General features: G+C 71.9%; 193 protein-coding genes and 5 pseudogenes (1 of these 198 cut by a window edge). 83 read left to right on the forward strand and 115 right to left on the reverse strand.

Going from position 1 to position 230,686, the window contains the following annotated elements:
- The 4 genes from ACIBI9_RS35150 to ACIBI9_RS35165 form a co-directional block, all read right to left on the reverse strand.
- Positions 1-122, reverse strand: a 122-nt coding sequence (locus ACIBI9_RS35150) for a heavy metal-associated domain-containing protein (protein ID WP_355196141.1), incomplete at its 3' end; no start/stop codon positions are given.
- 27 nt (positions 123-149) lie between these two features.
- The gene (locus ACIBI9_RS35155; RefSeq protein WP_397228487.1) at positions 150-857 is read right to left on the reverse strand and encodes a hypothetical protein; all 708 of its coding nucleotides are present in this window, start codon (positions 855-857) and stop codon (positions 150-152) included.
- A gap of 245 nt (positions 858-1,102) precedes the next feature.
- On the reverse strand, positions 1,103-1,315 hold the full coding sequence (locus ACIBI9_RS35160) for a heavy-metal-associated domain-containing protein (protein ID WP_397228489.1): 213 nt from the start codon (positions 1,313-1,315) through the stop codon (positions 1,103-1,105).
- Positions 1,316-1,343: 28 nt separating this feature from the next.
- On the reverse strand, positions 1,344-1,625 hold the full coding sequence (locus ACIBI9_RS35165; RefSeq protein WP_397220804.1) for a metal-sensitive transcriptional regulator: 282 nt from the start codon (positions 1,623-1,625) through the stop codon (positions 1,344-1,346).
- 335 nt (positions 1,626-1,960) lie between these two features.
- Between ACIBI9_RS35165 and ACIBI9_RS35170 the strand changes: the two genes are divergently transcribed.
- Genes ACIBI9_RS35170 through ACIBI9_RS35185 form a run of 4 tightly spaced genes read left to right on the forward strand, consistent with a single transcriptional unit; the run spans position 1,961 to position 7,108 of the window.
- Entirely contained in the window at positions 1,961-3,571 is a 1,611-nt protein-coding gene (locus tag ACIBI9_RS35170; RefSeq protein WP_397228491.1) for an ABC transporter substrate-binding protein, read from the forward strand.
- Positions 3,568-4,566 carry an ABC transporter permease gene (locus ACIBI9_RS35175; protein ID WP_397228493.1) on the forward strand — a complete coding sequence of 333 codons (999 nt, stop codon included), beginning with the start codon at positions 3,568-3,570 and terminating at the stop codon, positions 4,564-4,566. The genes ACIBI9_RS35170 and ACIBI9_RS35175 overlap by 4 nt, the downstream gene beginning before the upstream one ends.
- The gene (locus ACIBI9_RS35180; protein ID WP_397228495.1) at positions 4,563-5,414 is read left to right on the forward strand and encodes an ABC transporter permease; all 852 of its coding nucleotides are present in this window, start codon (positions 4,563-4,565) and stop codon (positions 5,412-5,414) included. The genes ACIBI9_RS35175 and ACIBI9_RS35180 overlap by 4 nt, the downstream gene beginning before the upstream one ends.
- The gene (locus ACIBI9_RS35185) at positions 5,411-7,108 is read left to right on the forward strand and encodes an ABC transporter ATP-binding protein (protein ID WP_397228497.1); all 1,698 of its coding nucleotides are present in this window, start codon (positions 5,411-5,413) and stop codon (positions 7,106-7,108) included. Before ACIBI9_RS35180 ends, ACIBI9_RS35185 begins: the two co-directional genes overlap by 4 nt.
- Before the next feature lie 66 nt (positions 7,109-7,174).
- On the opposite strand, the gene ACIBI9_RS35190 is transcribed toward ACIBI9_RS35185, so the two are convergent.
- From ACIBI9_RS35190 to ACIBI9_RS35205, 4 genes are all read right to left on the reverse strand, one after another.
- Positions 7,175-7,729, reverse strand: coding sequence for a GNAT family N-acetyltransferase (locus tag ACIBI9_RS35190; protein WP_397228499.1), 555 nt, complete (start codon positions 7,727-7,729; stop codon positions 7,175-7,177).
- A 50-nt stretch (positions 7,730-7,779) separates the two neighbouring features.
- Positions 7,780-7,905 carry a multicopper oxidase domain-containing protein gene (locus tag ACIBI9_RS35195; RefSeq protein WP_397228501.1) on the reverse strand — a complete coding sequence of 42 codons (126 nt, stop codon included), beginning with the start codon at positions 7,903-7,905 and terminating at the stop codon, positions 7,780-7,782.
- 107 nt (positions 7,906-8,012) lie between these two features.
- The gene (locus tag ACIBI9_RS35200; RefSeq protein ID WP_397228503.1) at positions 8,013-9,176 is read right to left on the reverse strand and encodes an FAD-dependent monooxygenase; all 1,164 of its coding nucleotides are present in this window, start codon (positions 9,174-9,176) and stop codon (positions 8,013-8,015) included.
- On the reverse strand, positions 9,173-10,543 hold the full coding sequence (locus ACIBI9_RS35205) for an MFS transporter (RefSeq protein WP_397228505.1): 1,371 nt from the start codon (positions 10,541-10,543) through the stop codon (positions 9,173-9,175). The genes ACIBI9_RS35200 and ACIBI9_RS35205 overlap by 4 nt, the downstream gene beginning before the upstream one ends.
- Positions 10,544-10,622: 79 nt before the next feature.
- On the opposite strand from ACIBI9_RS35205, the gene ACIBI9_RS35210 reads away from it, so the two are divergent.
- Together ACIBI9_RS35210 and ACIBI9_RS35215 are read left to right on the forward strand one after the other, a co-directional pair.
- Complete coding sequence (locus ACIBI9_RS35210; RefSeq protein WP_397228507.1) at positions 10,623-11,207, forward strand: TetR/AcrR family transcriptional regulator; 585 nt, start codon at positions 10,623-10,625, stop codon at positions 11,205-11,207.
- Positions 11,208-11,281: 74 nt separating this feature from the next.
- On the forward strand, positions 11,282-12,034 hold the full coding sequence (locus ACIBI9_RS35215) for a (2Fe-2S)-binding protein (protein WP_397228509.1): 753 nt from the start codon (positions 11,282-11,284) through the stop codon (positions 12,032-12,034).
- A gap of 18 nt (positions 12,035-12,052) precedes the next feature.
- Here the strand turns inward: ACIBI9_RS35215 and ACIBI9_RS35220 are convergent, their stop codons facing one another.
- The 4 genes from ACIBI9_RS35220 to ACIBI9_RS35235 form a co-directional block, all read right to left on the reverse strand.
- On the reverse strand, positions 12,053-12,511 hold the full coding sequence (locus ACIBI9_RS35220; RefSeq protein WP_397228511.1) for a GNAT family N-acetyltransferase: 459 nt from the start codon (positions 12,509-12,511) through the stop codon (positions 12,053-12,055).
- A 14-nt stretch (positions 12,512-12,525) separates the two neighbouring features.
- Positions 12,526-14,055: an MFS transporter gene (locus tag ACIBI9_RS35225; RefSeq protein WP_397228513.1), complete on the reverse strand. Its 1,530-nt coding sequence runs from the start codon at positions 14,053-14,055 to the stop codon at positions 12,526-12,528.
- A 145-nt stretch (positions 14,056-14,200) separates the two neighbouring features.
- Positions 14,201-16,924: an AAA family ATPase gene (locus tag ACIBI9_RS35230; RefSeq protein WP_397228515.1), complete on the reverse strand. Its 2,724-nt coding sequence runs from the start codon at positions 16,922-16,924 to the stop codon at positions 14,201-14,203.
- Between the two features lie 68 nt (positions 16,925-16,992).
- Entirely contained in the window at positions 16,993-18,021 is a 1,029-nt protein-coding gene (locus ACIBI9_RS35235; protein WP_397228517.1) for an alcohol dehydrogenase catalytic domain-containing protein, read from the reverse strand.
- A gap of 229 nt (positions 18,022-18,250) precedes the next feature.
- Between ACIBI9_RS35235 and ACIBI9_RS35240 the strand changes: the two genes are divergently transcribed.
- Positions 18,251-18,586 (forward strand): hypothetical protein, encoded by a 336-nt coding sequence (locus ACIBI9_RS35240; protein ID WP_397228519.1) that lies wholly within the window; start codon positions 18,251-18,253, stop codon positions 18,584-18,586.
- 4 nt (positions 18,587-18,590) lie between these two features.
- Here the strand turns inward: ACIBI9_RS35240 and ACIBI9_RS35245 are convergent, their stop codons facing one another.
- Complete coding sequence (locus tag ACIBI9_RS35245) at positions 18,591-19,244, reverse strand: Lrp/AsnC family transcriptional regulator (protein WP_397228521.1); 654 nt, start codon at positions 19,242-19,244, stop codon at positions 18,591-18,593.
- A 109-nt stretch (positions 19,245-19,353) separates the two neighbouring features.
- Between ACIBI9_RS35245 and ACIBI9_RS35250 the strand changes: the two genes are divergently transcribed.
- The 6 genes from ACIBI9_RS35250 to ACIBI9_RS35275 are packed head-to-tail and all read left to right on the forward strand — an operon-like array spanning position 19,354 to position 25,584.
- Complete coding sequence (locus ACIBI9_RS35250; RefSeq protein WP_397228523.1) at positions 19,354-20,934, forward strand: ABC transporter substrate-binding protein; 1,581 nt, start codon at positions 19,354-19,356, stop codon at positions 20,932-20,934.
- 13 nt (positions 20,935-20,947) lie between these two features.
- On the forward strand, positions 20,948-22,018 hold the full coding sequence (locus tag ACIBI9_RS35255) for an ABC transporter permease (RefSeq protein ID WP_397228525.1): 1,071 nt from the start codon (positions 20,948-20,950) through the stop codon (positions 22,016-22,018).
- Positions 22,015-22,893, forward strand: coding sequence for an ABC transporter permease (locus ACIBI9_RS35260; protein WP_397228527.1), 879 nt, complete (start codon positions 22,015-22,017; stop codon positions 22,891-22,893). Before ACIBI9_RS35255 ends, ACIBI9_RS35260 begins: the two co-directional genes overlap by 4 nt.
- Positions 22,890-23,666 carry an ABC transporter ATP-binding protein gene (locus ACIBI9_RS35265; protein WP_397228529.1) on the forward strand — a complete coding sequence of 259 codons (777 nt, stop codon included), beginning with the start codon at positions 22,890-22,892 and terminating at the stop codon, positions 23,664-23,666. The genes ACIBI9_RS35260 and ACIBI9_RS35265 overlap by 4 nt, the downstream gene beginning before the upstream one ends.
- Positions 23,663-24,571: an oligopeptide/dipeptide ABC transporter ATP-binding protein gene (locus tag ACIBI9_RS35270; RefSeq protein ID WP_397228531.1), complete on the forward strand. Its 909-nt coding sequence runs from the start codon at positions 23,663-23,665 to the stop codon at positions 24,569-24,571. Before ACIBI9_RS35265 ends, ACIBI9_RS35270 begins: the two co-directional genes overlap by 4 nt.
- The gene (locus tag ACIBI9_RS35275) at positions 24,568-25,584 is read left to right on the forward strand and encodes a M24 family metallopeptidase (protein ID WP_397228533.1); all 1,017 of its coding nucleotides are present in this window, start codon (positions 24,568-24,570) and stop codon (positions 25,582-25,584) included. The genes ACIBI9_RS35270 and ACIBI9_RS35275 overlap by 4 nt, the downstream gene beginning before the upstream one ends.
- Here ACIBI9_RS35275 and ACIBI9_RS35280 read toward each other — a convergent pair.
- Positions 25,581-26,651 (reverse strand): phosphotransferase family protein, encoded by a 1,071-nt coding sequence (locus ACIBI9_RS35280; RefSeq protein ID WP_397228535.1) that lies wholly within the window; start codon positions 26,649-26,651, stop codon positions 25,581-25,583. The two genes, ACIBI9_RS35275 and ACIBI9_RS35280, sit on opposite strands and share 4 nt — an antisense overlap.
- Before the next feature lie 60 nt (positions 26,652-26,711).
- Here ACIBI9_RS35280 and ACIBI9_RS35285 point away from each other — a divergent pair, with 60 nt between their 5' ends.
- The 3 genes from ACIBI9_RS35285 to menC all read left to right on the forward strand — a co-directional run bounded on the left by ACIBI9_RS35285 (position 26,712) and on the right by menC (position 28,901).
- A complete protein-coding gene (locus ACIBI9_RS35285) occupies positions 26,712-27,218 on the forward strand; it encodes an acyclic terpene utilization AtuA family protein (protein ID WP_397228537.1) in 507 nt (168 codons plus the stop codon).
- 106 nt (positions 27,219-27,324) lie between these two features.
- Positions 27,325-27,804, forward strand: a complete 480-nt coding sequence (locus ACIBI9_RS35290; protein WP_397228539.1) for a hypothetical protein — start codon at positions 27,325-27,327, stop codon at positions 27,802-27,804.
- Positions 27,801-28,901, forward strand: a complete 1,101-nt coding sequence (gene menC, locus ACIBI9_RS35295; RefSeq protein ID WP_397228541.1) for an o-succinylbenzoate synthase — start codon at positions 27,801-27,803, stop codon at positions 28,899-28,901. The genes ACIBI9_RS35290 and menC overlap by 4 nt, the downstream gene beginning before the upstream one ends.
- A gap of 116 nt (positions 28,902-29,017) precedes the next feature.
- On the opposite strand, the gene ACIBI9_RS35300 is transcribed toward menC, so the two are convergent.
- Together ACIBI9_RS35300 and ACIBI9_RS35305 are read right to left on the reverse strand one after the other, a co-directional pair.
- Positions 29,018-29,407 (reverse strand): VOC family protein, encoded by a 390-nt coding sequence (locus tag ACIBI9_RS35300; RefSeq protein WP_397228543.1) that lies wholly within the window; start codon positions 29,405-29,407, stop codon positions 29,018-29,020.
- Between the two features lie 55 nt (positions 29,408-29,462).
- The gene (locus tag ACIBI9_RS35305; protein WP_397228545.1) at positions 29,463-29,675 is read right to left on the reverse strand and encodes a hypothetical protein; all 213 of its coding nucleotides are present in this window, start codon (positions 29,673-29,675) and stop codon (positions 29,463-29,465) included.
- 118 nt (positions 29,676-29,793) lie between these two features.
- Here ACIBI9_RS35305 and ACIBI9_RS35310 point away from each other — a divergent pair, with 118 nt between their 5' ends.
- Positions 29,794-30,468, forward strand: a complete 675-nt coding sequence (locus tag ACIBI9_RS35310) for a TetR/AcrR family transcriptional regulator (RefSeq protein ID WP_397228547.1) — start codon at positions 29,794-29,796, stop codon at positions 30,466-30,468.
- Positions 30,469-30,610: 142 nt separating this feature from the next.
- Here ACIBI9_RS35310 and ACIBI9_RS35315 read toward each other — a convergent pair whose 3' ends face one another.
- On the reverse strand, positions 30,611-31,516 hold the full coding sequence (locus ACIBI9_RS35315; protein WP_397228549.1) for an alpha/beta fold hydrolase: 906 nt from the start codon (positions 31,514-31,516) through the stop codon (positions 30,611-30,613).
- An 86-nt stretch (positions 31,517-31,602) separates the two neighbouring features.
- On the opposite strand from ACIBI9_RS35315, the gene ACIBI9_RS35320 reads away from it, so the two are divergent.
- Both ACIBI9_RS35320 and ACIBI9_RS35325 read left to right on the forward strand, forming a co-directional pair.
- The gene (locus ACIBI9_RS35320; RefSeq protein WP_397228550.1) at positions 31,603-31,917 is read left to right on the forward strand and encodes a helix-turn-helix transcriptional regulator; all 315 of its coding nucleotides are present in this window, start codon (positions 31,603-31,605) and stop codon (positions 31,915-31,917) included.
- A 635-nt stretch (positions 31,918-32,552) separates the two neighbouring features.
- Positions 32,553-33,764: a cytochrome P450 gene (locus ACIBI9_RS35325; RefSeq protein WP_397228552.1), complete on the forward strand. Its 1,212-nt coding sequence runs from the start codon at positions 32,553-32,555 to the stop codon at positions 33,762-33,764.
- Between the two features lie 247 nt (positions 33,765-34,011).
- Here the strand turns inward: ACIBI9_RS35325 and ACIBI9_RS35330 are convergent, their stop codons facing one another.
- The 3 genes from ACIBI9_RS35330 to ACIBI9_RS35340 all read right to left on the reverse strand — a co-directional run bounded on the left by ACIBI9_RS35330 (position 34,012) and on the right by ACIBI9_RS35340 (position 36,081).
- Positions 34,012-34,425 (reverse strand): hypothetical protein, encoded by a 414-nt coding sequence (locus ACIBI9_RS35330; RefSeq protein WP_397228554.1) that lies wholly within the window; start codon positions 34,423-34,425, stop codon positions 34,012-34,014.
- 330 nt (positions 34,426-34,755) lie between these two features.
- Positions 34,756-35,292 (reverse strand): DUF2690 domain-containing protein, encoded by a 537-nt coding sequence (locus ACIBI9_RS35335; RefSeq protein WP_397228556.1) that lies wholly within the window; start codon positions 35,290-35,292, stop codon positions 34,756-34,758.
- Positions 35,293-35,550: 258 nt separating this feature from the next.
- Positions 35,551-36,081: a hypothetical protein gene (locus tag ACIBI9_RS35340; RefSeq protein ID WP_397228558.1), complete on the reverse strand. Its 531-nt coding sequence runs from the start codon at positions 36,079-36,081 to the stop codon at positions 35,551-35,553.
- Between the two features lie 524 nt (positions 36,082-36,605).
- Between ACIBI9_RS35340 and ACIBI9_RS35345 the strand changes: the two genes are divergently transcribed.
- From ACIBI9_RS35345 to ACIBI9_RS35375, 7 genes are all read left to right on the forward strand, one after another.
- A complete protein-coding gene (locus tag ACIBI9_RS35345; protein WP_397228560.1) occupies positions 36,606-37,781 on the forward strand; it encodes an MFS transporter in 1,176 nt (391 codons plus the stop codon).
- Positions 37,782-37,826: 45 nt separating this feature from the next.
- A complete protein-coding gene (locus ACIBI9_RS35350) occupies positions 37,827-38,774 on the forward strand; it encodes a serine hydrolase domain-containing protein (RefSeq protein WP_397228562.1) in 948 nt (315 codons plus the stop codon).
- 90 nt (positions 38,775-38,864) lie between these two features.
- Entirely contained in the window at positions 38,865-39,371 is a 507-nt protein-coding gene (locus ACIBI9_RS35355; RefSeq protein WP_397228564.1) for a GNAT family N-acetyltransferase, read from the forward strand.
- Between the two features lie 100 nt (positions 39,372-39,471).
- Positions 39,472-39,807 (forward strand): YciI family protein, encoded by a 336-nt coding sequence (locus ACIBI9_RS35360; protein WP_397229007.1) that lies wholly within the window; start codon positions 39,472-39,474, stop codon positions 39,805-39,807.
- A gap of 19 nt (positions 39,808-39,826) precedes the next feature.
- Positions 39,827-41,059, forward strand: coding sequence for an RNA polymerase sigma factor (locus ACIBI9_RS35365; RefSeq protein WP_397228566.1), 1,233 nt, complete (start codon positions 39,827-39,829; stop codon positions 41,057-41,059).
- Between the two features lie 93 nt (positions 41,060-41,152).
- Complete coding sequence (locus ACIBI9_RS35370) at positions 41,153-41,794, forward strand: DUF998 domain-containing protein (protein ID WP_397228568.1); 642 nt, start codon at positions 41,153-41,155, stop codon at positions 41,792-41,794.
- A 236-nt stretch (positions 41,795-42,030) separates the two neighbouring features.
- A complete protein-coding gene (locus tag ACIBI9_RS35375; RefSeq protein ID WP_397229019.1) occupies positions 42,031-42,753 on the forward strand; it encodes a hypothetical protein in 723 nt (240 codons plus the stop codon).
- Positions 42,754-43,090: 337 nt separating this feature from the next.
- On the opposite strand, the pseudogene ACIBI9_RS35380 reads toward ACIBI9_RS35375, so the two are convergent.
- From ACIBI9_RS35380 to ACIBI9_RS35390, 3 genes and pseudogenes are all read right to left on the reverse strand, one after another.
- Positions 43,091-43,273, reverse strand: a pseudogene (locus ACIBI9_RS35380) (transposase family protein); the annotation flags it as partial.
- Positions 43,274-43,461: 188 nt separating this feature from the next.
- A complete protein-coding gene (locus tag ACIBI9_RS35385; RefSeq protein WP_397228570.1) occupies positions 43,462-44,289 on the reverse strand; it encodes a class I SAM-dependent methyltransferase in 828 nt (275 codons plus the stop codon).
- 85 nt (positions 44,290-44,374) lie between these two features.
- Positions 44,375-44,484: pseudogene (locus tag ACIBI9_RS35390) on the reverse strand (transposase); the annotation flags it as partial.
- Between the two features lie 290 nt (positions 44,485-44,774).
- Between ACIBI9_RS35390 and ACIBI9_RS35395 the strand changes: the two are divergent.
- Positions 44,775-45,812: a hypothetical protein gene (locus ACIBI9_RS35395; protein WP_397228572.1), complete on the forward strand. Its 1,038-nt coding sequence runs from the start codon at positions 44,775-44,777 to the stop codon at positions 45,810-45,812.
- Between the two features lie 255 nt (positions 45,813-46,067).
- Positions 46,068-46,885: pseudogene (locus tag ACIBI9_RS35400) on the forward strand (IS5 family transposase).
- Between the two features lie 7 nt (positions 46,886-46,892).
- Here ACIBI9_RS35400 and ACIBI9_RS35405 read toward each other — a convergent pair.
- On the reverse strand, positions 46,893-47,381 hold the full coding sequence (locus ACIBI9_RS35405) for a hypothetical protein (RefSeq protein WP_397228574.1): 489 nt from the start codon (positions 47,379-47,381) through the stop codon (positions 46,893-46,895).
- Positions 47,382-47,675: 294 nt separating this feature from the next.
- Positions 47,676-48,935 carry an RNA-guided endonuclease InsQ/TnpB family protein gene (locus tag ACIBI9_RS35410; protein ID WP_397228576.1) on the reverse strand — a complete coding sequence of 420 codons (1,260 nt, stop codon included), beginning with the start codon at positions 48,933-48,935 and terminating at the stop codon, positions 47,676-47,678.
- 22 nt (positions 48,936-48,957) lie between these two features.
- On the opposite strand from ACIBI9_RS35410, the gene tnpA reads away from it, so the two are divergent.
- Positions 48,958-49,374 (forward strand): IS200/IS605 family transposase, encoded by a 417-nt coding sequence (gene tnpA, locus ACIBI9_RS35415; protein WP_397228578.1) that lies wholly within the window; start codon positions 48,958-48,960, stop codon positions 49,372-49,374.
- A gap of 146 nt (positions 49,375-49,520) precedes the next feature.
- On the opposite strand, the gene ACIBI9_RS35420 is transcribed toward tnpA, so the two are convergent.
- A complete protein-coding gene (locus ACIBI9_RS35420) occupies positions 49,521-50,948 on the reverse strand; it encodes a serine hydrolase domain-containing protein (RefSeq protein ID WP_397228580.1) in 1,428 nt (475 codons plus the stop codon).
- Between the two features lie 576 nt (positions 50,949-51,524).
- On the opposite strand from ACIBI9_RS35420, the gene tuf reads away from it, so the two are divergent.
- A complete protein-coding gene (gene tuf, locus ACIBI9_RS35425) occupies positions 51,525-52,703 on the forward strand; it encodes an elongation factor Tu (RefSeq protein ID WP_397228582.1) in 1,179 nt (392 codons plus the stop codon).
- A 16-nt stretch (positions 52,704-52,719) separates the two neighbouring features.
- On the opposite strand, the gene ACIBI9_RS35430 is transcribed toward tuf, so the two are convergent.
- The 3 genes from ACIBI9_RS35430 to ACIBI9_RS35440 all read right to left on the reverse strand — a co-directional run bounded on the left by ACIBI9_RS35430 (position 52,720) and on the right by ACIBI9_RS35440 (position 57,653).
- The gene (locus tag ACIBI9_RS35430) at positions 52,720-53,529 is read right to left on the reverse strand and encodes a class I SAM-dependent methyltransferase (RefSeq protein WP_397228584.1); all 810 of its coding nucleotides are present in this window, start codon (positions 53,527-53,529) and stop codon (positions 52,720-52,722) included.
- Positions 53,530-53,619: 90 nt separating this feature from the next.
- Positions 53,620-56,424, reverse strand: coding sequence for a glycoside hydrolase family 2 TIM barrel-domain containing protein (locus ACIBI9_RS35435; protein WP_397228586.1), 2,805 nt, complete (start codon positions 56,422-56,424; stop codon positions 53,620-53,622).
- Positions 56,425-56,504: 80 nt separating this feature from the next.
- Entirely contained in the window at positions 56,505-57,653 is a 1,149-nt protein-coding gene (locus tag ACIBI9_RS35440) for an amidohydrolase family protein (protein WP_397228588.1), read from the reverse strand.
- 176 nt (positions 57,654-57,829) lie between these two features.
- On the opposite strand from ACIBI9_RS35440, the gene ACIBI9_RS35445 reads away from it, so the two are divergent.
- Genes ACIBI9_RS35445 through ACIBI9_RS35460 form a run of 4 tightly spaced genes read left to right on the forward strand, consistent with a single transcriptional unit; the run spans position 57,830 to position 62,346 of the window.
- On the forward strand, positions 57,830-58,834 hold the full coding sequence (locus tag ACIBI9_RS35445) for an NAD-dependent epimerase/dehydratase family protein (protein ID WP_397228590.1): 1,005 nt from the start codon (positions 57,830-57,832) through the stop codon (positions 58,832-58,834).
- Positions 58,821-59,510, forward strand: coding sequence for a PIG-L deacetylase family protein (locus ACIBI9_RS35450; protein ID WP_397228592.1), 690 nt, complete (start codon positions 58,821-58,823; stop codon positions 59,508-59,510). Before ACIBI9_RS35445 ends, ACIBI9_RS35450 begins: the two co-directional genes overlap by 14 nt.
- Positions 59,507-60,439 (forward strand): methionyl-tRNA formyltransferase, encoded by a 933-nt coding sequence (locus ACIBI9_RS35455; protein ID WP_397228594.1) that lies wholly within the window; start codon positions 59,507-59,509, stop codon positions 60,437-60,439. The genes ACIBI9_RS35450 and ACIBI9_RS35455 overlap by 4 nt, the downstream gene beginning before the upstream one ends.
- Complete coding sequence (locus ACIBI9_RS35460) at positions 60,424-62,346, forward strand: NAD-dependent epimerase/dehydratase family protein (protein WP_397228596.1); 1,923 nt, start codon at positions 60,424-60,426, stop codon at positions 62,344-62,346. Before ACIBI9_RS35455 ends, ACIBI9_RS35460 begins: the two co-directional genes overlap by 16 nt.
- 31 nt (positions 62,347-62,377) lie before the next feature.
- Here the strand turns inward: ACIBI9_RS35460 and ACIBI9_RS35465 are convergent, their stop codons facing one another.
- From ACIBI9_RS35465 to ACIBI9_RS35475, 3 genes are read right to left on the reverse strand one after another with little or no spacing between them, the layout of a single operon-like run.
- Positions 62,378-64,456, reverse strand: a complete 2,079-nt coding sequence (locus tag ACIBI9_RS35465; protein ID WP_397228598.1) for a N,N-dimethylformamidase beta subunit family domain-containing protein — start codon at positions 64,454-64,456, stop codon at positions 62,378-62,380.
- Positions 64,453-65,796 (reverse strand): condensation domain-containing protein, encoded by a 1,344-nt coding sequence (locus tag ACIBI9_RS35470; RefSeq protein ID WP_397228600.1) that lies wholly within the window; start codon positions 65,794-65,796, stop codon positions 64,453-64,455. The genes ACIBI9_RS35465 and ACIBI9_RS35470 overlap by 4 nt, the downstream gene beginning before the upstream one ends.
- A complete protein-coding gene (locus tag ACIBI9_RS35475) occupies positions 65,789-66,022 on the reverse strand; it encodes an acyl carrier protein (protein WP_397228602.1) in 234 nt (77 codons plus the stop codon). The genes ACIBI9_RS35470 and ACIBI9_RS35475 overlap by 8 nt, the downstream gene beginning before the upstream one ends.
- A gap of 168 nt (positions 66,023-66,190) precedes the next feature.
- Here ACIBI9_RS35475 and ACIBI9_RS35480 point away from each other — a divergent pair, with 168 nt between their 5' ends.
- The 4 genes from ACIBI9_RS35480 to ACIBI9_RS35495 are packed head-to-tail and all read left to right on the forward strand — an operon-like array spanning position 66,191 to position 80,512.
- Entirely contained in the window at positions 66,191-67,624 is a 1,434-nt protein-coding gene (locus ACIBI9_RS35480) for an AMP-binding protein (protein ID WP_397228604.1), read from the forward strand.
- A gap of 2 nt (positions 67,625-67,626) precedes the next feature.
- Complete coding sequence (locus ACIBI9_RS35485; RefSeq protein WP_397228606.1) at positions 67,627-69,108, forward strand: condensation domain-containing protein; 1,482 nt, start codon at positions 67,627-67,629, stop codon at positions 69,106-69,108.
- A complete protein-coding gene (locus ACIBI9_RS35490; protein ID WP_397228607.1) occupies positions 69,105-75,167 on the forward strand; it encodes an amino acid adenylation domain-containing protein in 6,063 nt (2,020 codons plus the stop codon). The genes ACIBI9_RS35485 and ACIBI9_RS35490 overlap by 4 nt, the downstream gene beginning before the upstream one ends.
- Positions 75,164-80,512 (forward strand): amino acid adenylation domain-containing protein, encoded by a 5,349-nt coding sequence (locus ACIBI9_RS35495; RefSeq protein WP_397228609.1) that lies wholly within the window; start codon positions 75,164-75,166, stop codon positions 80,510-80,512. The genes ACIBI9_RS35490 and ACIBI9_RS35495 overlap by 4 nt, the downstream gene beginning before the upstream one ends.
- On the opposite strand, the gene ACIBI9_RS35500 is transcribed toward ACIBI9_RS35495, so the two are convergent.
- The 3 genes from ACIBI9_RS35500 to ACIBI9_RS35510 are packed head-to-tail and all read right to left on the reverse strand — an operon-like array spanning position 80,483 to position 83,770.
- Positions 80,483-81,856 (reverse strand): 2-oxo acid dehydrogenase subunit E2, encoded by a 1,374-nt coding sequence (locus ACIBI9_RS35500; protein ID WP_397228611.1) that lies wholly within the window; start codon positions 81,854-81,856, stop codon positions 80,483-80,485. The genes ACIBI9_RS35495 and ACIBI9_RS35500 overlap by 30 nt on opposite strands.
- Positions 81,849-82,856 carry an alpha-ketoacid dehydrogenase subunit beta gene (locus tag ACIBI9_RS35505; protein ID WP_397228613.1) on the reverse strand — a complete coding sequence of 336 codons (1,008 nt, stop codon included), beginning with the start codon at positions 82,854-82,856 and terminating at the stop codon, positions 81,849-81,851. The genes ACIBI9_RS35500 and ACIBI9_RS35505 overlap by 8 nt, the downstream gene beginning before the upstream one ends.
- 32 nt (positions 82,857-82,888) lie before the next feature.
- Positions 82,889-83,770: a thiamine pyrophosphate-dependent dehydrogenase E1 component subunit alpha gene (locus ACIBI9_RS35510; RefSeq protein WP_397228615.1), complete on the reverse strand. Its 882-nt coding sequence runs from the start codon at positions 83,768-83,770 to the stop codon at positions 82,889-82,891.
- Positions 83,771-83,948: 178 nt separating this feature from the next.
- Between ACIBI9_RS35510 and ACIBI9_RS35515 the strand changes: the two genes are divergently transcribed.
- Positions 83,949-84,749: an SHOCT domain-containing protein gene (locus ACIBI9_RS35515; protein ID WP_397228617.1), complete on the forward strand. Its 801-nt coding sequence runs from the start codon at positions 83,949-83,951 to the stop codon at positions 84,747-84,749.
- Positions 84,750-84,755: 6 nt separating this feature from the next.
- On the opposite strand, the gene ACIBI9_RS35520 is transcribed toward ACIBI9_RS35515, so the two are convergent.
- The 5 genes from ACIBI9_RS35520 to ACIBI9_RS35540 form a co-directional block, all read right to left on the reverse strand.
- Positions 84,756-85,244: a hypothetical protein gene (locus ACIBI9_RS35520; RefSeq protein WP_397228619.1), complete on the reverse strand. Its 489-nt coding sequence runs from the start codon at positions 85,242-85,244 to the stop codon at positions 84,756-84,758.
- Positions 85,245-85,350: 106 nt separating this feature from the next.
- The gene (locus tag ACIBI9_RS35525; protein ID WP_397228621.1) at positions 85,351-85,764 is read right to left on the reverse strand and encodes a cupin domain-containing protein; all 414 of its coding nucleotides are present in this window, start codon (positions 85,762-85,764) and stop codon (positions 85,351-85,353) included.
- 129 nt (positions 85,765-85,893) lie between these two features.
- Positions 85,894-87,378 carry an FAD-dependent monooxygenase gene (locus tag ACIBI9_RS35530; RefSeq protein WP_397228623.1) on the reverse strand — a complete coding sequence of 495 codons (1,485 nt, stop codon included), beginning with the start codon at positions 87,376-87,378 and terminating at the stop codon, positions 85,894-85,896.
- 161 nt (positions 87,379-87,539) lie between these two features.
- The gene (locus ACIBI9_RS35535; RefSeq protein WP_397228625.1) at positions 87,540-87,830 is read right to left on the reverse strand and encodes a hypothetical protein; all 291 of its coding nucleotides are present in this window, start codon (positions 87,828-87,830) and stop codon (positions 87,540-87,542) included.
- A gap of 856 nt (positions 87,831-88,686) precedes the next feature.
- Positions 88,687-92,079 carry a phosphodiester glycosidase family protein gene (locus ACIBI9_RS35540; RefSeq protein WP_397228627.1) on the reverse strand — a complete coding sequence of 1,131 codons (3,393 nt, stop codon included), beginning with the start codon at positions 92,077-92,079 and terminating at the stop codon, positions 88,687-88,689.
- A gap of 105 nt (positions 92,080-92,184) precedes the next feature.
- Between ACIBI9_RS35540 and ACIBI9_RS35545 the strand changes: the two genes are divergently transcribed.
- Positions 92,185-93,384, forward strand: coding sequence for a cytochrome P450 (locus ACIBI9_RS35545; protein WP_397228629.1), 1,200 nt, complete (start codon positions 92,185-92,187; stop codon positions 93,382-93,384).
- On the opposite strand, the gene ACIBI9_RS35550 is transcribed toward ACIBI9_RS35545, so the two are convergent.
- The 5 genes from ACIBI9_RS35550 to pulA form a co-directional block, all read right to left on the reverse strand.
- Positions 93,304-95,475: a hypothetical protein gene (locus ACIBI9_RS35550; RefSeq protein ID WP_397228631.1), complete on the reverse strand. Its 2,172-nt coding sequence runs from the start codon at positions 95,473-95,475 to the stop codon at positions 93,304-93,306. The two genes, ACIBI9_RS35545 and ACIBI9_RS35550, sit on opposite strands and share 81 nt — an antisense overlap.
- A 62-nt stretch (positions 95,476-95,537) precedes the next feature.
- Complete coding sequence (locus tag ACIBI9_RS35555) at positions 95,538-97,754, reverse strand: hypothetical protein (protein WP_397228633.1); 2,217 nt, start codon at positions 97,752-97,754, stop codon at positions 95,538-95,540.
- A 69-nt stretch (positions 97,755-97,823) separates the two neighbouring features.
- Positions 97,824-98,546, reverse strand: coding sequence for a VIT1/CCC1 transporter family protein (locus ACIBI9_RS35560; protein WP_397228635.1), 723 nt, complete (start codon positions 98,544-98,546; stop codon positions 97,824-97,826).
- Between the two features lie 139 nt (positions 98,547-98,685).
- Positions 98,686-99,267 carry a hypothetical protein gene (locus ACIBI9_RS35565; protein WP_397228637.1) on the reverse strand — a complete coding sequence of 194 codons (582 nt, stop codon included), beginning with the start codon at positions 99,265-99,267 and terminating at the stop codon, positions 98,686-98,688.
- 192 nt (positions 99,268-99,459) lie between these two features.
- Positions 99,460-101,988 carry a pullulanase-type alpha-1,6-glucosidase gene (gene pulA / locus ACIBI9_RS35570; RefSeq protein ID WP_397228639.1) on the reverse strand — a complete coding sequence of 843 codons (2,529 nt, stop codon included), beginning with the start codon at positions 101,986-101,988 and terminating at the stop codon, positions 99,460-99,462.
- Positions 101,989-102,250: 262 nt separating this feature from the next.
- On the opposite strand from pulA, the gene ACIBI9_RS35575 reads away from it, so the two are divergent.
- The 4 genes from ACIBI9_RS35575 to ACIBI9_RS35590 all read left to right on the forward strand — a co-directional run bounded on the left by ACIBI9_RS35575 (position 102,251) and on the right by ACIBI9_RS35590 (position 106,808).
- Entirely contained in the window at positions 102,251-103,534 is a 1,284-nt protein-coding gene (locus ACIBI9_RS35575; RefSeq protein WP_397228641.1) for an extracellular solute-binding protein, read from the forward strand.
- A gap of 3 nt (positions 103,535-103,537) precedes the next feature.
- Positions 103,538-104,524, forward strand: a complete 987-nt coding sequence (locus ACIBI9_RS35580) for a carbohydrate ABC transporter permease (protein WP_397228643.1) — start codon at positions 103,538-103,540, stop codon at positions 104,522-104,524.
- Entirely contained in the window at positions 104,521-105,372 is an 852-nt protein-coding gene (locus ACIBI9_RS35585) for a sugar ABC transporter permease (protein WP_397228645.1), read from the forward strand. The genes ACIBI9_RS35580 and ACIBI9_RS35585 overlap by 4 nt, the downstream gene beginning before the upstream one ends.
- A 167-nt stretch (positions 105,373-105,539) precedes the next feature.
- A complete protein-coding gene (locus tag ACIBI9_RS35590; RefSeq protein WP_397228647.1) occupies positions 105,540-106,808 on the forward strand; it encodes an MFS transporter in 1,269 nt (422 codons plus the stop codon).
- Between the two features lie 195 nt (positions 106,809-107,003).
- Here ACIBI9_RS35590 and ACIBI9_RS35595 read toward each other — a convergent pair whose 3' ends face one another.
- The 6 genes from ACIBI9_RS35595 to ACIBI9_RS35620 form a co-directional block, all read right to left on the reverse strand.
- Positions 107,004-107,639 (reverse strand): LysE family translocator, encoded by a 636-nt coding sequence (locus ACIBI9_RS35595; protein WP_397228649.1) that lies wholly within the window; start codon positions 107,637-107,639, stop codon positions 107,004-107,006.
- Positions 107,636-108,172 carry a hypothetical protein gene (locus ACIBI9_RS35600; RefSeq protein ID WP_397228651.1) on the reverse strand — a complete coding sequence of 179 codons (537 nt, stop codon included), beginning with the start codon at positions 108,170-108,172 and terminating at the stop codon, positions 107,636-107,638. The genes ACIBI9_RS35595 and ACIBI9_RS35600 overlap by 4 nt, the downstream gene beginning before the upstream one ends.
- Before the next feature lies 1 nt (position 108,173).
- Entirely contained in the window at positions 108,174-108,524 is a 351-nt protein-coding gene (locus ACIBI9_RS35605; protein WP_364841085.1) for a spore germination protein GerW family protein, read from the reverse strand.
- Between the two features lie 53 nt (positions 108,525-108,577).
- Positions 108,578-109,981, reverse strand: a complete 1,404-nt coding sequence (zwf, locus tag ACIBI9_RS35610; RefSeq protein ID WP_397228653.1) for a glucose-6-phosphate dehydrogenase — start codon at positions 109,979-109,981, stop codon at positions 108,578-108,580.
- Between the two features lies 1 nt (position 109,982).
- Positions 109,983-111,614 carry a glucose-6-phosphate isomerase gene (pgi, locus tag ACIBI9_RS35615; protein ID WP_397228655.1) on the reverse strand — a complete coding sequence of 544 codons (1,632 nt, stop codon included), beginning with the start codon at positions 111,612-111,614 and terminating at the stop codon, positions 109,983-109,985.
- 98 nt (positions 111,615-111,712) lie between these two features.
- On the reverse strand, positions 111,713-113,419 hold the full coding sequence (locus ACIBI9_RS35620; protein ID WP_397228657.1) for an IlvD/Edd family dehydratase: 1,707 nt from the start codon (positions 113,417-113,419) through the stop codon (positions 111,713-111,715).
- Positions 113,420-113,480: 61 nt separating this feature from the next.
- Between ACIBI9_RS35620 and ACIBI9_RS35625 the strand changes: the two genes are divergently transcribed.
- Entirely contained in the window at positions 113,481-115,784 is a 2,304-nt protein-coding gene (locus ACIBI9_RS35625) for a phosphoketolase (RefSeq protein ID WP_397228659.1), read from the forward strand.
- Positions 115,760-116,944, forward strand: a complete 1,185-nt coding sequence (locus ACIBI9_RS35630) for an acetate/propionate family kinase (protein ID WP_397228661.1) — start codon at positions 115,760-115,762, stop codon at positions 116,942-116,944. Before ACIBI9_RS35625 ends, ACIBI9_RS35630 begins: the two co-directional genes overlap by 25 nt.
- Here ACIBI9_RS35630 and ACIBI9_RS35635 read toward each other — a convergent pair.
- The 4 genes from ACIBI9_RS35635 to ACIBI9_RS35650 form a co-directional block, all read right to left on the reverse strand.
- Entirely contained in the window at positions 116,939-117,937 is a 999-nt protein-coding gene (locus ACIBI9_RS35635) for a PAS domain S-box protein (protein WP_397228663.1), read from the reverse strand. The two genes, ACIBI9_RS35630 and ACIBI9_RS35635, sit on opposite strands and share 6 nt — an antisense overlap.
- Before the next feature lie 80 nt (positions 117,938-118,017).
- Positions 118,018-118,392 (reverse strand): ATP-binding protein, encoded by a 375-nt coding sequence (locus tag ACIBI9_RS35640; protein ID WP_397228665.1) that lies wholly within the window; start codon positions 118,390-118,392, stop codon positions 118,018-118,020.
- A gap of 147 nt (positions 118,393-118,539) precedes the next feature.
- Positions 118,540-119,184 carry a response regulator transcription factor gene (locus tag ACIBI9_RS35645; RefSeq protein ID WP_397228667.1) on the reverse strand — a complete coding sequence of 215 codons (645 nt, stop codon included), beginning with the start codon at positions 119,182-119,184 and terminating at the stop codon, positions 118,540-118,542.
- Positions 119,185-119,284: 100 nt separating this feature from the next.
- The gene (locus tag ACIBI9_RS35650) at positions 119,285-120,007 is read right to left on the reverse strand and encodes a hypothetical protein (RefSeq protein ID WP_397228669.1); all 723 of its coding nucleotides are present in this window, start codon (positions 120,005-120,007) and stop codon (positions 119,285-119,287) included.
- Positions 120,008-120,437: 430 nt separating this feature from the next.
- On the opposite strand from ACIBI9_RS35650, the gene ACIBI9_RS35655 reads away from it, so the two are divergent.
- From ACIBI9_RS35655 to ACIBI9_RS35665, 3 genes are all read left to right on the forward strand, one after another.
- Positions 120,438-121,001, forward strand: coding sequence for a hypothetical protein (locus tag ACIBI9_RS35655; protein ID WP_397228671.1), 564 nt, complete (start codon positions 120,438-120,440; stop codon positions 120,999-121,001).
- 97 nt (positions 121,002-121,098) lie between these two features.
- A complete protein-coding gene (locus ACIBI9_RS35660; protein WP_397228673.1) occupies positions 121,099-121,689 on the forward strand; it encodes a copper resistance protein CopC in 591 nt (196 codons plus the stop codon).
- Positions 121,679-122,680 (forward strand): hypothetical protein, encoded by a 1,002-nt coding sequence (locus ACIBI9_RS35665; RefSeq protein WP_397228675.1) that lies wholly within the window; start codon positions 121,679-121,681, stop codon positions 122,678-122,680. The genes ACIBI9_RS35660 and ACIBI9_RS35665 overlap by 11 nt, the downstream gene beginning before the upstream one ends.
- A gap of 4 nt (positions 122,681-122,684) precedes the next feature.
- Here the strand turns inward: ACIBI9_RS35665 and ACIBI9_RS35670 are convergent, their stop codons facing one another.
- The gene (locus ACIBI9_RS35670) at positions 122,685-123,269 is read right to left on the reverse strand and encodes an NADPH-dependent FMN reductase (RefSeq protein ID WP_397228677.1); all 585 of its coding nucleotides are present in this window, start codon (positions 123,267-123,269) and stop codon (positions 122,685-122,687) included.
- A gap of 113 nt (positions 123,270-123,382) precedes the next feature.
- Here ACIBI9_RS35670 and ACIBI9_RS35675 point away from each other — a divergent pair, with 113 nt between their 5' ends.
- Positions 123,383-124,240: a helix-turn-helix domain-containing protein gene (locus ACIBI9_RS35675; protein WP_397228679.1), complete on the forward strand. Its 858-nt coding sequence runs from the start codon at positions 123,383-123,385 to the stop codon at positions 124,238-124,240.
- A 6-nt stretch (positions 124,241-124,246) separates the two neighbouring features.
- Here ACIBI9_RS35675 and ACIBI9_RS35680 read toward each other — a convergent pair whose 3' ends face one another.
- The 10 genes from ACIBI9_RS35680 to ACIBI9_RS35725 form a co-directional block, all read right to left on the reverse strand.
- A complete protein-coding gene (locus ACIBI9_RS35680; RefSeq protein ID WP_397228681.1) occupies positions 124,247-126,106 on the reverse strand; it encodes a hypothetical protein in 1,860 nt (619 codons plus the stop codon).
- 52 nt (positions 126,107-126,158) lie between these two features.
- Positions 126,159-126,752: a pentapeptide repeat-containing protein gene (locus ACIBI9_RS35685; RefSeq protein WP_397228683.1), complete on the reverse strand. Its 594-nt coding sequence runs from the start codon at positions 126,750-126,752 to the stop codon at positions 126,159-126,161.
- Positions 126,753-126,769: 17 nt separating this feature from the next.
- Positions 126,770-127,930 carry a cation:proton antiporter gene (locus tag ACIBI9_RS35690; protein ID WP_397228685.1) on the reverse strand — a complete coding sequence of 387 codons (1,161 nt, stop codon included), beginning with the start codon at positions 127,928-127,930 and terminating at the stop codon, positions 126,770-126,772.
- An 8-nt stretch (positions 127,931-127,938) separates the two neighbouring features.
- On the reverse strand, positions 127,939-128,421 hold the full coding sequence (locus ACIBI9_RS35695) for a cation:proton antiporter regulatory subunit (protein ID WP_397228687.1): 483 nt from the start codon (positions 128,419-128,421) through the stop codon (positions 127,939-127,941).
- Positions 128,422-128,512: 91 nt separating this feature from the next.
- Entirely contained in the window at positions 128,513-129,484 is a 972-nt protein-coding gene (locus ACIBI9_RS35700) for a fatty acid desaturase family protein (RefSeq protein WP_397229009.1), read from the reverse strand.
- Between the two features lie 308 nt (positions 129,485-129,792).
- Positions 129,793-130,914, reverse strand: a complete 1,122-nt coding sequence (locus ACIBI9_RS35705; RefSeq protein ID WP_397228689.1) for an FAD-dependent monooxygenase — start codon at positions 130,912-130,914, stop codon at positions 129,793-129,795.
- Between the two features lie 26 nt (positions 130,915-130,940).
- Positions 130,941-132,509, reverse strand: a complete 1,569-nt coding sequence (locus tag ACIBI9_RS35710) for an MFS transporter (protein WP_397228691.1) — start codon at positions 132,507-132,509, stop codon at positions 130,941-130,943.
- 80 nt (positions 132,510-132,589) lie between these two features.
- The gene (locus ACIBI9_RS35715; RefSeq protein WP_397228693.1) at positions 132,590-133,990 is read right to left on the reverse strand and encodes an FAD-binding oxidoreductase; all 1,401 of its coding nucleotides are present in this window, start codon (positions 133,988-133,990) and stop codon (positions 132,590-132,592) included.
- Positions 133,991-134,007: 17 nt separating this feature from the next.
- Positions 134,008-134,256 (reverse strand): hypothetical protein, encoded by a 249-nt coding sequence (locus ACIBI9_RS35720; RefSeq protein WP_397228695.1) that lies wholly within the window; start codon positions 134,254-134,256, stop codon positions 134,008-134,010.
- A 68-nt stretch (positions 134,257-134,324) separates the two neighbouring features.
- The gene (locus ACIBI9_RS35725; protein WP_397228697.1) at positions 134,325-135,221 is read right to left on the reverse strand and encodes a hypothetical protein; all 897 of its coding nucleotides are present in this window, start codon (positions 135,219-135,221) and stop codon (positions 134,325-134,327) included.
- A gap of 246 nt (positions 135,222-135,467) precedes the next feature.
- Here ACIBI9_RS35725 and ACIBI9_RS35730 point away from each other — a divergent pair, with 246 nt between their 5' ends.
- Complete coding sequence (locus ACIBI9_RS35730; RefSeq protein ID WP_397228699.1) at positions 135,468-137,168, forward strand: sialidase family protein; 1,701 nt, start codon at positions 135,468-135,470, stop codon at positions 137,166-137,168.
- Here the strand turns inward: ACIBI9_RS35730 and ACIBI9_RS35735 are convergent.
- The gene (locus tag ACIBI9_RS35735; protein ID WP_397228701.1) at positions 137,156-137,767 is read right to left on the reverse strand and encodes a DUF4142 domain-containing protein; all 612 of its coding nucleotides are present in this window, start codon (positions 137,765-137,767) and stop codon (positions 137,156-137,158) included. The two genes, ACIBI9_RS35730 and ACIBI9_RS35735, sit on opposite strands and share 13 nt — an antisense overlap.
- A 395-nt stretch (positions 137,768-138,162) precedes the next feature.
- On the opposite strand from ACIBI9_RS35735, the gene ACIBI9_RS35740 reads away from it, so the two are divergent.
- Positions 138,163-138,621 (forward strand): pyridoxamine 5'-phosphate oxidase family protein, encoded by a 459-nt coding sequence (locus ACIBI9_RS35740; RefSeq protein WP_397228703.1) that lies wholly within the window; start codon positions 138,163-138,165, stop codon positions 138,619-138,621.
- Positions 138,622-138,726: 105 nt separating this feature from the next.
- On the opposite strand, the gene fxlM is transcribed toward ACIBI9_RS35740, so the two are convergent.
- A complete protein-coding gene (fxlM, locus tag ACIBI9_RS35745; RefSeq protein WP_397228705.1) occupies positions 138,727-139,896 on the reverse strand; it encodes a methyltransferase, FxLD system in 1,170 nt (389 codons plus the stop codon).
- A 123-nt stretch (positions 139,897-140,019) separates the two neighbouring features.
- Here fxlM and ACIBI9_RS35750 point away from each other — a divergent pair, with 123 nt between their 5' ends.
- Positions 140,020-140,307 (forward strand): HesB/IscA family protein, encoded by a 288-nt coding sequence (locus tag ACIBI9_RS35750; protein ID WP_387560156.1) that lies wholly within the window; start codon positions 140,020-140,022, stop codon positions 140,305-140,307.
- 43 nt (positions 140,308-140,350) lie between these two features.
- Here ACIBI9_RS35750 and ACIBI9_RS35755 read toward each other — a convergent pair whose 3' ends face one another.
- Positions 140,351-141,331 carry an acetylxylan esterase gene (locus ACIBI9_RS35755; protein ID WP_397228707.1) on the reverse strand — a complete coding sequence of 327 codons (981 nt, stop codon included), beginning with the start codon at positions 141,329-141,331 and terminating at the stop codon, positions 140,351-140,353.
- Between the two features lie 124 nt (positions 141,332-141,455).
- On the opposite strand from ACIBI9_RS35755, the gene ACIBI9_RS35760 reads away from it, so the two are divergent.
- Entirely contained in the window at positions 141,456-142,694 is a 1,239-nt protein-coding gene (locus tag ACIBI9_RS35760) for an alpha/beta hydrolase (protein ID WP_397228709.1), read from the forward strand.
- Positions 142,695-142,759: 65 nt separating this feature from the next.
- Here the strand turns inward: ACIBI9_RS35760 and ACIBI9_RS35765 are convergent, their stop codons facing one another.
- Both ACIBI9_RS35765 and ACIBI9_RS35770 read right to left on the reverse strand, forming a co-directional pair.
- Positions 142,760-146,644, reverse strand: a complete 3,885-nt coding sequence (locus tag ACIBI9_RS35765) for a hypothetical protein (protein ID WP_397228710.1) — start codon at positions 146,642-146,644, stop codon at positions 142,760-142,762.
- A gap of 234 nt (positions 146,645-146,878) precedes the next feature.
- Entirely contained in the window at positions 146,879-147,385 is a 507-nt protein-coding gene (locus tag ACIBI9_RS35770; RefSeq protein ID WP_397228712.1) for a methyltransferase family protein, read from the reverse strand.
- A gap of 99 nt (positions 147,386-147,484) precedes the next feature.
- On the opposite strand from ACIBI9_RS35770, the gene ACIBI9_RS35775 reads away from it, so the two are divergent.
- From ACIBI9_RS35775 to ACIBI9_RS35785, 3 genes are all read left to right on the forward strand, one after another.
- The gene (locus ACIBI9_RS35775; protein WP_397228714.1) at positions 147,485-148,417 is read left to right on the forward strand and encodes a MerR family transcriptional regulator; all 933 of its coding nucleotides are present in this window, start codon (positions 147,485-147,487) and stop codon (positions 148,415-148,417) included.
- Between the two features lie 30 nt (positions 148,418-148,447).
- Positions 148,448-148,927, forward strand: a complete 480-nt coding sequence (locus tag ACIBI9_RS35780) for a TetR/AcrR family transcriptional regulator (protein ID WP_397228716.1) — start codon at positions 148,448-148,450, stop codon at positions 148,925-148,927.
- 658 nt (positions 148,928-149,585) lie between these two features.
- Positions 149,586-151,637 carry a zinc ribbon domain-containing protein gene (locus tag ACIBI9_RS35785; RefSeq protein WP_397228718.1) on the forward strand — a complete coding sequence of 684 codons (2,052 nt, stop codon included), beginning with the start codon at positions 149,586-149,588 and terminating at the stop codon, positions 151,635-151,637.
- Between the two features lie 89 nt (positions 151,638-151,726).
- Here the strand turns inward: ACIBI9_RS35785 and ACIBI9_RS35790 are convergent, their stop codons facing one another.
- Positions 151,727-151,918, reverse strand: coding sequence for a DUF1918 domain-containing protein (locus ACIBI9_RS35790; RefSeq protein WP_350727853.1), 192 nt, complete (start codon positions 151,916-151,918; stop codon positions 151,727-151,729).
- 164 nt (positions 151,919-152,082) lie between these two features.
- Between ACIBI9_RS35790 and ACIBI9_RS35795 the strand changes: the two genes are divergently transcribed.
- Entirely contained in the window at positions 152,083-152,682 is a 600-nt protein-coding gene (locus tag ACIBI9_RS35795; RefSeq protein ID WP_397228720.1) for an HAD family hydrolase, read from the forward strand.
- On the opposite strand, the gene ACIBI9_RS35800 is transcribed toward ACIBI9_RS35795, so the two are convergent.
- Together ACIBI9_RS35800 and ACIBI9_RS35805 are read right to left on the reverse strand one after the other, a co-directional pair.
- Positions 152,679-153,518 (reverse strand): aldo/keto reductase, encoded by an 840-nt coding sequence (locus ACIBI9_RS35800; RefSeq protein ID WP_397228722.1) that lies wholly within the window; start codon positions 153,516-153,518, stop codon positions 152,679-152,681. The two genes, ACIBI9_RS35795 and ACIBI9_RS35800, sit on opposite strands and share 4 nt — an antisense overlap.
- Before the next feature lie 9 nt (positions 153,519-153,527).
- On the reverse strand, positions 153,528-154,352 hold the full coding sequence (locus ACIBI9_RS35805) for a MurR/RpiR family transcriptional regulator (RefSeq protein WP_397228724.1): 825 nt from the start codon (positions 154,350-154,352) through the stop codon (positions 153,528-153,530).
- 49 nt (positions 154,353-154,401) lie between these two features.
- Here ACIBI9_RS35805 and ACIBI9_RS35810 point away from each other — a divergent pair, with 49 nt between their 5' ends.
- Genes ACIBI9_RS35810 through ACIBI9_RS35820 form a run of 3 tightly spaced genes read left to right on the forward strand, consistent with a single transcriptional unit; the run spans position 154,402 to position 156,585 of the window.
- Positions 154,402-155,232, forward strand: coding sequence for an SDR family NAD(P)-dependent oxidoreductase (locus tag ACIBI9_RS35810; RefSeq protein WP_397228726.1), 831 nt, complete (start codon positions 154,402-154,404; stop codon positions 155,230-155,232).
- 9 nt (positions 155,233-155,241) lie between these two features.
- Entirely contained in the window at positions 155,242-155,778 is a 537-nt protein-coding gene (locus ACIBI9_RS35815) for a GNAT family N-acetyltransferase (RefSeq protein WP_397228728.1), read from the forward strand.
- A gap of 45 nt (positions 155,779-155,823) precedes the next feature.
- Positions 155,824-156,585, forward strand: coding sequence for an SDR family NAD(P)-dependent oxidoreductase (locus ACIBI9_RS35820; RefSeq protein WP_397228730.1), 762 nt, complete (start codon positions 155,824-155,826; stop codon positions 156,583-156,585).
- Between the two features lie 62 nt (positions 156,586-156,647).
- Here the strand turns inward: ACIBI9_RS35820 and ACIBI9_RS35825 are convergent, their stop codons facing one another.
- Genes ACIBI9_RS35825 through ACIBI9_RS35860 form a run of 8 tightly spaced genes read right to left on the reverse strand, consistent with a single transcriptional unit; the run spans position 156,648 to position 165,383 of the window.
- On the reverse strand, positions 156,648-158,078 hold the full coding sequence (locus ACIBI9_RS35825; protein ID WP_397228732.1) for an aldehyde dehydrogenase family protein: 1,431 nt from the start codon (positions 158,076-158,078) through the stop codon (positions 156,648-156,650).
- Positions 158,075-159,283: a P1 family peptidase gene (locus ACIBI9_RS35830; protein WP_397228734.1), complete on the reverse strand. Its 1,209-nt coding sequence runs from the start codon at positions 159,281-159,283 to the stop codon at positions 158,075-158,077. Before ACIBI9_RS35830 ends, ACIBI9_RS35825 begins: the two co-directional genes overlap by 4 nt.
- Positions 159,283-160,455: a M20 family metallopeptidase gene (locus ACIBI9_RS35835; protein ID WP_397228736.1), complete on the reverse strand. Its 1,173-nt coding sequence runs from the start codon at positions 160,453-160,455 to the stop codon at positions 159,283-159,285. Before ACIBI9_RS35835 ends, ACIBI9_RS35830 begins: the two co-directional genes overlap by 1 nt.
- Complete coding sequence (locus ACIBI9_RS35840) at positions 160,452-161,252, reverse strand: ATP-binding cassette domain-containing protein (protein ID WP_397228738.1); 801 nt, start codon at positions 161,250-161,252, stop codon at positions 160,452-160,454. Before ACIBI9_RS35840 ends, ACIBI9_RS35835 begins: the two co-directional genes overlap by 4 nt.
- Positions 161,221-162,135 carry an ABC transporter ATP-binding protein gene (locus tag ACIBI9_RS35845; RefSeq protein WP_397228740.1) on the reverse strand — a complete coding sequence of 305 codons (915 nt, stop codon included), beginning with the start codon at positions 162,133-162,135 and terminating at the stop codon, positions 161,221-161,223. The genes ACIBI9_RS35840 and ACIBI9_RS35845 overlap by 32 nt, the downstream gene beginning before the upstream one ends.
- Positions 162,122-162,943, reverse strand: coding sequence for an ABC transporter permease (locus ACIBI9_RS35850; protein ID WP_397228742.1), 822 nt, complete (start codon positions 162,941-162,943; stop codon positions 162,122-162,124). The genes ACIBI9_RS35845 and ACIBI9_RS35850 overlap by 14 nt, the downstream gene beginning before the upstream one ends.
- A gap of 8 nt (positions 162,944-162,951) precedes the next feature.
- Entirely contained in the window at positions 162,952-163,890 is a 939-nt protein-coding gene (locus ACIBI9_RS35855; protein ID WP_397228744.1) for an ABC transporter permease, read from the reverse strand.
- On the reverse strand, positions 163,887-165,383 hold the full coding sequence (locus ACIBI9_RS35860) for an ABC transporter substrate-binding protein (RefSeq protein WP_397228746.1): 1,497 nt from the start codon (positions 165,381-165,383) through the stop codon (positions 163,887-163,889). The genes ACIBI9_RS35855 and ACIBI9_RS35860 overlap by 4 nt, the downstream gene beginning before the upstream one ends.
- A gap of 88 nt (positions 165,384-165,471) precedes the next feature.
- Between ACIBI9_RS35860 and ACIBI9_RS35865 the strand changes: the two genes are divergently transcribed.
- Positions 165,472-166,224 (forward strand): FadR/GntR family transcriptional regulator, encoded by a 753-nt coding sequence (locus ACIBI9_RS35865; RefSeq protein WP_397228748.1) that lies wholly within the window; start codon positions 165,472-165,474, stop codon positions 166,222-166,224.
- A 148-nt stretch (positions 166,225-166,372) separates the two neighbouring features.
- The gene (locus ACIBI9_RS35870; protein WP_397228750.1) at positions 166,373-167,947 is read left to right on the forward strand and encodes a benzoate-CoA ligase family protein; all 1,575 of its coding nucleotides are present in this window, start codon (positions 166,373-166,375) and stop codon (positions 167,945-167,947) included.
- Here ACIBI9_RS35870 and ACIBI9_RS35875 read toward each other — a convergent pair.
- From ACIBI9_RS35875 to ACIBI9_RS35915, 9 genes are all read right to left on the reverse strand, one after another.
- The gene (locus tag ACIBI9_RS35875) at positions 167,944-168,597 is read right to left on the reverse strand and encodes a class I SAM-dependent methyltransferase (RefSeq protein WP_397228752.1); all 654 of its coding nucleotides are present in this window, start codon (positions 168,595-168,597) and stop codon (positions 167,944-167,946) included. The two genes, ACIBI9_RS35870 and ACIBI9_RS35875, sit on opposite strands and share 4 nt — an antisense overlap.
- 111 nt (positions 168,598-168,708) lie before the next feature.
- A complete protein-coding gene (locus ACIBI9_RS35880; protein ID WP_397228754.1) occupies positions 168,709-170,226 on the reverse strand; it encodes an acyl-CoA synthetase in 1,518 nt (505 codons plus the stop codon).
- Positions 170,227-170,282: 56 nt separating this feature from the next.
- Positions 170,283-171,041, reverse strand: coding sequence for an aminotransferase class IV (locus ACIBI9_RS35885; protein WP_397228756.1), 759 nt, complete (start codon positions 171,039-171,041; stop codon positions 170,283-170,285).
- A 5-nt stretch (positions 171,042-171,046) separates the two neighbouring features.
- Entirely contained in the window at positions 171,047-172,084 is a 1,038-nt protein-coding gene (locus tag ACIBI9_RS35890) for a hypothetical protein (protein WP_397228758.1), read from the reverse strand.
- Positions 172,081-172,560, reverse strand: coding sequence for a SigE family RNA polymerase sigma factor (locus ACIBI9_RS35895; RefSeq protein ID WP_397228760.1), 480 nt, complete (start codon positions 172,558-172,560; stop codon positions 172,081-172,083). The genes ACIBI9_RS35890 and ACIBI9_RS35895 overlap by 4 nt, the downstream gene beginning before the upstream one ends.
- A 253-nt stretch (positions 172,561-172,813) precedes the next feature.
- The gene (locus tag ACIBI9_RS35900; RefSeq protein WP_397228762.1) at positions 172,814-173,776 is read right to left on the reverse strand and encodes an adenylate/guanylate cyclase domain-containing protein; all 963 of its coding nucleotides are present in this window, start codon (positions 173,774-173,776) and stop codon (positions 172,814-172,816) included.
- 72 nt (positions 173,777-173,848) lie between these two features.
- On the reverse strand, positions 173,849-175,276 hold the full coding sequence (gene boxB / locus ACIBI9_RS35905) for a benzoyl-CoA 2,3-epoxidase subunit BoxB (protein WP_397228764.1): 1,428 nt from the start codon (positions 175,274-175,276) through the stop codon (positions 173,849-173,851).
- 124 nt (positions 175,277-175,400) lie between these two features.
- Positions 175,401-176,189 (reverse strand): NUDIX domain-containing protein, encoded by a 789-nt coding sequence (locus ACIBI9_RS35910; RefSeq protein ID WP_397228766.1) that lies wholly within the window; start codon positions 176,187-176,189, stop codon positions 175,401-175,403.
- 20 nt (positions 176,190-176,209) lie between these two features.
- Positions 176,210-177,166, reverse strand: coding sequence for a LysR substrate-binding domain-containing protein (locus ACIBI9_RS35915; protein WP_397228768.1), 957 nt, complete (start codon positions 177,164-177,166; stop codon positions 176,210-176,212).
- A gap of 63 nt (positions 177,167-177,229) precedes the next feature.
- On the opposite strand from ACIBI9_RS35915, the gene ACIBI9_RS35920 reads away from it, so the two are divergent.
- Entirely contained in the window at positions 177,230-178,444 is a 1,215-nt protein-coding gene (locus tag ACIBI9_RS35920) for an MFS transporter (RefSeq protein WP_397228770.1), read from the forward strand.
- Positions 178,445-178,478: 34 nt separating this feature from the next.
- On the opposite strand, the gene ACIBI9_RS35925 is transcribed toward ACIBI9_RS35920, so the two are convergent.
- Complete coding sequence (locus ACIBI9_RS35925) at positions 178,479-179,465, reverse strand: MerR family transcriptional regulator (RefSeq protein WP_397228772.1); 987 nt, start codon at positions 179,463-179,465, stop codon at positions 178,479-178,481.
- A 63-nt stretch (positions 179,466-179,528) separates the two neighbouring features.
- Between ACIBI9_RS35925 and ACIBI9_RS35930 the strand changes: the two genes are divergently transcribed.
- Positions 179,529-180,287 carry a maleylpyruvate isomerase family mycothiol-dependent enzyme gene (locus ACIBI9_RS35930; protein WP_397228774.1) on the forward strand — a complete coding sequence of 253 codons (759 nt, stop codon included), beginning with the start codon at positions 179,529-179,531 and terminating at the stop codon, positions 180,285-180,287.
- A gap of 86 nt (positions 180,288-180,373) precedes the next feature.
- Here the strand turns inward: ACIBI9_RS35930 and ACIBI9_RS35935 are convergent, their stop codons facing one another.
- The 8 genes from ACIBI9_RS35935 to ACIBI9_RS35970 all read right to left on the reverse strand — a co-directional run bounded on the left by ACIBI9_RS35935 (position 180,374) and on the right by ACIBI9_RS35970 (position 189,170).
- The gene (locus ACIBI9_RS35935) at positions 180,374-181,018 is read right to left on the reverse strand and encodes a response regulator (RefSeq protein ID WP_397228776.1); all 645 of its coding nucleotides are present in this window, start codon (positions 181,016-181,018) and stop codon (positions 180,374-180,376) included.
- Positions 181,009-182,316: a sensor histidine kinase gene (locus tag ACIBI9_RS35940; protein WP_397228778.1), complete on the reverse strand. Its 1,308-nt coding sequence runs from the start codon at positions 182,314-182,316 to the stop codon at positions 181,009-181,011. The genes ACIBI9_RS35935 and ACIBI9_RS35940 overlap by 10 nt, the downstream gene beginning before the upstream one ends.
- Before the next feature lie 107 nt (positions 182,317-182,423).
- Positions 182,424-183,215 carry an ABC transporter permease gene (locus ACIBI9_RS35945; RefSeq protein WP_397228780.1) on the reverse strand — a complete coding sequence of 264 codons (792 nt, stop codon included), beginning with the start codon at positions 183,213-183,215 and terminating at the stop codon, positions 182,424-182,426.
- Complete coding sequence (locus ACIBI9_RS35950; RefSeq protein WP_397228782.1) at positions 183,212-184,117, reverse strand: ATP-binding cassette domain-containing protein; 906 nt, start codon at positions 184,115-184,117, stop codon at positions 183,212-183,214. The genes ACIBI9_RS35945 and ACIBI9_RS35950 overlap by 4 nt, the downstream gene beginning before the upstream one ends.
- Before the next feature lie 328 nt (positions 184,118-184,445).
- Positions 184,446-187,487, reverse strand: a complete 3,042-nt coding sequence (locus ACIBI9_RS35955; protein ID WP_397229011.1) for a BTAD domain-containing putative transcriptional regulator — start codon at positions 187,485-187,487, stop codon at positions 184,446-184,448.
- 56 nt (positions 187,488-187,543) lie between these two features.
- Positions 187,544-187,852: a YbaB/EbfC family nucleoid-associated protein gene (locus ACIBI9_RS35960; RefSeq protein ID WP_397228784.1), complete on the reverse strand. Its 309-nt coding sequence runs from the start codon at positions 187,850-187,852 to the stop codon at positions 187,544-187,546.
- 17 nt (positions 187,853-187,869) lie between these two features.
- A complete protein-coding gene (locus ACIBI9_RS35965; protein WP_397228786.1) occupies positions 187,870-188,748 on the reverse strand; it encodes a hypothetical protein in 879 nt (292 codons plus the stop codon).
- Entirely contained in the window at positions 188,748-189,170 is a 423-nt protein-coding gene (locus ACIBI9_RS35970; protein ID WP_397228788.1) for a hypothetical protein, read from the reverse strand. Before ACIBI9_RS35970 ends, ACIBI9_RS35965 begins: the two co-directional genes overlap by 1 nt.
- Before the next feature lie 7 nt (positions 189,171-189,177).
- On the opposite strand from ACIBI9_RS35970, the gene ACIBI9_RS35975 reads away from it, so the two are divergent.
- A complete protein-coding gene (locus ACIBI9_RS35975; protein ID WP_397228790.1) occupies positions 189,178-189,525 on the forward strand; it encodes a hypothetical protein in 348 nt (115 codons plus the stop codon).
- 49 nt (positions 189,526-189,574) lie between these two features.
- Here ACIBI9_RS35975 and ACIBI9_RS35980 read toward each other — a convergent pair whose 3' ends face one another.
- The gene (locus ACIBI9_RS35980) at positions 189,575-192,394 is read right to left on the reverse strand and encodes a response regulator (protein WP_397228792.1); all 2,820 of its coding nucleotides are present in this window, start codon (positions 192,392-192,394) and stop codon (positions 189,575-189,577) included.
- Between the two features lie 164 nt (positions 192,395-192,558).
- On the opposite strand from ACIBI9_RS35980, the gene ACIBI9_RS35985 reads away from it, so the two are divergent.
- The 6 genes from ACIBI9_RS35985 to ACIBI9_RS36010 all read left to right on the forward strand — a co-directional run bounded on the left by ACIBI9_RS35985 (position 192,559) and on the right by ACIBI9_RS36010 (position 197,252).
- On the forward strand, positions 192,559-193,245 hold the full coding sequence (locus ACIBI9_RS35985) for a response regulator (RefSeq protein ID WP_394491788.1): 687 nt from the start codon (positions 192,559-192,561) through the stop codon (positions 193,243-193,245).
- Complete coding sequence (locus ACIBI9_RS35990) at positions 193,242-194,069, forward strand: glutamate ABC transporter substrate-binding protein (RefSeq protein ID WP_397228794.1); 828 nt, start codon at positions 193,242-193,244, stop codon at positions 194,067-194,069. The genes ACIBI9_RS35985 and ACIBI9_RS35990 overlap by 4 nt, the downstream gene beginning before the upstream one ends.
- Before the next feature lie 113 nt (positions 194,070-194,182).
- Positions 194,183-194,926, forward strand: coding sequence for an amino acid ABC transporter ATP-binding protein (locus tag ACIBI9_RS35995; RefSeq protein WP_318787583.1), 744 nt, complete (start codon positions 194,183-194,185; stop codon positions 194,924-194,926).
- Between the two features lie 11 nt (positions 194,927-194,937).
- The gene (locus ACIBI9_RS36000) at positions 194,938-195,774 is read left to right on the forward strand and encodes a glutamate ABC transporter substrate-binding protein (protein ID WP_397228796.1); all 837 of its coding nucleotides are present in this window, start codon (positions 194,938-194,940) and stop codon (positions 195,772-195,774) included.
- Positions 195,775-195,777: 3 nt separating this feature from the next.
- On the forward strand, positions 195,778-196,446 hold the full coding sequence (locus ACIBI9_RS36005; RefSeq protein ID WP_394491781.1) for an amino acid ABC transporter permease: 669 nt from the start codon (positions 195,778-195,780) through the stop codon (positions 196,444-196,446).
- Positions 196,443-197,252, forward strand: coding sequence for an amino acid ABC transporter permease (locus tag ACIBI9_RS36010; RefSeq protein WP_397228799.1), 810 nt, complete (start codon positions 196,443-196,445; stop codon positions 197,250-197,252). Before ACIBI9_RS36005 ends, ACIBI9_RS36010 begins: the two co-directional genes overlap by 4 nt.
- A 353-nt stretch (positions 197,253-197,605) precedes the next feature.
- On the opposite strand, the gene ACIBI9_RS36015 is transcribed toward ACIBI9_RS36010, so the two are convergent.
- Positions 197,606-198,874, reverse strand: a complete 1,269-nt coding sequence (locus ACIBI9_RS36015; protein ID WP_397228801.1) for a hypothetical protein — start codon at positions 198,872-198,874, stop codon at positions 197,606-197,608.
- A gap of 17 nt (positions 198,875-198,891) precedes the next feature.
- On the opposite strand from ACIBI9_RS36015, the gene ACIBI9_RS36020 reads away from it, so the two are divergent.
- Positions 198,892-200,322 (forward strand): amidase, encoded by a 1,431-nt coding sequence (locus tag ACIBI9_RS36020; RefSeq protein WP_397228803.1) that lies wholly within the window; start codon positions 198,892-198,894, stop codon positions 200,320-200,322.
- Here the strand turns inward: ACIBI9_RS36020 and ACIBI9_RS36025 are convergent.
- Together ACIBI9_RS36025 and ACIBI9_RS36030 are read right to left on the reverse strand one after the other, a co-directional pair.
- On the reverse strand, positions 200,319-201,674 hold the full coding sequence (locus tag ACIBI9_RS36025; RefSeq protein ID WP_397228805.1) for a 6-phospho-beta-glucosidase: 1,356 nt from the start codon (positions 201,672-201,674) through the stop codon (positions 200,319-200,321). The genes ACIBI9_RS36020 and ACIBI9_RS36025 overlap by 4 nt on opposite strands.
- Positions 201,675-201,684: 10 nt before the next feature.
- Positions 201,685-202,473 carry a DeoR/GlpR family DNA-binding transcription regulator gene (locus ACIBI9_RS36030; protein WP_397228807.1) on the reverse strand — a complete coding sequence of 263 codons (789 nt, stop codon included), beginning with the start codon at positions 202,471-202,473 and terminating at the stop codon, positions 201,685-201,687.
- Positions 202,474-202,608: 135 nt separating this feature from the next.
- Between ACIBI9_RS36030 and ACIBI9_RS36035 the strand changes: the two genes are divergently transcribed.
- The 7 genes and pseudogenes from ACIBI9_RS36035 (at position 202,609) to ACIBI9_RS36065 (ending at position 212,142) form a co-directional block, all read left to right on the forward strand.
- On the forward strand, positions 202,609-203,805 hold the full coding sequence (locus tag ACIBI9_RS36035) for a carbohydrate kinase family protein (protein WP_397228809.1): 1,197 nt from the start codon (positions 202,609-202,611) through the stop codon (positions 203,803-203,805).
- Positions 203,806-203,809: 4 nt separating this feature from the next.
- A complete protein-coding gene (locus ACIBI9_RS36040) occupies positions 203,810-205,174 on the forward strand; it encodes an extracellular solute-binding protein (protein ID WP_397228811.1) in 1,365 nt (454 codons plus the stop codon).
- 8 nt (positions 205,175-205,182) lie between these two features.
- A complete protein-coding gene (locus tag ACIBI9_RS36045) occupies positions 205,183-206,067 on the forward strand; it encodes a carbohydrate ABC transporter permease (protein ID WP_397228813.1) in 885 nt (294 codons plus the stop codon).
- A complete protein-coding gene (locus tag ACIBI9_RS36050) occupies positions 206,064-206,864 on the forward strand; it encodes a carbohydrate ABC transporter permease (RefSeq protein WP_397228815.1) in 801 nt (266 codons plus the stop codon). The genes ACIBI9_RS36045 and ACIBI9_RS36050 overlap by 4 nt, the downstream gene beginning before the upstream one ends.
- A 16-nt stretch (positions 206,865-206,880) precedes the next feature.
- Entirely contained in the window at positions 206,881-209,544 is a 2,664-nt protein-coding gene (locus ACIBI9_RS36055; RefSeq protein WP_397228817.1) for a sugar-binding protein, read from the forward strand.
- A gap of 77 nt (positions 209,545-209,621) precedes the next feature.
- Positions 209,622-210,029, forward strand: a pseudogene (locus ACIBI9_RS36060) (DUF6882 domain-containing protein); the annotation flags it as partial.
- 175 nt (positions 210,030-210,204) lie between these two features.
- Entirely contained in the window at positions 210,205-212,142 is a 1,938-nt protein-coding gene (locus ACIBI9_RS36065) for an alpha-glucuronidase (protein ID WP_397228819.1), read from the forward strand.
- Here the strand turns inward: ACIBI9_RS36065 and ACIBI9_RS36070 are convergent.
- The 8 genes from ACIBI9_RS36070 to ACIBI9_RS36105 all read right to left on the reverse strand — a co-directional run bounded on the left by ACIBI9_RS36070 (position 212,104) and on the right by ACIBI9_RS36105 (position 223,718).
- Positions 212,104-214,683, reverse strand: a complete 2,580-nt coding sequence (locus ACIBI9_RS36070) for a hypothetical protein (RefSeq protein ID WP_397228821.1) — start codon at positions 214,681-214,683, stop codon at positions 212,104-212,106. The two genes, ACIBI9_RS36065 and ACIBI9_RS36070, sit on opposite strands and share 39 nt — an antisense overlap.
- Positions 214,684-214,753: 70 nt before the next feature.
- Positions 214,754-215,440: a hypothetical protein gene (locus ACIBI9_RS36075; RefSeq protein WP_397228823.1), complete on the reverse strand. Its 687-nt coding sequence runs from the start codon at positions 215,438-215,440 to the stop codon at positions 214,754-214,756.
- Entirely contained in the window at positions 215,437-216,948 is a 1,512-nt protein-coding gene (locus ACIBI9_RS36080) for a hypothetical protein (RefSeq protein WP_397228825.1), read from the reverse strand. Before ACIBI9_RS36080 ends, ACIBI9_RS36075 begins: the two co-directional genes overlap by 4 nt.
- Entirely contained in the window at positions 216,948-218,585 is a 1,638-nt protein-coding gene (locus ACIBI9_RS36085) for an extracellular solute-binding protein (protein ID WP_397228827.1), read from the reverse strand. Before ACIBI9_RS36085 ends, ACIBI9_RS36080 begins: the two co-directional genes overlap by 1 nt.
- A 27-nt stretch (positions 218,586-218,612) precedes the next feature.
- Positions 218,613-219,488 carry a carbohydrate ABC transporter permease gene (locus ACIBI9_RS36090; RefSeq protein ID WP_397228829.1) on the reverse strand — a complete coding sequence of 292 codons (876 nt, stop codon included), beginning with the start codon at positions 219,486-219,488 and terminating at the stop codon, positions 218,613-218,615.
- Complete coding sequence (locus ACIBI9_RS36095) at positions 219,485-220,468, reverse strand: ABC transporter permease (protein WP_397228831.1); 984 nt, start codon at positions 220,466-220,468, stop codon at positions 219,485-219,487. The genes ACIBI9_RS36090 and ACIBI9_RS36095 overlap by 4 nt, the downstream gene beginning before the upstream one ends.
- The gene (locus tag ACIBI9_RS36100) at positions 220,465-222,795 is read right to left on the reverse strand and encodes a glycoside hydrolase family 3 N-terminal domain-containing protein (protein WP_397228833.1); all 2,331 of its coding nucleotides are present in this window, start codon (positions 222,793-222,795) and stop codon (positions 220,465-220,467) included. The genes ACIBI9_RS36095 and ACIBI9_RS36100 overlap by 4 nt, the downstream gene beginning before the upstream one ends.
- A 212-nt stretch (positions 222,796-223,007) precedes the next feature.
- Positions 223,008-223,718: an IclR family transcriptional regulator gene (locus ACIBI9_RS36105; RefSeq protein ID WP_397228835.1), complete on the reverse strand. Its 711-nt coding sequence runs from the start codon at positions 223,716-223,718 to the stop codon at positions 223,008-223,010.
- Positions 223,719-223,808: 90 nt separating this feature from the next.
- Here ACIBI9_RS36105 and ACIBI9_RS36110 point away from each other — a divergent pair, with 90 nt between their 5' ends.
- From ACIBI9_RS36110 to ACIBI9_RS36120, 3 genes are read left to right on the forward strand one after another with little or no spacing between them, the layout of a single operon-like run.
- Positions 223,809-224,951, forward strand: a complete 1,143-nt coding sequence (locus ACIBI9_RS36110; protein ID WP_397228837.1) for a pyridoxal-phosphate-dependent aminotransferase family protein — start codon at positions 223,809-223,811, stop codon at positions 224,949-224,951.
- Positions 224,948-227,719, forward strand: coding sequence for an FAD-binding and (Fe-S)-binding domain-containing protein (locus tag ACIBI9_RS36115; protein WP_397228839.1), 2,772 nt, complete (start codon positions 224,948-224,950; stop codon positions 227,717-227,719). The genes ACIBI9_RS36110 and ACIBI9_RS36115 overlap by 4 nt, the downstream gene beginning before the upstream one ends.
- Before the next feature lie 25 nt (positions 227,720-227,744).
- On the forward strand, positions 227,745-229,139 hold the full coding sequence (locus tag ACIBI9_RS36120) for an SLC13 family permease (RefSeq protein ID WP_397228841.1): 1,395 nt from the start codon (positions 227,745-227,747) through the stop codon (positions 229,137-229,139).
- A 59-nt stretch (positions 229,140-229,198) separates the two neighbouring features.
- Here ACIBI9_RS36120 and ACIBI9_RS36125 read toward each other — a convergent pair whose 3' ends face one another.
- The 3 genes and pseudogenes from ACIBI9_RS36125 to ACIBI9_RS36135 all read right to left on the reverse strand — a co-directional run.
- The gene (locus ACIBI9_RS36125; protein WP_397228843.1) at positions 229,199-229,933 is read right to left on the reverse strand and encodes a Stf0 family sulfotransferase; all 735 of its coding nucleotides are present in this window, start codon (positions 229,931-229,933) and stop codon (positions 229,199-229,201) included.
- A gap of 81 nt (positions 229,934-230,014) precedes the next feature.
- Positions 230,015-230,158: pseudogene (locus ACIBI9_RS36130) on the reverse strand (hypothetical protein); the annotation flags it as partial.
- A 13-nt stretch (positions 230,159-230,171) separates the two neighbouring features.
- Positions 230,172-230,686, reverse strand: partial view of an FAD-dependent oxidoreductase gene (locus tag ACIBI9_RS36135; RefSeq protein ID WP_397228845.1) — the 3' portion only. It continues 196 nt past the right edge of the window; only the last 515 of its 711 coding nucleotides appear in the window; the start codon falls outside the window, past its right edge; the stop codon is at positions 230,172-230,174.

The raw sequence follows: 230,686 nt of genomic DNA on the forward strand, positions 1-230,686 counted from the left end.
TTCACCGTCGCGCTCACACCCTCGAGCTTGTTCAGCTTGCGCTCGATCCGGTTCGCGCAGGACGCGCAGGTCATGCCACCGATCGACAGCTCGACAGCCCTGCCTTCAGTCAGGGAAGACATCGCCTCTCCTTTCCTCGTGTCCTGCGATCAATGCGCGTGATTGCTGTGAGAAGGGCTCGCGCTCGGCTCCGCCGTGGGCTTGGGCTGTCCGGCACCGGCCTGAGCGGTGAAGTCCGCGGTACGGACCTTGCCGTCATGCTGGAAGTCCAAAAACAGCCGGTAATCACCACCGCTGGGCACCTCGGCGTAGAAGGTGATCTCCGGCCCGGCCTTGACGCTGTCCTCCGGGTGCACGTGCAGGTAGGCCAGGTCACCGGCCCGCAACGCCACCAGATGCCCGTACGCTCCCAGATACGGCTGCAGGTCGGTCACCGGCTTGCCGTCCTTGCTCACGCTCAGCGTCAGCTTGCTCGCCTGCCCCGGCACCAGGTCTCCCTGCAGGGACACCGTGTAGCCGTCCACCGTCGCCGTACGACTGACCTCCGTCAGCGCCCGCGGCGCGTAATCCCCCGCCACCAGCAGATCCGCACCCAACGTCAGACCACTCCCCCCGGCAGGAACGAAATCGGCGAAAGCCCGATAAGCGCCCGGATCATCCAGCGTCAGCTTCACCGACCACACACCATCAGCGGCCATCTCCGGATGCACATGCTGGAAGCTCGCCAGATCCCGCGACACCACGATGAAATGCAGCTTCTTGTCATGCTCGACCTGATAATCGGTCACCGGCCTGCCGTCAGGACCCGTCACCGTGAAACGGAAATCCGTCGGCTCACCGGCCTTGACGGTGGTCAACGGGGTCAGGGTGTAGCCACTCTGCGACACCTGAAGCCCCCCAGGGGTATCGTCCTGCGCCGTTGCGGTGGGCTCCGCATGACCGCCATGACTGTCGGCGGCGGCGGGAGTCGAATGGGTCGTCCCGTGTTCCGAAGCCGGAGCCGGGGCGGGGCCGACCTCCCCCACCGCGCTCCCCACCCCCAGGGCGCCACCGAAGACAACGGCCAACCCCACGACGTAAGCACCCAGCCTGGTTGCCGCGTTCATACCGGACTCGCCACCTCATAGCCCGCTTCCTCCACGGCCGCAACGATCTGCGCCGCGTCCACCGGGCCGTCGCTGTTCACGGTCAGCAGGCCACTGGCCAGGTCCACCTCCACCGAGGTGACCCCGGACACCCCACCGACCTCCTCCTTCACCGAACTCACACAGTGGCCGCAGGTCATGCCCTTGACGGTGTAGATAGCGGTAGCCATAACGATCAACCCTCTCCAGTGATGTCCATCAAGAACGCACGAGCCGCGCGATCGCGTCGGAAGCCTCTTTGACCTTCGCCTGAGCCTCCGGCCCGCCCTGGGCGGCGGCATCGGCGACACAGTGGGCCAGATGATCCTCCAGCAGGGAGATCGCGACCGACTGCAGGGCACTGGTCGCCGCCGACACCTGCGTGAGGATGTCGATGCAGTACTTGTCGTCCTCGACCATCCGCTGCAGCCCCCGCACCTGACCCTCGATCCGGCGCAGCCGGCGCAGCTGGTCCTGCTTGTTGTCGCTGTATCCGACCATGTCTCCCCCTTTCCGACTCCTGCAACGTACCATACCCCCCTACCGTATTCCAAGCCGGGAAATTTCCGACCTCGCGCCGGAGGCGCATGCCACCGGCGACACGCAGGTGAGCGATCAGGGCCGACGGCCGGCACAACTATTAGTGGGCATAGTAGGTCGTGTGCTCACTCCACCCAGGAGCTCTCCCCGGACGGACACGTCATCGCAGCTCAATGCGAATTACGGTGTTTACACAATGGGCTCTTGCATCTACGTAGCCGACCTATAGAGTCACGTGCAACGCACGCCCTCCCCGATGGGGTCATCTGCACCTCATATACCCCCCGGAGGTTTTGTTGTACCACCGAACCACGGCCGCACTGCTCTCCCTCGCGCTCCTCACCGCATGCGGATCCAGCACCGGCACGACACCCACCGCCCCCGGCAGCCAGCAGGCGAAGAGCATCACCATCGCCATCTCCTCCGACGAGGGCACGCTCACGCCGTTCACCAACCAGACCGGCTACCCGGGCAACAACCTGGTGAAGCTCCTGTTCGACACGCTGGTGATCGTGCGGGGCGACGGCGTCGCGCCGCTCCTGGCAAAAGAGATCAGGACCTCCGACAACAAGACGTTCACCCTGCCGCTCCGGCCGGGCGTCACCTGGCACGACGGCAAGCCGCTCACCTCCGACGACGTGGTGTTCAGCGTCGACTTCTACCGCAAGAACATGGAGGGCGACTCGTCGATCGACGTCCGCCCGATCGCGAAGGTCAGCGCCAGTGGCGACACCGTGACCATGACGCTCAAGGCGCCCGACCCCGAGTTTCCGCGCCGGATCCTGGCCGACATGGCGATCCTTCCCAAGCACCTGTGGGAGTCGGTGCGGAAGGTGAGCACGGCGGAGGTGGACAAAGCCGTCGGCAGCGGGCCGTACAAGCTGACCCGGTACGACAACGCCCGCGGCTACACCCTCACCGCCAACCCCGCCTATGCCCTGGGCAAGCCCAAAGTGGATTCGATCAAGGTGGCCGTGATCCCGGAGGAGTCCACCCAGTTCGCCGCCCTGCGCACCGGAGAGGTGCACATGTCGGCACGCATCGTGCCCCCGCAGCAGCTCGCGACGTTGGAAAGGCAGCCGGGCATCGGCGTGGTCAAGGGCACCGAGTTCGCCTCCACGCTGCTGGCCTTCAACACGACCAGACCGCCGTTCGACCGCCCCGAGGTAAGACGGGCTCTGGCCAAGGCCATCGACACAGGCGATCTGGTCAAGACGGCGCTGCTCGGCCAGGGCACCCCGGGCAACCCCGGCTTCATCCACGCGGAGTCGCCCATCAAGGGCGACCGGCTCCTGCCGATCTTCGACGCCGAGGCGGCCAGGCGGGAGCTCGACGCTCTCGGCGCCAAGCCGGGACCGGACGCGATCCGGGTGCTGGACGGCAAGCCCATGTCGTACGAGCTGCTGGTGCAGAGCGCCTCCACGGACCGGCTGCGCAGCGCCGAGCTGATCCGCGACATGCTCAAGAACGTGGGCGTCGCGGTGAAGGTCACCTCGCTCGACTCCGACTCCCTCGACGCCAAGGTCTGGCCCGACTACGACGTCCGCAAGGGCCGCAACTACGACATGTCCATGTGGGGGTGGTCCGCTCCCGTCATGCTCAGCAGCGGCACCATCGCCCAGCTCCTGGCCTCCGACCCGGACGACGGCAGCCTCAACGTCGTCGGCTTCAAGAGCCCGGCCGTCGACGAGACGATCGCCACCATGACCGCCGCACCCACCATGGAGGCCAGAACGGAGGCCGCCAAGAAGCTCCAGGCCCAGATAGCGGAGCAGCTGCCGTTCCTCACCCTGTACTACCGCAACGGCGCCTACGCCTTCCGCAAGGACGTCTACAGCAGCTGGACCTGGCAGAACGGCGCCGGCGCGCTGCACAAGTTCTCCCTCGTCGACTACCGGCTCGGATGACGGCCGTCCAAGCCGTCCGCCGCGGCTACCCCCGCTACATCGCCGGCAGGCTCGCCGAATACCTCTCCGTGCTGCTGGTCGCGCTCACGCTCAACTTCGCGCTCCCCCGGGCGCTCCCGGGCGGCCCGCTCAAGCTGTTCGGCAGCCCGGAGGCGCTGGCCAGGCTGACCGCCGACGAACGCGCGCAGATCGCCACGCAGTACGGCTTCGGCCGGCCGCTCCCCCAGCAGTTCCTCGACTACCTGACCGGCGTGTTCACCCTGGACCTCGGCACCTCGCTGTCGGACGGCCGCCCCGTCATCCAGGCGCTGGCGGACGCGCTGCCGTGGACGCTGCTCCTGGTGGGCACCAGCACCGCGGTCACCGCCGTCCTGGGGGTGACGCTGGGCGTCGCGGGCGCCCTGCGCCGCCGCCGGGGCAAGGGCTCCGGGCTGCTCGGCGCGGCGGTGATCGCCGACTCGGTCCCGCAGTTCTGGCTTGGCATGCTGCTGATCGTCCTGTTCGGGGTGAAGCTCCAGGTGCTGCCCACCTACGGCGCGTCCGGGCCGGACGGGGTGACGCCCGGCGGGGTCCTGCAGCACCTGGTCCTGCCGGTGACGACGCTGACCGCCACCGGCATGGGATACCTGTTCCTCTACACCCGCTCGTCCCTGCTCACCGTGCTGACCAGCGAGCCGGTCCAGCACGCCCACGCCCGCGGAGTGCCGTACGGCAGGCTCGTGCGCAGGCACGCCCTGCGCACGGCGCTGCTGCCCGTGCACACGATCCTCATGCTGGAGATCGGCTTCCTGGCCGCCGGGGCGATCGTGGTCGAGACCGTCTTCGCCTATCCCGGGCTCGGGCGGCTCACCTTCGACGCGATCACGGCCCGCGACTACCCGCTCATGCAGGGGGCGTTCCTGGTGCTCACCGTCATGGTGGTGCTCATGAACGCGCTGGCCGACGCGACGTATCCGCTGCTGGATCCCCGCGCCAGAACCGGAGGCCGGAGATGATGTTCCTCAAGGCGCCGCGCCGGAACCTGCTCGGCGCACAAGGAGTGATCGGTGCAGGCGTCCTCGTCGCGATCGTCGCCATCGCGGTGTATGGCGTCGTCCTGCCCGATGGCGCGGGGCGCGAGCGGGTGGCCGAGCCGTACGCGCCGCCACGGGCAGGCTTGCCGCTGGGTTCCGACGATCTCGGCCGAGACCTGCTCGACCAGCTCATCGTGGGCGCCGGCACGTCCCTGAGCCTGGCGTTCATCGTCGCCGTCTGCACCACGCTGCTGGCCGCGATCATCGGCGGCGCCGCCGGGATCGGCCCCCGCTGGCTGTCGGTCTCGCTCATGCGCGGCGCGGACGTCCTGCTGATCCTGCCCGAGCTGATCCTCTACATCCTGGCGGCCGCGTTCCTCGGCCAGTCCTTCGGCGTACGGGCGGCGATCCTGGCGCTCATCCTGTGGCCGGTCCCCGCCCGCGTGCTCCGAGCCGGCGTGCTCACCGCCTGGTCCCGCGGCCATCTGGAGGTGTCGCGGGCCATGGGCGCACCGGCCTGGTGGTTGCTGGCCCGCCACGGCACGTACCTCATCGGGCCGCTGCTCATCCCGGTCTTCGTCCGCACCGCGAAGGTCGCCATCATCTACGACGCCACGCTGTCCTTCCTCGGCCTCGGCGACCCGACCTCGCCGAGCTGGGGCACCACGCTCTACTGGGTGCAGACCAACGGCGTCTTCCTGTCCGACGCCTGGCTGTGGTGGGCGCTGCCGCCCGGCGCCGCCATCACGCTCACAGTGCTCTGCCTCGCCCTGATCGGCGTCGCGGTGGAGGAACGGCTCAACCCTGCCCTGCGGGAGGCTGCCCGATGACCTTGAAAGTACGCGACCTGACCGTCCGGTACGGCGGCCTGGCCGCGGTCTCGCACGTCAACCTCGACATAGCCGACGGCGAGATCCTGGCGCTGGTCGGCGAGAGCGGCTGCGGCAAGACCTCGCTGGCCCGCACCCTGCTCGGCCTGCTCCCCTCCACCTCACAGGCCGGCGGGTCCGCGCTGCTGGGCGAGCACGAACTGGTCGGACGGACCGACTGGACAGGTGTGCGCGGCACCCGCGTCGCCACCGTGCCACAGGGCGCGATGAGCGGGCTCAGCCCCGTGCACCGCATCGGTGCCCAGCTCGCCGAGATGCTCACCCTGCACGGCGGCACGGCCCAGCCCGCCGACCTGCTCGACCGCGTCGGGCTCCAGCGGGCGATGCTCAGGTCATATCCGCACGAGCTGTCCGGCGGGCAACGCCAGCGGGTGGCCATCGCGCTCGCCCTGGCCGGCGAGCCGGACCTGCTGGTCGCGGACGAACCCACCACCGGGCTGGACGCCATCACCCAGCGGCAGGTCCTCGCCCTCCTGGCCGAGCTCCGCACCAGCATGCTGATCGTCTCGCACGACCTGGCCGGGCTGCTGCCGTACGCCGACCGCGTCGCCGTCATGTATGCGGGCCGCCTCGCCGAAGTCCGCCCGGCTCGCGCGCTGTCCCCGGCTTCCGCCCACCCCTACACGGCGGGGCTGCTCACCGCGACCCCGGTCGCCGACCGCGCGGTCGCCTGGGGCAGCATCCCCGGCTCCGCGCCCGCCCTCGGGCACGTCCTGCCCGGCTGCGCGTTCGCGGCCCGCTGCCCGCTCGCCGTCGACCGCTGCCGCGAGGAGACGCCGTCCCTGGTCGCGCACGGAGAGGCGCAGGTCGCCTGCCACCGTCACGACGAGCCGGACCGCCCTTCCTACCCGAACGTGCCCCGCACCGACAGCCCGCCGGGAAGCACCGTGGTCAGCGCGTCAGGCATCCGGCACACGTACCGCGCCCGCTCACGTGTCGTGGACGCGCTGCGCGACGTCGACCTCGAGATCAGCGCGGGCGAGATCGTCGGCCTCGTGGGCGAGAGCGGATCGGGCAAGAGCACGCTCGCCCGGATTCTGCTCGGTCTCATCAAGCCGACCGCCGGTCGCGTGACGCTCGAAGGCCGGGAGCTGACGGCCGGGCGTGCGCTGCGCCGCCTGCGACGGCGGATCGGCTTCGTCCACCAGGATCCCTACGATTCGCTCCATCCTGGCATGCGGGTAGCGGCGCTGGTGGCCGAGCCGATGGCGGTGGCCGGAGTGCCTCGCGGCGAGCGGCTCGGCCGCGTACGGGAATCGCTGACCGCTGCCGGGCTTCCTGACGATCACGAGTTCCTCGCCCGCTTCCCCGGCCAGCTGTCCGGCGGCCAGCGCCAGCGGGTCTCCATCGCCCGAGCGCTCGCCGGCGGCCCCGCGCTGCTCATCGCGGACGAGGCCACTTCCATGCTGGACGTCTCCACCCGCGCGGGGATCGCCACCACGCTGCGGTCCCTGGCCGGCGAACGCGGCCTCGCCGTCTTGCTCGTCACCCACGACCTGGGCGAGGCCGTCCAGTCGTGCGACCGCATCCTGGTCCTCCAGGCAGGCCGGGTCGTCGAGCACGGCCCGGCCGAGCACCTGGCCCGATCCCCGTCCCACGCCTACACGACCCGCCTCCTCCAAGCCTCTACATGAGCCTGTCCGGGGTGAGGGGCACGGAAGTCGTACGCCGGTCGCGGTCTACGTGCTCGTCGCTGCCCTCTATGAACGGCTGTGATCAGCGCCATCGAGAGCAATCCAGTAGCGGCGCTTGACCCCGATTTCGGTGCTGCGCACGTCTTCCAGGACACCGCCGTTGCTTTCGATGGTGCGCGCCGAAGCGGCGTTGCCGTCGTCACAGGTGAGAAGGACCCGGTCCAGACCGAGCGCCGGCGCCTTGCGGAGCACCGCTCCCAGCGCCCACGTGGCCATCCCTCGTCTCCTGGCGGAAGGCCGGATGCTGTAGCCGATGTGTCCACCGCCTTCCAGCAGAAAGGCGTTCAGATAGTGTCGAAGGTCGATGGCTCCGAGGTAGGTCCCGCCGTCGACGATCCACCAGTGGGTGGCGTGCACGCGGCCTTCTCCGACGGGCAGCGACCGGTCTGACTGCCGGCGCAGTCGCTCCACCCATGAGGCGAACCCTTCCGGACTGCTGAGGTCATCGTCAGCAACCAGTCGCAGGCCGGCCCCGTCCTGGTGAGCACCGGGCTGCCACTCGTCACGCGCCGTGAGCCACGAGGAATGCAGTCGTGCCGTGGGAGCGATCAGTTCGATCATGCGACGGACGATAACATCCGCGCCCTCTGCTTCATGATCGCCTTGTTCTGTCAAAGCTGCTGGTAGCCGAGCAGCGTCATCATCCCCGACTCGGCGTGATAGATGTTGTGGCAGTGGATCATCCAGATGCCTGGAAGCAGCAGCAGGCGCTGGGCCGCCCGGCACGCTCGCGTCATGCGACAGATACTACGGCATGCCAACAATAACTCGCCGACGACGGCCTCGATTGCACCTTTAAACGCAGGTCAGGGGGGCATCCATATCAACTATGAAGAGTCGTATATCACTGGTTGTGGAAGCTGAGGTGGCGGCTGAGCAGGTGGGTCACCGGAGGCACGGTGGCCAGCCGTAGGGGCAGGTCCCGTATGGCGAGCTCGAGCCGGTTACGGGGAGCGTGCACCCCTGTGTTGGCACGCCCCTTGCGCTGCCGTTCGAGCACCTCCGGCCGCAGCACGTTCTCCCAGGCCCGCAGCGCGGCGGGAAGATCGGCAGGGTGACGTTCGAGTTCGGTGCCCAGCAGGTCGGCGCCGCCCACGGCCAGGGAGGAGCCATACCCGGCGAAGAGCGTGACGCACCAGGCGGCGTCACCGAGCAGCACGACGCGACCTTGGCTCCACCGGTCCATGACGATCTGGCTGACGCTGTCGAAGTAGACGGCCTCCTCACGCAGGTCGGCGAGCAGCCGCGGGATGGCCCAATGCGGGCCGGGATAGGCCTGCCGAAGGGCGCGGCGCGGCCCCTTGGCCAGCTCGGCGTCGGGGTCCTCGGTGCTGTAGGTGAAGAACGCGGCGACCCGGCCGCGCCCGAGGTCGGCGACCGTGAACGTCCTGCCGACCGCCGTGACCGTGGTGAACGCCCGCTCCGGCGCTCCGTCGGGCAGCTTGTCCAGGGTCAACGCGGCCACCACGTGGCCGAGGTCGCGCCGGTGGCGTTCTTCGGGCCCGAAGACGAGCTCTCGTACCGTCGAATGGAGGCCGTCAGCGCCCACGAGCAGATCCGCCCTTTCCGTGGACCCGTCGCTGAGCGTGACGTCGACTCCCTCGTCGTCCTGCGCCACGGCCGTGGCAGTGGTGCCGAACCTGATGTGGGCCTGATCGGCCACCGCCTCGTAGAGCACGTCCTCGATGTCGCCGCGCAGCAGGGCCATGCCGCTGTCGCCGAGCAGGCGCCGCACGGTGGTGTGCGGGACCTTGAAGCGCGGGCGGCCGTCAGCGCGGAGGTAGGCGAGGTCGAAGGCGTCGACCTGACGTTCTTGGAGCGCGGGCAGTACGCCCATACGTTCCGCGGCGGCGTACCCGAGGCCGGAGAACACGACCGCGTAGCCGCCTTCCCTGCGCGACGGGGCGCGTTCGACGACGAGAGGTTCCCAGCCGATCCGGCGCAGCCGCAGCGCGGCGGCCAGGCCCGCGATGCCCGCGCCTACGATGATCGCTCGTTTTGCCGTCATGCTTGTCTCCTTTGAAAGAACACCATCGCGATCGCGGCGCAGAGCGCCATCAGGACCGCGGAGATGACGAAGGCCAGGCCGTACCCGTCGGTGAGCGCCGCCGCGTCGGGCCGCTCACCGGCACGCGTGGCAGCCGTGGTCGCGAGCACCGCCAGGCCCAGCGCGCCGCCGAGCTGAGCGCTGACGTTGAGCAGCGCGGAGGCCACACCGCTGTCGGACGGCGCGACGCCGGACAGCGCGGCGTCGGTGAGCGGAACGATCACGATCCCGAACCCGGAGCCTGCGACCACCAGCGGCACGACCACGTTCCCCAGCAGACCGCCCGTCGGCGAGATCGCACCCAGCCACAGCAACCCCCCGGCGGCGACCAGCATCCCGGCCGTGACCACCGCCCGGATGCCAAAGCGGCGCACGAGCGGCGGGGCGGCCCAGGAAGCGCCGATCATGATGACGGTCAGCGGCATGTACGCCAGCCCTGTCATCAGCGCCGAGGTCCCGAGCACCTGCTGCATGAACAGCGTGGCCAGGTAGAAGGCTCCGAACAGCGCGCCGGCCCGCACCGCTTGGATCAGGTTGGCTCCTGACACGGACCGGTTGCGGAGCAGGGCGAAGTCGACGAGTGGCCGCCGGGCCACGGCGCTCTCGTGGAAGGCGAAGCAGGCCAGCAGCGCCACGCCGGCGAGCAGGAGCCACCACTGCGTGCTCAGCACCGCGTAGGCGACCAGCCCGACCCCGGCGGTGGCGGTCACCGCACCCACGACATCGAAGTCGCCTTTCCGGCGAACGGCGCCCGGCGCGGGGAGGAAACGCCCGGCCAGCAGCAACAGCCCCCCGACCGGTACGTTGATGAAGAAGATCCACCGCCAGCCCGGGCCGTCCACCAACAGCCCGCCCGCGACCAGGCCGAGGGTGCTGCTCACCGCGGTCGCCGTCGCCCACACCGCGAATGCCCTGCTGCGCGCCCGCCCCTCGGGAAAGATCAGGGCGATCAGGGCCAGCGTCATCGGCGCGACCAGGGCCGCCGCCAGCCCTTGCGCGGCGCGTGCCCCGATCAGCACTCCGCCGTTCTGCGCCAGCCCGGCCACCAGCGACGCCCCGGTGAACAGCGCGATGCCGCCCATCAGGATCCGCCGGTGCCCGAGCAGGTCACCCAGCCGGCCGCCGAGCAGCAGGAACCCGCCGAAGGGCACCAGGTAGGCGTTCACCACCCAGGACAGGTCGGCCGCCGCGAACGCCAAGTCGTCCTCGATGGCGGGCAGCGCCACGTTCACCACCGTGGTGTCGACCGCGTCCAACACCTGGGCCAAGCAGAGCGCGACCAGGGCGAACACATGCCCGCGCGTCCATAAGAACTCTCGCGTCTCCATACCTCTCCCTCAGAATGAACACTCGCTCATACAGTATGAGCGAGTGTTCATTCTGGCAAGGCGGGTAGAGTTCGGAGTCATGTCACCGCGTGGCGTCACCATCCCCGAAGTCCGGCAGCAACTCTTCGACGCCGCCGAGCAAGTCCTGCTGCGCGAGGGCCCCTCCGGGCTGACCGGCAGAGCGATCACCCGCGAAGCCGGGGTCGCCACCGGGCTGCTCCACAACCACTTCGGCGATCTGGACAGCTTCCTGGCCGCGCTGTTCGTCGACCGAGCTCAGACCGCGACACGGAGCCTGCACGGTCTGCCCGACCGGGCCGGCACCGCGACCGTGGCGGACAACCTGATGGCGGGCATCGAGACGCTGTGCGCCGGAAACCTCCTGGCGCTGGCCGGACTCGCGCTGGCCCGGCCGTCCATCGTGCCCCGCCTGGGCGAGGCGCTCGGCGAGGGCACACTCGAACTGGACGCCAGCGAACGAATGTTCACCGCCTACCTGGAGGCCGAACAGCGGCTGGGCCGCGTCCCTCCCGACGCCGACACCGCTTCGCTGGCCCTCGCCATGGTCGGCGCGGCACACCAGCTTCTTCTGACCCGCGGTCCGCGCGCCCCGGACCTGCGTGAGCGCATGCGGCGCGTGATCTCCGCACTCATCGAGCGCTGAGCAGCGCTTCCTACCGTATACCCGTTATGGGTACCATCATCTACTATGGTGATACGTAGTGCGGTCCTGCTGTGATGGACGTCTTTTCGCGGCTGGAGTCGTTCGGCGAACGCTTCCGGCTTGAACGCGGCCTGACGCCGCACGACGGCTGGATCGCATGCGACCGGCTGCTCGACCCCTCATCGGAGGAGCTCTCCCGCGTGCTGGAAGCCGAGCGCGTGGCCAGCGGCCAGAAGTCGGATCACGCCACCGCGCTGACCGTCATGGCCGTGTACGCGGGCACCGTGACCGCGTCCGCGCTGCTGGCATGGGCCCTCGACAGGGTGGTCGTGGACATGCGACCGCACAACGTCGCCATCCGGCTTTCCGAGCACCACGGGTTCGAGGCGGTCGGGCTACGCGAGCCGAGCACCGTGGAGGCGCCCGTCGACACGCTTGTCTCCTGGGTGCTCGACGAGCATCTTCTCCCGCTCGCGCACGCCATGCGTACGCGCACCCGTGCGGGCCTACGTCAGCTCTACGGCGGAGTGGCGCACGGGTGCGCAGCGGCATTCTGCATCGCCAGCCGCCGCGGCGGCGACGTCGATCTGCTGCAACGGGCCAACGAGGAGTTCCTCGCCGCCTCCATCGGCGGCCTGGAAAAGCTCGGCGAAGTGATCAGACTTCGCGAGGGCGACCGCGAAGGACTGTTCTACCTGCGCAACACCTGCTGCCTCTACTACACCTCCGACGAGGCGGTGAAGTGCTCCAGCTGCTGCCTGGACAGCGTCGAGGACCGCGTGACCGCCTACCGCCGGGTCCTGGCGGGCGGAGTGGTCCCCCACTGAGCCGTACCCGCGGACCCGTCATGGCTCCCCGGCGGCGCCGGACTCCACCGCCTGCCATCGGCAGATCTTCTTGGAGACCAGCTCTGCCCCGATGCGCCGGTAGAACCGCTGTGCCGCCACGTTGGCCTCGGCGACCTCCCAGCGGATCACCTTGCCGTCCGAGGCAGCGGAGATCGCCCGCATCAGCAGTTCCCCGACCCCGTGGCCGCGCTCTCCGGCGCGCACGTAGAGGTCGTCCAGCGCGAGGTAATCGCCGCCCGACCACAGGCTTACCCTCTCGAGCCAGGACACGTAGCCGATCGCCCGCCCATCCCGCTCCGCGATCAGATAGGCGATCTCGGGGCGCCTGAGCAGCTCTTCCATGCGATCGACGCGCACGGTGATCGCAGCCCCCTGATTCTGGTGCTCGGCGAGCTCCCGCATCAAGCCGAGAACGGTCGCCGCGTCACCGGCCGTCGCACGACGGATCGACACCATGGTGAGTTCCCTTCTCAGCCGGTGGGCGGGATGTGGCGCAGCCGGAGGAGCGCGAGAACCGCCGCGCCGCCCGCGATGACCGCCGCGATGACGGCCGCCACGTTGAGTCCGGCGGCGAACGCCTCTCGAGCGGGGGCGAGGACCTGCGCGGCGAGCTCGCCCGGCAACCCCTGTGCCGCAGAGACCGCGCCGCCGAGGCTGTCGCTGCCGGCCGCGACGGCCTCTGGTGGCAGGCCGCCGGGCAGTTCCCCATTGACCCGGGTACGGTAGACGGCTGCGCCGATGCTGCCGATGACGGCGATGCCGAGCGAGATGCCCAGGTCGCTGCAGGTCGTGGCGAGCCCGGAGGCCGCGCCCGCCTTCTGCGGCGGCACCGAGCCCACGACGAGGTTGGTGGTCAGCGCCATGGACGGCGCGACTGCCGGATAGAGCACCATGAAGCCCGCGACCAGCAGCGGCAGCCCGCCGACGGCGTCGACCTGGGTGAGCATCAGGTAGCCGATCACCTGGACGGCCAGCCCGGCCGCGATGAGGTACCCCGGGCGGACCCGCCGTACCAGGATCGGGGAGACCGTCGAGACCAGCACCAGCAGGGCCGCCCCCGGCAGCACCCACAGCCCCGCCCGCAGCGGGGAGAGCCCCTCCACCAGCTGCAGGTACTGCGTGACCAACAGGTACACGCCGCCGAGCGCGATCGCGGCCAGCAGGAAGACGCCAAGCGCGCCGCTGACCGCGCGGTGGGCGAACAGCCGCACGTCCAGCAGCGGCTCCGGCAGCTTCAGCTGGCGCAGCACGAACCACACGCCGAACGCCGACCCGGCCACGACGCTGACCAGCGCCGTCGCGAGCGTGCCGTCCTTGCCCAGCTCTTTGACGCCGTAGACGATGGGCAGCAGCGTCGCCAGCGACAACGCCACGCTGAACAGATCGACCCGGCCCGCCGCCGGGTTGCGGTTGTCGGGCAGCAGCACGAGGGCACCGATCGCCACCACCACCATGACCGGCACGGCCACCAGGAAGGCCGCACGCCAGGAGAACGTGTCCAGCAGCGCCCCGCCGAGCACGGGACCGAGACCGGTGCCCACCGAGATGCCGCCCGACCACATGCCGACGGCGACGCCCCGCCGGCGCGCGTCGGCGAACGTGGCGAAGATCAGGCCCAGGGTGGCGGGCATCTGGGTGGCGGCCGCGACTCCCAGGACGGCTCGCCACAGGATCAGCAGAGCGGGGTCGGAGGTGTTCGCGGCAGCCAGCGAGACCAGGGCGAAGACGACCGCGCCGGCGATCAGCAACCGGCGATGACCGATCCTGTCCCCCAGCGTTCCCATGGTGACCAGCAGCCCCGCCATCAGGAAGCCGTAGATGTCGATGATCCACAACGTCTGGGTGCTGGTCGGCCGGAGCTCCGCGGCCAGCTGGGGAATGGCCAGGAACAGGATGGTGAGCATCATGAACAGCAACATGGCGGGCAGGACCAGCACCACCAGCCCCAGCCACTGCTTGAGACCGGCGCGCCGGCCGTCGTCGATATCCGCGGATGACATGAAAGCGTTCCTCTGAACTTCAGGGTTGACGATGGGCTCCCAGGCGTGGGCACTCGTGTGCCCGCCGGCCGACATCGTCAAGGGGATTGACGTCCCCCACGTTAGAAAGGCCCGGGCGGCCGCCGAATCAGTGAAATCGCCGGTCTCAGGCGGGCCGCTCGGCGAGGACCAGCCGCATGAGCTCGGCCCGCGAGGTGATGCCGGCCTTCTGGAAGACCTTGCGCAGGTGGTAGTCCACGGTGCGTGGGCTGAGGAACAGTTGCGCGGCGATCTCCCGGTTGGTCAGCCCCTCTCCAACGGCCAGCGTGATGCGCAGCTCCTGCGGGGTGAGCGTGTTCAACGTGTCCGCCTCAGGCGTGCGGGTCCGGGCCGACTCCCCGGTGGCGCGCAGCTCGCCCAGCGCGCGGTCGGCCCAGGTGAGCGCGCCGATGCGGCGGAAGGTCTCCGCCGCGGCGCGCAGGTGTTCCTGGGCCTCGGAGCGCCGCCGGTCACGCCGCAGCTGCTCGCCGAACAGCAGCTGCGTCCGGGCCTGCTCCAGCGGAGCGTCGGACATGGCGTGCAGCCGCAGGCTTTCGGCGTAATGGACGTCGGCGCCGCCGTCGGTGCGGACCAGCGCCCGGCAGCGGGCCGCGAGTGCGCCCAGGCCCGGCGAGGCGATGCGTTCGGTCCACCGTGCGTAGCGGGCCGTGGCTGCGGCGGCCCGATCCCGCTCGCCGGCGCGAACCAGGGCCTCGACGAGGTCGGGGACGATTCCCATGGCGAGGTCCGGGGGTGTGTCGGCGTCCCGGCCGCCGACCGCGTCGAAGTGCCATACGGCTTCGCGATACCTGCCCGCGACCAGCTCGATGAGCCCGAGCGCCCGCCTGGCGTAGAACACGGCGTCGGCCAGGTCGCGGCCGGACGCCTCGGCCAGCACCTCGGAGGCCAGCTCGCCGGCGTCCGCCCGGCCCCGGATGGCCGCGCACAGCGCGAGCAACCCTCGGTTGCGGCATGCCGTGTTCGGCTGGCCGACCTCGGCGGCGAACTGGCCGCCCTCCTCGGCGTGGGCCTCCGCGAGCCCCAGCCGGCCGCGCGAGATCTCATCGGCGGCCTGGTACTCGAGGTTCCACGCGAGCGCGCCGAGCGCGCCGCTGTTGCGCGCCAGTTGCCCGGCGTTGCGGTACAGGCGCCCGCTCAGCTCATGATCGCCGAGTGCGCGGGTGATCGCCCCGGCCAGCGTCATCGTGATCGGATCGGTGAGCGACTCGACCGCCGCGCGGTCGCGTACGGTCGGTCCCGGATCGCGGCCTGTTCGTGCCCGAGCGGCGTCCCGAAGGAGCAGCAGTACCGCGTCCTCCGGGTTGTCCGACGCCGGCTCGATCTCATCGAGCCAGTCGGCGAGGTCGGACCAGGCCTGCGGCCGGTTGGCGCGGACGCCGAGGTTGCCGTACATCGCGACGGTCGGGGTGAAGCGGCGCCGGTCGATCCGCAGCACGCGTGGGATCCAGGGCCTGATCAGGTCCATCGCGTCGTTGGGCGAGCCGGCGAACTCGGCCACGACGGCTCGCATGACGGCCACGGAGATCCGGTCCGTCTCGTCCAGGGAGGGCTCGCGCTCGGCCCGATCGAGCAGCTCGACGGCCGCAGCGGTGAACCCGCCCTGGGCGGCGGCGTGCGCGGCGTTCCACAGCCGCCGTCCTCTGCGAGGGCCGTCGACCGTGAGCTCGGCCGCCCGCGACAGCGAGGCCATGGCCGCGGCCGGGCCCCCGCGCTGGGCCGCCTGTTCGGCCGAGTGCTCGAGCTGGTCGGCGGCGTACTCGTCGTGCCCGACGACGGCCTGCCCGAGGTGCCAGGCATGGCGGTGCTGGTCGGCCGGGGAGTCGAAGGCCGCGGCGAAGGCGCGGTGGATCGCGACGCGCCGGCTGCTGGTGGCGCTGTGGTAGATCGCGGATCGGATCAGCGGATGCCGGAACACCAACCGCGTACCGTCGTAGGCCAGCAGCTCGTCGAGCTCGGCTCGGTGCAGCAGGCCGGTGGCGATCCCCATGGAGGTGGCCGCCTTCTCGATGGTCGCGACGCTGCCCGAGCCGTCGGCGGCGATCAGCTGGAGCAGCGGCAAGGATTCGACGTGCCGCGTTCGGATCCTGGCCAGGAACGACCGCTGTAGCCGCTCGGTCATGGCCGGCGGCTCCTGCGTCCCCTCCGGCGGGATCCTCCTTCCGGCGAGTTCGAGCAGGGCCAGGGGATTCCCCCCGGTGACGGCCAGCAGCCGGTCCTGCTCGCCCTCGCTGAGGCGCCGCCCGCCTGCGCGCTCGGCGAGCAGCGCCCTGGCCGCGTCGGGTCCGAGGCCCGCAAGCTGGACGCGGCGCAGGTCGGGCAGGTCGGTGCTGTGGCCCTCGTCGGCGCGCGCGGCCAGCACCACTGCGATGGGCTCGTCGTCCAGCCGCCGGGCGACGAACGCCAGAGTCTTCAGCGTCGGCCGGTCGGCCCAGTGCGCGTCGTCGACGACGCACAGCACCGGCTTCTCCCCGGCCGCCAGAGACAGCAGCGACAGGGTCGACAGACCCACCAGGAAGGGATCCGGCGGCGCGCCGTGCGCGCTCCCGAACAGGACGCGCAGGGCCTGCGCCTGCGGGTCCGGCAGCTCGTGGGCCCGTCCGAGCACGGGGAGCAGGAGCTGGTGCAGCGTCGCGTACGCGAGATCGGCCTCCGGCTCGACGCCCACCGCGCGAAGCACCCGGAACCCGGCGGCCTGCTCCAAGGCGTGGGACAGCAGCGCGGTCTTCCCGATCCCGGGCTCACCGTGGAGTATCACTCCGCCACCGCGTCCGTCGGCGGCGTGCCGCAGGAACGACTCGAGGAGTTCGCTCTCGTTGTCTCTCCCCAGCACACGCCGAGCATAGAAAGCACCGGCACCTGTGACAAAGCGGGCCTGCTGCTCAAGCCTGGGCAGATCTTTTAGTTGCCGGTGGTCAGGACCATGCGGAAGCGGGCCCGGCCGGAGATCATCTTCTGGAACGCCGCACCGGCCTCCTCCAACGGGGCCTCCTCGATCCACGCCCGGATGCCGTTCTGGGCGGCGAACCTCATGGTGTCCTGGGTGTCGACCGCGATGCCGGACGCGTGCCCGTGCACCCGCCTGGCCCCGTTCACGAGTTGCAGGGGCGTGACGTCCAGCCGCTCCATGTCGACGCCGACGATGATGAGCTCGCCGCGGCGTCCCAGCCCGTTGATCGCCTGGGACATCGCCGCGGCGTTGGTCACCGTCGCCAGCACCGCCTTGGCTCCCCCCTGGGCCTGCAGCGCATCGGCCATGTTCTCGGTGGCGGTGTCGATGTAGCGAGCCGCGCCGAGCTTGTGAGCCAGCGACGCCTTCTCGGGGCCGCGGGCCATCGCGATGGTGTCGAAGCCCATCTTCGAAGCGAACTGAACGCCCAGGTGCCCCAGGCCGCCCAGACCGAGGATCGCGACGGTGTCGCCGGAACGCGCGGAGCTGCGCCGCAGCGCGTTGTACACGGTCACGCCGGCGCAGGCCAGGGGCGCGGCCTCCACCGCCGTGAGCTCGTCCGGGACCGCGGCCAGGGCGACGGCCGGCACCACGACGGAGTCGGCGAACCCTCCGGCGTACGCGACGCCCGGCACCTGAAGCTCGGGGCAGAGGATGCCGTCGCCCTCCCTGCAGGCGTCGCAGTGGCCGCAGCTGCCTCCGTACCAGCCGATCGCCACCCGATCACCGACGGACCAGCCGGCGACGTCGCCGCCGATCGTGTCGATGCGTCCCGCGATCTCGTGCCCCGGCGTGACGGGGAAGGTGGTGCCCGGGATGTGTCCGGCGCTGATCAGCGCGTCGGAGTGGCACACCCCGCACGCCTCGACGGTGACCCGTACCTGGCCCGGGCCCGGCTCCTGGGTGGCCACCCGAACCAGCGACATATCCCCGCCGGGCTCGGCGACCTGTACGGCACGGTGCATGGCAGAAGAAGACATGCCGTCTCCTCTTCTTACGCAGGCAGCGGCCTCGTAAAGAGGCCCTCACCTGCGCACCTTTCCAGTTTCCCGTCGTTTATCCACCGTCCGCCGAACCCCTGTGAGGATCACCGGCCGCCTTCGACGGGTGGCGATCCTGACTGGACGGATTGGCGATCATTGACCGGTCTCCTCACGATCCGTCCAGACGGATGCTGATATTTCGGGAATGTGGGCCACGATGGCGGGCGTGAATCTCAACGGCCGCAAATTCGTGATGGTGAGCTCGACCGCGAGCGCAGTCGACCCGGACAGCCCGACGGAGTTCCTGTACCAGGAGGCTGACGGGGTGGTGTGGGGCAGCTACTCCGGCGACACCGTGACCCACGGGCGTTTCGTGGGCATGCGTGAGGGCGCCCAGGTGGCGATCTCGTACGCGCACGCGCTGAAGGCCGGCGGCAAGGCGGGCGGCCAGAGCAGCAGCCGCATCGAGAAGGGGGACGACGGGCTGCTGCGCCTGGTGGAGGAGTTCAGCTTCGACGGGGACGACACGGTTCACGTGAGCGTGTGCAGGGAGGTCGGCTGATCACTCAGTCGTCCTTGCGGAGGGCGGCGCGGCCCTCGGCGGCGCCGACGAAGCGCATCTTGCCGAGCGGCACGCCGCCCTGCGCCCCCTCCTGGGCGGACCGCCGCGCCGGGCGGGCCCGGTCGCGATCACGGTCGCGGTCGCTGGGCAGCACGTACGGCCGCTTGAGCACCTCGTCCAGGATGAACACGGTCTCGGTCGCCTTGACCGCCGGGATGTTGGCCAGCCGGTCGGTCACCATGGTGTGCACGGCGGCCACGTCGGACACGCGTACCTGGATCATGGCGTCGTGCTGCCCGGTGGTGATCGCGCAGTACTCCACCTCCGGCATCCGGGCCAGCTCGGCCCGGAACTGCTTCCACATCTGCTGGCGTACGGTCACGAAGATCAGGGCGGTGATGCCGAGCCCGGCCCGCACGTGGTCGATCTCGGCGGTGAAGCGCTTGATCGCGCCGTCGGCGCGCAGCGCCTCGAAGCGCGTGTAGGCGTTCGCGCGGGAGATGCCCACCCGCTCGGCCAGCGCGGCCACCGAGATCCTGCCGTTCTCGCGCAGGACCTCGAGGATCTTCATGTGGATGTCGTCAAGCTCGAGACCGATGCCGATCCGTCCAGGCTGACCGCCGCCGCCGACACCATTTCTGGAAATTTCACTCATCATTACCTCATCGACCTTTATATACGTCTTACCGACCGCACAGTGCCTGGACGTTCTGCCGGACAATCCTCGACATCTTCCTGCCGAACGTCCAAATCTTGGAGGACCCATCATGGCGACCCGCTCGCAGACGGCGGCTGTGCTGCTCGCCGGTGCACTCGCCCTGGCCGCCTGCGGCAGCGGCGGCGGCTCCCAGACGCCCGCCGCGTCCGGCGGTGGGGGCAAGACCCTCGTCATCGACACGTCCTTCGACCTCAAGACGGCCGACCCGGGCCGCACGTACGAGCCGACGGGGCTGATCGTCGGCAAGGCCGTCTACGAGACGCTGCTGACGTTCGACGGCGCTGACGTGACCAAGCCGGTGCCCTCGCTCGCGGAGTCGTACGAGCTGAGCAAGGACGGCAAGACGCTGACGCTCAAGCTGAAGAAGGGCGCCACGTTCGCGGACGGGTCGCCGGTGACGGCGGACGACGTGGTGTTCTCGCTGACGCGCGTGCGGGACATGAAGGGCACCCCGTCGTTCCTGCTGGACGGCGTCGAGGTGGCCAAGACCGACGACTCGACGATCACGCTGACGTCGAAGGCGGCCAACCCGGCGCTGCCGTACATCCTGCCCAACCCGGCCCTCGGCATCCTCAACAGCAAGGTCGCCAAGGAGCACGGCGCCACCACGGACGCCCAGGACAAGGCCGAGCAGTACCTGAACTCGGCCTCCGCCGGCTCCGGCCCGTACCAGATCGAGTCGTTCAACGTGAGCAGCCAGGTCACGCTCAAGGCGAACCCCAAGTACTACGGCACCAAGCCCGCCTACGACAAGGTCGTCATCCGCAACGTCGAGGGCGCCACGCAGAAACTGAACGTCCAGCGCGGCGACAGCCAGATCGCCCTCAACCTGTCGGGCGACCAGGTCACCGGCATGCCCGCGACCCTGCAGGTCAAGAAGACCGCCTCGGCGAACGTCATCTTCCTGCTGGCCAACCAGGACTCCGGGATCAGCAAGACCACCCCGAACGCCAAGTTCGTGGAGGCGGTCCGCAAGGGCGTCGACTACGCGGGGCTGCTGGAGCTGGCCGGCGAGGGCTCGGCGCAGGCGCCGGGCGTCATCCCGTCGCAGCTGCTCGGCGCGCTGCCCGCCGACCAGGCGGCCAAGCGGGACGTCGAGGGCGCCAAGGCGGCGCTGGCCGCCAGCGGCGTGTCGAACCCGACCGTCAAGCTGGAGTACCCGAGCGAGCTGACCGTCAACGGCCTGTCCTTCCAGCCGCTGGCCGAGCGCATCCAGGCCAACCTCAAGGAGGTCGGCATCACGGTCGACCTGCAGCCCGCGCCGGTCACCACGGCCCTGGACAACTACCGCAACGGCAAGGAGGAGATGGGCCTGTGGTACTGGGGCCCGGACTACCCGGACCCGAGCGACTACCTGGCGTTCCTGCCGGGCAAGACGGTGGGCCTGCGGGCCGGCTGGAAGGCGGGGGCGGCCAAGGAGATCGAGGCCGCCGGTGACAAGGCCGCCACGGCGATCGGCGACGATGCCCGCAAGGCCGCCTACGTGGACGTGCAGACCAAGCTGAACGCCTCCGGCCCGTTCATCCCGCTGATCCAGCCCAGCCAGAACATCGTGACGGCGGCGTCGGTGACCGGCCTCGAGTACCACCCGGTGTGGACGGTGGACGTGGCCGACCTCGGCGTGAAGTAAGGGAGCCTCGCAGGTGTCCGACATCCCGGGCGAAGCCCGCCGGGGCCGGGCGAGACGGGCCCATCCGCTCGTCCGCTTCCTGATCCGGCGCATCCTGCTCGCGATCCTGATGGCCTGGGGCATCACGCTCGTCACGTTCGTCCTGACGAACCTGGTGCCCGGCGACCCCGTGGCCGCGAACCTCGGCCAGCGGGCGCTGGGCGATCCGGCGATCGTGGCCCAGTGGCGGGCCGAGCACGGCCTGGACAAGCCCCTCTGGGAGCAGTACGTGCTCCACCTCCAGGGCCTGGCCCACGGCGACCTGGGCACCAGCCAGCAGAGTCACCGGCCGGTCAGCCAGGACCTGGCCGAGTTCGTCCCGGCGACGCTGGAGCTGGCCGGGGCGGCGATCCTGGTGTCGCTGGTGCTGGGCGTGGCGTTCGGCGTGATCGCCGCGCTGCGCCGGGACCGGCTGTCGGACCACGCGCTGCGCGTGCTGAGCCTCATCGGCATCTCGGTCCCGACGTTCTGGCTGGCGCTGGTGGCGTTCTACGTGTTCTTCTACCGGCTGCAGCTCACCCCGGGCAGCGGCCGGGTGGACGCGGCGCTCAACGGCGCGGTCCCGGCCGTGACCGGGCTGCAGACCGTGGACGCGCTGCTGGCGGGCCGGTGGGACGTGTTCTCCTCCGCGGTCGGGCATCTGGTGACGCCCGCGCTGGTGCTGGCGCTCTACACGATCGGCCTGCTCACCCGCTTCACGCGCTCGGCGGTGCTGGAAGTGCTGGGGCAGGACTACGTGCGCGCCGCCAGGGCCAAGGGCCTGCCCGGCCGGGTGATCCTCTTCCGGTACGTGCTGCGCTCGGCCCTGGTGCCCATCATCACCGTGGCGGGCCTGGCGTTCGGCAGCCTGCTGTCCGGCACCGTGCTGGTCGAGGCGATCTTCGCCTGGCCCGGCGTCGGCCAGTACGCGTACAAGAGCGCCACCACCCTCGACCTGCCCGCCGTCATGGGCGTCGGCCTGGTCGTCGGCGTCGTCTACCTGGTCATCAACCTGATCGTGGACGTCCTGTACGGCGTCATCGATCCCCGAGTGAGGCTGCAATGAGACGGCGGGACCCCCTGGCCCGCAGGGGCCTGCTTGCCCGGCTGCCCGAGGCGTGGCGGCAGCCGCTGGCCGTGGTCGGCGCCGTGCTGGCGGTGGCCTGGCTGGTCATCGCGCTGGCCGCCCCTGTGCTGGCGCCGCACGACCCCCTCGCCCAGGACCTGCCGCGGCTCTCGCCGCCGGGGCCCGGGCACTGGTTCGGCACCGACCAGCTCGGCCGCGACATCCTGAGCCGCGTCATGTACGGGGCGCGGGTGTCGATCCCGCTGACGTTGCTGCTGGTCGTGCTCTCGGTGCTGATCGGCGGGCTGCTCGGCGCCTGCGCCGGGTACTTCGGCCGGTGGGTCGACGAGACGATCATGCGGCTGGCGGACCTGGTGTTCGCGTTCCCGACCGTGATCCTGGCCATGGTGGTGGCCGCCGCGCTGGGCGCCAGCCTGACGAACGCGGTGCTGGCCGTGCTGGTCGTGGCCTGGCCCGCGTACGCCCGCGTCACCCGGGGGCTGGTGCTGGGGGTGCGCGAGCGGGAGTTCGTGCTGAGCGGGCGGCTGCTGGGCTTCTCGGTGTGGCGGTCGCTGCGCGTGGACGTGCTGCCGAACGTGACCGGCCCCGTCCTCGTGCTCGCGACGCTGGACATCGGCACCGCGCTGCTGCTGCTGTCCGGGCTGTCGTTCCTGGGCCTCGGGGCCAAGCCGCCGTCTCCCGAGTGGGGGGCGATGGTGGCCTCGGGCGTGGAGGTGTTCGACAGCTGGTGGGTGGCGACGTTCCCGGGGCTGGCGATCCTGACGGTGGTGCTGGCGTTCAACTTCCTCGGCGACACCCTGCGGGACGCGCTCGACCCCCGTACGGCCCGCGCGATCAAGGAGCGTGCACTATGACGACTCTGAGCATCACCGGGTTGAAGATGTCGATCGGCGGCAAGGAGATCCTGCGCGGCGTCGATCTCGCGCTGGAGCCCGGCCGGGTGCACGGGCTGGCCGGGGAGAGCGGCTCGGGCAAGACGATGACGGGGCTGGCCGTGCTCGGGCTGCTGCCGCACGGCGCCCGCGTGTCGGGCGCGATCCGGCTCGGCGAGCGCGACCTGCTCACCCTGCCGCCCAAGGAGCTGAACCGGATACGCGGCGGCGAGGTCGCCATGGTGTTCCAGGACCCGGCGACCAGCCTGCACCCGATGCTGACGATCGGCAAGCAGCTCACCGAGCACATGCGCCACCACCTGCGGCTGGACAAGCGCGAAGCGCGGGCCCGGGCGGTGGAGCTGCTGGGCAAGGTGCGCATCCCGGGGGCCGAGGAGGCGTACGGGCGCTATCCGCACCAGTTCTCCGGCGGGATGCGCCAGCGCATCGCCATCGCCATCGCGCTGGCCTGCTCCCCCAAGGTGCTGATCGCCGACGAGCCGACCACCGCGCTCGACGTGACCGTGCAGGCCGGCGTGCTGCGGCTGCTGCGCGGCCTCTGCGACGAGCTGGGCCTGGCGGTGCTGCTGGTCACCCACGACCTGGGCGTGATGTCGGCGGTGGCGGACGAGGTGAGCGTGATGAAGGACGGCCTCGTCGTGGAGTCGGGGCCGCGCGGGCGGGTGCTGCGGGAGCCCGAGCACGCCTACACGCGTTCCCTGCTGGAGTCCCTACCCGACGCGGAGGCGCAATGACTCTGTTGGCCATCGACGACCTGGTCGTCGAGCACCGCTCCCCCGGGCGTCCCGCCGTGCGGGCCGTGGCGGGGGCCAGCCTGACGGTCAACCCCGGCGAGGTCGTCGGGCTGGTCGGCGAGTCCGGGTGCGGCAAGTCGACGCTGGCCCGCGCCGTCTGCGGGCTGAACCCGATCACCACGGGCTCCATCGCGTTCGACGGGCAACCGGTCACGCCGCTCGGGCTGCGGCGCAGGAAGCTGACCGGGATCCAGATGGTCTTCCAGGACCCGTACGCCTCCCTCAATCCCCGGCGGCGGGTCGGCGACCAGATCGCCGACGGGCTGCGCACCTCGGCCGACACCGCCACCTCGCCCGCCGACCTGCTGGAACGCGTCGGCCTGCCGCGGGACTTCGCCGGGAGGCACCCGCACGAGTTCTCCGGCGGGCAGCGGCAGCGCATCGCCATCGCCAGGGCGCTCGCGGCCCGGCCGCGGCTGCTGATCGGCGACGAGCCGATCTCGGCGCTGGACGCCTCGGCGCAGTCCCAGGTGGCCAGGCTGATGCGGGACCTGGCGGTGGACTCGGGCGCGGGGCTGCTGTTCATCAGCCACGACCTGTCCGTGGTGCGGCTGATCGCCGACCGGATCGCCGTCATGTACCTCGGCAAGATCGTCGAGGTGGGCAATACGGCCGAGGTGTGGGCGGACCCGAAGCACCCGTACACGAAGGCACTGCTCCAGGCCATCCCCAAGCCGGACGGGATGGGGGTGCTGCCCGCCGAGCTGGCCGGTGACGTGCCGGACCCGGCCAACCCGCCGGGAGGGTGCCGGTTCAACCCGCGGTGCCCGTCCGTGATGGACGTGTGCCGCGTGAAGGAGCCGGAGTTCGGGCCGGTGGCCTGCTGGCTGCACGAGCCGAAGTGACACCCGTCCCCGACGCCGCCCCGGGGCCGCAGGCCGCCGCGGCGCGGCTGGCGGCGGTGCGGGCGGCCATGGGCGAGGCCGGGGTGGACGCCCTCGTGCTGCGGCCCTCGCCGGACTCCCGCTTCCTCGGGAGCTTTCTCGGAGGTGGCCAGGGCACGTTTCTGGTGGTCACGCCGGACGTGGTGGCCGAGACCGCCGATCCGGCCGGGGTGGTGCCCCCGGGGGCGCGCCGGGTCGGGGTGGATCCGGAGATGCGGATGCGGGAGCTGTTCGGGCTGGCGATCGAGGCCGAGCTCGTGCCCGCCTCGTCGGTGCTGTGGCCGCTGCGGCTGCGCAAGGAGCCGTACGAGGTCGAGGCCGTCGGGCGCGCGGTGGCGGCGGCGGAAGGGGTGCTGGGGCAGGCGCTGGAGCTGGCCTGGTTCGGGGTGACCGAGCGGGCGATGGCGTACCGGCTGCGGGTGCTGCTGGCCGAGTCGGGGTGCGAGGAACTGCTGTCGCTGCGGGTGGCGGCCGGGGAGCACACCTCGCGGCCCGCGCACGTGCCCGGGGAGCGCGTGATCAACCCCGGGGACGCGCTGGGCGTGTCGGTGTGCGGTCGATGGGGCGGCTACTGCGCCGAGGTGTCCAGGGTGTTCGCCGTGGCCGAGCCGCCGGATGACTTCGAGGCGATGTACTCGGTGGTGCTGGCCGCCCACCGGGCCGGGCTCGCGGCCGTGCGGCCCGGCGTGCCGGTGGACGAGGTGGCCAGGGCCGTGGGCGAGGTGATCGACGGCAGCGGGTACGGGCACTTCGCGGCGGCGCACGTGGGCCGGGGCGTCGGACTGGGACACGACGAGGGGCCGTGGCCGGGCGAGGACGCCGTGTTCGAGCCGGGGACGGTGTTCTGCCTGGAGCCCGCCATCTACGTGCCCGACCTGTTCGGGGCCCGGGTCGCGGACGTGGTGGTGTGCGCGGACGACGGGCCGGTGCCGCTGGGCGCGTACCCGCACACCCTGCACGTCCTCGACCGCTAGGGCAGCTTGACGGCCTCGGCCAGCCTGCGGGCCTCGTCGGCCCAGCCCGTCAGGAACATCAGCGCCTCACCTCGCTCCCTGAACCGGCGGGCCGCGTCGACGGGCCTGGCGCCGCCGTAGTCGAGCTGCGTCTCCCCCGCCCGGGCCAGCATGAGCGGGGCCAGGAAGTCGTACTTGACCGCCGACGCGCACACCGCCAGCCGCACCAGCCGCTCGTCACCGTGCCACCCCGAATCGCGCAGCCCCCGCACGTACGCCCCGTAGACTTCCGCGTCGAGCCCGAGCAGCAGGGCGGCCGGCAGGAACAGGTCGAACACGCTGTCCGGGATGTGGTTGCCGACGTCCTCGCCCAGCGCGCCGTCGCCCGCGAACGCCCAGTCCACCAGCACGCTCTCGCCGTCGCGGTCGATCACGTTGCTCGGCCACACGTCGAGGTGGCACAGCGCCCTCGGCAGCGACTCCAGGACGGCCAGGAGCTCCTCCCGGTCCCGATGCAGCCGCGCCAGCTCCCCGCGCAGCCCGGGCGGGAAGTTCTCGGCGACCAGGGGGTGCCGCCAGGCCGCGTCGTCCTCCAGCAGCTCGTACGGGACCGGTTTCGAACCCAGGTAGTCGCGCAGGAACGACCGGCTCGACCACGGCCGCTCCACCTGGCCCGCCGCCCCCTGGGCCAGGCCGAGCTGGTGCCCGAAGAGCGTGTGGCGCTCGAGGTCCCAGGTGGTGCCGGGCCGCCCGGCCACGTCCTCGGTCCACAGCGCGAGGTCGCCGTCGTCGCGTTCGACCAGCTCCAGCAGCTTCGGCGCGGTCACCCCGGAGCCCGCCCACAGCCCCGGCAGGCCGTCGGCGTAGACGTCGGCCTCCCTGCGCCAGTAGTTCCAGTGGCGCGGGTCGTCGGAGTGCCCCCACCCCTCGCCGCCTTCCTTCCGGCGGGTCAGCACCTTGAGCACCGCCGACCTCGACCCCCTGCGCACCCGCCAGATGCCGCCGGTCACCGCGTTCAGCGGGTTGTGCGTGAGCGGCTCGACGACGGCGTCGGCGCCGCCGAGCATCCGCGCGATCTCATCTTCCACTCGGGCAACCCTAGCCCGTGACGGTGTGTGATGATCCACGGCGAAGGGTAGTCCAAAATCATGCTGCGCATCGGCACGTGGAGGTCCGCCGGGTCGCTCGACGTGGTGGTCTGCGGCTGGCACGACGGCGGCCCCGGGCCCCTCGAAACGGGCATCAAGCTCATCTACGGGATGGGCGGCCCGATGCCCGACTTTCCCGGGCTGCGCGTGGGCACCCTCGTGGCGACGTGCGCGGAGGAGATCGCCCAGGCCCTGTTCCAGGGGATCGACGTGGTGGCCACCGCGCCGGACTGCTGGCCCGCGGCGCCGGTGGTGGCGGCGGGCATGTGGCACTACGGCTGGACCGGGAGCGATCTGGGTGCGCTGGCCGGGGCGACCGTAGCGGGCCTCGTCATGGCCGCGCAGCCGGGGCCGTGCGCGGCGGAGGTCCGCCGCGACGGCCGCAGCTCGCTCGACGGTGACGTGCGGGCGGAGGCCGTACGCGCCCGCCTGGCCGGAACCGTCCCCCTGGAGTCGGTACGCCTCAGCCAGGAGGCCCCCAGCAGACTCCTCATCACGCCCTGTTAGCCGCTTCCACCAAAGCCCGCCCCCGGCTTGGTGAACCCCGGCGAATCGCGGCGGCCCCGCAGTCGCATACCGTCGCCAGTGAACGTCCGAGGCGAGGAGCGGCAGGTTGGTCGAGGTCAGGGAGCTCCATGAGATGGCGGAGTTCGAGCAGGTGGACGCGCTGTTCGGCGACATCTGGCACTTCGGGACCGGCGCCCCGCCCATCACGGTCGAGCTGATGCGGGCCCTGGCGCACGCGGGCGGCTACGTGGCGGGCGCCTTCGACGGCGGCCGCCTGCTGGGCGGCTCGGTCGGGTTCCTGGCCGGCGGAAACGCCCTGCACTCCCGCGTCACGGGGACGGCGGCCGGGCGCGGCATCGGTTTCGCGCTCGCCGACGTGGGCGGGCGGCCGGTGACCGGCCCGGTGGACGCCGGCACGGTGCTGGTGGCCGTGCCCGCCGACATCGGGGGGTTGCGCGGCGCCGACCCGGGAACGGCCAAGGCGTGGCGGCACGCCGTGCGCGACGTGCTGGGCGGTCTGATGGCCGAGGGCCGCGCGGTGACGGGGTTCTCCGGGAAGTCCTACTACGTAGTGGAGACAAAGTGAAGATCACTGGAGTTGAGCTGCGGCGGATCGCGATGCCGCTGGTGGCGCCGTTCCGCACGTCGTTCGGCACGGAGACGGCCCGCGACGTCCTGCTGGTCAGGGTGGTGACGCCGGACGCCGAGGGGTGGGGCGAGTGCGTGGCCATGGGCGAGCCGCTCTACTCCTCCGAGTACACCGACGGCGCGGCCGAGGTGATCCGGCGCTTCCTGCTGCCCGCGCTGCCGAAGACTTTGGACGTGCACGACGTCGGCCGCGCGCTGGAGCCCGTCAAGGGCCACCGCATGGCGAAGGCCGCGCTGGAGACGGCGGTGCTGGACGCGCAGCTCAGGACGGCGGGCGAGTCGTTCGCCCGCTTCCTCGGCGCCTCCCGCACGCGGGTGCCGTGCGGGGTGTCGGTCGGCATCATGGACTCGATCCCGCAGCTGCTCGACGCCGTGGGTGGCTACCTCGACGAGGGGTACGTCCGCATCAAGCTCAAGATCGAGCCCGGCTGGGACGTCGAGCCGGTCCGGGCCGTGCGCGAGCGGTTCGGCGACGACCTGCTCCTCCAGGTCGACGCGAACGCCGCCTACTCGCTGAGCGACGCCCGCCGCCTGGCCCGGCTCGACGCGTTCGACCTGCTGCTGATCGAGCAGCCGCTGGCCAACGACGACCTCGTGCAGCACGCCAGGCTGGCCAAGCAGCTCAAGACGCCGATCTGCCTGGACGAGTCGATCGAGTCGGCCGAGCACGCGGCCGCCGCGATCGCGCTCGGCTCGTGCTCGATCGTCAACATCAAGCCCGGCCGGATCGGCGGCTACCTGGAGGCCCGGCGCATCCACGACCTGTGCCGGGCGAACGGGATCGCGGTGTGGTGCGGCGGCATGCTGGAGACCGGCCTCGGCCGGGCGGCGAACGTGGCCCTGGCCGCCCTGCCGGGCTTCACGCTGCCCGGCGACACGTCGGGGTCGCGACGCTACTACTCCACCGACATCACCCAGCCGTTCGAGCTGTCCGACGGCCACCTCGAGGTGCCCGCGGGGCCGGGCCTGGGCGTGGAACCGATCCCGGAGGTGCTCGACGCGGTGACCACGAGCACGGAGTGGATCACGCTCTGAGCCTGGGCGGCACGGCCCGGCAGGGACGGCGGCCGGTCGAGTGCTCCAGGGGCCGCCCCGCGCGACGCGTCCCCGGGCCGATCGAACAGGAGGCGCGCCGCCTGGCGACGGCGTCCTCAGGCGTTGTCGGGCGTGGCCCATTCGACGAACTGAATGATCACGCCGTTCGGGTCGGTGACCTGGAACAGGCGTTCGCCCCAGGGCTCTTCACGCAGCGGCATCGTGATCTCGACCCCGGCGTCACGCAGCCGCTTCTCCTGGTCCTGCAGGCCGGTGGCGAGGGTGAGGGCCAGGATCAGGCCGGCCGCGTGCTGATCGCGCTGCTCAGGCGGTAGTACCTGGGTGCCGCGGGCGAGCAGGACGATGTCCATCGCGTCGGGCCGGGTGAGGGAGGCGAAGCCGTCGGCGGCGGCCTGAACGGTGTAGCCCAGGTGAGTGGTGAAGAACGCCTGGGAGGCGGCGATGTCGTCGATCGTGAGCGAGACGGTGGACGCGATGATCTGCAAGAAGGTCTCCCTGTCGGGTCGGAGCCGGGACGGAGGCGTGAGGTGTCGACGCGGGTCAGTAGCCGCGACGGCGGGGGATGTTGCGGGCGACACGGGGCTCGCGTCGCCCGCGGACGGCACGGTCGGAGGGCAGGTGGCGGAGGTCGTCACCGCGCTTGAGGAGGCGCGAGGGTCGCTCCGGCCGGTGGTGGCTCAGCTGTCCGGTCAGCACATCGGTGCGGTCGATCGCAGGGGTGGCGTGCTCGGCGGCGGGGTCGAGGTTGCGCATGGGCACTCTCCTTCGTTCTGATCGGCGTTCCATGGTCGCAAACTTACGACGGGAGTAAATTTAGCCCACACGGTTCAGGCGTGTCAACATAAAGATGCTACGGGGGTAATATTTCCCCATGGCTACCCAGACTCCGGCCCAGACCGCCGGCGACCCCACCCAGCTCGAGTCGCCCGTCGGCCTGCGGGAGGCCAAGAAGCAGGAGACCCGGCAGCTCATCTCCGACCACGCCACCCGGCTGTTCATCGCCCAAGGCTTCGAACAGACCACCATCGCCGAGATCGCCGCCGCTGCCCGCGTTGCCAAGAAGACCGTCACCAACTACTTCGCCCGCAAGGAAGACCTGGCTCTGGATCATCAGGAGGAGTTCACCGCGACCATGGCGCACGCTGTCGCCAACCGACAGCCCGGGCAATCCGCCCTGACCGCGCTGCGCCGCGTCTTGCAGGACGCCATCGCCGCCCAGGATCCGGTCGCCGGCTTCTCCGGCGCGCCCTTCGCCCGCATGATCGCCGACAGCCCCACCCTGACCGTCTGCCTGCGAGGCTTGCACGACCAGCGCGAACACCGCCTCGCCCAAGCCCTCGCCGAGGCCACCGGCACCACCCCCGACGACATCACCGTGCAGACCGCCGCAGGGCTCCTGGGCGCCGTTCACCGCATACTGTTCCAACGCATCCAAGACCTCACCCTGGCCGGGCACTCCAACGACGAGATCGCCCGCACCATCGGCGCCGAAGCCACCCAGGCGTTCGATCTGCTGGAGCCCGCCCTGGCCGACTACGCCGCCTGAACCCGCCGACGCCGGCGAACGGGCTCGGCGAACCCCGAGATCCGACGGCACTCGTGCGGCCGGGCGGGGCCTGCGGCCGTTGCGGACCCCCGCCCGGCCGCGCGGCAGGTCTACCGCCGGCGCCTCGGACGGCTCTCCTGTGTCAGGGCCGCCCACCGGTGTGGGTGATGATCGTTGCCGCGAGGGACGGCACGACCGCGTGGGGCAGCGCATGGCCGAGACCGGGCACTGTGATGAGAGTGGCACCGGGGATGGCGCGCGCCAGCCGGGCGGCGTGCGGCGGCGGGGTGACGGGATCCTCCGGCGCGTCGATCACCAGGGTGGGCACCGAGACGTTCGCGAGTTCGGCCCCGCGCTCCATGCCCGACTGGTCGGCCAGGGCATGGGCGGCGGAGCTACGCCAGGTGCCGCCGTGGGTGGCGATCCGGCGTTCGAGATCGGCGAACTCCTCGGCGTCGAAGGGCAGGACGTCGCCGTTGAGAACCCTCCAGTGTTCGACCCGCCACCGCAGCTCCGCCTCCGGGTCGCGCTCCTGTCCGAGCTCCGCCCACAGAGCGAGCAGCCGGGGGTCGGGCCCGGGCAGGTCGTCGTCGGAGATGCCTGGGTCGGGGGCCGCCCCGCCGATCAGCGCGGAACCGAAGATCGTGGCGCTCATCAGCCGGTCCGCATGGTCGAGGAGGAGCAGCTGGACCAGGGTGCCGCCCATCGACATCCCGACCACGTGAGCACGTGCGATCCGCAGCGCGTCGAGGATCACGATGGGGTCGTCGGCCAGCGCCCGGATCGGGTAAGGACGCTCGTGGAAGGCATGGGTGGAGCGTCCGGTGTCACGGTGGTCGTAGCGGACGACGAAGTGGTCGCGGGACAGCAGCTCGACCAACTCGTCGGGCCAGCCCAGCCCGCTCGCGTTGGCTCCCATCACCAGGAGCAGGGCGGGACGCTCCGGATCGCCGGTCATCTCCACCCAGAGCCGATAACCGTCCGCGACCTCGACGAAGGTCTCAGCGTGGCGAAGTCCACCGGTCTGCGGGTCTGTCGCTCGGGCCATGACTCACTCCTCATCGGTTGGGTTGGAAGCGACGATAGCACGAGACGCAACGTATCGTCTCGCTCTTCGGGCGGGCGCTACGCCCGATGCATGAACGCCCGGCCCACCCGTGGACGGTCGCGGCCCTGGGCGCGGAGGTGGGGATGTCGCGGGCGGTGTTCGCCCGGCGCTTCGCCAAGCTGGTCGGGCAGCCGCCCCTGCTCCACCTCACGGAGTGGCGGATGACCATCGCCGCCGACCTCCTGCGCACGCCCGGCGCCACCGACCTCCTGCGCGCGCCCGGCGCCACCGTCGCCGCCGTGGCCAGGAGAGTCGGGTACGCCGACGGCTTCGCCTTCAGCAACGCCTTCAAACGGGTCCGCGGCATGCCGCCCAGCGACCTGGCCCATCCCCCGAGGTAACCGCCCACGACAGGGCGTCGCCGCCGGACAGGAACGCCGCCAGGCCCGTCCCTGCTCGGCAGCGGCGGCGAGGTCGGCTCCGGACAGGCGCCCCAGCGGGGTGACGACCATCGTGCCGTCCTCGACGGTCCAGGTCGCGCAGACCCGGCCGTCGACCGGGACCACACGGGCACCAGCCGCACCAGGCGCGCCGGTCCGCCGAGGCCACCGTCGCGGCGTACCGGTAAGCCGTCGTCTTCCTCGTGTCGCGACTCGATCAGCCGGGCGGTGTGGGCACCTCGTCCCGTACGAGCCGCCCCTCATCGGCGGGTTCGGCCACCGCAAGGGAGGCGAGCCGGACGAGCGGCAGCAGCGACCGGGAAGCCCGCCGACTGCGGAGAGCCAGGGTCAGGCCAGGATGACGGTGAACAGATGAGACCGGATGAGCGAGCTGAGGACCCTCATCCGCTCGGGCGACCGGAGCTCCGGCGCGGCCCTGGGCAGGTCCGCCACGGACTTCCGAGCAGACCTTCACGTTCCGCAATGGCGGAAGCGGCAGAGGTTGAGGGCCCTGCAGTGACAACGTTCACGACTTGGCCCGGTCGAACCCAACGCGGAAAGTGAGGGGGACATTCATCCCATAGTGGGGAATTTCTATGGCTACTCCTCTCCAGATCCCCGTGCCGTCGGAACGGACGTCCGCGACCATCCGCCGTTTCCACGACCAGGGCGGGCCGATCTTACGCGTCGAACTGCCGGGCCAGGTGCCCGTCTGGCTCGTGACCTCGTACGAACTGGTCAACGAGGTCCTGACGAACGACGACACGCTGTTCAGCAAGAACCCGGCGAACTTCACGGCGCTGAACGACGGCACCATCCCGGCCGACTGGCCGCTGCGCCAGCTCATCGAGGGAGAGCACCTGCTGACCCAGGACGGCGCGGACCACCGGAGGCTGCGGGGACTCATCAACCGGGCCTTCACCCCCGCCCGCGTACAGGGACTGGCCCCGCGCATCCAGCGGATCACCGACGAACTGCTGGACCGGATGGCCGACCAGAGCGGCGCGGTGGACCTCGTCCGCTTCTTCACCGAGCCGCTGCCGGTCATGGTGATCTGCGAGCTGTTCGGGGTGCCGCGGGGCGAGCAGCAGCAGATCCGCGACTGGAGCCACACTCTGCTGCAGCACACCACCTCGCCGGAGGAGATGCTCGCCGCCAACGCCGGGTTGCTCGGGTATCTGGCCGCCTTGATCGAGCGCAAGCGCGACGACTCGGGCGACGATCTCACCACAGGGCTGATACGTGCGCAGGAGGACGACGGCGACCGCCTGTCCGACAGCGAGATGGTAGGGATCCTGTGGCTGGTGCTCATCGCCGGACACGAGACCACGGTCCACCTGATCGCCAACACGGTCGTCGCGCTGTGCTCGGACCCGGAGCAGTTGGTCTTCGCGCGCGCGAAGAACGCCTGGGAGCAGGTGGTGGAGGAGGCGCTGCGCAGCAGGAACTCGGTGGTCAGTGTCATGTTCCGGTATCCGCTGCGGGACGTGCGGCTCGGCGGGGTGACAGTCGGGGCGGGCCAGCCCATCATGGTCGGCATCTCCAGCACCGGGACGGACAGGGCCAGATTCGGCTGGGAGGCGCAGCGGTTCGACGCGGTACGGGAGCCGGATGCGCACCTCGGATTCGGCCGCGGTCCGCACTTCTGCCTGGGGGCGCCGCTGGCCAGGCTCGAGGCACGTATCGCGCTGGCGTCGTTGTTCGGCCGGTTCCCCGATCTCCGGTTGGCGGTCGAGCCCGGCGAGGTCCCGTACACCTCGTCACTCATCACCGAGGGGCCCATGACGCTGCCAGTGCTCCTCCGCTAGACGGACTCGGTCATGAGCGTGGTGGGCGATGGCGGCGTGCAGGTAGCCGTAGCTCATGTCACGCCACCGGCCGGCCTGGCCGCGACCGGCCGGTCGGCGACGTCGTCCCCGCTGACCGACCTCCGGCCTGGCGCCCCTTGCGCGGTGCGGCTGACCGCGAAAGGGGCGCGTCGAGGAGGGCGACCGGACGCGCCCCTTGCGCGGTGCGGCTGACCGCGAAAGGGGCGCGTCGAGGAGGGCGACCGGACTATCGCACCTTGCAGTACTTGTTCTTGTGGCCGCGAAGGACCTTCCAGACGGTGTAGCCGCTGTTGGAGAACTTCTTGTTCCCCTGGGTCTGGCCGTTGGTGTCCAGCGGTCTGCACCAGTACTGCCAGTGGTCGACGCGGTAATTGCGGCTCACCACCGCAGCGGTGATCTTCTTGCCCTTCTTGCAGTGGTTGTTGAAGTAGATCTTGGTGGTGGCGTTGCCCTTCTCCCAGCTGAAGTTCACCTTCCTCTTGCCGCCCAGGCCCTTGCCGCACCTGATGCTGTCTTCCGCCAGGATCATCGCGGCGTTGTCGGCCGTGGCGGCGGAAGCGGACTGGGCCGCCGGACCGGCCAGCATCGTCGCTCCGAAAACGGCAGCGACGGTGGTGCCGATGAACTGGAATGTGCGCATGGATTTCCTCCTTGCTGTCTGAGTGCTGATACGGGGTTTCCGAGCTCGGCGTGCGGAAGCGGGCAGCTGCGCGGAGGCCTTTCGCCCCTTCAAGAGCGACTTGCAGGCGCAGCCGCGCGCCCCAACCACGGGCGGGGAGCCTCCGCGCAACCCAGGCCATCGCCGCCAAAGGCGCGGCATCGTCGCGTCGGGCGAGGCAGTTGACCGGGGGCGCCGTAGAACACAGCGCCGATCGTGGCGATCCTGCCTCCGCTGATCACGACGGCGTGGGGCAGAGCCGGCTCATCGGCCTCGCCTGGACCCGCGCGCCACGCGGAGCGCCCGCGTGGCTTAGTCGCAGGCCTTGGCTGTGGTGCCGCTGCCCTTGTTGGCGCGGCCCACCCCGGCCGTCACCGTGCCCGTGACCTTGGCGCAGACGCCGCTGGGGGCGTAGATCATGTTGCCCCAGTGGTGCCCGGCGTTCCCGGGCCGGTAGGTGAAGGATCTGCTCTTGGTGCCGGTGTAGACCGTGATGGTGCCGGAAGCGCTCGTGGCGACCGACACCTCGCCCCAGTTGGTGCCACACCGGCGGGAGTAGAACAGCCGGATCGTGCCCAGGCGGTCTCCGACCTCGTTCCTGAGCGAGGCTTTCTTCCCGGTGTTGACCCTGGAGCGGGCACACCCGCTGCTGTAGGGATCCTTGCCGTCGTATGGGTGAAGGCTCGCCGACCCTGCGGTCTCCGCGGCAGGGAGGGAGGCGGCTTGGGCCGCACCGTTCATCAGACCGGTGGTCAGGAGACCACTGGCCAGGGCGGCGCTCGTGCCGAAGACGGCCATCGTCTTGGTGATCGACGTCTTGGTGATCGACGTCATGGTGCCGTGACTCATGAAGCGACGGAGGGCCTGCTTGTCAGATTGCATCGCCCGGCCCGTTGTTCCGCCGTTTGGGCGTCTGGCCTATCGCGGTCCACTCTTGCAACAGTGCGGCTCGCGAGTCTGTGTCGAAGCGCACACTGGCGGGACTTCTTTCAGACAGGCCGAAAACCGGCTGATGGCCGTCGCTGGGGACGTCGGCGCGCTCAAGGGCGGCCCACAACGGCCCGAGCCCGGTCGACCATGCCAAGCCGGGCTCGAAACACCACGTCATCACCGAGGGAGGCGGCATTCCCTCGCGCTCTCCCTGGCAAGTGGCCATCGCAACGACGTCACCCAGCTCATGCCCTCGATCAAGGCCATCCCACCGGTACGCGGCCGCGTCGACCGACCGCGTAAGCGACCGGACTGCTTGTACGCCGACCGGGCGTTGAGCTTGGCGCGGATCTTCTCGGTGTTCTTCGCGACGATGGGCAGGTCCAGCGCCTCGCACAGATCCCATGCCCGTAGGAGGCGGCCGAGGTCGGCGAAGATGTCCACAATCTGCCGGTAGGCGGGGTGGTCGGGGAGGACGGGAGTTGGCGGGGCGTTCTCGACCGGCGGTTCGTCGGCGAGTGAGAGCAGGTTCTTGCGGGTTACCCGCAGGCGCTCGGTCGCTTCTTCGAGGTCGCGCAGCCGTGCGGCCAAGGCGTCGATCTCGACCTGGGTCTGCTCGATCGGGCAGGTCAGAGCTTGCTCTCGGGAGTCGATCTTGTCCAGCAGCCACGTGCCGGGATCCGTCTCCTGCCTGCCGGGCCCTGTCACGCAGACCGCCACGAGGGGGCAGGGCCGCGCTGACGGACCGGTGCGCGGCCTTCCACGCCATGATCACCGGCTCGATCAACGCCCACTGCTCGTCGGATCAGTCGCTCGGGTTCCGTTTGCACTGGCCCACTCGGCCATCTCAGCACAACCGGCCACGCCGGACTGCTGCGTGCTCATCCTCACCGGCCCCGCCGACGCCGCGCTGCTGAAGCGGGCGATCGGCTCCGATCATCTTGGCCAAGGCTTCGGGCCGGTGAGGGCCCGCAGCACGCTTGCGACGTCGAGCCCCCGCGCCCGGGCCGCGCAACATGCCGGAAGAGGCGGCCAACGTGCCACACGTGAAAGAAAAGATCATCTCACTGTGACCTGCAGGACCAGGCCGCCAACCCAAGATGACGTCGACGCCTTCGGCACTTGGCGCTGATGTCGTCACGGCATGGTGTGGTCTGAAACCTGCCGGTATCCGCCCCACCGCCGCTGCTTGGCTGGTTCCTCAACCCCACGGTCCCAACCCGAACGGAACCATGTCCACGATCACCCAAGCCCGGTTACGCTCACCGCTCATCAGCTGGCTGGCGGTCACCTCGCTCACGCTGGGCATCTTCGCCATCGTCACCAGCGAGATCCTGCCCATCGGCCTGCTGACCGACATCGGCGCCGATTTCGGCATCTCCGACGGCACCACCGGGCTGACCATGACCCTGCCCGGCATCGTCGCCGCCGTCGCCGCGCCCGCCGTCACGCTCGCCACCGCCCGCCTGGACCGCCGGGTGATGCTGTGCGCGCTCATGGCGGTGCTCGCGGTCGCCGACGTCCTGGCGGCGGTGGCGACCGCGTACTGGATCATGCTGGTCTCCAGGGTGCTGGTCGGCCTCACCATCGGCGGATTCTGGTCGATCGGGGCCGGGCTGGCCGCCCGCCTCGTACCGCCGCGCTCGGTCGGCACCGCCACCGCGCTGATCTTCTCGGCCGTCCCGCTGGGCTCGGTGCTCGGCGTGCCGGCCGGCACCTTCATCGGCCACCTCGCCGGCTGGCGAACCGCCTTCCTCGCCCTGGCCGCGCTGTCGGTCCTCGTACTGATCGCCCTGCTGATGCTGCTGCCGCCGCTCCCCGCCCACGAGGTCACCAGCGGCCGCGTCCTGCTCGGCCTCCTGCGCGAACGGGGCACCAGGATCGCCCTGCTGGCCACGTTCCTCATCGTCCTGGCGCACTTCGGCACCTACACCTACGTCACCCCCTTCCTCCAGAACGTCACCCACCTGGACCCGGCCGCCATCAGCGCCACGCTCCTGGCGTACGGCATCGCCGGGACAGCCGGGAACTTCCTGGCGAGCAAGGCGGTCGCGACCGCCCCACGAGCGGCCTTCCTGACCTGCGGAGCCCTGATCGCCCTCACCACGCTCCTGCTCCCCGCGGCCGGCACCACCACCGCCGGCGCCGTCGCGCTGGTGGTGCTGTGGGGACTGGCATACGGTGGCGTCCCGGTCTGCTCCCAAGCCTGGTTCATGAACGCCGCCCCTGGTACGCCGGAGGCCGCCACGGTCGTCTTCACCTCCTCCTTCCAGGCGACCTTCGCCCTCGGGGCGCTTGCCGGCGGCCAGGTCGTGGACGCCTTCTCGGTCTCCACGACGATGATCTGCGGCGGGCTGACAGCCCTCCTCATGGCGGCATCTTCGTGGTCCCTCACCAGGCCCCGCTGATGAAGGATTGCTTCCGTGCCCCATCCTGAGAAACGAATAGAAGCCATGGTCGCCGAAGCCGGATACCGGCATGACGAGCCGATCGTGGTCGGGCTGCAGCAACGCGACAATGCACCGACTTTTCACGCGCAGGGGCTGACTGCCAGGAGGGAGACATTGTCCGCCACGACGCCGATCTACGCGGCTTCCCTTTCCAAACAAATGACCGCCGCATGCGTGGCCTTGCTCGTCCAGCAGGGTGCGCTGGACCTTGAGTCCGCTCTGTCGCGCTGGCTGCCCCAACTGCCTTCATGGGCTGATGACATCCGGCTCCGGCAGCTTCTCCATCACACTGCGGCCCTGCCCGCCGACCGAGACATCGATGCCATGCTGACCGCAGATGCCGACCGGACCAGCGAAGGCGTCATCCAGGCCCTCACCCGATTTCCCGCCCTCCATGGCAGGCCGGGCGGCAATTACGCCTATTCGAACACGGGATATGTCTGCCTCGCCGCTGTGGCCGCACGAGCGGCCGGTCAACCGCTTCCCGATTTCGCGCGGGACCGGCTTTTCTCCCCTCTGTCGATGAGCGAGACGTTTTACTGGGCGGGACCCGCTCCCACGCCTCCCGGCGCGGCGCCGCTGGCCCCTGAGCATCCGGCGCCGCTGTCCCTGGGTGACGGTGGCGTGTGGACCACCGCCGGCGACCTGCTGCGGTGGAGCCAAGCGCTCAATGCCGACGAACTCGGCATCTCCGGCCTGATGCACACCCCAGGTCGCCTCGATGACGGGACGCCGATCGACTACGCCTGGGGCATCGGCGTCCGCTCGCACGCCGGGCACCGCGTCTACCGGCACGGAGGTGGCTGGCCGGGGCTGCGAGCCATGCAAGCCCGGTTGCCCGATCTGGGCTGGAGCATCGTGTTCGTCGCGATCGCCGACGACACCGAACGTCGGACGGTGCTGCTCAATCTGCTTCTCGACGAGGTGACGGAAGGCGACGACCGGCTTTGACGCGGGACTCAGCCGGACGCGTCGGGTGTCAGGGCGAGCGCCGCATACTGGTTGTCCATCAAGGGTTTTTTCGGAGGACTTCCGGCTGGCATGCTGCCTTTCGTGAACGAGGATCTGGGGCTTGTTCGAATCCGGCCTGTTTGCGATGAGGACTTGGAAGCCGTCATGGCGCTGGCGCCCCGGCTCGCCGAAGGTGTGGCGGCGTGGCGTGATCCCGAGGGTGCCATGCGGGCGGCGCGGGAGTGGCTCGCCGGGTCCCTTGCCGCGGCCGAGAGCCGGCGCGGAGCGGTGTTCGTCGCTGTGGACAGCGGGGACTCACAGGTGGTCGGCGTGGTGTCCGTCCAGCGGCAGCTGCACTTCACCGGTGCGATGGACGCCTATGTCGGCGAGTTGGCCGTCCATCCGCGAGCCGTGCGTGCGGGCGTGGGCCGGCGGTTGATGGCCGCCGCCGAGGACTGGGCCCGGCAGCAGGGGCTGCGTCACCTGACGCTGGAGACGGGGGCGGCCAACACGGCCGCCCGGCGGTTCTACGCCGCGTTGGGGTACCTGGAAGAAGGAGTGCGGCTGACCCGTTCTCTGGAGACCGCAACTTTGTGAGAAAGAGTTGTCCATTTGGCGGGGGGCCGTTCGTGGTGATGGTGTGCGGCGGGCCTGCCGCATACCGAACTCGCCCATGAAGGGGAACACCGTGAAGTACATGATGCTGATCAACGCCGCCACCACCGACGACCAGGACGACCCGTGCACCGTCGAGGACTGGATGGCCTACGACAAGGCCGTGCGCGAGGCGGGGATCTGGGTGTCCGGCGAGTCGCTGGCCGATCTGGTGACCGCCACGACCGTGCGCGTGGACAGGGAGGGCGCGCGGACCGTGACCGACGGGCCGTATGCCGAGACCCGGGAGGTTCTGGGCGGTTTCTATGTGATCGACGTACCGGACCTCGACGTGGCGCTCGACTGGGCCGCCCGCTGCCCGGGCGCGCGCGGCGGCGGGTCGGTGGTCGTACGCCCGGTCGCCGACTTCGGTGCGTGAAGTGCGCGAGGTGTCTGAGGTGCGTGAGGTCGAGGCGGTCTTCCGGGAGGAGCGCGGCAGGCTGCTGGCCGCGCTCGTGCGCCGGTTCGGCGACCTCGACCTCGCCGAGGAGGTGACCTCGGACGCCATCGAGGCGGCGCTGAAGCACTGGCCGGTCGAGGGCGTGCCGCCCAAGCCGGGCGCGTGGCTGATGACGACGGCGCGGCGCAAGGCGGTCGACCGGCTCAGGCGCGACCAGGCCTTCGCCGCGCGGCTGGCCATCCTGCAGGTGGAGGCGGAGCGGGCGGCGCACGCCCCGCCGGCCGACGCGGACGGCGAGCTGCCGGACGAACGGCTGCAGCTGTTCTTCACCTGCGCCCACCCCGCGCTGCCCGCCGAGGACCGCGGGGCGCTGACGTTGCGCTGCCTGGCGGGGCTGACCACGCCGGAGGTGGCGCGGGCCTACCTGGTGCCGGTGCAGACGATGGCCAAGCGGATCGTCCGGGCGAAGAAGAAGATCCGCGAGGCCCGCATCCCGTTCCGCGTGCCCGGCGCGGACGAACTGCCGGAGCGGCTGCCCGGGGTGCTCCAGGTGATCTACTCGATCTTCACCGAGGGGTACGCGGCCAGCTCCGGCCCCGACCTGCAGCGCCTGGACCTGGCCGAGGAGGCGATCCGGCTGGCGCGGATCCTGCGCCGGCTGCTGCCCTCCGAACGGGAGGTCGCCGGGCTGCTGGCGCTGATGCTGCTGGTCCACGCGCGCCGCGATGCCCGTACCGGTCCCGACGGCGAGCCGGTGCTGCTGGACGAGCAGGACCGCGGCCGCTGGGACCGGGACCTGATCGAGGAGGGCTCGGCGCTGGTGGTGACCGCGCTGAGCGGCGGCCCGCCCGGCGTGTACGGCGTGCAGGCCGCCATCGCGGCCCTCCACGACGAGGCGGCGGACCTGGCCACGACCGACTGGCCGCAGATCGTGGCCCTGTACGACGTGCTGCTCGCGCTCGACCCGTCCCCGGTGGTCGCGCTCAACCGGGCGGCCGCCGTGGCCATGCGCGACGGACCGGAGGCGGGCCTGGCCCTGCTGGACGAACTGGCCGGCGAGCCGCGCCTGCGCGGCTACCACCCCTACCTGGTGGCGCGCGCCGACCTGCTGCACCGGCTCGGCCGCCTCCCCGAGGCCGCCGCGGCCTATCGCGCGGCCCTGGAAGTGGCCGGGAGCGAGCCGGAACGCGTTCACCTCCGGCGTCGCCTGGCCGCCGTCGAGGAATCCTGAGGAATTTCGCGGGCGGCTGTCCATCCGGCCGCATCCCGTTCGTAGTCATGCCGTGCGTCGAAGCGATGACCACCAACCGCGAAAGGATCCACGATGAGCACCATTGCCGATCCCACTACCTCCCCTGCGACAGGGGCCGCGCTGCTGCTGGGCTGCGGCGCGGTCGCCGGGATCCTGTTCCCCGTCGTGTCGTTCGCGCAGGCATTCACCCGGACCGGATTCGACCTGCGGCGGCACGCGTTCAGCGCTCTCACGCTCGGCGACCTGGGCTGGTTGCAGATCGCGAACTTCGCGCTCACGGGACTGCTGGCGTGCGCCTTCGCGCTCGGCGTACGCCGGGCCGCCCGTCCCGGCCCGGCGGGAGCGGCCGGGCCGATCCTGATCGGCGCGTACGGCGTGGCGATGGTCGGCGGCGGGATCTTCGCACCCGATCCCGCACTGGGCTGGCCGGCCGGTGCCCCCGCCGGGCTGCCGGAGCACCTCAGCACCGCCAGCGCCTTGCACACGGTCTTCGGGGCGACGGCGTTCCTGTCGCTGATGGTGGCCGGGCTCGTCTTCGCACGGCGGTTCGGGAGCCGTGGCTGGATGGCCTACAGCGTCATCAGCAGCCTGGCCACGTTCGTCCTGACCGTGCCGCCGTGGAGCGAGGACAGTGCCAGCCTGCGCTTCGCCGTCGGCGCCGTACTCATCTCCGCCTGGCTCGCCGCCCTGTCCGTTCGGCTCGGAAAACGCTGATCGACGAGATCCGACATGTGACAGGACGACATGACTCACACGGACGGCGGCGGAACCGCTGCGTCCCGCCGCCTTCCTGGGTCACCTCGCTGTGCGCCCGGCTGGACGGTGCGGGACGTGGCCGCCCATCTGACATCTCGACCCGCACCACGCGGTGCGCGGCGTTCAGGGGCACGATCCGGGCGCGGGGGCACTGAGGGTTCCCCAAGGGGACATGAACATATTGCCTGCCGCAGATGCCCGAGGGGCCCTCGCTCGTGCAAGGATCATCGCCCACCCTCACCAATGATCAGAGAGACCATCACGTGGTTATCCGACGCCCCTCGACCGACGAGGTGTTCGGGCACTATCAACGGCTGGTCGGTGAGCCAGAGCTGGATGTGGCGGCGTGCTGGGCGGTCGTGATTCCCGACGACGGCGTGGACTCTCTCCCCTTGCCTGAGGTGAGCGCGCGGCTGGGCGGAGGAACCAGCTATGAGTTGCGCGAAGTGGCGAAGCCCCACATCGTCAACCTCCCCTTGTGCCGCCCGGGACCGTGCGCGGTCGTGGACCGATCCGGTGCGGCAGTCGTCGTGTACGGGCTCGGCCATCTCGGGTACTCGAGCGGAGCGCTCCGGCGGCTGGCGTCGAAAGCCCGCGTCTACAGCGCCTGTTGGAACGTCAACTCCGTGAACTGCCTGTCCCTCACGGTGAACGGCGACATCCTTGTATGCGTCGACGGACTGTTCCCGGGACGTCCTGAGGATTACCCGAACCTGGCGTCGTGGCCCGAACTGACGGCGATGAGCGGGTTCTTCCTCGACCATGTGGACGAAGACTCCACCGGGAGAGACGACAGCTGGGACTGGAGGGCAGGTTTCCTGACGGCCATCGAGCTGGCCACAGGGGTGAGGCTGGACCGCCAGTGGCTGGACGCGGAACATCCCTATCTGGTGTTTTCCGGCCCCATCCCAGAGTGAGGTACCAGCAGGAGGATCGGCGGACGAGGCGTCGCCAACAGATGACCGCGGCGGCGAGGATCATGAAACGCTTCGTGGATGTCGTCGCGGATGCGCAGGCGACGGAACCAGTGCAGCAGCGCGATCGTCTGCTCGATCCCCCACTGGTGTACGCCCAGGTCGGAGCTACCCCGGCGGGCGATGACCGGCCCGGATCATCCGCCGGTACATGTCGTGGTCCTATCCCCGGTCGGCGTACAACGCCTTGGGTCGCCGGCCGCGACGGCCACGCACTGGCGGGATCGACCGGAGCAGCGGCATGACCTGGGTGACGTCGTTGCGGTTGCCGCCGGCCAGGGATGGCGAAGCCGGCGGCACGGCGGGCGTAGGTGTCACCGTTGCGTAGGTGGGCCAGGACCAGCAGCGCTTGCTGGGCGGGGCCTAATCTGCGCCACCGGCAGCGGCGTTCGGCACGCCGGGTGCGGGTGAGTCCGGCCAGGGTGTGGCTGGACAGCGGAATCGAGGCGCGGCAAGACAGCAACGAGGCTCCCGGGTTGGGGCATCGGATCTTGGTCGGCTGCTCCCTTATCGGGAGCCTCCTGTCATCCGCCACCGCTCTCCGTGTGCCCATCGTTGCAGCGCACCCGTTGTCACGTCAGACCCTGGCTTACCTGTCCGATGTGCGCGTGCCCTGCGAGGGGCGCGATGAGTCCGCCTCGTGGTCCGCGGTCACCCGTGCCCCCGGACGCCCTCACCTTCCGAGGATGCAGGGCAGTACTGCCAGACGAATTCCAGCCACGGCGGGGCCACCCCCGTGAAGTGCGCCCAGCTGCCCGGTTCCGCACCCGGGTAGTCACCTCGGACCTCAGAAAGGAGCGTCAGCATGAAGCCTTCCCGGATCAGGCTGTTGACTATCCGGCTCAGCGTCTGCCTGTACTCCATGGGTTCGCGGATGTGGCGGCCGGCCGGCTTGCGGTCGTAGACCCAGTCCTGGTCGGGATAGCAGGTCGCGGCCTCGTCCGTGTAGGGGTGCTTCAGCGTGTAGCCCTCCCCGTTCCACGAGTGGTGAGTGAGCCCGGAGAAGAACGGGTTGGCGCACATCAGGTAGTAGTGGCCGCCTTCGTCGACAACTCTCGCGACCTCGCGGAAAACGATCCGGGAGTCCGGGACGAAGGTCAGCGAGTACGGATGCCAGACCAGATCGAACGAGGAGTCGTCGAGGGCCGACAGGTCCCGCATGTCTCCCTGGATCGTGCGGATGCCGACGCTGTAGTGCTCAGCGGCCAAGCGGTCCCGCTCCAACTGCCCGGACGAGATGTCGAGAACCGTCACGTCCGCTCCGAGCAGGGCGAAGGCCGCAGACTGCTGCCCGCCTCCTCCCGCCAGGCAGAGCACCTTCCGGCCAGCCAGATCGCCAGGGATGCCCAGCCTCTCCAGGCCCAGATAGGCCTGAGCCTTCTCCGCGTCCAGGTCGAGCATAGGACGGGTGAACAACGCCTCCGCCTCCACAAGGGCTTCCCAGCGTTCCTCGTTGTAGTGGTAGACCTCGTCCTGCATGGCGGACACCCTAGCTGTCGTCCAGCGGCTGGGGCGAACCATATTCGGTCGGGCCTTGCTCCACCGCCGTCCTCCTCCACCAGTCCACCCGCTGCCACACACCCTGGCGGCATGCCAGTCCTGCGACCGGCGCCGGCAGGTCATCCCTGAACCGAAGCCCAACTCCTGCGGCAGGAACTCCCAGGCAATCCCGGTGTCGGGGCACCACCGGCAACAGCGGCACGATCCACGGTGGCTGCGTGCCTCTCCTCACACCGTGATCACCAGTATTCCTAGATCATTTGTTAGGAATCCTTAAACCGCATGGCCGCCGGCCTTGCCCCAGAGCGGGGCTTTGTAGTCGAAATGGAAACCGGCCATACGCTGTTCTCCATGGCCACCGTTCGCCGGAGGAAATCGGCAGTCGGTAAAAGCGAAATGCAAGCGGCGAGTTCCTCTCGGGCCTCATACTGAGACCACGACACCGGCCCGGCACGGAGGCCCGCATGACCCAGCCTTCCCCGCCACCACCAAGAAATTATCCTCAGCAAGCCGGGCGTGACGGAGACGTTTACGACGCAAGCCTGTATCTCCCCGGCAGCAGATCCGCCCGCCGACTCTGGCTGCGCACCCTTCTCCTCCTGGTCGGGACGCTACTCAGCGGTGTCGCAGTCTTCCTGACAGAAAAGGTATATTACCCGGCGAATCGTCCACCCTCGGTTCAGGACGTACACATCGGTGTCACCTACTCCAGTCACCTCAATTGCTACGGCGCCTGCACCACCTGGTCCGGCACGGAAACAATCACCTACAAGCTGCCTTCGAAAGTCCCAGAACTGGCCAACATTGCCCGCACCTTGCTCAGGCAAGGATGGTCGAGCGCTCCGACACCAGCACAGTTCGGCGATACCCGCGCTCGGTCCTACACCCGCACAGTGAATCTGCCTCAACCGGATACGCCCACGAGTTTCCCCGTAACGGTCACACACCGAATACCGATCCCACCCGTGGTGGAGGGCCGAGATTCTCTCACCACCATTGGCGCGACCGAAGACATCCTGCAACTGGCAGAAGTTACGGATGCCAGGACTCCTCGCGCCGGTCTCGGCGATCCGGTACGAGTCTTCTTCCTGCCCGAAGAGAAATCAAAAATCGTTCTCCGCCATCCGCGCCTCACCATTGAATCCACCACCCCGGCCTCTGAGCCCATAGTCATATCCGGCGGCCGCGAGGAACGCACCATCGACGTCAGCGAACCCGACGCCTATGACGACCACGCCGTCACCGTCGACATACGCGCAACCGTTCTACGCGAACCGACTATCGCGGCTGCGGTGTCTGCGCGCCATACCGCGTGGATTTGGCTTGTCGTTCTGGCTCTACTCGGTTTGATCGCGGCCGCATTGAGAAGAAGAGTCGACCTGAGGCTCGACCGGCTACGCATGCCGACATTCGCCTTTCGCAAGCAGGCCCCCGCTGATCGACCGACTGCCGACAGCATCGTCGCGACACGAACCCGGCGCAAGCGCGGCAAGAAACGGTGACGCCATTGCGGCGCGGCAACGGTCACCGTGGCCCCGCTGTAGCTGGTGGCCGGCGTGCCAGACCGTCAGCCGTCCAAGCTGGTCGACCTCGAGCACGTAAGCGGTTGGCGCTGTCCCCGCCACGACACTGGTCTGATGCTCCAGGACGCGAAGCAGACCGTCCATGCGCCGGCGGTGCGGATCGTGTACTCCTCACGGCGCTGCTCCCGCGAGATCGAGCACATCGGATCCGCCCACGACGACGTCGAGCTCGAGATGCTCAAAGCCGTGAGGAAGGGCGAGCAACCACCGTGGATCGTGCCCGATGAGTTGTGGGCGCGGATTGAGCCGTTGTTGCCGATCGTGCCACGCCGTGGCGATCACCCGGCCGCAAGCGCCTGGATAACCGGAAGGTCCTGTCGGGCATCCTGTTCGTGCTCGACACCGGCATTACCTGGGAGTTCCTGCCGCAAGAGCTTGGCTTCGGTTCGGGGATGACCTGCCGGCGCAGGTTGCGGGACTGGCATCAGGTCGGGGTGTGGGACACGATGCATCTGTTGTTGAACACCGCTGGTCAGCTGAACTGGTCCAAGGCGCTGATCGACAGCTCTCATGTCCGGACACTCAAGGGCGGCCCAAAACTGGGCCGAGCCCGGTTGACCGCGCCAAGCCAGGCTCGAAACACCACGTCATCGCCGATGGTAACGGGATCCCCCTCGCCGTGTCGTTGACCGGCGGCAAACCGCAACGATGTCACTCAACTCCTGCCGCTGATCAAGGCGATCCCGCCGGTGCGGGGCCGCCGCGGACGACCTCGTAAGCGGCCCGCCTGCCTGTACGCCGACCGCGGGTAGGACCACGACAAGTACCGTCGCCTGGTCTGGCGCACCGGCATCAAGCCCATCATTGCCCGCCGCGGTACCTCGCACGGCTCTGGCCTGGGCGTTCACCGCTGGGTCGTGGAACGCACGCTCGCGCTGCTGCACTGGTTCCGCCGCCTGCACGTCCGCTGGGAGGTCCGCGACGACATCCACGAGGCGTTCATGACCCTCGCCGCCGCGATCATCTGCTGGCGACGGCTCACGAGAAGCTGACAAGAGGTCAGTGATCGGATCCGACCGCCGAAAGGTCCCCAACGGCATCGGCGTAGTAGGCCGAGTCAGCCAGGTGGAACGCGATCTGCCGGAATGTCCAGCCCTCACCGGGCGACCGGTCGAGCTGGTCTGGAGTGAGCGCGGTCAGGCGGTCGGCCCAGATCTGGCTGAGCCGGGTGAGCCGGCTCCTGGTCTCGTCCAGGTCCTGGTCAGTGAAGGGCGCCAGATCGGCAGGGGTTGTGCTCGCCGACGCATGCCAGTGATCAGGGATCGTGGGGTTGCCGGCCAGCCGTGCTTCCACCTCGGCGAGATGGTCGATGAGGTGATCAGTGACTCGGCGGATTGCCTTGTGCGGGGTGTAGACCCGCTCATCGGCGCGCACCGGGCGACCGTCCCACTTTGTCCAGGTCGCTGCCAGGTCGAGTACATGGTCGATCATCAACGTCACGACCAGCGCCGGTTCACGATTATCAGTGGTCGGAATCTCACCGGACATTCTTGGCCTCCAGCTGGTGCGTTACACGATCGGACGGGGCACACTCACTGACCCGACCTGGCGGGAGACCGACAACGGCTCCGGAACGCAAACCTAGGCTTCAGACATCTCGATGGGCATCGAAGCATGGATGTACGGCTGGTCACGATGCCTCTAAATGGAGTCAAGCTCGGGTGAGTGCCCACGCCCGTTCCGGTCGGCCGTCGGCGACGGTGTCACCGCCACGTCGGGCGACACACCCTTTGACGCGCTCCCCGGCATGAACGCCGGGGATTCAGCCTGTGCCGCGTGGTGTCACGCGGCACTTCTGTGGCTTCCTGTTTCATCGACCGTGCCCCCGCGCTCGCCCCAAGGAGCGGGCGGAGGGGTCTTACCGGTCTCCGCAGGCGTTTTCCGTCTCCGCTTCCCGCCCCTCTCAGGCACGGGTTTCCGTCCAGCGGCGACGATCCGGCGCCCTTCGGCCCGGATGTTGATCTCGGCGTTGACATCCCGGTCGTGGGTGACCCCACACGGGCAGGTCCACTCCCGCACCGTCAGCGACATCGCCTCGGTCAGCGCCCCGCATGCCGAGCACAGCTTGGTGGAGGGGAAGAACCTGCCGATCTTCACGAACGTCCGACCGTACAGCTTCGCCTTGTACTCCAGCATGCCGACGAACTGCGCCCAGCCCGCGTCGTGCACGCTCTTGGCCAGCTTGGTGCGCGCCAGTCCCTTGACCGCCAGATCCTCCACATAGATCGCTTGGTTTTCGCGGATCAGCATCGTGGAGAGCTGGTGGTGGAACTCGCGGCGCGCGTCGGCGACCACGGCATGCCGGCGGGCGACCTCCACCCGGGCCTTGGCCCGGTTGGCGCTGCCTTTCTCCTTACGTGACAGGGCTTGTTGTGCCCGCTTGAGTTTCTTCTCCGCCCGGCGCAGGAACCGCGGGCTGTCGATCTTCCGTCCGCCCGACAGCACCGCGAAATGCGTCAGGCCCAGGTCGATCCCGGTCTCGGCCTCGGTCGCAGGCAAGGGGGTTTCGGCTGCTTCGACCACAAACGAGGCGAAATACCTTCCGGAGGCATCCTTGACCACGGTGACGGAAGAGGGCTGGGACGGCAGGTTCCGTGACCAGCGCACCGCCACATCGCCGATCTTCGGCAGTCGCAACTTGCCGGCCGCGGTGATGGCGAAACGGGCGTTGCGGGTGAAGCGGATCGCCTGCCGGTTGTCCTTGCGGGATCGCAAACGCGGCGGACCGAGCTTGGGCCCTTTGCGGGTTCCGGCCAGACAGGCAAAGAAATTGCGGAACGCGGTGGTGGCGTCGGCCAGCGCCTGCTGGAGCACCACCGCCGACACCTCGCCCAGCCAGGAGCGTTGCGGCGTCTGCTTCGCCTGGGTGATCACCAGGCGGGACAGTTCCGCGTCGGTGATGAACGGCAGCCCCTGCTCGTGGGCGTGGTTGCGCAGTGCGACCGCGTCGTTGAACACCACCCGGGCGCACCCGAACGCCCGCGCGAGCGCGATGCGCTGGCCCGGGGTCGGGTCGATCCGGAAGGAGTACCGCAACTGCACGCGATCATTCTACAGTTGGGTTATGGCCGAGTATGGCGATATCAGGACCGGCAGGCATTGTGTTTTCGTGCTGCACGCGCATTTGGTTTTCGTGACGAAGTTCCGGCATCGCGTGTTCACCGGCGAGCACCTGACCCGGCTGCAAGAGATCATGAGCTCCGTGTGCGCCGACTTCGAAACCGAGCTGCGCGAGTTCAACGGCGAAGACAACCATGTCCACCTGCTGGTCGACTTCCCACCCAAGGTGGCCCTGTCCAAGCTGGTCAACAGCCTCAAGGGCGTGTCCTCGCGCCGGATGCGTCAGGAGTTCCCCGAACTGGCCCGCCACTACTACCGGGCGAACAAGCTGTGGTCGGGCTCCTATTTCGCCGGATCGGTGGGCGGCGCTCCGATCAGTGTTCTGCGCCAGTACATCGAGCAGCAAAACCGGCCCGTCTGAGCTGGGTGGACGCCGTTTTGCCCGGCGGCGAAACGGCTGTTCTTGCCCCGCTAGTAGGCGGGCTGGTCGGCTCCGCCCCCGGCCTGAAGGCCGGAGCACTGCCGACGATTCCGGTAGCCGACACCTGCGAGCCTGACCGACATCACCTACGCGACGTCGGGCCGTGTCATCAGCGGCGACCGCAAATGCAACTCCAGACTGGGGCCGGTCAGGGGCACGGTGCTCCACGTCGCCACCGCCGTCTGCGCGTCGGCGTCGACCACCAGCCGAACCCGGTGCGGGGTGGTGATGACGTAAAGCTCGGCGACGAACGTGTCGCCCTGCCAGGCGCCGGCCGCGACGACAGGGCGGCCGAGCGGCGAACTTTCCCGCCATTCGCCGTGGCCGACCTCGACGTTGAGGAACGACCCGAATCGCAGGAGCCACCCACCGTCCACGGGGTCGACGATCACCGTGGTTCCGTCGGGCAGAGCCGAATCCTCGGCGGAGGCGTCGAGTCTCGCCTTGGCGGAACGCTCCGGGGCGGCCGAACCTGGCACCGGCGCGAATGACAGCCGCCGCAGCCGATCGGCGAGGATCTCGTCGTCCCGGGTGCTTCCCGCGTGGTCCATGCCGGGCAGCAGGCAGTCCCAAATGGCGTCGAGCACGTCCTGGGCCTGCCCTTGGGCGGTCACGGCGACCACGAGATCGTGCGACGGGACCACCACGCACTGCTGGCCGAAGGCACCGTGACCGTGGTAACCGTGACGCGACATCCAGAACTGGTAACCGTAACCGCAGCTGAAGTCGACGTCGTCCGACCCGTCCTCGAACGGCAGGGTATCGATGTGCCGTCTGGTCGCGAGCTCCACCCATTCGCGCGGGACGAGCCGCCGGTCGCCCCAGAGGCCTCCGCGCAGCAGCAGTTCACCGAAGGCGGCGACGGCCTCGGTCGTCAGGTGCAGTCCGTGGAATCCGAAGGCAGCACCGCTCGCCACCCGGTCCCATTCGGCGTGGTCGACGCCCATCGGCTTGAAGAGGCGCTCGTCGAGCAGTTCCGGCAGGCCGCGGCCCGTGACCCGTTCCACCATCCGGGCCAGGATGAAGGTGGTCGAATTGTCGTAGGCGTGCCGTGTTCCCTCGGCCTCGGGAAACGGTACGCGCAGGAAGCCCTTCACCAGGTCGCCCGGTTCCAGTTGCCAGGCTTCGGCGAGGCTGTCCGTACGGTGTCCGACCGTCATGGACAGCAGGTGGTGAACGGTGAGGCGGCGTCCCTGCTCCGAGATGTCGGCCGGAACGTGGTCGGGCAGCACGTCCACCACCCGATCGTCCAGCGAGAGCAGCCCGTCGGCGATCGCGAGCCCCACGGCGACCGAGGTGAACGACTTGGTCAGCGAGTAGAGAAGGTGCGGGCGTTCGGCCGAGTACGGCGCCCACCAGCCTTCGGCGACGACGTGACCGTGGCGTACGACCATGATGGAGTGACACTCGACGGATTGCGCTTCGAGCCGGTCCAGCAGCGCGGCGATCGCGCGGGACGACATCCCCGAGGCGGCCGGTGTCGACCGCGGCAGTAGGGCGCGTTGAGAAGGCATCCAGGCACCCTAACAAAACCGCCCAATCAGGTTACGAGACATCGCTTACTGCAGTAGCCGTACAGGATCGGGCCATCTCCGGGCGAGGGCTGTCCTGGGTTCCGTTTCGGCCTCCAAAGAGCCCGAAAGGCATGCCGGTCCGGGGTGGGTGTCAGGCGGCCCACCGCTTCGGCGGTCAACGGGCGGGCCCGCGATGGCGCCGAAGGCGCGGGGGTGCGCCGTCAGGCGCCTCGATAAGGACGCCTGAGCCCTTTGGCGCGAAGCGCCGCCATGGCGAAGACCTTTGGCCCGGGGCGGGCTCCAGCAGGCCGGCCATCCAGATGGGCAACGGGAGGGTGGCATCGGTCCACCTACCCCTGGGAATATTCGGTTGCGGTTGCGTGCTGAGGATCGCACTATGTTCCTCATGTTCCTGCACGCTCTCCTTGTGACGCCCGCGGTGCCGGGCGTGCTCGAGCGTGCCTGCGACGGCCTGGAGCGTTGACCTCTTCCCGTGAGTCCTGAGGTGACCCGGCGGGGGGAGGTTGTCGGCCCCGAGCACGGGTCACACGGAAACCAGGTCTCAAGGAAGGAACCATGGCCAAGCAGGCCTACGTACGGAACAAGCCGCATCTCAACATCGGCACGATGGGGCACGTCGACCACGGCAAGACCACGCTGACCGCCGCCATCACGAAGGTGCTGGCGCAGCGCGGGCAGGCCACGTACACGCCGTTCGAGAGGATCGACCGCACGCCCGAGGAGGCGCGGCGGGGGATCACGATCAACATCTCGCACGTCGAGTACGAGACCGCCACCCGCCACTACGCGCACGTGGACATGCCCGGGCACGCCGACTACGTGAAGAACATGATCACGGGGGCGGCGCAGCTGGACGGCGCGATCCTCGTCGTGTCCGCGCACGACGGGATCATGCCGCAGACCAGGGAGCACGTGCTGCTCGCCAAGCGGGTCGGCGTCGAGCACCTCGTCGTGGCCGTCAACAAGGCCGACGGCGCGGACCCGGAGCTGACCGACCTGGTCGAGCTGGAGCTGCAGGAGCTGCTGGCCGAGCACGGCTACGACGGCGTCCCGATGGTGCGGGTGTCCGGGCTGCGGGCGCTGGAGGGCGACCCGGTCTGGACGGCGTCGATCGAGGCGCTGCTCCAGGCGGTGGACGAGCACATCCCCGTGCCGGTGCGGTACGTGGACGCGCCGTTCCTCATGCCGGTCGAGAACGTGCTCACGGTCACCGGCCGGGGCACGGTCGTCACCGGGGCCATCGAGCGCGGCACCGTCCGGGTCGGTGACACGGTGGAGGCGGTCGGGTTCGGTGACGCGTTCGGCGCCGTCGTCACGGGCGTGGAGACGTTCGGCAAGACGATGGAGCGGGGCGAGGCCGGTGACAACGCGGCCGTGCTGCTGCGCGGGGTCCGCCGCGAGCAGGTACGGCGCGGCATGGTGCTGGCGGCGCCCGGCAGCCAGCGGGCCCACCGGTCCTTCACCGCCCGCGTGTACCTCCTGACCGCGGAGGAGGGCGGGCGGCGCAAGCCGATCGAGTCCGGGTACCGGCCGCAGTTCTACCTGCGGACGACGGACGTGCCCGGGGAGCTGTCGCTCAGCGCCGACGCCGTCGCCGCCCAGCCGGGTGACACGGTGGACGTGGCGGTCGAGCTGGGCAAGGCGGTCGCGCTGGAGCCCGGGCTCGGCTTCGCCATCCGCGAGGGCGGGCTGACGGTCGGCGCGGGCACGATCCTCACCGTGCCTGACGCCTGACCCGGTCCCGGTCCGATCAGGGACGGGAGCCCGTCGCGAAGCGCACCGTGCGGGGAAGCACGAAGCGGTCCTGGGGGAGCGCCGCCTCCAGGGCCGCCCGGGCCTCCTCGCGCAGGTGCTCCGGGATCGCCTCCAGCGGGGCCCTGCGGGCGGCCGACCAGAGCCAGTCCCACACCTGCCCCGCCTCGACGACCACCTCGAACACCACGTCCTCGTGCCGGACCCCGCTCAGCCCGCCCGCCTCGAACAGCCCGGTCAGCTCCTCGGCCGAGCCCAGCGTGTGGCTGAACGGGGCGCCGCCCGCCCCCGAGGTGTACGGCTCCAGCGCCCGCCCGACCAGGCCGAGCAGCTCGACCTCGACCGGGCTCGACCGCACCAGCAGGCTGGCCGACAGCCGGCCGCCGGACCGCAGCAGCCCGGTCATGGAGCGTACGGCGGCCAGCGGGTCGGGCAGGAAGTACAGCATCATCCCGGCCAGCACGACGTCGAACCGCTCGCCGGGCAGCAGTTCCTCGGCCCGCTCCGCGTCGCCCAGCAGGACGGTCGCGTGGCTCAGGCCGTGCCGCTCGATCTCGGCCGAGGCGGCGGCGACCATGCCGGGCGCGAGGTCCAGCCCGACCACCCGCCCGGTGGGGCCGACGGCCTGGGCCGCGGGCACGAGCGAGGCGCCCGTCCCGCAGCCGGCGTCCAGGACGCGGTCGCCCGGCCCGGGCGCGGCCTGGCGTACCAGCTCGGCGGCCACGGGCGCGAAGAACGGCACCCCCACCTGCTCGTACGTGCCGGATGCGCGGTCGAACACACCGGCCAGGTACTCCTTGGCATCCATCACATTCCTCCAGTTGAACGTCAGCGAACGGTCAGCACGAAGGGCGCGCGGCCCCCGCAGGCAGGGGCCGCGCATGATCAGATCCGTCGGTCAGCTGGGCTCGAAGCGGAGCCTGAACGTCACCCGCCCGGCCCTGAGGTCGTAGGCGGGAAGGGCGCCGGGCCCGCAGGTGGCGGTGCCGATGCCCTGCTGGGCCACGTCGAGGCCCAGGTGCACGCGCTCCCCCGGCACCAGGTCCGGCCGGTGCCGCGCCCGGTCCAGGTCGAAGGCGCTCCACGGCCGCGCGGTCAGCCCGAACACCGGGAACCCGCGCACCGTGAAGGCGCCGAAGTCGGCCCAGCGCACGTCCGCCCGGTGGCCGTTCTCCTGCGGGAACACGTACGGCGTCTGGAACTCGTCGAGGCTCGCCCGCCAGCGGCCGACCCTGGCGGCCATGCCGGTGTCCGGGTAAGCCTCGCCCGGCCCCCTGCCGAACCAGGTGACGTGCTCGACCGCGCCCGCGGGCAGCGTCATGTCCAGCCCGAGGCGCGGGATGGGGTCGGCCCAGTCGCCTTCCGGCTCGACGTCCACCGTCAGCTCCAGGCCGCCGTCCGAGGCCGTCCAGGTGTAGGTGGCGCGCAGGCCGAGGTCGGTCGCGGCCGGCGCCACCCGGGTGCGCACGGTAAGGGCGTCGCCGGTCTCGACCGCGTCCACGCGGTGGGTGAGGCGGTGCAGGCCGAGCGCGCGCCACTTGCCGGCCAGCCCGCCGTAGGTGTCGTTGTCGGTGGGCGCCCGCCACAGGCCGAGCCGCGGCCCCTCCACCTCGACGCCGAACAGCCTGACGAGGCGTCCGGTCTCCGGGTCGAAGGCCGAGTCCCCCACGGAGATCTCGCCGCCGTCGCGGACCGGCCCGGCGGTCGGAGCCGCGGGCGCTTCCTCGGCGGCGTCGAAGACGAGCGGCGACAGGAGCGCCTGGCCCCATGCCACCTCGTGGCCCGCCTCGGCCCACGGCTGGTCGGCGGCCAGCACCGCGCGTACGGTCAGCCAGACCTCGCCGGAGCCGGAGCCGGAGCCCGAGCCAACCGCGGCGGGCAGCTTGACCTCGCCGCCCTCGGCGGGCACGGTCAGCCGGTGCTCGGCGACCGTCTCCCCGTCCGCCTCCACCGTGGCCAGGAACTCCAGGTGCGACAGGTCCGCGAAGCCGTGGCCGTTGACGACGCGCACCACACCGTCCCCGAACTCGAACCGCACCGGCTCGAACACCTTCTTCAGGTCGATCAGCCCCGGCGACGGCGTGCGGTCGGGAAACACGAGGCCGTCGATGACGAAGTTCGAGTCGTGCACGGGCTCGCCGTAGTCGCCGCCGTAGGCGTACTCGTGCTCCGGATGCGCCAGCCCGTGGTCGATCCACTCCCAGATGAACCCGCCGGCCAGCCGCGGATACTTCTCGAACAGCTCCTGGTACTCGGCCAGCCCGCCGGGCCCGTTGCCCATGGCGTGGGCGTACTCGCACTGCATGAACGGCATGCCGCGCCGCCGCGCGTCCAGCTCGGGGTCGTCCAGCGGCTCCTCCTCACGCCGGCCGATGAGCTCGACCTCGGCGTGCGAGGCGTACATGCGCGAGTAGACGTCCGTGTGCGCGCAGGTCCGGTCGCCCTCGTAGTGGATCGGCCGGGACGGGTCGCGCTCGCGGGTCCAGTCGGACATGACGGCCAGGTTCCTGCCGACGCCCGCCTCGTTGCCGAGCGACCACATGATGACGCTGGGGTGGTTCTTGTCGCGTTCGACCATGCGGCGCATGCGGTCGAGCAGCGCGTCGGCGTAGCGGGGGTCGTCGGTGGGGTTGCCGCGCCAGCCGACCTCGCCGAAGCCGTGGGTCTCGAGGTCACACTCGTCGATGACCCACAGGCCCAGCTCGTCGCACAGGTCGATGAAGTCGGGGTGGGGCGGGTAGTGGCTGGTCCTGACGGCGTTGACGTTGTGCCGCTTCATCAGCAGCACGTCCTCGCGCATCGTCTCGTACGTCACCGTACGGCCGCTCTCCGGATGGAACTCGTGCCGGTTCACACCCTTGAACAGCAGGGGGCGGCCGTTGGCCAGGAGCACGCCGTCCACGATGGAGATCGTGCGGAAGCCGACGCGCAGCCGTACCGTCTCGTCGGGGAGGGTCAGGACGGCGTCGTACAGGCGGGGGGTCTCGGCCGTCCACGGCTCCACCTCCAGCGTCGCCTCCGCCCCGGGCTCGAGGTCGGCGACGCCCAGTTCGGGGACGCTCAGCGTGCCCGAACCCTCGAAGCTCAGCGTGCCGCGCCCGTCCGCGTAGGAGGCGCGTACGAAGACGTCGGCGGTGGAGCGGGTGAGGGTGACGTCGCGGAAGATGCCCGGCAGCCACCACATGTCCTGGTCTTCGAGGTAGCTGGCGGCCGACCACTGATGCACGCGGACGGCCAGCACGTTGCGCCCCGGCCGCAGGTACGGCCCCGCGTCGAACTCGGCGGGCAACCTGCTGCCGGTCCAGAAGCCCAGCTCGTGACCGTTGAGCCAGACCCTGGCGAAGGAGTCGGCGCCCTCGAACCGCAGCCGGCCGCCCGTCCCCCCCTCCGGCAGGTCGAACACGCGGCGGTAGTCACCCGTCGGGTTCTCGTCGGGGACGTGGGGCGGGTCGACAGGGATCGGGAAGACGACGTTGGTGTACGCGGGCGCTCCGTGCCCGTGCAGGTTCCAGTGGGACGGGACCGGGAGCTCGTCCCAGCCGGCGTCGTCGAAGGCCGGCTGGGCGAAGTCGTCCGGGACGTTCGCGGTGGGTGAGAGGCGGAAGCGCCACGTGCCGTTGAGGTCGAGGGCGGGCGCGTCAGAGCGGAGTGCTGCCCGGGGTTCGAGCAGTCCCGAACCGGGGGAGAAAGTTTCGAGATCCATCGCGGTCGAGCCTAGAGGTTAGAGATGGTTTCGTCATCGATGAGTTTTCTGTCCACACTTGGGCGGAACATCGTTCTCCTTCACCCTCCGAGGTCGTAGACGCGGCGCGCGTTCTCCGCGCCCACCATCCAGGCCACCCGCATCGCCTGCTCCACCGACCACTCCCCCTCGGCCACGAACCCGCCGACCACCCGCGCCATCGCCCGCCGCCACAGCAGCGCCCCGAGATGGTGCAGCTCGGCCGGGCCGAAGCCGTCGGAGGAAAAGAGCAGCTTGGCGAACGGCGCCACCTCCAGGCTCTCGGCCACCAGCGCCACGCTGCGCGCGCCGGTGTAGCTCACGCCCAGCCCCACGTCGAAGTACACGTTCGGGTACGCGTGCGCCAGCAGCCCCGCCTGCCGCTGGTACGGGTAGCAGTGCAGCAACAGCAGCGGCACCCCGGTCGGCTCGGCCAGCTCGATGAGCCCGCGCAGCAGCAGCGGGTCCGACCGGCGCAGGTCCACGTCCGGGTCCCCGAACCCGACGTGGAACTGCAGCGGCAGCCCCCGCTCCAGCCCCGTCCAGATGAGGTGGCGCAGCAGCACGGGATCGGACAGCCGCCCGCCACCCTCGGACAACCAGCGCCCGGCGGCCTCCGTGACCTCCTCACGGGTGGGCGGCGCAGGGTCGAAGTCGAGCCCGCAGCGGTAGGCGGCGATGCTCTTGAGGCCGAGCGCCGTACGGGTGCGTTCCCACAGCGCCTCGGCGAACCGGTCGGCGAACGCGCCCGCCGCGCACCCGTCGGCGGCCACCTGCTCGGCCACGGTCTCCAGCCGCACCACCTCGTCGGCGGGCACGCCGGTGACCTCCGCCATGCCGGAGGGCCCGAGCAGCTCCTCGCCGCGGTAGCCGGTCTCGATCAGGAAGTGCCCGATGCCGCTCGCGCCGAGCAGCAGCCGGTTGGCCTCGTGGGCGCCGAGCCGGGCGCGCCTGGCCAGGTACTCCTCCGGCGTGCAGTACGGGTCGAGCCCGAGCACCGGCGCGCAGTGCCGCAGGATGGCATAGCCGACCTGGGAGTCGAACGGGGTCATCCACGACGGCACCGGCCGGTCCGACTCGGTGATCAGCTCCTCGAACGCCCGGCGTGACAGGTCGTGGGACGTGACGCCGTGCACATGGTGGTCCACCAGCGCCATCTCCTCGATGGCACGCACGAAGCCGGCGGGCATGAGGTCGAGCTCACTGGACATCGGCCGCGTCTCCCCAGGTCTGCGTACCCGGTCAGGATAGGCAGCTACCCGTGCCGGGAGGGGTTCACGCGCCGCGGTGAAAAGTTGTGGCCATGGGTGACAAGACAGACGAAAACTGTTTTAATCCCGCCTAGGTCCCAGTATGACCGTTTTCCTCGAGCGGGAAAGGCGGGTCCGTGCGAGCACCAGGTGGCGAAGTAGTCATCACCGGCGGTCTCGGTTTCATCGGCTCACATCTGGTGGACGCCTACCTCGCGGCGGGCCACCGCGTACGGATCATCGACTCGAACGCCGGAGCGGTCGTCGACGGCGAGGACTACGACACCGACCCCCGCTGCACGGTCATCAGGCAGCGCGTGGAGGACCACCTGGCCTCCGGCGGCGACTTCACGGGCGTGGACCGCGTCATCCACGCCGCCTCCTACGTGGGCCCGGCCAGCATCCTGTCGCGCTCGGGGCGGCTCGGGCACGACATCATCGGCAGCACCGCGCCGGTCATCGAGGCGTGCGCCGCGGCCGGGGTGCCGCTGTGCATGTTCAGCTCGGCCGAGGTGTACGGGCGCAGCGGCGTGCTCGACGAGAAGGACGACATCGTCGTGCCGACCCAGTACAACACGCGCATCGAGTACGCCGTCGCCAAGACGCTGGCCGAGGCCATGGTCTGCAACAGCCGCCGGCACGGGTTACGCGGCATCGTCATCCGGCCCTTCAACGTGGCGGGCGCGCGGCAGTCGCGGGCGGGCGGGTTCGTGATGCCCACGTTCGTGCAGCAGGCCCTGGCGGGGCGGCCGATCACGGTGTTCGCGGGCGGGGAGCAGGTCAGGGCGTTCATCGCGGCCAGCGACCTGACGGCGTTCCTCATCGGCTTCATGGACGCGGCGCTGGACGGCGACGACGTCATCATCAACGTCGGCAACCCGGCCAACGCCGTCACCGTCATGGAGCTCGCCGAACGCGTCAAAACCCTGCTCGGCAGCCCCTCCCCCATCGTCGCCGTGGACGGCCGCACCGTGCACGGGCCGCACTACGCCGAGGCGGAGTCCTTCCACAAGATCCCGGCGCTCAGGACGGCCACCGACCTGGGCTGGCGGCCCCGCGTCACCCTCGACGAGCTGATCATGGCCACCGCCGACTACTACCGCGCCCGCGAGGACCGAAGGGCAGTGAATGCGCCGCTTTGACCGCGTCCTGGTGATCTCCCCCCACGCCGACGACGAGGTCCTGGGCTGCGCCGGCCTGATGGCCGCGCAGGCCGAGCTCGGTGCCGAGGTGCACGTCCTGTACCTGGCGGTGGACGGCATGCGCCACTACGGGCTGGCCGGCGCCACGACCTACCCGCAGCGGCTGGAGGAGATCGAGGCCGTGCGGGGCCTGCTCGGCTTCACCTTCGAGATCGCGTACGGGGACCGCGGGCTGACCGAGCGGCTCGACACGCTGCCGCGCCGGGAGCTGGTGGACCTGTTCGAGCAGGCTCTGAACGAGCGGCGGCCCGACCTGCTGCTGCTGCCCAGCTTCGCCGACTACGACCAGGACCACTGCGCGGTCTTCGACGCCGGGTTCGCCGCCGCGCGCCCGATCGCGCAGCAGTTCGGCAAGTGGCTGGTGCCGAACGTCTTCATGTACGAGATGTCGAAGATCCAGTGGGCGTCCGAGCCGATGCCCCGCTCGACGGCGTACTGCGACATATCCACTTATATGGGGCGGAAGCTGGAGGCGCTGCGGGCGTACAAGAGCCAGCACCGGCCCTCGCCCCACATCAGGAGCGAGGACTCGGTGACGGCGCTGGCCACGTTACGCGGAGCGGAGATCGGCGTCACGCATGCGGAGGCGTTCGGGGTGCTGAGGGAGGTCCTGTGAAGACGTTCGCGTTCGCCACCGGGATGGAGTTCGCCGCGCCGGCGGTGGACGTGCTGGTGGCGCAGGGCACCCCGCCGTCGCTGCTGATCGGCTACCCGCCGAAGCTGCAGCACCGCTCCGGGTTCGCGCCGCTGCGGGAGGCGTCCGAGAAGCACGGCATCCCGCTGCTGGAGACGGCCGACATCAACGACGGGCAGGCGTACGAGCTGGTCAAGGACATGGACCTGTTCGTGATCGCGGGGTGGTCGCAGCTGGTGCGCGAGCCCCTGTTGTCGGTGTGCCCCCTGGGGTCCATCGGGCTGCATCCCACGCGGCTGCCCGAGGGTCGGGGGCGGGCCGCTCTCCCCTGGACGATCATCAAACGGCTGGAGACGAGCGCGGTCAGCCTGTTCTTCCTGGACGAGGGGGCCGACACTGGGGACCTGATCGCGCAGCGGGAGTTCACGATCTCCCGGCGCGACGACGTCGGCGCCGTCTACCGCAAGGTCACCGAGATCAACGTGGACCTGCTGGCGACGTACATCCCGCTGCTGCTGGAGGGCCGCGTCGTGGCGCGCCCGCAGGGGCCCGGCGGGTCGTGGTGGGAGAAGCGGCGGCCCGAGGACGGGCTGATCGACTGGTCCCGGCCCGCCTCCGACCTCTACGACTGGGTACGGGCGCTGGCCTCGCCCTATCCGGGGGCGTTCACGTCCGTCTCCGGGCGGCGACTGTACGTGCACAGCGCAGATCTCATCGAGCACGGCGGCACGGAGCCCGCCGGGACCGTGCTCGCCCCCGTGTGGTCGACCGGGGTCGGCGGGGTGCTGGTGGCCTGCGGGTCGGGGCTGCTGGTGGTACGCGAGGTGCAGTGGGAGGGCGGGGACCGGCGTGACGCCCTGGACCTCGTCGAGTCGGGCGAGCTCACGGTAGGCGCATGCCTGGGGACGTGAACCGGAGCGTGCGGCTGAGCGGGGCCGTGATGGCGCATCCCCTGCGCAGGGAGGCGGCGGCGCGGCTGGCCGGGGGCGTGCTGGACGTCGTCACCGACCCCGATCCGGGCGGGCGGCCCTCGGCGTTCCGCACCTCGCTGCTGGCCTGGTCGAGCATCCCCGGCGACTCCACCCACCACTTCCTCCTGCACGACGACATGGTGCTGTCCGACACGTTCTTCGAACGGGCCGAGCGCGCCGCGCGTGCCATGCCGCACGCCGCGCTCGCCCTGTTCGCGTTCTGGAACTCGCGCAACGGCGCCGCCGTACGCCAGGGGGCGCTGGCCGGGGCGCGGTGGGTGGCGGGGGCGGGCGAGTACACGCCGGTGGCCGCCCTGCTGCTGCCCAAGGAGGTCGCCGAGGGGTACGTCGAGTGGGCCGCGGACCGGGGCGACACGTGGCCCGACGACGTGCTCATGGGGCGGTACCTGCGGCAGGCCGGGGTGCCGGTGTACGTGGCGGTGCCGAGCCTGGCCGAGCACGAGGATCTGGCGAGCCTGGTGGACAACGACTTCCAGGGGGTGCGCCGCTCGCCGTGCTTCTTCACCGACGACCCGCTGGCGGGGCTGGGCGAGGACATCCTGCTCGATGATCTGCCGGTGATCCCGTTCTTCAAGCGAGGGATCGCGCAGTGTGCCGTACGGGTGCCGGGGTCGGGGCGGTGGCGGGACCTGCGGTGCGAGGACTATCTGGCCGGCCTGGGGATCGACGCCGGAGCGCTGCCGGCGCGGGCGGGCGCGGGGGCGCATGGGGCGCTGTGGCTGACGGCGTACACGATGGGGGTCGTGCACGGGGGTCGGGGGCTGGGGGACGCCCGGGTCGTGCACGGAGGTCGAGGGCTGGGGGACGCCCGGGTCGTGGACGAGGCGCTGGCCACGATGGGGCCGGGCGGGTTGTGCCACGAGCTTTCGGGGCGGGAGCTGGGGCGGCTGTCGGCGGAGCTGCACGAGGTGGCACGGGCGGGCCTGGAGGCAGGCCTCGGGTCGGGCCTGCACGAGGCGGCGCGAGCGGGCCTTGGGGCGGGCCTGGTGGATCGCCCGCCGCGGGCCGCGCCCTCGCCGTCCCAGGCGGATCGCCCGCCGCAGGCCGTGACCTCGCCGTCCCTGGGCCCGTCGACCGTGGCTCCGGGACCGTCGGCGGTGGTGGCCGTGAGCGGTGCCGAGACGTTCGTCCGGGAGCACCTGGCCAACGCACTCGCCGACCGGGGCCTCCATCTCACTGCCCCCGGCGCGCCGGTGGTGCATGTGTGCGCCCTCGGCTGGTCCCCGGACGCCGACCCGGAGGAGGAACTGCGGCTCGCGCGGGCGGCCTTCGCCGGCGGTCGGGGTGGGGTGTTGCTCAGCTCGGTCCGCGTCTATCCGCAGCGGAAGTGGGTGGACGAGGAGACGCCCGTGTCGCCCGCCGCCACGCCGTTGTCGCGGGCCCTGCTGGAGGTGGAGGCGACCGCGCCGGGAGCGGTGGTGCTGCGGCTGGGCGAGCCGTACGGGCCGGGCATGCCGCAGCGGGGGCCGGTGGCGGACCTGGTGCTGCGGTCGTCGCTCAACCGTCCCGCGCCTGTTTCGGGGCGTCCGGTACAGCTGGTGCACGTACAGGACGTCGCCGGGGCGGTGCTGGCCGCGCTGGAACGGGGGGTTGCGGGGCGCGTGTACAACGTCGCCAACCGGAAGCGGCTACGCATGGGCGAGCTGGCCGAGGCGGTGTCCAGGGCGGTGCGGCCGGTGGACATCGAAACGTCCGACGAGCCTCCCGGGCCGCTGGTGAACGTCGAGCGGGCGGGGGCCGAGCTGGAGTGGCGAGCGGGTGTGACGCTGGACTACGGGCTGCATACGTTCGCGCAGTGGCTGGCCTACGAAAGCGACCGCTCGTAGGCGGGCTCGGTGGCGGTGGCCGGTGGCTGCTCTACGACAGTGACCGCCAGCGGAGGGTGCCGTCGGGTGCGGCGCCGATGAGCCGTCCCGTTGCGGCGGCCAGGACGGTGTGTCCTTCGGCGGGGCCCATGTCGCTCCAACCGGCCTCGTGTCGCTCGGCCGTCCTCACAAGAATCCGGTCGGCCGAGATGGCGAACAGCCGGCCGTTCATCGCGGTCAGGCTCACGGCGCCGGCGGCCGGGCCGACATTCCTCCAGTCGTGGGTGCCGAGCCGCCTGATGGGCAGGTGCCACAGCTCGTCCGCGGAGGTGACGGCGAACAGCCCTTCGTCCACGGCGGCCAGGGCGATGGTGCCGTCGGGTGCCAGGCTGACGTCCCGCCACGCCTTCCGGGTCGGCACGGGGTCGCGGTAGCGGATGGTGCCGTCGGGGGCGACCCCGTACAGCCCGGCGGGCGGGCCGCCGTGCGCCTCCCGGGGTGCGGCGAGCGCGATCGCGTCGGTGTCGTCGATCGTCTGCCACGGGAGGTTCTGGCCGCACACGTCCCTGACGGCGAGGGCGCCGTCCGCGCACGCGGCGTAGAGGCGGTTCTCGCAGCACACGAGCGCCCGCACGATGGCGGCACCGTCCGGCTCGACGTCCGCCGACGGGGCGAGGCCACCGGCCGGCGACGTGGAAACAGCGGAGGGCGGCGGGAGGTGGGCGGAGGCAAGGGGCGGCGAAGCGGGCGTGGTGGCCGGGGGTGAGGAAGGGGCTGGAGGTCGGGTGGGAGCCGAGGGTGGTGAGGCCGGGGCGGTGACCGGACCTGGCGTGGGAGCCGAGGGTGCCGGAGCCGGGGCGGGGGCCGAGTCGGGGGTGAGAGACGGAGGTGGGGAAGCCGGCGCGGGGGGCGGGTGGGGGGTGGGGCCGATGGGGTCCCAGGTGGGGGTGGTGGGTGGGTGGGAGAGGCGGTTGAGGACGTTGCGGGTGATGGTGGCCAGGACCGGGTCGGCGAGGGTGTTGCCCCAGTTGATGGTGCCGGCGTTGAAGACGGTGCCCGCGCCGAGGCGGTGCAGGCCCATCGTGGCGGCCCCGCCCTTGCCGTAGCGGCGCCAGTGGGACAGGTCGGCCGTGGCGAGGACGACGAACGACGGTGGGGTGCCGTCGCGGCCGGTCGCACGGGGGACGCCGGCCACCCATTCCAGGTCGGCGGCGTCCGTCTCGTAGCCGAGCGCGCCTGTCCCGAACGTGTCGCCGTCCGCGAGCCCCGTCCCCTCGAAGACCCAGTGGCCGGCGAATCTGGCGGTGTAGGACTCTTGGGACATGACGCGCGAGTCCACCCAGCAGCCGGCGCCGTTCCTGAAGGTGAGGCCGGTGAGGGTGTTCTCGGGGCGGTTGACGGGGTCGCTCGGCCATTCGACCGTGACCCTGCCGGGGTCGGTGGCGGCCATGGGGTCGGCGGTGGCGTCGCGGTAGCAGATCATGGTACGGAGGTCGTCCTCGAAGCGGACCTGCCACCAGCAGGTGTTGCCGGAGAATATGGCGATATTTCCGCCACGGCGGGCAAATGCCTCCACCGCGTCCCGCATCTCCCACGACCAGTACTCATCGTGCCCGTTGATGACCAAGAGTCGGTAGCGGGAGAGGAGATCCACGCCGCCGTGCAGGTCCAGGCCCGAGCAGTAGTCGACGGTGTAGTCCGCCGGGCCGAGCCAGCGGAGCAGGCCGAGCTCCCACTCCTCGATCTGCGGCCCCGCACCCGGCCGGTCGAAGGTGACCTTGACCGCGCGGTCGGGCTGCTCCGACTGGTAGAGGCCCTCGCCGGGGACGCCGGGCCGGTTGTACGCCTCCCAGGTGGGGAACGGGATCGAGACGAGGATGGGCGAAGCGGGCACAGAGCTACGTACGACGAAATATGCGCTGGTGTCGTGATAAATGGCTCGATAGAGGGAGCTGGGCCAGTCGTTGCCGGTCTTCAGGGTCCAGAAGGGCCCGCCGGAGGAGACGTCCTCCATGACGACCCGGCCCGACGGCACGTCCTCCACCACGATCGGGCCGCCGCCGGCGTCGAGGAGCCGGAAGCGGAGCTCCTCCCCCTGCGCGCACGACGTCGCCTCCGCGTACAGGCTCATGTACGGGCCGCCTCCACGATCAGGCCTTCCAGGTCCAGCAGGTACTGCTCGATGCCCGGCGGGGGCAGCAGGGCGGTGTCGGCGTAGCAGGAGACCTCCATGCGGCCCGGCTCGCCTCCGACGTGCAGGCGGAAGTCGCAGATGTTGCGGTCCATCGCGTCCGTCCGGGCCACCTCGGTCTTGCCCTCCAGGACGGCGACCTGCCCGTCCTCCTGGACGAGCCGCTGGTCGTTGAAGCAGCCGAACGACCGGATCCCCGGCCCCACCCGGGTGACCGCCTCCTCCATCGCGTACGGGTCGTACTGCGCCTGCCGGTACGCCCGCAGCGCCGTCCCCCACGCCTGCCGCACCAGCGCGTCGAAGGACTCCGTACGCAGGTCCAGCACCACCAGCGCCTCCTGCGAGATCGTGGACACCACGTCGCGCCGCCCGGCCGCGAAGCGGTTGTTGACGATCACCCGCATCCCGCAGAACCGCTGCCCGGTCAGCCCCCCGGCCAGCCGCATCGCGCCCGCGAGCAGCACCGTCGAGGAGCTGACCCCGTTGCGGGCGGCGATCGCCTGCGCGGCGGCGGCCAGCGCGGGCGAGCGCATCGTGGCCTCCACGAAACGCGGCTCCCCGGGTACGTGCGAGGACGGCGGCACGGGGTCCATCCGGGCGTACTCCTCCAGCCAGAACCCGATCGCCTCCCCCGACACGCGTCTCCCCTCGGGCGAGTGCTGCCAGGCGGCGAGCTCCCGGGGTGTGGCGCTGCGCAGGGGCGGCAGGGAGTCCCGGAGCAGGAGCAGGCGGAAGTCCTTGACGACGAGTTCGGCCGCGTGGCCGTCGGCGGCGAGATGGCAGAGAACCAGGACGATGTGCCGGACATATCCCCCGGCCACCACGAACGCCACCCGCAGCGGCCACTCCTCCCCATACGAGAAAGGCTCGGCGGCCAGCCGCTCGGCCACCTCCTCCGCCAGACCCGAACCGACCGCCCCCGAACCGACCGCCCCCGACTCGACCGGCCCCGCACCGACCGACACCGAACCCGCCGGTCTCGATTCCACCGGCTCCGACTCGACCACCTCGTACGGAGGACACGCCGTCGGCCAGACCCGCTGGAGTGGCGCGTCGCGCGGCCCCGTGAGCCGGGTGCGGAGCGACTCGTGCCGGGCGACCAGCCGCTCGAGGGCCAGAGCGGCGCGCTCCACGGTCACCGGGCGCTTGGGCGCCGGGAAAACCCGGGCGATGTTGAGGTAACGCTCCTGCGGCGCGGCGGCGACCACCGCCCGCCAGATATCCTGCTGCCCCCAGGTCAGCGGCCCGTCCCGGGTCGCCGGCGAACCGGGGTCAGCCATGGAGCCGGACGTAGTCCACCAGCGCGTCCAGGCTGTCGAGGGCCGTGGGGTCGAGCTCCACCCCGAACTCGGCCTCCACCGCGTCGATCAGTCGTAAGTAGGCCAGTGAGGTGACGCCGAGATCGCTCAGCCGGGTCTGCCCGGACAGCACCTCGGCCGGATCGACCGCCCCGTCGGCGGCCTTGGCGATCATGTCGGCGAGCCGTTCGCGAAGCTCCCCATCCATCAGCACCTGGTGAACCCTCCCTCGTCGGGGAATCCGGGGCGAGTGTGTCACGCGGTGCCAGACGTCGGCAAGCGCCTACAGGTAAGGGCTTGACGCATGTGTGCATTTTTTCTAGCGTCAAGCGGCACGACGAAAAAAATTCTGGGGGTGGTTCCGTCGGCCCTTCCAGTGCCCGATCTCCTGACGTCCCGAGCCGCCACCGACCCCGACCACACCGCGCTGATCGTCGCCGGCCAGGGCAGCCTGACCCTGGCGGAGTGGGACGAGCGCTCCACCGCCGCCGCCCGCGCGTTCCCAGGACCGCTCAAGGGCGATCGGGTCGCGCTGGTCTTCGGCGCCCGCGAGTGGCTGGACTACGCGGTGAGCTGGATGGCCGTGCTGAAGGCGGGCGGCGTGGCGGTGCCGCTCTCGGACCGGCTGGCCCCGCCGGAGCTGGCGTACATGATCGAGGACTGCGGGGCGACGACGGTCGTCCACGGCGGCGGGGACACGGCGCTCCCCCCGGAGCTGGCCGTCCCGTTGAATGAGCTCCTGTCGAGACCCGCGGTCCGCGAGGAGACGCCCGCCCCGGATCCGCTCTCGCTCGCCCAGATCCTCTACACCTCCGGAACGACGGGCCGCCCCAAGGGCGTCGCCGCCACCCACGCGAACCTGACCTCCCCGCCCGTCCACCCCAAGCGCCGCCCCTTCGCCCATTCCCGGCATCTGGTGCACGCCTTCCCCATCGGCACGAACGCCGGCCAGGTGATGCTGCTCCACGCCCTCACCGCCGCCCCGGCGGTGGTGACGCTCCCGCTCTTCACCCCGGCCCGCTTCGCCGCCCTCATCGAGGAGTACGCGGCCGGCACCGTCTTCGTCGTCCCCGCGATGGCCGCCGAGCTCCTCAACGCCCGCGTGCAGGACCGCCACGACCTGTCCAGCGTGCTGCTGCTCGGCTCGGCCGCCGCCGCGCTGCCACCGCCGGTCGCCGCCGGCCTGACCACCGCGTTCCCGAACGCGGCCGTCGCGAACTACTACACCTCCACCGAGGCCGCCCCGGCCCAGACCATCATGATCTACGACCCCGACCGGCCCGGCTCGCTCGGCCGCGCGGCGGGCGGCTCCCAGCTCAAGATCGCGAACGCGGACGGCACCCCCGTGGCGCCCGGCGAGACGGGCGAGGTGTGGCTGAGGGCTGCCGCCCATCCCCGCGCCTACTACGACATCGACGAGGACAGCGCGTTCCAGGACGGCTGGGTGCGCATGGGCGACCTCGGCCGCCTGGACGACGAGGGCTACCTGTACCTCGTCGACCGGGAGAGCGACGTGATCAAGTCGGGCGCGTTCAAGGTCTCGACGATCCAGGTCGAGTCGGCGCTGCACGAGCACCCGGCCGTGGCGGACGCGTCGGTGTTCGGGGTGCCGCACCCGGTGATGGGCATGGCGGTGGCCGCCGCGGTGGTGGCCACCGCGCCCCTGACGCTCAGCGACGTGCGGGCCTTCCTGAGCACCCGGCTGGCCGGGCACGAGCTGCCCACGGCGCTGCTCACCCTGGACGCCCTGCCCAGGAACGCCGCGGGCAAGGTCATCAAGCGGGAACTGCGCCGTATGGCAGAGGAGTGACGATGGTCCTGGCATCGCAGGCCCAGCACGGCATGTGGATCACCGAGATGATGCACGGCGGCGGCACGGCCTACCACATGCCGTTCGCCATGTGGTTCGACGGCCCGCTGGACCGGGGGGCGATGCTGAAGGCGTGCGAGTCGGTGCTCGCCCGCCACCCGGTGCTGGGCTGCGCGTTCGAGGACCGCGACGGGGAGCTGCACCTGGTGCCCGCCGCCGACCGGCCGCCGGTCGGGTTCGTCCGGGCGGCGGACGCGGACGACCTGCTGCGCGAGGAGATCGCGCGGCCGTTCGACCTGGGGCGGGGGCCGCTGGCGCGGTTCACGCTGGCCGAGGTGGGGCCGTCGCGGCATCTGCTGCTGTTCGTGGGGCACCACCTGGTGTTCGACGGCATGTCGAAGGACCTGCTGGTGCGCGATCTGGCGGCGGCGTACTCGGGCGGGCCGCTGCCGCCGCTGCCCATGCCGTACGGAGCCGCCGCCACGATCCCGCCCGAGGCCGCGGCGTACTGGCACACGCACTGGCGCGACCGGCCGACGGTGGTCATCGACGGGGTGGCCGGGACCGCGCGGACGGCCGGCCGCGGCGAGACGATCCTGCTCGACCTGACGGCCGAGATGTCCGGGTGGGAGGGGGTCGGGGTCACGCGGTTCGAGCTGTTCCTGGCGGCCGTGCATGCCCTGCTCTTCCGGTACGGCAACGCCGAGCCGGCGGTCGCGGTCGCCATGTCGACCCGGCGGCCGGAGACCGGGGAGCACATCGGACTGTTCGCCACCGAGTTACCCCTCTACTCCGCGCCCACGCCGGACACCACCCTCGCCGAGCTGGCCCACGACCTGCGGGCGCGGCTGCGCGAGCTGAACCGCTTCCGCGACATCCCCGCGGCCAGGGCGGCGGGCGGTATCCGGCCGCGCCCCGCGCTCGCGCCGGTGTCGATCAGTTTCCGGCGGCGCGCCGCCGACGTGGCCTTCGCCGGGCTGGACGTGGTGGCCGAGTGGAAGATGTCCAACCACATGGTCAGGAACGTCCTGCATCTGCAGGCCGTGGACGGCGACGACGGGCTCCGGCTCACCCTGCACCACAGCCCCGACCTCATCGGGCGCGAGCACGTCGAGCGGGCCGGGGAGCACCTGCGGGCCGTGCTGGCCGCCGACCCCGGCCTCCGGCTCGCCGACCTGCCCCTCCCCGCCGCCGCGCCGGTGCCTGCGCCCGCGCCGGTCGGAACCCCCGTACCGGGCGCCTCGGCGGGGGCGGTGGACGGCGAGCTGGTCGAGCAGGTACGCCAGATCTGGATGGAGGTCCTGCGGATCGAGGAGCTCGCCCCTGACGAGGACCTGTACGACCTCGGCGGCCACTCGCTGACCATCACCCAGATCAGCGCCCGGATCAGGAAACGGCTCGGCGTCGAGGTGCCGTTCGACGTGTTCCTCGACGATCCGACGGTCGCCGGGGTGGCGGCGGCGGTCAGCGAGCTGCGCCCATGATCTCCCTCGGCCAGGAACGGCTCTGGTTCCTGCACCGGCTCGACCCGGCCGACCCCGCCTACCGGGTGGCCGTCGTGCGGCGGATCTTCGGCCCGCTCGACCCCGACGCGCTGACCGGCGCGTTCGGCGACGTGGTGGCGCGGCACGAGTCGCTGCGCACCCGCTTCCCCGACCACGACGGCCAGCCGGTCGCGATCGTGGAGCCGCCGGGCCCCGTACCGGTCGAGCGCGTCGACCTCGACACGCCCGAGCAGGCCGCGCGGCTGCTCGAAGAGCGCGCGAACACCCCCTTCGAGCTGGGCTCCGCGCCGCCCCTGCGCGTCACGCTGGTCCGGCTCTCCCCCGGCGACCACGTGCTGTGCGTCGTGCTGCACCACATCATCGGCGACGGCTGGTCGCTGAACGTGCTCATGGACGACCTCGCCAGGTGCTACGCGGCCCGCCTGGACGGCATCCCGGCCGAGCTGCCGGAGCTGGCCACGACCTACGCCGAGTACGCCGACGCCCAGCGCGAGGCCGACGCGGACGTGGACCACTGGACGGCCAGGCTCGACGGGGCCGCGCCGCTGGACCTGCCGGTCGACCGGCCGCGCCCGGCCCGCCGGGGCAGCGCGGGCGGGGAGACCTGGTTCGACCTCGACCCCTCGCTGGTGGCCGAGCTGGCGCGGCTCGCCCGGGCGGAGCGGTGCACGCTGTTCATGGTGCTGCTGGCCGCGTACCAGGCGCTGCTGGCCCGCCACACCGGGCAGGACGACATCGTGGTCGGCACGCCCACGGCCGGGCGGAACCGGCCCGAGCTGGAGCCGATGGTCGGGCTGTTCGCCTCGACGCTGGTGCTACGCGGCGACCTGTCGGGCGATCCGGCGTTCACGGAGCTGCTGCGGCGCACCCGCCGCAGCGTGCTGGAGGCGATGGCGCACGGCGAGACGCCCGTCGAGCGGGTGCTGTCGGCGCTCGACATCGAACGCGACCTCAGCCGCACGCCGCTGTTCCAGACCATGTTCGGGCTGCACAACGCGGCGGTCGGGTACGGCGAGGCCGCCACGTTCGCCGGGCTGGACAGCGAACCGTTCCCGCACGGGACGCCGCCCGCGATGGTGGACCTGCGCGTCGACCTGTGGCCGGACGGCGGCGGGCTGCGCGGCGCGTTCGTCCACAGCGCCGAGCTGTTCTCCCGGGCCACGGTGGAGCGGCTGGCGGCGCGGTTCCTCGCGCTGCTGGGCTCCGTCGTCCGCCGTCCCTGGGCGCGAGTGTCCGAGCTGGAGGTGCTGCCGCCCGAGGAACGCCGGCTGCTGGACTCCTGGAACGACACCGCGACCGACGTCCCGTCCGGCACGGTCGTGGACCTGTTCCTGCGGCAGGCGGAGCTGCGGCCGGACGCCGTGGCGGTGGAGTGCTCCGGGGAGGAGCGCACCTATGCCGAGGTGGCCGCCCGGGCCGGGCTCGTCGCGGCGGGGCTGCGTGCGCGCGGGGCGGGGCCGGGGTCCGTGGTGGCGGTGTGCCTGCCGCGCTCGGCCGAGCTGCCGGGGACGCTGCTGGGCGTCATGATGGCGGGGGCCGCGTACCTGCCGGTGGATCCGGCGCTGCCCGCCGGGCGCGTCGCGGCCATGCTCGCCCAGGCGGGCGTGCGGGTCGCGCTGGCCGGCCCGTCCGCGCCGCTGCCCGGGGACGTCGAACGGATCGAGCCTGGACCCGAGGCGTCCGTCCCTTCGAACGCGGCCGTCGCCGAAGCCCCGGCGTACGTGCTGCACACCTCGGGCTCCACCGGCACGCCCAAGGGTGTGGCGGTGCCGCACTCCGCGCTGGTCAACCTGCTGGCCGGGATGGAGCGGCTGCTCGGATCCCGTCCGGAGGACGTGTGGCTGGGCAGCACCGCGCTGTCGTTCGACATCGCCGGGCTGGAGCTGTACCTGCCGCTGGTGACGGGCGGGCGGCTGGTGCTGGCCGGGGACGACGCCGTGCGCGACGGGGTGGCGCTGGCCCGGCTGATCGGCGCGTCCGGGGTCACCCACGTGCAGGCCACGCCATCGGGGTGGAGCATGCTGCTGTCCGCCGGGCTGGACCCGTCGGGGCTGGTGGCGCTGGCCGGGGGCGAGGCGCTGCCGCTCGCGCTGGCCAGGCGGCTGCGCAGGCGGGTGGGGCGGCTGCTCAACATGTACGGGCCGACGGAGACCACGATCTGGTCCACCGCCTGGGAGGTGCCGCCCTCCCCCGACCGGGTGAGCATCGGACGGCCGCTGGCGAACACCACGGTACGGGTGCTCGACCGCTCCGGCTCGCCCGTGCCCATCGGCGTCCCCGGGGAGCTGGTCATCGGCGGCGCCGGGGTGGCCCTCGGCTACCTGCGCTCGCCGCAGGAGCCGCCGGAGCCGTTCCCGGACGGGTGGTACCGCACGGGCGACCGGGCGCGGTGGCTGGCCGACGGCACGCTGGAGTTCCTGGGGCGCGAGGACGGCCAGGTCAAGCTGCGGGGGCACCGGGTCGAGCCGGGCGAGATCGAGGCCACCCTGGAACGGCACCCCGGGGTGCGCCGGGCCGCCGTGGTGGTGCGTGGCGGCGACCTGGTCGCCTACGTCGACTCTGCCGGGGCGGCGTGCCCGGATGATCTGCTGGAGCGGGCGGCCGAGTGGCTGCCCCCGTACATGGTGCCCTCGGTCGTCGTGCCCCTGGAGGCCCTGCCGCTGACCCCCAACGGCAAGGTCGACCGGCGGGCGCTGCCCGAGCCCGCGCGGCCGGCGGCCGGCCGGGGCGGCGCGCCGGTCACCGCCAGGGAGCGGCAGGTGGCGCGGATCTTCGCCGAGGTGCTGGGCACCGGCGACCTCGGCGCGGACGACGACTTCTTCGCGCTCGGCGGCCACTCGCTGCTGGCCACCCGGGTCATCGCCCGGCTGGCGGCGGCGGGCACGGCGGCGCCCCTGCGGGAGCTGTTCACCCATTCCACGGTCGCCGGGTTCGCCGCGACGCTGGACGAGCTGGCGGGCGAGCCGGGCAGCCCCCTCGTGCCGCGCCCGGCCGGCACGCTGCCGCCGCTCTCCCCCGCCCAGGAACGCCTGTGGTTCCTGCACCGGCTGGATCCCTCCGACGCCTCGTACAACATGTACATCGTGCGCAGGCTCCAGGGCCCCCTCGACGAGGCGGCGCTGGAGCGGGCGCTGAGCGGGCTGATCGCCAGGCACGAGTCGTTGCGGACCCGCTTCCCCGAGGTGGACGGGCGGCCGGTGGCCGTGGTCGAGCGGCCCGCGCCCGCCAGGATCGAGCGGCTGGAGGCCCGCGACGAGGCCGAGGCCCGCGCCCTCGTCGCCGCCCGCACGAACGCCCCGCTCGACCTGGGCGCCGCGCCGCCGCTGCGCGTCACGCTGGTCCGGCTCTCCCCCGACGATCACGTGCTCTGCGTCGTCCTGCACCACATCGTGGCCGACGGCTGGTCGATCACCGTCTTCCTGGACGACCTGGCCGCCCTGTACGGCTCCGCCGAGCTCGCGCCGCTGGCCGTGCAGCACGGGGACGTCGCCGGCTGGCGGCGGGAACAGGACCGCGGCACGGCCCTCGACTACTGGCGCGCGCAGCTCGCCGACCCGCCCACCCTGGACCTGCGCACGGACCGGCCGCACCGCCCCGGGGCGACGCGCGGCGACTTCCACCTGCTGGAGGTGCCGGGCGAGCTGCTCGCCCAGCTGGAGTCGACGGCGCGCCGGCATCGGGTGACCCTCTTCATGGTGCTGCTGGCGGCGTACCAGGTCCTGCTGTCCCGGCACACGGGGCAGGACGACGTGCTGGTCGGCTCGCCGACGGCGGGCCGGGACCGGGTGGAGCTGGAGCCCCTCATCGGCTACCTCAGCACCACGCTCGTCCTGCGCGGCGACCTGTCGGGCGACCCGACGCTGGAGGAGCTGCTGGCCAGGACGCGCAGGACCGTCCTGGACGCGATGGCCCATCACGACGTGCCGTTCGAGCAGCTGCTGGCCGAGCTGGACGTGGAACGGGACCTGGCCAGGAAGCCGATGTTCCAGACCCTGTTCACCCTGAACAGCCAGACCGCCGACGGCGAACGCGACCGCCTCGGCCCGGTGCGGATGTCGTTCTTCGACGACGGGTACCGGCAGGCCAAGTTCGACCTGACCGTGGAGGCGTGGCGGTCGCCCGGGCGGCTGCGGGTGGCGTTCGGGTACGACGCGGGACTGTTCGACGCGGAGACGGTGGCGGAGCTGGCGGAGCGGTTCGCGGTGGTGCTGCGGGGGGTGGCCGACCTGGACAACCGGCGGGTGCCCCTGTCGCGCCTGCCCGTCCTGACGCCGTCCGACGAGGCCCTGCTCGCGTCGCTGGACCGCCCTGCGGCGGGCTCCCTGATGGGCCCTCTGATGGGCCCCCTGATGGGCAGCGTGGGGACCGTCGCAGGGCTGATCGCCGAGTCGGCGGCGGCGCACCCCGGCGAGGTGGCCGTGAGCTGCGGCGCCGAGGCCGTGACGTACGCCGAGCTGGAGCGGCGGGTCGCGCGGCTGGCCGGGGAGCTGGCCGAGCGGGGCGCGGGCGAAGGGGACCTGGTCGGGCTCCAGGCGGGCCGCTCGGTCGACGCGGTGGTGGCCATGCTGGCGATCTGGCGGGTGGGCGCCGCCTACGTGCCCCTGGACCCCGAGTACCCGCCGGAACGCCTGCGCGCCATGGCCGAGGGGACGTCCTTCATCGTCGCGGCGGGGATCGAGCCGGGGGCGGGCGCTGCGGAACGCCGGCCCGGCCTGGCGTACGTGATCTACACCTCGGGCTCCACCGGCACCCCCAAGGGCGTCGCCATCGAGCACGCCGGGCTGGCCGAGCGGGTCCGGTGGATGCGCTCGGCGTACGATCTGCGCCCAGGCGACCGTGTCGTCCAGCTCGCCTCGCTGAGCTTCGACACCCATGCCGAGGAGATCTTCCCGGCGCTGGCCGCGGGCGCCACGGTCGAGCTGCTGCCCGGCGGCGGCGCCACCCTGCCCGACCTGCTCTCCCGGCGGCCCGACGTCACCGTGCTCGACCTGCCCACCGCCTACTTCCACCACCTGGTGGACCTGATCGACGAGATCCCCTGGCCGGACCGGCTCCGCCTGGTGATCCTCGGCGGCGAGCAGGTGCGCGCGCAGGCCGTGGCCCGCTGGCGGGAACGCTTCGGCGAGCGGGTGCGGCTGGTCAACACGTACGGCCCCACGGAGACGACGATCATCGCCACGTACGCGGAGCTGGAGGGCGGGGACCCGCACCCGCCGATCGGCCGCCCGGTGGGAGCGACCCCGGTCCAGGTCCTCGACCGCCATGGGGCGCCCACCCCGCCGGGCGCGGCCGGCGAGCTGTACGTCGGCGGCCCCGGCGTGGCCCGCGGCTACCTCAACGCCCCCGGCACGCCGTTCGTGACCCTGCCGCAGGGCCGTTACTTCCGGACGGGCGACCGGGTGCGGCTGCGGCGCGACGGCCAGTTGGAGTTCCTCGGCCGCCTGGACGCCCAGGTGAAGGTGCGCGGGTTCCGCGTCGAGCCGGGCGAGATCGAGCACCGCCTGCTCACCCACCCCGACGCCCGGCAGGCGGCCGTGCTCGCGCGGGAGGGCGACCTGGTGGCCTACGTGGTACCGCGTGGGGAGACGAGCGTGGCGGGCCTGGCCGAGTATGTCGCTCGGGCGCTGCCGCCGTACCTCGTCCCCGCGCACTGGGTGCTGCTCGACGCGCTGCCCCTCACCCGCAACGGCAAGCTCGACCGGGCCGCGCTCCCCGAGCCGGACGCCCCCGTCGGGAGCGACGACACGCCGCCCAGGACCGACGCCGAGGAGCTGGTGGCCGACGTCTGGGCGGAGGTGCTGGGCGCGGACAAGATCGGCGCGTTCGACGACTTCTTCGCCCTCGGCGGCCACTCGCTGCTCGCCATCAGGGTGGCCGCCCGGTTGCGCGCCCTGGCGGGGGTGGACCTGCCGATCCGTACGCTGTTCGACCGCCGTACCGTCGCGGCGCTGGCGCAGGCCGTCGAGGAGGCGCTGGTCGCCGAGGTGGCGGCGCTGTCCGAGGAGCAGGTCATGAGACTGACGGAGGAGGGTCCATGACCGAGCTCAGCCAGGCCCAGCGGGCGCTGATCACCCAGCGGCTGCGCAGGCGCGGCGGATCGCGCCCGGCCATCCCCGCGCTGCCCGCCGACCGGCCCCCGCCCCTGTCGTACGCGCAGGAGCGGCTGTGGTTCATGGAGCAGTACGCCCCCGGGAACGCCGCCTACACGATCCCGCTGGTGCGGCGGGTACGCGGGCCGCTCCAGGCGGACGCCCTGGCGGCGGCGCTGCGCAGGGTCTGCGAACGGCACCAGCCGCTGCGCACCCGCTTCCCCGCCGGCGCGGACGGGCAGCCGGACGTGCTCGTGTCGGACGAGACCGAGGTGCCGCTGACCGTCGCCGAGGCCGGGTCGGCGCAGGCGGCCAGGGAGCTGGTGGGGCCGTTCCTGGCGGAGCCGTTCGACCTGGTGTCGGGCCCGGTCATGAGAGCCCTGCTGGTACGGCTGGCGCCCGATGACCACGTGCTGGCGCTGGCCGTGCACCACATCGCGGCCGACGGCTGGTCGGCGAACCTCCTGCTGCGCGAGATCCTGTCGTTCTGCACCGGCGGGACGGCGCCCGAGTTGCCCGTCACGTACGGGGACTTCGCCGCCTGGCAGCGCGAACGTGCGGACGGCGGCATCGACTACTGGCGCGACCGGTTGGCCGGGCTGGAGCCCCTGGAGCTGCCGGCCGACGCGCCGCGGCCGCCCGAGCTGACCTACGCCGGGGCGGCGCACCACTTCGCGATCGCCCCCGAGCTGGCCGAGCGGCTGGACCGGCTGGGCGGGGAGCACCGCGCGACGCCGTACATGGTGCTGCTGGCGGCCTTCGCGGTGCTGCTCGGGCGGTACGCGGGGCAGGACGACGTGGCGATCGGCTCGCCGGTGGCCGGGCGGGCGCTGCCCGAGCTGGACAACCTGGTCGGGTGCTTCGTCAACATGCTGGCGATGCGGGTGGACCTGTCCGGGGATCCGTCGTTCGCGGAGCTGCTGGGCCGGGTGCGTGAGCTGGCCACGGACGCGTACTCGCACCAGGAGGTGCCGTTCGAGCGGCTGGTGTCGGAGCTGAACGTGGCGCGGGAGCCGTCCAGGTCGCCGGTGTTCCAGGTCATCCTCGCGATGCAGAACTACGGCGGCGAGCCGGAGCCGGGGCCGCTGACGCTGGAGGGGTTCGAGCCGGGAGTGTGGGCGACCCGGTTCGACCTGGAGCTCTACACCGGGGGCGGCGGATCGTTCCTGTTCGTCTACAACACCGCGCTGTTCTCCGCCGAGCGGATCGAGCGCATGGCCGGTCATCTGGTCACGCTGCTGGAGGGGGCGGCGGCCGATCCGGCGGCGCCGGTGTCGGAGCTGGAGCTGCTGACGCCGCAGGAGCTGGACGAGCGGCGGCGCTGGAACGACACCGCCGTCGACCTCGGCCCGCCGGGCCTGCTGCACGAGCCGGTCATGGCGGCCGCGGAGAGCGGGGCCGTGGCGGTGCGGCATCCCGGGGGCGAGATCACGCACGGGGAGCTGCGCCGCCGGGTGCGGGCGCTGGCCGCCGAGCTCAGGGCGGCCGGGGCCGGGCCGGGCCAGTTGGTGGCCGTCGTGATGGAGCGGGGCTGGGAGCAGGTCGTCGCGGTGCTGGCGATCAACGCGGCCGGGGCGGCGTACCTGCCGATCGACGCCGACCTGCCCGACCAGCGGCGCTTCGAGCTGATCGAGCGCGGCGGATGCGCGATCGCCGTCACCCAGCCCTGGCTGGACCTGTCCTGGCCCGCCGGGGTGACCCGGCTCGCGGTGGACCCGGACGCGGACGCCCCGCCCTTCGACTGCCCCGCCTCCCCCGCCGACCTCGCGTACGTGATCTTCACCTCCGGCTCCACCGGCGCCCCCAAGGGGGTGATGATCGAGCACCGGGCCGCCCTGAACACCGTCCGCGACCTCAACCAGCGCTTCCACGTCGGCCCCGCCGACCGCTTCCTGGCGCTGTCGGCCCTGAGCTTCGACCTGTCCGTGTACGACGTCTACGGCGCGCCGGCCGTCGGAGCGGCCCTCGTCATGGGCGACCCGGCCGGCGACAAGGACCCCGCCGCCTGGGCCCGCCTGGTGGAGGAGGAACGCGTCACCGTCTGGAACTCCGTGCCCGCCCTCATGGAGCTCCTGGTGGACCACGCCGAGCACGAGGGCACCGACCTCGGCTCCCTGCGCCTGGTCCTGCTGTCGGGCGACTGGATCCCGCTGACGCTCCCCGACCGCATCCGCGCCCTGGCCCCGGACGCCGAGGTCATCAGCCTGGGCGGCGCCACCGAGGGCTCGATCTGGTCCATCTCGTACCCGATCGGCCGGGTGGACCCGTCCTGGACCTCCATCCCGTACGGCCGCCCCCTCGCCAACCAGACCTTCCACATCCTCGGCCCCGGCCTGCGGGACGCCCCCGCGGGCGTGCCCGGCGACCTGTACATCGGCGGCGCGGGCGTGGCCACCGGCTACTGGCGCGACCCCGAGCGGACAGCCGCCTCCTTCCTCACCCACCCCCGCACCGGAGAGCGCCTCTACCGCACGGGCGACCTCGGCCGGTACGCCCCCGACGGCGTCATCGAGTTCCTCGGCCGGGCCGACGCCCAGGTCAAGATCCGCGGCTACCGGATCGAGCTGGGCGAGATCGAGACCCACCTCGCCCGCCACCCCGACGTGACCGAGTGCGTGGTCACGACCGACGGGCGGGGCACGGGGGCGCAGCTCGTCGCGTACGTGGTCACGCCCAGCCTGGACCAGGTGCGCCTGCGCGCCCATCTCGCCGAGACGCTGCCCGCGTACATGATCCCCGCCCGCTTCGTCGCCCTCCCGAGCCTGCCGCTCACGCCCAACGGCAAGGTGGACCGCCGCCGCCTGCCCGCCCCCTCCGCCGCCCCGGCCGGGACGCGCACTCCTCCGGAGACGGACACGGAGCGCCTGGTGAGCGCCGTCTGGGCGGAGGTGCTCGACGGGGCGGAGTTCGGCATCGACGACGACTTCTTCGACGTCGGCGGGCACTCGCTGCTGGCCATCAAGGTCGTGGCGCGCCTGCGCAGGCAACTGCCGTCGCCGGTCGCGGTGGTGGACCTGTTCAAGCATCCGACGGTGCGCGAGCTGGCCGCGTTCGCCGACGGGGGCGCCGCCGCCGGGCCGCGCGGGCTGCTGCACGAGCTGACGCCGCGCCGCGCCCATGCCGAGCTCACGTACGTCTGCGTCCCCTACGGCGGGGGCGCCGCCGTGGCCTACCAGCCGCTGGCCGACGCGCTGCCCGCCACGCACGCGCTGTGGGCGGTGTCGATCCCCGGGCACGACGTGGGGCTCGACGAGGACCGGCTGCCCCTGGAGGAGGTGGCCGACCGGTGCGTGCGCGAGATCCTGGAGAAGGTACGGGGGCCGCTCGCGCTGTACGGGCACTGCGGGGTCGGGTCGGCGCTGACGGTCGCCATCGCGCGGCGGCTGGAGGCGGCCGGGCGGCGGCTCGAAGCGGTCTACATCGGGGCGATCTTCCCGTTCGCCCGGCCGGGGAACCGGGCGCTGGCGGCGCTGTCCCGGCTGGCGCGGCGGGAGTACCTGCGCAGCGACCGCAGCTACGCCAACTGGCTGACCTCGATGGGGCTCGACATGAGCGAGCTCGATCCCGGGCAGGCCCGGCACATCATCAGGAACATGCGCGAGGACACGGAGGCCGCGGAGGAGTATTTCACCGGGCTGTTCGAGAGCGCGGTGGAGCCGTTGCGGGCGCCGGTGATCAGTGTGGCGGGCGAGCGGGATCCGGCGACCGAGTATTTCGAGGAGCGGTATCGCGAGTGGCACTTCATGAGTCCGACGGCCGCGGTGGTGGAGCTGGATGAGGCCGGACACTTTTTCCTGAAATATCGGGCGCAAGAGCTGGCCGAGATCGTCACCCGCACCCACCTCGCCCTGGACGCAGGCGAGCCGGCCTCAGGCCCGAACTGGCGCCTGCACGAAACCTCCCACGTCTCCCGGCCGGTCCCGGGCGCTCTCCCGGCCCCGGCCCCGGCTCGGGTGCGGGTCGCGGGGCCGCAACCCAGCATGCGGCGGTTCCTGGCCGTGGCCGGGGGCCAGCTGGTGTCGATCATGGGCTCGGCCCTGACCGAGTTCGCCATTCCCATCTGGATCTATCTCACCACGGGCTCGCTGGCCCAGTTCGCCCTGCTCGCCGTCCTCGGTCTGGTGCCGGGCATGGTGGTGGCCCCGCTGGCGGGCGCCATCGTGGACCGCAGCGACCGCCGTACCGTGATGCTCGGCGGCGACTTCGCCGCCCTCGGGACGCAGCTCCTGCTCGGCGTGCTGCTGTGGACCGGCAACCTGCAGACCTGGCACATCTACCCGCTGCTCGCGCTGCTGTCGGTGGCGCTCACGTTCCAGCGCCTCGCCTACAGCTCGTCCGTGCCGCAGCTCGTGCCCAAGCGGCACCTCGGGCACGCGAACGGCATCGTGCAGATGGCCGGGGGGATGACGCAGCTCATCGTGCCGCTGGCGGCCGCCGGGCTGATGGCGGTCGTCGGACTGGGGGGCATCCTGGTCCTGGACGTGGTCAGCTACGTGTTCGCGATCGCCGTGACGCTGCTGGTGCGCTTCCCCAGGACGATGGCCTGGCGGCGCAAGGAGCCGGTCATGACGGAGCTGGTGGCCGGGTTCCGGTATTCGTGGGGGCAGCTCGGGTTCCGGCGGATGCTGCTGTTCTTCGCGGTCCTGAACGTGTTCCTGTCGCCGCTCTTCCTGATGATCTCGCCGCTGGTGCTGTCGTTCGCTGGGTTGCAGGACGTGGGGCGGATCTCGTTCCTGTCGGGGCTCGGGGTGCTGCTCGGCGGCCTGGCCATGACGGTGTGGGGCGGGCCCGGGCGCGGGCGGATGCGGGCGGTGCTCTGGTGCACGCTCGCGCTGGCCGCGTTCTGCCTGGTCACCGGGTTGCGGGCGGATCTGGTGACGATCGGGCTCGGGGCGTTCGGGATGTCGTTGTGGGTGACGCTGCTCAACGGGGTCTACGCCACGATCGTGCAGGTGAAGGTGCCGCAGCGCTTCCACGGGCGCGTGTTCGCGCTGAACACGCTGATCGCCTGGTCGACGCTGCCGCTGGGGTTCGGGCTCGTGGCGCCGTACGGGGCGGCGGCGTTCGACCCGCTGCTCGCCCCGGACGGGCCGCTCGCCCCGACCGTCGGCGCGTTGATCGGGACCGGGGCGGGGCGGGGCGTGGGGCTGATGTACGTCGTGTTCGCGGTCGCGATGGCGGTGCTGGCGGTCGTGGCGCTACGGTCGCGGCTGCCGTCCCTGGTGGACGACGCCGCCGACGCCGCCCCCGACGACCTGGTCGGTCTACAGTCCCTCGAACGACGCCGCCTCTAAGACTTCCTTGAGCGCCTGGAGGAACAGGACGGCGTCCCTGCCGTTGACCAGCCGGTGATCGTAGGCCAGCCCGATCACCGCCACCGTGCGCTCGCCCTCCCGCTGCGGCGAGGTGAGCGCGAGGGCGCACGCCTGGCCCGGGAAGACGATGGGGACGGCCATGACGATGTCGCGGTCGTGGTGCAGGGTGACGACGATGTTGCCGCCGTCGAGCTGCTCCTGCCTGAACTCGCCACGCTGGGCCGCCCTCCGGAACCCGGCCAGCTCCCCGGCGATCTCCTCGATCCCCTTGCCGTGCGCGTCCCGGATGACCGGCACGTACAGGCCGGTGCCGAGGTCGATCGTGACGCCCACGTTGGGGGCGTCGGGGACGGCGGCCGTGCCCTCGTCCATGAGGGTGGCGAAGCACAGGGGGAAGTCCTGGTGGAGGCGGGCGACGGCGGCGATGAGGAGGTCGGGCAGGCCGACCAGCTTGCGCAGACGCTTGGTGTGGTCGCGTGCGGCCGCGGTGGCCTTGCCGACGTCCACTTTTATGGCGGTGTAGGCGGCGGGGATCGTCTGATGCGAAAGACTCACCGTCCTCCCGACGGCCCGCTGATTCCCACTCAACCCCCGCACACTCCCCCCGACCGCCACCTCCCCAGGCGGCAGGGCGGAAGCGGGCGCGACCGTGGGCGCAATGGCAGGCGGCACGGCGGCGGGCGAGGCGGCGGGCGTGGGCGATGGGGGCGTCTCCGCGATGGGCACCTCCGTGGACAGCGAGGGGCCTTGGGGGGCAGGAGACGCCAGGGGGCGGGGTGGGGGTGAGCCCGCTGCGGCCAGGCGCTCGACGTCGGCGCGCCGCACCACCTTCACGGGCAGGGCGCGCACGCGGGCGGGGTCGATGCCCAGCTCGTCGATCAGCGCCTGAGCGGGTGCCGTGATCAGCGGCGCCCCAGAAGGGGCATCGCCGGACCCCGTCGCGGGCGGAGACGGAAAATCGCCGGGCACCCCCGAGGCGTTTCCGAGGACCGACGTGGGCGCAGGTCCAGAGGCGGGCGCAGGCGTTGCCGGGGCGGGCGGGGGCGCGGTCGAGGCCAGCGGAGGCGGGGACGGGGTGGGGGGTTGTGCGGGCTGGGGGGTGACGTGGGCGATGGGCTGGCCCGGGGTGCAGTCGGCGCCGGCCGGGACCAGGTGGACCAGGATCCCGTCGTACCCGCTGACCAGCTCCTCCACCGTCTTGGACGTCTCCATCGACGCCACCACGTCGTCCCCGCGCACCGACGAGCCGTCCGCCACCAGCCATTCCAGCAGCACGTACGCCGAATCGTTGGTGTTCAGCTTCGGCACCCTGATCTCAGCCACCCAGTCCCTCCAGCACGGCACGGCGGATCGTCGAGTCCTGGACGAGCACCTCGCGCTCCAGGTGCGCGGCCGTGGGGATCACGCTGTCCGCCGAGCTGACCGGCCGGACCGGGCGCCGGAGGCGGCCCCAGAGGCGGGTGTGCAGGTCGGCGGCCACGTGGTCGCCCCAGGTGCCGCCCGCGCTGCCGTCCTCGGCCACGCACACCAGAGGCGCCCGCCCCAGCAGCGGCAGCAGCTCCGACGGGTCGAAGGGGTACAGGCGCGAGGGGACCATCAGGACCCCGGTCAGGTCGTGGTCGAGCAGCAGGGTTCGCATGGCGGCCAGCGCGCGGTGGGCGACCCCTCCAGGGGTGATCAGCACGTAGTCGAGATCGCACGGGGGGATCTCCAGGCCGCCGGGTCCCCCGGTGTCGAGGCGGACCACCGCCACGTCGCCCACCAGCTCCCACGTGAACAGCTCGTCCACCTCGTACATCCGGCGCGTGTAGAGCACCTTGTCCTCGAACAGCAGGCACGGCTCCCCCAGCGCCAGCATGCGGTCGAGCACGGCCCGGTTGTCGTGGAAGGGCGACAGCTCGAACAGCGACAGCCCGGGGATCCCGATGAAGTGCTTCTGCGGGCTCTGGCTGTGGGTGGGGCCGTAGCCGCGATGGCCGCCGGACGGACATCGGATCACCAGCGGGAGGGGCACGCGGGTCCCGTACATGGAGACGGACTTGCTGGCGAAGTTGAGGATCTGGTCGAAGGCGAGCGCCGCGAAGTCGGCGAACATGATCTCGACGACCGCCTTGCCGCCCGCCAGCGCCAGCCCCGAGGCCGCGCCGACGATGGCGCCCTCGCTGAGCGGGGTGGTGAGCACGCGGCCGGGGAAGCGGGTGGACAGGCCCTTGGTGATCTTGAAGGCGCCGCCGTAGGGGTCGAGGAGGTCCTCGCCCAGGACGTACACGGAGGGGTCGTCCTCGAGGAGGCCGTGCAGCGCGCGGTTGAGGTCCTCACCCACTCGCGCCCTGCCCCCGGGCGCCCCGCCGACCGTCACGCCGGCGTCCAGACGGACGGCGGCCGGGCGGCGACCTCGGCCGCGATCCGGTCGATCCGGGTACGGGCCTCCGCCTCGATCCCGGCCGACTGTACGGGGTGCGCGGCCCGGTAGGCGGCGTACCAGTCGACGCGGGGGAAGTCCGGCGGCCGGGTGTCGTCGCCCTTGCTGTGGGGGCCGAGGCGATGGGTGGCGAACTCCACGACCAGCGGGCGGGACTCCGTCCGCACCCGGTCGACGAGAGGCGCCAGCTGGGCACGTATTTCGTAAATTTCCGTAATGTCCACCCGGTGGTGCGCCACGCCGAACGCCCGCGCCCGCCCCTCCACCGTGCCCGCCATCTGCAGCCCCGTCGGCGTGGACTGGGCGATGCCGTTGTGCTCGACCACGACCAGGAGCGGGAGCCGCCAGAGCTGGGCCAGGTTGAGCGCCTCGTACACGGCGCCCTCACCCCAGGTGCCGTCGCCGATGTAGACGCAGGCGAGCGCGCCCGGCTCGTGCCGCTTCAGCCGCAATGCGACCCCGGCCGCCACGGGCAGGCTCTGGCCCTGCACGCCGGTGGACAGGTAGCGGTCGCGCTTCAGGTGCTGGCTGCCGCCGACGCCGTCGCAGATCGCCCCCTTCCTGCCCATGATCTCGGCCAGCAGCCCCTCCGGGTCCTCGAACCTGGCCAGGTAGTGGCCATGGCCCCGGTGGTTGCTGAAGACCCAGTCGCTCTCGCACAGGAGGGTCCGCAGGGAGACGGGGACGTACTCCTGGCCGAGGCAGGTGTGGGTGGTGCCGTTGAGCTCCCCTCGCTCGAAGAGCGCGAGCAGCTTCAGCTCGAAGAATCGGATCAGCAGTGACAATGCCAGGTCGTCGTCAGAGAGTTTGTCCATTTGGTCTCTCGAGCACCAGGAGAACCTCCTGAAAGGCTAACAATCCGCATATTTTCCCGTCCAGAGCCGCCTCAAGCCTCGATGGAACGGTCCGATTCTTCCTCAAACGGATCCCTGACCGAGATCACCGATCGTTACTGTGACACCGATCCACCGCCCCACTGACGGGAGCAAGCCGATGTTCGGGCGTTATCTGAGGTCGCAGCTGATCGTCCTGCTCTGCGGAGGGCTGGTCGGGCCGATCTTCGTGATCGTCTACTTCGCGCTCGGCGTGGCCGAACGCGAAGAGATCCAGTGGATGTTGTACGTCGGGCTGGTGCTCACGGTGTCCGACGTGCTGATCGCGCTGCTCATCGCCCGCCACGGCGCGAAGGCGGCCGCCAAGACCGCCGCCCTGGAGCGGAACGGGGTGCTGACGCTCGCCCAGATCACGGGCATGTCGGAGACCGGCACCAGGATCAACAACCAGCCGCTGATCAGGCTCGGCCTGCACATCGAGGGCCCGGGGTTCGCGTTCGACACCCAGGACCGCGTGCTCGCGAGCGTGACGCGGACGGGCAACTTCAACGCGCGCCGGCTCGTCGTACTCGTCGATCCGGCCACGCACGAGCATCAGATCGACTGGGAGCGCAGCGCTCTGGTGAACGGGCTGATGCCGGCGAAGTTCAACCTGGCCGAGGACAACAGGACCTACGACCTGAGCGGGCAGGCCGGCCCGCTGATGGAGATCCTGCAGTTGCTCAAGGCCAACGGCATCCCGCTGAACGGCATGATGGACGTGCGCTCCAGGCCGGAGCTGCGCCGGCAGATCCAGGCCGTGGTGCGCCGGGCCGCCGCCCAACCGGCGGCCGGCGCCGCCTCACCGGCCGAGCGGCCCGCCGCCCAGCGCCTGGAGGAGCTGGAGGCGCTCCGCGCGGCGGGGGCGATCACGGACGACGAGTACGCCGCCAAACGGCAGCAGATCATCTCCGAGATCTGAGGCTGCTCACTTCGACAGGTAGAGGGTCTTCCAGGTGCCCGCGTACTGGCAGACGAGGGACGGCTTGGTGGACTTGGACTCGGAGCAGACCTTGAGCTCGACCTGGTAGACGTCCCGGTAGGAGAACGAGAAGCTCTTCGGGGCGCGGTACGAGCAGTCGCGCACCGCGTGCTGCCGGAACGGCAGGTTGTTCCCGGAGCGGTACGTGATGCGGAAGACCGCCCAGCCGCAGGTGGCGGCGCGTCGGGTGTGGTCGTACACCTTGCCCGAGACCCGGACGGCGTCGGCCGTCGGCAGGTCGGCGTGGTCCTCCCCCGCGGCCGTCAGGGTGCCCACGGCGTGGGCGGAGCGCCCCGGCGCGTAGTACGGGCCCCACGCGGCGGCGGCCGAGCCCGCCGCCGTCGCGGCCTGGGCGGCGGGGGCGACGGTCGTGACGGCGGCGATGGTGGCGGTGGCGGCGACGGCCAGGCCGGCGAGGGTGCGGGAGATCGTCATCGGGGGGCGTCCTTTCTTGGCGAGATGACGACAATGTGCGATACGCCGATTTCAGGTGACTTGCCGCCGGACCGACATACGCTTTCAAGCGCCTTGCGCCCGCGGATCACCCGGCGGTGGGGCGCGGGGCGCGCAGGTGGGCGCGCTGTGCCAGCTCCTCCTCGTCGACGAACGTGAGCATCGGCTGACCCGGCGCACACAGCATGAACACCACGAACTTGGTCGGCGCGTCCGGCAAGGCGTTGCCGTCCTGGTAGTGGATCACGTCGCCGCCCGGCTCCCAGAACGTCTCACCGGCCTCGACCACGCGCTCCGGCTCGCCTTCGAGCTCGAACCGTATCGCGCCCTCGATCACGTAGCCGAATGCCGGCCCCGCGTGGCGGTGCGGAGCAAGGCCGGGGTGGCCGGGAGGCCACTCGACGAGGATGGTCATCCCCGAAGCACCGTCGGGAATGAAGGGCGGCTTGATGTCCGCCAGGATGTTGAATCCGTCCCCCGCCGCTGAGTCCTTGTTCGACACGGCAGTACACCTCCCTGGTCCTGCCCGGAACGGACGATCTGGCGTCGGCCACCCGGTGTACCGACCTGTGTACCCACATACGTGCAGGTCAGGCCGATATAAGGGCACAGAGCAGGTGAACGCCGGCCGTCACCGGGGCAGCCTCGTCCGTACCGGACCGGGCACGGACGGCTCCGGCGGCAACCCGCACCATGTCGCCAGGGCGGAACGCAGGCCGAAGACACGGGTGGCGGGATCCGCAGCGGTGCTCGCCCAGGCGATGTAACCGTCCGGACGGACCAGCATGGCGGGCAGGCGGGCGCTTCTCGGCGTGGCGTGCCTGACCCGCGCCAGCGGAAAGCTCCCCGTCACGGCGGGCTCGTCGGCGGGAGCCAGGAGCACGAAGCGCCCGTCACGCAGCGCCTCGTACAGCCGCGTCGCGTAGCCGGTCAGGAGAACGTCGGGGACCCGCCGGCCGACCAGCGGGTGCGACCCCCGGGGCGCGGAGTAGGAGATGGCGAGGCCGGAGATGGCCTCCCGCAGCCGGCGGGCGGCCGGCGGGAACCGGTCCATGATGATCGGGAGCGTCGCGCGCATGACCCTGTCACGCCGGGTACGGGCCAGGGCCGTGGTGAGCAGGCGGCCGCTGAGTCGTACGATCATGCTGCCCACCGGATGCCGTTCGGCGTGGTAGGTGTCGAGCAGGCCGTCCGGCGCCCAGCCCTGGACCGCCGCGGCGAGCTTCCACCCGAGGTTGGCCGCATCCTGCAGGCCGGTGTTCATCCCCTGCCCGCCCGCGGGCGAATGCGCGTGCGCGGCATCGCCCGCCAGGAACACCCGGCCCACGCGGTAGCTGGGAACCTGCCGCTCGTCACTGTGGAACCTCGTCAGCCAGCGCACGTCGTGCAGGCCGAGGTCGCTGCCCATGACGCTGCGGACGATGTCGCTCACCTCCTGGAGGGTGACCGGCGCGCTGCTGGGAAGCTGCCGCCGCCGGTCCCAGGCGATGATCCGGTACCGCCCGTCTCCGAAGGGGGCGATGAAGCAGAAGCCGTCGGCGCCGGTGTTGAGGGCCAGTTCACGGGTCGGGGCGTGGCGAAGGCGGACGTCGGCCAGCATCACCGACTCCACGGCGGAACGCCCGAGGAACGGAACGCCGAGCGCGTCCCGTACGACGCTGCGCACGCCGTCGGCGCCCACCACGAATCTCGCCCGCCGCGTGTGTATCGTGCCGTCGATCCGCATGCTCACGTCCACGCCGTCGGCGTCCTGGCGGAGGCCGACGACCTCGACCCCCCGCATGACCTCCACGCCGAGCCTGGAGGCCCGGTTCTCCAGCACGTGCTCGGTGTTGTACTGGGGGGTGCACAGCAGGAACGGGAACCGCGACCGCAGCAGGGACATGTCGAGTTCCAGGTTGCCGAACAGCGACATCGTCCTGAAGACCGCGCCGGTCTCGATCAGCTCGTCGGCCACGCCCCGGGCGTCGAGCTGTTCCAGCGTCCTGGCGTGTACGACGAATGCCCGGGACAGCTTCGAACCTCGAAGCTCCCGTTCGACGATCATGCACGCGACGCCTCTCGCGGCGAGGTCACCCGCGAGCAGCAACCCCGTCGGGCCGGCTCCGACGATCATCACATCAGTGTCAAAGAGCGCCATCAGCGTCTCCAGTCTCCTATGAGCGCCTTGCGACGTGATCGCCCGGGAGGAGACGGCGACTCGCTGCTATGAGTGCGTTTCCCTCGATAGTACGACCGGCCCCTCCCGGCTCCCCGTGGCGGGCCCGCGCATGACCGCTATCTGAGCTCATAGATCAGGAATGTGTCCTTGCCCTCCTGGGCCAGGACCAACAGTCCGGTGGTGCCCGGTATAGGGGCGATGCGCCCCACGCGTCCCCGGGGGAGAGCGGCTCTGGTCCACCGGCCTGCTCGGAAGTTGAGGACGTACGATCCGCCGCGATCGGGGTTGACCCCGATCCACACCCCGCCCACTTTGTCCGCCCGGATCTCGTTGAGCGTCGTCGACTCGATCGGCAGTTCCGCCTGCTGCCAGGATGCGCCGTTCCAGTGCAGGACGACCCTGCGCACGCTCGGCCCACCCCCACATGGAGCGACGCTGCCGAGGGCCCACACCTCGTTCCTGACGCCGGCAGCCAGTTCCCCGAGGTTGAGTGCGGGTTCCGACCTGGACGAGCCCCCATATCTCGCCGGCCTCGGCCGCGGCGACGTCCTCCACCAGGTCGAGGTCGCCGAACTCGAACGTGGCCGGCTTGTGCACCCTCCGCCACGAGAGGCCGTCCCAGCGGCTGAGGGCGGCCCCCGAGTAGTCATCCGGACCACCGGTCTCGGCGACCCACACCTCGTTCCGGCTCGCGATGGCGACCTGGGCCGCCTCGTATGAGCTTCGCCACGGCCGGGCCACCCACCGGCCCTCGACCAGTTGCCATGGACCGTTCGCATCGTATGCGTCGAACAGCCATAGATCGTCCCCGGCCGGCGAGGTGGCGAGCGTCCCGAAATACCTGTTCAAACCCTTGGGCAGGACGGCAGGCCGCCAGGACGCCCCGTCCCACCGCATGAGGGAGAGGGCAGCCGTGGGCTTGCGTTGGACCATCGACCAAGCTTCGTTCGGGCCCGTCGCGGCTATCGGCCCGTAAACCCCCGCTCCTCGCCTCTCATGTGTCAGCCGCCAGGTGACTTTCGCCTCTTCCACCTGCGAAGCGGGCTTCTGCTCGACGGCACCGCAGCCGGCCAGCAGCAAGAGGATCACAACGAGGAATCTCACGAGAGATCACCATAAGGGGGTACGGCAGGGCGCGGATCAGGGCTTCCGCCGACCGCGCCGTTCGGTGCACGACCCGGTGTGCGGGCGGGCCGCCGCAGCACGCCGCGGCGGCCCGTACAGAGGCCCTCGCGGTCATCACTGCGGCGGCCCGCCCGGAGGTCAGGCGGCGGCCTTGGCGGTCAGCGCCACGGTGGCCTGGCGGGTGACGCCGCTCACCGTGACGGCGACCGTCACCTGCCCCCGCCGCAGCGCCGTCAGCGTCCCCGTGGAGGGGTCGAAGTAGGCCACGTGCCACGGCTTGACGCCGTCACGGCCGCCGACGTGCAGGTTGGGCGAGCCGGACCACGCCGCCGAGACCGGGTAGGCCGCCGGGACCGTACGGCTCCCCTGCTTGACCGTCGCCGTCACCGCGCCGGGCGCGCCGATCGCGACCGTCGCGGGGGCGGTGAGCACGAGGTCGTCCACGTGCGGCCGGACCTGCGTGCCGATCCAGCCGGGCGCGTCGGCGAACCAGTTCCGCCGCACGTGCTCGGCCTCGGCCGCCGTCACCGGGTCGACGCCCCACAGCGACCACCCGGTGAACCCGCCGTCGTCGGGCGCGGTGGCCGGGTTCTTGCCGGAGTTGCCGTTGATGAAGTACGGCACCGCGTCCACGTGCGAGGCGTGGAACGTCCCCACGTGCGCCCCGATGTACGCGGCCCCCTTGCCGGTGGTGCGCTGGAAGTCCGCCAGCCAGCCCTCCACCAGGGCCGCCTCCTTGCGGTCGCCGAGCTGGCTGCCCTTGCCGGGCGTCGGGTCGCGCGGCGGCACGTGGAACAGCACCGCGACCGAGCCCACCGACGCGTCGGCGGCGGCCTTGTCCAGCTGGGACCGGAGCATGGCCACCTGGTCGTAGCCGCCGCCCCGCAGGTTCAGGCGGGAGGTGTCCAGGGTGATGAAGCGCGTCCCCTTGTGGTCGAAGGTGCTGTACGTGTCGCCGAAGACGGCCCTGAAGTTGTCGATCTTGCCGCCCATGACCTCGTGGTTGCCGGGAATGTAGTGATATTCCAGGGTTCCGCCGAGCTCCTCGTCCAGGATCTTCTTGGCCAGCGCGAAGTCCTCGGGCGACGCCTCATCCACCAGGTCACCGTTGATCAGCAGGAAGTCCGGCTTGGCCGCCTTGATCTCCCGCAGCGTGCGGCGCGCGTTCTTGACGATGTCGCTGTCCGGGTCCCGGGCCACGAACTGCGCGTCCGACATGACCGCGAACCGCCACGGCATCCGGCCCACGTCCGCCTTGACCACCGGATCGGCGACCTTCGGCGCGGCGGGCGCGGAGATCGACGGCGGCACCTTGGCCACCAGGCCGTCGATGAGGATCTCGTTGGTGTACTTCGCGCCCGCCTTGGTCTCGGCCACGTAGAAGCGCCGCAGCTTGAGCGGGTAGTTGACGCCCGGCGGCACGGCGAACTCGACGTACTTCCACCCGGTCCACGTCATGTACGGCCCGCGCAGGATCTGCGACTGGCCGAGCGCGTCGTAGAACTCCAGGCTGGGCCACTCGCCCTTGCCGGTGGAGTTGATCCAGAGCCCGAACGCCTGCGGCTGGCCGTCCACCACGATCTGCTGCGGCGGGCTGGCGTACGCGGCCCGGGTCGCGGTCGAGGTGGTGAAGTCGTACGAGAGCTTGAGCCCGCCCCCGCTCTGACCGGGCGCCGCCGACAGCGAGCCGGTGGCGCGCGCGGCGGCGAACGTCCACGTGGCCGCGTTCTCGAAGTCGGCGACCGGCTTCTCCTCGAACCCGACGGTCACCGGCACCGCCGTGCTGATCTTGCCGACCTTGGCGGTGATCAGGCCGGACCCGTTGGCCTTCTTGGCCTTGACGGTGAAGTAGCCGTGCTCGGCCGCGGTGACCTCGAACAGACTCTTGTCGTAGTCGAGCGCGAGGTCGGCGGGCTCGATGGGCGCGGAGTTGCCGTTGCGGTCGTAACCGACCACGCCGAACGTCGCCACGCCGTCCGCGCCCGCCAGGCCGAGCCGGTCGGCGGTGGCGCCGAGCCGCTGGAGCGGCTGCAGGACGGTCAGGTCGATGGTCCCCTTGGCGCCGCCGCGGGAGGCGGTGACGGTGGTCTGGCCGGGCACCAGGGCGTGGAACTTCCCGTCGCGGACGACGCCGTGCACGGCCGGGTTGGACCGCCACGACGGCGTGCCGGCGGCCGGGCCGTACGTCTCGTCGTATCCGGCGGCGGTCAGCCGCCGGGTGAGGCCGGGGAAGACGCGGTCGGGGCGACCACCGGCGACCGGTCCGACGCCGGGCGCCTTGGCGGGGTCGCTCGCGGTCTCCAGCCAGAAGCCCTTGAGCTTGCCACTGCCCTCGGGCGCGTAGAGCGCGAGGCCGTTGGGCACGTGGCGCTCGCCGCCGTCGGAGGGGCTGTTCTCCACCTGGACGTCGGCGGAGCCGGGCTCGCGGGCGAGCATGGTGGAGGAGCCGCCGCCGTCGAGGTTGAGTGCGTTGGCGGCGCCGAGGTCGGCCATCATGGCGGCGAGCTCGTTGAGCGTGACGCCGCGGCTGTCGACCTGGCGGCCGTCCACGGTCAGCAGGTACATCTTCCTGCCGTCGGCCGAGAACCCGACGGCGGTGCGGGGGTGCGCGGCGGGGTCGGTGGAGTTCTGCACGACCCCGTCCTTGACCAGCACCCAGTTGCCGCCCACGGCCGCCTTGACCTGGCTGCCGTCCGACGACTTCGGCTGGTATCTCACGTCCACGCGGTCGCCGGCCTTGAGGGCGGACAGGACGGTGGCCCCGGCGTCCCGGCCCAGCAGGATCGTGGTCCCGGCGGGGATGGGGCCGGTGCCGGCGGACGTGCGTACCTCGGAGACCACCCCGTCCACCAGGACGACCTCGGCGACGGACGTGGCGCCCTCGACGGCGCGGGCCCGGTTGTACGAGCCCCACAGCGGCGTGAACAGCCCGACGCCGCCGCTGCGCACGATCTGGTTGAACTGGGTGAGCGCGATGGGCGAGCCGCCGGCCGGGGTGGCGGTGCCCTCGAAGTACATCTTGAGCACGCGGCCGAGGCCGTCGCCGCTGATCGCGACCGCGTTCTCGTGGCCCGTGACGGGCGACTGCACCAGCGAGCCGTCCTGCACGCCGATGCCCTGGGCGGCGCCGGAGTTGTTGATGTCGAAGAAGTCGCCGTTGACGGCCGCGACGGCGTGCGCGCGCTTGGCGGGCCCGGACAGCGGCTCGGTCTTGGACACCTCACCGGAGTACAGGTAGTCGGCCTTCGCACCGCCGAGGTCGGCGGTGACCGCGTCCGCGCGCAGCCAGCCGAGCGCGTCGTAGGTGTCGAAGGAGGTGAGCGAGATGCCCGGCGCCACCGGCCGGGTCCTCTTGGCCGTCTCCAGCCGCTGCCCGGCCTCCTGGGCGAGCAGCGTGGACGGCGGCGGGTAGGACGACGCCTTGAGCGCGTCCTCTACGGGGGGCGCGGGATCGGCCTGCGCCGGGGCCGCGGCCAGGGTGAGGGGGCCTAACGCGAGCACCGACGCTGTCAGGATTCTGAGGGACTGCACGACCGAACTCAATCGCTCGTGGATATAACTTTCAAGACTTAAGAGTGAACTAAAAGAAAATTTCAGATCTTGTCGGCCCCCGACCAGGCTTGCAGGATGGTACGCGTGGATCGAGAGGCGCTCTACCGCGACCCGTATCCCGTCTACGCCAGGGCTCGCGCCGCGCCGGGGCTGACCTTCGTCGAGGAGCTGGACGCCTGGCTGGTGGCCCGGCACGCCGACGTGCGCGAGGTGCTGGGGCGCCCGGACGGCTTCTCCTCCAAGGGCGCGCTGCGGCCCGACGTGATCCCGGGCCCGCGGGCGTTCGCGGAGCTGGCGGGCGCGCCCGGCACCGCGCCGGTGGTGCTCAGCACGGACGGCGAGGCGCACGCGCGCTACCGCCGGCCGCTCACCCGCGGCCTGTCCCCCGCCAAGGTGGCGGCGGCGCTGCCGTTCGTCCGGGCGACGGCGGGCGACCTGGTCGCGTCGTTCGCGAAGGCGGGCACCCGGCGGCACGTGGAGTGGATGTCCGGGTACGCCAGGCCGCTCCCGGCCGCCGTGATCGGCCACCTGCTCGGCCTCGACCCGGCCGACGTGCCCGCCGCGATCCGGGCCGGCAACCGGGCCGAGGACCTGCTGTTCACGCCGATGTCAGAGGACGACCAGGTCGCCGCGGCCCGCGAGGTGGCCGCGCTGCGTCACCTCTTCGCGGCGCACGCGGCCCGGTCGAGGACCGCCGAGAGCCTGACCGGCGAGCTGTCGCGCGGCCTGGCCTCGGGCCCCGGCGAGCCGGCGCCGGAGCAGCGCGACGAGATCGTGGCCAACACGCAGAACGTCATGCTGGCCGGCCACCTGACCACGACCGCCCTGCTCGGCACCGTCGTGCACCGCCTGCTGCGCGAGCGGAGCCAGTGGGAGCTGCTGTGCGAGCGGCCGGAGCTGGCGGGCGCGGCGATCGAGGAGGCGGCCCGGTACGAGGCGCCCGTGCAGGGTTTCCGCCGCACCGTCACCAGGCCGCTGGAGCTCGCGGGGACCGCGCTCGGCGAGGGCGAGACGGTGTTCGTGTCGTTCGGCTCTGCCGGGCGGGACGAGGGGGTGTTCGAGCGGCCGGACGAGTTCGACATCGCCCGGGAGCCGGTGCGGCACCTATCGTTCGGGCACGGCGTGCACGGCTGCCCGGGCGCGCTGCTGGCCCGCGAGCAGCTCAAGGTCACCCTCGAGCTGCTCGTACGCGAGCTGCCCGGTCTACGTCTCGCCGGCGAGGACGTCGTCATGGCGGCCACGCTCATCCACCGGGCCCCCGAGGAGCTCCACATCGCCTGGTGAGTCCGGCTCCCCCGCCGAAGGCGGTGGGTCCGGCTCCTCCGCCGAGCGCACGCCCGCGTGCAGCACCAGCGGCACGGCCAGCGCGACCGCCATGGACAGCACGGCCGTGCCCGAGTCGTTGACCAGCATGCCGACCACGCCGCTGACCAGCGCCCCGACGAGCCCGGCCCGCAGCATGGGCGCCCGCGCGAACGCCTTCGGCACGATGCCCGCGCTGATCTGCCCGGGCCGCAGCACGGCGAAGACCAGGAACGCCAGGCCGGCCAGCACGATCGGCATGAGGTTCGGGGAGAGCATGGTGTTGAGCATGGCGCCCAGCTTGCGCCCGATCATGGGCAGGAACGTCCCGTCGATCACCTGCCCCACGAACCGCCCCAGGTGGGTCTGCGAGGCGGGCGGGCGCAGGTGGTCGAGCACCGCGATGATCGACACCGCCACCCCGCCCAGCACGCAGAACGCGGCCAGCTTCACCACCGACACCCGCTTGCCCGCGACGAGCAGCGCGGTCACCGCGATGCCCGGCACGAACGCGATCACGCCGCCGAAGTCGCTGCCCACGCCGGGCCAGCCCGCCAGCAGCATCGCCACCACGCCGAGCCCCGTCACCCCGGCCACGGCCAGCCGCTTGCTGCCGACGCGGACGAAGTGCTCGGCGGCCACGGCGGTGACCATCAGCACGGCCGTGGCCAGCAGCGCGAACGGGATGTTCGCCAGCCCGTAGTAACGGCCGCCGACCACGGCGGTGTAGCCCATCAGGCTGTTGAACTGCAGCGTCGTCCCGGTCAGCAGGTCGCCCACGAGCACGGCGGCGGTGGTCGCCGCGACGGCCGCGGGCGGGCCCAGCGGGTCGCGCCGCCACGGGCCGCCGAGCGCGACGCCCGCGATGATCGCGGTGCACGCCAGCACCCCGCCGATCAGCGTCGGCACGGGGTACGGGCTGCGCTCCCACGGCACCAGGTTGACCGCGTACGTGGAGACAGGGAGGGAGGCGAGCACGATGGCGGCCACGCCGACCCCGCCCAGCCGCCTGCGCCTGGACAGCAGGAAGTAGGCGAGGGCGTAGAAGGCGACCTGGACGATGGCGAAGGCGGTGAAGAAGACGCCGGTCGTGCCGCGTACGGCGGTGCCCTTGAGGTCGGCCCTGCGCAGGTCGTCGATCGTGGTGCGCTCGCCGAGCTGCCACGGCAGCCCGATCACGGTGGAGGGCGTGGCGATGCCCGCCGCGTTGAGGAGCGTGGGCGTGATGTCGGGCAGCACGACGATGTCGTCGCGCCGGGTGGAGTTGGCCCCCACCGACGGCCCGGCGACCTGCCCGTCCGGCGCGGCCGCCATGCCCGGGCGCTTCCACATCGCCACGCGCAGGTGCGGCACCGAGCCGTGGTCGCCGATCCCGGCCAGCACGATCTCGGTGTCCGCGGGCAGCTTGTCCAGCGCCGCGCCGACCTTGGCGTCGGCCTCGCGGACCAGGGCGCGCCGCCGCTCCGGCGCGAGCAGCTCGGGCTCCAGCGGCAGCTTGCCGTCCACGATGTACGGCTTCACCAGCACGTCGACGTCCACGGCCAGCATCCGGCAGCGCGACCAGTCGGCCAGCCCGGCGGGCTCGGCGGCGTACAGGTCGACCTTGCCCGCCCGGTCGGCCAGGGCCAGCGCCGCGCCGGGCCCGACGGCGGCCGTGCACTGCCCGGCGGCGTGCAGGGCGTTGCCGAGCGTGCCCGCGTAGGTCCCGTCGCGCAGCTGCAGCAGCCCCGCGACCTCGGAGACCACGGCCCCGGACCCCTGTACGACCGGCTCGGGCGGCATCCCGCACCGGCGCCCGACCGCCGACCGCACGCCTGACGCCACGGTCAGCCACCCGTCGTACGCGCAGGTCACGGTGCCCACGGCCTTGACCGACAGGGATCCGATCCCGCTCTGCCCGGCCAGCCGCCACAGCCGGGGCGTGTCCGCCGGGTCGAGATCGTCCCACGTCAGCCCCGGCACCCCGATGAACGCCACATGCCCTCCGGCGTCCTCCTGCCCTGCCGTCTGCCCTGCTGCCTGGGCGGGCGGGGCGGCCCACCACAGGGCGGACGACACCAGGAGCAACAGCACCCACCTCACCGACCAACCCCCGCTCTTGTTGGAAACGCCCGAAACCCTACCGGGCCGGGGGCTCAGGCGAGGGGCTTCGCGACGATCAACCGGCCGAGCGCCTCGTCGTACTCCGGATCGAGCCAGTAGTCCGAGTGCCAGCGGGCCTCGGGCAGGGGTTCGCCGGGGGCGGGCCGGTGCGGGTCCCAGCAGAACACGTCCACGCCGTTCGGGGAGCCGGGGGCGAGGGGGTCGACGCGGCCGAAGACGGGCCCGCCGATGGGGTCGCTCAGCCGGTAGAGGTTGTACCAGGGGACGGCGTCGCGTACGGCCGACAGCCCGCCGGTGCCGAAGTAGGCGGGGAAGAAGGCGGCGTACAGGCGCCGCAGCGGCGAGCCGTGGGTGAGCATCCTGACCCGGGCCCGCACCTCGGGCCCGAGCTGCAGCACCAGGGCGGCGGTGATGACGCTCCCCTGGCTGTGCCCGGACAGGACCACCTCGTCCCGCCCGCTCCTGGCCAGCCGGCCCACGCGGTCGATCAGCTCGGGCATGACGCGTTCGGTGTAGCACGGCGGCGCCAGCGGGTGGATGGCGCGGGGCCAGAAGGTGGAGATGTCCCAGAGGATGCCGATCGTCCGGCGCAGCCCGGAGTCGCTGTACGTGCGGCGGCCGAGGAAGACCAGGCCCACGATGACCGCCGCCATGGCCCAGCTCCCGAGCGTGGCGAGCAGCCCCACGATCCCGCCGGTCGGGGTGAACAGGTGGAACTGGTAGATCACGGTCGCCGCGGCGAACCCGGCGACGCCGATCCCGGTCAGCACGGCCAGCACGAGCCCGGCGCGGTCGGTCAGCGCGGCGAGCGCCCACTTCTCGGCCACCGCAGCGCCGTCGCGCTCGCCGTAGAGGGGCGTCAGCTCGGGGGTCAGGCGGCCGGCGTCGGACCCGCGGATCGCGTACAGGGTGACGGCCAGGCCGGCGAAACCGACGGCCAGCAGCGGCACCAGCGCGGCCGTCCACCACACCGGGTCGTCGAGGAAGAGCTTCTTCCCGACCGGGTCCGGGGAGGCGGAGGTGCCCGGGACGCCGAAGAACGTGGCGGTCCAGAACAGCAGGCCGAGCGCCAGCACGTTGGCGCTGCCCGCGGCCACCATCAGCACGAACCACGCGGCGATCCCGCCCATCGCCCGGGGCTCGCCGGAAGCGCGGTCCATCCAGGCCAGCACGCAGGTGGCGACCAGGATGAACGCCCCGATCCCGACCGTGAGCGCGAACTGGAACGTCCCCACCCCCACGCCGGGAAGCTGCCGCCCGGGCGCGCCCGGCGCCATCCCGGCCAGCGCCGCCCCGAGCGTGGCCAGGCACACCAGCGGCGCGAGCACGCGCAGCGCCCGGCACGCGAACGTGAGCCAGCCCGGGATCCGCTCGTCCGAGCCGGGGTCCAGCCGCCGGGCGATCGCCGGCAGCACGACCAGCACCGCGGCGGCCAGTTCCACGGCCGCGTTCGCGACGGTCAGGGCGAGCCCCAGCGGAGTGCCCGCGAACGGCGCGGCCACGGCCACCCCGATCGAGGCGATCGCGAAGCAGACGTGCACGACCCGCAGCCGCCACACCGGCGCGTCGCCGTGCCACAGGCGCGGCCGGGCCAGCGGCAGCTCGGTGCCGGTCGAGCCGTCGGGCGGCACGGCCGTGCGCTCGTCCCGCAGCCAGGTGCGCCGGGCGATCCACCACAGCAGCACCACGACCAGCAGCGGGACCAGCGCGGTGACCGCCAGCCGCCTGGACGGCTCGTTGCCCCACAGCGCGCCCAGCCAGTGCACCCACACGGGCGCGGTGTCGTAGGTGCAGGCCCGCCCGGTCGCGGTGCACTGCCAGCCGACGAGGTCCACGCTGGCCCGCGTGACGGCCCCGACGAGGGTCCCGGTCAGCAGCAGGGCGAACAGCCGCTGCGCCGCCTCGGTCACGTGCCGCAGGCCCGTGCCGCGCGCGGGTCTGGGGAGCATGAAGTAGGACAGGTTCGCCAGCGCGAACGGCAGCAGGAGCAGCCACAGGGCGATCGTCTTACCGCCGGAGGTGAGGCCGCCCCACGCGTACGCCTCCCGGTGGCGGGAGTCGGGCACGTCCGCGTGCTCGCCGTCCGGCGGCCCGTCGGTCCACCAGCGCCGGTAGAACCCGGTGGTGCCGTCGCCCGCGACGATCCAGGGGTGGGGATGGTTCAGCATGCCCTCGGGGGGTGTGCCGGAGACGCCGTGGACGCGCAGCTCGGTCACTCCCGAGCGGGTCTCGTCGAGGAATCCGTCCATGCCGACATGATCCCGCCAGGGGTTCATCACGTACAGTCACGAGAATGTCACACGTTCCGGGCGGGGTCCCTACGAGACGGTGACGCCCAGCAGATGCCCGAGCCCGAACGTCACGGCGGCGGCCCCCGCGCCCAGCGCGAGCTGGCGCAGCCCGCCCAGCCACCACGGCCGCGCGGTCATGCGCGCCACCACCGCCCCGAACCCGAACAGCGCCAGCACGCTCACCACCATGGCGACCACCAGCCCGGACGCCCCGAACAGGAACGGCACCAGCGGCACCAGCGCCCCGGCCGCGAACGCGCAGAACGACGACGCGGCCGCCACGTACGGCGAGGGCAGGTCGTCGGGGTCCACACCCAGCTCCTCCCGCACGTGCACCCGCAGAGCCTGCTCGGGATCGGCCGACAGCCCCTCGGCCACCTTCCGCGCGAGGTCCTCGTCGAGCCCCTTCGCCCGGTACATCGCCGCCAGCTCCGCCTGCTCGCCCTCGGGATTGCGGGCCAGCTCCCGCCGCTCGACGGCGATCTCCGCCCGCATCAGCTCGGTCTGGGACTTCACCGAGGTGTACTCGCCGGCCGCCATGGAGCAGGCACCCGCGATCAGCCCCGCGACCCCGGCCACCACCGCGCCGCGCCCGGCGCCGGCCGCGCCCACGACTCCGGCGATCAACGCGAGGTTGGACACCAGCCCGTCCATCGCCCCGAAGACGGCCGGCCGCAACCACCCACCGGTGACGTCACGGTGACTGTGGTGCTTCTCCGGCGAATAAGGACGAGTCAGCTCAATAGTCACGAAAATGCCTCCAATCCCAATATTTCATTGGAAATGTAGGCACAGGTCAGCAAGATCCGCAACGAAGGAGAGGCTTCCCTGACCAGCGAAGAAGCCCTATCAGGGGCGGCGCCCGACCCCGGGCGCCGCCGTGAACAGGTCAGGTGTGAGCCGGGGCCGGAGCGGTGCGCTCCGGGGTGCGGGTGAGGGCGGCGCAGTCGACGATCGCCTCTTCCAGCAGGCGCCGCAGCAGCGCGTCCGGGTCGGCGATGCAGGCCTGGACGATGCCCACCACCGACAGCTGCACCGCGTTCGGCGCCGCGTACCGGCGGAAGCCCTTCTCCGTGATCCTGGCCGCGCGGCTGAAACGCCGGGCCTGCTCGGCCGCGTGCGGCACCTCCTCCATCGCCCGGCGGCTCTGCTCGCCGAGGCGCCCCGACGGGGCCCCATCGAGCCTGGCGAGCATCTCCTCGGCCGCGAGCACCGACACCGCCAGCGCGAGCTGGCGCTCGGCCGCCGCCACCGGCAGGGCCGTCGTGGCGCAGCGCAGCGCGATCCGGGCGTCCAGCCTCAGATCGTCGCTGGTCAGGCCGATGATGGACGGGACGAGGTGGACGAGCTGGGCGCGGCTTTCGTCGCTGGTGTTGTCGTTGACCAGGCGGGCGAGTGCGGCCAGCAACGGGTGGGTGCAGGCCGGGTGGTCGCTCCACCGCTCTCCGGCCAGGTAGGAGGCCAGTTCCATGAAGCAGGCACCGCGTTTCGGATTGCGATGTCTGCCGCGGGACAGGACCGGCATGTGATCAAGGTGATTGTCCACGGGTGCTCCACTGCTCCACGCGATCGCCGTCTATCCAGTTTGCGCTGTCGCGATCGCCAACGCCAGTGATGTACGTTCTTCGTCCTGAATGTTCCCCCTACCCGAGCGGTCCCACCTCTATCCGGTGCCGGTTTTGCCTTCGGGGATCGCGACGAACACCGCCACCGTGCGGGCCGGGACCGTGAGCGTGCCGGTGCCCGGGTCGAAGGCGGACTCCCGGACGACCGGGTCGCCTGAGGCGGCCTGCACGGGGTGCAGCGCCACCGTCTGCCCCGCCAGCCGCTCCATCGGCTGGGCCTGCGTGGACGGGGTGGCGTTGAAGACCACGGTGACCGACGACCAGCGCGGGTCCAGCCCGGACGTGTCCGCGTGCATGGCGATCACGCCGTCCGCCGAGTCGGCGAACGTCAGCCGCTCGCGCACCTCGGATCCCAGCGCGAACGCCGGCGACGAGGCCCGGATCCGCAGTAGCTCCCCGAACCCGGCCCGGCACTGGCCGATCGCCGCGCAGCCGGGGAGCAGGGCCGGGTCCGCCAGCAGCGGCCCGGCGTAGGGCCATCTGGACTCGTTGTCGGCCCTGGGCGGCAGCCCGCCGCCGAACCCGTTGCCCAGCGAGCAGTCCCACAGCAGCCGGTTGAACCAGTCGCCGGAGTCGTAGGAGTTGCGGTCGAGGGACTTCGAGCGCAGCCGCTCGCTGCCGGCGTGCACGAACGCCGTCCCCTGCGCCAGCAGCACGGTGGCCAGCGACAGCACCTGCATGCGCACCCGGTCAGCCATCGGCGTCGGCTGCGGCAGCTTGTACGCCAGCGCGTCGAACAGCGTCTCGTTGTCGTGCGCGTCCACGTACGTCACCGTCTCGCCCGGCTCGGCCGCGTACCCGGCGGGCGAGCCGTTGAAGTCGATCTCCGAGCCCTTCTTCCCGGAGGGCAGCACGTAGTCGCGCAGGTTCCCGGCCAGCCCGAGCTTGATCAGGTCGGTGTAGCCGGCCAGCCGGGCCCGCTGCTGCTCGGCCGTGCCGTTGGCCGGGGCGCCGTTCGGCGTGCCCGCCAGGCCCGAGCCGAACCCCTGCACGCGCGGGTCGGCGTCGAACGGGGCGCCGCCGCGCACCGCGTCCCGCAGCCGGTCGCTGAACGTGCCGATGCCGGTCCCGGCCAGGTTGGCCTGCGTGGCCTGCTCGAACCTGGCCCCGTCGGCCACCTCGCCGAAGTTCCAGCCCTCGCCGTAAAGGATGATCGACCTGCCGTCCACGCCGTCCCTGTCCACGGTCAGCTCGTCGAGGGCGCGGCGGACGGCGAGGAGGTTGGCCTTCGGGTGGTGGCCCATGAGGTCGAAGCGGAAGCCGTCGATCTTGTACCGGCGCGCCCAGGTGACGACCGAGTCGACCACCAGCCGGCCCATCATCGTGTGCTCGGGCGCGGTGTTGGGGCAGCACGTGGAGTCGGCGACCCTGCCGTCCGCCAGCAGGCGGTGGTAATAGCCCGGCACGATCGGGTCGAGCACGCCGGTGGAGTGGGTGTGGTTGTAGACCACGTCCATCACCACGCGCAGCCCGGCCGCGTTGAGCGCGGCGACCATGGCGCGGAACTCCTTGATCCGCTCGTCGGGGTCCGTCGCGTACGAGCCCTCGGGCACGGTGTAGTGCAGCGGGTCGTACCCCCAGTTGAAGGAGTCGGTCGCGGCCGTGCGCGCCACGCACTCCTGCTGCCGCCGCGAGTCGGGCGGCAGCGCGGCGAAGTCGCAGGCGGGCTCGGTCCTGTCGGCCCTGCGCTCGGGCACCGTGGCGAAGTCGAACACCGGCAGCAGGTGCACGTGCGTCAGCCCGTCCCGCGCCAGCGCCCGCAGCTCCCGCATCCCGGCGGAGTCGAGGCCGAAGGCCGCGTACGTGCCGCGCAGCCCGTCCGGGACGGTGGTGTCGGAGGCCGAGAAGTCGCGCACGTGCAGCTCGTAGATCGTCGCCCGGTGCTGCGGGACGGCCGGGGGCTTGGCGAGCCGGTCCCAGCCGGGCGGCTTGAGGGCGGGGCTGTCGAGGTTGACGAGCCTGCTGCGCCCGCCGTCCGGGGTCACGGCCAGGCCGTACGGGTCCGTGACCTCGTTCGTCCCCGAGTGGAGCGTGACCAGGAACGTGTACTCGCGGCCCCACCACGTCGGCAGCCCGCGTACCGACCAGACGCCGGTCGCGTCGTCGCGCCGCATCGGGTGCACGCTCCGGCCGCGCCCATCAGTGGGGCCGTACAGGGCCAGCTCAACCTTGCGGGCGGTCGGCGCCCACAGCGACAGCCTCGGGATCACCCGCCCCCTGGGGCCGAGCGGGGCGGTGGCGGCCCCGGCGTAGAGGTCGTCGAGCACGCCGGGGAACTGCACGCCCGTCGCCGCCACGAGCTCGCCCGAGCCGTCCCGCGCCACGGCCAGGACCCGCTCGCGCAGCGCCGCGCGGACGAGGCCGCCGTCGCGCGGGTCCACTTTCAGCGCGGTGTATGACGCCAGGTGCGGCCACGCGCTTCGCTGCTCGTCGCTCAGCGTCCCGGGCGACAGCCGGATGACCCGCTCGGCGCCGCACGCCAGGGAGTGCTCGAACGACGGGTCGACCTGCCACGCCACCGTGTCGCGGTCGATCCAGTGGGCCCTCGCCTCGCCCTCGCGGATCACGACGCCTTGCAACCCTTTCTGGAAATTTCTGAAACCGCTGGGACCGCTCCCCGGCCGTCAGGGCGGCGGACACGCGGTTGGCAGGGCTCCACCATAGGGGACCACCTGCGAAAACGCCGGGGAACACGCGGTCCGGCGACCGGTCCGCCGGATCCGTGGATCAAGGTAACAACTTGCAAAACCTTACGTACCCATCTTTCAAGGAGCGTCACCTCGGCGTAACGTCCGGCGTGTTCCACCTCAAAGAAATGAGGAGAAGGACATGCGACGACTCTTACCCGCCGCAGCGGTCGTTGCGGCACTCGCCCTGGCGGTCTCCGCCTGCGGCGGTGGGAACGCGGCAGCCCCCACCGCGACCGTCTCCGATCCGTCGAAGGTCAGCGGCGAGATCACCTGGTGGGACACGACGCGGCCGGACAGCGAGGGGCCGACGTTCCAGGCGTTGATCAAGGCGTTCGAGGCGAAATATCCGCAGGTCAAGGTCAAATATGTGAATGTGCCCTCCGACCAGGCGCAGGGGCAGTTCCAGACCGCCGCGCAGGCGGGGGCGGGGGCGCCGGACGTGATCCGCTCGGAGGTGGCCTGGACCTCGCAGTTCGCGTCGCTGGGCTACCTGCAGCCGCTGGACGGCACGCGGGCGGTGGACAACGAGGCCGACTTCCTGCCCGGGCCGCTGAGCAGCACCAAGTACAGCGGCAAGACCTACGCGGTGCCGCAGGTCACCGACACCCTCGCGCTGCTCTACAACAAGCGGCTGCTGAAGGAGGCGGGGCACGAGGAGGCGCCGAAGACGATCGCCGAGCTGAAGCAGACCGCGCTCGACGTCAAGGCCAAGGCCGGCGCCGAGGGGCTGGCGCTCAACGTCGACTCCTACTTCCTGCTGCCCTTCATGTACGGCGAGGGCGGCGACCTGCTTGACGTGGCCAACAAGAAGATCGTGGTGAACTCGCCGGCGAACGTGCGGGCGATCCAGACCGTGGCCGACCTGATCGGCTCGGGCGCCGCGCCCAAGCCCGCCACGACGGAGAGCTACGCCAACGCGATGACCGCCCTCAAGGAGGGCAAGGCGGCGATGATCTACAACGGGCCGTGGTCGCTGTCGGAGATCTACCAGGGCAAGGAGTTCAAGGACAGGAAGAACCTGGGCATCGCGCCGGTCCCGGCCGGCTCGGTCAAGGCCGGCGCCCCCACGGGCGGCTGGAACCTGGCGATCTACGCGGGCTCGAAGAACATCCCGGCCGCCTACGAGTTCGTCCGCTTCATGACCACGGTGGAGGCCCAGGCGAAGATCGCCAAGGAGATCAGCCTGCTGCCGACCCGTACCTCCGCGTACGCCAACCCCGACGTGCAGGGCAACTCCGACGTCGCGGTCTTCAAGCCGATCATGGACACCGCCGTGGCGCGGCCCTGGATCCCCGAGGGCGGGCAGCTGTTCCAGCCGCTGCTGGAGGGCTACCAGTCGCTCGTCGGCGGCAAGGCCGCGCCCGCGGACATGCTCAAGAAGGTCGACGAGCAGTATCGCGGGATCATGAAGGACTGGAGCTGACCGGTGGCGGTCTCGACCGGACGGGTGGCGGCCGCGGGCGAGGGGGCTCGCGGCCGCCACGACAAGCCTGGGCGGTTACGGCGGGCGCTGTCGGCCCACTGGTACGCGTGGGCGATGATCGCGCCCGTGGTGGTCGTGATGGCGGTGCTGATCGGCTGGCCGCTGGCGCGCGGGGTGTACCTGTCGCTGACGGACGCCACCGAGGCCAACATCGGCCGGACCATCGGGGTGAACGTCATCCCGGCGACCTACGAGTTCGTCGGCCTGGACAACTATCTGCAGATCCTGACCTCCAGCCTGTTCTGGGACAAGCTCGCATGGACCGTCGTGTGGACGGTGGTCTGCGTGGGCCTGCACTACGGCATCGGCCTCGGCCTGGCCGTGATGCTCAACCGCAGGCTCCGCTTCCGCTCCGTCTACCGCGTGCTGCTGATCCTGCCCTGGGCGGTGCCCGCCTTCGTGGCCGCCTTCGTCTGGCGCTACCTCTACAACAGCGACTACGGCGTGATCAACGGCCTGCTGAAGGCGGCCGGGCTGCCCGCGGCGGGCTGGCTGGACGATCCCACCACGGCCAAGATCGCGGTGATCGCGGTGAACGTGTGGATCGGGGTGCCGTTCATGATGGTCGCCATGCTCGGCGGCCTGCAGTCGATCCCGGCCGAGCTGTACGAGGCGGCCGAGGTGGACGGGGCGAACTCGTGGCAGCGGTTCCGGGCGATCACGCTCCCCGGGCTGCGCCAGGTGTCGTCCACGGTGATCCTGCTCGGCACGATCTGGACGTTCAACATGTTCCCGATCATCTTCCTGGTGACGCGGGGCGGCCCGGGCAGCGAGACCGAGATCCTGGTCACCTACGCCTTCCGCGAGGCCTTCACCGGCGTGCGGAACTACGCGGGCTCGGCCGCCTGGGGCGTGATCATCCTCCTCATGCTGGTGGTGCTGGCGGTCGGCTACCGCCGCACGTTGCGTAGTCAAGGAGATCCCTGGTGAGCACGACGACGCGCGGGCGCGGCGAGCGCGGCCCCCTGGCCTCGATCGGCCTGCACGCGGGCCTGCTGCTCGCCGTGGCCGTCTCGCTGTTCCCGGTCGTGTGGCTGGTGCTGACTTCTCTCAAGCCGCGCGACAGCTGGCTGTCGGCGGAGCTGCGGCTCTTCGACCACTCCTCGTTCGACAACTACGTCCGCGTGCTGACCGCGACCGAGTTCCCGCGGTGGCTGCTCAACAGCGTGCTCACCGCCGGTCTGACCATGCTGGCCGGGGTGTTCCTGGCCGCTACCACCGGGTACGCCGTCAGCCGGTTCCGCTTCCCCGGGCACCGCTCCGTGATGTGGCTGCTGCTGATCACCCAGATGTTCCCGGTCGCCATCCTCATCGTGCCGCTCTACAACCTGATGGCCGGGCTGGGACTGCTCAACCAGATCCCCGGGCTGGTGATCGCGTACATGACGATCTCGGTGCCGTTCTGCGCCTGGATGATGAAGAGCTACTTCGACACCGTGCCGGTGGAGATCGACCAGGCCGCGATGGTGGACGGGCTGACCCCGTTCGGCACGTTCTGGCGGGTCGTGCTGCCACTGGCGCGGCCGGGGATCGCGGTGACCGCGTTCTACTGCTTCATGACCGCCTGGGGCGAGGTCGGCTACGCCACGGTGTTCATGTCCCAGGAGGACAAGCGCACCCTGGGGGTCGGGCTGCAGCAGTTCGTCGGCCAGCACTGGTCCGACTGGGGACTGATGACCGCCTCGGCCGTGCTCATCGCCATCCCGGCGGGCGCCGTGTTCCTCCTCGTCCAGCGCCACCTCATCACCGGCCTCACGGCCGGCGCGACGAAGTCCTAGGGCACGCCGGCGAGATGGTGCCGGCCGGTGGTGGCCCGCCTCAGCCTGGTCCCATTGGCCTGAATCTTTCGCATAGTGGCTCACCGGCCACTCGTGGAGGCGTCGCGGCGCGGGCAATAATTGCAGGCGCCGCATAAAGGCGGACGCACTGCAATGGAGGTTAAAAAATGCCTGTCGGGCTTCTCGCCCTGGCACTCGGGGGCTTCGGCATCGGGCTCACCGAGTTCGGGATCATCGGCCTGCTACCCCAGGTCGCGGCGGACTTTAGCGTCAGCGAGCCGGTCGCCGGATATCTGGTCTCCGGTTACGCGCTGAGCGTGGCGGCCGGAGCCATCGGGCTGACCGCGGCCATCGCCCGGTTCGACCGCAAGAAGGTGCTGCTGGCGCTCATGGCGCTGTTCATCGCGGGCAACCTGATCTCCGCGATCGCGCCGGCCTACCCGGTGCTGATGGCGGGCCGGGTCGTGGCGGCGCTGTGCCACGGCGCGTTCTTCGGCGTCGGCTCGGTGGTCGCCGCCGACATGGTCGCGCCGAACCGGCGGGCCGGGGCCATCGCGCTGATGTTCGCGGGGCTGACCGCGGCCAACGTGCTCGGGGTCCCGCTGGGCACGCTGCTCGGCCAGCAGTTCGGCTGGCGCTCGACGTTCTGGGCGATCACGGTCATCGGGGTGGTCGCGCTGGCCGGGATCCGGCTGCTGGTGCCGCCGACGGCGGCGCCGTCCGGGACGAGCCTGCGCGGCGAGCTGGCCGCGTTCCGCCGGCCGCAGGTCTGGGTGTCCGCCGCGATCACCGTGCTCGCCTTCGGCGGCATGTTCGGCGCGTTCACCTACATCGCGTTCACGCTCACCGAGGTCAGCGGGTTCGCCACCACCACCGTGCCGTGGCTGCTGGTGCTGTTCGGGGCCGGCACGTTCGCGGGCAACTTCCTCGGCGGCAGGTTCGCCGACCGGGCGCTGAACACGTCGCTGGCCGCGATCCTGGCGCTGCTCACCGTGGTGCTCGCGGTGTTCGCGCTGACCGCGCAGAGCAAGGTCATGACGATCGTCTCGCTGCTGCTGATGGGGGCTGTCGGCCTGGCCACCGCGCCCGGGCTGCAACTGCGGATCATGCGGTACGCCCAGGACGCGCCCACGATGGCCTCCGGGGCCAACATCGCGGCCTTCAACGTCGGCAACGCGCTGGGCGCCTGGCTGAGCGGGCTGGCCCTCGGGGCCGGGTTCGGGTACGTCTCGCCGCTCTGGGTCGGCGCCGCGATCACCCTCGCCGGACTCGCCGTCCTGGCGGCCGGCTCGGTGCTGCCGAATCGCCGGACGCCGCACACCCCGGGCTCGGCACTGCCGGATCACCGGACGCCGGGTGCCACCGGCTCGCCTGATCGGGACGACTCCCCCACCGGATCCGGCACGCCTGCCCGGCCCCAGGTGGCACGGCCATAGACCCGGCGGGCTGGGTGAGATACCGCGGCACCGGGCCCGGGCCGTCGCTCCAGCCGCAGGTGCAGGCGCCACCCCGCGCTGATCGAGGGCGTGGACGCGCGGCCCGTCGCCGTCGTGTCAGCCGGTGCCGGCGGTGGCCGGGGGCGGCTATGGGCGGATGGCGGCGGCCGGTTTAACGCCGAAGGCGACGAGGGGCTACGGGCGGGTGGCGGTGGCCAGCTTGAGGCCGAGGGCGACGAGCGCTGCGCCGGTGAGGCCGTCCACGGCGCGGCGGACGGCCGGCCGGGCGAACACCCTGCGCAGCGTGCCCACCACGTTGGCCACCACCAGGAACCACGCGACCGTCCCCGCCAGCGCGATCACCGACAGCAGCAGGGTCTCCCCCGTCGAGGCCCCCGAGCTGACGAACTGCGGCACCAGGGCCACGAAGAACAGCGCCGCCTTGGGGTTGAGCACGTTGGTCAGCAGCCCCTCCGCGAACGCGGCCCAGGTGCCGCGCCGCGCCGGGTCGGGCAGCTCCAGCTCCAGCTTCCCGCCCGTGCGCAGGGCGGAGCGCAGCGCCTTGGCCCCGAGGTAGAGCAGGTAGGCCGCCCCGACCACCTTCACCACGGTGAAGGCCGTCGCCGAGGCCGCCAGCAGCGCCGCGATGCCGGTGGTGGAGGCCGCCACCCAGACGAACACGCCCACGGCGATGCCCGTCGCGGCCGCCATGCCGTGCAGGCGCCCGGAGACGGCGGAGCGGCGGACCACGACCGCGAAGTCAGGACCGGGCGACATCGCCCCGAGCAGCACGACTCCCCCGAAGGCCACGAACTGCGTCACAGAGGTCATGGCGTCCACCTTACGAGGACCCGCCCCTCGGGGATCAAGGCCGACCGCTCCCACGTCCAGGTCGGCACGGTGATCATCTCGGCGGGGCCGCCGAGGGCGACGGGCGTGTCCAGCAGAACGGAGTGCGGGGTGAGCCGCAGGCCGCCCTCGGGGATGACGACGCTCTCCAGGGGCGTGCGCAGGCTCGGGCCGTCGGGCTCGTCCAGGTCGCTGGGCACCCAGGTGTCCTCACCGGCGAAGGCCGTGAGCGCCAGCGCGCCGCCGGGCGCCGCGCCGGAGTGGCGCAGCGCCCCGGCGGGCAGCCAGCCGTGGTGCCCGGCCGCGTACGTGATGCCGGAGACGGACAGCTCCCCCTCCAGCAGCACGAACTCCTCCCCCGCCAGGTAGTGGCCGTGTTCGGGCCTGGCCCAGCCGGGCGGGAAGCGGACGAGCGAGGACAAGCCGTCCAGCCGGGTCTGGCGGACCGGCAGGTTGGAGCCCGGGATCAGGAAGTCGCGGGTGGGCAGCTCCGCGGCGAGCAGGTCGATCAGCACGTCAACGCCTGCGCCGCCGCTTCTTGAGGATGGAGCGGACGGTCAGTGCCGCCACGATCAGCACGATCTGGCCGCCGAGCACGATGCGGTTGACGTCGACGGCGGGCCGCCAGCTGACATCGCCGTCCTTGAGCACGAACACGCCCGCGGGCGTGGCGCTGAAGCCGAATCCGCCGCCGCTGCCCCCGCCCTCGCCGCTCTCCCCTTTGCCCCGGCCGTCCCCGCCGCCGCCCCCTTGGACGACCCGGGCGACCGGGATGACGACGACGTCGCCCTGCTGGACGGGCTCACCGAAGACGCGCTTGACGGTCGCGGCGTCCTTCGCCTGCTCCACCACCTTCATGATGTCCATCCCACCATCGTCAACCACAGTCCGCCCATCTGGCCACCGGGGTCTCTCCCGCGTCAGTCGAACGTCGTCGAGATCTCGTGCCAGCCGCCCGGCGCGATCTTCGCGGCCGGCTCGGGCCCCCAGGAGCCCCGCTCGTACGGCAGCGGCCGCTCCGGCAGGTCGAGCACCCGCTGGACGATCCGCCACGACTCCTCCACCAGGTCGAACCTGGCGAACCGCCGCGGGTCGCCGCTGACGGCGTCGGCCAGCACGCGCTCGTAGGCGGCCTCCATCGGCCCGAGCACCTTGGTGAAGTCGACGCTGACCGGCACCGGCCTGGTGTGCTGCTTGCCCGGCTCCTTGGCCAGCAGGTCGAAGGTGACCCCCGCGTCCGGCTGCAGCCGGAACCTGATGAGGTTGGGGCTGTGGGGCGCGTCGCCGCCGCGGAACATCGTCACCGGCGGCTTGCGCAGCTCGGCGACGATCTCCAGGTCGGTGGCCGGCAGCCCCTTGCCGGAGCGGATGCACCATGGCACGCCGGCCCAACGCCAGTTGTCGATGTAGGCGCGCAGGGCGACGAAGGTCTCGGTGGTGGAGCCGGGGCGCACGCCGTCGGTGTCGAGGTAGCCAGAGTATTGGCCGCGTACGACGTCGGCGGGGTCGATGGCCTGCACGGCGCGCAGCACCCGCCACTTCTCGTCGAGCTGGGCGCGGGCGTCGGTGGACGGCGGCGGGTCCATGGCGAGGATGGCCAGCAGCTGCAGCAGGTGATTCTGCACCACGTCGCGGACCGTGCCGTTGGCGTCGTAGAAGGCGCCGCGGTCGCGCACGTCGAAGTCCTCGGCCATGGTGATCTGCACGCTGCGGATGTGGCTGCGGTTCCAGATGGGCTCCAGCAGCGTGTTGGCGAACCGGAACACCATGAGGTCCTCGACCGGCTCCTTGGCGAGGAAGTGGTCGACCCGCCGCACGTGGTCCTCGTCGAAGTGCTTGAGCAGCTCCTCGTTGAGCTCGCGGGCCGAGGCGAGGTCGTGGCCGAACGGCTTCTCCACGACGAGTCTGGCGTCGTGGTCGAGCCCGGCCCCGGCCAGCCCCTCGGCGACCGTGGCGAACAGCGACGGCGGCACCGCGAGGTAGTGGACGAGGAAGCCCTTGCCCGCCACCTCCTCGCGGAGCCTGGCGAAGGTCTCGGGGTCGCGGTAGTCGCCCGCGACCAGCCGCAGGTTTCCGGCGAGCTTGTCGAAGGCCGCGTCGTGCACGCCGCCGACGGCCTCGCGGGCGTGCTCGCGCAGCCCGTCGAGGTCGAGGTCGGTCTTGGCCACGCCGATGACGGGCAGGTCGAGCCGGCTGTCGGCGGTCAGGCGGTAGAGGGCGGGCAGGATCATCTTGCGCGCGAGGTCGCCGGTGACGCCGAACAGCACCAGCGCCCCCGCCCGCTCCGCGCCCCGCCTGTGCTCGGTCCCGGACGCGTGGCGCATGTCAGGCACGCCTTCCGCGCAGCTCGCGGTATCTCCGCACGAGCTGTTCGGTGGAGGCGTCGGGGAGCTCGGTGGGCGGCTCCTCGGAGGTGAGCGCGGGCGCCAGGTCGAGCGCCATCTTCTTGCCCAGCTCGACCCCCCACTGGTCGAAGGAGTCGACCCCCCAGATCGTGCCCTCGACGAACACGATGTGCTCGTAGAGCGCGACGAGCTGGCCCAGCGTCGAGGGGGTCAGCTTGGGCGCGAGGATCGTGGAGGTGGGCCGGTTGCCGGGCATCACCTTGTGCGGCACGATCTCCGGCGGCGTGCCCTCGGCGGCGATCTCCTCGGCCGTCTTGCCGAACGCCAGCGCCGAGGTCTGGGCGAGGAGGTTGGCGGTGAGCTGGTCGTGCATGCCCTCGCGGTCCTCGAACGGCTCGGCGAAGCCGATGAAGTCGGCGGGCACGAGCCGGGTGCCCTGGTGGAGGAGCTGGTAGAAGGCGTGCTGCCCGTTGGTGCCCGGCTCGCCCCAGAAGATCTCGCCGGTGGCGGCCGGGACGGGGGTGCCGTCGGCGCGCACGGACTTGCCGTTGGACTCCATCGTGAGCTGCTGCAGGTAGGCGGGGAAGCGGTGCAGCCGCTGGCTGTAGGGCAGCACCGCGCGGGTCTCGGCGCCGAAGAAGTCGGTATACCAGATCCCGAGCAGGCCCATCAGCACCGGCATGTTGGCCTCGAACGGGGCGGTGCGGAAGTGCTCGTCGATGGTGTGGAAGCCGGCCAGCATCTCGCGGAACCGCTCGGGGCCGATCGCGATCATCAGGGAGAGGCCGATGGCGCCGTCGTAGGAGTAGCGGCCGCCGACCCAGTCCCAGAAGCCGAACATGTTGTCGGTGTCGATGCCGAACTCGGCGACCTTGGCGGCGTTGGTGGAGACGGCCACGAAGTGCTTGGACACCGCGTCCTCGCCCAGCGCCTCGACCAGCCAGCGGCGGGCGACGCGGGCGTTGGTGAGCGTCTCGAGGGTGGTGAACGTCTTGGAGCTGACCACGAACAGCGTGGTCGCGGGGTCGAGGCCGGCGAGGTTGCCGGTGATGTCGGCCGGGTCGATGTTGGAGACGAACCTGGCCGCCACGCCCGCGTCGGCGTAGTCGCGCAGCGCCTCGTAGGCCATGGCGGGGCCGAGGTCGGAGCCGCCGATGCCGATGTTGACCACGGTCTCGATCGGCTTGCCGGTGGCGCCCTTCCACTCCTTGGACCTGACCCGGTCGGCGAAGGCGCCCATCTTCTCGAGCACGGCGTGCACGTCGGCGACCACGTCCTGCCCGTCCACGACCAGCTCGGCGGCACGCGGCAGGCGGAGCGCGACGTGCAGGACGGCGCGGTCCTCGCTGACGTTGATGTGCTCGCCGCCGAACATCGCGGCGATCCGCTCGCGCAGCCCCGCCCGCTCGGCCAGGGCCACCAGCAGGTCGATCGTCTCGCCGGTGGCGCGCTGCTTGGCGTAGTCGAGGAAGAGGTCGCCGGCGGTCACGGTCATGCGCCCGGCGCGGCCCGGGTCCTCCGCGAACAGCTCCCGCAGCTGCCTGCCCGCCAGCTCCTCATGGTGCTTGCCGAGAGCCGCCCACTCCTGGCTCTGGGTGATGTCGCCGTTCACGCTTCCTCCTCGTGTCGCCAAACCGGATCACCATCGTGCCGTAACCCATTACCCACCGAGATTGATTCCGCGCATGGCGGAGCGGAGTCTTTAAAGCCTCAGTGGGATTCGCGACCCACGTGGTCGCCGCTGGAGCCGATGAGGAAGTCGAGGTCGGCGCCGCGGTCGGCCTGGGTCACGTGCTCGACGTAGAGGCGCTCCCAGCCGCGTACGGGCCGGGCGTGCCCGATCTTCACGGGCTCCCTGGCGGCCAGCTCGGCGTCGGGGATGTCCACGTCGAGCCGCCGGGCGGCCACGTCGAGCACGATCGGGTCGCCGGTGCGCACCTTCGCCAGCGGGCCGCCGGCCGCCGCCTCGGGCGCGGTGTGCAGGACGACCGTGCCGTACGCGGTGCCGCTCATGCGGGCGTCGCTGATGCGCACCATGTCGCGCACGCCCTTCTCCAGCAGCTTGGCGGGCAGCGGCAGGTTGCCCACCTCGGGCATGCCGGGGTAGCCCTTGGGGCCGCAGCCGCGCAGCACGAGCACCGAGGTCTCGTCGATGTCGAGGTCGGGCGAGTCGAGGCGGGCGTACACGTCCTCGATGCTGTCGAAGACGACGGCCCGGCCGCGGTGGCGCAGCAGCTCGGGCGAGGCGGCGGCGGGCTTGATCACCGCGCCGCCGGGGGCGAGGTTGCCGCGCAGGACGGCGATGCCGGCGTCGGGCAGCAGCGGGTCGGAGCGGCGCCTGATGACGCTCTCGTCCCAGATCTGCGCCCCGGCGAGGTGCTCGACGAGCGGGCGGCCGGTGACGGTGATCGCCTCCGGGTCGAGCAGGTCCTCGACCTCCTTGAGCACGGCCGCGAGGCCGCCCGCCCTGAACAGGTCGTCCATCAGATGGCGCCCGGCGGGCTGGAGGTCCACGAGCAGCGGCACCCCGGCGCCGGTGCGGTCGAAGTCGTCCAGGGAGAGGTCCACGCCGAGCCGGCCCGCGACGGCCAGCAGGTGGACGACGGCGTTGGTGGAGCCGCCGACGGCGGCCAGGGTCACGATGGCGTTGAGGAACGAGCCCTTGGTCATGACCTGGCTGGGGCGGCGGCCCTGCAGGACGAGGTCCACGGCCAGGCGGCCGGTCTCGTGGGAGCGTTCGAGCAGGCGGCTGTCGGGGGCGGGGGTGCCCGCGGTGCCGGGGAGCGTCATCCCGAGGGCCTCGGCCATGCAGGCCATGGTGGAGGCGGTGCCCATCGTGTTGCAGTGGCCGCGGCTGCGGATCATGGACGACTCGGACTGCAGGAACGCCTCGCGCGACAGCGTGCCCGCGCGTACCTCCTCGCTCAGGCGCCACACGTCGGTGCCGCAGCCGAGCGGCGCGCCGCGGAAGTGCCCCGTCAGCATGGGGCCGCCGGGCATCACGACGGCGGGCAGGTCCACGGAGGAGGCGGCCATGAGCAGCGACGGGATGGTCTTGTCGCACCCGCCGAGCAGCACCACTCCGTCGATGGGGTTGGCGCGCAGCATCTCCTCGGTGGCCATGGCGGCCAGGTTGCGCCAGAGCATGGCGGTCGGGCGCACGTTCGTCTCGCCCAGGGAGACGACCGGCAGGTTGAGCGGCACGCCGCCGGCCTCCCAGACGCCGTTGGCGACGCTGTCGGCGACCTCGTTCAGATGGGAGTTGCAGGGGGTGAGGTCGGAGGCGGTGTTGGCGATCGCGATGTGCGGCTTGCCGCCCTCGAACGCCTCGCGCGGCAGGCCACGCCGCATCCACGCCCGATGGATGTAGGAGTTGCGGTCGTTCCCCGAGTACCAGCGCGAACTCCTGAATGCCATGTTCGGCACCTTATCCGGCGTTTGGGGGATTCAGCACGTTCTGTGGAGGAAGCAGCAGAGGATGGACCATATCGACGCGTACTGGCGGGCGGCGAACTACCTGTCCGTCGGGCAGATCTACCTGCTGGACAATCCGCTGCTGAGCGAGCCGCTGCGGCCCGAGCACGTCAAGCCGCGCCTGCTCGGCCACTGGGGCACCACGCCGGGGCTCACCTTCTGCTTCGCCCACCTCAACCGGGTGATCAGGGAGCGGGACCAGGACATGATCTACATCGCCGGTCCCGGGCACGGCGGCCCCGCCGCGGTGACGCACGCGTGGCTGGAGGGCACCTACTCGGAGCGCTATCCGGAGGTCTCGCAGGACGTGGAGGGCATGCGGCGGCTGTTCCGCCAGTTCTCCTTCCCCGGCGGGATCCCGAGCCATGTGGCGCCCGAGACGCCGGGGTCGATCCACGAGGGCGGGGAGCTGGGATATTCGCTCGCGCACGCGTACGGGGCCGCGTTCGACAACCCGGACCTGGTCGTGGCCTGCGTCATCGGCGACGGCGAGGCCGAGACGGGCCCGCTCGCGGCGAGCTGGCACTCCAACAAGTTCGCCGACCGCGACCGCGACGGCATCGTGCTGCCCATCCTGCACCTGAACGGCTACAAGATCGCCAACCCCACCGTGCTCGCCCGCATTCCGGAAACCCAGCTGCTCCAGCTCATGGAGGGCTACGGCTACCGCCCGCACCTGGTGGGGCCGGACCACGAGGACATGGCACGCACGCTGGACACCGCGTTCGACCAGATGGAGGCGTACAAGCAGGGCAGGGCCGACCGGCTGCCGATGATCGTCCTGCGGACGCCGAAGGGCTGGACGGGGCCGCGGGAGGTCGACGGGCTGCCGGTGGAGGGCACGTGGCGGGCGCACCAGGTGCCGCTGCCCAACGTCCGCGAGAACGCCTCCCACCTGGCCATGCTGGAGCAGTGGATGCGCTCGTACCGGCCGGAGGAGCTGTTCGACTCCGGCGGCAGGCCCGTGCGGGAGGTCCTGGAGACCGTGCCGCGCGGCACGCGCCGGATGAGCGCCAACCCGCACACCAACGGCGGGGAGCTGCTGGAGCCGCTGCGGCTGCCGGACTTCCGCCGGCTCGCGGTAGAGGTCAAGTCGCCCGCCGCGCAACCGAGCGAGCCGACGCGGGTGCTGGGCGGGTTCCTGCGCGACGTGATCATCGCCAACCCGCGGACGTTCCGGCTGATGGGGCCGGACGAGACCGCCTCCAACCGGCTGTCGGCGGTGTTCGAGGCCACCGACCGGGCGTGGAACGCCGAGGTGCTGCCGACGGACGAGCACCTGGCCCCCGGCGGCCGGGTGATGGAGGTGCTGAGCGAGCACCTGTGCCAGGGCTGGCTGGAGGGCTACCTGCTGACCGGCAGGCACGGGCTGTTCAACTGCTACGAGGCGTTCATCCACATCATCGACGCCATGTTCAACCAGCACGCGAAATGGCTGGAGTCATCGCAGAAGATCCCCTGGCGGCGGCCGGTCGCCTCGCTCAACTACCTGCTGTCCTCGCACGTGTGGCGCCAGGACCACAACGGCTTCAGCCACCAGGACCCGGGCTTCCTCGACGTGGTGATCAACAAGAAGGCGTCCGTGGTGCGGGTCTACCTGCCGCCGGACGCCAACACGCTGCTGTCGGTCGCCGACCACTGCCTGCGCTCGCGCGACTACGTCAACGTGATCGTGGCGGGCAAGCAGCCGGTGCTGGACCTGTTCACGATGGAGGAGGCCGTCGCGCACTGCACACGCGGCCTGGGCATCCTGCCCTGGGCCTCCACCGACGAGGGCGCCGAGCCGGACGTGGTGCTGGCCTGCGCGGGCGACGTGCCCACCCAGGAGACGCTCGCCGCCGCCGCGATCCTGCGCGAGCACCTGCCCGCGCTGCGGGTACGGGTCGTCAACGTGGTCGACCTCATGCGCCTCCAGCCGCCCTCGGAGCATCCGCACGGCATGTCGGACGCCGAGTTCGACACCCTCTTCACCGCCGACAGGCCGGTCATCTTCAACTTCCACGGCTACCCGTCGCTGATCCACCAGCTCACCTACCGCCGCCACGGCCACGCCGGCATCCACGTGCGCGGCTACAAGGAGGAGGGCACCACGACGACGCCGTTCGACATGGCCATGATGAACGACATCGACCGCTTCCACCTGGTCATGGACGTCATCGACCGGGTGCCGGGGCTCGGCACCACGGCGGCGCACCTGCGCCAGCGCATGAGCGACGAGCGGCTGCGGGCCCGCGCGTACACGCGCGAGCACGGCGAGGACACCCCCGAGATCAGGTCGTGGACGTGGCCGGGCGCATCCTCGTACTGAACACGGGCTCGTCGTCCATCAAGTACGAGCTCGTCGACGTCCGCACCCGCGAGCGCCCGGCCAGGGGGCTGGTGGAGCGCATCGGCGAGGAGGGCGGGCGGCTGACGCACCACGCCGGGGAGCGGCCGCCGTACGTGTCGGAAGGGCCGTTCCCCGGGCACGACGCGGGGCTGGCCGCGGTCATGAAGGCGTTCGGGGCGGCGGGGCCGGAGCTGGACCCGGTCGCGGTCGGGCACCGCGTCGTGCACGGCGGGACCCGCTTCACCGAGGCGGTGCTCGTCGACGACGACGTGATCGGCGCGATCGAGGAGCTGGCGCCGCTCGCGCCGCTGCACAATCCGGTCAACCTCGCCGGGATCCGGGTGGCGCGCGGCGCCTTCCCCGGGGTGCCGCAGGTGGCGGTGTTCGACACCGCGTTCCAGCTGGCGCTGCCGCCCGAGGCGTACACGTACGCGGTGCCGCGCGACTGGCGCGAGCGGCTCGGCGTGCGGCGCTTCGGCTTCCACGGCACCTCCTGCGCGTACGTCTCCCGCCGCGCCGCCGCATTCCTCGGCCGCGATCCCGCCGAGCTCAACCTCGTCGTGCTGCACCTGGGCAACGGCGCCAGCGCGACCGCGATCTCCGGCGGGCGCAGCGTCGACACCTCCATGGGCCTGACACCCCTGGAGGGGCTGGTCATGGGCACCCGCTCTGGCGACGTCGACCCCGCGCTCGCCGGCTACCTGGCGCGTGTGAACGGGATGGACGCGCGGCAGGTGGAGAGCGGGCTCGACCGCCACAGCGGCCTGCTGGCGCTCGCCGGGACGGGCGACATGCGCGAGGTGCGCGCCCGCGACGACGCCGAGGCCCGGCTGGCCCTGGCGGTCTACACGCGGCGCATCCGCAAGTACGTCGGCGCCTACTACGCGCTGCTCGGGCGGGTGGACGCGATCGTGTTCACGGGCGGGGTCGGGGAGCACGACGCGGCCACCCGCGCCGAGTCCCTGGCCGGGCTGGACCGGCTCGGCGTCGCCGTGGACCCCGCGCTCAACCAGGCCGGGTCGGCGGAGGAGCGGGCCGTCTCGCCGCCGGGCGCGGAGGTGGCCGTGCTCGTCATCCCGACGGACGAGGAGTGGGAGATCGCCCGCCAGACCCTCGCGCTGATCACTCGGGGGTCATGACGGGTGGCGCGCGACGGCCGGCACCCAGAAGTCCACCGTCGTGCCCGCGCCGGGCGCGCCGCGGATGCTCCACCAGCCGCCGGCCGTCTCGGCCCGCTCGCGCATCTCGATCAGCCCGAAGTGGCCGTCCTGGCCGCCCCGGCCGGTGATCCCGATCCCGTCGTCGCGCACGCGGACGTGGACGCCGCCGTCGAGCGAGACCAGCTCCACGGCCACGGCGACGGCCCCGGCGTGCCTGCGGACGTTCGTGAGGGCCTCCTGGCAGATGCGGAAGACGGTGATCGCCGTCTCGGTGGGCGGCTCGCCGTCCAGCCGGTTCACCAGCTCGTACGCCACCCCCGCCATCTCCCGCTCCAGGTAGGACGCGAGCCCCTCCGCCAGCCCGTCACCGGGCAGGCGTAACCGGAAGGCCAGGTCGCGCAGGCGCCCCACGGCGGCCTCGACGGCGTCGCCGAGCGCGCGGACGCCGGCCGCCTGCTCCTCGGGCAGGCCCTCCTCCAGCACCCGCAGCCGCATCCCGACGGCGACCATGGACTGGATGGTGTCGTCGTGCACGTCGGAGGCGATGCGCCGGCGCTCCCGCTCCTGGGCATGGACCAGATGGGCGAGCAGCAGGCCGCGCTCGTCCAGCGCCCTGGTCATGCTGCGCCGCTCGGTCAGGTCACGCGTCACCTTGCCGAACCCGCGCAGCTCGCCGCGCCCGTCGCGCAGGGCGGTGATGACCACGCTGGCCCAGAACCTGGTGCCGTCCTTGCGGACCCGCCACCCCTCCTCCTCCCAGCGGCCGTCGGCGGCGGCCGACTCCAACCCCGCGAACGGCTTGCCGGCCGCGACGTCCTCGGGCGGGTAGAAGACGGAGAAGTGGGTGCCGATGATCTCCTCGGCCGTGTATCCCTTGATGCGCTGGGCTCCGGCGTTCCAGCTCACGATCCTGCCGCGGGGGTCGAGCATGAAGATGGCGTAATCGCGGATGCTCTGGACGAGTAGCTCCATATCCGCTTGTGGAAGGTTATCCACGGCCATACTGAAGCTTTTCACGACGTGGCCCGAGGACCCAAACCTGCCCGCCAGGTTCAGCTGTCGTAAGCGCGGGCCTGGAGCGGGGCGAGGCGGGGGGCCAGCTCGCACCACACCACTTTTCCGCCCGTCTCGCCGTCGACGGGCGTGGTCCCCCAGTCGATGGACAGGAGCCGGACGACGTGCAGCCCCCAGCCGTTCGACGGACCGGGTTCGCGCGGCTCGGGCAGCAGCTCTCCGGCGTCGCTCACCTCGACCCGCACCCGCCTGGCGCTGCCCCGCATCCTCAGGCACGGCGGGCCGTCGCCGTGCACGAGCGCGTTGGTCACCAGCTCGGACACCACGAGCAGGACGTCCTCGTGGTGGCCCTGGTAGCCGCACTCGGCCAGGGCCCGGCGGACGATCCGGCGCGCCGCCGTGATGCTGCCCATCTCCTTCGGCAGAGGCGTGTCAACCTGGTACTGACCGGTCTTCTCGCTGACCACCCCTCTACTCTCGGGGAGCCACTATCCGATCACGAGACGCATCCGCGCCAGGCCGCCTGGTACACCTGTGGGACGCGAGATGGTGCAAATGCGTCAGTCGAGCAGCCCTTCCCTGCGGGCGAGCGCGACCGCCTCCAGCTTGGTCCTGGCGCCCAGCTTCTCCAGCACGTGCTGCACGTGGTTGCGCGCCGTGTTGCGGGCCACGCCGAGCCGTTCGCCGATCTCGCGCGCGCCCATGCCCTCGGCCAGGAGCAGCAGCGTCTCCCGCTCGCGAGCCGTCAGCGCGGACCCCACGCGTCCCGCGCGCCCGGTCAGCCGGTCGAGCACCCCGGGCAGCAGCCCGGGCGCGAACACCACCCCGCCGGCCGCCACCTCCCGCACCGCCGACTCCAGTTCGCCCAGCCGGGACGACTTCACCACCAGCCCTGCGCCACCGGCCGCCACCGCCCGGGCCGCCACGGAAACGGTCGCCTCGCCGGTCAGCACCAGCACCCGCACCTTGGGCGCCGCCGCCACCATCCTGCCGATGGCCGCGATCCCGTCGCCGTCGGGCAGCCGCCGGTCGAGCACGACGACGTCCGGCTGGAACCTGCCGGTCTCGGCGACCGCCCCGGCGACGCTGCCGGTCTGGGCCACAACCTCGATGTCGGGCACCCGCGCCAGCGCCAGCCCGATGGCCTCGGCGACCATGGCGTGATCCTCCACGAGAACCACCCGGATCGACGGGGAAGTCGCCATGTCTTCCGCTGCCTCTGTCCGCGGTTTCCGCACCCGCACGGGGCGCACGCCGGCCAAGTGTCCCACGGCCCGCGCGTCCATGGCCAACGGCGCCGTAAGCTCACGGCTTCCAGGGCAGGCGGCGGTGCTTGAAGGTCGGATGCTTGGTCTCCCAGTAGCGCCAGCCCTCGACCCTGGCGGGGATGTTGGCGAATCCTCTGGCGACCCTGACGTCGCGACACGAGCCCATCACCTGCCAGGCCGACCAGCCGACTCGGTAGCCGAAGACGCGGTACCACAGATGGCCGTACATGCCCTTGGTGATCTCCTGGCTGTATTCGTGGCCGGTGAAGACCATGTGGCGCTCTTCGAGGTGCGGCAGCCCCATCCTGCGGATCTCGCGCACCACTTCCTGGGTGGTGATCGGTTCCACGCGGGTGAGCGGTTCATTCGTGGAGACGGCCTTCCGCCTCTCGTTCTCGGTCTCCAGGAACGCGCGGACCTCGTGCTCCCGGGTGACCGACGCCGTGACCGTGCCGCCGGGCCCGTCGACGTAGTTGGTGCGGGGCAGGAAGAAGTTCCGCGGAGAGAGCGTGTGCACCTTGAAGAAGAGGTGCGGGCTGCATCGGTCACCGTGGATGAGGGGGAAGTGGCGGTGGCGGTGGCGGCGGCGACGACGGTCGTCGGTGTCGGCGGTGTCCGCGGCGGCGGCGGTGTCCGCGGGGGCGGTGTCCGCGGTGTCCGCCGTGTCCGCCGTGCGGTCGGCGCGGTCGGTGTCGTCGTCGTCCGCTCTCGCCGCCGGCACCAGGGCGGCGACCAGGACCATCGAAAGTGAGCCGCTCATCGCCCATCTCATCGCGTGACGTGCCTTGGTCCGGGCGGAATTGGCTGGGGCATTTGTCCGTGAATTGGGAGTGGACATGTACCGTACCTTTCGGGATGCGTCAGGCCGGGTTCCGGCCTGTGCCGCCCGCCGAGCGGGCCGACAAGATCGGTACGATGGTTACAGTTGTGGCGAGGCGCTCTTCAACGCCACGCCGCAGGCGAATATCCCATGCTGGGAAAGCGCCGGTGAAAAAGTGTCAATATCAGATCGTCCCTTTCACAAACCCACATCGCGGCCTTCCGGCGTCGCCGGGTCTGTGTCCGGAGAGCCGGACAAGGGCCTGACGACCTGCAACGACGCCGATCGCGGGGTCGCCCGTACGGGCCAGGGCGGTCATTTCCGAGGGAAATCTGAGACTTTCTCCCGACCTTCCAGGAGAATATCGGCTGTGTCCTCCGCGTCGTCAGTGCTGCGGCTTGTGCGGGCCGTCGTGTTCGCGACGGTCTGCGGCGCGGTGTCGGCGGGCGGGCACGCGCTGGCGGGCGGCGGTCTCGTGCCGTTCGAGGTCTATCTGGCCGGCGTGCTGGCGGCGCTCGGGCTGGCGTACCTGATCGACGGGCGCGAGCGCGGCCCCGCGGCGGTGCTGGTGGCGACCGTGAGCACCCAGATGCTGCTGCACCAGCTCTTCGAGCGGCTCACGCCCGCCGCCGACGCAGGTCCGGCGCACGGGCATCCCGCGCCCGGCATGGCGCTGGTCCATCTCACGATGGCGGGACTGACGGCCTGGTGGCTGCACCGGGGCGAGCGCGCGCTGTGGCTCATGATCCGCCTGTACGGCGCGCCGCGGCCGATCGTCCCGCTGCCCGCCGCCGTCCCGGCCACCACAGACGACAGGGCCGCCCGGCCCTCGTGGCGGCCGGCCACCCCGTACCTGACCGCGTACGCGGGAAGGACCGTCTCCGGCGCGATCCTCAGGCGAGGCCCACCCTGCGGGCCGAGGCACTTCGGCTGAAGCACAAGTCCCTTGGCGCGCCCGGCGGGGCGCGAACCCTTGCCTGTGTCCGGACGGCGCCACGCGCGAGTCCGGAAGATCGTTCTGGAGACTCATCATGGCGTTCCTGCCACGACACATCATCGGGGCGGCACTCGCGTGCGCCCTCATCCTGATATTTCCGGCTTCGCCGGCGTTCGCGCATGACGCGCTCAAGAGCAGCTCGCCCGCGAAGAACTCCCAGATCGACTCGGTCGACGAGATCGAGCTCGAATACAGCGCGAGCGTGAAGTTCCCGTTCGTCGTGCTGCACGACGCGGCGGGCAAGGAGGTCCCGCTCGGCAAGCCGGTGCTCGACGGGCCGAAGGTGCTCACCGACGTCCCGCGACCGCTCCCGCCGGGCCCGTACATCATCGCCTGGCGTGTCGTTTCGTCCGACGGGCATCCCATTGAGGGCGAAATCCCGTTCAGCGTGAAAGGATCACCTTCTTCATCGGCTTCGCCCCCGTCCATCGGCGGGGGGCCGACGGCGAGCACGCCGCCCCAGGCGGTCGGGTCCGCCGCGGCGGCCGGCGAGCGCCCCGAGGCATCGGCGGGGGTTCCCGGCTGGATCTGGGGCGGGCTGGTGGTGCTTGTCGTGCTGGGCGCGTTCGTTCTGATCCGGACCGCGCGCCGCGGCCCAGATCGGGAGGAAGTGGATGCGGATTGAGGAAGCCAGACAGATCGCTCGGCAGTGGGTGCTGGAGGAAGGCGCCGCGCTGCCGGGCTTCGACGGGGCCTTCCTGACCGGGTCGGCCCTGTGGGCCGACCCGGCCGCCGAGCTGGCCGCGACCTCTGACGTGGACGTCATGGTGATCGCGGACCAGCCCGCCCGCCTGGGCAAGTTCGCCTACCGCGGGGTCCTGCTGGAGGTCTCCTCCGTCTCCGAGCTGGGCTCCACGCACGAGGTGCTGAGCGACTACCACCTGGCCGGCAGCTTCCACCTCCCGTGCGTGCTGGCCGACCCGTCCGGGCGGCTGACCGAGATCCAGCGGGTGGTCTCGCGCGACTTCGCCGAGCGGCCGTGGATCCTGGCCCGGTGCACCAACGCCATGGACCGGGTGCGCGGGTTCATCAACGGCATCGACGAGCGGGCGCCCCTTCCCGACCAGGTCAACTCGTGGCTGTTCGGCACCGGGGTGACCACCCACGTGCTGCTGGTGGCGGCGCTGCGCAACCCCACGATCCGGCGCCGCTACGTGGCCGTGCGCGAGCTGCTCGCCGAACACGGGCGGCTGGACTTCCACGAGAGCCTGCTCGAACTGCTGGGCGCGGCGCACCTGAGCCCGGCCCGGGTCGAGCGGCACCTGGCCGTGCTGGAGAAGGTGTTCGACGCCGCGGCGGCCTTCCGCGTCCCCTCCTACCCGTTCGACTCGGACATCACCCCGCTGGCGCGGCCCATCGCCATCGACGGCACCCGCGAGCTCATCCGGAGCGGCCTGCACCGGGAGGCGGTCTTCTGGCTGGTGGCCACCTACGCGCGCTGCCTGGCCAAGCGGGCCGCGGCGGGCGAGCAGGCGGGCGAGCAGGGGTACGAGGACGGCTTCCGCGAGCTGCTGGCCGACCTGGGGGCCGAGACGCGCCGGGACCGGCGCCGCAAGGGAGATCTGGTCCTGGCGGCGCTGCCCGGCGTGTGGCAGACCGCGATGGCCCTCTGCTAGCGCCTCACGCCACGTAGGGGGTGGTCCGGCGGGCGTCCCGCAGCACCCTGCTCCACCAGCCGAGCTGATCGAGCAGCGCCTTGGCGGCGATGTCGGGCCCCTCGGGGTCCAGCAGCTCGCCGTCGGGGCCGAACCGGCTCCAGTGCTGGTCGAAGCTGATCGTGTTGCGGATCGTCACGGCGTGCACCTCGGCGAAGACCGGCCGCAGGTGCTCGGCCGCCCGCACCCCGCCGCCGTACCCGCCGTAGGAGACGAGCGCGACCGGCTTGGCCATCCACGCCGCGAGGTGCCAGTCGATGGCGCTCTTGAGCGAGGCCGGGAAACTGTGGTTGTACTCCGGCGTCACCACCGCGAACGCGTCCGCCGCCGCCAGCCGCCCGGCCAGCCGCCTGAGCTCCGCCGGGCGGGACTCCACGTCGACCAGTTCCTCGGGCGTCGCGGGCATCACCGCGGGCAGCGGCGTCTCCGCCAGGTCGATCACGTCGAGGTCGAACAGCCCGTGCGTGCGCGCCCGCTCCGTGAGCCACCCCGAAATCCTGGGGCCGAACCGCCCTTCGCGAACGCTGCCGGTGATCACTGCCAATGTCATGTTCTCCATGCGTCACAGGCTCGTGGACGCCGGGCGATCGAGGGAGACCGGCGTGAGACTGGCCCTCGCGGGGCCACGATACGGGCCGGGCGCCGGGCCTACACTCGGGACCTGTGGGTGACAACGAACTGGGGGCCTTCCTGCGCTCCCGCCGCGAGGCCGTCAAGCCGGAGGACGTCGGGCTGCCCGGCGGCCCGCGGCGGCGCACGCCGGGCCTGCGCAGGTCCGAGCTGGCCACCCTGGCGGGCGTGAGCGTCGAATACCTGACCAGGCTGGAGCAGGGCCGCGACCGCAACCCGTCCACGCAGGTGATCATCACGCTGGCCGAGGCGCTGCGGCTGACTCCCGAGGAGCGCGTCCACCTGCGCCAGCTGGCCAAGGTGGCCAGCGGCGACGTGCTGCTGTGCCCGGCCGCGGGCGAGGCACCGGCCCGCACGGTGCGCCCGACGGTGCGAGCGGTGCTCGACCGGCTGGAGCCCGCGCCCGCGGTGCTGCTCAACCGGGTGGGCGAGGTGCTCGCCCGCACCACGGGGTTCGAGCGGCTGTACGGCCCGGTCGGGCTGCTCGACGGCGATCCGCCCAACATGGTCAGGTACGTGTTCGCCGACCCGCGGGCCAGGGCCGCCTACCCCGACTGGGACCGCGTGGCCGACGAGCACGCGACCGTGCTCAAGCTGGCGGCAGCCAGGGCCGACCCGTTCGCGGAGGAGCTGGTCGCGGAGCTGTCGTTCGCGGCGGGCGAGTCGTTCAGCGGGCGGCCCGCCCGGCCGGCCGCCCCGCCGCTGCCGGCTCCCGTGGAGCGGCTGGCGCATCCGCTGGCCGGGGAGCTGCGGCTCAAGCGCGAGCAGCTCGAGCTCTCCTACGACGACCAGCGGCTGATCGTCTACCTGCCGGCCGACGCCGCCACCTCGGCCGCGCTCGACCGCCTGACCGGCCGCCTCCCGGGCGCCCTGCGGGCCGTGAGCGGCTGACCGCCGCTACGCCCGGCGCAGCGACCTGGTCAGGCCCGCGGCGATCGTGGTGGCCAGCACCCAGCCGGCGGCGATCAGCCCGTACGCGAGCCACTGCGTCCCGCCGCCGGGGTTGAACGCCTTCTCCTGCCCGAAGTCGATGATCGGCAGCAGCAGGTCCAGCGTGTAGACGAGCGCGTGGAACCGCGGGGCCTCCCCCGGCTTCAGCGGCGGCGGCTCGGCCAGGCCGAACACGGTCGTGCCCACGGCCAGGAGCGCCACCAGCCAGGCGGCCGCGCGTAAGGGGCGGAAGCCGTACCCGACGGTGACGTCCTGGAGGTGGCCCCAGAACCCGGCGTACCACGGGAGGGTGGCGCGCCGCCGCTGCTGGCTGGCCAGGAGCGTGTCGCGGGCGTCAGCGTCGCTGCCCAGCCGCCGGTACATCGCGGCGAGCTGCTCGTACGCGTTCGGCAGGTAGCCCTCGGGGTCCCTGCGCAGCCAGCCGAGCCGTCCGGCGGCGGGCAGCATGGGGTCGAGCACCTCGTACGCGAGCCCGTCCATGCGCATCGCGTCCGGCCAGACGCCGGGGTCGTCGCGCAGGACGCCGATGCGCGCGTGGCGCAGCTCCACCGTGCCCCGGACGGGTGCGGCGGTACGCAGGGCCAGCTCGCGCGCCTCCACCCGCCAGCATTTGAGCGCCACCTCGCCGGGGGCCTCCAGCGTGGCGTCGTCGAAGCACAGGCGGCTGCCGACCTGGGCGTTGGTCAGCCGGACCCGGCCCTGCGCCGAGAAGCCGCTGCAGAGGTTGAGCACCTTGCCGACCGTGATGCCGTTGGCCGTCAGGGCCGAGCCGCCGGGGTTGGCCAGCCTGGCGCCCTCGAAGTGGGCGGGGCCGGTGACGGAGGCGTCGAGCAGGCTGATCTCGCCCTCCGCGGTCATCCCGTCGCGGGCGTGCAGGGCGCCGTCCACCGTGAGGCCGTCGCCGGCCAGGGCCACGCCGCCCGGGTTGCGCAGGGTGGCGCCGTCGAGGTTGAGCGAGCGGGCGACGGCGGCGCTCCCCAGGCGTACCTGGCCCTCGGTCTCGACCAGCGACAGGAACAGGCCGCCTTCGGCGTTGAGCCCACCGCAGCGCACGGCGATGCCGCCGGGGTTGCGCACGCGCGAGCCGCGCAGCGTGAGCGGCCCGCTGACGCGGGCGGAGCGCACGCAGATCTCCCCGTCGACCGTCATCCTCCGGGCGAACAGGCCCACCTGGGCGGTCAGGTTGGACGCCTCGAGGGCCATGCCGCCGGGCGCGTGCAGGCGGGCGTCGTCGAGGTTGACGGCGGCGCCGATCCGCGCGGCCGTGAGGATGATCTCGCCGTGGCTGCTGAAGCCGTCCTGGGCCCGCAGGTTGCCCCCGACGTCGAGGTGCTCGCCGTTGACGACGGCCCCGCCCGGGTTCTCCAGGTGGGCGCGGTTGAGGTTGAGGTTGCCGCTGACGCGGGCGCCGGACAGGCGCAGCTCGCCGGTGACGTGGCAGCCGGCCAGGCGCAGGTTGCCGTCGACCTGGATGTTCGAGGCGATCAGGCCGGGCAGCGAGGAGCCGCTCAGGCTGAGGAACCGGGTGCGCGTCTGGTACAGGTCGGGCGCCTCGTCGAACGCGCACTGCTCAAGGGTGACCGGGAAGCCGATCTCGGCGAAGGCCAGGTGGAGCAGGCCGGTGATCCGGGCGCCGATGAGGCGCAGCGCGGGCTTGGGCCCGTCGTGCTCGCCCAGGAGCACCTCGGCCAGGGCCTGCGCGCGCACGACCGGGTCGAGGTCGCCCGAGCGCAGGTCGACTTCCCTGCCGTGGGACACGGCTTCGGCCACGGCCCGCTCGGCCGGGTGGAGATCGGTGATTTTCACACGGACATACTCGCCCGCCCGCCGGAGATCCGCAGCCGATCTCGATGGCCGCCTACTCGCGTACGTCGAGCCCCAGGGCGCCGGCCACGACCGTCGCCTGGAAGGGGTCGATGACCGCGTTCTTGAGCGTGACGGTGAGCGGGTCGAGCGTGCTCAGGTCGCTGCCGCGCAGGTCGCACCGCGTCAGGTCGGCGCCGCGCAGCGACGCCCCCGACAGGTCGGCCCGCCGCAGCTCGGCGCCCTCCAGCCGGGCGCCCGACAGGTCGGCCTCCCGCAGCCGGGTGCCGCGGAAGACGCTGCCCCGCAGGTCGGCGCCGGCCAGGCTGACGTACGACCAGTCACCGCCCTCGACCTTGAGCAGCCCGTACGTGCACCCGTCGAACACGCTGCCGGTCAGCTTGCACCCGTCGAACGTCGCGTCGAAGAACGAGCACCGCGTGAACGTGCAGTTGACGAAGCGGGCGTCGTCGTGGACCGACACGTTGAAGCGCACGTTGCTGAAGTGGCACTCCTCGAAGGAGGAGCCGTGGTCGACCAGCTCGGTCATGTCCATGTCCTGGAACAGCACCCGGCGATGGCTCTCGCCGGAGATCTCCACGCTGTCCCAGTCGGTGGACCAGATCGTCTTCTCGGTGGGCTGGATCATGCGAACAAACTAGCGGATCAGGACCGCTTGGCGATGGCGGTGATGAGCGGTTGCACGAGCTTGGCCGCCAGGGGCCCGAACGCCGCCAGGATGAGGACGTACGCCGCCGCCAGCGCGCCCAGGTCGGGGTGGGCGCCCGCGCCCACGGCCAGGCCCGCGATGACGATGTTGAACTCGCCGCGCGGGATGAGCGCGATGCCCGCCCGCGCCTGGCCCGCCTTGCCGATGCCCGCCCGCCTGGCCGCGTACGCGCCGGTCAGCAGCTTGGTGACCATGCTGACCAGGGCGAGCAGCGCGGCCAGCCCCGCCACGGGCAGGATCTTGGCCGGATCGGTCTGGAGGCCGAAGAAGACGAAGAACACCGCCGCGAACAGGTCGCGCAACGGCGCCAGCAGCGCCTGCGCGTCCTCGGCGAGCTCGCCGGACAGCGCGATCCCGACCAGGAACGCGCCGACCGCCGCCGACACGTTCAGCTGCTGGGCGAGCCCGGCCACGAGCAGGGCGAGCCCGACCACCTTGAGCAGCAGCACCTCGTTGTTGGGGCTGGCCACGAACGCCTCGATGAAGCGCCCGAACTTGAGCGCCACGACCAGCACCACGCTCACAGTCAGCAGCGCGACGCCCACCGCGATGGCCCCGCTGGCCAGGTTCAGCCCGGCCAGGATGGTCGTCAGGATCGGCAGGTAGACGGCCATCGTCAGGTCTTCGAAGACCAGCAGCGACAGCACTGTCGGCGTCTCCCGGTTACCGATCCACCCCAGGTCGGACAGCACCTTGGCGGTGATGCCCGAGGAGGTGGCGTACGTGACGCCCGCCATGGCGACGGCCGCGACCGGGCCCCAGCCCAGCAACAACGCGCAGATCGCGCCGGGGGCGGCGTTCAGCACCAGGTCGACGATGCCCGCGCGGATGTTTCCGGTCAGGCTGGTGACCAGCTCGTCGGCGTTGTACTCCAGGCCGAGCGTCAGCAGCAGCAGGACGACGCCCAGCTCCGCGCCGACGGAGACGAAGTCGTCGCTGGTCGCCAGCGGCAGCACCCCGCCGGTCCCGAACGCCAGGCCGGCGATCAGGTAGAGCGGGATGGGCGAGATGCCCACGCGCAGCGCGAGGGCGCCCAGGATTCCCAGGGCAAGGACTATGGCACCGAACTCGAGAAAGAGGACCGCGGTATGGTGCACCCGCGGCCCTACCCGTCCGCCAGGATGCCGGCCACCTCGGCGGTGGTGTCCTCGCTGCCCACGACGACCACGACGTCGCCCGCGGCGAACACGAAGTCGGGGCCCGGGCTGGCGAAGACCCGCCCGCCGCGCACGACGGCCACGATGGAGGCGCTGGTACGGGTCCGCACGCGGGCGTCGCCCATGGGACGCCCGGCGTAGGGGGAGCCGTCGGGGATGGGAAGCTGCACGCTGACCAGGCCCTCGACCTGCTGGTGCAGCTGGTTGAGTCGCTGCACGATGCGGGGGGCGCCGAGGAGCTCGGCCAGGGCGTCGGCCTCCTCGTCGTTGAGCTTGACCACGTGGCAGACGGCGTCGGGATCGTCCGCGTCGTAGATCACCAGGTCGCGGCGGCCCGTGCGGTGGGACACGACGCCGACCCGCTGTCCTTTGCGGGTGGTGAAGTCGTGTCGTAGCCCGATCCCCGGCAGCGCTGTCTGTTCGACCTCCACCTATCCCCACCCGCTCAGATCCGCCTATTTACGACTAAACCCTACCAACGCGTGCTTATGGCCTCTGCTCCGCAAAGGCGGGCTCGGTCGCCTACGCTCCCGACGCTCCTCCGGGCGACGGCACTCCCTCGCGTAGCGGGCGTCCGGCTTCGTGCAAGTGCCGCAGGGCCTGGCCCCACGACGCGAACAGGCCGCATTCGACGTAGTCGACGCCGAGCCGCTCGCAGTACTCGCGGACGATGGGCTGCGCCCTGCGCAGGTTCGCGGTCGGCATGCTGGGGAACAGGTGGTGCTCGATCTGGTAGTTCAGGCCGCCGAGCGCGGTGTTGACCAGGCGCCCGCCGCGTACGTTCCTGGAGGTCAGGACCTGGCGGCGCAGGAAGTCCAGCTCGTCCTCCGCGGTCAGGACCGGCATGCCCTTGTGGTTGGGCGCGAACGTGCAGCCGAGGTAGACGCCGTAGCAGGCCTGGTGCACGGCCACGAACACCAGCGCCGTGCCGAAGGGCAGCACCAGGAACACCGCCCCCAGGTAGAGGAGCACGTGCGCGCTCAGCAGCAGCCCTTCGAGCCCTCTGCTCTTGAGCGAGGGGCGGCGCAGCGCGCGGAAGCTCGACACCTTCAGGTTCAGGCCTTCGAGGGTGAGCAGCGGGAAGAACAGGAACGCCTGCCAGCGCCCGACGAACCGGGGTATCCCGCGCGCCTCCTCGGCCTGCTTCTGCGACCAGATCAGGATGTCGGGCGCGACGTCGGGGTCGTGCTCCTCGTGGTTGGGGTTGGCGTGGTGGCGCGTGTGCTTGTCCATCCACCAGCCGTAGCTGAGGCCGACGGCCAGGTTGCCCACCAGCAGCCCGGCGATCCTGCTGGTGTGCCGCGACCGGGAGATCTGCCCGTGCGCCAGGTCGTGGGCCAGGAGCGTCACCTGGGCGAAGGCCACGGCGAGCAGCACCGCGACCGGGATCTGCCACCAGGAGTCCCCGACCATGGCGAACAACGCCCAGCTTCCCGCGAACAGGCCGGCCACCAGGCTGATCCTGGCCGCGTAATAGCCTGGCCGCTTGTCCAGCAGCCCCGCCTCGGCGATGCGGCGTGACAGCCTCGCGAAGTCGCTGCCGCGCTGAACGGCGGCGGTCCCCACAGTCCCCACGTTTCTCTCCGATGCTGACGAGTCGTATGTGATCACTCATCAGCATCGCGAGAGACGGTGGCCCGGCGGACCCCCGCTGTCACCCGTTCTCTTGGTAGTGCACGCCCTACCACCGGGGGCGCCCGATGGGCGCCCCCGCCGCCTGGGGATAGGGCCGGCCCATCGCACTCAGCGTGGCACTGGACGACCTCACCTGGTGGGGAATGGCGGGCGGCGGGGACACCGGCTCAGATCGGCTGCAGAGCCGCGGCGTCGCCGTAGATGTGCAGGTCCGGGCGGAAGGCCGCGAGGTAGGCGTCCCGGTCGTGGAAGGTCGCGGCCAGGGCGTCCCCGTAGTCGATCAGCTGCCTGTGGGCTTCCCTGCGGGGCTCGTAGCGGGCCGACAGCAGCCGCTCCAGCAGGTCCGCGTCGCCGCCGGCCGCGCAGATGACGTCGGCCAGGAGCTCCGCGTCGTGCAGCGTGTAGCTCATGCCCATCCCGGTCATGGGGTGGCAGGCGAACGCGGCCGAGCCCAGGAGCGCCGCGTTGCCCTTGTGGTACTCCGACACCCGCATCGAGGAGACCTTGATCCGCTGCCAGGTCGCGGGCTGGAGGACGTTGAAGGCGTCCGAGCTGTCGGTGACGAACTTCTTCAGCTCGTCGAGCAGCGCGGGGATGCCGTCCTGGAAGATCTCCTTGTCGTCCTCGGGGGGCAGGCCGACGAACACCCTGGCCTGGTCCCTGTTGATCGGGTAGAGGTAGGCGAACCAGCCTTCCGAGCTGAAGTACAGCCGGTTGAGCTGGGCGACGCTGGCGGTCAGCGGGACGGTGGCCACCCGCATCAGCAGCCGCTCGTACGGGAGCGTGCGCTGCTCGATGTCGAGCGCCTGCCGTACGGCCGACTTGGTGCCGTCGGCGCCGATCACGACGCCGGCCCGCAGCCGGCGCCCGTTCGACAGCGTCAGCTCCTCCACGCGGCCGTCGCCGACCGCGATGTCGTCGATGCTGGCGTCGAACCAGAAGTCGACGCCCTCCATGACGCAGCTCGTGTAGATGAGCTCGACCAGCTCCCGATAGGGGCGGACGAGGAAGCCTCCGTCCGGGAAGCGGCACTCCTGGATGGGGTCGCCGTCGTGGTAGTAGCGGATGGTTTCGCGCCTGAGGCCATGGCGTCCGACCAAGTCGGCCAGCCCGTGGCGGGCCAGCACCCGGAGCCCGGGCGGCTTGAGGAAGTCCGCGCCCGCGCTGGGGACCGAGGGTCCCTGCTCGATGACGACGACGCGACGGCCGCGGCGACCCAGCAGCAAGGCGAGGAAGCAGCCGCCGAGCCCGGCGCCGACGATCGCTACGTCGCACGATGTGGTTGCCATGACGAGAGCCCTTTCGAATGGTTGAACTAGTTCGGGTTCCCGCGGGAACCTGCGAGCGGGCCTGGCTCGGCCGCCCGCGGCCGCGGGATGTGGTCCGTGGGGGGTGTGCGGGTCTCGACAGGCAGTAACGCGTCGGCCTCCGCCGCCACGGTGGCGAGAGTCATGCGCAGCTCCAGCAGCAGCCGGCGCGGCACTTTGATCATGACGTCGCCCGGGTCGGTCCGTAGCCGGGTGATCTTGGTGAGGGCCAGTGCGCCGATCAGCACGGAGATGGCCACGCACATCGCGAGCGCGCCCGCCAGCCCCGCGAAGGGGCCGGTCATGAACGGGTGGTCGATGACGACCGACACGACGGCGACGCCCACGGCCCCGCCGACCATGCGGGCCATGGTGGCCGCGCCGACGGCGGAGGCGTACTGGTGGGGACGGGCGGCCAGGGTGGTGGCGACGGAGGTGCCCGGCGCGAGCGCGCCGACGCCGATGCCCACCACGACGCTGGCGATCAGGCCCCACACGGTGGGCCCGGCCTGCGTCAGCACGAGCACGCAGGCGCCGCCGCACAGCAGCGAGCCCGCGTAGATCAGCCCGTACGCGCCGACCCGCTTGACGATCCGCCCGGCCAGGAAGCTCGTCACGACGACCGCCACCGACGTGGGTGTCAGCCACATGGCCACCTCGAGCATGGGGTAGCCCAGGTGGAGCAGGTACAGCGGCTGCACGGTCAGCAGCCCGTACGAAAGGGCGCCGAAGCCCCAGGTCGCGAGCCAGCCCCAGACGAATCTGGGGCGCCGCCACAGGGCCAGGTCGATCGCGGGCAGGCGGTGGTGCTTGGCCTGCGCGAGCGCGCCGCCCAGCAGGGCCAGCGCGGCCAGCGCCAGCCACACCACGTCCATGCCCCAGGCCATCGCCTTGGAGATGGCCAGCACGATGACCGCGATGCCCGCGGCGAGCAACCACGCGCCGAGGACGTCCGGCAGGCCCCTGGCGCCGGCGCGCTTACCCGGCGGAAGCGCGGCGCAGGCGATCAGGAGCGCGACGCCGATGACGACGTCGGGAACGAACAGGGCCCGCCAGCCGACGGTGGCGGCCAGCCAGCCGCCGCCCGCCTGCATGAGCAGGCAGCCCAGCCCGGAGGCGGAGCTCCACAGGGCGATCGCGCCGCGCCGCTGCGACTCCGGCAGCTCTCCGAGCAGCAGCCCGAGGCTGGCCGGGATCATCGCCGCGGCACCGGCGCCCTGGACGGCCCGTGCCGCCAGGACGTACGACCAGGAGTCCACCAGGACGGTGGCGATACCGCCCAGGACGAACACCACGAGCCCGACGGCCAGGACCCGTCGGCGGCCGAACAGGTCCGCCCAGCGGCCCGCGGTGGCCAGCAGCGCCGCGATCGGGATGAACGCCGCGCTGGTCAGCCAGACCAGGTCGCCCAGCGGCATGCCGGCCCCGGCGGGTGTGTACCGCAGGACTCCGACTGCCAGGGTGGTGGCCGTGGTGTCGGCCATCACCGTCAACATGACACCCGCACCGACCAGCCGCAGCATCACGGCGTGACGACGGTCGATGGTGCTCGTCCCCCGCGCTGGTGACGAACGCACGTGGTCACCTCCAAGCTATGAGTGGTCTCCGCCGACCGGCACACTCCGGCTGTGCGACCCGGCGGAGGTGGGTCCTTCGGTTAAGCGCCGTAGCGGCCGGGCGAGAGCAGGCCGTCCGGGTCGAGGGCGGTCTTGAGCCGGTGCAGCATGCCGAGGCTGGCGGTGCTGGTCTCCGACCACACGTCGGCCGCGGCGTGGTCGATGTCTGAGCGGTAGATGGCGCACCCGTGGCTGCGCAGCAGGCAGTTGCCGTCGTTGCGGAGCTGGTGGGCGCGGTAGGGGGCGTCCGGCACGCCCCGTTCGAAGAAGATCTGGATGACGCCGTTGGCCATGTGCCGGCTGACGAGGTTCCACTCGACCATGAGCGCGGTGGTGTGCGCGTCCACGGCCGTCTGGAGCGCGGCCAGGATGTGTTCGGTCCTGCGGGCGTGCGTCGGCATCAGCGGCATCAGCGCCAGGAAGCCGATCTGGCCCTCGTCGATCTGGTCGCAGGAGGTGACGCGGAGGGCGTTGCGCACACCCAGGCAGGTGGGGATGCCCTGGGACATGAGCGCCCTCGGGTAGAGCGGGTCGTCGGGGCCCACCTCGGCCGCGTCGACCACGCGCAGCGCCTCGGCGCCCTCGACCTCGATGAGTGCCTTGCGCAGCAGTTCCTCGGCCAGTTCGACGGCGGCGTCGCTGCCGAGCAGCGGCCCCATGACGGTGAACAGGTCGGGGTCGACGCCCTTGGGCAGGAACCAGTCGCCGTGGCTCGGAACGAGCGCCAGCTCGCGCACCCGCAGCATCCCGTCGGCGGGGTTGCCGCGGCGCAGGAAACCGGCGATCGCGTCGAGCGCGACGCCGACCTGCTCGCGCGGGATGCGGCCGTGGACGAAGCCGACGGTCTGCGGACGCGGAACGAGGGCGACGGCCATGGCGGTGACGATGCCCAGGTTGTGCTGGACGAAGGCGGGCGTCAGGTCGGGCCCGGCGACCCGGCCGTGGTAGCGCCCCGCCGGGTCCAGCCCGCCGGTGGTGACCACGCTGCCGTCGGCCAGCACGGCCTCCAGCCCGGCCACGTCGTGCACCCGGGAGCGGAAGGTGCCGTCGCCGCGGTCCAGGGCGTTGCCCACGACGGAGGTGTCGGCGCAGGAGTTGGTGACGTTCAGCATCCAGGGGGTGTCGTGCAGCGCCTCGGCGAGCTGTGCCTGGGTCACCCCGGGCTCGATGACCGCGAAGCCGGCCTCGAGGTCGAGGCTGCGGATGCGGTTCATGCCGCTCAGGTTCACGACCAGGTTGTCGTCGGTGACCGGCACGGCCGAGCCCATGCCCCAGTTCCTGCCGGTGCTGATCGGGTAGAGGCGGCGGCCGGTCCTCATGGACTGCCGTACGAGCGCGCGCACCTCGTCGAGGCTGCGCGGCGCGTCGATGCCCGCCACGGAACGCGGTTGGTGACCCCCGACGTCGTGCGACTTCAGCTCCAGTCGCTCTAGTCCCTGCATGACTCTCCTCTTTCGGCTCACGCGGTGTGCTGGAGCAGGTCGTCGATGGAGCCGATGGCCTGGTTGGACATCTCCCTGATGCCGAGCAGCCGCTGCTCGACGTACTCGTCGGGCTCGCCGGGGGCGTCGGGGAGGTCGAGGGTTCCGAGCGGCGCCGACTGCACGGGGACCTCGTGCAGGCCGTAGGGGTGCCGACGGGGCCGGATGGTGTCGGTGTCCCGGGTGTCGCGGATCGTTCTGGCGGGCAGGTGCGGGGGGGTTCGCATGACGGGAGCTCTCCTACCGGACTAGATGGGGTTTTCCGGGCGACCGCTCGCCGTTGAGCGGATCTGGGTCAGCGTGCGCCCTCCTTGTGGTCGAGGTGGTCGACCACCGGAGTGACGGCCGCGGGGGTCGCCCGCGGCACGCCGTGGTTGATGACGCTCGCGGCGATGCGACGCTCCGCCAGCCCCATGTGGGGACGGCCGGCGGTGCCGCCGGTGCTCGGCCGGGCGCCGGCCGAGCCTCGGATCATGGAGCTGGCGTGCACCCAACGGCGGGACTCTGCCAGCACGTCGCGCTGGGCGCGCGACAGGTCGGAGTGGCGGGCGTACTGCTCGCAGACGGCCCGCGCCAGCACCCTTGCCATGACGAGGTGCTCCGCGCAGGCGGCCGAGACCTTCGCCTCCAGTCCGATGACCTGGGCGAGGAGCAGCTGCAGGTGGGCCAGCCCCGAACTGCGCTCGAACCCGTCGAGCTCGGCCAGGCGCTCGGGCCAGCGCAGCCGCCGTTCGATCGAGGCGTTCACGGCGGCGACGACCTCGGTGGCGGGCTGGTCCGGGCGCCGCCCTTCGAGCTGCACGGCCCGCTGCGCGGTCGATTCGAAGTCGGTCAGCCGGCGCAGCCCGCTCTGGAGCAGGCGTACGCGGTTGTGCAGGCAGGCGGCGCTCCAGCCGAGGACCAGCAGGCGGTCGGCGTCGGCCTCGCAGTGCCAGCCGACGAGCGCGACCTCGCGCGCCATGCGGTGGTAGAGCACCCAGGACTCCTGCGCGGCGACCGGCACCGGGGTGTCGATCCACACCTGCAGGCCGCCCGGGGGTACTTCGTCGACGCCGACGTCCACGCCGGCGGGCGCCACCCTGGCGCAGATCCGCTGAACCACCCGTTGCTGGGCGGCTGTCTCCGGCGCCAGGGGCACCGGGCCTGGCAGCACTCGCTCTGGGGCCACTCTCGCCCTCGGCTCGATGCTCATCTGGGGCCACCTCCCGACGGCCTTACGTAAATTGACACTTAATAGTGCCGTCCCGATCGTCGTCAGAGAGGGGTTTTCTGTCAACTGGTACTTAACCAAACCAGTATGGATCTCTCGCCGCCCGATCGGCGGCAGCCGTGAACCCGCGACTTCCCGCAGGTGAATCCGGTGTTACGGAGCGTGGATCATCTAGAGTCCGAACGGTTCGGTCAGTTCGGGGGACATGCGGGGAGCGAGCCGGTGTGGGTGCCAAGATCCGTGGTCGTGGCCTTGTCGGTGGCCGCGGGACTGCCCGCGCCGCCCGACGCGACGCAGGCAGCGGCCGGTTACTGCCAGCTACCGGATCACTCCCAGCCGTCCATCCCGGGCGAGGCTTACCTGATCGATACTGCTTCCTCACCAGACTGGATTCATCCCAATCCGCCGCCCGTCGGCCGGGAGCCGACGGAGTCCGAACGGCTCGACTTCGCGGGCTTCCCGAACGTCTCGGCCCTCGACGTCGTGGGCCCCGGCGGGGCTCCCCGGCAGAAGGTGATCAGCACCTTCACCACGAACGTGGACCAGATCGTCACCCTCACCAACTCGGTCGCGGTCTCCGACGACGGCGGGCTCTCGTTCGGCCCGGCGAACCTGACGCCGCTCCGCGAGGCCCCCATCCAGCTGCTCGACGGCCGGTACTTCGCCACCGAGTACTACCTGCAGGTCACCAGCCCGCACTCGGGCACCTTGGGCGTGCTCACCACCTCGTCGCTGGAGGACGGGGAGAGCTGGGTGCGCTCCGAGGCGACGCTGACCACGCCCGGCGACCTGCTGCCCGGCGGGGCCACGCACGGGCTGCCGGTGCAGCTCGCCGACGGCACGATCCTGATCACGATGTACGCCCAGTACAGCGACACGGGGACGTACCAGGCCGAGCTGTACGCCAGCCGGGACGGCGGCCGCACGTTCGAGCGGCGCGGCGTGATCGCGCCACCGTCCGACGGGTTGGTCTACAACGAGGCGAGCATCGCGCAGACGATGGACGGCAGCCTGCTGGCGGTGCTGCGCCGCGACGGCGGCCGGTTCTCGACGCTGCACCAGAGCCGCTCCACCGACGGCGGGCGCACCTGGTCGCCGGTCGCCGAGCTGCGCTTCGCGGGCCAGGACTGCGTGGTCCGCGGCGTGGCGCCGCGGCTGCTGCTGATGCCGGACGGCGTCCTCGTGCTCAGCGCCGGGCGCCCGGACAACTGGATGGCCGTCTCCCCCGACGGGCTCGGCGAGGAGTGGCTGGAGCCGCGGGTGACGTACCACAACCGCGACGGCATCTGGCCCGTGCACGGCTCGTCCGGCTACACCGGGATCGCGGCGCTCGGCCCGCACCGGCTGATCCAGGTGTTCGACAACTGCAAGCTGCCCGGCGTGCGCCCCAACGGCCTGCTGGACGAGACCGCCTGCCCGGCGCACGGGCGCTTCGAGAGCGGCGGCTGGTACGCGATCAAGCGGCAGCTGTTCACGATCGACCCGCCTGGCCCCGGCCTGCTGGACCTGGCCGCGATGCGCCGGAACGGACAGGTGAGCGTCGAGACCACCATGCGCTGGACCGGCCGCCCCAGGAGCCGCCCCGGCGGGGCCTTCGACGGCAGCACCGGCTACTGGTCGAGCGCCGTCGCCAAGGGCCGCGGCCGGTACGTGCTGCACCTGGACCGCCAGTACGCGCTGACCCGGATCGGCCTCAGCCTGCGCCCGGGCCATCCGGCCGGGGCCCGCGTGTACGTCTCCAAGGACGGCCGCTCCTGGGGCGAGCCCGTCGTCACGATCAGGGACCGGACGGACTACGCGATGCGGTACGAGGCGATCGACCGCACGGGCCGGCACATCAAGATCGTCACCGAGCCGACCTCCGGCTGCGAGCCCGAGCTCGGCCGGACGTGCAGCATGCTCAACGAGATCGAGCTCTACTCGCCGTGAGGCGTCTCCGGCCCCGGGGACGTCTCCGTGGGCGTGCCGATGGACGACTCGGTGGACGTCTGCGTGGGCGTGCCGCCTTCGGGCTGCCGCAGCGCGGTCAGGTGCGCCACCAGCGACGGCTCGGCCGTCTTGGCCAGCGCCACCACCGTCGGCGAGGTCCCGCGGGAGATCTCGATCTTCGTGGCCGCCAGCGCCTCCTGGTGCGCGTTGATCATGGCGGCCATGAAGTCCTGGTCGAACTCGTTGGGCGGCGAGTCCCGCAGCTCGGCCAGCATGGCGCGCTGGTCGGCGCTCGGGGACATGGGCAGCGCGATGTGGAGCTGCGTGGCCGCCCTGGTCACCTTGGTGTCGAGCTTGGTGTGGTCGACGACGAGCATCTTGCCGATCGACTTGATCCGCGCCGACTTGCCCTTGCCCGCCCCGAGCTGCCCGGCCTGGACCTCGGCCAGGTTGCCCTCGTGGATGGCCCGCATCCAGGCCTTGTCCTGCTCGGAGGGCTGCGTGTCGGTACGCGGCGCCAGGCCCGCGGTGTCCGTCGGCACGTCGGCACAGCCTCCTAGAGCGGCGAGGGTCACGGCGGCCAGCAACAGTGTGCGCATGAGCATTTCCTATGACAGGGTGATACATATCCAATACAGACAGTAATCACCCTTCCCTCAAGACCCAACATTTCACCTCCGGACGCCTCCACCCCACCGCCTCCCCGGATCCAGGGCCGGGACCGTCAGCCACACCGCGCTCCGGCGTCCCGGCGCCGCCACGCCGCGCTCCAGGTGCGGAGCGGCGGCCAAGCACTGAGGGACGACCGCGCACGGAGGGGCGGGAGCGATCGGACGCGCGGAGGCGGGCCGCAAGCGCGGAGGCGGACGCACGGCGCTGGACGCGCGCCAGCCGGCCGTGGGACCGGATGGCGGCGCCGTGGGGTCGCAGGTCTCATTCGCGCGCTGTCGTCGATAATGGCGACGACCATGAGGCCGATGTGACCGGAGCACGGATGACCCACCCAGACCCCCGCACGCCCCACCAGCGCAAGCGGGACACCCTCGACCGGCTGGAGCACGACGTGGACGCCTGGGTGGCCACGGCGGACGAGGGCGGGGTGCCGTACCTGGTGCCGTTGTCGTTCCTCTGGGACGGCGCGACCCTGCTGATCTCCACCGTCAGCGCCAGCCAGACCGCCCGCAACCTGCTCGCGTCCGGCCGGCTGCGCGTGGGCGTGGGGCTGGTGCGCGACGTCGTCCTCGTCGAGGGCACGGCCGAGGCCGTCCCAGACGTCGAGATCCCGGCCGAGGTCGGCGACGCGTTCGCGGCGAAGGCGGGCTTCGACCCGCGCAAGGAGCCCGAGTCGTACCACTACTTCCGCATCACGCCGGTCCGCCTGCAGGCCTGGCGCGAGGCGAACGAGCTGCGCGGGCGCGACCTCATCCGCGACGGCGAGTGGACGGTCGCCTGAAGATCCGCGACGGCGCATGGGACGGCCAGCTGAAGACCGGCCGGCCGAAGATCGGCGACGGCTCGCGAGCCGTCGCCTCGGAGTCCGTCACCGGCGTGTGAGCGGTCAGTTGAAGGTGACCACCAGGGTCGTGTGGCGCTTCGGGATGACCGTCCCCGTCCCGTCGCCGCGGGCGCGCCCGGGGTAGGCGTGGATGCGCATGTCGCCCGCCTCCGGACGGCCCGCCTCGTCCCAAGCCCGCACGTGCCCGGCCAGGTCGGCCGCCAGCGCCGCGCCCCCGGGACCGTGGCCCTGGGCCGCCAGACCCGGGCCGGTGGGTCCCCGGCCGCGGGCCACGTGCGCGCCCTCCCCTCCGAGCAGCGCGATGGAGTGGCCGTCGACGAGACCGGCGCTCATGCCGTACCCCTGCCCCAGCCTGCCGGTCAGGACGCAGCACCGGGAGTCGCGCAGGGCCAGCCACAGCCAGACGCCTGGCCCGTACGCCGCCGCCTCGCCCCCGTTGACGGCGACCTCGGCGGGCTCGGCGTCGAGCGCGGCCAGCACGTCGCCGATCTCGCGCCACTCGGGCAGGCCCAGCATGAGCTCGGGATCCTGGCGCAGCACCACGATCGCCTCCGGCCCGGCGAACGCCCCGCGCATCCGCATGAACCCGCACGGCGCCACCGACCGGCTGGCCCAGTGGTCGCCGGCGCGTTCGAGGGCCACGGACACCTGCACGCCCCGCAGGTCGAGCGGCGCCACCAGCCGCCCGCCCGCGCCCAGCTGCTCCAGCCACGCCGGGGCGAGGTCCCACACGCCGACCGTGGCGATCACGCGGTCGTACGGGGCCCGCTCCGCGTACCCCTGGACGCCGTCCGCGCACACCGCCTCCACCCGCGCCGCCCCGGCGGCGGACAGGTGCCGTCTGGCCCGCGTGACGATGTCCTCGTCGATGTCGACGCTCACCACGTGCCCGGCGGGCCCGGCGAGGTGGGCCAGCAGCGCCGCGTTGTAGCCGGTGCCCGCGCCGATCTCCAGCACCCGGTGCCCCGGTTCGACGCCGAGCTGGTCGAGCATGGTAGCCATGATCGCGGGCTGGGAGGACGAGCTGATCGGCCGGCCCGCGTCGTCACGTTTGGTGACGATGGGCTCGTCGCGGTAGGCGGCCTCGGGGTCGACGCCGGGCAGGAAGAGGTGGCGCGGCACCGCCAGCAGCGCGGCGGCCACGGGATCGCTGATGTCCTGGCGTTCCCGCAGGTGCGCCACCATGGCCTGCCTCTGCTCCGCGAAGTCCATGGCCCCCATTCTCCATAGGGAGCTCCAGGAAATCTGAGTAAAGAAACAGTCAAAAAGGGTTGGGCTGGTGAGTCGGGGGAAGGGCAGGCAACTCCTGAACGTCGACCGTGAGGAGGAGCCGTAGTGCTCACCCTGACAGCCAACGCAGCCCAGGCGATCCGCGATCTGACCTCGTCTGCGCCCGAACCTTCTCAGAGCGGGATCCGCATCTCGTCTCAGGGAGAGGGCGCGAGTTCGCTCACCCTTACGCTGGCCACCGCTCCGGAGCCGGCGGACGAGGTCGTCGAGACCGAGGGGGCGCGCGTCTACCTCGACCCCGTGGCCGCCACCGTATTGGAGGACAAGTCACTGGACGCCGGAGCCGACGACCAGGGAAGCGTGTCGTTCCTGGTCAAGGACCAGACGGCGTGACATGGGCGCCCGCCGTGCCGCACCGGCACGGCGGGCGCGCCCGTCAGCCGTCGCTGAGAAGCTTGTGGAGGTAACGCAGCTGCTCCTCCGTCTGGAAGCCGCCGCCGCCCTCGTGGCCGTTCCAGGGCCACACGGAGATCTCCTTCGGGCCCTGCCAGTGGTTGTACCCGGCGAACACGGTGGACGGCGGGCAGATGTCGTCCATCAGCGCCACCGAGTAGAGCGCGGGCACCTGTCCGCGGGCGGCGAAGTTGAGCCCGTCGAAGTATGACAGCGTGCGGAAGACCTGGTCGGCGGTGTCCCTGCGGGTCGAGAGGAAACGCACCAGCTCCTGGTACGGGTCCTTGCCCGTGATCTCGACCGCCCGCCGGAAGTGGGTCAGGAACGGCACGTCGATCAACGCCGCCTTGACCCCCGGGTGCAGCGCGGCCGTGGCCTGGGCGATGCCGCCGCCCTGGCTGCCGCCCGAGACGACGACCCGGCCCGCGTCCACGGCCGGGTGCTCCAGCGCCGCGTCCACGGCCCTGACGGCGTCGGTGAAGACGCGCCGGTAGTAGTAGTCGTCCGGGTCGAGGATGCCGCGGGTCATCATGCCCGGCGCCTGCGGCGAGGCGCTGCCGTGCGGGTCTCCGGTCGTGCCGGGGCTGCCGGCGTTGACGCCGCCGTGGCCGCGCGTCTCCATCACGAACACCGCGTACCCGGCCGAGGGCCAGAACAGGTGGTCCTTGGGGAACCCGCGGCCGCCGCTGTAGCCGATGTAGTGCATCACGCACGGCACCGGGCCCTCCACACCGCGCGGCACCAGGAACCACCCGTTGATCCGGTGCCCGCCCCAGCCCGCGAAGGACACGTCGAACACGTCGACGGTGGCGAGAGGCAGGTCGTACGGGACGTACTCGGCGCTCAGGTCGAACTCCCTGGCCTCGGCCAGGGTGCGTGACCAGAACGCGTCGAAGTCGGCGGGCTCGTCGCGTTCGGGGAGGTAGCTGCGGAGCTGCTCAAGCGGCAGGTCGAACAGTGGCACGGAATCTCCAGCCTGTAGAGGGACGCTGTTATTTCACCCCATCCAGCCGGAAAGCGCTATCCCACCCTGAGGCCGGAATCCCATCCCCCTGACCGAAACCCGTGGCGTGCACTAACGTCCCCTTGTGGCTTCTTTCGCCAGACTGGCTGGACGGGCAGTGGCGGGTGCCGGGGTGCTGGCCCTGTCGCCGGTCCTCGGGCTGGCCACGCTGGCAGGGATGGCGATGGTGGGCGCGCAGGCGACCACGTTCACGGTGACGGGGCTGGCGGTCTTCGCGTCGGTGTTCTTCCTGGGGCTGCTGCTGTGCGTGCCCAGGCCGAGGGCGGCGTGGGGGCGCTGGTTGCGGGCGCTGGTGATCCTCGGGGTGGAGGCGGCCGTCGTGTGGCCGGTCGGCGTCGCCACGCTGCGCCCGCCGCAGCCCCCCGCTCCCCCGGCGCCGGTGGCCGGGCAGCGCGAGTGGCGGCTGCCGACGGGGTCGGAGCTGGCGTACGTACGGTTCGCGCCGAAGCGGGTCACGCATCCCGACCCCGTGGTGTTCCTGCACGGAGGGCCCGGCGTGGCCGACCTGGCGGCGTCCTCGGCCTTCTTCAGGAAGCTGACGGCGGACGGCTACCAGGTGTACGTCTACGACCAGCTCGGGGCCGGGCGCTCGGCCCGGCTGCGCGACCCTCGCGAGTACGGCCTGACGCGCGACGTGGAGGACCTGGAGGCCATCAGGCAGACCGTGGGCGCGGACCGGCTGAACCTGGTCGCCCACGACTACGGCGCCCAGCTCGCCACCGCCTACCTGGCCGCGCACCCCGACCGGGTGGCGAGGGCGGTCCTGGCCTCCCCCACCGGGCTGCCTCCGCAGCGGAAGGCGGACGGCGAGGTCGAGCTCGCGGCGATGTTCGGGCGCGACGGCTCGCCGGACCCGCGCCTGCTCGCCGTCTCCACGCTGCTGCGGGTGGACCCGCGGGCGGCGCACGACTTCGCCGGCGACCGGGAGCTGGACGCCTACCTCGACCTCGTCCGGCAGGGGGCGCCGCATCCGTGCCCGGCCGCCGCCGCGACCGGATCCGGGGGTTACGTCGGCCTGACCGGGCGGACGGCGCCGTCCTCCCTCCCGCTCAGCCTGTCGGAGGCGAAGGCCCCGGTGCTGATCGTCAAGAGCCGGTGTGACGAGCAGGGCTGGACGTCGGCCATGGACTACCGGCGGGCGCTGCCGTCGGCCACGCTCGCCTACCTCGACGACGAGGCCGACAAGGATGACGCCTACGAGAGCGGGGCGTACCTCGGGCTCCTGAGGGCGTTCCTGTCCGGCCGCCCGGTGCAGGCGTACGAGGGCGAGCGCCCGCCACCCGGCTACCGCGGCCCAAACTGACCCGCCACCCGGCTACCGCGGCCCGAACTGACCCGCCGCGCCGGGTGCGGCGGGTCAGCGCACGGTCAGCGAGAAGCCGGGCGCGGCGCGGAGTCGCAGCCGCCGGCCTTGGTGCCCGCGACCTTCCACTCCGCCCCCGGGAACGGGCTCATGAAGTGGGTCAGCAGGTCCACCGCGTAGTCCGGCACCTGGCCCCCCGGATCCAGCAGCGACACCATCTGGGGCCCGTCGGCGCCGCGCAGCGTGATGGAGCTCGACCCGTTGCCGGCCGCGAAGCCGGGCTTGGCGTCCACCGTCACGCACGCCAGGCTGATCCCCGCCGCCTTGATCTCCTGCTTGGCCCCGATCCGCCGCATCCGCTGGTCGTAGCGGCGCAGCGCGAGCGAGTCGGTGGGGGCCAGCCGCACCGAGTCGCGGAAGACGTCGCTGCCGACCTCCCTGCTCAGCCGCACGTCCAGGGATACCTCGGGCCGCAGGTCCACCCCCTTGGCGGCCAGCTTGAGCTGACCGTAGTCGCCCTCGAAGCCGGGCGCGACGTACCCGAGGGCCGGGGGCGCCTTCAGGCCGAACGGGACCTTGCCGGGCCGGATGCGCAGCCACGACACGCGCTGCGCGTCCAGCGACAGGTCCTTGACCGCGCTCGCCCCCAGCCCGAACTTCCCGCCGACGTTGTAGGTGAGGAAGCCCGTCGTGTACGGGACCTCCTTGCTCACGGAGATCTGCTGCGGCGCGACCGCGTCCATCCGCAGCCCCGCGTGCAGCGACAGGCGGCCCGTGGGTACGGGGCGGGAGACGACGTCGAGCGACTGGTCGGGGTTCATGCGGATCGTGGTGTCCGCGGCCAGGTCCTTGACCGCGAACGACACGTCACCGAGCCTGCCCTGCGGGTCCACCAGGCCGCCCTCGACGCCGAGGTAACCGTCGAGGGTGCTGACGTTCGACTTGTAGGTGAGCGCCGGCACGCTCAGCCCGGCGGCCGAGGCGTCGGCGTCCACCCCGAACGCGGCCGGCACGTCCGCGAAGCGCAGCTCGCCGGTGCCCTTCCCGGCCAGGGTGACCTTGGCGTCCAGGCGCTTGACGGCCGCGGAGTTGTTGACGCGGATGCGGGTCTGGGCGCCGTACGTGCCCTGGACGGACACCGAGGCCGGCACGGGGTCGATCGACACGTGCCCGCGCAGGTCACCGGCCTCGGCCTGCACGTCGAGCGCGCCGAGCGTGGCGGCCGGCTCGATGCGGTACGCGGCCTGCACGGCGTTGCCCTGCGACACGCCGAACGGCCCCAGCGACATGCTGGTGATCCGGGAGGGCAGCCCGGTCAGGGTGGCCCTGGCCTTGACGGGCACGGGTGACAGGACGCTGCTCGCGAGATAGACGCCGAGGCTCTTGCGCCGCGGGCTGAACCCCGAGAACGCGAACGTCCTGCCCGCCATGTCCACGCTCACCTGGTCCGGCAGCCCGCTCACGTCGAGGTAGCCCTGCAGGCCGAAGCAGCCGCGATCCGGCGTGCAGAACGGCCCCTTGGAGCAGCCCGCGGATCCGGCCGCGCAGCCGCCGTCCACCAGGGACACGCCGCCGGGCACGGCGGGCGCGGGCCGCATGCGGTCGAGCGCCCCGGCCTTGCCGAGCCAGGCGCGGGCGCGCACGTCCAGGCGCGAGCCGGCGTAGGTGAGCTTGCCGCCGTCGGAGGTGATGGACAGGCGGCCGGGCACGGGCCCGAGCGTGCCGATCAGGCCGAAGCGGGTGTCACCCTGCGTGACGTCGGCGTCCACGGCCAGCGTCTGCCGGGCCGAGCTGAAGTCCGCGCTGAACCCCTGCGCGGCTGTGCCTTTCAAGGGGCTGAACCCGACCTGCTTGAGCCCCTTGACCAGCACGCTGGCGTCCAGGTCGCCGGTGGCCTGGCTGTAGTGCGCCGACAGGTGCGGCCCGGTGGGGGCCTTGGCGCCGTCGTGGTTGGTGAACGCCAGCTCCGCCGACCCGACCGGCCCGGACAGGCCGCGGAAGCGGTACGACGCCGGGTCCCACGAGGCGTCGAAGCGGGCCGGCACGCCGCTCACCTCGGCGGCGGCCCTGGTGTACCGGTCGCCGAGCTTGGCCCTGGCCAGGGCCGAGACCTTGGTCACCGGCGCGTCCGCGGTCCAGGTGAGTGTCCTGGCGCCCGTGTCGGCGACCAGGTCGACGCTCTTGCGCACGCCCTCGACGGTCGCCTCCAGGTCCTCCCCGGACGGCGAGGTCACGTGCGCTTTATTGGCATAAATCTTGATCTGGTCAATCTTGGCGGACGTGGCGACCTTGACGGTCGAGCGCTCGCCCAGCTCCCACGACGCCTTGACGTCGTCGCGCACGCCCCGGACGGTGCCGTCGATGGTGGGGCCCGTCCTGAGGTTGGTGTAGGCGGCGCGGACGGTGCGGATCACGCCGCTGGCCTGGTATTCGGCCTTCCGGCCCGCGGGGTCGAGGGTGACGTCCACGGTGGAGGGCGTGTTCGAGATCTCCAGGCGGGCCACGTGGGTGCCGTCGATGCTGGCCGCGCCCACGAACGAGCGCCCGCTGGAGCCGACCTCCAGGTGGGCGTGCGGCACGGCCCCGTAGGTGACGTCGAAGCCGGACAGCCCCGACAGCAGGCCCGACACCCCCACCGCGTCACCGTTCTTGATCATGGTGACGTGGCCGCCGCGCGGGCTGGAGATGGCGCCCTCGTTGCGCTGGAGCACCACGGCGAACCGGCCGATGGGCGAGCTGGTCGTGTGCGTGACGCGGTGCTCGGCCAGGTCGTTGACCAGGCGCACCTTGGCCGGCAGGTCGCTCAGCTCGGTCTTCAGCACGGTCTTGCCCGCGGCCCGGTCGAAGAAGAGCAGGGAGGCCGCCCCGGCCCGGCCCTTGGCGGACTCGACGGTCAGGGTCTGCTTGCCGTCCCCGGCCGCGTACTTGGCGGTCAGGGTCGGCGGCACCTTCCTGACCTGGGCGCTCAGCACCCTGGCCAGCTTGCCGTCACGGTAGGTGAAGCTGTGCAGCCGGGCGCGGGCGATCGAGGACGGGCTGGTGAAGCGGACCTCGCCGTCCGACAGCCGCACCGCGGCGCGGGCGGGCATGCGGTCGAGCACGGCCTGGGTGAACTGGCGGCTGTTCACGGCCAGCGCCTCCAGCTTGGCGGGCGCGGAGGCGTGGACGTCCAGGGAGGGCGAGTCGAGCGCGGCGTTCACGCTGAGCTTCTCGGTGGCGGGCGTCTGGCGCAGGCTCACCACGCTGCGGCCGGTCAGCCCCGCGACCAGGGCCGCGGACCTCCCCGGATCGGTACGCTTCACGCTGGCCTTGACCTGCTTGCCCGTCAGGTCGACGCCGAACGTCCCCCAGTCGAAGGCCGACAGCGACGCGCCGTGCCGCAGGCCGTCGAACCCGACCGAGACCTTGCCGTCGTACTCGGCCCAGACCAGCGCCTTGACCTTCTCCTGCGACAGCCGCTTGACCGCGAACCCCAGCCCGGCCGACCCCTCCGCGGGGTTTGCCGTGGGCACGAGGTCGGCGGCCAGGTCGGGCCTGCCGTCGCCGGTGACGTCGGCGACGGCCGGCGTGGCGACCGGCTGCGAGATCGAGCAGGAGACCGGCACGGCCTCGCTCTGGACGCACAGCCGGTACGTCAGCCCCGGCACGGCCTTGCCCAGCCCGTCGAACGCCTTGAGGATCGGCGCCAGCGGCTTGATCAGCGTCAGCGGCTCGGCGTCCGCGGTGTCGGGCAGCACACTCCGGACGTCGGGCGCCTGCCTGCCGAAGCCCTGTTCCTCCTGGACGGAGGCGGCCTCGGCGGTGACCTCGTCGATGAGCCGCGACCCGGCGGGCGTGGTCACCTCGGGCTCGTCGGGGCCCACCCGCCCGGTGCCCGCGGGCCTGACGGCGAGCGAGGGCCGGGTGGGAACGCTGACCGCGGCGGCCGGCGGCTCCTGCACGGCGGGCACGGGCTGGACCCTCACCTGGGTGTGGGCCTGCGTCTGAGCTTGGGCACTCGGTGGCAGTGCCACCAGGACTGTGGCGCTTGCGATGGACGTCGAAGCGAGCACGCGCAGAAGGGCGTGCGGCATGAAACGTTCTCCCCCGGACCGGTCTAATTCATCCCATCAGAAACATAGGTCACGATGCGACCACATCTCCTCACAGGTAGTCAAACCCGCCCGGACATGGGACCCCAATTTTCAGGAGCGGTACGGGTGCACGGTCGGCCACCACCCTGGGACGCGGGCCCTGTACCGCTCGTAGTCGGCCCCGAACCTCCTGCGCAGGTTCGGCTCCTCATAGAGGCGGACGAACGTGTAGGTGACGGCGGCCACGACGGCGGCATAGACGAGCAGCCGAGGATCGCCGAAGATCATGGCCTGGCCGATGACGGCGCTCAGGAGCGCGACGTACATGGGGTTGCGCACGTACCGGTAGAGCCCGCCGACGACCAGCCGGTCCGGCGGCGCGACGGGGATCGGCGTCCCGAACCCCTCCACCACGAACCTGACGAACGCGTTGACCACGACGGCCAGCCCCGCGAGCGCGAGGATCGCGCCGAGCGCCTTGAGCGGGATCATGACCGGGCCAGGGAACGGATCGCGCATGTGCCAGCCGCTGATCCAGTACGGGACCAGGACGGCGAAGGTGCCGGGGGCGGCGACGAAGAAGGCGGAGCTGACGATGGCGGCGGGTGTTCTGCGCATGTGATCGCTCCTTAATTCACCCATAGATGAGTTTAAGAAGCGGACGAATCACCGTCAACCGGTTGAGTCTCCATCTAGGGGAGGCGGGAAGGTGGAGACATGGCGCTCTACTCCATCGGTGACCTGGCCCGGCTCACCGGGCTGACGGTCAAGACCATCCGGTTCTACTCCGATCGGGGGATAGTGCCGCCTGCCGACCGCGGCCCCACCGGTTACCGCCTTTACGACCTCGACGCCCTCGCACGACTGGAGCTCGTACGGACGCTGCGCGACCTGGGAGTGGACCTGCCCACGATCCGACGGGTCGTGGAGCGCGAGGTCTCGCTCTCCGAGGTCGCCGCGGCGCACGCCGAAGCGCTGGCCGTGCAGATCCGCACGCTCCGGCTGCGGCGCGCGGTGCTCACGGCGGTGGCCAGGCGCGGCTCCAGCCCCGAGGAAATGGATCTCATGCACAAACTGGCAAGACTCTCCGAGGACGAACGCCGCCGGCTCGTCGACGACTTCCTGGAGGCCGCCTTCGACGGCCTGGACACCGTTCCGGGGTTCGCGGGGGCCATGCGCTCGATGACGCCCGAGCTGCCCGACGACCCCTCGCCCGAGCAGGTCGAGGCGTGGGTGGAGCTGGCCGAGCTCGCGCAGGACCCGGACTTCCGCGCCGCCGTCCGGCGCACGGTCGCCCGGTACGCGGCCGAACGCGACGAGGCCGGACACGCGGACGCGCCCCCGCGCCCCGATCCCGCCGCGCTGGCCCGCGACCGCGCCCGCCCGGCCCTCGATGCGGGCCTCGCCCCCGCCTCCCCCGAGGCGGATTCCGTGGTGGCGGCGGTCGTGGCCGCGTACGCGCGTGACCTCGGCCTCCCGGACTCCCCCGCCCTCCGGCAGCGGCTGCTGGACCGGCTGGAGGAGGCGAACGACCCGCGCAGGGAGCGCTACCTCGAGCTGCTGGCGGTGATCAACGGCTGGCCCGCCCCGGAGCCGCTGAGCCCCGCCCTCGACTGGTTCGCCGAAGCCTTGCGGGCCCGCCTGAACTGACGCTCCCGGCGGGTCCAGTACGGTTTCACCGTGGCCTCATCCGCCGACCAGCAGCCGCCCCGCCGCCGCGCCTGGGGCAGCCTCAGCCAGGCGCAGATCGTCTCCGTCGCCCTGGAGATCGCCCGCGCCGAGGGCATGGAGGCGCTGACCATCCGCCGCCTCGCGGCCGATCTCGGCGCCTCCCGGATGGCCCTCTACCGCCACGTAGCCGACAAGGACGCCCTCGTCGACCTGGTCATGAACGCCATCGCCGAGCACGACCTGGTCCCGCCCGGCATCGACGAGGGCCCGTGGCCGCACCGGCTGCGGCTGCTGGCCGCCGCGATGCGCCGGCAGCTGGCCGCGTACCCGGGCATGGTGGACGTGCTGATGACCCGCGCCAACCACGGCCCGGGCGCGCTACACCTGGTCGAGACCATCCTGGAGATTCTGGCCGACGCCGGGCTCGACGAGCGGCAGGCGGCCGGGCATTACATGATCTTCATCGACCTCGTCCCGGGCAGGGTATGAACTGTTCTCCATATTCGCTATGAAAGCCAGAGATTCTGCCGTGATCTCTGAGCTCGGTTGAGTGTGTTGAGATGGGCGGGTGGCTAAGCGTCTGGGCTTGCGGGTCGTGGCGCGGCTGTGGGTCGGTCGGAGTGTGGTGTGGGTCGGCACGGCTCAACTCGAAAGCCGCTTCGAGGAGGCGGGTCTTGATTCGTTCGCTGGTGTTGCGACCCCTTTGCGGTACGGGGCAGGCGCGGGTCGGCTACCTGCGCGTATCCGGTGCGGGCGGGCAGGAGGCATCCTGGGCGGTGCGGGCAGACGAAGGGCGCCGCCACCGGCCGCACCGGGATCGCGGAGGTCCGCGGGACATGACCCATGGACAGGGCTCGGACTGTGGGAGGAGCGGCCTGGACAGGCCGCCCGGCCAGATGGTATGCGAGCATTCCTGGCCATGTGGCCTATGCGCGTGTGCAGGCATCTGTCCGCGGGGTGGGTTGGGGCGGGCGGACGGTATCCAATATTTATCGCTCACGTGTTCTACCCATGGATGCGAACTCTTGGTAGCGTTTCGGTGACACATCGTGGAGGCAAGGGGCGAGAGGCGGGGTGGGCGAATGCAGGTCGTGCCGTACACGCCCGGGTACCGCCACGCAACCGCTTCGAGGCAGGGGGCAGCAACGTGAGTAAGCTCACCGCGACCGCGACCTGCACCGCCCATGCAGCGACGGTGGAAAAGACCGGCGAGGTCGTTTCTCAGCCGCTGCTGGCGCAGCGGGTCGCCTGGCTGACCGGCCTGGCGCGAGAACTCACCGCCGGTATCGTCGCGGCCCGGTGGAATACGGCTGATCTGGATGCGCTGGCGTCCGGGGTGGGGCTGGACGGGCGCGCGTTGCCGCCGAAAGGCTGGATGGCTGTCCGGCGCCTGGGCTGGGGCATGCCCCCCGCGACGGGCGTGTATGTGTGCGATCGGGTGGCGCGGTGCGCCCAAGAGCAGGCCGCCCGCGCGTTGCGGCTGGCGCTGCACCGCCGCCGCCTGGTGGCGGCGACCGTGGCGACCTGGCCCGGCAACTCGCGGGCCCGCACCGACGCCGAATGGGACGCGCTGCGGGCTGTACTACCGGACGGGGTGACCTCGGCGCAGATCCGCAACCGGACCCGGCAGATCGCCACGTATCTCGACGAGCGTGGCGCATTCCCGGCGGATCTGACCGACCTGGAGCAGCCCCCGGCCAGTGCGGCGCAGATCGTGCTGGCCGCCGCCGACCGGCAGCTGGTCACCTTGGAGCGCACCGGCAACCATAGCGCCCGGTTGCGGGTGCGGCTTCCCCTGATCGCCTCGCCCGCCTCCGGCAAGGACTGGGCCTGGCACGTGCTGCCGATCGCGCTGCCGCCGACCGTGCCATCGGAGGCGAAGCTGTGCACTCCCACCCTGCGGGTGAAAGACGGCCGGGTGCGCGTCGATCTGCCGTTCCAGATCCCGATCGGATCCGCGCCCGCCACCGGGCATGTGACCGGGTTGGGGTTCGACTGGGGCCTCAACACCCTGCTGACCGGCGTGACCGGACGCCTGACCGTCGATGGCCGGGTGATCGGCGACGGGCGGCCACTCACCTACGACGCAAGCGGCATCTCCGCCAAGCTGCACCGGCTGCGGGCCGAGCGGGAGCATCTGGCCACCAAACACCGGCATCAGGAACGGCTCCTGGCCGGCATGACCGCCGCCGATCCCCGCTTCGCGCAGCTGACCAGGGCCTGCCAAAGCATCGGTGTCGAGCATGAGCGGCTGTGTGCCCGTATCCGGCACCTGAACAAGGCGCTGGCCTGGTCGGCGGCTCGCTGGACGGTCGATCAGGCCGTCGCCGACGGGGCGACGGTCATCTATCTGGAAGACCTGGCCACCCTGGAGGCACGCGGGCGCCGAGGACGCCCGAACGCGCGTCTGTCGGGGCAGGTACGCGGGCAGATCGTCGAGGCCATCCGGCACCTGGCGGCCCAGAACACCATCGCCGTGGTCACCGTCCCCGCCCGCGGCACCTCCCGGTACTGCCCTCGCTGCGGGGACGGCACGTCGCGGCTGCGGCATAGCCCGGCCCCGGACCGGCTCGCCGAACGCGGCTGGGCGTGGGCGTCCTGCCCTGTCTGCGGCCTGTCGTGTGATCGGGACCGGGCCGCGGCCGAGCGGATCCTGGCGCGCGGCCTGCTGGGCCAGCACGCCACCCGCACCGACCACGCCACCGGGGCCCGCACGATCGGCAAGGTCGTGGAGGGCAACGTGGCGCGCGCCCGCCGACCGGCCAAGCCCACCCGCGCGGCGCGGCGCGCCCGCCGCACCCGAACCGACCTGCACCCCCGACCGGCGGCGCGGGACAGATCCAAGAGGCGCCCCACCCCGAAACGGCCGGCCCGCACCGCGAAGAACCCGGCAAACAACCCAGCAAACAACCCGGTGACCACATCGATTGATCAGGTCAACTCGGCAGACGATTGGCAGACCTCCAGCCGTGTGCCCGACCGGCGCACGGTGCCCGCCCCCGTCCCCGGCGCGCCCGGGGCGGGACAGCGTCCGGCGGGCCATGCACCCAAGCCGGGACGGCGCGAGCCGTACAGGACAGGGCATGTCAGGAATTCTCACCGCCGGACCGGCTTCCACCACGCCAAAGCCACCCCCGTGCTCGTGCTTGCCAAGCACGGGGGTGGCCCACAGCAGGCTACGCCCGCCCGAATTACCTGATTCCTTCAGGGAACCACAGAGAATTCAAGACGCTCCACCGCGAGCTGCTCATCGAGGCCATCAAGAGGGCCACTCCCTGAGGATGGCGGTCAGACGGCCTCGGCTGGCTCGACCACCGCGTCGGGTCCCGGGAAGACGAGTTGCTCATGTCCGTCCTTGAATCGCACCAGGAACGGTGGCGTGCCGTTCTCGCCCCTGGTCTCGATGATCTCGCCTATCCGGTCTCCGTGGCCGACAACGTTGCCGTGGACGATCAGGTGGTCACCGACGTTCGCGCGCATGATGAGTTCCTCTCCGCTGGTCTTGGGCAACTTTGAGGTTCCTTCCCACATTGCACCCGAAGGGCCGCCCCGCAAAGGGCATGCCTTTCTCATGCCGCGTCTTCTAGAAATCTGCAAGCCCGCGCTCGACGCCTCGGCCATCCCCGCCGCAGTAGCGTCGGTGTATGAAGGTGATCGTCTTTGATGCGATGGGCGTCCTGTACCGGTACGGCAACGTCCAGGGCCGGGTGCTCATCCCGTACCTGCGGGCCCAGGGCTGCACGGCGCCGGAGGAGGAGATCCGCGCGGCGTACCGCTCGGTGACGCTCGGGCGCATGAGCACGGACGAGTTCTGGCCGGCGCTCGGCCTGACGGCGCGGGACGGGCACTACTGCCGGGAACACGAGCTCACGGACGGCACCCGCGAGGCCCTGGACGAGCTGGCGGGCGACGGGTTCGAGCTCGCGTGCCTGAGCAACGACGCGGCGGCGTGGTCGGCGATCCTGCGCCGCCGTTTCGCCCTGGACCGGCGCATCCGGCGCTGGTTCATCAGCTCGGACCTCGGGGCCCGCAAGCCCGACCTCGCACCTTACGAGGCGGTGCTCGGCGAGCTGGGAGTGCCCGCCGAGGAGGTGCTGTTCGTGGACGACCGCCCGGTGAACCTGGCCCCGGCGCGCTCGCTGGGAATGCGTTGCGTGCTGTTCCGCAGCGACGACACCGGCGTCCCGTCCGAGCCCGGTGTCGGGAGCATGCCGGAGTTGGTCGCCGCCGTCCGCTCCCTCTAGGGAAGGAGGCCGTCCAGGGCGGCGAGGTCGTCGGGGGTGAGCTCGACGGTGGCCGCGTCCAGGTTCTCCTCCAGGTGGGCGAGCGACCCGGTGCCCGGCGTGGGCAGGATGACGGGCGAGTGGTGCAGCAGCCACGCCAGCGCCACCTGACCGGCGCTCGCGCCGTGCCGCCGCGCCACCTCCGGCAGGCCGGCGCGGGCCAGCGAGCCGTTCCCGAGGGGGAACCACGGCAGGAACGCCAGCCCGCGTTCCTCGCACGTTCGCAGCACCGGCGCGGACTCGCGGTCCAGCAGGTTGAAGCGGTTCTGCACCGAGGCGATCTCCGTGATCTCCAGCGCCCGCTCCAACTCCTCCGCGGTGACCGTGTCGAGGCCGATGTGCCGGATCTTGCCCTCCTGCCGCAGCTCGGCGAGCGTGCCGAGCTGGTCGGTCAGCGGCACGTCCGGGTCGATCCGGTGGAGCTGGTAGAGGTCGACGGTGTCGGTCCTGAGCCGGCGCAGGCTCGCCTCGCACATGGCGCGCAGCCGCTCGGGCCGTCCGGAGACGTGCCAGACGTTGGGGCCCGTACGGACGACGCCGCCCTTGGTCGCCACCACCAGATCGTCCGGGTACGGGCGCAGCGCCCGCGCCACCAGCTCTTCCGCGAGGTCGGGCCCGTAGTTGTCGGCCGTGTCGACGAGCGTCACCCCGCGTTCCACGGCGCGGCGCAGGACGGCGACGGCCTGGCCGGGGTCGAGGCGCGGCCCCCAGTAGCCGGGCCCGGTGAGCATGCCGGTGCCGTACCCGAGCCGGTTGACCCGCAGCTCGCCGGCGATGTCGAAAGTCTGGCTGATCACTGTGCCCTCTCAGTAGCTGTGGCTCGCCGTGACGTCGGCGGAGGCCGACACCGCCCGCTCGGCCGCGCCGCCGCGCAGCGCGAGCACGATCATGGACAGCGTGTCGACGATGGTGAGGTGGGCCAGGCGGCTGGCGACCGCCTCCATCCCGAGGACGAGGTCCTGCCCGCCGCCGACGAGCACCCACGTGCTCTCCTCGGCCAGCGGCGAGCTGGCGTAACTGGTGATCGCCACGACCCGCGCCCCGGCGGCGCGGGCGCGGCGGGCGGTGTCGACGGTGGAGCGGGTGGCCCCGCTGTGGCTGATCGCCAGGCAGACCGACGGCTCCGGCAGCAGCTCCGCGGCCAGGTGCGCGGTGAGCGGGTCGGGCGGCAGGTCCACCGGCAGGCCGAGGGCCCGCAGCCGGTAGGCGGCGTCGACGGCGACCGCTCCCGACAGGCCGGTGGCGGCGAGCAGCACCCGGGCGGCCCCGCTGAGCGCCTCGGCGGCGGCGCTCAGGTCGTCGCGCGACAGCGTGGCCCCCAGCCCGCCGAGCGCGTCCTGCGCCGCCCGCACGGTCGCGGCCAGCGGGTCGCGGTCGTCCGGGGGTTCGGGACCCCGTGGTGCCTCGCGGGCGGAGGCGATCTTCAGCTCCTGGTAGCCGCCGAACCCGAGCCGCCGGCACGCCCGTACGACGGTGGACGCCGACGTGCCGGCCAGCCGCGCCACGTCGCTCACGCTCAGGTGGACGAGCCCGGCGCCCTGGTCGAGCACCACCTGCGCGACCCGCGCCTCGGCGTCGTGCAGCCCGGAGAGCCTGGCCCGCACGGTCGCCGCGAGGGAATTGCGTTCCATGGCGGCAGAGTAGCAGAGAACGAAATTCCGCCTTGATACCGTGGTGGCCATGCGTCCCATGGAGCAGCGGACGATTCTCGTCACCGGCGCGACCGACGGGCTCGGCCGGGCGCTGGCAGCGGACCTGGCCGGACGCGGCGCGACCGTCCTCGTGCACGGCCGCGACGACCGGCGCGGCCACGCCACGCTGGAGGAGATCCGGGCCGCCGTCCCCGCCGCCCGGCTGCACTGGTACCGCGCCGACCTGGCCTCGCTCGACGAGGTACGCGAGCTCGCCCAGGCCGTCTCGGCCGACCACAAGGACCTCGACACGCTGGTGAACAACGCGGGGATCGGCACGACCGTGCCGGGCGGCGGGGTGCGGCAGGAGAGCGCGGACGGCCACGAGCTGCGCTTCGCGGTCAACTACCTGGCCGGCTACCTGCTCACCCGGCTCCTGCTGCCGGTGCTGCGCGAGTCGGCGCCGTCCAGGATCGTCAACGTCAGCAGCCTCGGCCAGGCCCCGATCGACTTCGGCGACGTCATGCTGGCCGCCGGCTACAGCGGGGTGCGCGCGTACTGCCAGAGCAAGCTCGCGCAGGTGATGTTCACCGTGGACCTGGCCGAGGAGCTGGCGGGCACCGGGGTCACCGCCAACGCCCTGCACCCGGCCACATATATGCCGACCAAGATGGTCGCCACGCCGGTCAGCGAGCTGCGGGAGGGCGTGGAGGCCACGTCGCGGCTGATCGTCGACCCCGAGCTGGACGAGGTGTCCGGGCGCTTCTTCGACGGCCTGCGACCCTCGCAGGCGCTGGAGCAGGCGTACGACGTCGAGGCGCGGGCCCGGCTGCGCGAGCTGTCGGAAAACCTGTCGAAGGCGCGGCCACCGGCTCACTAGCGTTTGCCGGTGCACATCTATCTGGAGACCGGGCGGCTGACCCTGCGCCGCTTCACCGAGTCCGACGCCGACCACCTCTTCGCCCTCCACAACGACCCCGAGGTCATGGAGTTCCTCAACGGCGGCAGGCCCACGCCGCGCGAGGTGATCGTCCGGGAGACGCTGCCCAGATTCATCGATTCGGGCTTCTTCGCGGCCGTCGAGAAGCCGTCAGGGGCGTTCCTCGGCTGGTTCCACCTGCGCGCGCCCAAGGACGCCCCGGACGACGAGCCGGAGCTGGGCTACCGGCTGCACAGGTCGGCCTGGGGCAAGGGGTACGCGACCGAGGGCTCGATCGCGCTGATCGACAAGGCGTTCCGTGAGCTGGGCGCGCGCCGGGTCTTCGCCCAGACCATGGCGGTGAACGTGCGCTCGCGGCGGGTCATGGAGAAGTGCGGGCTGCGCTTCGCCCGCACGTTCCACCCGGAGTGGGAGTACCCCCTGCCGGGGGCCGAGCAGGGCGAGGTGGAGTACGAGCTGACGCGCGCCGAATGGGAGGCTCGCTGACCCCAACCTGGTGCACTGGTCGGACCAGTCGCTAGGGTGCCTCGTATGGGATATGACGCGCTGTTCCGCCTGGATGGGCGGCGGGCCGTGGTGATCGGGGCAGGGAGCGGGATCGGCCGGGAGGCGGCGCTGGCGCTGGCCGCCCACGGGGCTTCCGTGGTGTGCGCCGACCGCGATCTGGCCTCGGCCGAGGAGACCGCCGCCGCGTGCGGCGGCGACGCCCGGCTGCTCGACGTGCTGGACGCCGCCGAGGTGCGGAGGGCCGCCGGGGAGGAGCCCGCCGACGTGCTGGTGTTCACGGCCGCCACGAACGTCCGCAAGCGGCTGCTCGACTACTCCGGCGAGGAGTTCGACCGGGTGGTGGGGCTGAACCTGCGGGCCTCGTTCGACGTGGTGCGGGCCTTCGGGGCGGGCATGGTCGAGCGGGGACGCGGGTCGATCATCGGGTTCGCGTCGATCCGCGCGTCCGTGACCGAGCCGGGGCAGAGCGTCTACTCGGCCACGAAGGCGGGCCTGGTGCAGCTGCTGCGGACGGCGGCGGCCGAGTTCGGGCCGCACGGGGTGCGGGTGAACGCCATCGCGCCCGGCGTGGTGGAGACGCCGCTGACCAGGCAGATCAAGGACAACCCCGGCTGGTACGCCGCGTACGCGAACAAGAGCGCGCTCGGCCGGTGGGCGACGGCGCAGGAGATGGCCGGCGCGGTGGTCTACCTGGCCGGCGACGCGGCCAGCTTCGTGACCGGCTCGGTCCTGTACGTGGACGGCGGCTGGACGGCCGTGGACGGCCGCTTCGACCCGCCCAACTAGGCCCGGCTGATCAGGATGGCGCCGGCGACCGGGTCCCGCGACCCGGTCGCCACGACCACCGGCTAGGCGGGCCGGATGATCGCCATCCTGGTCACCGTCAGCTCCTCGATGGCGAAGCGGGGCCCCTCGCGCCCGATCCCGGAGTCCTTCACGCCGCCGTACGGCATGTTGTCCGCCCGGAACCCCGGCACCTCGTTGACCACCACTCCCCCGGCCTCGATCCGCTCGATGGCCGCGAACGCCGTGGCCAGCGACCGGGTGAACACCGAGGCGTGCAGGCCGTACCTGGACTCGTTGACGGCGGCGAACGCGGCGTCGAGGTCGGGCACCGAGCGCACGCACACCACCGGTCCGAAGATCTCCTCGTCCCAGGCGGCGGCCCCGTCGCCGACGCCCGCGAGCACGGTCGGCGCGATGGCCCGGCCGTCGCGGTGCCCGCCCGTGACCGGCTCGCCCCCCGATTCCGCGATCCACTCCAGCACCCGGTCCGTGGCGGCCTCGTCGATGAGCGGGGCGACGCGGGTCTCCGGCAGGCGGGGGTCGCCGACCGTGACGTTCTTGACGCGGTCGGCCAGCAGGGACACGAACCGCTCGCGTACGGGCTCCTCGACCAGCACCCGCTGGACGGAGATGCACGCCTGGCCGGAGGCGTAGTAGCCGCCGCGCACGACCGCGTCGGCGGCGGCCTCCAGGTCGGCGTCGGCCGCAACGACGAGCGCCGCGTTCGACCCCAGCTCCAGCAGGACCTTGGTGGGGGCGGCGTTGCGGGCGATGGTGTGCCCGGCGGCGGCCGAGCCGGTGAACGAGACCGCGCCGATCCGGCGGTCCTGCACCAGCGTCCTGCCGACCTCGACGTCCCCGGTGACGAGCTGCACGGCGGCCGGGGGGAGCGCGTCCGCCGACCGGATGAGGTGCACCAGCCAGAGCGTGGCCAGCGGGGTCGTGGGCGCGGGTTTGACGATCACGGGGCAGCCCGCGGCCACGGCCGGGGCGATCTTGTGGGCGGCGAGGAGCAGCGGGTAGTTGAAGCCGGTGATCCCGACGACCACGCCGATCGGGCGGCGCGTCCAGAACCCGATCAGCCCCTCCCCCGAGGGCAGCAGGTCGAGCGGCACGGTCTCGCCGTGCAGCCTGGCGACCTCCTCGGCGGCCGTGGCCAGCGTGACGAGCGTCCTGGCGACCTCGACCTTGCAGTCGACCAGGGGTTTGCCGGTCTCCAGGACGAGCAGCCGCTCGAACTCCTCCCGGTTGGCCGCGAGCGCGTCGTGGGCCTTCATGAGGGCGGCGCGGCGGGCGTGCGACGGGAGCGCCGCCATGGCGGGCGCCACGGCCAGGGCCGCCTCCACGGCTTTTTCTGCGAGGTCTGCCGTGCCCCTCGGGGCCGTGGCCACGAGGGAGCCGTCGTACGGGAAGGTGACGTCGTCGGTTTCCGCCGTCTCCACCCATCCGTCGCCGATGGGCAGGCCGGACGGCCATGCGGTGTCGATGCTCATGCCTGCTTCCGTTGGGCACTGGGGAACACGTCGAGGTAGGCGGGCGCGTCCTCGTGGCCGGTGGCGGCGAGGACGGCGTGCGCGATGGCGCGGCTGAACACGTCGGCCCCCGCCGCCAGGACCTCTTGCAGGGTGTCGTGGTCGGGCTCGGGACCGGCGCAGGTGGCCAGGCCGAAGATCGTGTCGCCGTCGGTCATGGTGTGGGCCGGCCTGATCGCCCTGGCCAGGCCGTCGTGGGCGACCGCGGCGAGCTTGCCGCACTGGGCCTTGGTGAGGGTGAGGTCGGTGGCCACCACGCCGATGGTGGTGTTGAAGGAGGGGGCGTTCTGCGGGCGCCAGGCGTCGATCTCCTCCTGGAGCGGGGGCTGGAGGTGGTCGAACTCGCCCGGCAGGCCGTACCTCGCGCCGGCGAGGGTGCCGTCGCGGGGGTCGAGGACCGAGCCTACGGGGTTGGCGACGACCAGGGCCGCCACGGTGGCGCCGCCGGGCAGGACGACGCTCGCCGTACCCACCCCTCCGGCCAGCCCCCCGGCCTGCGCCCCGGTCCCGGCCCCGATCGACCCACTCCCCACCGCCCCACCGTCGAGCGGCCCGCCGCAAACGCCCACTTCGCCGTCGAGCGAGCCCGCCCCGCTTCTCCCCCAAGGGACCCCCGCCACGGCCGGCGGGAGAGCGGCCGTCCCGCCGTTCGGGGTTACGGTCCCTGGGACGGGGACGCCGGTGAACGACCCGCCGCGCACGCCCGCCCCACCGTCGGGGGTGACGGGCCCTTCGGCGGGGGTGGCGGCGTCGTAGGCGGTGGTGCCGAAGGCGGCGTCCGGGACGGCGCGGAACGTGCCACCGCGCCCCAGGTCGAAGATGACCGCCGCCGGCACGATGGGCACCACCCCGCCGGCCACCGGGTACCCGATGCCCGCGTCCGCCAGCCGTTCCACCACCCCGCACGCCGCCGACAGCCCGTACGCGCTCCCACCCGTCAGCACCACGGCGTGCACGCGCGACACCAGGTTCCGCGGATCCAGCAGCTCCGTCTCGCGGGTCCCGGGAGCGGCGCCCCGCACGTCCACCCCCGCCACGGCCCCCGAAGGAGGAGCCAGGACCACGGTGGTGCCCGTGCGGTAACCGCCGCCGACCCGCTGCGCGTGGCCGACCCGGAGCCCGGCCACGTCCATCAGCGAGTTGGAGGGCCCAGGGCGCATCGGCATCAGAAGTCCCCGTTGAGGAAGCGCCGGGCCGCCTCGGCGAAGACGCGGGTGCACTGGACGATCTCGGCCACCTCCACGAACTCGTCCGCCTGGTGCGCGATCCACTTCCCGCCGGGCCCGTACACCACGGACGGGATCCCGCCCCAGTGCGTCAGCACGGTCCCGTCCGTGGACCCGGGCACCCCGCCGTAGACGGGCTCCGAGCCGGTGACGGTACGGTGGGCGGCCGCCAGCGCGGCCACCACCGGGTCGGACACGGGCACGTCCACCGGCGGCCGGTCCACCAGCACCGACACCTCGGCGGCGATCCCGTCGCAGGAGGCGAGCGCGGCGACCCGGTCGGCGATCAGCTTGTGCTCGACCCCGGGGATCGTCCGCACGTCCACGAACACCGAGGCGGCCGCCGGGATCACGTTCACCTGCTCCTCGGAGCCGGCCCGCAGCACGGTCGGCGTCACGTACACCTCGCCGAGATGCTCGTGCACCGGGTGCCGTCCCTGCAGCTCCTCCTGCAGCGACCGCAGCCCCACCAGCAGCGAGCCCACGGCCGGGAGGGGGTTGCGGCCGTGCTGCGGCATGGCGCCGTGCGCCATCTTGCCGGTGAAGTCCACCCGCAGCCGCAGCGCGCCCTTGGCCACCGCGCAGATCTCGCCCGCCTCCGGCTCGGCGACGATCGCGCCGTCCACGTCTGCGGTCAGCCCCTCGGAGACGAAGTGGTGCGCGCCGATCATGAGGCCTTCCTCGTCGGCCAGCGCGCACACCTTGATCCGCCCGGGGAACGGTCCAGCCAGCTGCAACGCGCGGGTGGCGTAGAGGGTGGCGGCCAGGCCGGACTTCATGTCGGCGCTGCCCCGCCCCCAGAGCTTCCCGTCGCGGATCTCCCCGCCGAACGGGTCGACGGTCCAGGTGGACAGGTCGCCCTCGGTCACCACGTCCGTGTGGCCCTCGAACATCAGGGTCGGCCCGGCGCCGCCACCGCCCTCGACCACGGCCACCACGTTCGGCCGGTCCGGCTCCACCTCGTACACGGTGGGCTCCCAGCCCCACTCCCGCATCTTCGCGGCCACCAATTCGGCGGCGGCCCGCTCACGCCGCCCGGGGTCGTTGGTGCTGGGGATCCGCACCAGCGCCTGGGTGAACTCCACCACTCCGTCGGCATCGACGTCGATCAAAACAATCCCTCCAGAGTCGGTACGGCCTGCAGCAACGTACGCGTGTAGTCGTGGGCGGGCGCGGCCCAGACCTCGTCCACCGGCCCGCTCTCCACGATCTCCCCGCGGCTCATGACCGCGACCGTCTCGCACACGTGCCGCACCACGGACAGGTCGTGCGAGACGAACACGAGCGTGAGCCCCAGCTCGTCCACGAGGTCGGCCAGCAGGTTGAGTATCTGCCCGCGCACGGACACGTCCAGGGCGCTCACCGGCTCGTCGGCGACCAGCACCTTCGGCCGGGGCGCGAGCGCGCGGGCGATGGCGATGCGCTGGCGCTGCCCGCCGGAGAACTGGTGCGGGTAGCGTTCGGCGGCCGAGGCGGGCAGCCCGACCCCCTCCAGCAGCTCGGTCACGCGCTCGCCGACCGGCAGGCCGAGCGCCACCAGCGGCTCGGCGATCAGGTCCCGGACGCGCATGCGGGGGTCGAGCGAGCTCATCGGGTCCTGGAAGACGATCTGCAGGTTCTCCCGGAGGAAGCGCAGCCGCCGCTCCGGCCGGCCGGCGATCTCCTGCCCGTCGAACAGGATGGACCCGCCGGTCGGCCGGTCGAGCCCGCAGAGCAGGCGCAGCAGCGTCGACTTGCCGGAGCCGGACTCGCCGACGATGCCGTACCGCTCGCCCCGGCCCACCGTGAGCGACACGTCCTTGAGCGCGTGCACGGCGGCGCCCGGCTTGGTGAGCGAGGTGCGGGGCCGGTGGTAGACGCGGCTGAGGTCGCGGGCCTCAATCAGCGGGGTGCCAGCATGCGTGGGCATGGCCGTCTCCTGTCAGCGCGGGTACGGTCTCGCACTCGGGGGTGGCGTGCGGGCAGCGGTTGCGGAAGACGCAGCCGCCGGGGAACCGCCCGGCCGGCGGGACGCTGCCCTTGATGGTGGGCAGCCGGGTGCCGCGCGGGGTGAGCCTGGAGGCGGCCAGCAGGCCCTCGGTGTAGCGGTGGCGGGGCCGGGTGAAGACCTCGCGGATGGGGCCGCTCTCGACGACGCGTCCCCCGTACATGACCAGGACCCGCTCGCACACGGACGCCACGACGGCGAGGTCGTGGGTGATGAACAGCAGCGCGGGCGCGACCTCGGCGATCAGCTCCAGCATCTGCTTCTGCACGGTGACGTCGAGCGCCGTGGTGGGCTCGTCGCAGATGAGCAGGCCGGGCTCGTTGGCCAGGGCGATGGCGAGCATGACGCGCTGGCGCTGGCCGCCGGAGAGCTGGTGCGGGTACGCGCGGGCGATCTGCGCCGGTTCGGGCAGGCGTACGCGTTCCAGCAGGTCGAGCGCCTTCGCACGGGCCTGCGGGCGCGGCGTGCCGTGCAGGGTCATGACCTCGGAGACCTGGGCGCCGATGCGCATGAGCGGGTTCAGCGCGGTCATGGGCTCCTGGAAGACCATGGAGATGTCCTGGCCGCGCAGCCGCTTCAGCCGGCTCTCGGGCACGCCGACCAGGTCGTTCCCGCCCATCGTGGCCGTGCCCGAGGCGGTGACGCCCTCGGGGAGCAGGCCCATGAGCGACAGCGCGGTCAGCGACTTGCCGGAGCCGGACTCGCCGATCAGCCCGACCCGCTCGCCGGGCGCGATGGCGAACGACACCTCGTGCACCAGCTCCAGCGAGTCGGCCCGTACGGTCAGCCCCTCAACCTTCAGCACGGACCCTCCTGAGCTTCGGATCGAGGTAGTCGCGCAGGCCGTCCCCGAGGAGGTTGAAGCCGAGCACCGCGAGCGCGATCGCCAGGCCCGGCCAGAGCGCCAGGCGCGGGGTCGAGAACAGCAGCTCCTGCGACTCCTGCAGCATCCGCCCCCACGACGGGATGGGCGGGCGGGTGCCGAAGCCGAGGAACGACAGCGCCGCCTCGGCCAGGATCGCGATCGCGAACGACACCGACGCCTGCACGATGAGCACGGAGCCGATGTTCGGCAGCACGTGGCGCATCGCGATGGCCGGACGGCGGCGCCCGGCGGCCCTGGCGGCCAGGATGAAGTCGGTCACCATGACCTGGAGCGTGGCGGCGCGGGCCACCCGGGCGAACGCGGGCACGGTGGCCACGCCGATCGCGATCATCGCGGTGAGCGTGCCCGGCCCGTAGACCGCGCCCAGCATGACGGCCAGCAGCAGCGCCGGGAACGCGAACACCAGGTCGTTGACCCGCATGATCAGCTCGGAGAGCCAGCCGCGCGGCGTCATCCCGGCGATCATGCCGAGCGGCGTGCCGATGACGGCGGCGATGCCGACGGCCACGATGCCCACGTAGAGCGTGGTCCGCGCGCCGACCATGATCTGGCTGAAGGTGTCGCGGCCGAACTTGTCGGCCCCCAGCAGGTAGCCGCCGCCCGGCTGGCGCAGCTTGCGCGCGGCGTCCACGAGCGTCGGGTCGTGCGGCGTCCAGAAGAACGACACCACCGCCGCGAGGACCACGAGCCCGACGAGCACGCCGCCGATCACCAGCCCGGCGTTCATCCGGCCCCTCATCGCAGCCTCGGATCGAGCACGTGGTACGCCACGTCCACCACGAAGTTGATCAGCAGGACGGCCGCCACCAGCACCATCACCACACCTTGGACGAGCAGCAGGTCACGCCCGGCGACGCCGTTGAGCAGCAGGTCGCCGAGCCCGGGGATGACGAAGACCCGCTCGACCACGACCGCGCCGATCAGCAGCGTGGCCAGTTGCAGGCCGAGCACGGTGACGACGGGGATCGAGGCGTTGCGCAGGCCGTGCCGCCACAGGGCGCCGGTGCTGCCCCGGCCCTTGGCGCGGGCCGTGCGCAGGTAGTCCTCGCGCATCACGTCGAGCACGGCGCTGCGCACGTACCGGGTGAGGACCGCGCCCTGCACGAGGCCGAGCGACAACCACGGCAACAGCAGGCTGAGCAGCCACTGCGCCGGGTCCTCGGCGATCGGCACGTAGCCGCCGGACGGCAGCGCCTGGGCCTGCACCGCGAACACGAACACCAGCAGGATGCCCGCCAGGAACGCCGGGATCGCGATGCCGACCTGGCTGAGCGCGCTGATGGCCGCCCCGAGCGGGTTGCGGTGGTGCACGGCCGCGAACGTGCCGAGCGGCACCGCGATGACCACCGCCACCAGCATCCCGCCGAGCACCAGCACGGCCGTGACGCCGAGCCGGTCGCTGATCTGCGGGCCGATGGGCGAGCTGGTCACGTACGAGGTGCCGAAGTCGCCCTGCAGGAGCCCGCCGAACCAGTCGAAGAACTGCGCCACGGGCGGCCGGTCGGTGCCGAACTGCTTGCGCAGCGCCGCCACCGCGTCGGGCGTGGCGTTCACGCCGAGCGCGACCTCCGCCGGGTCGCCGGGCAGCAGCGCCATGAACGCGAACACCACCACGCCTGCCACGGCGGTGCTCGCGACGAGCACCGCCAGGCGTTTGATCAGGTAAAGCGTCACTGCTGCTTGGAGAGCGCGGTGAAGTCGAAGGACTCCGCGATGGCGTTCTTCGGCAGCCCGGTGACGCCCTTCTTCGCCACGATCAGGTTGGGGAAGAGGAAGAGCCAGTCGGCCGCCGCGTCGTCGGACAGCAGCTTCGCGGCCTTCTTCAGGTCGTCGGTCTGCTGCTGCTCGGTGCCCTCGTCGGCGGAGGCGAGGAGCTTGCCGAATTCGGGGTTGTCGTAGTGGAAGTAGTACGACTTGTCAGCGAATATGCCCATGTCGCGGGGCTCGACGTGGTTGATGATGGACAGGTCGTAGTCGCCCTGCTTGAACACCACGTCCAGCCAGCGGGCCGGGAACTCCAGGGGCTCGATGTCGGCGGTGATGCCCACCTGCGCGAGCTGCGACTTGACGACCTGCGCGCTGGCCACCGCGTACGGCAGGTTGGGGATGCGCATCTTGACGTTGAGCGTCTTGCCGCCGAGCAGTTCCTTGGCCTTGGCCGGGTCGTACGGGTAGTCGCCGGTGCGGTCCTCGTACCAGGGGTCGGTGGGCGGCACCATCGAGCCGATCAGCTGGCCGCGCCCGGCCCAGGCGGTCTCCAGCAGCGCCTTGTGGTCGATCGCGTAGCGGACGGCCTGCCGAGCCTTCTTGTCGTTGAACGGCGGGCGGCTGTTGTTCATCGACAGCACGACCTCGCCGTTCGTGGTGCCCTCGACCGTCTGGAAGCGGTTGGGGTCGGCGAACTGCTGCAGCGACTCGGGCGCCTGCACGGCGGAGATGACGTCGATGCCGCCGGTCAGCAGCGCGTTGTTCATCGCCGTGGCGTCCTTGAAGTACTTCAGCGTGATCGCCGACAGCGGCGGCTTCGTGCCCCAGTAGGAGGCGTTCGCGTTGAGCTGGATGGAGTCGCCGCGCCGCCACGAGCCGAGCGTGTACGGGCCGGTGCCGACGGGCTTGTTGGCCAGGTCGGCGACCCCGGTCCGGCTGAACATGGCGCCGAGCCTGGTGGCCATCGAGTAGAGGAAGCCGTTGCTCGGCTTCTTGAGCGTGACGACGGCGGTGGAGTCGTCCTTCTTCTCCACCTTGTCGACGACGTCGAGCTGCGCCTTGATCTTGAGCTTCCAGTCCGTCCTGACCCGGTCGAGCGAGAACACCACGTCGTCGGCCGTGAACGGCGCCCCGCTGCTGAACTTGACGTCCTTGCGCAGGTTGAACGTGTAGGTCTTGCGGTCGGGCGAGATGTCCCACTTCTCGGCGAGCAGCGGCACGATCTTGCCGTCCTGGTCGAGCTTGACCAGGCCCTCGTAGACGTTGACGAGCAGCGCCTGCGGAATGGCGGCGCCCTCCGTCGAGGTGAAGTCGAGGTTCGCGGGCTCGGCCACGAATCCCACGGAAAGGGTCTGGGTCTTGGGGGTGCCCGCACTGCCGCCGCCGCTGGAGGTGCCGCCGCAGGCGGCCGTGCCCAGCAGGAGAGCGCCGGCGGCGATCCAGGTTCCGATTCGCCTCATGTGTTACTGCCTCCTGGCTAGTGCACTGGTCGGACCAGTAGGCTACGCACATTGCCAGTCGACGGCGGCTCGGGTCAAGGGGGCATTCATGGGTGGTCCGCGGTTCGAGCCGGTGCGTGCCGTACGCGCCTATGAGCGGGTGGTGGAGCAGGTCGAGGAGGCCATCGAGAGCGGCTCCCTCTCACCGGGCGAGCGGCTGCCGAGCGAGCGGGAGCTCATGGTGCAGTTCTCGGTCAGCCGGTCCACCGTGCGCGAGGCGCTGCGGGTGCTCCAGGCGCGCGGCCTGGTGCGGTCACGGCCCGGCGACCCCAACGGGGCGGAGGTGCTGCCCTTCTCGCCCGCCACGCTGCACAAGTCGATGACCACGCTGGCCAGGGTGGAGGAGCTGTCGCTGGCCGAGCTGGTGCAGTTCAGGATGGTGCTCGACTCGTCGGCGATCCTGCTGGCGGCCCGGCTGCGCACCGACGCGCAGCTCGCCGAGATGGAGTCGGCCGTCGCTCAGATGCGGGGCGCCGTGGAGGCGGGGCAGGACGCGTTCGGCGAGGCCGACGTGGCCTTCCACGACGTGGTGGCGCGGGCGAGCGGCAACAAGCTCATCCAGATCTGCACGGACGTGGTCCGCTCGATCGTGCTCAAGCTGATCTCGGAGAAGCTCGCCGACGCGTCCGACCAGGAGGCGCTGATGCGGCAGAGCATCCGGCACCACGAGGAGGTGCTGGCCGCCATGCGCGCCGGCGACGGCCCGCTGGCCGCCCGCCTGTCGAGAAAGGCGATGTACGACTACTACGCCGGCTACGTCCCCGCCAGCGAACGCCCCGCCCTCGGCGCTCTCCTCGACTGATCCTCCGCCCCGACCTCCGGCACGCCCTTCCCCTCAAAGGACCGCAACCCCGGACGATGGGTTCCCTCCGTACTACACGTCATTGACGGCACACCCCTCCCATGTAGAAGATTTCCCTACGTACACGCGCCTGCGGATGGGGACGCCCATGTCGTCCGAGTCGTTCAACGCCAGCGTCTTTCTCGTGGACCGCCAGGTCGAAGCGGGCCACGGGGATCGCATCGCCCTCACCGGCCCCGCGGGCACGCTGACCTACGCGCAGCTGGCCGACCACGTGGCCAGGTTCGCGGCCGGTTTACGCACGATGGGCGTCCGCCCCGAGGAGCGGGTCCTGCTCGTCATGTCCGACCGCCCGGAGACCGCGATCACCATCCTGGCCGTCATGCGCATGGGCGCGGTCGCCGTACCGGTCTCCACCATGTACAACCCCACCGAGCTCGCCACCCTGGTCCGGGACTCGCGGGCGCGGGTCGTCGTGGCCACCCCCGAGTTCGCGCCGACCGTGCGCGAGGCCGTGCGGAACGCTCCCGACGTGGCGGTGCTCGTCCTCATCGACCCGCCGGCGGAGGAGAAGGAGGGGGAGACGACGCCGGTGTGCCTGTGGTCCGACGTCCTGGAGTCGGGCAGGGCGGCGGGCCTCCCTTACGAGACCTGGCGCGACTCCCCCGCCCTCTGGCTCTACACCTCCGGCACCACCGGCGCCCCCAAGGCGGCCATGCACCGGCACGGCGCCGTCCAGGACGTCTACGAGGGGTACGGGCGGCAGGTCCTCGGCATCCGCCCCGACGACCGGTGCTTCTCGGTCGCGCGGCTGTTCTTCGCGTACGGCATCGGCAACTCCATGTTCTTCCCCCTGGCCGCGGGCGCCACGGCGCTCCTCGACCCGGCGCGGCCCACCCCCGCGGGCGTGGCCGCCAGGGTGATGGAGGAGCGGCCGACGCTGTTCTTCGCGGGCCCGACGTTCTTCGCGGCGCTGCTCGCCTCCGACGCCCCCGCCGGCGCCTTCCAGTCCGTACGGCTGGCCGTCTCGGCCGGCGAGGCGCTGCCCGCCGAGATCTACCGCCGCTTCACCGAGCGCTTCGGGGTGGACGTCATCGACGGCCTCGGCTCCACGGAGGCGCTGCACATCTTCATCTCCAACCACCCGGGCCGGGTACGCCCGGGCAGCTCGGGCACCGTCGTTCCGGGCTACGAGGCCAAGCTGCTCGACGACTCCGGCGCGCCCGTCGAGGACGGGGAGCCGGGCCACCTGTACGTCCGGGGCGACTCGGTGGCCACCGGCTACTGGTGCCGCACGGCGACCACCCGCCAGGTGTTCCAGGGCGAGTGGCTGCGTACCGGCGACACCTACATCAGGGGCGAGGACGGCTTCTACCAGTGCCTCGGCCGCTCCAACGACATGATCAAGGCGGGTGGCATCTGGGTGTCGCCGATGGAGGTCGAGGCCCGGCTGCTCCAGCACGAGTCGGTGGGCGAGTGCGCCGTCGTGGCGTACACCGACGAGGACGGGCTGGAGAAGCCGGTGGCCTGCGTGGTGTCCGCCCCGGGCCGCACGGTGGACGCCGGCGAGCTGATCGGCTTCTGCCGGGAGGGCCTGGCCTCCTTCAAACGGCCGCGCGAGGTCCTGGTGCTGGACGAGCTGCCGAAGACGGCGACCGGCAAGATCCAGCGCGTGGTGATCCGCCAGATCGCCGCCGACCTCCTGGGCAAGGCCGGCGGCTAGGAGGACGGCGTCGCCGGTCTCGTCCCGTAGACGGTGACGGCGAACGGGCGCGACGTGGCGGTGTAGACCTGCTCGGTCAGGCGTGACAGCGCCGCGTGCGAGTCCAGGTAGTGGTGCAGCCGGCCGGCCTCGGGCCACGGGTGGACCGCCACGAGCACCCCGTCGGGCACCAGCAGCTCGCTGAGCTGCGCCGACGCCCGCCGCAGCCGCTCGTGGCGGCCCAGGTAGTAGAGGGTCTCTGAGCAGAACACCAGGTCGAAGCGCTGGTCGGAGCGATGGGTGAGGATGTCCGCCCGGATGAAGCGCACCCGCCCGTCCTGCGGCACCCGCTCGCGCGCCCGCGCCAGGGCCCGCTCCGACACGTCCACCCCGATGATCTCCGCGTCCGGGTACGTCACCGCGAGCACGTGCGTGAACACGCCCTCGCTGCACCCGACCTCGATGATCCGCCGGTACGGCCGGGCGGGCAGGTGCTTGAGCGTGGTGCGGTACTTGTCCTGCTCGTAACTGTCCGTGGCGAGCTTCCACGGGTCAGGGGTCCGGTGCAGCCAGTCGAAGACGTAGCGCAGGAGCACCCCCTGCCCCGCCGGGGACAGCAGGGACAGGGTACGGAAGAACGTACGGTGCATGATCTCGGGCAAACTCGGCATGCAGCCTCTCTCGGTCGAGACGGCGGAGCGCCCCAAGGCCTGAAGGGGAGGTCGTCACCGAGAGTGAATGCCCGCTAATCGCCGGGCTGACGCCGGCTCGGGGCCGCGCGATCAGAACGCGTCGCGCAGCTCCCGCTTGAGCACCTTGCCGGAGGCGTTCTTGGGCAGGGCGTCCACGAACACCACCCGCTTGGGCGTCTTGAACGCCGCCAGCCGCTCCCGCAGGAACGCGATCAGTTCACCCTCCGTCACCCCGCCACCCTCGCGGAGCACCACCGCGGCCGTGACCGCCTCGATCCACCTCTCGTCCGGCACCCCGAACACGGCCGCCTCCGCCACCTCCGGATGCTGGTAGATGGCCTCCTCCACCTCGCGGCTCGCGACGTTCTCGCCGCCCGACTTGATCATGTCCTTCTTCCTGTCCACCACGGACAGGTAGCCGTCGGCGTCCATGACGCCCAGGTCGCCGCTGTGGAACCAGCCGCCCCTGAACGCCTCGGCGGTCTTGTCCGGGTCGTTCCAGTAGCCGAGCATGGCGTGCGGGCTGCGGTGGACGATCTCGCCGACCACGCCGGGCGGCACGGGCCTGTCCTGGTCGTCGACGACCCTGGTCTCGACGTTGAGGGCGGGCCTGCCGGCCGAGCCGAGACGGGTGAGCTGCTCGTCCGGGCCGAGGATGGTGGCGACCGGGGCCATCTCCGTCTGGCCGTAGAAGTTGAACAGGCGGACGTCCGGCAGGCGGGCGGCGATCTCCTTCAGCACCTCGACGGGCATGATCGAGGCTCCGTAGTAGCCCTTGCGCAGGGACGACAGGTCGCGGCGGTCGAAGTCGGGGTGGCGCAGCAGGCCGATCCAGACGGTGGGCGGGCAGAAGAGCTTGGTGGCGCGCTCGCCCTCGATCGTGGCCAGGATCGCCGCGGGGGTGGCGCCGGGCAGGATGATGTTGGTGGCGCCGAGGTAGACGCCGGGCGTCAGGAAGCAGTGCAGCTGGGCGCAGTGATAGAGCGGGAGGGCGTGGATCTCCACGTCGTGGTGGCTCATCTCGCCGTCCACGACGCAGGTGACGTACTGGGCGATCAGGCTGCGGCTCGACAGCGTGGCGCCCTTGGGCCGCGACTCGGTGCCGCTGGTGTACATGAGCTGGATCGGGTCGTCGTCGTCGATCTCCACCTGCGGCTCCGACGCGTCGGCGAAGGCCGCCCACTCCTTGAACGACTCCCAGCCGTCGGCCGACCCGATCACGCCGCGCACCCGTACCTGCGGCCCGGCCGCCGCCGCGGCGACCGGCAGCAGCGCCTCCTCCACGAGGATCCCGGTCGCGCCGGAATGCTCCAGGATGTACGCGACCTCCTCCGTGCCCAGCATGAAGTTGATCGGCACGGAGATCGCGCCCAGCCGCGCCAGCGCGAAGTACGCCACCACGAACGCGTGGTTGTTGTGACTGAAGACGGCGAACCGGTCGCCCTTGCCGACGCCACGCGCGGCCAGGGCGTTGGCCGTGCGGTTCACCGCCAGGTCGAGGTCGGCGTAGCTCTGCCGCAGGTCGCCGTAGACGATGGCGGTCTTGGCCGGATAGCGGGCGGCCGAGCGACGGAGGAGATCACCAATGGCGTGCCGGCGAGTCGTCATGCGGACTTCCCTTGCGATCGCAGAACGATGATCGGCGATCGTACCTGACAAAGGGGTCAGTCCAGTGGATCCCACGCAATACGGTCGTAATGCTCGAGAACGCGCGCCATCAGCGTGTCGTCCTGGGGCAGCGGGATGTCGTCCACCCCGCCGACCGGCCAGACGCCCCAGGAGTTGCAGAGGAAGACCTGGTCGAACCCCTGCAGGTCGGCGGCCTTCAACGGCCGCCGCTCCTGCGGGACGTCCATCCGCTCCAGCAGCTGCATCGTGATCCCGCGCAGCATCGGCGCGTCCGGCCAGACCAGGCGCCCGCCGGCGAAGCCGCCCACGTTGGTGATCGAGCCCTCGCTGATCAGGCCGTCCTCGGCGGTGAGCAGCGCCTCGTCGAAGCCCTCGCGCTTGGCCTGCCGCCCGATGTGGGCCTGCATCATGCCGGACGCCTGCTTGATGTGCGGCAGATAGCGCTGGCCGACGACCGACTTGACGCTCACCGGGCCGGCGGGCGGCTCGTGGGGCGGGGCAGCGGTGGCGAGGACGCGCGGGCCGTCGGCGAACTCCACCACGGACACGCGCACGCTCGCGTCGCGCACGTCGTCGCCGAGCACCGCCGCGACCGAGCCGAGCACGGCGGCGCGGTCGACCGGGACCCCGAACAGCTCGGCGTTGGCCGCCTCCAGGCGGGCGACGTGCAGGTCGAGCCCCCGCACCCGGCGATCCCTGACCTGCATGGCGGTGAAGTGGCCGTAGCGCGCCTGCCACATGAGGCGCGCGTCGGCGTCCACCAGCCTGCCCTCGAAGGCTGCGCGTTCCGTCACGCGATCTACTTTACGTACACGCCCACCGACCAGCGCACCGGGCGGTTGGTGTACTCGCCCCAGAGGCCGATCCTTCCGCTGATCGTCACCCGGCTGTCCTTGGGGACGGCGTACTCGATCATGGCCATGGGGTAATCACCACTCTTCCAGACGCCGCAGCTGCCGACCATCGAGGAGTCGGTGCCGTTGATCCGGACCTTGAACCACATCCGCGCGGCCAGCTCACCCGTGCAGAGCTGGTCCAGGCCGATCTTCCCGCTCGCGCTCCTGACCTCGAGGGTGAATGACGAGTCCCGATCCGACATGCCCGTCGCCGAACGGGCCAGCTTCCACCCGCCCACCTTGGCGGGGAAGTCCCTGACCGGCTCGGGCTCGACCGGCCGGGCGGGCGGCGTCCACTCATAGACGGCCACGTGCCAGGTGGCCTCCTTCGGCGTGGGAGCCACGCACGGCCCGTCCTTCGTCCGCTGGACGCAGCCCCGGCCGACGACGGTCGTGTCGAACGTGACCGTGACCTCCGTCGCGCCGCGCCGGACCACGGACAGCGGGCGCAGCTGCATCCCCGTCCCGCACGGCACGACCTGGGCGCCGGTGTCGGCGTTGCCGTTCACGAAGACGCGGGGCGTGTTGGTGCCGCGCTCGCCGTCGCACGTCATGGCCACGTCCAGCGGCTTGCCGGAGACCGGCACCGTGAGCGAGACCTTCTTCGCGCCCGCCTTCTTGATCGTGCCGACGGCCAGGCGGCGGTACGCGGTGCCGTCGCCGGCGGTGAACTCCTCGGGCAGTCCGGCGGGCTTGTCCTGTTCGGTCCTTGCCGTGGCGGTCGTGCCGGGCCCCGGTGCGGTCACCGTACCGGGGAGCAAGGAGACGCCCACCACGGCGCTCGCCGCCACGGCCGCCACCGCCGCCGTGCCCACCGTCGCCCGCCTGCGCAGGCGGGTCCTGCGGATGCGGGAGCGGACCTGGTCGTGCCGGTTCGGGTTGGCCGGCGAAGGTGCCTCGGCCTGCTCGCGCAGGACGTCACGCAGGTCTTGCACGGTCATCGGTGCAGCTCCTTCACGATCGACTCGTCCACTCGCAACTTGGCCAGCGCCTTGGCGGTCTGGCTCTTGACCGTGCCCTCCTGGCAGCCCAGGATGGCGGCCACCTCGGCCACCGGCAGATCCTCGTAGAAACGCAGCACGATCACCGCGCGCTGCCTGGCGGGCAGCCGCCCGACCGCCTGCCACAGCTCCTCGCGCCTGCCCGCCTCGTCGTGCGCGGGCTCCTCCGGCAGGTCCCCGCTGGGCAGCTCCCTGCGCCACCTGCGACGCCACCAGGACGTGTACGTGGTCACCAGGGTCCGGCGCACGTACGCCTCGGGCTCGTCGATGCCCGCCCAGGCGAACCACGCCTTGGCCAGCGCCTCCTGCAGCAGGTCCTCCGCGGTGGCCCAGTCGTGGGTCAGCAGGTACGCCGTGCGTAACAGCCGATCCGACCTCGTCACCACGAAGTCCTGAAATATCGCCCTATCCGCCAACTTGATCGCCTCTCATGAGAGCCTGCTGCCGGTAGTGACGCATCGACCGCAACCCCAGGTTGCCCACCCCCGAAAACAGCCGGCGAGCACAAACCCCGCCTCGCCTCGACGTTGTGACGCCGTCCGACGCCCTACGTCGTCCCGGCCGATAGGCCGCCGGGGCGCGGGTCGGTGGCGCCTGGCTTTGGCGCGGCACCCCGTGCGGCGCGCGGCTCCCGGGTGTCGGCGAAGGTGCGGGTTCCGGGGGCGTGGGTCAGGAGCCGGCGCGGGTGACCGTGAACGGGGCCAGTTCGCCGAGGCCGCGGACCGACAGCCGGTTGACGGGCCGTAGCCGGAACGCCCGGTCCCCCTCCAGTTCCTCGGCGAACTGCGGATCCGCCAGGATCGTCCCCGGCAGCGACAGCGCCGTGAGCCGGCTCGCCAGGTTGACCGTGGTGCCGAAGACGTCCCCCATGCGCCAGATCACCGGCCCCGCCGCCAGCCCCACCCGCAGCTCCGGCATGTCCTTGATCTTCGCGTGCGTCTCCACCAGCCGCAACGCGATCTCGGCCACGACGTGCGACTGCTCGGCCACGAACAGCACCGAGTCGCCCAGCGTCTTGACCACCCGCCCGCCGGTCGAGGTCACGATGTCGGCCGAGCGCCCCTCGAACCTGTCGATCAGCCTGGACAGCTCGCTTGCCGTGATCTGCCTGCTCAGCCGGGTGAAGGCGACCAGGTCGGCGAAGCCGACGGCCAGGCGTACGGCGCTCATGTCCTGCTCGGCGATGCGCCCCGCGGCGGCGGCGAGCTGGCGCTGCCAGGCGTAGACCAGCAGGCGCGCCAGGTCGGGCACCACCCGCTCGGCCCGCCGGCGCCAGGCCCGCGGGCGTTCGGCCAGCGGCACCCCGGCCTGGTCGAGCGCCTCGACGCCCAGCTCGGCCTGCGACTCGGCCAGCCGGGTCGTCGCGCTGCCGATCGAGCGCGCGACCAGCAGCATGTGCTCCTCGTCGTAGACGCCCGAGCTGACCAGCGCGAGCATCGTCCTGAGCGCCTCCACGTCGGAGTCGGTGAACTCGACCGCGTCATCGGCCACGTTCGCGAACCCCAGGGCACGCCAGTAGCGCCGCGCGCGGTAGACCGGCACCCCTGCCATGTAGGCCACCTGGTGGCTGGTATAGCGCCGCGGCTCGCGCAGGAAGGCCTCCGTCAGCCCGTCCCCATCCACGCCCGCCACGCAGGCAAGATAACACCCTGTGCGCCCGGTCACGCCCCCGCTCCCCGAGAGATCCACTCACGAGGGGGTCCGTCACAGGTGGACGTACTCGTAGTCGAACGGCCGGCCGTTGATGCCGTTGCGGGGTGGCGCCACCCAGGCCGCGATCTTCCCGGGTTCGTAGACGGGGCGCATCAGAGCCTGGACGCGCGCCTTGTCCTCGGCCGTCGGCAGCCACAGGCCGCGCGACGCCTCCCAGGCCGGCTGATCGAGAACGCGCCCGTGCGGCGAGATGTGGTGCCCGCCGAACATGCCCACCCGCCGGTTGAACCCCAGGTGCGGCAGGTAGAGGACCGCGCCGAGACCGCGGTCGGTGAGGATCCGGTTCCACCGGTTGACGCCGGTGGCGCAGTCGGCGATGTACTCGCCGCGCAGGTCGGCGTTGAGCGCGATGAGCGCGGGCAGCTCGACGTCGACCGGCCGTCCCGCCTCGACCCGCTGCACGACGGCGACCGTCTCGGTGAGCACGTGGTCGTCCTTGCGCCGCTCCTCCTGCCAGCGCCCCTTGAGCCCGGCGGTGAAGTAGTTGGCCACGTTGGTGGAGGTCTCGCCGCCGAAGAGGTCGAGGCTGACGCTGTAGTGGAAGTTGATGTACTTCTGCAGGACGTCAAGCGGGATGCCGCCGTGCTCCCAGACGTCGTCGGTGTCGTGTTCGCGCATCAGCTGCGCCGTACGCTCCACCACCCGGTCCACGCCCGTGGTCCCCACGAACATGTGGTGGGCCTCCTCCTTGAGCATGAACTCACAGGTACGGCTCAGCGGATCGAACGCCGACTCCTTCAACGTGCCGAGCTGGTATTTCCCGTCCCGGTCGGTGAAGTACGTGAACATGAAGAACGACAACCAGTCCGGCGTCTCCTCGTTGAAGGCGCCCAGGATGCGCGGAGAGTCCTCGCTGCCCGAGTTGCGCAGCAGGAGCGCTTCGGCCTCGTCCCGCCCGGACCGGCCGAAATAGGCGTGCAGCAGGTAGACCATGGCCCACAGGTGCCGCCCTTCCTCCACGTTCACCTGGAAGAGGTTGCGCAGGTCGTAGAGGGAGGGGGCGGTGAGTCCGAGCCGCCGCTGCTGCTCGACGCTGGCCGGCTCGGTGTCGCCCTGGATGACGATGAGCCGCTGCAGGTCCGCCCGGTACTCGCCGGGCACCTGCTGCCAGACGGGCTGTCCCTTGTTCTGCCCGAACGCGATGCGCCGGTCGGTGTCGCGTTCGGCGAGGAAGATGCCCCAGCGGTAGTCCGGCAGCGCCACGTGATCGAAGTGCGCCCACCCCTCGCGGCCGACCGCGACGGCCGTACGGAGATAGACGTCCTGGGTGGGCAGCGCGGGGCCCATCTCCGACCACCACTGCAGGAAGCGCGGCTGCCACGACTCCAGCGCCCGCCGCAGCCGGCGGTCCTCGGCGAGGTTGACGTTGTTGGGGATGCGCTCGGAGTAGTCGATGGACATCTCGGGCCTCCTGCTCATGACGACACCACCGAGTTCAACAGTGGCCTCTAACTGCGTCAAGGCTGTGTAGTGCTTTCCGAGTCAGTCCCAGGCTCTGTACGCTTGTGCGGTCAACGATCGACCTTCTGCTACATGCGGCCCATCATCGATGTGTAGACCATTCGTGCAGGGCGTAGGGCACGCTGTTCACGACGTTGGCGATGGCCGCCGCCGGATAGCCGACCATGTCGTGGGGCAGGCCGTCCAAGGGCCACCAGGCGACCTCGGAGCATTTGTCCGGTTCGGCGTTGTACGGCTCGCCGGTCCACGTGTCGGCGGCGAAGAAGAGGCCGACGCGTTCCGGGGCCCGGTGCATGACGTGGACGAATCTGAGGTCGGCCGGGTCGATCGTCACGCCGACCTCCTCGCCCGCCTCCCTGACGGCCGCCTCGGTCGCCGACTCGCCCGCCTCCAGGTGGCCTGAGGGCAGATGCCACAGCCCGTCGCCGTACCCGGTGCCGGCCCGCCTGCCGAGCAGCACCTCGGAGTCGCGCAGGAGGAGCACGTGCACGTCGACGATCGCCCGGAAACGCTCCCTCGGCCGCCCTCGATCGGGGGTGAGAGGTGGGCGGCGGTCGAGGGCCTGGGCCCATTTGACGGCGACGGCGGCCACCTGGATCAGCTCGGCGCGCAACTTCCCGGGGTCGGACTCCGCGAACGCCTCCAGCACCTCCTCCGCCAGGACGTGCCGCCACGTCAGCGTCCCGGCCTCGGCCGCCGCCTCCGTCTCCGACCTGGTCCGGCCGGACTCGGCCGCCGCTCCTTCGTGCCCGGTGCCGTCGGGCAGGAGCTGCATGCCCCACCGCACGTCCTGGGCCACCCGCTCGGCGGTCACGTCCGCGAGCACCCTCGCCAACGAACCCGGCACGCCGGCATCGCCATCGTGATTCATGGCCACCAGTCTGACGGGGTTCAGGGGGTGGCGGGGCGGAAGCCCGGGCCCAGGTCGGTGGTCCCGGCGCGGGCGTGGTCCCTGAAGGCCCGTACGGCCGGAGGAAGGCGCGCGTCCTGGAGCCAGCTCACCCCGATGGTCCGGTACAGCGGAGGGGACAGCGGGATCTCCACCACGCCGGTCGCGATCGCGTCCGCCGTGGGGTGGGTGGAGCGGGGAAGAACGGCGACGCCGAGCCCGGCCGCCACGAGGCCGCGTACGGTCTCCGTCTCCTGACCCTCGAACGCGATCCTCGGCTCGAACCCCGCCGCCGCGCACAGGTCGTCGGTGATCTGGCGAAGGCCGTACCCCGGCTCCAGCGTCACCAGTTCCTCCCCCGCCAGCTCCGCCGCCCGCACCCGCGCCCGCGCCGCGAACCGGTGGGACGGGGGCACGGACAGCACCAGCTCCTGGTCGGCGAGGGGAGCGCCGGCGAGGTCCGGGGCGTCCACGGGCATGGGGGCGACGAACACCAGGTCGATCCGGCCCTCGCGGAGCTCCTCGATCATGTCGTGGCGCGAGCCCTGCACCAGGCTGAAGCGGATGCCGGGGTGGTGCTCGCGGAAGCCGCCGATGAGGGACGGCACGAGCGTGCGGCCCAGCAGGTGGAGGAAGCCCAGGACGATGCGGCCGGAGGCCGGGTCGATCTCCTCGCGGATCTCGCGGGCGGCGGCGGCCATCGTGGTGAGGGCGCGGACGGAGGCGGCCGCCAGGGTGTGGCCCGACCGGGTGAGGCGGATGCCGCGGCCGGAGGGTACGACGAGCGGGGCGCCGACCAGGTCCGCGAGGGCGGCGAGGCGGCGGCTGGCCGTCGGCTGCGGGATGCCGAGCAGCTCGGCGGCACGCGTCACGTGCCCGGTCTCACCCACGGCGGCCAGCAGCGCCAGCGCGGGCGCCAGGCGAGCCGCCAGCCGCTCGTCAGCCGATTCATCCATCATGGTATGAATTATCGCTGATTCCGGTATTAGACGTATTTATTAGCCTTGCTTAGCGTTGCAGGCGTGGTGGTTCTCGATGCTCCTCCGGTTCGTGACACGCGGCGGGTCAGTGCGGCTGTGGCCGCGGCAGGGGTGTCGTCGTTCGCCCTCCTGTACGCGCCGCAGCCCGTGCTGCCGCAGCTCGCCGCCGGGTTCCGGCTGGATCCGGGCAGCGCCTCGCTGACCATCGGGGTGGCCACCGGGGCGCTGGCCGTGGCCGTGCTGCCGGTGGCGTGGCTCGCCGGGCTGGTGGGGCGGCGCAGGGTGATCGTCTGGTCCGTGCTGGCCTCCGCGATCATCGGGCTGCTGCTGCCGCTGGCCCCGTCCCTCTCCGTGCTGCTGGTGATGCGGGCGGTGCAGGGGGTGGCGGTCGCGGGGTTCGCCGGGGTCGCGGCGGCGTACCTGGCCGATGCGGTCGGTACGGCGCGGCTGCCCGCCGCGGTGGGGGCGATGATCGCCGGGAACTCGGTCGGCGGGATGCTGGGCCGGCTCGGCGCCGGGTTCGCCGCCGGGCCCATGGGGTGGCACGGCGCGCTGCTGGCGGTGGCGGTGTTGTCCCTGCTGTGCGCGCTGTTCGCGGCCCTCACGCTCCCGCGCGACGAGGCTCCTGAGCCTGGATCGCAGGTCGCCGAGCTCGGGTCGGCGACCTCGGGGTCCGGGTCGTCCGATGCGGGTTCTGTCCAGCGGGCTCGGCTCGGGGCGGGGCTGATCGGGCCGTTCGCCGTGGGGGCGCTGGCCACGGGCGCGTTCGTCGCGCTCTACAACGCCGCCGGGTTCCGCCTGGCCGCCCCTCCCCTGTCCCTCGCTCCCGCCGCCGCCTCCCTCGTCTTCCTCTCCTACGCCATGGGCACCGCCTCCTCGGCCGCCGCCGGGCGCCTGGCGGCGCGGCTGGGCTGGACGAAGGCGCTGGTCACGGCCCTTGCCGTGACGGTGACGGGCTCCGTGCTCACCGGGCACCCGTCGCTGCCGATCATCGCGACCGGGTTCGCCGTACTGACCGCCGGGTTCTTCGCCGCGCACGCCATCGCCAACGCCTGGGTCGCCGCCGAGGCGCCCCCGAGCGCCCGTGGCCGCGCGGCCGGCGTCTACACCCTCTGCTACTACCTGGGCAGCGGCCTCGGCGGCACGGCGGGCGGCGTCGTGTACGGGCACGCGGGCTGGACCTGGCTGATCGGGCTCACGTCGGCCTGGCTTGCGCTGGCGGTCCTCGCCGTCCTCGTGACCCGCCGCCCACGGTGAGGGTCACCCCGATCCACGCGCCGGAGCGGGTGGTTCAGCAGGCGGAACGGATCGAACGTTCGAGGGCGTCGGCCAGCCACAGGTGCGTCGCGCCCAGCGTGGCCGCCTCTCCGCTCACCTCGCCCACCAGCCGCCAGTAGCGCCGCAGCCGCGGGTCGCTGTCCGCCGCCATGTTCGCCAGCAGCTCCCGGCGGAACGCCGGGGTGTCGCCGCTGCCCCGCACCGACGCGTGCGCCGCCACGAACCGGTCGAGCTCCGGGCCCACCCGCGGCTGCTCGCCCGCCAGCACCAGGGGCAGGGCCAGCGCGCACGCCTCGGCGACCCCGTTCATCAGCTCGTCCTCGTCGGCGATCAGCTCGACGTTGACCCGCGCCCTGGTCAGCAGGCCGCGCAGCAGGGATCGGTCGCCGACCAGGGCGACGAGCTCGGCGTACGCGACCACCTGCGGCGGAGTCGGGTCGGCGGGCGGCTGGGGCACGGCCATCGCCACGAACCCGGCGAACATCTCCGCCGACACCGGCGCCACCATCGTGCGCCGCCAGAAGTCGACCAGCGCGTCGCGGGCCGCGTGCCCGCCCTCCACCGCTGCCAGCAGCTCCAGCCGGGCCGCCCGCTCGGCCGGGCTCGCCTCCTCGACCGCCCGCAGGGACGCGCGCCGCCACGCGAGGCCGGCGAGCTGCACGTCGAGCGCCGCCCGCTCGACCGCGACGGCCTCGGCCATGGAACGCTCGCCGTTGAGCACCCCGGTGATGGCGGGCAGCCCCAGCCCGAGCCCGCGCAGCCGCCTGACCAGCCCGAGCCGCTCCACCGCCGCCCGGTCGAACCTGCGGTGCCCGCCGGCGCTGCGTACCGACTCGATGATGCCCTCGTCGCAGTAAAAGCGGATCGTACGCACCGGAACGCCGGTCAGCGCCGCCAGGTCCCCGATCCCCAGCGTCTCCTCGCGCAGCGTCTTCGGCCGAGCTCCGCCCGGCACCCTGAGACGGATGTCCTCGCTTCGCTGCGGATCCGTCTCAGGCACTTGAACCTCCACTGGACTGGAGTTTCTACCGTACCGGCGGAAGAGATCGAGAGGAGATTGGTCATGGCGACGCTGGAGACCGCACGGATGGTCGAGGGGCTGCGGGAGCAGACGGCCGGGTTCGCCCGGGCGGCGGCCGGAGGGGATCCGGAGGCGATGGTCCCGACCTGTCCGGACTGGCCGCTGCGTACTCTCGTGGGGCACATCGGGCAGGCGCACCGGTGGGCGGCCGAGATGTTGCGCAAGGGCGAGCCGCTTGCGGTGCCCGACCCGGGGCAGGCCGGTGCGGGCGCGCCGGACGGGTGGGAGCGGTGGCTGCGCGACGGCGCCGAGAAGCTGATCGACGCGATCGCGCAGGTGGGGGCGGACACCGAGGTGTGGACGTTCCTGGGCCCGCGGCCCGCGGCGTTCTGGCTGCGCAGAATGCTGTGCGACACCGCCGTCCACCACTACGACGCGGCGGCCACGACGGGGGCCGCGTTCGAGATCGCCGACGACCTCGCGGCCGACGTGATCACCGAGAGCCTGGAGATGCTGGCCTCTCCGGGTTCGGAGTCGCTGAAGCCGAGTCTGGTGGAACTGCGCGGCCGGGGCGAGCGGCTGGGGGTGCGGCCGGACACGGGCGACGGCTGGGTGATCGTCAGAAGTCCCGAGGGATTGTGGTGGGAGCACGGGCCGGTGAAGGCGGACGCGGTGGTGTCGGGGGCCGTCGCGAACCTCATGCTGGTGTGTTCCCGCCGCCTTCCCCTCGACGACGCCCGGGTGGCGGTCTCCGGGGACCGTACGCTGCTGGAGCACTGGCTGGCCCACATGGCGTTCTAGCCGTCATCGCCCGGTGGTCGACGTGCGCGAAGGGATGGACTCGCCGTTCACCCGGCAGGAGTGAGGGCGCCTTCGCCGCCCGGATCTCACGTGTCCAGGTAGCGGAGGATGGCCAGGACGCGGCGGCTGTAGTCGGGGTCGCGGGGCAGGTCGAGCTTCTCCACGATGGCGTTGACGTGCTTCTCGACCGTGCTGAGCGAGACGTGCAGGCGCTCGGCGATGGCCGCGTTCACGAAGCCCTGGGCGAGGTGCCGCAGCACCTCGCCCTCGCGCGGGCTCAGGTCGCTCAGCGGGTCGGCGTGGGTGGTGCGGGCCATGAGCTGCCGCACCACCTCAGGGTCGAAAGCGGCTCCGCCCGCGCGTACGCGTTCGAGCGAGTCGAGGAAGTCGGCCACCTCCGAGACCCGGTCCTTGAGGAGGTAGCCGAGGCCCCGCGTGGAGCCGGCCAGGAGCCTGGCGGCGTAGTGCTGCTCGACGTACTGCGACAGGACCAGCACGCCGACGCCGGGGTGGCGGTCGCGGATCTCCAGGGCCGCCCGGAGGCCGTCGTCCTTGTGGCCGGGCGGCATGCGGACGTCGATCACGGCCACGTCGGGGCGGTGCTGCTCGACGGCGGCGAGCAGCCCGGGGGCGTCGCCGACGGCGGCGACCACCTCGTGGCCGGCGTCGTCGAGCAGCCGGGTGAGCCCTTCGCGCAGCAGCACGGAGTCGTCGGCCAGGATCACCCGCACGAGCCCGCCTCCACCCCGGACCCGCCGGAACCTGCCGCCTCGGACCCGCTCGACCCCGCAACGGGCCCGCTCGACCCCGCACCGCGCCCGCTCGACCCCGTACCGGAGAAGCCCCCGGACGGCCCGGAGACGCCCTCCGGCTCCTCCGGGGAGCCGCCGGGCGGTGTTTTCGGGAGGGTGGCGGCGATCTTGGTGGGGCCGCCCGGCGGGCTCTGGACCGTGAACTCCCCGTCGAGCGCCAGCACGCGCCGGGCCAGCCCCGACAGCCCGCCACCCGCCGGGTCGGCCCCGCCCGAGCCGTCGTCCGAGATCACCACGCTCACCGCCCGCTCGTCCTCCGTCAGCACGACCAGGATGTCACGCGCCCCGGCGTGCTTGATCGCGTTGGTGATCGCCTCGCGGGCCACGAAGTAGAGCGCGGTCTCCACCTCCGACACGGGCCGCCCGGTCAGCCCGTAGTGCACGGTCACCGGCACGCTCGACCGCTCGGCTACGCCCGCCAGCGCGGCGCGCAGCCCCAGCTCGTCGAGCGCGGTCGGGTAGATGCGCCAGGCCACGCTGCGCAGCTCGTCGAGGAGCTGGCGCGACTCGGTGTACGCCTGGGTGACCAGCTCGCCGGTCCTCTCCGGGTCGGCGCTGTGCCGGGCGCGGCCCAGCAGCATGGCGAGCGCGACGCCGCGCTGCTGGACGCCGTCGTGGAGGTCGCGTTCGATCCTGCGCCGCTCGTCGTCCACGGCCCGGACGATGCCGGAGCGAGTGGCGGTCAGCTCGGCGATCCGCCGGCGCATCAGCTCGTGGCTGCCGGGGCCGAGGAAATGGTCGGCCAGCCGCCGTTCGAGCGATCCGACGGCCAGGGTCAGGAGGGCGACCAGGGCGAGCAGCACGGCGCCGCCGGTCAGGCCGAGCATGCCGCTGCTGGTGACGATCCTGACGCCGGGCAGGTTCACCGGCACCGGCTGGGCCCGCCCCCAGGCGAGATCCCACAGGCCGCCGACCAGCAGGAGCCCGCCGAGGAAGAGACCCGCCGCGCACAGGTACCCGCCCAGGACCCCCAGGGCGGCGCGCGCGGCGAGGAAGCCGTAACCGCCGTCCCGCCGCGCCACCTCGTGCCCGAGCCAGCTGGAGAGCCTCGCCCGCTCCAGCGCCATCAGCCTGTCCAGCCCCCGGACGACGGCGGGCCGGGCGGCGGGGACCAGGTACGCCGGCCACGCCACGCACAGGAAAACCAGCTCGACGAGGCCGAGGACCATCCCGAGGACGACCCCGGCCAGCACCCGCGCTGCCCTGCTGCCTGACACGGGCGTGAATTCTAGGCGCGACCCCCTGATGCCGCGCACCGCTCCAGGCGTGATCCGCACTGCTCCACGCGTCATCCGCGTCGCTCCAGGCATCACGGGCCGCCATTCTAGGCGTCGCGGTGGCGCAGCACCGCGTAGCCCGCCGCCAGGGCCGCCGCCGTCCAGGCGAGGAGCCAGGCCAGCCCCTCCCCCGCCGAGTACGGCATCGGCCCGCCGGCCAGGTTGTCCGCGCTTCCCATGAACGCCAGCCCGGCGAACGTCGGCATCCGCAAAGAGGCGTCCAGCGCCACCTGGCTCCCCGTCGTCAGCAACATCAGCGGCAGCCCCATGAGCAGCATGAACACCACGGTCAGCGTGCCCGCCGCGCTGCGCATCGCGGCGCCGACGCCGAGCGTCATCACCGACACCAGCGCGAAGAACGCCCCGACCCCGAGCAGGTCCGGCACGACCTCGCCGATCGGCGACACGACGAGCCCGCCGAACAGGTCACCCGACAACGCGACCTGGACGACCACCGTCGCGACGGCCCCCGACAGCACGCCCGCCACGGCCATCACCGGCGCCACCACCAGCGCCTTCGCCGCCAGCACCACCCCTCGGACGGGCGTGGCCTGCAGCGTGGCCCGGATGCTCCCGGACGAGTACTCCGAGGTGATCGCCAGCATCGCCAGCGCCACCAGCGCGAACTGGACGAACGACGTCGCCGACACCACCGGCTCGCTGGCCGTCACCCGCACGCCGGTCCGGCCCTCACGCAGGGCGTCGGTGGCGCTCGCGCCGCCCAGCGTGAGCGCGGTCACCACCATGAGCGCAGCCGCGCAGGCCAGGCACCACCACGTGGACCTGACCGACCACAGCTTCGCCCACTCGGCCCCGATCGCCTGCCACAACGTCCTCATGATCCCGCCCCGTACTCGACGCTTCCCGCGGTCAGCTCCTGGTAGGCCTGTTCGAGCGAGGCCTCCCGGGTGCGCAGTTCGTGCAGCCGGATCCCGGCCTCGTGGGCCAGGTCGCCGACCGTTTCGAGGGTGGCGCCGGTGGCCTCCAGCTCGTTCTCGCCGTACCGGTCCACCGCGATCCCGGCGGCGCGCAGCCGTACCGCGAGATCGCCGGCGTGCGGGGTGCGGACGAGCACGGCCGTCAGGGAGCTGCCCGCGATGACGTCGGACAGCGGCGCGTCCGCGATGAGCCGGCCCTTGCCGATCACGACGAGGTGGTCGGCGGTGAGCTGCATCTCGGTCATGAGGTGGCTGGAGACGAACACCGTCCGGCCCTCGGCGGCCAGCGACCGCATGAGCCCGCGCACCCAGCGCACCCCGTCCGGGTCGAGCCCGTTGACGGGTTCGTCGAACATCAGCACCTCCGGATCCCCCAGCAGCGCCGCCGCGATGCCGAGCCGCTGGCTCATGCCGAGCGACAACGCCCCGGCCCGCTTGCGCGCCGCCCCGGCCATGCCGACCGTCTCGAGCACCTCGCTCACGCGCCGCCGGGGGATGCCGTTGGCGCGGGCCAGCGCCACCAGGTGCGCGTGGCCGCTGCGCCCCGGGTGCAGCGCGCGGGCGTCGAGGAGCGCGCCGACCGTGCGCAGCGGGTTGCTCATCCGGCGGTACGGCACGCCGCCGATCAGCGCGGTGCCGGAGGTGGGCCGGTCGAGGCCGAGGACGAGGCGCATCGTGGTCGATTTCCCGGCGCCGTTCGGGCCGAGGAACCCGGTCACCGTGCCCGGTCTCAGTTCCAGTGTCAGGTCGTCGACCGCCGGGCGGTCGCCGTACCGCTTGCTCAAACCCTTCAGACTGATCACGCCGCCTCACGCTAGGCGGCCCCGGACCCGGCGGGTATGGGGGCGGGCCGCCGACTTCGATGGCGGGAAACCGTAAAGGCCCAGACCGGGTGCGCGCGGCCTGGCAGGCGCACCTGTGCGGGCTCTGCCTGACGTTGCGGGACGGGCACGGCCAGGCGGCGCGGCTGGCCACCAACTACGACACGCTGATCATCTCGGTGCTCACCGAGGCCCGGCTCCCGTCGCCCGCGCCCCGCCGGACGGCCGGGCCGTGCGCGTCACGCCGGTTCCGCGCCGCCGAGGTGGTGGCCGCGCGGGCGTCCGGCGCGCGGGGCCTTCCTGCTGAATCTCACTCCGGGCGGACGGCGCTGATCGCGGCGTCGCGGGTGAGCGCGGCGCCGCTCCCGTACGCCGCGGCAAACGCCTCGTCCCCCAGCGCCGCCCGCGCCCGCTCCGCGGGCCGCAAGAGGTCGCCGAACCCGCTGCGGTCCTCCGTCCCGAGCAGCGCGGTCGCGGCCCCCAGCAGGTACGCCGCCCGCCCCGGCTCGTCGTCGGCCAGCGCGGCCGCCCGCACGTGCGCGGCGGCGGCCAGGATCGGCAGGTCCCCCAGCTCCATCGCAGTGTCGAGCGACGGCCCGGCGCTCGGCCGGTCGCCGTCGAGCAGCGCGGCCATCGCCCGGAAGCACGCGGCCCAGGCCCGCACGTCCGCAGGATAGGAGGGATCTTCGACCTCCGTCAGCTCCCGCCGCGCCTCCGCCAGGGCGCCGCTCCAGAGCAGCACCTCGATCTGCGACAACCGCAGGTACTCGACGCCCTCCGGCCGCCGCATGCGCCGCGCGCAGTCCCAGGACGCCTCCATGTACGACCGGGCCCGCTCGTGCTCGCCCGACCGCGCGTACGAGATCGCGATCTTCGCCAGGATGGCGGCCTGGTCCTCCAGGACGCCCAGCTCGCCGGCCAGGCGCAGGGCCCGTGACCGCGCCTCGATCGCGGCGCCCGGGTCGCCCCGGCGGTCGTGGTGCTCGGCCAGCAGGCGCAGCGCCGAGGACAGCGCCCACCGGTCGCCGAGGACCTCCATCTCCCGCCGTGCCCCGTCGATGAGGGTGAACGCCCCGGCGATGTCCCCTTCGCTCTCGGCCGCGCTGGACATCAGCATCAGCGTCAGCGCCCGCTCCCACCCGGTGAGGCCCGGCAGCAGGCGTTCGCCGGCGCGGGCGGCCGTCATCCGCTCGCCGATCATCACCGGCGCGACGAGGAGCACGACTCCGGTGGGCCGGCCCAGCCGGTCGCGGAGGTCCAGCCCCGCCCGGACCGCCTCCTGGGCCGCCTCCGTGGCGCCGAGCTGCTGGTGGAGGAGCCCTTGGAGCACCAGCCGTACGGGCCGGAGCTCCTCCGGCACCTCGCCCGGCAGGTCAAGCACGCCACGCGTCCAGCGCACGCTCTCCATCAACATGCCCTGCAGGAGCCAGAACCACCAGACGGCCGCCAGCAGCCGCACGCCCAGCTCGGCGTCCCCCGCGTCGGCCGCGAACCGCAGCGCGGCCACGATGTTGTCGTGCTCGGCCCGCAGCCTGTCCACCCAGTGGAGCTGGCCGGCGCCGCGCAGCTCGGGGTCGGCCGCCTCGGCGAGCCGCAGGAAGTAGCGCGCGTGCCCGTCCCGCACGGCCCGGTCCTGCCCGGACTCCGCCAGCCTGGCCATCCCGTACGACCTGACCGTCTCCTGCATGCGGTAGCGCTCGCCGGACAGCTCGACCAGCGACTTGTCCACCAGCGCCGTGAGCGCGTCGAGCGGGTCGAGCCCGCTGACCGCCTCCAGCGCCTCCAGCGTGGCCCCGCCGGGGAAGGCCGCCAGCACCATGGCCAGCTCCCGTTCCTCGCCGGACAGCGGGTCCCAGCTCCAGTCGACCACCGCCTGCAGGGTGCGGTGCCGGGGCAGGGCCGTCCGGCTGCCGCTGCTGAGCAGGCGGAAGCGGTCGTCGAGCTTGGCCGCGATCTGCTCCACGCTCAGCGCGCGCACCCGGGCGGCGGCCAGCTCGATGGCCAGCGGCATGCCGTCGAGCCGCCGGCAGATCTCGACGACCGCCTCGGTGGTGGTCCCGTCGAGGGTGAAGCCCGGGCGTACCGCCCCGGCCCGTTCGGCGAAGAGGCGGACCGCGGAGTAGCCGCGGGCGTCCTCCGTCGCGCCGGCGGGCCACTCCAGGGGCGGGATGGGATAGAGGCTCTCGCCCGCGACGGCCAGCGACTCCCTGCTGGTGGCCAGGACGCGCAGGTCGGGGCAGGCGCCCAGCAACCGGTCCACCAGCTCGGCGACGGCCGAGACGACGTGCTCGCAGTTGTCGAGCACGAGCAGCGCGCTCTGCTGGGCGAAGACCTCCTCCAGCCGCTCGGCGGCGCCGCCCTCCCCGGCCTCGAACCAGGCGCCGTCCCGGCCGCCGATCGACGTGAGCACCGCGTTGGCGACGTCGTGGGGGTCGGTGACGGGCGCCAGCTCGGCCAGCCAGACGCCGTCGGGCGCCAGGTCGGCCGAGCGCTCCGCGACCTCGACGGCCAGCCTGGTCTTGCCCGCGCCGCCGGGGCCGACGACGGTGACGAGCCGGCCGGCCTCCAGCGCCTTCGCGAGCTGGGCCAGCTCCTGCTCGCGGCCGACGAAGCTGGTCACCTGGGCGCGCAGGTTCGACCTGCGGGTGCGGCGGCGGTCCTGGTGCTGCGGGTCGTGCCGGAGTATCGACAGGTGCAGCTCGGCCAGCTCGGCGGACGGGTCGACGCCCAGCTCCTCCGACAGCGTCTGCCGGGTCCGCTCGTAGGCGTCGAGCGCGTCGGCCTGCCGGCCGGCCGCGTACAGGGCCCGCATGAGCAGGCCCTGCAGGCGTTCACGCAACGGGTGCGCGGCCGCCAGCGGGCCCAGCTCCGCCAGCACGTCGTTGCCCGCGCCCAGCTCCAGCTCAAGCCGGTCCTCGGCGGCGGACAGGCGCAGCTCGTCCAGCCGTACGGCGGCGTTGTCCGCGAACGGCAGCCCGGCCAGATCCGCCAGCGCCGGCCCCCGCCACAGCCCCTCGGCCTGGCGCAGCGCGGCGAGGTTCCCCGTGCCGGCCAGCCGCTCGAACCGGGAGACGTCCACGTCGTCGGCGTCGATCGCGAGCCGGTAGCCGGCCGGGTGCGACTCGATCGCGGCGTGGCCGACCAGCCGCCGGGTGCGGGAGACCAGCGACTGCAGGGCGTTGGCGCTGCCGGCCGGCGGGCGCTCGCCCCAGATGGCGGCGGTGAGCACCTCGAACGGCACGACCCGGCCCGGCTCCAGCGCGAGCCTGGCCACCAGCGCGCACAACCTGGCACCGGAGATCTCGACCCGGCGCCCCTCCCCGTCACGCACCTCGAACGGGCCGAGCAACATCACACGCACGGCACCAAGCTTGCCATTCACCCCATATCGCGCCAACCTCGCGGCGGTCAGGTGCCGAAGACCGTCCTCGCCAGGTCGTACGACTGTCCGGCCACGTCATCCTCGGCCCGCCGGAACGCCTCCACGATGGCGTCCGCCAGCGCCTGCGAGCCCAGCCGCATCGCCCGCGGGTCGATGCGCAGCCCGGCCAGCGAGCCGGTGGGCTTGAGCTCGACGGCGACCTGCCCGCCGGCGCTCTCGCCGCGCCCCCGGGTCTCCTCCAGCAGGCGGCTCACCTCCTCGAGCTCGGCCGTCCGCGCCGCCATCTCGGCCAGCGCGCGGTCGAGCTCCGGGTCTCCGGTACGGGGTGTCGTCATCGGTGTTCCTCACTCACTCAACGCTTGAAGATGAAGGCCCTGGGCGCGTGCGCCAGCGCCGAGCGGAGTGCGCCCTGCTCCGACATCGATCCACCGGCGACCAGGGGGTAGATGGTGGCGGCCGAGAGCGTGCGGCGGAAGAACTTGCCCGCGGGGTCCGAGCCCAGCAGCGTCTCGGTGACCTTCGTGGCGGGGAAGAACCTGCGCACGTCGCTCAGCGCCTTGATGCCGCCGTTGTAGGCCATCTCGGCCGCGAAGTGCTTGCCCGCGTACTCCCAGAGGTTGCCCATCGGCTGTCCCGTGGCCGCCGAGCTGCCCGCGTGCACGCCGGTCTTGAGAACGGTCCACAGCACGGAGTCGGCCAGCGCGTCGAGCCCCTCACGGACGAAGTAGTTGCCGACGCGGCGCTTGCCCATCCGCGTCTCCAGGATCAGCTTGGTGATCTTCTGGAAGATCGTGCGCTCCAGCTTGGCCCTGGACACCAGCCATCTGAACACCTTCTCGGCCGCGACCCTGGCCGCGGGGTAGACGAAGCCGAACATCATCGTGAAGGCCATGGCGGCGAGGTACGTGCCGATGATCCGCAGCTGTTCGCGGTGCTCCTCCACGGCGTCGGCGTACTCCTCGCAGCCCGCCGCCAGGTCCAGCAACTCCTCCTGGAGCGCGGCGTAGCGGGGGGCGAGCTCCTTCGGCCACACGTCGGCGAAGCGGTCCACGGAGCGGCTGTCGTTCGCCTTGCGCGCCTCGGCGACGCCGGTGTCGGTCTGGTGGGCGACCTTCCCGATGGACTCTGCCAGCGCGCGCAGCGCCTTGGCACGGTCCCGCAGGTTGCTCACGTCGGCCACCGGCACGTGTACGTCGGCGAACCAGGCCAGCGCCTGGAAGGGGTCGAACATCAGGCGCCTTCCTTGAGCGGCGGGGCCTGCGGGATCGGCGGCGCGGGAAGGTCGGGGATCTTGGGCAGCGTGTTGATGATCTCCTGCTCCAGGAAGTCCCAGAACTTCTCGAGGTCGCGGAAGTTCCCCGCCGAGCTGAAGTTCTTGTCGGCGATGCGCCGCATCGCCTCGGTGAGCGAGTCGTAGCCGTCGCTGTACCACTCGGCGAACGCGCGCCCGTCCTCGTCGCCGCCGACCAGGTCGGAGGTGGTGGCCAGCGAGGTGGAGCCGCGGTGCAGCGCCACGACGTCGTCGCCGGTCTTGTCGAAGAGCCTGGCCAGGCGGCGGATCGAGGTCCAGTCGATCTTCAGGCCGTCGCCGGGGGTGTTCGGGCGCTGGACCGGCTCCTGGGTCGGGGTCGGGCGGGGAGACGGCTCCTGCACCGGAGGGGTGAGCGACCAGGTGGGCGCCGGAACGGGCGACCAGGTGGGCGTGGAGGAGGGGGTGGGCGTGCCCGAAGGAGACGGGGTGGGCGTCGGAGAGCCCGAAGGGGTGGGGCTCGGGGAGCCCGTGGGGGTAGGGCTCGGGCTCGTCGGCCCCGTGGGCGTGGGAGTGGGGGTGCCCGTCGGGGTGCCCGTCGGGGTGCCCGTCGGGGTGCCCGTCGGGGTGCCCGTCGGGGTGCCCGTCGGGGACGGGGTGGGCGTCGGGGAGGACGTCGGGCTGGGGGAGGTCGTTGGACTGGGCTCACCAGACGAATCAGCCATCAACCCTCCAATCACTACAAACAAACACGACTAGTAACAACGCGACACTAACGTTGACAAATTTCTCAGGTGTTAACAAGTGGCTACGGATTGTTCATCCACGCCGGCGTCACCTTGAGAAGTTCGCCCAGCTCGTCGAGCGGCTCGCCGTCGACGGCGCCCGTACGCGCACGATCCTCGACGCGCCGGCACAGCTCGGCCTCGCGGGCCGCCCCCACGGTCGCGCAGCTGCCCTTGAGCCGGTGCGCGAGCGCGGCCACCTCCGCCACGTCGCCGGCCTGCGCCGCCTGCCGCAGCTCCTCGTACGTCCGCGTGGCGGTGGCCAGGTACGCCTCCGCCACGTCGGCGAGCGCCTCCGGCGACAGGCCCACCAGCTCGGGCGGGAGCCCGGAGTACGCCGCCCACTCCGGGATGCTGGCGAGCACGCGCGGCCAGTCCACGGGCTTGGCCAGGTGGTCGTCCATCCCGGCCGCCAGGCAGCGGATCCGGTCGTCCGGCATCGCCGCCGCGGTCATCGCGATGATCGGGGTGTGCGCGTCCTCGCGCCGCCTGATCTCCTCGGTCGCGGCCAGCCCGTCGAGCACGGGCAGCTGGCAGTCCATGAACACCAGGTCGTAGCCCCCGGCCAGCACGGCGCGCACGGCCTGCTCGCCGTCGTCCACCACCTCGACCTCGTGCCCGGCCTGGCGCAGCACGAGCATCGCGACCTGGCGGCTGACCTCGTCGTCCTCCGCCACCAGGATCCGCGCGCCGCCGTCCCTGCCCGCGAGCTCCACGCCTTCGCGCGGCTCGCCGGGGCACTCGGCGGTGACCAGGGCGTTCTCCACCGCGGCCAGCAGGCGGCGGCGGCTCAGCGGCCGGGTGATCGACTGCACGGCCCGCTCCCCCGCGGCGCCGGGCCAGGCGAAGCCCGAACGTCCGGGCGTGACGACCACGACCACGCTGGTGGCCTGGAGCAGCGGGTCCGTGAGGATCACGTGCGCGGTCGACTCGGCGTCGGTGCCGAGGTCGAGGGCGACGACCGCGAGCTCGTACGGCCGCCCGCCCGCCGCGGCGGCCCGCAGCAGCTCCAGGGCGGAGTCCGCGGTCTCCTCCACGTCGAGCCCGGAGCCCGCCAGGAACCGCACGGCCAGCGCGCGGTCCTCGGGCCGCGGGTCGGCGACGAGCGCGCGTCTGCCCTGCAGGGCCTCGACCGACGGCTCCGACCAGGTCAGCACGTCGACCGGCAGGCGCACCCAGAACCGGCTGCCCACGCCCTCCACGCTGTCGAGCCCGATCTCCCCGCCCATGAGCTCGGTGAGCTGCCGGCCGATGGCCAGCCCCAGGCCGCTGCCGCCGGTCCTGCGCGTGATCGGCGAGTCGACCTGCCGGAAGACGCCGAACACCTTCTCCCGGTCGCCGGGCCCCACCCCGATCCCGGTGTCGGCGACCGCGAACCTGAGCACCGCCCGCGCGTCGCCGGGCTCGCCCTCCTCGAGGGTGACGTGCAGGTCCACCCCGCCCTGGACGGTGAACTTCAGCGCGTTGCCCACCAGGTTCGTGAGGATCTGACGCAGCCGCGCCGGGTCGCCCGCCACCTGCCGGGGCACGCCGTCGTCGAGCCGCAGCGTGAGCCAGAGCCCCTGCTCGTACGCGTGCGGCGCGAACGGCGCGACCACCTCGTCGCACAGCCGCGGCAGGTCGAACGGCACCGCGTCGACCTGGAGGTGGCCCGCCTCGATCCTGGACAGGTCGAGGAAGTCGTCGAGCAGGCGCAGCACGTTCTGGGCCGACTCCTGGGCCGTGGTCGCGTAGTGGCGCTGCTCGTCGTCCAGCCGGGTGCCCATGAGCAGGGAGTTCATGCCGAGCACGCCGTTGATCGGGGTGCGGATCTCGTGGCTGATCTTGGCCAGGAACTCGGACTTGGCGCTGGAGGCGCTGACCGCCTCGTCCCTGGCGGCGGCCAGCTCGGCCGCGTACCTGGCCAGCGTGGCCTGCGCGCGGCGGCGGCCACGCGTGGTGTGGATCTGCAGGCCCAGGCCGATGAGGATGAGCAGGGCCAGCAGGGCCGCGACGGTCATGACGTTCGTCCTGAGCCGCTCGGCCGAGGCCAGCGCCTCGGCGGCGGACACCTCGGCGGTGACCGTCCAGCCGATGCCCGGGATCGGCTCGGACGCCGACAGCACCGTGCCGTCGACGCCGCTGAACATGCCGTTCCAGGTGCGGCCGTCGAGCGCGGCGTCCACCCGGGGATCCTCGCGCAGGGAGGTGAGCGCGAGCAGCTTCCTGCGGGGGTCGGCGACGAGCACGCCGGCCCGGTCGGTGATCAGCAGCTGGATGTCCTGCGCCTCGGCGGCCTCCTTGGCGAACTCCTGGATGGCGTCCAGGCTGTAGACGACGGCGAGGATGCCGAGCATGCGCTTGCCGTCGGCGCTCGGGATCGGCGCGGCCACCGCGACCGCCCTGGACACGTCGATCATCGTGGGCGTGTACGCCTGGGAGATGTGGGCCGCCCGCCGGTCGCGCACGGCGCGGTACCAGTCGGTGGCGGTGAGGTCCTGGGGCAGCACGGTCTTCGGCTCAGCGCCGAGCATGCGTCCTTCCGACGAGACCAGGATCAGCCCGCTGATGCCGTCGCGCAGCTCCTTGAGCTCTCCGAGGTGAGTGCGCATGACTTCGGGGGTGGCGTGCTCCATCGTGTCCCGCATGACGGGCCGCTGCGCGAACGCGGTGACGAGCTGCTCCAGGGAGCCCATCTGCTGCTCGACCACGACCCGGCTCACCGAGGCGGTGATCCTGACCCGGTCGTCGACCTCGTCGCGCACGGCGTTCTCCGACAGGGAGATACTGGAGGAGGTCAGCAGCGCCAGGGGCAGCAGGCCGAGCAGCGTCCACAGGGCAGTCACCGCGAGCACCCATCTCACCGGCGTCCGTCCTTCCCTTCCTGTCGGTTCGGCTACAGATTAAGAGGAAGAGGGCATTGACGGCGGATCACGGTGAGCAGAACGCGCAAAACTTGAGCGTTTGTAACAAAACCTGCCTAAGCTCACTCTGATTTGTAAAAACTGCATCTGGACGAGGAGTGGCGGTGCCTGAGCCGCGGGACATCACCGTTCTCATCGTGGACGACGACCCGGTCGTCACGGCGGCCCTGCACGCGCAGGTGAACAGAGTACTCGGGTTCAGAGTGGTCGGGATCGCGCACACCGGACAGGCCGCGCTCGCCGCCGCCGGCCGCTTCGCGCCCCGGCTGGTGCTGCTGGACCTGCACCTGCCCGACCTGCCGGGGCTGGAGGTGGCACACCGGCTGCGGCGGCCCGAGCAGCCGCCCATCGACATCATCGTGATCTCCGGACGCAAGGAGTCGGCCACGGTACGCGCGGCCATGCAGCGCGGCGCCCTCTACTACCTGGTCAAGCCGACCAGGGCGGGCACGCTCGAGCAGACGCTGCTGCGCTACGCCGCCACGGCCGAGCAACTGGAGTCGGGCGACCGGTTCGCCGAGCAGCAGGAGATCGACCGCATCTTCCGCACGCTCCACCTCGACCAGGGCGTCCGGCCGAAGAGCATCTCGGCGGCGACCGAGCAGGCCGTGCTGGACGCGCTGGCCGCCGTCCCGGAGGACGTGTCGGCGAACGAGCTGGCCGGGATGATCGGCGTCAGCCGCGCCACCGCCCGCCGCTACCTGGAACATCTGGCCGATCGCGGGCTGCTCGAAGGCCGGCCGAAGTACGGGCCGACCGGTCGCCCCCAGCACCGGTATCGAGTGCGATGAGAGGGCTCAGGGCGCTGCTCGCCGTCGTGCTCTGCCTCGCCGCCGCCGGGTGCGGGAGCGACAACCCCTTCCCCGAGGGCTCCACGATGGCGCGGATCAGGGAGCGGGGCGTCCTCGTCGTGGGCACCAAGTTCGACCAGCCGATGTTCGGCTACAAGGATCCCACCGGCGGGCGGATCACCGGCTTCGACGCCGAGATCGCCAGGCTCATCGCGAAGGACCTCACCGGCAGCGAGCGCAACATCCGCTTCGTCGAGACCGTCTCGCGGGAGCGGGAGAACTTCATCTCGCAGGGCGTGGTGGACCTCGTCATCGCCACGTACTCGATCACTCCGGCCCGGTCCCAGCTGGTCACCTTCACGGACCCGTACTACTACGCCGGGCAGGACCTGCTGGTCAGGGTCGCCGACACCACCATCAACGACGTGTCCGACCTGGACGGCAAGATCGTGTGCACGGCGAAGGGCTCCACCTCCAGCGAGCGGCTGCGCGCCCAGGTGCCGGGCGCGACCGTGGAGGTCGTGGACGGCTACAGCATCTGCGTGCCCGCGCTCATGAACGGGCGGGTCGACGCGATCAGCACCGACGACACGATCCTGCTCGGCCTGCTCGACCAGCATCCCGACCTGTTCCGGCTGGTGCTCAAGCCGTTCGGGCGAGAGCCGTACGGGATGGGGGTGCGCAAGCAGGACACCGTCTTCCGCGACTACCTCAACGGGCTGATCGCCCGCTGGCTGCGCGACGGGCAGTGGGACCGCGCCTACAAGGACACCATCGGCGTCTCCGGCGCGACGTCCGACTCCTCCCGGCCCATCACCCCGTGACACTGATCGAATTCAGACCGGCCAATCACTGAGCAGAACGCGCACAAGCCTTTCGGTGACACATACGGCTCCTACGGTTACGCCATCGCTGACCGAGACAAGGAGCGTGACGCATGACCGAGGCCGACCTGATCGTCCTGGACCAGGTCAACAAGCGCTACGGCGACCACCACGTGCTCAGGGACGTCAACTTGAAAGTCCGGCAGGGCGAGGTCGTCGTGATCATCGGCCCGTCCGGCGCCGGCAAGTCGACCCTGTGCCGGGCGATCAACCGCTTGGAGACCATCGACTCCGGCACGATCACCCTGGACGGTACGCCGCTGCCCGCTGAGGGCAAAGCGCTGGCCAAACTCCGCGCCGAGGTGGGCATGGTGTTCCAGTCCTTCAACCTCTTCGCGCACAAGACCGTCCTGGACAACGTCGTCCTCGGGCAGGTCCACGTGCTGAAGCGGCCGAAGGCCGAGGCCGTGCGCAAGGCCCAGGAACTGCTCGACCGGGTCGGCATCGGCGGCCAGGCCGCCAAGTTCCCCGCCCAGCTCTCCGGCGGGCAGCAACAGCGGGTGGCCATCGCCCGCGCGCTGGCCATGGACCCCAAGGCGATCCTCTTCGACGAACCCACCTCGGCCCTCGACCCGGAGATGGTCAACGAGGTGCTCGACGTCATGACCTCGCTGGCCCGCGAGGGCATGACCATGGTGGTCGTCACCCACGAGATGGGCTTCGCCCGGCGCGCGGCCGACCGGGTCGTCTTCATGGCCGAGGGCGAGATCGTCGAGCAGAACACCCCCGACGCGTTCTTCGGCGCCCCGAACAGCGAGCGCGCCCAGTCCTTCCTCGCCAAGATCCTCACTCACTAAGGAGCCGTCATATGTTCGGCAGGTCCCTTTACGCGACCTTCGCGGTGGTCGCGCTCGCCGCCACCGCCACCGCCTGCGGCAGCGCCGAGGCCAGCAACGCCTCGATCGTCGACAAGGCCAAGAACGACAAGAAGCTGGTCGTCGGCGTGAAGGCCGACCAGCCGGGGCTGGGGTTGCGCACGCCCGACGGCAGCTTCGCCGGGTTCGACGTCGAGGTCGCCAAGTACGTGGCCAAGCAGCTCGGCGTGGAGGCCAAGGACGTCACGTTCAAGGAGACGGTGTCGGCCAACCGCGAGGCGTTCATCGAGCAGGGCCAGGTGGACATGGTGGTGGCCACGTACTCGATCACCGACGCCAGGAAGCAGAAGGTGTCCTTCGCCGGGCCGTACTTCGTGGCCGGGCAGGCCCTGCTGGTCCGGGCCGACGACACGGCGCTGACCGGGCCCGAGACGCTGAACGGCAAGAAGCTCTGCTCGGTCGCCGGCTCGACCCCGGCGCAGAAGGTCAAGGCGGAGTACGCCAAGGAGGTGCAACTGCAGGAGGAGCGGACGTACTCGGCGTGCGTGGACCGCGTCCTCGGCGGCCAGCTCGACGCGCTCACCACCGACAACGTCATCCTCGCCGGCTACGCCGCCCAGTACGGGGGCAAGCTCAAGGTCGTCGGCCAGCCGTTCAGCACCGAGAAGTACGGCATCGGGCTGAAGAAGGACGACACGGCCGGGCGCAAGGCGATCAACGACGCGCTGGAGAAGATGTTCTCCGACGGCAGCTGGACGAAGGCGCTGCAGGCCAGCGTCGGCGCCTCCGGCTTCACCCTCCCGCAGGCCCCGCAGCTGGAGCGCTACTGATCCATGGAAGCACTGCTGTTCGAACGCGAGACGATCTTCGCCGCGTTCTGGATGACGATACGGCTGACGGCGGTCAGCGCGCTCGGCTCCCTCGTGCTGGGGACGCTGCTGACCGCCATGCGGGTGGCCCCGCTTGCCTCCCTGCGCGGCGCGGCCAACTTTTACGTGACCATGATGCGCAACACGCCGCTCACGCTGGTGCTGATGTTCACCGGCCTCGGTGTCGGGGCGCAGCTCGGTGTGGAGCTGTCGGACGACATCGCGACCAACAACTTCTGGCTCGCCGTCATCGGGCTGACCGCCTACACCTCGGCGTTCGTCTGTGAGGCCCTGCGGTCGGGGCTCAACACCGTGCCGGTCGGGCAGGCGGAGGCGGCCCGGTCGCTCGGGCTGGGCTTCACGAAGACGCTGGGGCTGATCACGCTGCCGCAGGCGTTCCGCGCCGTGGTGGCGCCGCTGGGCAGCATCATGATCGCGCTGACCAAGAACACCACGATCGCGCTCGTGGTCGGAGTGGGTGAGGCGTCCGTGCGGATGCGGGAGATGATCGAGACGTACGGGGACCAGGTCCTCGAGATCTTCCTCGGCTTCGCCGCCGGGTTCGTGCTGCTGTGCCTGCCGATGGGGCTGCTGTTCGGCTGGCTGTCGCGGCGGATGGCGGTGGCGCGATGAGCTACGCGAACCTTTACGAGGCGCCCGGGCCCCGCGGGATCCGGCGCAACCGACTGCTGGCGGGCGTCGTCGCGCTCGTGCTGCTGGCGCTGGCGTACGTGGTCTACGTGCGCTTCGACGCCAAGGAGCAGTGGACGGCCGACAAGTGGGCGCCGCTGCTGCGCGGGGACGTCTGGGCCACGTTCATCCTGCCGGGACTGGCCGGGACCATCGGCGCGGCCGTGGCGGGAGTCGTGCTGGCGGGGCTGTTCGGCCTCGTCTTCGCCACCGCCCGGCTGTCGGACCACCGGTGGATCCGGGTGCCCGCGGCCGCGGTGGTGGAGTTCTTCAGGTCCGTACCGCTGCTGCTGCTGATCTTCTTCGCCTTCTTCGGCTCGTACATGCTCATCGGCGTGAACATCTCGGCCTTCGCCGCCGTCGTCTTCGGGCTCACGCTCTACAACGGCTCGGTGATCGCGGAGATCATCCGGGCCGGGGTGCAGAGCCTGCCCCGCGGCCAGTCCGAGGCGGCTCACGCCATAGGCATGCGCAAGGGGCAGGTGATGCGCCTCGTCCTGCTGCCGCAGGCGTTCCGGGCCATGATGCCCGCCATCGTCAGCCAGTTCGTGGTGCTGCTGAAGGACTCGGCGCTGGGGCTCATCGTGGGCTTCGACGAGCTGGTGAACCGGGGGTTGAACGGGATCGCCGCCAACTTCAAGAACACCATCCCGGCGGCGATCCTCATCGCGGCCATCTTCATCCTGATCAACCTCTCCCTCGACCGCCTCGCCACCCGCCTCTCCTCCCGCCTCGGCAACAGCCGCTGACCCGGCTGCCCTTTCCCCCGGCCGGCCCCTTCATCCCGGCCGGCCCTTCATCCCGGCGCCACCCCGGCCCGCCACGTCAGCCCGGTCCCTGCACGGCCCATCCCTCGCCGTGCCCGGCCCCGCGCCCATCGCGCACCTCGCCCACCGGCGAAGCGCGGGGCGCCCACCACACCCGGCACACCCACGGCCGGGCGCGGTACGCCGACCCGCCTCACCGGCCCCGGCACCACCGCCGAGCCGGCACCAGGCCCGGCCTTCCCAGGGACCCACGGCCCGGGCGGTGGACCACCGTCCGGGCCGCGGCCCATCAGCGGCTACGGCTCCTTCGGACCAGCCCACTCCTCCCAGGGACCTCAGCCACGGACGGCGAGGCGGCGGCGGCGTAGGGCCGGGAGCCATGGGACCGCGGCAAGAGCGGTGAGCAGCATCAGCAATGGCGTCCGCCACCACCACGAGACGCTCGCGGGCGGCGCCGGCGACGGCCGCGCCACCCACGGCCGCGCCGTCTTCGCCCAGGCCAGGAACGCATCGCCGATGGGCAGCAGCCCGAAGGCGTACCGCTTGGTCCAAGGGGTGTCGACGGGCAGTCCCGCCAGCTCCCCGTAGCCGGCCAGCGCCGAGGCCAGCGGGGCGTCGGAGTGCGCCTGGGCCGCGCCCAGCGTGACCACGGTCGCCGACAGGCTCACCCCGAGCGGCAATGGCCCGGAGTCCACGTCGGCCGGCCCGTCCACGCCCTCCGGGTACTCGCGCACGGCGGGCCCGAGCCCGAGCGGGGTCGCGACGTACAGCTCGCGGAAGCGCGCGTACTGCTGGCCGGCGAAGGCCGGATCCACGTCCACCAGGAACCGCTGGATCATGCTCTGCGAGCTCCCCCTCGCCACCTCGGCCGGCTCGCCGCCGGGCCCGGGGTCGGCGCGGTGCGGCAGCAGCCCGGTACGCGGGTCGAGCCGCAGCCTGACCTCCCGCAGCCAGCGTTCGACGGTCCCGCCGAACCGGGCCGGGAGGATCGCGTCGTGCAGCCGCAGCGACGCCACCGCCACAGTCGAGTCCACCGGCCAGGCCTGCCCCGGGTACGCCGCCAGGTACGGCGAGGCCGACGCGTCGAACGCGGCCCCGATCGCGGCGGAGTCCTCGGCGAACCGGCGCACCTCGGCCGGATCGCGCCGCCCGGCCGGCTCCAGGCTCAGCGCCCCGCCGCGCAGCCAGTTGGTCCATCCCCGGTAGAAGACGCCGTAGGGCGGGGTGAGGCCGGGGCTGAACGGAGCCCGCCCGGCGGGCGAGTCCAGCCGGCTCAACGCCCAGCGCGCCTCGCGCAGCGCCCGTGACCGTTCGCCCGCCGGCTCGCGCATGCCGAGCTCGACCCAGCTCAGCCCGTACAGGGCGTGCAGGAAGAAGTAACCCTCGGGAAACAGCGCCTGCGCCTCGTCACCCGCGCCCGCGTCCAGGGCCTCGCGCAGGAACGCCAGCTGCCGCCGCACCCCGGGCGGCTCCCCCGACGTCCCCGCGGTGGCGGGCACGGTCAGCCGCACGACGCCGGCCAGCGCGCACGAGGTCACCGCGACGGCGAGGACCAGCCGCGTCCAGCCCCACGCCCGGCGGGCGGCTGACGGCGGCGGAGACATCCGCCGATCTTAGCCCCGTGAGCGAGAACCCCGCTCTGGAGCGTCCGATGTGCGTGGTGTTCAGTGGGATCCGTCAGCCGACGATGCCTGGAAAGGACTCCATGCCGCTCTCCCCCGGCCCCTTCACCGGCCGTACCGTCACGAGCCTCGCCCAGGACCTGCGCCAAGGCCGGACCACCGCCGCCGAGCTCGTCGAGCAGGCGCTCGAGGCCATCGCCGAGCGCGACCCCGCGCTCGGCGCGTTCGTCACCGTGGACGCCGACGGGGCACTGGCGGCGGCGCGGCGGGCGGACGCCGAGCTGGCCGCGGGCACCGACCGGGGTCCGCTGCACGGCGTGCCGGTGGGAGTGAAGGACCTCTTCATGATCGCGGGGCTGCCCGCGACGATGGGCTCGCGGCATTTCGCGGGGTACGTCGCCGACACCGACGCCGAGTCCGTGACCCGGCTGCGCCGCGCGGGCGCCGTCGTCGTGGGCAAGACGACCACCCACGAGTTCGCGTACGGCCCCACGGGCGACCGCTCGGCCAACGGCCCCTCGCGCAACCCGTGGGATCCGGCGCGCATGTCGGGCGGCTCCAGCGGCGGCAGCGCGGCGGCCGTGGCGGCGGGCCTGGTGCCGCTCGCGCTCGGCACCGACACGGGCGGATCCGTCCGCATTCCGGCGGCTTTGTGTGGGATCGCCGGGTTCAAGCCGGGCTATGGGGCGATATCGGCTGAAGGTGTGTTCCCCCTGGCGCGGAGCTTCGACCACGTCGGCGTCCTGGCCGGTGACGAGCGGGACTGCCTGCTCGCCTACCGCTGCCTGTCCTCCGCCCAGTTACGCGAGGACTCCGGGCCCGCGCGGGCGGCCTGGCTCGATCCGTCCGAGCTGTTCGACGCGGATCCGCGCGTGGTGGACACGGTACGCGCGACCGCGGAGTCCCGCCTGGCCCTCTCGGGACTGGACGAGGTGCGGCTGCGGGCGGGGCTGGGCGAGGAGTTCCGCGAGACGTACACGGTGATCCAGAGCTGTGAGGCCGTGGCCGTGCACGCGGACCGGCTGGCGCAGGCGCCCGAGCTGTTCGACCCCGAGCTGCTCGAACGCCTCCGCACGGCCGCCGAGATACCCGGCTGGCGCTACGTCGCGGCCGTGGCCGCGCGGTCCCGGCTCGCCGAGGCCGCGGCGGCGCTGTTCGAGCGGCACGACGTGCTGGCGCTGCCCACCGTGCCGATCACCGCCCCGCCGCTCCTGGAGCGCGAGACGGAGGTCGACGGCCGGACCGTCGCCGTGCGGCCCGCGCTGCTGTCCATGACGAGCCTGTGGAACGTGCTGGGGCTGCCCGCGCTGACCGTGCCCGCGGGCACGGTGGACGGGCTGCCGGTGGGGCTGCAGCTGGTGTGCCGCCCCGGGCGCGAGCTGCGGCTCTTCGAAACGGCCGGTGGCCTGACCGCTGTGAAGGCGCGCTAGCCCGCGTCGGAGGAGCCCGGGATGACGGCGGCCAGCTCGGGGATGCGCGCCCGGTAGCCGTCGAGCAGCTTGCGGGCCGTCGCGACCGAGTCGACGAGCGGGTGCAGCGCGAACGCCTCGACCGCCAGCCGGGCCGAGCCGGACCTGGCGGCCTCGATGGCGGCCTGCTCCACCGCCTTCACCTGCTGCACGAGACCGAGGAAGCGACCGGGCAAGGGGCGGGTGGCCAGCGGCCGGACGCCCGCCCCGTCCACCGCGCACGGGATCTCGACGACCGCGTCCGCGGGCAGGCCGGGCACCGCGGCGCCGTTGCGCACGTTGAGGATCATGGACGTGGGCTCGCCGCGGGCGATGGCGGCCATGAGGGCCAGGGCGATGCCCTCGTACCCGCCGGCCTCCAGGTCGGCGGTGTCGCGCGCGCCCGCGGAGGTGGGTTCGCGGGCCTCGGCCATGTACGACTCGTCGCGCAGCCTGCGCGCCCTGACCCACTCAGCCAGCGCCTCCTCGGGACGCGCCCGCACGGCGGCGTAGAAGTCGTCCTGCTGCCGGACCAACGACTCCCCGCGGGTCTGCCCGGAGATCGCGGCCACGGACTCCCGGGTGAAGTAGTAGTAGTACAGGTATTCGTTGGGCAGCGCGCCCAGCGTGCGCACCCAGTCGGCGCCGAAGATGCGCGCCTCCTCGACCTGCCGCAGCGCCGGCTCGTCGGCCAGCAGGTCGGGCAGCACGTCGCGCCCCTGATAGGTGAGGCCGCGCAGCCAGCCGAGGTGGTTGAGGCCCACGTAGTCGGGCGACACGCGTGCCGGGTCGAGCCCGAGCGCGACGGCGGCCCGGCGGATCAGGCCGATCGGGGAGTCGCAGATGCCGATCACGCGGTCGCCGAGCACCTGCCGCATGGCCTCGGTGATCATGCCGGCGGGGTTGGTGAAGTTGATGACCCACGCCTGGGGCGCGAGCGCGGCCACCCGCTCGGCCACGTGGAGCGCAACCGGGATGGTGCGCAGGCCGTAGGAGATGCCTCCGGGTCCGGTCGTCTCCTGGCCGAGCAGGCCCAGGTCGAGCGCGACCCGCTCGTCGGCGGTGCGCCCGGCCAGGCCGCCGACCCGGATGGCGGAGAAGACGAACGTGGAGTCGCGCAGCGCGGTGTCCAGGTCGGTGGTGGTCAGGACCTCCGGCGGGTCGTCGTGCCCGGCGGCGAGCTGGCCGAGCACGTGCCGGATGGCCTCCAGCCGGTCCGGCGACACGTCGTACAGGACCACCTGCTCCACGCGCGGCTTGGCGGTCTCGCGCAGCAGCGCGCCGTACACGAGCGGGACCCGGAAGCCGCCGCCCCCGAGAACGGCCAGTCTCATCGATACCCTTTCACGTGAGCAGGACCTCGGCGCCTGCGGCGGCGCAGGTGCGCAGCGTCGCCTCGTCGGCGCCCTCATTGGTGACGATCACGTCGATGTCGTCGGGCCCGCACACCCGCAGCGCGCCGGTGCCCGGGAACTTGTGCCGGTCGACGAGCAGCACCACCTGGCCCGCCGCCGCGATCATGGCGCGCTTCAGCGGCACCTCGGCGAGCGTGGTGTCCACGAGCTGCCCGTCCGGCCGCACGCCGCTGGCGCCCAGGAACACGCGGTCGGCGACCACCTGGCTCAGGGCCGCCTCGGTCAGCACCCCGACCAGCGAGTGGTACGGCCGGCGCACCATGCCGCCGAGCAGCAGCAGCTCGACCTCCGGGTCGGAGCGCAGCACGTCGAGCACGGCGAGGCTGGAGGTGACCACGGTGACGCGGCGCCCGCGCAGCCGCCGGGCCAGCCGCATCGTCGTCGTGCCGATGTCGAGCAGGACCACGTCGCCGTCGCAGACCAGCTCGGCGGCGCGGACCGCGACCGCCTCCTTGTCCTGCTCGTCCACCTCGGCCACCTCGGCGAACGGCCGGTCGGCGTCGGCGTCGACGCTGACCTCGCCGTCGAGGAGCCCACCATCGATCAGCAGGGCCCCGCCGCGGACGCGCCGCAGCGTGCCGTCGCGGTCGAGCACCTCGAGGTCCCTGCGGATGGTGGACGGGCTCACGCCAAGCTGGCTGGCGAGATCGCTGACACTGGTGGCGCCTGAGAGTCGGACCCGGCGCATGATCTCGGCATGCCTGAGGCGCTGAAGCACGGCGCGAGTCTATCAGTCAAAATCGCGCAGGAGTATGCAGCTTTGACCAAAAACTCTCAGGGGAAGACTTGAAGTGCGCGAGCAAACATGCAAGATTGCGCACATCTCGATATGTGTCGGGGAGGACTCATTCCCGTGTCTAATCAGGTCTACGACCCTCTCGCCGCCGAGCGCACCCCGGAGGGGCCGCAGTTCGACGTCTTCCTGGCGGGCACGGTCTTTCTGGACATCATCTTCACCGGTCTGCCCGCGATGCCCGCGGCCGGAACCGAGATCTGGGCAGAGGGCATGGGCTCCTGCCCCGGCGGCATCGCCAACCTCGCCATCGCGACCAGCCGGCTGGGCCTGCGCACCTCGCTGGCCGCCGCGTTCGGCGACGACGACTACGGCGACTTCTGCTGGCGCACGCTCGAGGAGCAGGAGTCGGTGGACCTGTCCAGGTCGCGGCGGTTCGAGCACTGGCACTCGCCGGTGACGGTCTCCATGGCGGTCGACCGCGACCGCAGCATGGTGACGCACGGACACCCCTCGCCCCTGCCGGCCGCGGAGATGATCGGCAAGCCGCCGCGGTCGAAGGCGGTGATCGTGACGCTGTCCACCGACGATCCGCTCGACTCGCCGGACAGCCCCTGCAACTGGGCCGAGCTGGCGCGCCGCGACGGCTCGCTCATCTTCGCCGACGTGGGCTGGGACCCGTCGGGGGCCTGGTCGGCATCCTTGCTGGACCAGCTCGCGCTCTGCCACGCGTTCATGCCCAACGCGGTCGAGGCGATGGCCTACACCGGCGCCGACACCCCGCGCGACGCGCTCTACGCGATCGCCGACAAGGTCCCCGTGGCCGTGGTGACCGACGGGGCCAACGGCGCAATGGCCATCGACTCCACCAACGGCGAGGAGGCGTTCGTGCCCGCGCCGCGGGTGACGGCGCTCGACCCGACCGGCGCGGGCGACGTCTTCGGCGCGGGGTTCGTGCTCGGCACGCTGTCGCGCTGGCCGCTGGCCGACCGCCTGGCGTTCGCGCAGCTGTGCGCGGCGCTGGCGGTGCAGCAGTTCGGCGGCTCGCTCGCGGCGCCCGGATGGGGCGACATCGCCGACTGGTGGCACGAGGTCCGCGACTCGGCCGACCACAGCGGCGCCTACGGCAACTCGCTGGCCCGCCGCTACGCCTTCCTCGACAAGCTGGTGCCCGCCGTGCCGGTGGGCGCGGTGCGCCGCGCGGCCGCGACCATCGCCCGGTACGCCGACGTCGGCCCCAAGGTTCCCACCACGCGGCCGAACCCACCCGAGGACGAGGGCCCCGACACGCCTCGCGTGCCCGCGCAAAAGGAGTAACACCATGAACCCCCCGCTCCGAGCGCTCGCCGTGCTCGCCGCCAGCGCTCTTGCCGTGACCGCGTGCGCCCCCGGATCCTCCGCCCCACCGTCGGCGACCTCCGCGCAGCCCTCCGCCTCGGCGGTGCGCACCGACGCCGCGGCGCTCGGCAACGTCACCCTCACGATCTGGGACCAGGAGGTACGCGGCGGGCAGGCCGCCCAGATGAAGCAGCTCAACGACGCCTTCCAGGCGAAATACCCGAACATCAAGATCAACCGGGTGAGCCGCTCCTTCGACGACCTCAACACGACCCTGCGCCTGGCCCTGAGCGGCAACGAGCCGCCCGACATCGTGGAGGCCAACAACGGCCGCTCGTCGATGGGCGCGTTCGTCAAGGCCGGGCAGCTGCGCCCGCTGGACGCCTACGCCGAGGCGTACGGGTGGAAGAAGCGCTACCCGCAGTCGGTGCTGCGCTATTCGAGCTACAGCGCCGACGGCAAGATCTTCGGCGAGGGCAACCTGTACGGCCTGCCGCAGGTCGGCGAGGTCGTCGGCATCTTCTACAACAAGGCCAAGCTGACCAAGCTCGGCCTGCAGCCGCCCGCGACGTGGGCCGACTTCGACGCCGCGCTGGCCAAGGCCAAGACCGCCGGCGAGGTGCCGATGCAGCTGGGCAACCTCGACAAGTGGCCGGCCATCCACGTGTTCGGCACGGTGCAGAGCCGCGGCGTGCCCGCCGACCAGATCAGCACGCTGGCCTTCGGCCGCAAGGGCGCCTCGTGGAACACGCCGGAGAACACCAAGGCCGCCGAGGAGCTCGTCGGCTGGGTCGACAAGGGCTACTTCAACAAGGGCTTCAACGGCCAGGGCTACGACCCGGCGTGGCAGGCGTTCGGCAAGGGCGAGGGCGTCTTCCTGATCGGCGGCACCTGGCTGCTCGCCGACCTGCAGAAGGCGCTGGGCAAGGACCTGGGCTTCATGCTGCCGCCGGGCGCCACGGCCGACGCGCCGCCCGTCGCGACCGGCGGGACCGGCCTGCCGTTCGCGATCACGGCCAAGAGCGCCAACCCCGGCGCCGCGGCGGCGTACATCGACTTCATCACCAACGCCGACGCGATGAAGGTGCTCACCACCACCGGCAACCTGCCGGTCGCCGACACCGCGCAGCAGAGCGTCCCGGCGGGGCCGCAGCAGGACGTCTTCACCGCGTTCGGCACGGTCACGGCGAAGGACGGGCTGGTGCCGTACCTCGACTACGCCACCCCGACGTTCGCCGACACGCTGGGCGCGGCGCTGCAGGACCTGCTGGCCAAGAAGCAGACCCCGCAGGAGTTCCTGGCCACGTTGGAGAAGGACTACAAGACCTTCGTCGAGAGCAACGGGTGAGCCCACCGATGACCGGAGGCCGGCCTCCGGGAGAGCCTCGCCGCGTCGCCTACCTCTACCTGCTGCCGGCGTTCGCCGTCTACGCGGCGTTCCTGCTCTATCCGATCGGACGCGCGGTGCAGCTGTCCCTGTACGACTGGGACGGCCTGTCGCTCGGCCGCTGGGTCGGACTGGACAACTACCTCGCGATCGTCTCCGACGAGGGGCTGCGGGCGGCCTTCGGCCACGCGCTGGTGCTGGTCGTGTTCTACGCGGCCGCGCCGCTGGCCATCGGGCTGGGGCTGGCCGCGATCCTCAACCACGCCAGGGTGCGCGGCCTCGGCTTCTTCCGCACGGTCGTGTTCCTGCCGCAGGTGGTGGCCATGGTCGTGGTGGCCGTGGCCTGGCGGCGGGTCTACGCGCCCGACGGCACGCTCAACACCCTGCTCGGCGCGCTCGGGCTCGACTCGCTGACGCGGGGCTGGCTGGGCGACTACACGTTCGCGCTGCCCGCGGTCGGGGTGGTGGGCACGTGGTTCGAGACCGGGCTGGTGACCGTGCTGCTGCTGGCCGGGATGAGCCGCATCCCCGGTGAGCTGTACGAGGCGGCCCGGCTGGACGGGGCGGGCGCGGTCAGGGAGTTCTTCGCGGTCACGCTTCCGTCGGTGCGCGGGGAGATCGCCGTCGCGCTGACGCTGACCGTGATCGCCGCGCTGCGCACGTTCGACCTGGTGTACGTCACGACGCGCGGCGGGCCCGGCGACTCGACGTCGGTGCCGTCGTACGAGGTCTACCACCGGGCCTTCGGGCTCAGCCAGATCGGCTCGGCCGCGGCCATCGGCGTCACGCTCACCGTGGTCATCTTCGTGATCTCGTTCGGGATCAACCGGTTCGCCGACAGGAGGGTGTCGTGATCTCGCGGGGCGAGCGGGTGGCCAACTACGTGATCCTGTCGGCGTTCGCCGCCTTCGCGCTCTTCCCCATCGTGTCGATCCTGGCCGCCGCGCTCGGCCCCGCCGACAGCGGGGGCACCTCCGGGCTGGGCAACTTCACGGCGGCGTGGGAGATCGGGCGGTTCGGCACGTACCTGCGCACCAGCCTGGCGGTGTCGTCGTTCGTCGTGGTCGTGAGCGTGGTGCTGTCGACCCTGAGCGGGTACGCGTTCGGCACCATGCGCTTCCGCGGCCAGTCGGTGCTGTTCTACCTGTTCATGCTCGGGATCATGATGCCGAGCGAGGCCATCGCGGTGCCGCTCTACTTCGACCTGCGCTCGCTCGGCCTGATCGACACGTTCTGGTCGGTGGCGCTGCCGCAGGTGGCGCTGTCGGTGGCGTTCGGCACGTTCTGGATGCGGGCCTACTTCCGGGCCTCCAACCGGGCCATCGTCGAGGCCGCCCGCATCGACGGCGCCTCGACGTGGCGCATCCTGTGGCAGGTGCTGGTGCCGCCGGCCCGGCCCGCCGTCGTCACGCTGACCTTGCTGGTCTTCATGTGGACGTGGAACGAGTTCCTCATCCCGCTGATCATGGTGACCAGCGAGTCGCTGCGCACCGCGCCGCTGGGGCTGGCCTTCTTCCAGGGCCAGTACACCTCCGGCTTCACCCTGCTGGCGGCCGGCTCCGTCATCGTCGCGACCCCGGTCGTGATCTTCTACTTGTTCCTCCAGCGCCACTTCGTCCGTGGGCTGCTCCAAGGGGCGGTCCGCGAGTAACTGTTCCGGAGGTTCCATGCGTAAACGCCTGTCACTGGTGCTGGCCGCCACGGTCGCACTCGCCCTCTCACCCGCCGTTCCCTCGGAAGCCTCCACAGCCTCCACAGCCGGCGCTCCCGTGGACCTCGACGCGCTGTTCGTCGGCGCCCACCCCGACGACGAGGCGTTCAGCCTGTCCACGCTCGGCCAGTGGAACGAGGACCACCGCGTGCGCACCGGCGTCGTCACCGTCACCCGGGGCGAGGGCGGCGGCAACGCCGTCGGGCCCGAGGAGGGTCCGGCGCTCGGGCTGCTGCGCGAGTCCGAGGAGCGGGCGGCGGTCGGCAAGGCGGGCGTGCGCGAGGTGTTCAACCTCGACGACGTCGACTTCTACTACACGGTGAGCGCCCCGCTGACCGACCAGATCTGGGGCGCGGACACCCTGGAGAAGGTCGTGCGGGTGGTCCGCCAGACCAGGCCCGAGGTCATCCTGACCATGGACCCGGCGCCCTCCCCCGGCAACCACGGCAACCACCAGCAGGCGGCGCGGCTGGCCGTGCAGGCGTTCTACGCGGCGGCCGACCCCAAGGTGTTCCCCGAGCAGATCAGCCGCGAGGGGCTGCGCCCGTTCGCGCCGGCCCGGCTGCTGCTCGGCGGCGGGCGCGGCACCTCCCAGACCGGCCCGTCCTGCGCTTCGACCTTCCGCCCGAACAACCCCGCGCAGAACGTGTACGGCGTGTGGGGCGGACGCGCCTCGCAGGCCCAGGGCAAGACGTGGGCCGCGATCGAGCGTGACGCCCAGCGCACGTACGCCTCCCAGGGCTGGGCCGTCTTCCCCGACGTGCCGTCGGATCCCAACCAGCTCGGCTGCGACTTCTTCACGCAGGTGGACTCGCGGGTGCCGTTCCCCGAGCCGGGCAGCGCGGCGGCGGCCGCGCCCACGGCGATCCTCGACGGCGCGCTGACCAGGGCGAGCGGGGCGGTCCCGCTGGGGACCCTGTTCGGGCTGCGCACCAGCACGTTCGACGTCCGGCCCGGCACGCCGTTCACCGTCAAGGTCAGCGCGACCGCGCCGTCCCGCGAGCCGCTGGGCCGCTCGTCGGTGACGCTGGGCGTGCCCGCGGGCTGGCAGGTCAGCGGCTCGGGTGACCTCGGCAGGCTCTCCGCCGGGCGGAGCGGGACGGCGACGTTCACCGTCACCCCCGCCGCGGGCACCGGGCGGGCGCGGGTCTCGGCCTCGCTGGCCACCGAGCGGGGCCGCGGCTACACCGACCGGCAGGTCGAGATCAGCCCGCCCGTACGGGCCGGGCAGCAGCTCCTCCCCCAGGTCGCCCAGTACGAGAAGTGGACCTCCGAGGTCGGCGTCCCGCAGCTGCGCGGCATCGTCACCCCCGTGCTCACCCTGCCCTCCGGCGGCTCCCGGCAGGTCGGCGTCGTGGTGACCAACGTCAGCGACACCGCCAAGTCGGGGACCGTGCGGGTGGACCTGCCCGCCGGGTTCACCGCGGACCGCGTGGAGGCGCCCTACAGCGACCTGGCCGCCGGGGCCTCGACGACGGTGCCGTTCACCGTCACCAACTCCGATCCCTCGCTGAAGACGTCCAACCAGGGCGGCGACTACGCCTACACCATCAGCGTGGACGGCGCGGTCGCGAGCAAGCCGGCGCTCGAACTGGTCCCGGCGGCGTCCGTACCGCAGGCGTCGCCCACCGTGGACGGCGTGGCGGGCGACGGCGAGTATCCGGGTCCCGCGCTCGACATCTCGCGGCTGTGGGAGGGCACGGCCTGCTCGTCCGCGGCCGACTGCTCCGGCACGGCCAGGCTGGCCTGGCACGACGACACCCTCTACCTGCTGGTCCAGGTGCAGGACGACGTGCTCGGCACCCGGCTGGCCGCCGCCGACTGCAAGCGGCACTGGCGTACCGACTCGGTGGAGGTCACGCTCGACCCGCGCGGCACCTCCGAGAACACCTCGACCACCTTCAAGACCGCGGTGCTGCCGGTGACGGCCGAAGGCCCGCCGTGCTTCCTGCGGGACGCCGACAACCGCCAGGGCCCGGGCGAGCAGACCGCTCCCGGCATGCGGGTGGCCTCGAAGGTCGCCTCGGGCGGATACACCGTGGAGATGTCGATCCCCCTGGAGCTCGTCCCCGGCTCCGTCGACCCCGCCCACCTCGGGCTGAACATCCTCGTGTACGACTCCGACACCCAGGACAAGACCGGCCAGACCCGGATCGGCTGGTCGACGTGGGGCGGCGTGCAGGGCGACCCGTACCGGTGGGGCGTCGCCGCCCTGACCGGCTACCGGCCGCCCGCGGACCGGCCGGTGCCCGACCCGGTGATCCCCGACACCGCCCTGTCCAGCCTGGACTCGCCGCAGTCGCTGGAACAGGCGGTCCGGGTGCACGTCCCGCTCGCGGGCGGCCCGGCGGCCGAGGAGTCGGAGAGCGGCTGGGCCGTCTCCGCCACCCCCGGCCAGGAGGGAGTGAAGGTGACGCTGCGGGCGAACGCGGCCGGTAAGGCGCACCTGTTCGTCCGCGACGACCAGGGGACGGCGGGCGGCCGCGTGGTCACTGTGTCCCGCAGGGGCGTCACGACCGTCACCGTGCCCCTGACCCGCGCCCTGGCCGCCCACCCGGCGGTGGTGGCGGGCTGGGAGGCACCGAGCGGCACGGCGGCCTCGCAGGTGAAGGTCCGCTGAAGCCGGGCTGCCCGCCCTCCTCCCAGAGGGCGGGCAGCCCGTTGGACGCATCCCGGCAAACCCCCTAATCTGCCGGGATGCCGGAATCCCTCACCCTCACGAACCTGCTCGACGACGCGGCCATCCTCTCGCTCGAGCACCAGCTCCACCTCGAAGAGGTCCTCGGCGAGCACAACTGGAGCGTCGACCTGCGGGAGCAGCGCTTCGAGTTCACCGGGAGCCGTACGATCACCTGCACCCGCTTCCACCTGCTCGGCAGCGCCGCCCCGGGACCGGAGTCGTGGCTGTGGGCCTGGGCGAACCCGTCCGGCTTCCCGGAGCCGCTGACGGCCCTGTCGGGGACGCTGCGGGACTTCGGGCAGCAGTTCGGCATCGCGGAGCTGGCCTCCGCTGAGGTCCCGTTCGCCGCGCTGCCCACCTCCCCCGCCGAGCCGCCCTTCGCCGCCGCGATCCTCACCGAGGCCGCCAAGGCGGTGACCGGCTCACGCTCACGGGCCCCGGCTTCGAGGCGGCCGTCGACTTCGACGAGCACGGCCGCGTCGGCAACATCGGCGCGACCCTGTCGGCACCCCGCGGCGCCTGAGAAGCGCCACCCCTGATCGCTCGCGGCGGGCGCCGTTTCGATAGATTCGTCCCTCGGTGACCGACCGAAGGAGCCCCGTGACCATTCCCGAACTGACCGACGTCCACGCGGCGTGGCTGCCGCCCGAGGCGTTCCGGGCGATCGGTTCCCGCCGTACCCTCGTGCAGGCCGACGGGCCGCTCGCCGAGACCGTGCGGGCGGAGGTCGCGCAGGCCCGCGCCCGGTACGGCGGCGCCGCCGAGGGCCCGTACGACCTGGTGCTGAGCCTGGACGCGGCCGAGGGCGCGGACGGGTACGCGATCGCGCGGCGGGACGGCGTGACGACCGTGACCGGCGGCGACGCGGCCGGGCTGCTGTACGGGTTCTTCCACGTCGTACGGCTCGGCGAGGCCGCGTTCGGGGCCGACAGGGAGACGGAGCACCACCGGCCCGCGATGCGCAGGCGCATGCTCGACCACTGGGACAACATCGACGTGCACCCGGTGATGGGCCAGGTCGAGCGCGGGTACGCGGGCGGGTCGATCTTCTGGGACAAGGGCGCCCCGCGCGCGGACCTGACCCGGGTGCGGGCCTACGGGCGGCTGCTGGCCGCCTCCGGCGTCAACGCGGTCGCGATCAACAACGTGAACGTGCACGGCACCGAGGCCCACCTGCTGACCGACCGGCTCGGCGAGGTGGCCGCGATCGCGGCCGAGCTGCGCCCGTACGGGATCCGCGTGCATCTGTCGGTCAACTTCGCCTCCCCGATCGTCCTCGGCGGCCTGTCCACGGCCGACCCGCTCGACGAGGGCGTGCGGGCGTGGTGGGCGCGGACCACCGAGCAGGTGTACGCGACGATCCCCGACTTCGGCGGGTACGTGGTGAAGGCCGACTCGGAGGGCCAGCCGGGCCCGTTCGCGTACGGGCGCACCCACGCCGACGGCGCGAACATGCTCGCCGAGGCCCTGGCCCCCTTCGGCGGGGTCGTGCACTGGCGGGCCTTCGTCTACAACCACCGCCAGGACTGGCGCGACCGCTCGACCGACCGGGCCCGCGCCGCCTACGACCACTTCGCCCCGCTCGACGGCCGGTTCCTGGACAACGCGATCCTGCAGGTCAAGCACGGCCCCATGGACTTCCAGACGCGCGAGCCGGTCTCCCCGGTGATCCTGGAGATGCGGGGCACCCGCCTGGCGGTGGAGCTGCAGGTGACGCAGGAGTACACCGGCCAGCAGCGGCACGTCTGCTACCTGGCCCCCATGTGGAGCGAGATCCTCGCGTTCGAGAACGTCGCCGAGGCGGGCGACCTGGTCGCGGTCTCCAACGTGGGCGACGACCGCTACTGGACCGGCCACCCGCTCGCGCAGGCCAACCTGTACGCGTTCGGCCGCCTCGCCTGGGACCCGGCCCTCGACCCGGCCGCCGTCCTCGACGAGTGGATGGACCTCACCTTCGCCTGGCCCGGCGAGTCGCTGCGGCGCACCCTGCACGCCATGATGGACGGGTCGTGGCGCACGTACGAGCGCTACACCGCGCCGCTCGGCGTCGGCTTCATGGTGCGCCCCGGCCACCACTACGGCCCGGACGTGGACGGGTACGAATACACGCCGTGGGGCACGTACCACTTCGCCGACCGCGACGGCGTGGGCGTGGACCGCACGCGCGCCACCGGCACCGGCTTCACCGGCCAGTACCCGCAGCCGTGGTCGGACGTCTACGAGTCGCTCGAGCGCTGCCCCGACGAGCTGCTGCTGTTCTTCCACCACGTCCCGTACGGGCACGTGCTGCACAGCGGCTCGACGGTCATCCAGCACATCTACGACACGCACTTCGCGGGGGCGGACGAGGCGGCCGAGATGCGGCTGCACTGGGAGAAGCTCGCCGACACCGACGCCGTGGACCCGGACCTGTACGCCCGGGTCAAGGAACGGCTCGACGAGCAGGTCCGCTGCGCCGAGGAGTGGCGCGACCAGATCAACGCCTACTTCTTCCGCAAGTCAGGCGCGCCCGACGCGCGCGGCAGGCACATCCCCTGAGGAGCGCCCGGCCGACAGCCGGACGACGGCGGTGACAGCCGCGAACAGCACGGGCAGGGCGACGATCGCGGGCCACGGCACGTCCAGCACCACGTCGGGCATGACGGTCCCGCCCTGCCAGGCGCGTACGAGCCGGGGCAACGCGACGTAGCAGAGCCCCAGCCCCACCACGGTGCCCCCGGCGGCGTGCCACAGGGTCCCCCAGCGGCCCGCGGCGGCGGAGCCGAGCAGGAGGCCGGCTGCGGCCAGCAGCCCCAGCGCGATCGCCGCGCCCAGCGGACCGGGCGGTAGAGCCGCCCGGTCCAGCGAGTCGATCACCGTGATGTCCCACCCGGGCCTGGCCACCGCCGTACGGATCCCGCTCCCGTCGCCGTCCACGGCGAGCCACCAGTCGGTGGCGGGCAACGGCGGCCGTGCCGCGGCCAGGTTCCAGGCCTGCAGGGTCTGCCAGTCCATGAGGACGCCGGCCGAGTCGAGAGCGGCGCCGGGCATGCGCTCGACGACACCGGCGAGCTCGACCTGGAGCTGTCGCCGTCCGAGCGAGATGGTGCCGGTCCGGCCCGTGTGGAGCTTCGCCGAGGCGGCCAGATCGGCGGTGAGCACGATCGGCACCGGCCGGTCAGGGGAGGCGTTCAGCGGTACGGGCCGCACGACGGCCGCGCCGTCCTTCACCTTCAGCGAGAACAGCCCCGTGCCGCCTTCCGTGTCTTCCGACCAGCGCTGGCCCGCGGGCAGGGCCACTTCCCGGCCGTCGGCGCGCAGCGCGGTCACGGTGGCCACACGGGGGGAGTCGTCGGTGGCGTCGCCGAGGAATCCCCGGACGGACAGCGGGTAGGCGATCTTCCCGTCCCGGCCGGCCAGGTCCATGTCCGCCTTCGCGGAGCCTTCGCGCAGGGGTGCGACCGGCAGGTCGTGCCAGACGCCGAGGGCGTCGGAGACCACCACGCGCAGCCGCACGGGGCCGTCGGGCTGCTCCACCTCCACGGTCAGCGTGCGTGGCCGACCGGGAAGCGGTAGTGCGCCGATCTCGGGACGGCCGGCGACCATCGCGGCCGCCAGCTGCGAAACCGTCCGGTCCGACAGATCGGGCCGCAGCCGGAACACCTGGCCGAGGCGGTTCGCGTCGACGCCGAGGAGGGTGCTGTAGCGGAGGTCGACATCGACGCGATCGCGGTGGCCGGGCACCGCGGCGGTGACGCCGGGCAGCGCGGTGAAGGCGGTGCCCCGGCCGAGGACGCCCGGCTCGCCTCCCGCCGGCGGGCCGGTCAGCCGCACGTCGGCACCGGCCTGGTGACGGGCCTGATCCAGCTGCGAGGAACGCCAGGTCGCGGCACCGCCGATCGCGAGGACGACGATCGCGGCGGCGATCGCCGAGGAGAGCGCCGAGGAGAGGGCTCGTATCCCCGGCCTCGGTACCTCGGCGAACAGGCACACGGCCGCGACCAGCGCCATCGAGATCGCCACCAAGAGCGTTCCGGAGACGTCCGGCAGCCGTAATGCGGAGGCCCGCCACCACGGCGCGGCCTCCGCCAGGGAGAACAGCAGGCGAGCCGCGTAAGGCGCCGCGACCGCGCAGCCGATGACCACCGCCGCCGTGCCCAGGGCCCGGCCTGTCCGCCTGGGCCTGGGCGCGAGGAGCAGCGCCAGGGCCAGGAGCGCCGCCACGCCCAGGACGGTCCAGCGGGCCGCCTGCGACGCGGCCTCGATCCGGGCCAGCGTGCCGGGGAGGGCGCTGGCAGGCGTGCAGTCGGGGCAGCCGTTCTCCTTGAACCGTTCGCGCAGGTCCGGCAGCCTGGCTGCCGCCGCACGCAGCCGCTCGACCGGCAGGCCGCGCAGGTCGGGCACGACGGTCCAGGTGGCGTCGACCGTTTCGGCGAAGCGGTCGAGGAACGTGGCCTGATCCACCATGAGCGGGCCGTAGGTGGTGTAGCCCTCCCTCTCGACGCCACGGCCGAGCATCAGGTCGCCGGCCCAGCGCGGCCCGTACGGGTCGTCGGGCACGAACACCCCGGTGATCTTGACCCGTACCGGCTTGGCGTCGATCCGGCCGACCATGGTGATCACTTGCCCGGCCGTGAAACCGGTCAGTGAGGCGGCGGCCTGGGAGATCGCCGCCTCGACCGGCTCGGTGCGCGACCGGGGCCAGGAGCCGCCGATCAGTCTCGCGTGCTGCTGGAATCCGTCGAAACTGCCGAACCTGAGCCGCTCCGGCCGCCGGTACCTCAACTTCTCCTGGCCCGGCATCGCGTAGCCGTCCGAGCGGAGCAGGGTGGTCACCTCGGTGGGCGCACCGCCGAAGGCCAGAGCGGTCTGTGTCCGCACGGCCCGGTCGAACGCGGCGAAGTTCCCGGCGTTGATCACTCCGGCGACCGTGACGCCGACGGCCTGCGGCGAAGCCGTCTCCACGGCACGCCGCACCTCCGCGTCACCCAGAGCTGTGGCACACATGCCGAGGCCGGCGAACACGGTGGCGACCAGCAGGCTCACCACGCCCACCCTCAGCGCCGACGGCACACCACCGCCGCCTTCCACAACTCCCATGACCAGCCCTTCGGTTGCCTCGGTTTCTCAGATGATCACCTTGGCAGCCGGACGGCGGCGGTGGCCAGTCCTAGGCGGTGAAGCGCTCGCGGACTTCGTCGATCATGGGGCGGCTGTTCCACAGCAGCGCCGCGGCGAACGCCGAGGCCAGCAGGGCGGGCGCCAGCTCGGTGGCGACCATCGTGACGCCGCCCGCCACGATCAGCAGGGACGCGTTGCCGAAAGCGGCCTTCGGGTGGCGCATGAGGAAGTACGACGCCAGCCGCGCCACGTCCACCGCCCGGAACGCGAACAGCGACGTGATCACCAGGGCGTTGGCGACCCACAGCATCGCCGCCAGCGCGACGAGCACGAGCAGCACCGCCCACCACCCCGGGACGCCGGCTACGGCGAAGTTCGCCAGGTTGGTCCCGACGACGGCCGGCGCGACGAGCCACGGCACCCAGATCTTCAGCACGCCGCGCACGTTGGCCTTGTAACCGCGCCAGAACGCCGCCGCCGGATGGAGATCGGTCAGGTCCCGGCTGCGGTGGCGCAGCGCGTAGAGGGCGGCGGACAGCGCGGGGCCGAGCGGCAGCGCGCAGGCCGCCACCAGCGGCACGTTGGCGGCGTCGCCGCCGAGCAGGGTCAGCGCGATCAGGCCGGGCGCGGTCGCGACGAGGAACAGGCCCTCGACCACCAGCAGGCTGTAGATCAGCGTGGCGGCGCGCGAGAGGGGGCCCTCGCCGAACCGCCGCTGTGCCGACACCTCGCTCATCGGCTCTCCTCTCCCAGGCCGAGCAGCCGCCTGTCGTCCCACCACGGCGGCGTCCGGTCCACCACCGGCGTGAGCTCGACCAGCGTAACCTCGTGGCGGTCGAGCCGGAGAGCCAGGTCCACGCGACCGTCCGCGACGGGCAGGCTCCGGTGGGCGCGCACGGGCTCGGCCGCCTCCCGCAGCACGTCGAGCTCCCTGGGCCGGGGCGAGAGCGGGCGGCCCAGCTCGCACCACGCCGCCCAGGCGTTGCCCTTCTCCTCGCTCACCGACGAGCGCAGCTCGAACGCCGAGGCGGCCTCCCCGATCGGGATCGACAGCCGTACGGTGTGCCCGTCCACCGGCGACGCGCCGGTCACGTCCACCGGCGCCCAGGCCAGCACGGTGACCCGGCCGTCGCCGTCCCGGGTGACCAGGTGGTCCTCCCCGCGCGCCAGGACCTGGTCGCCCATCCGGGCCATGAACGCGTACAGGTGGTAGGTGGGCTTCTTGATCTGCCGGTGGGTCAGCAGGCCGAAGCCGCCGTGGAAGATCGAGGTCGGGATCCCCTGCTCCTCGAACATGTCGCTGAAGGTCCAGTAGGAGAAGGAGTCGACCAGGTCTCCCCCGGCCGCCAGCACCGGCGCGAGGTAGGCGGCGTGGAAGGCCGTGTCGTGGACGGGGTTGTCGGGCCGGTAGGAGGAGTTGAACTCCGTGATGTGCACGGGCAGCCCCTCCAGCGGGCCGCCCGCGAGCTGCCGCCGCGGCGTGGCGAACTGCTCCAGCAGCTTCGCCGCCGGCGCCAGCGTCTGGTGCACGCCGAACGGCACGTGCTGGGCCGGGCCGGAGGTGTACGCGTGCCGGCTGACGAAGTCGATGGGCAACGAGCGCTCGGCCACGAAGTCGGCGAAGCGCACGAGGAACTCGTCGGAGCCGGGCGAGATGGCCGGGCCGCCGACCTGGAGCGAGGCGTCGACCTCCTTGACCGCGTGCGCGGTGACCTCATAGAGGCGGTGGTAGGCCTCCTGGTCGGCGTCCTGCCAGAAGTCCTTGAGGTTGGGCTCGTTCCACACCTCGATCGGCCAGGTGCGCACCTCGTCGAGCCCGTACCGGTCGACGAGGTGCGCCACTGTCGCCCGCACCAGCTCCGCCCACTCCCGCCAGGAGCTGGGCGGCGTGACGTTGCCCTGCCACCAGAACACGGTCTGGTCGCCGGAGGCCAGCCCGGAGGGCATGAACCCCAGCTCCACGAACGGGCGGATGCCGAGTTCGAGGTAGGCGTCGATCACCTGGTCCACGTACGTGAACGAGTGGCGCACGTGCCGCGCGCCCGCGTACTCGTACGGCTGGTGGACGCCCACCCCGTCGCTCAGCAGCCCGTGCCCCCGGATGTGCCGGAAGCCGATCTCCCGCTGGATCAGCGCCAGCGAGTCCTGGTAGTCGCGGCGCAGCGCCAGCTCGAAGCGGCCGGTGCCGACACAGAACCGCCAGGCGTCGGACAGCCGCCCCGAGGCCTCCGAGGGCACGCGCATCAGCCGTGGTCCTTCTTGAACCGCTCGTAGGCGGCGTTGACGAGGTTCAGGTAGGAGGTCATGTTCTTGGCCTCCAGCTCCTTGACGTAGGTGTCCCACTCGCTCAGGTCACGCTCGCCGAGGACGAACTTGAGCGTCTGCTGGGTGACGTAGTCCTTCAGCGGCGTCTCCCACAGCGTGGCCTGCTCGCGCTCCTCGTCGTTGAACGGGTGCGGCGGCTCGACCGGCCAGGCCTTCCTGGCGTTCATCACGTCCTGGAAGGCCACCTCCTCCTCGGAGAAGGTGGAGTTCAGCAGCTTGGTGGTGCCGCCGTAGGCGAACACGCCGTTGGAGAAGCCGAAGTCCTTCTGCAGGTGCTTGGGCGCGCCGGGGTTGAGGCCGACGAAGTCGATGTCCTTGGCGAGCTTGAAGGCGCCCGAGGCGTCCTTGGTGTACGTCGTGCCCTCGACGCCCCACTTGGCGAACTCCTCGCCCTGGTCGGAGTACCAGAGCCAGTCGACGAACTGCATCATGGCCACGAAGTTCTTGTTCTCCAGCGCCTTCTTGGAGATCATGACGCCGTTCTCGAGCCGGGTGCCGATCTTGAAGTCGCCCACCGGGCCCATGGGCACCGGGATCTTGGCGACCTTGGCGCCAGGGACGAGCTTGCTCAGCGTCGGGCGGTAGTCGTTGACGATCGACTGCGCGTTCGCACTGATCACGAACGACTTGCCGGAGTTGAACTTCTGCTTGGCCTGCTCGTCCTGCTGGGTGAAGCTCTCCGGGTCGAGCAGCTTCTCCTTCACCAGCTTGTTCAGGTACTCCAGCATCTGCTTGTACTGCGGCATCGCACCGGTGTAGACGAACTTGCCGGCCGTGGCGTCGAAGGTCGCGTGCTGGTACTCCCAGCCGCCCTTGGCGCCGTAGGCCTGGGCGACGAGCTTGAACAGGTTGCCGCCCGGCGTGGGGACGCCGAACCGGTCGGTCATCGGGTAGAGGTCCGGGTACTCCTTCTTCAGCGCCTTGAGCACGGTGTACAGCTCGTCCCAGGTCTTCGGGACCTCCAGCTTGTGCTTCTCCAGGATGTCGGTCCGCACCGCCAGGGAGTAGTCGACCCAGACCTCCTCGTGGAGTCCGGGCAGCAGGTAGATGCGGCCGTCGGCCTGGCGCAGGGTGTCCAGTTCCGGCTCCATCTTCCACTTGGCGACCTTGTCCTTGAAGTTGGGCATCAGGTCGAAGTAGTCGCTGACCGGCAGGATGGCGCCGGAGGAGACGAACGCCTCCTCGGCCGGATGGTAGGTCTTCGGGATGATGAACGGGGCCTGCCCGGAGCCCACCAGCAGGCCGCGCTTCTTCTCGTAGTCGCTGAGCGGCACCTCCACCGGCTTGAGCGTCACGTTGGTCCGCTTGGTCAGCTCCTGCCAGAACAGCCAGTCGCTCTTGTCCGGGTAGAACGGGTGGTTGTTGTAGAGCACGTCGAACGAGACCGGCTCGGTGGCCTTGAACTGCTGGTTGACGCCGTAGTTGGCCATCGCGCCCGCCTTGTTCGCGGACACGTCGGCGGCCTTCTTCGGAGCCTCGTCCTCGCCGCATCCGGCGACGGCCAGAGTGAGCGCACCCAGCCCGAGGAGTGCCTGCCGGCGGGAGATGTGCTGCATGGGGGGATCCTTTCGGAGGGACAGTGGTTAACCCTTGACCGCGCCGAGCATGACGCCCGAGACGAAGTACCTCTGCACGAAGGGGTAGACCGCCAGGATGGGAAGGACGGTGAGCATGATCGTCACCGACTGGATGTTGGCCGCCGCCGCCGACGCCTCGCTGAGCGTCGCGCCCGCGGACTCGGCGCCGGTGGCGCCCGCGATGAGGTTGCGCAGGTAGATGGTCACCGGGAACAACTCGGTCTTGTTCAGGTAGAGGAACGCCGTGAACCACGAGTTCCAGAACGAGACCGCGTAGAACAGCACCATCGTGGCGATGACCGCCTTCGACAGCGGCAGCACCACCCGCCAGAGGACGCCGTAGGTGTTCAGGCCGTCGATGGCGGCGGCCTCCTCCAGCTCGTGCGGCAGGCCCTCGAAGAACGCCTTCATGACCAGGAGGTTGAAGACGCTGATGGCGTTGGGCAGGACGATGGCCCAGATGGAGTTGGTCAGCCCGAGGCCGTTGACCAGCACGTAGTTGGGGATCAGGCCGCCGGAGAAGATCATGGTGAAGACGGCGACCCAGATCAGGAACGTGCGGCCCTTGAGGTGCTTCTTGGACAGCACGTACGCGTAGCACGTCGTCAGCAGCATGGCGATCGCCGTGGCCACGACGGTGTAGACAATCGTGTTGCCGTAGTTCGTCCAGAACGTCGGGTCCGACACCACGAGCTTGTAGGTCGTGATGTTGAACCCGCGCGGGATGAGGTTGACCTGCCCGCCGACGATGTAGCGCTCCTCGCTGAACGAGCGGGCGAGGATGTTGAGGAAGGGGTAGAGCGTCACGATCACGACGCCGCTCAGGATGACGGCGTTGACCACCTGGAAGGCGCGGTAGCCACGGGTCTTCTCGACGGTCACCACAGGCTCGTCCCTACTGTGCGGCGGGAGATGAGGTTGGCCGAGAGGATCAGCACCACGCCGACCAGGGCCTCGAACAGGCCGATCGCGGCGGCGTAGCTCAGGTTGCTGGACTCCACGCCCATGCGGTACAGGTACGTGGAGATCACGTCGGCGGTCGGATAGGTCAGCGGGTTGTACAGCAGCAGGACCTTCTCGAAGCCCACGGCCATGAACGTGCCGATGTTGAGGATCAGCAGCGTGATCGCCGTGGGCCGGATGCCCGGCAGGGTGACGTGCCAGATCTGCCGCAACCGGCCGGCGCCGTCCATCCGGGCCGCCTCGTAGAGCTGCTCGTCGATGGTGGTCAGCGCGGCCAGGTAGAGGATGGTGCCCCAGCCGACGGTCTGCCAGACCTCCGAGGAGACGAAGATCGTGCGGAACCACTCCGGTTTCTGCAGGAACGCGGTGGGCTCCCCGCCGAACACCTTGACGATCTGGTTCACCGGCCCGTCGATGGCCAGCATCTGCATGACGATGCCGGCCACGATGACCATCGACAGGAAGTGCGGCAGGTAGGACACCGACTGCAGGAACCGCTTCACGCGCCGGTTGCGCACCTCGTTGAGCAGCAGCGCCAGCACGATCGGCAGCGGGAAGCAGAACAGCAGGGTCAGCGCGCCGAGGACGAGCGTGTTGGTGAACACGGTCCAGAACGACGGGTCGTTCAGGAACATCTTCACGTACCGCAGGCCCACCCAGCTTTCGCCGAAGATGCTCCCGCCGGGCTCGAACTTGCGGAAGGCGATCACGTTGCCGAGCATCGGGAGGTACCGGAAGATCGCGAAGAACAGCAGCGGCAGGATCGCCAGCGAGTACAGCTGCCAGTCGCGGCGGATCGCGTGCCGCCACGTGCCGGGTTTGCCCCGTCTGCGCCGGCTGGGCGCCGGCCCCGCCGCCCGCACGCCCTGCGGCGGATTGTCCAACGACGTCGTGCTCATCCCGCTCCTTCCCGAGTGATACGAGCCGTGACCAGCAGGTTCCTGTCGTGGCCGACCTCGCGCTCGCCGCCCGTCAGGCGCAGCGGCACGGCCGCCACGGCATCCGTCGCCGCGTCCGCGCTGGAGCGCCCGAAGCGCAGCTCGACGTCGCCGGGCTCGACGATGCGCCGGCCGCGCACGCCGGTGAACGACGCGGCGTCGGCCGGGACGGTGAACTCCACGCGTGCGGCCTGACCGGCCTCCAGCGGGACGCGGGCGTAGCCGACCAGCCGCACCACCGGCCTGGTGGTCTGCGCGACCGGGTCGTGCAGGTAGAGCTGCACGACCTCGGCGCCGGCCCGCGATCCGGTGTTGCGGACGCTCACCCCGACGGTGACCTCGCCGTCCACCGGCCACTCGGCCCCGCCCGGGTCGAGGGGCTCCCACTCGAACGTGGTGTAGCTCAGCCCGTGCCCGAACGAGTACGCGGGCGTCGGGTCCACCGACGACACCTGCGTGCGGCGCCCGAGCCACGGCGACAGGTAGGTGGCGGGCAGGCCGCCGGCGTCACGCGGCACGCTGACCGGCAGCCGGCCGGACGGGTTGACGGCGCCGGTGAGCACCTCCGCCAGCGCCTGGCCGCCCCGCTGGCCGGGGAAGAACCCGTAGACGACGGCCGCGGCCGCGTCGAACTCCGGGCCCAGCGCGTACGGCCGCCCGGCCAGCAGCACCAGGACCACCGGGGTGCCGGTCGCGAGCACCGCCCGGACCAGCTCGGACTGCACGCCCGGCAGGCGCAGGTCGGCGGCGTCGCAGCCCTCGCCGGAGGTGCCGCGCCCGAACAGCCCCGCCCGGTCGCCGACGGCGAGCACGCACACGTCGCTCTCCGCCGCCGCGGCGACGGCCGCCGCGATCCCGGAGGTGTCGTCGCCGGTGATGCCGCAGCCCGGAACATACGTCAGATCGGGGATCAGCGTGCCGAGCGCCTCGCGCAGCGACGGAATGTCGATGCCGAGCCCGTGCTCCGGGTGCGGGCCCACGTGCGCCGGGAAGGCGTAGCAGCCGAGCATCGCCATCGGGTCGTCGGCCACCGGGCCCACGAGGGCCACCCGCCGGCCCGGGGCGAGCGGCAGGAGGCCGCCGGTGTTGCGCACCAGCACGATCGACTCGCGGGCCAGGCGCAGGGCGAGCTCCTGACTCTCCTCGTCGTCGAGGCGCACGTCCTCGGGTTCGCCGGGCAGCGGCCGCCAGTCCTCGTCGAGCAGCCCGAGCTCGGCCTTCTGCGTCAGCACCCGGCGCAGGGCGCGGTCGATCAGCGCCTCGTCGACCTGCCCGGCCTTCACCGCCTCGATCAAGGGGGTGCCGAAGGTGTCCACCGTGGGCAGCTCGACGTCGATCCCGGCGCGCAGGGCGAGCCCGGCCGCCTCCCCCGCGTCCGCCGCGACGCCCTGCAGCTTCTGCAGGAACCGGACCGCGAAGTAGTCCGACACCACCGTGCCCGCGAATCCCCACTCGTCCCGCAGGAGCCCGGTCAGCAGGCTCTCGTCCGCCGCCGCGGGAACGCCGTCGATCTCGGCGTAGGAGTTCATCACCGACCGGGGGCCGCCGAGGCGCAGGGCCATCTCGAACGGAGGCAGGATCACGTCGGCCAGCTCCCTGCGCCCCATGTGCACGGGGGCGTGGTTGCGGCCGCCCCGGGAGGCGGAGTAACCGGCGAAATGCTTCAGGGTGGCGACGACGCCCGCGCCCTCGAGCCCGCGCACGTAGGCCGCGCCGACCGTGCCGACCAGGTAGGGGTCCTCGCCGATGGTCTCCTCGGTGCGCCCCCAACGGTAGTCACGGGTCACGTCGACGACCGGCGAGAGGCCCTGGTGGATCCCGGCGGCCCGCATGGACCTGCCGATCCGCCCGGCCATCTCCTCGATCAGCTCTGGGTCGAAGGACGCGCCCCAGCTCAGCGGCGTCGGATAGACGGTCGCGCGCCAGGCGGCGAAGCCGGTCAGGCACTCCTCGTGGACCTGGGCCGGGATCCCGAACCTGCTGGCGGCCACGATCTGGGCCTGCGAGGCGGCCAGCGAGCGCGCGCCGGCGACGGGGTCGACCGGCGCCGTGCCGAACGGGCGGGTCAGCTGGCCCAGCCCGTGGGCGATGACGTCGCTCCACTCCACTCCCGCCATGTCGGCCTGGTGCGGGGCGACGCCTCCCCCTGAGGCGTCGGCGCCGACCCAGACGCCGACGAGCTGGGCGACCTTCTCCTCCAGCGTCATGAGCGGGATGAGCGACTCGGCCCGCTCGGCGGCAGAAAGCCGCGTGTCCCGCCACCTGTCGATTGGTACCTGGCCCCTCATGCCACCCTTTCGGCTCTTAGCCGGCCTACTGCCGAAACTTTCGAGGAATTCCCGTTAATATTGCGGCAACTTATGGGTCCAGGTTTCGGCGTGTCAAGAGGGTGCAAACTGTTATATTTGTGCTGATCACCGCAGGGTCAGGCCAGCATTCGACGCCCGCATTTCCAGAAAGTTTCCGGATGCTCAGATGACAAGTTGCCGTTCAGCCACGCTCAGGTCAGAGACTCCGTCAGAGTGCGGGCCGCCTGGGTGACGAGCTTGCCGTACTCCCCGCGCAGTTCTTCCGGCATGCGGCTGGCGGGGGTGGAGACGCTGAGGCTGGCGATCGGGCCGTCCGGGCCCAGCACGGCGGCGGCCACGGCCGCGATGTCGGAGCGCCACTCACCGCGGTTGTCCGCGTAGCCCCGCGCCCGGACCGCCGCCAGCTCGGCGCCCAGCGCCTCGGCGTCGGTGATCGTCGTGTCCGTGTACGACGCGAGCTCCGGCAGCGGTGCGGGCCTGTGCGCGAGCACGGCCTTGCCGTTGGCCGAGGCGTGCAGCGGCAGCCTGATGCCGAGCGGCAGCACGATGCGCAGCGGCTTGTCGGTCTCCAGCCGCTCGATCAGGACGACCGCGTCGCCCTCCGGCACCATCAGGTGGATCGTCTCCCCGGTGCGCTGCCGTAGCTGCTCCATGACCGGCAACGCCGCGTCCCGCAGGCCCAGCTCCGTCCTGCGGCCGACCTGGAGCGCCTTGCTCGTCACCTGCCAGCGCGTGATCTCGCCCGCGGCGGGCCTGATCCACCCGGCCTCGTGCAGCGTCCTCAGCGAGCGCTGCACCGTGCTCTTGGGCAGGCCGAGCACCCGGGCCAGCTCCCCGACCCCGGCGGGCTGGCGGGCGGCGACCTCTTCGAGCACCCGGAGGGCGTTGATCACGTTCTGCATTCATTGACTCCTCTGCGGACCGATTTTAATGTTAGTGAACCGCAACGCAGCACACCGTGCCGTTACACGGCACGCAAGGAGCATCTCATCGTGGGCCGTCATTTCCTGCAGATCCCAGGACCGACCAACGTTCCCGACCGGGTGCTGCGCGCCATCGCCCAGCCCACCATCGATCACCGCGGCCCCGCCTTCGCCCGCCTGGCCGGCGAGGTCCTGGAGCGGCTGAAGGCGGTCTTCCGGACCCGCCACCACGTGATCGTCTACCCGTCGTCGGGGACGGGCGCGTGGGAGGCGGCGCTGGTCAACACGCTCTCGCCCGGAGACAGGGTGCTGGCGTACGAGACCGGGCACTTCTCCATGCTGTGGTGCGAGATGGCCGCCCGGCTGGGACTGGTCGTCGACCTGGTGCCCGGCGACTGGCGGCACGGCGCCGACCCCGACGCGATCGCCGGCCACCTCACCGCCGAGCACGCCGCCGTCATGGTCGTGCACAACGAGACCTCGACCGGCGTGCGCAGCCGGATCCCGGAGATCCGCGCGGCCGTCGACCGGACCGGGCACTCCCCGCTGCTGCTGGTGGACACGATCTCGTCGCTGGGCTCCATGGACTACCGCCACGACGAATGGGGCGTGGACGTGACCGTCGGCTGCTCGCAGAAGGGGCTCATGCTGCCGCCCGGCATCGGGCTCAACGCGATCAGCCCGAAGGCGCTGGCCCACCGGGGGCGGCTGCCCCGCTCGTACTGGGACTGGGAGCCGATCATCGCGGCCAACCGCGGCGGCTTCTACCCGTACACGCCGCCGACCAACCTGCTCTACGGGCTGCGCGAGGCGCTCGTCATGCTGCTGGAGGAGGAGGGGCTGGCGGAGGTCTTCCGCCGCCACGACCGGCACGCCGAGGCGACGCGGCGCGCGGTGCGGGGGTGGGGGCTGGAGGTGCTCTGCGCCGACGAGCGGGAGCATTCGAGCTCGCTCACCGCCGTGCTGATGCCGGACGGGCACGACGCCGACGCGGTCAGGAAGCTCATCCTGGAGCGGTACGACATGTCGCTCGGCACCGGGCTCGGGCGGCTCGCCGGGCGCGTGTTCCGGATCGGCCACCTCGGCCACTTCAACGACCTGACGCTGGCCGGCACGCTGAGCGGCGTCGAGATGGGGCTGAGCGCGGCCGGCGTGCCGATCAAGGAGGGCGGGACGCGCGCCGCGCTGGCGTACCTGGAGGGGGCCGAATGACCCTGGCCCGGACCCTGTCCCGGCTGCTCGAAGGGGACGTCAGGGACGATCCGTACACCAGGCATCTGTACGCCTCCGACGCCAGCATGTACGCCATCGAGCCGCTCGCCGTCGCCTTCCCCCGGCACGCCGGTGACGTCCAGGCGCTGGTCGCGGCCTGTGGCGAGCTGGGGGTGCCGGTGCTGCCGCGCGGGGCGGGCACCAGCCTGGCCGGGCAGACGGTCGGGGCGGCGGTGATCGTCGACTTCTCCCGCCACATGAACCGCATCCTGGAGATCGACGGCAGGACCGCCCGCGTGCAGCCGGGCGTCGTGCAGGACCAGCTCAACCGGGCGGCCCGAAAGCACGGGCTGATGTTCGGGCCCGACACCTCGACCAGCAACCGGGCCACGATCGGCGGCATGATCGGCAACAACTCGGCGGGCAGCCACTCCGTGCTCTACGGGTCCACCGTGGACCACGTCGAGTCGCTGCGGGTGGTGCTCGCCGACGCCACCACGCCCGACCTGCGCTCCGACGCCCGCCTGGGCGCAGCCGTCGCCGAGGCGCTGCAGGGGGTGGACCTGTCCGGGTTCCCGCGCTTCTGGCGGCACTCGGGCGGCTACCGCCTGGACCTGGCCGCCCGTTACCTGCCCGATCTCACCAAACTCATCGTCGGCTCCGAGGGCACTCTGGCCGTGGTGACCGAGGCCACGGTCGGACTGGTCGACCGGCCGCGATCCAAGGCCATCGCCGTCGGCCACTTCACCTCCACGCCGTCCGCCATCGCCGCCACCGCGGACGCGCTCTCCTTCGAGGCCGCCTCGGTCGAGCTGATCGACAAGGCCATCCTCGACCTGTCCAGGCAGCGGGTGGACTACGCCGGGCTCGGCGGCATCCTGTCCGGCGACCCCGAGGCGCTGCTGTTCGTCGAGTTCTTCGGCGACAGCCCGGCCGAGGTGGCCGACCGCGTGGACAAGCTCGCGGCCACCTGGAAGGCGAACGGCCACGGCTACCACACCCTGCGGGCCGTCACGGCCGGGCAGCAGGCGGCCGTGCTCAAGGTCCGCAAGGCGGGGCTCGGGCTGCTGATGGCCTCCAGCGTGGGCAGCCGCAGGCCGCTGGCCTTCGTGGAGGACACGGCCGTGCCGCCGGAGCGGCTGCTGCCGTACGTCGAGGAGTTCGCGGAGATCCTCTCCCGGCACGGGCTTTCCGCGGGCTTCTACGGCCACTGCTCGGTCGGCTGCCTGCACATCCGCCCCTTCGTCGACCTGCGTGTGCCCGAGGAGATCGGCACCATGCGCGCGGTCGCGGAGGAGATCGCCGAGCTGGCCGCCCGGCACGGCGGCGTCAACTCCAGCGAGCACGGCGACGGGCTGGCCCGCTCCGAGTTCAACCGGCGGCTGTTCGGCGACGCGGTCTACGAGGCGATGCGGCGGATCAAGCACGCCTTCGACCCGCGCGGCCTGCTGAACCCCGGCAAGATCGTGGACGCGCCCCCGATGACGGAGCATCTGCGCGATCCCGCGCTGCCCGCGCCGCGCCCGCTCCGCACCACGATGTCGTTCGCGGATGGCATGCACGCCGCCGCCGACCGGTGCATGAACGTCGGGGTCTGCCGCAAGGACGACACGGGCGTCATGTGCCCGTCGTACATGGCCACCCGCGAGGAGGAGCACTCCACCCGCGGCCGGGCCAACGCCCTGGTCAAGGCCCTGTCCTCGGACGACCCCCGGCAGGCCCTCGGTGACGAGCGGCTGCACGGGATCCTCGACCTCTGCCTGGAGTGCAAGGCCTGCCAGTCGGAGTGCCCGCTGGGCGTGGACATGGCGGCGATGAAGAGCGAGTTCCTGCACCAGTACCAGGAGACCCACGGCGTGCCGCTGCGGTCGCGGCTGTTCGGGGCGATCCGGACGCTCAACCGGCTCGGCTCGGCCACCGCGCCCCTGTCGAACTGGCTGGCCGCGCCGCTGCGCGGGCCGCTCGGGCTGAGCCCGCGGCGCCCGCTGCCCCGCTTCCGCCGCGACAACCTGCTCCGCTGGTTCGCCCGCCGGCCGCCCTCCTCCGGGCGGCGGGAGGTGATCCTGCTCGCGGACTCCTTCACCGCCTACAGCGAGCCCGGCATCGGGCGGGCCGCCGTCGAGCTGCTGGAGCGCGCCGGCTATCGGGTACGGCTGGAGTCCGAGGGCTGCTGCGGCCGTTCCAGTATCTCCAAGGGGCTGCTGGGCCAGGCCCGCGCGATGGCCGAGGCCATGGTCGGCCGGCTCGGCGGCTCGGACGCGCCGATCGTCGGGCTGGAGCCGTCCTGCCTGCTCACGCTCAAGGACGAGTACGCCGCCCTGCTCCCCGGCGACCCCCGGGTGGCGGCGGTGGCGGCGCGGGCCAGGCTCATCCCCGAGCTGCTGACGGAGGCCGTGGACGACGGCTCGCTGCCGCTGAACGGCGGGCTGAGCGGGCGCCGGATCCTCCTGCACGGCCACTGCCACGAGAAGGCCGTCGTCGGCACCACGGCCACGCGCGAGCTCCTGTCCAGGATCCCCGGAGCGGAGGTGGAAGAGATCGACGCCGGCTGCTGCGGCATGGCCGGATCGTTCGGATTCGAGAGCGAGCACTACGACCTGTCCATGAAGATCGGCGGCCTCCGGCTCTTCCCGGCGATCGCCGCATCCTCGCCCGACACCCTGCTCGCGGCCACGGGGGTCTCGTGCCGCCAGCAGATCGCCCACGGCGCGGGACGCGCTGCCCGCCACCCGGTCGAACTCCTGCACCAGGTGGTCGACCTGCCATAACGCTCGGGGGAGATCGGAGTACTCAGTGTCCGCAGAGCTCCTGTCCATTCTCGCCCTCATCGTCATGTTCGTCATCGCGACCGTCTTCCCCGTCAACCTGGGCGCGCTGGCCCTGGTCGGTGCCTTCCTCGTCGGCACGCTGGCCGCCGGGATGAGCACGGACGACATCCTGGGGGCCTTCCCCGGCAGCCTGTTCGTGATCCTGGTCGGGGTGACGCTGCTGTTCGCGATCGCCACCAACAACGGCACGGTCGACTGGCTCGTACGGGCCGCCGTGCACCTGGTGCGCGGCCGGCTGGCCGCCATCCCCATCGTGGTGTTCGCCATCGCGGCGCTGCTGACGGCCGTGGGCGCGCCGGCTCCGGCGGTGGCGGCGATCCTGGCGCCCATCGCGTTCGGGTTCGCGGCCGACTACCGGATCCATCCGATGCTGATCGGGCTCATGGTGGCGCACGGCACGCAGGCGGGCGCGTTCTCGCCGATCAGCGTGCTGGGCGGGATCGTGAACGGCGTGACCAGGGACGCGAAGCTGCCCGGCGACAACCTGGTGCTGTTCCTGTCGAGCTTCGCCTTCAACGCGGCCGCGGCGGCGGTCGTGTTCTTCATCTTCGGCGGCCGTCACCTGGTCAGCCGCGGCACCGTCTCCCCCGGCACGCCCGACCCTTCGCCTGGTGGGTCCGCCCCGACCCCTTCGCCCGCCTCCCCCGCCTCGTCCTCGGGCGGGTCCGCCCCCGGGGCCGCGGCCACGTCCGTCTCCGTGGAGACCGCGGACGAGGCCGCGCCGGAACCGGTCCCCGACGCCGGTTCCGGTGGCCTGCGCCTCACCCCGCATCAGGCGCTGACCCTGACCGGCATCGTCGCCCTCTGCCTGGCGGTGCTGGTGTTCAAGCTGGACGTCGGCCTGACCGCCGTCACCGTCGCCGTCGTCCTGTCCCTCACCTCCCCCAGGACGAACAAGGGCGCCGTCGAGCGGGTGGCCTGGCCGACCGTGCTGCTGATCTGCGGCGTCGTCACGTACGTGGGCGTGCTCCAGGAGATCGGCACCGTCGACTACGTGGGCTCGGCGGTGGCGGCGATCGGCATCCCGCTGCTGGTCGCGCTGCTCATCTGCTACGTGGGAGGCGTGGTGTCGGCGTTCGCCTCGACGGTGGGCATCCTGGGCGCGCTGGTCCCGCTGGCCGTGCCGCTGCTCAACCAGGGCACCCTGGGCCCGGTCGCGATGATCGCGGCGCTGTCGGTGTCGTCGGCCATCGTGGACGTCAGCCCGTTCTCGACGACGGGGGCGCTGCTGGTGGCCAACGTCAGGGGCATGGAGCGGGACGCCTTCTACCGCAAGCTCCTGACGTACGGCGCGGCGATCGTCGTGGTGGGCCCCCTGGCGGCCTGGGCCGTGCTGGTGGCGCCCGGCTGGCTCGGCTGACGCCGTCCGGAGAAGCCCCGCAACCCGGGGAGCGCGGGCCTCTGCGGGTTGCGGGCCGTTCACTCCTGGCGGTAGCGCTCGATCCAGGCGGCGTTCAGCTCGTCGGCCTGGCGGCGGTGACCGGCCACGACCGCGCGGCCTTCGGGCAGGTCGAGCCCCAGGAAAGCGAGGATCCCCCGGGTCACCCCCGCCGGGTCCGCGTCGAGGTCCTCGTACCGCACTCGGTGCGGCCGCACGCCGCACGAGGCGAACCGCCTCTCCCAGGCCGCGTTGTGCTCGTCGATCCGCTCGATCAGCGCCCCGATGCCGGCGGCGTCGTAGCCGGGCGCCCGCCCGCTCGGCGCGCCGCCGCCGATCTCGCCGTCGCCGCCGACGTACCACGTGCCGGTCTGCTCGGCGCGCAGCCAGGACACCGCCTGCGCCAGGACGTCGTCGCGCCGCAGGTACACGAACCGCGTGCGGCCGAAGGCCCGCTCCAGCAGCCGCACGTCCTGACCCGCCAGGCCGGGGTGGGCCGGGCCGAGCCTGGCGACCACGTGGTCCAGCGTCCCCCACATGAGCTTCGCGCCGAACACCCCGTTCTCCGTCCGGCCCGCGGCGAGCGCCGCCCGCACGTACTCGCCGTAGCCGGCGGTGCTCGGGAGCCCCCAGCGTTCGGCCCACAGGGCCTCGTCGGGCTCCCGGAAGTACGCCTGCGGCCTGCCTGCCACCCCGGTGGACTTCAGCAGGCCGAGGAGCAGGGAGCTGCCGGTGCGCGGGGTGGCGCAGACGAAGTACGAGTCCGCTGTCGGCATGGTCACGGCGTCCAGACAAGGCGATCAGGCAGGTTTTCCGCAACCGGATTACGCGCGCACGAGGCGTGCCACCCCGGGCACTCAAGCAGGGCTGCTCCAGCGGGCCGCCTCGGCCGCCGCGCGGGCGGGCAGGTCGGCGTGCCCGCCGCTCGCCCAGGCGACGTACCCGTCCGGGCGGACCAGGACCGCCGCCGGCCGGCCCCGCCGCGCGGGGCCCGCGTACCGCGTGACCTGGACCTCAGGCGTCGCGCATCTCGTCCACCGGCAGCGGCACGGTCAGCGGGATCTGCTCGCGCAACCGGTCCCAGGCGATGGCCCGGAACCAGCCGTCGCCGAACGGGATCATGATCACCACGCCCGCGTCGTTCCCCGTGGCGAACAGGGCCTGCTCGGGCGGGGCGGTGAGCCGCACGTCGGCGAGCAGGATGTGGGTCTCGTACTGCCGGCCGGCGAAGTCGACCCCGATCAGGCGGCGTACGGCGCTGTGGGCGCCGTCGCAGCCGACGACGTACGCCGACGACTCCGTGCCGCCGTCGGCGAGGTCCAGCTCCACCCGCCGGGCGTCCTGCCGGATGCCAGTCACCTCGGCCCCGCGCACGATCTCGACGCCGAGCTCGCGGGCGCGGGCCTCCAGCACGTGCTCGGTGCCGCTCTGCGGCACGATGAGGATCATCGGGAACCTGGTCTCCAGCGAGCGCAGGTCGAGGGTGGCGCCGGGCGCGGGCGTGACCTCGTGCACCTTCACCCCGCGCG

This window comes from Nonomuraea sp. NPDC050451, from assembly GCF_044458585.1.

Bases quoted from the DNA above. Each gene is read 5' to 3' on its own strand.
- ACIBI9_RS35160 (WP_397228489.1), bottom strand. From the start codon at position 1,315: ATGGCTACCGCTATCTACACCGTCAAGGGCATGACCTGCGGCCACTGT.
- ACIBI9_RS35165 (WP_397220804.1), bottom strand. From the start codon at position 1,625: ATGGTCGGATACAGCGACAACAAGCAGGACCAGCTGCGCCGGCTGCGC.
- ACIBI9_RS35175 (WP_397228493.1), top strand. From the start codon at position 3,568: ATGACGGCCGTCCAAGCCGTCCGCCGCGGCTACCCCCGCTACATCGCC.
- ACIBI9_RS35180 (WP_397228495.1), top strand. From the start codon at position 4,563: ATGATGTTCCTCAAGGCGCCGCGCCGGAACCTGCTCGGCGCACAAGGA.
- ACIBI9_RS35185 (WP_397228497.1), top strand. From the start codon at position 5,411: ATGACCTTGAAAGTACGCGACCTGACCGTCCGGTACGGCGGCCTGGCC.
- ACIBI9_RS35190 (WP_397228499.1), bottom strand. From the start codon at position 7,729: ATGATCGAACTGATCGCTCCCACGGCACGACTGCATTCCTCGTGGCTC.
- ACIBI9_RS35195 (WP_397228501.1), bottom strand. From the start codon at position 7,905: ATGACGCGAGCGTGCCGGGCGGCCCAGCGCCTGCTGCTGCTTCCAGGC.
- ACIBI9_RS35200 (WP_397228503.1), bottom strand. From the start codon at position 9,176: ATGACGGCAAAACGAGCGATCATCGTAGGCGCGGGCATCGCGGGCCTG.
- ACIBI9_RS35205 (WP_397228505.1), bottom strand. From the start codon at position 10,543: ATGGAGACGCGAGAGTTCTTATGGACGCGCGGGCATGTGTTCGCCCTG.
- ACIBI9_RS35210 (WP_397228507.1), top strand. From the start codon at position 10,623: ATGTCACCGCGTGGCGTCACCATCCCCGAAGTCCGGCAGCAACTCTTC.
- ACIBI9_RS35215 (WP_397228509.1), top strand. From the start codon at position 11,282: ATGGACGTCTTTTCGCGGCTGGAGTCGTTCGGCGAACGCTTCCGGCTT.
- ACIBI9_RS35220 (WP_397228511.1), bottom strand. From the start codon at position 12,511: ATGGTGTCGATCCGTCGTGCGACGGCCGGTGACGCGGCGACCGTTCTC.
- ACIBI9_RS35225 (WP_397228513.1), bottom strand. From the start codon at position 14,055: ATGTCATCCGCGGATATCGACGACGGCCGGCGCGCCGGTCTCAAGCAG.
- ACIBI9_RS35235 (WP_397228517.1), bottom strand. From the start codon at position 18,021: ATGTCTTCTTCTGCCATGCACCGTGCCGTACAGGTCGCCGAGCCCGGC.
- ACIBI9_RS35245 (WP_397228521.1), bottom strand. From the start codon at position 19,244: ATGATGAGTGAAATTTCCAGAAATGGTGTCGGCGGCGGCGGTCAGCCT.
- ACIBI9_RS35250 (WP_397228523.1), top strand. From the start codon at position 19,354: ATGGCGACCCGCTCGCAGACGGCGGCTGTGCTGCTCGCCGGTGCACTC.
- ACIBI9_RS35260 (WP_397228527.1), top strand. From the start codon at position 22,015: ATGAGACGGCGGGACCCCCTGGCCCGCAGGGGCCTGCTTGCCCGGCTG.
- ACIBI9_RS35265 (WP_397228529.1), top strand. From the start codon at position 22,890: ATGACGACTCTGAGCATCACCGGGTTGAAGATGTCGATCGGCGGCAAG.
- ACIBI9_RS35270 (WP_397228531.1), top strand. From the start codon at position 23,663: ATGACTCTGTTGGCCATCGACGACCTGGTCGTCGAGCACCGCTCCCCC.
- ACIBI9_RS35285 (WP_397228537.1), top strand. From the start codon at position 26,712: ATGCTGCGCATCGGCACGTGGAGGTCCGCCGGGTCGCTCGACGTGGTG.
- ACIBI9_RS35305 (WP_397228545.1), bottom strand. From the start codon at position 29,675: ATGCGCAACCTCGACCCCGCCGCCGAGCACGCCACCCCTGCGATCGAC.
- ACIBI9_RS35310 (WP_397228547.1), top strand. From the start codon at position 29,794: ATGGCTACCCAGACTCCGGCCCAGACCGCCGGCGACCCCACCCAGCTC.
- ACIBI9_RS35315 (WP_397228549.1), bottom strand. From the start codon at position 31,516: ATGGCCCGAGCGACAGACCCGCAGACCGGTGGACTTCGCCACGCTGAG.
- ACIBI9_RS35320 (WP_397228550.1), top strand. From the start codon at position 31,603: ATGCATGAACGCCCGGCCCACCCGTGGACGGTCGCGGCCCTGGGCGCG.
- ACIBI9_RS35325 (WP_397228552.1), top strand. From the start codon at position 32,553: ATGGCTACTCCTCTCCAGATCCCCGTGCCGTCGGAACGGACGTCCGCG.
- ACIBI9_RS35330 (WP_397228554.1), bottom strand. From the start codon at position 34,425: ATGCGCACATTCCAGTTCATCGGCACCACCGTCGCTGCCGTTTTCGGA.
- ACIBI9_RS35335 (WP_397228556.1), bottom strand. From the start codon at position 35,292: ATGAGTCACGGCACCATGACGTCGATCACCAAGACGTCGATCACCAAG.
- ACIBI9_RS35345 (WP_397228560.1), top strand. From the start codon at position 36,606: ATGTCCACGATCACCCAAGCCCGGTTACGCTCACCGCTCATCAGCTGG.
- ACIBI9_RS35350 (WP_397228562.1), top strand. From the start codon at position 37,827: ATGGTCGCCGAAGCCGGATACCGGCATGACGAGCCGATCGTGGTCGGG.
- ACIBI9_RS35355 (WP_397228564.1), top strand. From the start codon at position 38,865: ATGCTGCCTTTCGTGAACGAGGATCTGGGGCTTGTTCGAATCCGGCCT.
- ACIBI9_RS35360 (WP_397229007.1), top strand. From the start codon at position 39,472: ATGATGCTGATCAACGCCGCCACCACCGACGACCAGGACGACCCGTGC.
- ACIBI9_RS35370 (WP_397228568.1), top strand. From the start codon at position 41,153: ATGAGCACCATTGCCGATCCCACTACCTCCCCTGCGACAGGGGCCGCG.
- ACIBI9_RS35375 (WP_397229019.1), top strand. From the start codon at position 42,031: ATGCCCGAGGGGCCCTCGCTCGTGCAAGGATCATCGCCCACCCTCACC.
- ACIBI9_RS35385 (WP_397228570.1), bottom strand. From the start codon at position 44,289: ATGCAGGACGAGGTCTACCACTACAACGAGGAACGCTGGGAAGCCCTT.
- ACIBI9_RS35395 (WP_397228572.1), top strand. From the start codon at position 44,775: ATGACCCAGCCTTCCCCGCCACCACCAAGAAATTATCCTCAGCAAGCC.
- ACIBI9_RS35405 (WP_397228574.1), bottom strand. From the start codon at position 47,381: ATGTCCGGTGAGATTCCGACCACTGATAATCGTGAACCGGCGCTGGTC.
- tnpA (WP_397228578.1), top strand. From the start codon at position 48,958: ATGGCCGAGTATGGCGATATCAGGACCGGCAGGCATTGTGTTTTCGTG.
- ACIBI9_RS35420 (WP_397228580.1), bottom strand. From the start codon at position 50,948: ATGCCTTCTCAACGCGCCCTACTGCCGCGGTCGACACCGGCCGCCTCG.
- tuf (WP_397228582.1), top strand. From the start codon at position 51,525: ATGGCCAAGCAGGCCTACGTACGGAACAAGCCGCATCTCAACATCGGC.
- ACIBI9_RS35430 (WP_397228584.1), bottom strand. From the start codon at position 53,529: ATGGATGCCAAGGAGTACCTGGCCGGTGTGTTCGACCGCGCATCCGGC.
- ACIBI9_RS35435 (WP_397228586.1), bottom strand. From the start codon at position 56,424: ATGGATCTCGAAACTTTCTCCCCCGGTTCGGGACTGCTCGAACCCCGG.
- ACIBI9_RS35440 (WP_397228588.1), bottom strand. From the start codon at position 57,653: ATGTCCAGTGAGCTCGACCTCATGCCCGCCGGCTTCGTGCGTGCCATC.
- ACIBI9_RS35450 (WP_397228592.1), top strand. From the start codon at position 58,821: ATGCGCCGCTTTGACCGCGTCCTGGTGATCTCCCCCCACGCCGACGAC.
- ACIBI9_RS35460 (WP_397228596.1), top strand. From the start codon at position 60,424: ATGCCTGGGGACGTGAACCGGAGCGTGCGGCTGAGCGGGGCCGTGATG.
- ACIBI9_RS35465 (WP_397228598.1), bottom strand. From the start codon at position 64,456: ATGAGCCTGTACGCGGAGGCGACGTCGTGCGCGCAGGGGGAGGAGCTC.
- ACIBI9_RS35470 (WP_397228600.1), bottom strand. From the start codon at position 65,796: ATGGCTGACCCCGGTTCGCCGGCGACCCGGGACGGGCCGCTGACCTGG.
- ACIBI9_RS35475 (WP_397228602.1), bottom strand. From the start codon at position 66,022: ATGGATGGGGAGCTTCGCGAACGGCTCGCCGACATGATCGCCAAGGCC.
- ACIBI9_RS35485 (WP_397228606.1), top strand. From the start codon at position 67,627: ATGGTCCTGGCATCGCAGGCCCAGCACGGCATGTGGATCACCGAGATG.
- ACIBI9_RS35490 (WP_397228607.1), top strand. From the start codon at position 69,105: ATGATCTCCCTCGGCCAGGAACGGCTCTGGTTCCTGCACCGGCTCGAC.
- ACIBI9_RS35495 (WP_397228609.1), top strand. From the start codon at position 75,164: ATGACCGAGCTCAGCCAGGCCCAGCGGGCGCTGATCACCCAGCGGCTG.
- ACIBI9_RS35510 (WP_397228615.1), bottom strand. From the start codon at position 83,770: ATGGACAAACTCTCTGACGACGACCTGGCATTGTCACTGCTGATCCGA.
- ACIBI9_RS35515 (WP_397228617.1), top strand. From the start codon at position 83,949: ATGTTCGGGCGTTATCTGAGGTCGCAGCTGATCGTCCTGCTCTGCGGA.
- ACIBI9_RS35520 (WP_397228619.1), bottom strand. From the start codon at position 85,244: ATGACGATCTCCCGCACCCTCGCCGGCCTGGCCGTCGCCGCCACCGCC.
- ACIBI9_RS35530 (WP_397228623.1), bottom strand. From the start codon at position 87,378: ATGATCGTCGGAGCCGGCCCGACGGGGTTGCTGCTCGCGGGTGACCTC.
- ACIBI9_RS35555 (WP_397228633.1), bottom strand. From the start codon at position 97,754: ATGGACGGATTCCTCGACGAGACCCGCTCGGGAGTGACCGAGCTGCGC.
- ACIBI9_RS35565 (WP_397228637.1), bottom strand. From the start codon at position 99,267: ATGGAACTGGCCTCCTACCTGGCCGGAGAGCGGTGGAGCGACCACCCG.
- ACIBI9_RS35575 (WP_397228641.1), top strand. From the start codon at position 102,251: ATGCGACGACTCTTACCCGCCGCAGCGGTCGTTGCGGCACTCGCCCTG.
- ACIBI9_RS35590 (WP_397228647.1), top strand. From the start codon at position 105,540: ATGCCTGTCGGGCTTCTCGCCCTGGCACTCGGGGGCTTCGGCATCGGG.
- ACIBI9_RS35595 (WP_397228649.1), bottom strand. From the start codon at position 107,639: ATGACCTCTGTGACGCAGTTCGTGGCCTTCGGGGGAGTCGTGCTGCTC.
- ACIBI9_RS35605 (WP_364841085.1), bottom strand. From the start codon at position 108,524: ATGGACATCATGAAGGTGGTGGAGCAGGCGAAGGACGCCGCGACCGTC.
- zwf (WP_397228653.1), bottom strand. From the start codon at position 109,981: ATGCGCCACGCGTCCGGGACCGAGCACAGGCGGGGCGCGGAGCGGGCG.
- ACIBI9_RS35620 (WP_397228657.1), bottom strand. From the start codon at position 113,419: ATGGCATTCAGGAGTTCGCGCTGGTACTCGGGGAACGACCGCAACTCC.
- ACIBI9_RS35625 (WP_397228659.1), top strand. From the start codon at position 113,481: ATGGACCATATCGACGCGTACTGGCGGGCGGCGAACTACCTGTCCGTC.
- ACIBI9_RS35635 (WP_397228663.1), bottom strand. From the start codon at position 117,937: ATGGAGCTACTCGTCCAGAGCATCCGCGATTACGCCATCTTCATGCTC.
- ACIBI9_RS35640 (WP_397228665.1), bottom strand. From the start codon at position 118,392: ATGGGCAGCATCACGGCGGCGCGCCGGATCGTCCGCCGGGCCCTGGCC.
- ACIBI9_RS35645 (WP_397228667.1), bottom strand. From the start codon at position 119,184: ATGGCGACTTCCCCGTCGATCCGGGTGGTTCTCGTGGAGGATCACGCC.
- ACIBI9_RS35650 (WP_397228669.1), bottom strand. From the start codon at position 120,007: ATGAGCGGCTCACTTTCGATGGTCCTGGTCGCCGCCCTGGTGCCGGCG.
- ACIBI9_RS35660 (WP_397228673.1), top strand. From the start codon at position 121,099: ATGGCGTTCCTGCCACGACACATCATCGGGGCGGCACTCGCGTGCGCC.
- ACIBI9_RS35665 (WP_397228675.1), top strand. From the start codon at position 121,679: ATGCGGATTGAGGAAGCCAGACAGATCGCTCGGCAGTGGGTGCTGGAG.
- ACIBI9_RS35670 (WP_397228677.1), bottom strand. From the start codon at position 123,269: ATGACATTGGCAGTGATCACCGGCAGCGTTCGCGAAGGGCGGTTCGGC.
- ACIBI9_RS35685 (WP_397228683.1), bottom strand. From the start codon at position 126,752: ATGATCCAGCCCACCGAGAAGACGATCTGGTCCACCGACTGGGACAGC.
- ACIBI9_RS35705 (WP_397228689.1), bottom strand. From the start codon at position 130,914: ATGGCAACCACATCGTGCGACGTAGCGATCGTCGGCGCCGGGCTCGGC.
- ACIBI9_RS35715 (WP_397228693.1), bottom strand. From the start codon at position 133,990: ATGCAGGGACTAGAGCGACTGGAGCTGAAGTCGCACGACGTCGGGGGT.
- ACIBI9_RS35720 (WP_397228695.1), bottom strand. From the start codon at position 134,256: ATGCGAACCCCCCCGCACCTGCCCGCCAGAACGATCCGCGACACCCGG.
- ACIBI9_RS35725 (WP_397228697.1), bottom strand. From the start codon at position 135,221: ATGAGCATCGAGCCGAGGGCGAGAGTGGCCCCAGAGCGAGTGCTGCCA.
- ACIBI9_RS35735 (WP_397228701.1), bottom strand. From the start codon at position 137,767: ATGCGCACACTGTTGCTGGCCGCCGTGACCCTCGCCGCTCTAGGAGGC.
- ACIBI9_RS35740 (WP_397228703.1), top strand. From the start codon at position 138,163: ATGACCCACCCAGACCCCCGCACGCCCCACCAGCGCAAGCGGGACACC.
- fxlM (WP_397228705.1), bottom strand. From the start codon at position 139,896: ATGGACTTCGCGGAGCAGAGGCAGGCCATGGTGGCGCACCTGCGGGAA.
- ACIBI9_RS35770 (WP_397228712.1), bottom strand. From the start codon at position 147,385: ATGCGCAGAACACCCGCCGCCATCGTCAGCTCCGCCTTCTTCGTCGCC.
- ACIBI9_RS35775 (WP_397228714.1), top strand. From the start codon at position 147,485: ATGGCGCTCTACTCCATCGGTGACCTGGCCCGGCTCACCGGGCTGACG.
- ACIBI9_RS35790 (WP_350727853.1), bottom strand. From the start codon at position 151,918: ATGCGCGCGAACGTCGGTGACCACCTGATCGTCCACGGCAACGTTGTC.
- ACIBI9_RS35795 (WP_397228720.1), top strand. From the start codon at position 152,083: ATGAAGGTGATCGTCTTTGATGCGATGGGCGTCCTGTACCGGTACGGC.
- ACIBI9_RS35805 (WP_397228724.1), bottom strand. From the start codon at position 154,352: ATGGAACGCAATTCCCTCGCGGCGACCGTGCGGGCCAGGCTCTCCGGG.
- ACIBI9_RS35810 (WP_397228726.1), top strand. From the start codon at position 154,402: ATGCGTCCCATGGAGCAGCGGACGATTCTCGTCACCGGCGCGACCGAC.
- ACIBI9_RS35820 (WP_397228730.1), top strand. From the start codon at position 155,824: ATGGGATATGACGCGCTGTTCCGCCTGGATGGGCGGCGGGCCGTGGTG.
- ACIBI9_RS35825 (WP_397228732.1), bottom strand. From the start codon at position 158,078: ATGAGCATCGACACCGCATGGCCGTCCGGCCTGCCCATCGGCGACGGA.
- ACIBI9_RS35830 (WP_397228734.1), bottom strand. From the start codon at position 159,283: ATGCCGATGCGCCCTGGGCCCTCCAACTCGCTGATGGACGTGGCCGGG.
- ACIBI9_RS35840 (WP_397228738.1), bottom strand. From the start codon at position 161,252: ATGCCCACGCATGCTGGCACCCCGCTGATTGAGGCCCGCGACCTCAGC.
- ACIBI9_RS35850 (WP_397228742.1), bottom strand. From the start codon at position 162,943: ATGAACGCCGGGCTGGTGATCGGCGGCGTGCTCGTCGGGCTCGTGGTC.
- ACIBI9_RS35860 (WP_397228746.1), bottom strand. From the start codon at position 165,383: ATGAGGCGAATCGGAACCTGGATCGCCGCCGGCGCTCTCCTGCTGGGC.
- ACIBI9_RS35865 (WP_397228748.1), top strand. From the start codon at position 165,472: ATGGGTGGTCCGCGGTTCGAGCCGGTGCGTGCCGTACGCGCCTATGAG.
- ACIBI9_RS35870 (WP_397228750.1), top strand. From the start codon at position 166,373: ATGTCGTCCGAGTCGTTCAACGCCAGCGTCTTTCTCGTGGACCGCCAG.
- ACIBI9_RS35875 (WP_397228752.1), bottom strand. From the start codon at position 168,597: ATGCCGAGTTTGCCCGAGATCATGCACCGTACGTTCTTCCGTACCCTG.
- ACIBI9_RS35880 (WP_397228754.1), bottom strand. From the start codon at position 170,226: ATGACGACTCGCCGGCACGCCATTGGTGATCTCCTCCGTCGCTCGGCC.
- ACIBI9_RS35890 (WP_397228758.1), bottom strand. From the start codon at position 172,084: ATGACCGTGCAAGACCTGCGTGACGTCCTGCGCGAGCAGGCCGAGGCA.
- boxB (WP_397228764.1), bottom strand. From the start codon at position 175,276: ATGAGCAGGAGGCCCGAGATGTCCATCGACTACTCCGAGCGCATCCCC.
- ACIBI9_RS35910 (WP_397228766.1), bottom strand. From the start codon at position 176,189: ATGAATCACGATGGCGATGCCGGCGTGCCGGGTTCGTTGGCGAGGGTG.
- ACIBI9_RS35915 (WP_397228768.1), bottom strand. From the start codon at position 177,166: ATGATGGATGAATCGGCTGACGAGCGGCTGGCGGCTCGCCTGGCGCCC.
- ACIBI9_RS35930 (WP_397228774.1), top strand. From the start codon at position 179,529: ATGGCGACGCTGGAGACCGCACGGATGGTCGAGGGGCTGCGGGAGCAG.
- ACIBI9_RS35945 (WP_397228780.1), bottom strand. From the start codon at position 183,215: ATGAGGACGTTGTGGCAGGCGATCGGGGCCGAGTGGGCGAAGCTGTGG.
- ACIBI9_RS35955 (WP_397229011.1), bottom strand. From the start codon at position 187,487: ATGTTGCTCGGCCCGTTCGAGGTGCGTGACGGGGAGGGGCGCCGGGTC.
- ACIBI9_RS35960 (WP_397228784.1), bottom strand. From the start codon at position 187,852: ATGACGACACCCCGTACCGGAGACCCGGAGCTCGACCGCGCGCTGGCC.
- ACIBI9_RS35965 (WP_397228786.1), bottom strand. From the start codon at position 188,748: ATGTTCGACCCCTTCCAGGCGCTGGCCTGGTTCGCCGACGTACACGTG.
- ACIBI9_RS35990 (WP_397228794.1), top strand. From the start codon at position 193,242: ATGAGAGGGCTCAGGGCGCTGCTCGCCGTCGTGCTCTGCCTCGCCGCC.
- ACIBI9_RS35995 (WP_318787583.1), top strand. From the start codon at position 194,183: ATGACCGAGGCCGACCTGATCGTCCTGGACCAGGTCAACAAGCGCTAC.
- ACIBI9_RS36000 (WP_397228796.1), top strand. From the start codon at position 194,938: ATGTTCGGCAGGTCCCTTTACGCGACCTTCGCGGTGGTCGCGCTCGCC.
- ACIBI9_RS36005 (WP_394491781.1), top strand. From the start codon at position 195,778: ATGGAAGCACTGCTGTTCGAACGCGAGACGATCTTCGCCGCGTTCTGG.
- ACIBI9_RS36010 (WP_397228799.1), top strand. From the start codon at position 196,443: ATGAGCTACGCGAACCTTTACGAGGCGCCCGGGCCCCGCGGGATCCGG.
- ACIBI9_RS36015 (WP_397228801.1), bottom strand. From the start codon at position 198,874: ATGTCTCCGCCGCCGTCAGCCGCCCGCCGGGCGTGGGGCTGGACGCGG.
- ACIBI9_RS36025 (WP_397228805.1), bottom strand. From the start codon at position 201,674: ATGAGACTGGCCGTTCTCGGGGGCGGCGGCTTCCGGGTCCCGCTCGTG.
- ACIBI9_RS36040 (WP_397228811.1), top strand. From the start codon at position 203,810: ATGAACCCCCCGCTCCGAGCGCTCGCCGTGCTCGCCGCCAGCGCTCTT.
- ACIBI9_RS36045 (WP_397228813.1), top strand. From the start codon at position 205,183: ATGACCGGAGGCCGGCCTCCGGGAGAGCCTCGCCGCGTCGCCTACCTC.
- ACIBI9_RS36055 (WP_397228817.1), top strand. From the start codon at position 206,881: ATGCGTAAACGCCTGTCACTGGTGCTGGCCGCCACGGTCGCACTCGCC.
- ACIBI9_RS36070 (WP_397228821.1), bottom strand. From the start codon at position 214,683: ATGGGAGTTGTGGAAGGCGGCGGTGGTGTGCCGTCGGCGCTGAGGGTG.
- ACIBI9_RS36075 (WP_397228823.1), bottom strand. From the start codon at position 215,440: ATGAGCGAGGTGTCGGCACAGCGGCGGTTCGGCGAGGGCCCCCTCTCG.
- ACIBI9_RS36080 (WP_397228825.1), bottom strand. From the start codon at position 216,948: ATGCGCGTGCCCTCGGAGGCCTCGGGGCGGCTGTCCGACGCCTGGCGG.
- ACIBI9_RS36085 (WP_397228827.1), bottom strand. From the start codon at position 218,585: ATGCAGCACATCTCCCGCCGGCAGGCACTCCTCGGGCTGGGTGCGCTC.
- ACIBI9_RS36095 (WP_397228831.1), bottom strand. From the start codon at position 220,468: ATGAGCACGACGTCGTTGGACAATCCGCCGCAGGGCGTGCGGGCGGCG.
- ACIBI9_RS36100 (WP_397228833.1), bottom strand. From the start codon at position 222,795: ATGAGGGGCCAGGTACCAATCGACAGGTGGCGGGACACGCGGCTTTCT.
- ACIBI9_RS36105 (WP_397228835.1), bottom strand. From the start codon at position 223,718: ATGCAGAACGTGATCAACGCCCTCCGGGTGCTCGAAGAGGTCGCCGCC.
- ACIBI9_RS36115 (WP_397228839.1), top strand. From the start codon at position 224,948: ATGACCCTGGCCCGGACCCTGTCCCGGCTGCTCGAAGGGGACGTCAGG.
- ACIBI9_RS36125 (WP_397228843.1), bottom strand. From the start codon at position 229,933: ATGCCGACAGCGGACTCGTACTTCGTCTGCGCCACCCCGCGCACCGGC.